General features: G+C 55.6%; 216 protein-coding genes, 7 tRNA genes, 4 pseudogenes and 1 other annotated feature (2 of these 228 only partly in view). Of the genes and pseudogenes, 92 read left to right on the top strand and 135 right to left on the bottom strand.

The genetic code is table 11. From position 1 onward, the window contains the following. A protein-coding gene (locus OWK27_RS09435; protein ID WP_267590286.1) for an acyltransferase family protein crosses the window boundary here: on the top strand, window positions 1–914 show its 3' portion. It extends 226 nt beyond the left edge of the window; only the last 914 of its 1140 coding nucleotides appear in the window; its start codon lies beyond the left edge, outside the window; its stop codon occupies window positions 912–914. 40 nt (window positions 915–954) lie between these two features. On the opposite strand, the pseudogene OWK27_RS09440 reads toward OWK27_RS09435, so the two are convergent. From OWK27_RS09440 to OWK27_RS09450, 3 genes and pseudogenes are all read right to left on the bottom strand, one after another. Continuing rightward, window positions 955–2223 (bottom strand): annotated as a pseudogene (locus OWK27_RS09440) (Y-family DNA polymerase). Window positions 2224–2225: 2 nt separating this feature from the next. Further along, on the bottom strand, window positions 2226–2648 hold the full coding sequence (locus OWK27_RS09445; protein WP_242173231.1) for a translesion error-prone DNA polymerase V autoproteolytic subunit: 423 nt from the start codon (window positions 2646–2648) through the stop codon (window positions 2226–2228). Between the two features lie 176 nt (window positions 2649–2824). After that, entirely contained in the window at window positions 2825–3133 is a 309-nt protein-coding gene (locus tag OWK27_RS09450; RefSeq protein ID WP_242172320.1) for a hypothetical protein, read from the bottom strand. Between the two features lie 249 nt (window positions 3134–3382). On the opposite strand from OWK27_RS09450, the gene OWK27_RS09455 reads away from it, so the two are divergent. Together OWK27_RS09455 and OWK27_RS09460 are read left to right on the top strand one after the other, a co-directional pair. Next, window positions 3383–4468, top strand: coding sequence for an acyltransferase family protein (locus OWK27_RS09455; RefSeq protein ID WP_267590287.1), 1086 nt, complete (start codon window positions 3383–3385; stop codon window positions 4466–4468). Between the two features lie 207 nt (window positions 4469–4675). Then, window positions 4676–5822 (top strand): annotated as a pseudogene (locus OWK27_RS09460) (IS3 family transposase). 161 nt (window positions 5823–5983) lie between these two features. Here the strand turns inward: OWK27_RS09460 and OWK27_RS09465 are convergent. The 3 genes from OWK27_RS09465 to OWK27_RS09475 are packed head-to-tail and all read right to left on the bottom strand — an operon-like array spanning window position 5984 to window position 7909. Further along, a complete protein-coding gene (locus tag OWK27_RS09465) occupies window positions 5984–6715 on the bottom strand; it encodes a hypothetical protein (RefSeq protein WP_267590288.1) in 732 nt (243 codons plus the stop codon). 56 nt (window positions 6716–6771) lie between these two features. Then, window positions 6772–7761 (bottom strand): phage minor head protein, encoded by a 990-nt coding sequence (locus OWK27_RS09470; RefSeq protein ID WP_420712945.1) that lies wholly within the window; start codon window positions 7759–7761, stop codon window positions 6772–6774. Then, window positions 7703–7909, bottom strand: coding sequence for a hypothetical protein (locus OWK27_RS09475; protein ID WP_267590289.1), 207 nt, complete (start codon window positions 7907–7909; stop codon window positions 7703–7705). Before OWK27_RS09475 ends, OWK27_RS09470 begins: the two co-directional genes overlap by 59 nt. A 117-nt stretch (window positions 7910–8026) precedes the next feature. Between OWK27_RS09475 and OWK27_RS09480 the strand changes: the two genes are divergently transcribed. From OWK27_RS09480 to OWK27_RS09505, 6 genes are all read left to right on the top strand, one after another. Next, entirely contained in the window at window positions 8027–8164 is a 138-nt protein-coding gene (locus tag OWK27_RS09480; RefSeq protein WP_094312765.1) for a DNA methyltransferase, read from the top strand. Then, window positions 8161–8379: a hypothetical protein gene (locus OWK27_RS09485; RefSeq protein WP_267590290.1), complete on the top strand. Its 219-nt coding sequence runs from the start codon at window positions 8161–8163 to the stop codon at window positions 8377–8379. The genes OWK27_RS09480 and OWK27_RS09485 overlap by 4 nt, the downstream gene beginning before the upstream one ends. A 316-nt stretch (window positions 8380–8695) precedes the next feature. Continuing rightward, window positions 8696–8998, top strand: coding sequence for a hypothetical protein (locus OWK27_RS09490; protein WP_267590291.1), 303 nt, complete (start codon window positions 8696–8698; stop codon window positions 8996–8998). A gap of 289 nt (window positions 8999–9287) precedes the next feature. Continuing rightward, on the top strand, window positions 9288–9956 hold the full coding sequence (locus tag OWK27_RS09495) for a hypothetical protein (RefSeq protein ID WP_267590292.1): 669 nt from the start codon (window positions 9288–9290) through the stop codon (window positions 9954–9956). Window positions 9957–10113: 157 nt separating this feature from the next. Then, entirely contained in the window at window positions 10114–10386 is a 273-nt protein-coding gene (locus OWK27_RS09500) for an excisionase (protein ID WP_267590293.1), read from the top strand. Then, the gene (locus OWK27_RS09505; protein ID WP_267590294.1) at window positions 10355–11440 is read left to right on the top strand and encodes a tyrosine-type recombinase/integrase; all 1086 of its coding nucleotides are present in this window, start codon (window positions 10355–10357) and stop codon (window positions 11438–11440) included. The genes OWK27_RS09500 and OWK27_RS09505 overlap by 32 nt, the downstream gene beginning before the upstream one ends. A gap of 321 nt (window positions 11441–11761) precedes the next feature. Here the strand turns inward: OWK27_RS09505 and OWK27_RS09510 are convergent, their stop codons facing one another. The 3 genes from OWK27_RS09510 to yobA are packed head-to-tail and all read right to left on the bottom strand — an operon-like array spanning window position 11762 to window position 13359. Then, window positions 11762–12100 carry a YebY family protein gene (locus OWK27_RS09510; RefSeq protein ID WP_176610045.1) on the bottom strand — a complete coding sequence of 113 codons (339 nt, stop codon included), beginning with the start codon at window positions 12098–12100 and terminating at the stop codon, window positions 11762–11764. Window positions 12101–12116: 16 nt separating this feature from the next. Further along, on the bottom strand, window positions 12117–12986 hold the full coding sequence (copD, locus tag OWK27_RS09515) for a copper homeostasis membrane protein CopD (RefSeq protein ID WP_267590295.1): 870 nt from the start codon (window positions 12984–12986) through the stop codon (window positions 12117–12119). Between the two features lies 1 nt (window position 12987). After that, on the bottom strand, window positions 12988–13359 hold the full coding sequence (yobA, locus tag OWK27_RS09520) for a CopC domain-containing protein YobA (protein WP_267590368.1): 372 nt from the start codon (window positions 13357–13359) through the stop codon (window positions 12988–12990). Between the two features lie 137 nt (window positions 13360–13496). On the opposite strand from yobA, the gene OWK27_RS09525 reads away from it, so the two are divergent. The 3 genes from OWK27_RS09525 (at window position 13497) to exoX (ending at window position 15176) form a co-directional block, all read left to right on the top strand. Further along, window positions 13497–13727, top strand: coding sequence for a DNA polymerase III subunit theta (locus OWK27_RS09525; RefSeq protein ID WP_003859784.1), 231 nt, complete (start codon window positions 13497–13499; stop codon window positions 13725–13727). A 111-nt stretch (window positions 13728–13838) separates the two neighbouring features. Beyond that, window positions 13839–14489 (top strand): carbon-nitrogen hydrolase family protein, encoded by a 651-nt coding sequence (locus OWK27_RS09530; RefSeq protein WP_267590296.1) that lies wholly within the window; start codon window positions 13839–13841, stop codon window positions 14487–14489. 24 nt (window positions 14490–14513) lie between these two features. Then, window positions 14514–15176, top strand: coding sequence for an exodeoxyribonuclease X (gene exoX / locus OWK27_RS09535; protein WP_148418063.1), 663 nt, complete (start codon window positions 14514–14516; stop codon window positions 15174–15176). On the opposite strand, the gene ptrB is transcribed toward exoX, so the two are convergent. Together ptrB and OWK27_RS09545 are read right to left on the bottom strand one after the other, a co-directional pair. Further along, window positions 15158–17233 (bottom strand): oligopeptidase B, encoded by a 2076-nt coding sequence (gene ptrB, locus OWK27_RS09540; protein WP_148418064.1) that lies wholly within the window; start codon window positions 17231–17233, stop codon window positions 15158–15160. The two genes, exoX and ptrB, sit on opposite strands and share 19 nt — an antisense overlap. A gap of 75 nt (window positions 17234–17308) precedes the next feature. Then, complete coding sequence (locus OWK27_RS09545; RefSeq protein ID WP_267590297.1) at window positions 17309–17959, bottom strand: tellurite resistance TerB family protein; 651 nt, start codon at window positions 17957–17959, stop codon at window positions 17309–17311. 171 nt (window positions 17960–18130) lie between these two features. Between OWK27_RS09545 and purT the strand changes: the two genes are divergently transcribed. Continuing rightward, window positions 18131–19309: a formate-dependent phosphoribosylglycinamide formyltransferase gene (gene purT / locus OWK27_RS09550; RefSeq protein ID WP_267590298.1), complete on the top strand. Its 1179-nt coding sequence runs from the start codon at window positions 18131–18133 to the stop codon at window positions 19307–19309. Window positions 19310–19360: 51 nt separating this feature from the next. Here purT and kdgA read toward each other — a convergent pair whose 3' ends face one another. The 3 genes from kdgA to zwf form a co-directional block, all read right to left on the bottom strand. Further along, window positions 19361–20002: a bifunctional 4-hydroxy-2-oxoglutarate aldolase/2-dehydro-3-deoxy-phosphogluconate aldolase gene (gene kdgA / locus OWK27_RS09555; protein WP_023300441.1), complete on the bottom strand. Its 642-nt coding sequence runs from the start codon at window positions 20000–20002 to the stop codon at window positions 19361–19363. 39 nt (window positions 20003–20041) lie between these two features. Next, complete coding sequence (gene edd, locus OWK27_RS09560) at window positions 20042–21853, bottom strand: phosphogluconate dehydratase (protein ID WP_267590299.1); 1812 nt, start codon at window positions 21851–21853, stop codon at window positions 20042–20044. A 233-nt stretch (window positions 21854–22086) separates the two neighbouring features. Beyond that, complete coding sequence (gene zwf / locus OWK27_RS09565) at window positions 22087–23562, bottom strand: glucose-6-phosphate dehydrogenase (RefSeq protein WP_148418068.1); 1476 nt, start codon at window positions 23560–23562, stop codon at window positions 22087–22089. 358 nt (window positions 23563–23920) lie between these two features. Between zwf and OWK27_RS09570 the strand changes: the two genes are divergently transcribed. After that, window positions 23921–24790: a MurR/RpiR family transcriptional regulator gene (locus tag OWK27_RS09570; RefSeq protein WP_148418286.1), complete on the top strand. Its 870-nt coding sequence runs from the start codon at window positions 23921–23923 to the stop codon at window positions 24788–24790. A gap of 114 nt (window positions 24791–24904) precedes the next feature. Further along, entirely contained in the window at window positions 24905–26347 is a 1443-nt protein-coding gene (gene pyk / locus OWK27_RS09575; protein ID WP_010432595.1) for a pyruvate kinase, read from the top strand. A 49-nt stretch (window positions 26348–26396) separates the two neighbouring features. On the opposite strand, the gene lpxM is transcribed toward pyk, so the two are convergent. The 3 genes from lpxM to znuA form a co-directional block, all read right to left on the bottom strand. Continuing rightward, window positions 26397–27368, bottom strand: a complete 972-nt coding sequence (lpxM, locus tag OWK27_RS09580) for a lauroyl-Kdo(2)-lipid IV(A) myristoyltransferase (protein WP_148418069.1) — start codon at window positions 27366–27368, stop codon at window positions 26397–26399. A 119-nt stretch (window positions 27369–27487) separates the two neighbouring features. Then, window positions 27488–28807: a murein DD-endopeptidase MepM gene (gene mepM, locus OWK27_RS09585; RefSeq protein ID WP_148418070.1), complete on the bottom strand. Its 1320-nt coding sequence runs from the start codon at window positions 28805–28807 to the stop codon at window positions 27488–27490. Window positions 28808–28822: 15 nt separating this feature from the next. Continuing rightward, on the bottom strand, window positions 28823–29767 hold the full coding sequence (gene znuA, locus OWK27_RS09590) for a zinc ABC transporter substrate-binding protein ZnuA (RefSeq protein WP_148418071.1): 945 nt from the start codon (window positions 29765–29767) through the stop codon (window positions 28823–28825). Between the two features lie 77 nt (window positions 29768–29844). On the opposite strand from znuA, the gene znuC reads away from it, so the two are divergent. After that, window positions 29845–30600, top strand: coding sequence for a zinc ABC transporter ATP-binding protein ZnuC (gene znuC / locus OWK27_RS09595; protein ID WP_148418072.1), 756 nt, complete (start codon window positions 29845–29847; stop codon window positions 30598–30600). Beyond that, window positions 30597–31382 (top strand): zinc ABC transporter permease subunit ZnuB, encoded by a 786-nt coding sequence (gene znuB, locus OWK27_RS09600; protein ID WP_148418073.1) that lies wholly within the window; start codon window positions 30597–30599, stop codon window positions 31380–31382. The genes znuC and znuB overlap by 4 nt, the downstream gene beginning before the upstream one ends. A 58-nt stretch (window positions 31383–31440) precedes the next feature. Here the strand turns inward: znuB and ruvB are convergent, their stop codons facing one another. From ruvB to aspS, 6 genes are all read right to left on the bottom strand, one after another. Then, complete coding sequence (ruvB, locus tag OWK27_RS09605; protein WP_003859753.1) at window positions 31441–32451, bottom strand: Holliday junction branch migration DNA helicase RuvB; 1011 nt, start codon at window positions 32449–32451, stop codon at window positions 31441–31443. An 8-nt stretch (window positions 32452–32459) separates the two neighbouring features. Then, window positions 32460–33074 carry a Holliday junction branch migration protein RuvA gene (gene ruvA / locus OWK27_RS09610; RefSeq protein WP_148418075.1) on the bottom strand — a complete coding sequence of 205 codons (615 nt, stop codon included), beginning with the start codon at window positions 33072–33074 and terminating at the stop codon, window positions 32460–32462. Between the two features lie 81 nt (window positions 33075–33155). Continuing rightward, window positions 33156–33677, bottom strand: a complete 522-nt coding sequence (gene ruvC / locus OWK27_RS09615) for a crossover junction endodeoxyribonuclease RuvC (RefSeq protein ID WP_003859749.1) — start codon at window positions 33675–33677, stop codon at window positions 33156–33158. Between the two features lie 34 nt (window positions 33678–33711). Then, window positions 33712–34452, bottom strand: coding sequence for a YebC/PmpR family DNA-binding transcriptional regulator (locus OWK27_RS09620; protein ID WP_006176049.1), 741 nt, complete (start codon window positions 34450–34452; stop codon window positions 33712–33714). 27 nt (window positions 34453–34479) lie between these two features. Further along, window positions 34480–34923 (bottom strand): dihydroneopterin triphosphate diphosphatase, encoded by a 444-nt coding sequence (gene nudB, locus OWK27_RS09625; RefSeq protein ID WP_267590300.1) that lies wholly within the window; start codon window positions 34921–34923, stop codon window positions 34480–34482. A gap of 1 nt (window position 34924) precedes the next feature. Further along, the gene (gene aspS / locus OWK27_RS09630) at window positions 34925–36697 is read right to left on the bottom strand and encodes an aspartate--tRNA ligase (protein WP_176610037.1); all 1773 of its coding nucleotides are present in this window, start codon (window positions 36695–36697) and stop codon (window positions 34925–34927) included. A gap of 264 nt (window positions 36698–36961) precedes the next feature. Here aspS and OWK27_RS09635 point away from each other — a divergent pair, with 264 nt between their 5' ends. The 5 genes from OWK27_RS09635 to cmoB are packed head-to-tail and all read left to right on the top strand — an operon-like array spanning window position 36962 to window position 40542. Next, window positions 36962–37528, top strand: coding sequence for a hydrolase (locus tag OWK27_RS09635; RefSeq protein ID WP_193354648.1), 567 nt, complete (start codon window positions 36962–36964; stop codon window positions 37526–37528). Further along, a complete protein-coding gene (locus OWK27_RS09640) occupies window positions 37525–38343 on the top strand; it encodes a DUF72 domain-containing protein (protein ID WP_148418079.1) in 819 nt (272 codons plus the stop codon). The genes OWK27_RS09635 and OWK27_RS09640 overlap by 4 nt, the downstream gene beginning before the upstream one ends. A 51-nt stretch (window positions 38344–38394) precedes the next feature. Next, entirely contained in the window at window positions 38395–38790 is a 396-nt protein-coding gene (locus tag OWK27_RS09645; protein WP_148418080.1) for an MAPEG family protein, read from the top strand. Window positions 38791–38830: 40 nt separating this feature from the next. Then, window positions 38831–39574 (top strand): carboxy-S-adenosyl-L-methionine synthase CmoA, encoded by a 744-nt coding sequence (gene cmoA / locus OWK27_RS09650; protein ID WP_252003923.1) that lies wholly within the window; start codon window positions 38831–38833, stop codon window positions 39572–39574. After that, window positions 39571–40542: a tRNA 5-methoxyuridine(34)/uridine 5-oxyacetic acid(34) synthase CmoB gene (gene cmoB / locus OWK27_RS09655; RefSeq protein ID WP_176610035.1), complete on the top strand. Its 972-nt coding sequence runs from the start codon at window positions 39571–39573 to the stop codon at window positions 40540–40542. Before cmoA ends, cmoB begins: the two co-directional genes overlap by 4 nt. A 198-nt stretch (window positions 40543–40740) precedes the next feature. Here cmoB and cutC read toward each other — a convergent pair whose 3' ends face one another. Together cutC and OWK27_RS09665 are read right to left on the bottom strand one after the other, a co-directional pair. Continuing rightward, entirely contained in the window at window positions 40741–41484 is a 744-nt protein-coding gene (gene cutC, locus OWK27_RS09660; RefSeq protein WP_267590301.1) for a copper homeostasis protein CutC, read from the bottom strand. A gap of 78 nt (window positions 41485–41562) precedes the next feature. Continuing rightward, a complete protein-coding gene (locus tag OWK27_RS09665) occupies window positions 41563–42123 on the bottom strand; it encodes a VOC family protein (protein ID WP_267590302.1) in 561 nt (186 codons plus the stop codon). Window positions 42124–42361: 238 nt separating this feature from the next. Here OWK27_RS09665 and argS point away from each other — a divergent pair, with 238 nt between their 5' ends. Next, complete coding sequence (argS, locus tag OWK27_RS09670) at window positions 42362–44095, top strand: arginine--tRNA ligase (protein ID WP_176610032.1); 1734 nt, start codon at window positions 42362–42364, stop codon at window positions 44093–44095. Window positions 44096–44129: 34 nt separating this feature from the next. Here the strand turns inward: argS and OWK27_RS09675 are convergent, their stop codons facing one another. From OWK27_RS09675 to OWK27_RS09750, 16 genes are all read right to left on the bottom strand, one after another. Beyond that, window positions 44130–45269, bottom strand: coding sequence for a glycoside hydrolase family 88/105 protein (locus OWK27_RS09675; RefSeq protein ID WP_252003926.1), 1140 nt, complete (start codon window positions 45267–45269; stop codon window positions 44130–44132). A gap of 4 nt (window positions 45270–45273) precedes the next feature. Then, complete coding sequence (locus OWK27_RS09680) at window positions 45274–46857, bottom strand: MFS transporter (RefSeq protein ID WP_267590303.1); 1584 nt, start codon at window positions 46855–46857, stop codon at window positions 45274–45276. A gap of 261 nt (window positions 46858–47118) precedes the next feature. Next, a complete protein-coding gene (gene flhE / locus OWK27_RS09685) occupies window positions 47119–47514 on the bottom strand; it encodes a flagellar protein FlhE (protein WP_267590369.1) in 396 nt (131 codons plus the stop codon). Beyond that, on the bottom strand, window positions 47511–49589 hold the full coding sequence (gene flhA / locus OWK27_RS09690; RefSeq protein WP_148418089.1) for a flagellar biosynthesis protein FlhA: 2079 nt from the start codon (window positions 49587–49589) through the stop codon (window positions 47511–47513). Before flhA ends, flhE begins: the two co-directional genes overlap by 4 nt. Then, window positions 49582–50730 carry a flagellar biosynthesis protein FlhB gene (gene flhB / locus OWK27_RS09695; RefSeq protein ID WP_267590304.1) on the bottom strand — a complete coding sequence of 383 codons (1149 nt, stop codon included), beginning with the start codon at window positions 50728–50730 and terminating at the stop codon, window positions 49582–49584. Before flhB ends, flhA begins: the two co-directional genes overlap by 8 nt. A gap of 150 nt (window positions 50731–50880) precedes the next feature. Beyond that, window positions 50881–51525 carry a protein phosphatase CheZ gene (gene cheZ, locus OWK27_RS09700; RefSeq protein WP_176610028.1) on the bottom strand — a complete coding sequence of 215 codons (645 nt, stop codon included), beginning with the start codon at window positions 51523–51525 and terminating at the stop codon, window positions 50881–50883. A gap of 10 nt (window positions 51526–51535) precedes the next feature. Next, the gene (gene cheY / locus OWK27_RS09705) at window positions 51536–51925 is read right to left on the bottom strand and encodes a chemotaxis response regulator CheY (RefSeq protein ID WP_008500431.1); all 390 of its coding nucleotides are present in this window, start codon (window positions 51923–51925) and stop codon (window positions 51536–51538) included. 17 nt (window positions 51926–51942) lie between these two features. Continuing rightward, window positions 51943–52992, bottom strand: coding sequence for a protein-glutamate methylesterase/protein-glutamine glutaminase (locus OWK27_RS09710; protein WP_148418092.1), 1050 nt, complete (start codon window positions 52990–52992; stop codon window positions 51943–51945). Next, window positions 52989–53855 (bottom strand): protein-glutamate O-methyltransferase CheR, encoded by an 867-nt coding sequence (gene cheR, locus OWK27_RS09715; protein ID WP_017384409.1) that lies wholly within the window; start codon window positions 53853–53855, stop codon window positions 52989–52991. The genes OWK27_RS09710 and cheR overlap by 4 nt, the downstream gene beginning before the upstream one ends. 19 nt (window positions 53856–53874) lie before the next feature. Then, window positions 53875–55476 (bottom strand): methyl-accepting chemotaxis protein IV, encoded by a 1602-nt coding sequence (gene tap, locus OWK27_RS09720; protein ID WP_148418093.1) that lies wholly within the window; start codon window positions 55474–55476, stop codon window positions 53875–53877. Between the two features lie 44 nt (window positions 55477–55520). Next, window positions 55521–57188 (bottom strand): methyl-accepting chemotaxis protein II, encoded by a 1668-nt coding sequence (gene tar, locus OWK27_RS09725; RefSeq protein WP_267590305.1) that lies wholly within the window; start codon window positions 57186–57188, stop codon window positions 55521–55523. Window positions 57189–57274: 86 nt separating this feature from the next. After that, a complete protein-coding gene (locus OWK27_RS09730) occupies window positions 57275–58237 on the bottom strand; it encodes a spore coat U domain-containing protein (RefSeq protein WP_267590306.1) in 963 nt (320 codons plus the stop codon). After that, window positions 58234–60618, bottom strand: coding sequence for a fimbria/pilus outer membrane usher protein (locus tag OWK27_RS09735; RefSeq protein WP_267590307.1), 2385 nt, complete (start codon window positions 60616–60618; stop codon window positions 58234–58236). Before OWK27_RS09735 ends, OWK27_RS09730 begins: the two co-directional genes overlap by 4 nt. Then, entirely contained in the window at window positions 60594–61355 is a 762-nt protein-coding gene (locus OWK27_RS09740) for a molecular chaperone (RefSeq protein WP_267590308.1), read from the bottom strand. The genes OWK27_RS09735 and OWK27_RS09740 overlap by 25 nt, the downstream gene beginning before the upstream one ends. Window positions 61356–61371: 16 nt before the next feature. Then, window positions 61372–61920: a spore coat U domain-containing protein gene (locus tag OWK27_RS09745; RefSeq protein ID WP_267590309.1), complete on the bottom strand. Its 549-nt coding sequence runs from the start codon at window positions 61918–61920 to the stop codon at window positions 61372–61374. A 7-nt stretch (window positions 61921–61927) separates the two neighbouring features. Next, window positions 61928–62500 (bottom strand): spore coat protein U domain-containing protein, encoded by a 573-nt coding sequence (locus tag OWK27_RS09750; RefSeq protein WP_148418099.1) that lies wholly within the window; start codon window positions 62498–62500, stop codon window positions 61928–61930. 426 nt (window positions 62501–62926) lie between these two features. On the opposite strand from OWK27_RS09750, the gene OWK27_RS09755 reads away from it, so the two are divergent. Continuing rightward, on the top strand, window positions 62927–64186 hold the full coding sequence (locus tag OWK27_RS09755; protein WP_148418100.1) for a dicarboxylate/amino acid:cation symporter: 1260 nt from the start codon (window positions 62927–62929) through the stop codon (window positions 64184–64186). 103 nt (window positions 64187–64289) lie between these two features. Here the strand turns inward: OWK27_RS09755 and cheW are convergent, their stop codons facing one another. The 6 genes from cheW to flhD all read right to left on the bottom strand — a co-directional run bounded on the left by cheW (window position 64290) and on the right by flhD (window position 69695). Next, window positions 64290–64793 (bottom strand): chemotaxis protein CheW, encoded by a 504-nt coding sequence (cheW, locus tag OWK27_RS09760; RefSeq protein WP_003859699.1) that lies wholly within the window; start codon window positions 64791–64793, stop codon window positions 64290–64292. 19 nt (window positions 64794–64812) lie between these two features. After that, window positions 64813–66822 (bottom strand): chemotaxis protein CheA, encoded by a 2010-nt coding sequence (gene cheA, locus OWK27_RS09765; RefSeq protein ID WP_193354659.1) that lies wholly within the window; start codon window positions 66820–66822, stop codon window positions 64813–64815. A 4-nt stretch (window positions 66823–66826) separates the two neighbouring features. Continuing rightward, entirely contained in the window at window positions 66827–67756 is a 930-nt protein-coding gene (gene motB / locus OWK27_RS09770) for a flagellar motor protein MotB (protein WP_148418102.1), read from the bottom strand. After that, a complete protein-coding gene (motA, locus tag OWK27_RS09775; RefSeq protein WP_003859696.1) occupies window positions 67753–68640 on the bottom strand; it encodes a flagellar motor stator protein MotA in 888 nt (295 codons plus the stop codon). Before motA ends, motB begins: the two co-directional genes overlap by 4 nt. A 123-nt stretch (window positions 68641–68763) precedes the next feature. Next, window positions 68764–69342 carry a flagellar transcriptional regulator FlhC gene (flhC, locus tag OWK27_RS09780; protein ID WP_148418103.1) on the bottom strand — a complete coding sequence of 193 codons (579 nt, stop codon included), beginning with the start codon at window positions 69340–69342 and terminating at the stop codon, window positions 68764–68766. 2 nt (window positions 69343–69344) lie between these two features. After that, window positions 69345–69695, bottom strand: a complete 351-nt coding sequence (flhD, locus tag OWK27_RS09785; RefSeq protein ID WP_209007143.1) for a flagellar transcriptional regulator FlhD — start codon at window positions 69693–69695, stop codon at window positions 69345–69347. A gap of 794 nt (window positions 69696–70489) precedes the next feature. Here flhD and uspC point away from each other — a divergent pair. After that, window positions 70490–70918 carry a universal stress protein UspC gene (gene uspC, locus OWK27_RS09790; protein WP_148418105.1) on the top strand — a complete coding sequence of 143 codons (429 nt, stop codon included), beginning with the start codon at window positions 70490–70492 and terminating at the stop codon, window positions 70916–70918. 15 nt (window positions 70919–70933) lie between these two features. Here uspC and otsA read toward each other — a convergent pair whose 3' ends face one another. The 6 genes from otsA to OWK27_RS09820 form a co-directional block, all read right to left on the bottom strand. Continuing rightward, entirely contained in the window at window positions 70934–72358 is a 1425-nt protein-coding gene (otsA, locus tag OWK27_RS09795; protein WP_148418106.1) for an alpha,alpha-trehalose-phosphate synthase, read from the bottom strand. After that, complete coding sequence (gene otsB, locus OWK27_RS09800) at window positions 72333–73136, bottom strand: trehalose-phosphatase (RefSeq protein WP_176610019.1); 804 nt, start codon at window positions 73134–73136, stop codon at window positions 72333–72335. Before otsB ends, otsA begins: the two co-directional genes overlap by 26 nt. A gap of 153 nt (window positions 73137–73289) precedes the next feature. Further along, a complete protein-coding gene (gene araH, locus OWK27_RS09805) occupies window positions 73290–74270 on the bottom strand; it encodes an arabinose ABC transporter permease AraH (protein ID WP_176611195.1) in 981 nt (326 codons plus the stop codon). 14 nt (window positions 74271–74284) lie between these two features. Further along, window positions 74285–75799 (bottom strand): L-arabinose ABC transporter ATP-binding protein AraG, encoded by a 1515-nt coding sequence (gene araG / locus OWK27_RS09810; protein WP_252003935.1) that lies wholly within the window; start codon window positions 75797–75799, stop codon window positions 74285–74287. Window positions 75800–75870: 71 nt separating this feature from the next. After that, window positions 75871–76860 (bottom strand): arabinose ABC transporter substrate-binding protein AraF, encoded by a 990-nt coding sequence (gene araF, locus OWK27_RS09815; RefSeq protein ID WP_017384422.1) that lies wholly within the window; start codon window positions 76858–76860, stop codon window positions 75871–75873. Window positions 76861–77176: 316 nt separating this feature from the next. Next, window positions 77177–77734, bottom strand: coding sequence for a DJ-1/PfpI family protein (locus tag OWK27_RS09820; RefSeq protein WP_267590310.1), 558 nt, complete (start codon window positions 77732–77734; stop codon window positions 77177–77179). 504 nt (window positions 77735–78238) lie between these two features. On the opposite strand from OWK27_RS09820, the gene OWK27_RS09825 reads away from it, so the two are divergent. Together OWK27_RS09825 and OWK27_RS09830 are read left to right on the top strand one after the other, a co-directional pair. After that, a complete protein-coding gene (locus tag OWK27_RS09825) occupies window positions 78239–78742 on the top strand; it encodes a non-heme ferritin-like protein (protein WP_148418110.1) in 504 nt (167 codons plus the stop codon). Window positions 78743–78883: 141 nt separating this feature from the next. Then, window positions 78884–80227: an anaerobic C4-dicarboxylate transporter gene (locus OWK27_RS09830; protein ID WP_267590311.1), complete on the top strand. Its 1344-nt coding sequence runs from the start codon at window positions 78884–78886 to the stop codon at window positions 80225–80227. Window positions 80228–80297: 70 nt separating this feature from the next. Here OWK27_RS09830 and OWK27_RS09835 read toward each other — a convergent pair whose 3' ends face one another. The 3 genes from OWK27_RS09835 to OWK27_RS09845 form a co-directional block, all read right to left on the bottom strand. Next, entirely contained in the window at window positions 80298–80549 is a 252-nt protein-coding gene (locus OWK27_RS09835) for a DUF2766 family protein (protein WP_003859683.1), read from the bottom strand. A gap of 107 nt (window positions 80550–80656) precedes the next feature. Continuing rightward, the gene (azuC, locus tag OWK27_RS09840; protein ID WP_003859682.1) at window positions 80657–80740 is read right to left on the bottom strand and encodes a stress response protein AzuC; all 84 of its coding nucleotides are present in this window, start codon (window positions 80738–80740) and stop codon (window positions 80657–80659) included. A gap of 352 nt (window positions 80741–81092) precedes the next feature. Then, window positions 81093–81731 carry an RpiB/LacA/LacB family sugar-phosphate isomerase gene (locus OWK27_RS09845; RefSeq protein ID WP_148418112.1) on the bottom strand — a complete coding sequence of 213 codons (639 nt, stop codon included), beginning with the start codon at window positions 81729–81731 and terminating at the stop codon, window positions 81093–81095. A gap of 245 nt (window positions 81732–81976) precedes the next feature. Here OWK27_RS09845 and yecR point away from each other — a divergent pair, with 245 nt between their 5' ends. Continuing rightward, complete coding sequence (gene yecR, locus OWK27_RS09850; RefSeq protein ID WP_193354666.1) at window positions 81977–82315, top strand: YecR family lipoprotein; 339 nt, start codon at window positions 81977–81979, stop codon at window positions 82313–82315. A gap of 200 nt (window positions 82316–82515) precedes the next feature. Then, entirely contained in the window at window positions 82516–83013 is a 498-nt protein-coding gene (gene ftnA / locus OWK27_RS09855) for a non-heme ferritin (RefSeq protein ID WP_148418114.1), read from the top strand. A 36-nt stretch (window positions 83014–83049) separates the two neighbouring features. On the opposite strand, the gene OWK27_RS09860 is transcribed toward ftnA, so the two are convergent. Beyond that, complete coding sequence (locus tag OWK27_RS09860; protein ID WP_242172289.1) at window positions 83050–83286, bottom strand: YecH family metal-binding protein; 237 nt, start codon at window positions 83284–83286, stop codon at window positions 83050–83052. Window positions 83287–83478: 192 nt separating this feature from the next. Here OWK27_RS09860 and tyrP point away from each other — a divergent pair, with 192 nt between their 5' ends. Further along, on the top strand, window positions 83479–84690 hold the full coding sequence (tyrP, locus tag OWK27_RS09865; protein WP_148418116.1) for a tyrosine transporter TyrP: 1212 nt from the start codon (window positions 83479–83481) through the stop codon (window positions 84688–84690). A 30-nt stretch (window positions 84691–84720) separates the two neighbouring features. Here the strand turns inward: tyrP and OWK27_RS09870 are convergent, their stop codons facing one another. Continuing rightward, entirely contained in the window at window positions 84721–85389 is a 669-nt protein-coding gene (locus OWK27_RS09870) for a YecA family protein (protein ID WP_267590312.1), read from the bottom strand. Between the two features lie 411 nt (window positions 85390–85800). Here OWK27_RS09870 and OWK27_RS09875 point away from each other — a divergent pair, with 411 nt between their 5' ends. From OWK27_RS09875 to OWK27_RS09900, 6 genes are all read left to right on the top strand, one after another. Next, complete coding sequence (locus tag OWK27_RS09875; protein ID WP_148418118.1) at window positions 85801–86922, top strand: branched-chain amino acid ABC transporter substrate-binding protein; 1122 nt, start codon at window positions 85801–85803, stop codon at window positions 86920–86922. Window positions 86923–86990: 68 nt separating this feature from the next. Next, on the top strand, window positions 86991–87905 hold the full coding sequence (locus OWK27_RS09880) for an ABC transporter permease subunit (RefSeq protein WP_148418119.1): 915 nt from the start codon (window positions 86991–86993) through the stop codon (window positions 87903–87905). Between the two features lie 11 nt (window positions 87906–87916). Then, the gene (gene livM, locus OWK27_RS09885) at window positions 87917–89191 is read left to right on the top strand and encodes a high-affinity branched-chain amino acid ABC transporter permease LivM (protein WP_267590313.1); all 1275 of its coding nucleotides are present in this window, start codon (window positions 87917–87919) and stop codon (window positions 89189–89191) included. Beyond that, window positions 89188–90063: an ABC transporter ATP-binding protein gene (locus tag OWK27_RS09890; RefSeq protein ID WP_148418121.1), complete on the top strand. Its 876-nt coding sequence runs from the start codon at window positions 89188–89190 to the stop codon at window positions 90061–90063. The genes livM and OWK27_RS09890 overlap by 4 nt, the downstream gene beginning before the upstream one ends. Beyond that, window positions 90060–90776 carry an ABC transporter ATP-binding protein gene (locus OWK27_RS09895; RefSeq protein WP_267590314.1) on the top strand — a complete coding sequence of 239 codons (717 nt, stop codon included), beginning with the start codon at window positions 90060–90062 and terminating at the stop codon, window positions 90774–90776. Before OWK27_RS09890 ends, OWK27_RS09895 begins: the two co-directional genes overlap by 4 nt. Before the next feature lie 162 nt (window positions 90777–90938). Then, complete coding sequence (locus OWK27_RS09900; protein ID WP_252003944.1) at window positions 90939–91409, top strand: hypothetical protein; 471 nt, start codon at window positions 90939–90941, stop codon at window positions 91407–91409. An 8-nt stretch (window positions 91410–91417) separates the two neighbouring features. Here the strand turns inward: OWK27_RS09900 and OWK27_RS09905 are convergent, their stop codons facing one another. The 7 genes from OWK27_RS09905 to uvrY form a co-directional block, all read right to left on the bottom strand. After that, window positions 91418–92341, bottom strand: a complete 924-nt coding sequence (locus tag OWK27_RS09905) for a LysR substrate-binding domain-containing protein (RefSeq protein WP_193354671.1) — start codon at window positions 92339–92341, stop codon at window positions 91418–91420. Between the two features lie 237 nt (window positions 92342–92578). Beyond that, window positions 92579–92665: transfer RNA gene (locus tag OWK27_RS09910), tRNA-Leu, on the bottom strand. Between the two features lie 11 nt (window positions 92666–92676). After that, window positions 92677–92750: transfer RNA gene (locus OWK27_RS09915), tRNA-Cys, on the bottom strand. Window positions 92751–92801: 51 nt separating this feature from the next. Beyond that, window positions 92802–92877 (bottom strand) — tRNA-Gly (locus tag OWK27_RS09920). 151 nt (window positions 92878–93028) lie between these two features. Continuing rightward, complete coding sequence (pgsA, locus tag OWK27_RS09925) at window positions 93029–93577, bottom strand: CDP-diacylglycerol--glycerol-3-phosphate 3-phosphatidyltransferase (protein ID WP_252003946.1); 549 nt, start codon at window positions 93575–93577, stop codon at window positions 93029–93031. 56 nt (window positions 93578–93633) lie between these two features. Next, a complete protein-coding gene (gene uvrC / locus OWK27_RS09930) occupies window positions 93634–95466 on the bottom strand; it encodes an excinuclease ABC subunit UvrC (RefSeq protein ID WP_193354672.1) in 1833 nt (610 codons plus the stop codon). Then, window positions 95463–96119 carry a UvrY/SirA/GacA family response regulator transcription factor gene (uvrY, locus tag OWK27_RS09935; RefSeq protein WP_148418129.1) on the bottom strand — a complete coding sequence of 219 codons (657 nt, stop codon included), beginning with the start codon at window positions 96117–96119 and terminating at the stop codon, window positions 95463–95465. Before uvrY ends, uvrC begins: the two co-directional genes overlap by 4 nt. Before the next feature lie 398 nt (window positions 96120–96517). Here uvrY and OWK27_RS24295 point away from each other — a divergent pair, with 398 nt between their 5' ends. Continuing rightward, window positions 96518–96598 carry a hypothetical protein gene (locus OWK27_RS24295; RefSeq protein ID WP_420712946.1) on the top strand — a complete coding sequence of 27 codons (81 nt, stop codon included), beginning with the start codon at window positions 96518–96520 and terminating at the stop codon, window positions 96596–96598. Then, the gene (locus OWK27_RS09940) at window positions 96585–96809 is read left to right on the top strand and encodes a DUF2594 family protein (RefSeq protein ID WP_148418130.1); all 225 of its coding nucleotides are present in this window, start codon (window positions 96585–96587) and stop codon (window positions 96807–96809) included. The genes OWK27_RS24295 and OWK27_RS09940 overlap by 14 nt, the downstream gene beginning before the upstream one ends. 64 nt (window positions 96810–96873) lie before the next feature. Here OWK27_RS09940 and sdiA read toward each other — a convergent pair whose 3' ends face one another. From sdiA to OWK27_RS10010, 14 genes are all read right to left on the bottom strand, one after another. Beyond that, window positions 96874–97596 carry a transcriptional regulator SdiA gene (sdiA, locus tag OWK27_RS09945; RefSeq protein ID WP_148418289.1) on the bottom strand — a complete coding sequence of 241 codons (723 nt, stop codon included), beginning with the start codon at window positions 97594–97596 and terminating at the stop codon, window positions 96874–96876. 224 nt (window positions 97597–97820) lie between these two features. Continuing rightward, on the bottom strand, window positions 97821–98573 hold the full coding sequence (tcyN, locus tag OWK27_RS09950) for an L-cystine ABC transporter ATP-binding protein TcyN (protein ID WP_252003947.1): 753 nt from the start codon (window positions 98571–98573) through the stop codon (window positions 97821–97823). After that, a complete protein-coding gene (gene tcyL / locus OWK27_RS09955) occupies window positions 98570–99238 on the bottom strand; it encodes a cystine ABC transporter permease (protein ID WP_176610004.1) in 669 nt (222 codons plus the stop codon). The genes tcyN and tcyL overlap by 4 nt, the downstream gene beginning before the upstream one ends. A 21-nt stretch (window positions 99239–99259) precedes the next feature. After that, window positions 99260–100246, bottom strand: a complete 987-nt coding sequence (gene dcyD / locus OWK27_RS09960) for a D-cysteine desulfhydrase (RefSeq protein ID WP_148418133.1) — start codon at window positions 100244–100246, stop codon at window positions 99260–99262. 103 nt (window positions 100247–100349) lie between these two features. Then, the gene (gene tcyJ / locus OWK27_RS09965; protein ID WP_176610003.1) at window positions 100350–101150 is read right to left on the bottom strand and encodes a cystine ABC transporter substrate-binding protein; all 801 of its coding nucleotides are present in this window, start codon (window positions 101148–101150) and stop codon (window positions 100350–100352) included. Window positions 101151–101236: 86 nt separating this feature from the next. Continuing rightward, the gene (fliZ, locus tag OWK27_RS09970) at window positions 101237–101788 is read right to left on the bottom strand and encodes a flagella biosynthesis regulatory protein FliZ (protein ID WP_176610002.1); all 552 of its coding nucleotides are present in this window, start codon (window positions 101786–101788) and stop codon (window positions 101237–101239) included. A gap of 54 nt (window positions 101789–101842) precedes the next feature. After that, window positions 101843–102562 (bottom strand): RNA polymerase sigma factor FliA, encoded by a 720-nt coding sequence (locus OWK27_RS09975; protein ID WP_003859623.1) that lies wholly within the window; start codon window positions 102560–102562, stop codon window positions 101843–101845. A 101-nt stretch (window positions 102563–102663) separates the two neighbouring features. Then, window positions 102664–103788, bottom strand: a complete 1125-nt coding sequence (locus OWK27_RS09980; RefSeq protein ID WP_242172279.1) for an FkbM family methyltransferase — start codon at window positions 103786–103788, stop codon at window positions 102664–102666. A 22-nt stretch (window positions 103789–103810) separates the two neighbouring features. Then, the gene (locus OWK27_RS09985; protein ID WP_267590315.1) at window positions 103811–104926 is read right to left on the bottom strand and encodes a Gfo/Idh/MocA family protein; all 1116 of its coding nucleotides are present in this window, start codon (window positions 104924–104926) and stop codon (window positions 103811–103813) included. Window positions 104927–104936: 10 nt separating this feature from the next. After that, the gene (locus OWK27_RS09990; RefSeq protein WP_324291168.1) at window positions 104937–106097 is read right to left on the bottom strand and encodes an ATP-grasp domain-containing protein; all 1161 of its coding nucleotides are present in this window, start codon (window positions 106095–106097) and stop codon (window positions 104937–104939) included. Window positions 106098–106099: 2 nt separating this feature from the next. Beyond that, complete coding sequence (locus OWK27_RS09995) at window positions 106100–107260, bottom strand: DegT/DnrJ/EryC1/StrS family aminotransferase (protein ID WP_148418139.1); 1161 nt, start codon at window positions 107258–107260, stop codon at window positions 106100–106102. A gap of 64 nt (window positions 107261–107324) precedes the next feature. Then, window positions 107325–110675 carry a bifunctional class I SAM-dependent methyltransferase/glycosyltransferase gene (locus OWK27_RS10000; protein ID WP_267590317.1) on the bottom strand — a complete coding sequence of 1117 codons (3351 nt, stop codon included), beginning with the start codon at window positions 110673–110675 and terminating at the stop codon, window positions 107325–107327. A 34-nt stretch (window positions 110676–110709) separates the two neighbouring features. Further along, the gene (locus tag OWK27_RS10005; RefSeq protein WP_267590318.1) at window positions 110710–112104 is read right to left on the bottom strand and encodes a hypothetical protein; all 1395 of its coding nucleotides are present in this window, start codon (window positions 112102–112104) and stop codon (window positions 110710–110712) included. A gap of 203 nt (window positions 112105–112307) precedes the next feature. Beyond that, on the bottom strand, window positions 112308–113144 hold the full coding sequence (locus OWK27_RS10010; RefSeq protein WP_047652381.1) for a flagellin: 837 nt from the start codon (window positions 113142–113144) through the stop codon (window positions 112308–112310). A 309-nt stretch (window positions 113145–113453) separates the two neighbouring features. Here OWK27_RS10010 and fliD point away from each other — a divergent pair, with 309 nt between their 5' ends. The 4 genes from fliD to amyA all read left to right on the top strand — a co-directional run bounded on the left by fliD (window position 113454) and on the right by amyA (window position 117210). Beyond that, on the top strand, window positions 113454–114872 hold the full coding sequence (gene fliD / locus OWK27_RS10015) for a flagellar filament capping protein FliD (protein ID WP_267590319.1): 1419 nt from the start codon (window positions 113454–113456) through the stop codon (window positions 114870–114872). 13 nt (window positions 114873–114885) lie between these two features. After that, complete coding sequence (gene fliS, locus OWK27_RS10020) at window positions 114886–115290, top strand: flagellar export chaperone FliS (protein ID WP_148418143.1); 405 nt, start codon at window positions 114886–114888, stop codon at window positions 115288–115290. Window positions 115291–115295: 5 nt separating this feature from the next. Then, on the top strand, window positions 115296–115658 hold the full coding sequence (fliT, locus tag OWK27_RS10025) for a flagella biosynthesis regulatory protein FliT (protein WP_267590320.1): 363 nt from the start codon (window positions 115296–115298) through the stop codon (window positions 115656–115658). 64 nt (window positions 115659–115722) lie between these two features. Continuing rightward, a complete protein-coding gene (gene amyA, locus OWK27_RS10030) occupies window positions 115723–117210 on the top strand; it encodes an alpha-amylase (RefSeq protein ID WP_267590321.1) in 1488 nt (495 codons plus the stop codon). A 102-nt stretch (window positions 117211–117312) separates the two neighbouring features. On the opposite strand, the gene yedD is transcribed toward amyA, so the two are convergent. Then, complete coding sequence (gene yedD / locus OWK27_RS10035; protein WP_267590322.1) at window positions 117313–117726, bottom strand: lipoprotein YedD; 414 nt, start codon at window positions 117724–117726, stop codon at window positions 117313–117315. Window positions 117727–117801: 75 nt separating this feature from the next. Next, the gene (gene fliE / locus OWK27_RS10040; protein ID WP_148418149.1) at window positions 117802–118116 is read right to left on the bottom strand and encodes a flagellar hook-basal body complex protein FliE; all 315 of its coding nucleotides are present in this window, start codon (window positions 118114–118116) and stop codon (window positions 117802–117804) included. A gap of 228 nt (window positions 118117–118344) precedes the next feature. Between fliE and fliF the strand changes: the two genes are divergently transcribed. The 14 genes and pseudogenes from fliF to rcsA all read left to right on the top strand — a co-directional run bounded on the left by fliF (window position 118345) and on the right by rcsA (window position 129863). After that, a complete protein-coding gene (gene fliF, locus OWK27_RS10045; RefSeq protein ID WP_267590323.1) occupies window positions 118345–120027 on the top strand; it encodes a flagellar basal-body MS-ring/collar protein FliF in 1683 nt (560 codons plus the stop codon). Further along, window positions 120020–121018, top strand: coding sequence for a flagellar motor switch protein FliG (gene fliG / locus OWK27_RS10050; protein ID WP_148418151.1), 999 nt, complete (start codon window positions 120020–120022; stop codon window positions 121016–121018). Before fliF ends, fliG begins: the two co-directional genes overlap by 8 nt. After that, complete coding sequence (gene fliH / locus OWK27_RS10055; RefSeq protein ID WP_148418152.1) at window positions 121011–121721, top strand: flagellar assembly protein FliH; 711 nt, start codon at window positions 121011–121013, stop codon at window positions 121719–121721. Before fliG ends, fliH begins: the two co-directional genes overlap by 8 nt. Further along, window positions 121721–123091 (top strand): flagellar protein export ATPase FliI, encoded by a 1371-nt coding sequence (gene fliI, locus OWK27_RS10060; protein ID WP_148418153.1) that lies wholly within the window; start codon window positions 121721–121723, stop codon window positions 123089–123091. The genes fliH and fliI overlap by 1 nt, the downstream gene beginning before the upstream one ends. A gap of 21 nt (window positions 123092–123112) precedes the next feature. Beyond that, on the top strand, window positions 123113–123556 hold the full coding sequence (gene fliJ, locus OWK27_RS10065) for a flagellar export protein FliJ (RefSeq protein WP_006811155.1): 444 nt from the start codon (window positions 123113–123115) through the stop codon (window positions 123554–123556). Then, entirely contained in the window at window positions 123553–124761 is a 1209-nt protein-coding gene (gene fliK / locus OWK27_RS10070; protein ID WP_267590324.1) for a flagellar hook length control protein FliK, read from the top strand. The genes fliJ and fliK overlap by 4 nt, the downstream gene beginning before the upstream one ends. A 106-nt stretch (window positions 124762–124867) precedes the next feature. Continuing rightward, entirely contained in the window at window positions 124868–125338 is a 471-nt protein-coding gene (gene fliL, locus OWK27_RS10075) for a flagellar basal body-associated protein FliL (RefSeq protein WP_193354682.1), read from the top strand. 4 nt (window positions 125339–125342) lie between these two features. Then, window positions 125343–126347 carry a flagellar motor switch protein FliM gene (gene fliM / locus OWK27_RS10080; RefSeq protein WP_006811158.1) on the top strand — a complete coding sequence of 335 codons (1005 nt, stop codon included), beginning with the start codon at window positions 125343–125345 and terminating at the stop codon, window positions 126345–126347. Then, window positions 126344–126757 carry a flagellar motor switch protein FliN gene (gene fliN / locus OWK27_RS10085; RefSeq protein WP_003859592.1) on the top strand — a complete coding sequence of 138 codons (414 nt, stop codon included), beginning with the start codon at window positions 126344–126346 and terminating at the stop codon, window positions 126755–126757. The genes fliM and fliN overlap by 4 nt, the downstream gene beginning before the upstream one ends. Before the next feature lie 2 nt (window positions 126758–126759). Beyond that, window positions 126760–127134: a flagellar biosynthetic protein FliO gene (gene fliO, locus OWK27_RS10090; protein ID WP_176609993.1), complete on the top strand. Its 375-nt coding sequence runs from the start codon at window positions 126760–126762 to the stop codon at window positions 127132–127134. Then, window positions 127134–127871 carry a flagellar type III secretion system pore protein FliP gene (gene fliP / locus OWK27_RS10095; protein WP_252003957.1) on the top strand — a complete coding sequence of 246 codons (738 nt, stop codon included), beginning with the start codon at window positions 127134–127136 and terminating at the stop codon, window positions 127869–127871. The genes fliO and fliP overlap by 1 nt, the downstream gene beginning before the upstream one ends. A 10-nt stretch (window positions 127872–127881) precedes the next feature. Beyond that, window positions 127882–128151, top strand: a complete 270-nt coding sequence (gene fliQ / locus OWK27_RS10100; RefSeq protein ID WP_003859587.1) for a flagellar biosynthesis protein FliQ — start codon at window positions 127882–127884, stop codon at window positions 128149–128151. A gap of 6 nt (window positions 128152–128157) precedes the next feature. Further along, a pseudogene (fliR, locus tag OWK27_RS10105) lies at window positions 128158–128950 on the top strand (flagellar biosynthetic protein FliR); the annotation flags it as partial. A 289-nt stretch (window positions 128951–129239) separates the two neighbouring features. Next, entirely contained in the window at window positions 129240–129863 is a 624-nt protein-coding gene (gene rcsA / locus OWK27_RS10110) for a transcriptional regulator RcsA (protein ID WP_148418159.1), read from the top strand. 98 nt (window positions 129864–129961) lie between these two features. Here the strand turns inward: rcsA and dsrB are convergent, their stop codons facing one another. Further along, complete coding sequence (dsrB, locus tag OWK27_RS10115) at window positions 129962–130150, bottom strand: protein DsrB (RefSeq protein ID WP_003859583.1); 189 nt, start codon at window positions 130148–130150, stop codon at window positions 129962–129964. 128 nt (window positions 130151–130278) lie between these two features. Between dsrB and yodD the strand changes: the two genes are divergently transcribed. Both yodD and OWK27_RS10125 read left to right on the top strand, forming a co-directional pair. Further along, window positions 130279–130506, top strand: coding sequence for a YodD family peroxide/acid resistance protein (yodD, locus tag OWK27_RS10120; protein ID WP_063151635.1), 228 nt, complete (start codon window positions 130279–130281; stop codon window positions 130504–130506). A 297-nt stretch (window positions 130507–130803) separates the two neighbouring features. Beyond that, on the top strand, window positions 130804–131604 hold the full coding sequence (locus OWK27_RS10125) for a mannosyl-3-phosphoglycerate phosphatase-related protein (RefSeq protein WP_267590325.1): 801 nt from the start codon (window positions 130804–130806) through the stop codon (window positions 131602–131604). Here the strand turns inward: OWK27_RS10125 and dgcQ are convergent. The 3 genes from dgcQ to OWK27_RS10140 all read right to left on the bottom strand — a co-directional run bounded on the left by dgcQ (window position 131589) and on the right by OWK27_RS10140 (window position 134549). Next, a complete protein-coding gene (gene dgcQ / locus OWK27_RS10130) occupies window positions 131589–133289 on the bottom strand; it encodes a cellulose biosynthesis regulator diguanylate cyclase DgcQ (protein ID WP_267590326.1) in 1701 nt (566 codons plus the stop codon). The two genes, OWK27_RS10125 and dgcQ, sit on opposite strands and share 16 nt — an antisense overlap. 84 nt (window positions 133290–133373) lie before the next feature. Beyond that, entirely contained in the window at window positions 133374–133556 is a 183-nt protein-coding gene (locus OWK27_RS10135; protein ID WP_148418162.1) for a YodC family protein, read from the bottom strand. 78 nt (window positions 133557–133634) lie between these two features. Further along, window positions 133635–134549 carry a DUF808 domain-containing protein gene (locus tag OWK27_RS10140; protein ID WP_408939078.1) on the bottom strand — a complete coding sequence of 305 codons (915 nt, stop codon included), beginning with the start codon at window positions 134547–134549 and terminating at the stop codon, window positions 133635–133637. Between the two features lie 175 nt (window positions 134550–134724). Here OWK27_RS10140 and yedA point away from each other — a divergent pair, with 175 nt between their 5' ends. Then, window positions 134725–135639: a drug/metabolite exporter YedA gene (yedA, locus tag OWK27_RS10145; RefSeq protein WP_193354687.1), complete on the top strand. Its 915-nt coding sequence runs from the start codon at window positions 134725–134727 to the stop codon at window positions 135637–135639. Here the strand turns inward: yedA and OWK27_RS10150 are convergent. From OWK27_RS10150 to OWK27_RS10160, 3 genes are read right to left on the bottom strand one after another with little or no spacing between them, the layout of a single operon-like run. Next, window positions 135611–136102, bottom strand: a complete 492-nt coding sequence (locus tag OWK27_RS10150; RefSeq protein ID WP_148418165.1) for a very short patch repair endonuclease — start codon at window positions 136100–136102, stop codon at window positions 135611–135613. The two genes, yedA and OWK27_RS10150, sit on opposite strands and share 29 nt — an antisense overlap. Further along, a complete protein-coding gene (locus tag OWK27_RS10155; protein WP_242172260.1) occupies window positions 136083–137516 on the bottom strand; it encodes a DNA cytosine methyltransferase in 1434 nt (477 codons plus the stop codon). The genes OWK27_RS10150 and OWK27_RS10155 overlap by 20 nt, the downstream gene beginning before the upstream one ends. A 43-nt stretch (window positions 137517–137559) precedes the next feature. Further along, window positions 137560–138261: a phosphohydrolase gene (locus tag OWK27_RS10160; protein WP_242172258.1), complete on the bottom strand. Its 702-nt coding sequence runs from the start codon at window positions 138259–138261 to the stop codon at window positions 137560–137562. 284 nt (window positions 138262–138545) lie between these two features. Between OWK27_RS10160 and ompC the strand changes: the two genes are divergently transcribed. After that, window positions 138546–139703, top strand: coding sequence for a porin OmpC (gene ompC / locus OWK27_RS10165; RefSeq protein WP_242172257.1), 1158 nt, complete (start codon window positions 138546–138548; stop codon window positions 139701–139703). A gap of 39 nt (window positions 139704–139742) precedes the next feature. Here ompC and OWK27_RS10170 read toward each other — a convergent pair whose 3' ends face one another. After that, a complete protein-coding gene (locus OWK27_RS10170; RefSeq protein WP_148418169.1) occupies window positions 139743–140606 on the bottom strand; it encodes an N-acetylmuramic acid 6-phosphate etherase in 864 nt (287 codons plus the stop codon). A gap of 153 nt (window positions 140607–140759) precedes the next feature. Between OWK27_RS10170 and OWK27_RS10175 the strand changes: the two genes are divergently transcribed. Beyond that, window positions 140760–142376, top strand: coding sequence for a sensor histidine kinase (locus OWK27_RS10175; protein ID WP_176609983.1), 1617 nt, complete (start codon window positions 140760–140762; stop codon window positions 142374–142376). Next, window positions 142373–143092 carry a two-component system response regulator DcuR gene (gene dcuR / locus OWK27_RS10180; protein WP_148418171.1) on the top strand — a complete coding sequence of 240 codons (720 nt, stop codon included), beginning with the start codon at window positions 142373–142375 and terminating at the stop codon, window positions 143090–143092. The genes OWK27_RS10175 and dcuR overlap by 4 nt, the downstream gene beginning before the upstream one ends. On the opposite strand, the gene OWK27_RS10185 is transcribed toward dcuR, so the two are convergent. Together OWK27_RS10185 and OWK27_RS10190 are read right to left on the bottom strand one after the other, a co-directional pair. Further along, window positions 143073–144035, bottom strand: coding sequence for an FAD:protein FMN transferase (locus tag OWK27_RS10185; protein WP_242172256.1), 963 nt, complete (start codon window positions 144033–144035; stop codon window positions 143073–143075). The genes dcuR and OWK27_RS10185 overlap by 20 nt on opposite strands. A 94-nt stretch (window positions 144036–144129) precedes the next feature. Next, window positions 144130–146910 (bottom strand): flavocytochrome c, encoded by a 2781-nt coding sequence (locus OWK27_RS10190; protein ID WP_267590327.1) that lies wholly within the window; start codon window positions 146908–146910, stop codon window positions 144130–144132. A 608-nt stretch (window positions 146911–147518) separates the two neighbouring features. Between OWK27_RS10190 and OWK27_RS10195 the strand changes: the two genes are divergently transcribed. Both OWK27_RS10195 and fumA read left to right on the top strand, forming a co-directional pair. Beyond that, window positions 147519–149027, top strand: coding sequence for an anion permease (locus tag OWK27_RS10195; RefSeq protein ID WP_267590328.1), 1509 nt, complete (start codon window positions 147519–147521; stop codon window positions 149025–149027). Window positions 149028–149079: 52 nt separating this feature from the next. Next, a complete protein-coding gene (gene fumA, locus OWK27_RS10200; protein ID WP_267590329.1) occupies window positions 149080–150729 on the top strand; it encodes a class I fumarate hydratase FumA in 1650 nt (549 codons plus the stop codon). On the opposite strand, the gene OWK27_RS10205 is transcribed toward fumA, so the two are convergent. Continuing rightward, window positions 150718–151623, bottom strand: coding sequence for a LysR family transcriptional regulator (locus OWK27_RS10205; protein ID WP_267590330.1), 906 nt, complete (start codon window positions 151621–151623; stop codon window positions 150718–150720). The genes fumA and OWK27_RS10205 overlap by 12 nt on opposite strands. Window positions 151624–151718: 95 nt before the next feature. Here OWK27_RS10205 and OWK27_RS10210 point away from each other — a divergent pair, with 95 nt between their 5' ends. The 3 genes from OWK27_RS10210 (at window position 151719) to OWK27_RS10220 (ending at window position 155371) form a co-directional block, all read left to right on the top strand. Further along, the gene (locus tag OWK27_RS10210) at window positions 151719–153014 is read left to right on the top strand and encodes a serine hydrolase domain-containing protein (protein ID WP_267590331.1); all 1296 of its coding nucleotides are present in this window, start codon (window positions 151719–151721) and stop codon (window positions 153012–153014) included. Between the two features lie 260 nt (window positions 153015–153274). After that, the gene (locus OWK27_RS10215) at window positions 153275–154576 is read left to right on the top strand and encodes an MFS transporter (RefSeq protein ID WP_267590332.1); all 1302 of its coding nucleotides are present in this window, start codon (window positions 153275–153277) and stop codon (window positions 154574–154576) included. Window positions 154577–154582: 6 nt separating this feature from the next. Beyond that, window positions 154583–155371 (top strand): substrate-binding domain-containing protein, encoded by a 789-nt coding sequence (locus OWK27_RS10220; protein ID WP_267590333.1) that lies wholly within the window; start codon window positions 154583–154585, stop codon window positions 155369–155371. Here OWK27_RS10220 and OWK27_RS10225 read toward each other — a convergent pair. Next, entirely contained in the window at window positions 155343–156245 is a 903-nt protein-coding gene (locus OWK27_RS10225; protein WP_267590334.1) for a LysR family transcriptional regulator, read from the bottom strand. The genes OWK27_RS10220 and OWK27_RS10225 overlap by 29 nt on opposite strands. A 266-nt stretch (window positions 156246–156511) precedes the next feature. On the opposite strand from OWK27_RS10225, the gene mtfA reads away from it, so the two are divergent. Continuing rightward, a complete protein-coding gene (mtfA, locus tag OWK27_RS10230; protein ID WP_148418181.1) occupies window positions 156512–157309 on the top strand; it encodes a DgsA anti-repressor MtfA in 798 nt (265 codons plus the stop codon). Here the strand turns inward: mtfA and OWK27_RS10235 are convergent. Beyond that, the gene (locus tag OWK27_RS10235) at window positions 157306–158514 is read right to left on the bottom strand and encodes an MFS transporter (RefSeq protein ID WP_267590335.1); all 1209 of its coding nucleotides are present in this window, start codon (window positions 158512–158514) and stop codon (window positions 157306–157308) included. The two genes, mtfA and OWK27_RS10235, sit on opposite strands and share 4 nt — an antisense overlap. A gap of 138 nt (window positions 158515–158652) precedes the next feature. Here OWK27_RS10235 and OWK27_RS10240 point away from each other — a divergent pair, with 138 nt between their 5' ends. The 6 genes from OWK27_RS10240 (at window position 158653) to OWK27_RS10265 (ending at window position 166858) form a co-directional block, all read left to right on the top strand. After that, window positions 158653–160395 carry an IucA/IucC family protein gene (locus OWK27_RS10240; RefSeq protein ID WP_267590336.1) on the top strand — a complete coding sequence of 581 codons (1743 nt, stop codon included), beginning with the start codon at window positions 158653–158655 and terminating at the stop codon, window positions 160393–160395. Then, on the top strand, window positions 160395–161342 hold the full coding sequence (locus OWK27_RS10245) for a GNAT family N-acetyltransferase (RefSeq protein WP_267590370.1): 948 nt from the start codon (window positions 160395–160397) through the stop codon (window positions 161340–161342). Before OWK27_RS10240 ends, OWK27_RS10245 begins: the two co-directional genes overlap by 1 nt. Then, entirely contained in the window at window positions 161339–163081 is a 1743-nt protein-coding gene (iucC, locus tag OWK27_RS10250) for an aerobactin synthase IucC (RefSeq protein ID WP_267590337.1), read from the top strand. Before OWK27_RS10245 ends, iucC begins: the two co-directional genes overlap by 4 nt. Then, window positions 163078–164403, top strand: a complete 1326-nt coding sequence (locus OWK27_RS10255) for a lysine N(6)-hydroxylase/L-ornithine N(5)-oxygenase family protein (RefSeq protein WP_267590338.1) — start codon at window positions 163078–163080, stop codon at window positions 164401–164403. The genes iucC and OWK27_RS10255 overlap by 4 nt, the downstream gene beginning before the upstream one ends. A gap of 26 nt (window positions 164404–164429) precedes the next feature. Then, the gene (locus tag OWK27_RS10260; RefSeq protein ID WP_267590339.1) at window positions 164430–166619 is read left to right on the top strand and encodes a TonB-dependent siderophore receptor; all 2190 of its coding nucleotides are present in this window, start codon (window positions 164430–164432) and stop codon (window positions 166617–166619) included. A 163-nt stretch (window positions 166620–166782) separates the two neighbouring features. Further along, window positions 166783–166858: transfer RNA gene (locus OWK27_RS10265), tRNA-Asn, on the top strand. A 45-nt stretch (window positions 166859–166903) separates the two neighbouring features. On the opposite strand, the gene OWK27_RS10270 is transcribed toward OWK27_RS10265, so the two are convergent. The 4 genes from OWK27_RS10270 to nac all read right to left on the bottom strand — a co-directional run bounded on the left by OWK27_RS10270 (window position 166904) and on the right by nac (window position 169719). After that, window positions 166904–167206, bottom strand: a complete 303-nt coding sequence (locus OWK27_RS10270) for a helix-turn-helix domain-containing protein (protein ID WP_193355825.1) — start codon at window positions 167204–167206, stop codon at window positions 166904–166906. Between the two features lie 4 nt (window positions 167207–167210). Next, window positions 167211–167564 (bottom strand): type II toxin-antitoxin system RelE/ParE family toxin, encoded by a 354-nt coding sequence (locus OWK27_RS10275; RefSeq protein ID WP_267590340.1) that lies wholly within the window; start codon window positions 167562–167564, stop codon window positions 167211–167213. A 190-nt stretch (window positions 167565–167754) separates the two neighbouring features. Further along, the gene (cbl, locus tag OWK27_RS10280) at window positions 167755–168705 is read right to left on the bottom strand and encodes an HTH-type transcriptional regulator Cbl (RefSeq protein ID WP_148418188.1); all 951 of its coding nucleotides are present in this window, start codon (window positions 168703–168705) and stop codon (window positions 167755–167757) included. 96 nt (window positions 168706–168801) lie between these two features. After that, the gene (nac, locus tag OWK27_RS10285) at window positions 168802–169719 is read right to left on the bottom strand and encodes a nitrogen assimilation transcriptional regulator NAC (RefSeq protein WP_148418189.1); all 918 of its coding nucleotides are present in this window, start codon (window positions 169717–169719) and stop codon (window positions 168802–168804) included. A 320-nt stretch (window positions 169720–170039) separates the two neighbouring features. Between nac and OWK27_RS10290 the strand changes: the two genes are divergently transcribed. Next, a tRNA-Asn gene (locus OWK27_RS10290) sits at window positions 170040–170115 on the top strand. A 78-nt stretch (window positions 170116–170193) separates the two neighbouring features. Here OWK27_RS10290 and ldtA read toward each other — a convergent pair. The 3 genes from ldtA to OWK27_RS10305 all read right to left on the bottom strand — a co-directional run bounded on the left by ldtA (window position 170194) and on the right by OWK27_RS10305 (window position 174325). Further along, on the bottom strand, window positions 170194–171090 hold the full coding sequence (ldtA, locus tag OWK27_RS10295; RefSeq protein WP_267590341.1) for a L,D-transpeptidase: 897 nt from the start codon (window positions 171088–171090) through the stop codon (window positions 170194–170196). 63 nt (window positions 171091–171153) lie between these two features. Beyond that, a complete protein-coding gene (locus OWK27_RS10300) occupies window positions 171154–173847 on the bottom strand; it encodes a cation-transporting P-type ATPase (RefSeq protein ID WP_267590342.1) in 2694 nt (897 codons plus the stop codon). Window positions 173848–173893: 46 nt separating this feature from the next. After that, entirely contained in the window at window positions 173894–174325 is a 432-nt protein-coding gene (locus OWK27_RS10305) for a universal stress protein (RefSeq protein WP_148418192.1), read from the bottom strand. Between the two features lie 469 nt (window positions 174326–174794). Here OWK27_RS10305 and OWK27_RS10310 point away from each other — a divergent pair, with 469 nt between their 5' ends. From OWK27_RS10310 to OWK27_RS10320, 3 genes are read left to right on the top strand one after another with little or no spacing between them, the layout of a single operon-like run. Then, on the top strand, window positions 174795–175880 hold the full coding sequence (locus OWK27_RS10310; RefSeq protein WP_176609966.1) for an efflux RND transporter periplasmic adaptor subunit: 1086 nt from the start codon (window positions 174795–174797) through the stop codon (window positions 175878–175880). Next, window positions 175880–178942 carry an efflux RND transporter permease subunit gene (locus OWK27_RS10315; RefSeq protein ID WP_267590343.1) on the top strand — a complete coding sequence of 1021 codons (3063 nt, stop codon included), beginning with the start codon at window positions 175880–175882 and terminating at the stop codon, window positions 178940–178942. Before OWK27_RS10310 ends, OWK27_RS10315 begins: the two co-directional genes overlap by 1 nt. Next, entirely contained in the window at window positions 178939–179904 is a 966-nt protein-coding gene (locus OWK27_RS10320) for an acyltransferase (protein ID WP_267590344.1), read from the top strand. Before OWK27_RS10315 ends, OWK27_RS10320 begins: the two co-directional genes overlap by 4 nt. On the opposite strand, the gene pagP is transcribed toward OWK27_RS10320, so the two are convergent. Continuing rightward, window positions 179901–180476 carry a lipid IV(A) palmitoyltransferase PagP gene (gene pagP, locus OWK27_RS10325; protein ID WP_148418195.1) on the bottom strand — a complete coding sequence of 192 codons (576 nt, stop codon included), beginning with the start codon at window positions 180474–180476 and terminating at the stop codon, window positions 179901–179903. The two genes, OWK27_RS10320 and pagP, sit on opposite strands and share 4 nt — an antisense overlap. Before the next feature lie 256 nt (window positions 180477–180732). On the opposite strand from pagP, the gene shiA reads away from it, so the two are divergent. Continuing rightward, window positions 180733–182049 carry a shikimate transporter gene (gene shiA, locus OWK27_RS10330; RefSeq protein ID WP_252004025.1) on the top strand — a complete coding sequence of 439 codons (1317 nt, stop codon included), beginning with the start codon at window positions 180733–180735 and terminating at the stop codon, window positions 182047–182049. A gap of 76 nt (window positions 182050–182125) precedes the next feature. Continuing rightward, entirely contained in the window at window positions 182126–183580 is a 1455-nt protein-coding gene (locus OWK27_RS10335) for an AMP nucleosidase (RefSeq protein WP_148418197.1), read from the top strand. A 109-nt stretch (window positions 183581–183689) separates the two neighbouring features. Here the strand turns inward: OWK27_RS10335 and OWK27_RS10340 are convergent. After that, window positions 183690–183765, bottom strand: a tRNA-Asn gene (locus OWK27_RS10340). Between the two features lie 103 nt (window positions 183766–183868). Beyond that, a pseudogene (emmdR, locus tag OWK27_RS10345) lies at window positions 183869–185352 on the bottom strand (multidrug efflux MATE transporter EmmdR). Between the two features lie 161 nt (window positions 185353–185513). On the opposite strand from emmdR, the gene OWK27_RS10350 reads away from it, so the two are divergent. Further along, window positions 185514–185589, top strand: a tRNA-Asn gene (locus OWK27_RS10350). Window positions 185590–185726: 137 nt separating this feature from the next. Here OWK27_RS10350 and OWK27_RS10355 read toward each other — a convergent pair. From OWK27_RS10355 to dacD, 4 genes are all read right to left on the bottom strand, one after another. Beyond that, window positions 185727–186062, bottom strand: a complete 336-nt coding sequence (locus OWK27_RS10355; protein WP_148418199.1) for a DUF496 family protein — start codon at window positions 186060–186062, stop codon at window positions 185727–185729. Between the two features lie 147 nt (window positions 186063–186209). After that, on the bottom strand, window positions 186210–187268 hold the full coding sequence (locus OWK27_RS10360) for an FUSC family protein (RefSeq protein ID WP_242172234.1): 1059 nt from the start codon (window positions 187266–187268) through the stop codon (window positions 186210–186212). Between the two features lie 91 nt (window positions 187269–187359). After that, entirely contained in the window at window positions 187360–187833 is a 474-nt protein-coding gene (sbmC, locus tag OWK27_RS10365) for a DNA gyrase inhibitor SbmC (RefSeq protein WP_148418201.1), read from the bottom strand. Between the two features lie 118 nt (window positions 187834–187951). Then, window positions 187952–189118 (bottom strand): serine-type D-Ala-D-Ala carboxypeptidase DacD, encoded by a 1167-nt coding sequence (gene dacD, locus OWK27_RS10370; RefSeq protein ID WP_252004027.1) that lies wholly within the window; start codon window positions 189116–189118, stop codon window positions 187952–187954. Window positions 189119–189315: 197 nt separating this feature from the next. Between dacD and sbcB the strand changes: the two genes are divergently transcribed. Continuing rightward, complete coding sequence (gene sbcB / locus OWK27_RS10375; RefSeq protein WP_420712943.1) at window positions 189316–190752, top strand: exodeoxyribonuclease I; 1437 nt, start codon at window positions 189316–189318, stop codon at window positions 190750–190752. 58 nt (window positions 190753–190810) lie between these two features. On the opposite strand, the gene OWK27_RS10380 is transcribed toward sbcB, so the two are convergent. The 4 genes from OWK27_RS10380 to OWK27_RS10395 form a co-directional block, all read right to left on the bottom strand. Then, complete coding sequence (locus tag OWK27_RS10380) at window positions 190811–192169, bottom strand: APC family permease (RefSeq protein ID WP_193355836.1); 1359 nt, start codon at window positions 192167–192169, stop codon at window positions 190811–190813. Beyond that, entirely contained in the window at window positions 192159–192221 is a 63-nt protein-coding gene (gene yoeI / locus OWK27_RS10385) for a membrane protein YoeI (protein WP_099458931.1), read from the bottom strand. Before yoeI ends, OWK27_RS10380 begins: the two co-directional genes overlap by 11 nt. A 219-nt stretch (window positions 192222–192440) precedes the next feature. Beyond that, window positions 192441–193370 (bottom strand): LysR substrate-binding domain-containing protein, encoded by a 930-nt coding sequence (locus OWK27_RS10390; RefSeq protein ID WP_267590345.1) that lies wholly within the window; start codon window positions 193368–193370, stop codon window positions 192441–192443. Window positions 193371–193411: 41 nt separating this feature from the next. Then, entirely contained in the window at window positions 193412–194236 is an 825-nt protein-coding gene (locus OWK27_RS10395; protein WP_148418206.1) for an SDR family oxidoreductase, read from the bottom strand. Window positions 194237–194409: 173 nt separating this feature from the next. Here OWK27_RS10395 and hisL point away from each other — a divergent pair, with 173 nt between their 5' ends. From hisL to hisIE, 9 genes are all read left to right on the top strand, one after another. After that, window positions 194410–194460 carry a his operon leader peptide gene (hisL, locus tag OWK27_RS10400; protein ID WP_099516347.1) on the top strand — a complete coding sequence of 17 codons (51 nt, stop codon included), beginning with the start codon at window positions 194410–194412 and terminating at the stop codon, window positions 194458–194460. Continuing rightward, window positions 194436–194559: a sequence feature (His leader region), on the top strand. Its footprint overlaps the gene before it by 25 nt. A gap of 45 nt (window positions 194560–194604) precedes the next feature. Further along, complete coding sequence (gene hisG, locus OWK27_RS10405; protein WP_148418207.1) at window positions 194605–195504, top strand: ATP phosphoribosyltransferase; 900 nt, start codon at window positions 194605–194607, stop codon at window positions 195502–195504. Between the two features lie 5 nt (window positions 195505–195509). Further along, the gene (gene hisD / locus OWK27_RS10410; protein WP_267590346.1) at window positions 195510–196814 is read left to right on the top strand and encodes a histidinol dehydrogenase; all 1305 of its coding nucleotides are present in this window, start codon (window positions 195510–195512) and stop codon (window positions 196812–196814) included. Further along, window positions 196811–197872, top strand: coding sequence for a histidinol-phosphate transaminase (hisC, locus tag OWK27_RS10415; protein ID WP_267590347.1), 1062 nt, complete (start codon window positions 196811–196813; stop codon window positions 197870–197872). The genes hisD and hisC overlap by 4 nt, the downstream gene beginning before the upstream one ends. Further along, window positions 197869–198936, top strand: coding sequence for a bifunctional histidinol-phosphatase/imidazoleglycerol-phosphate dehydratase HisB (gene hisB / locus OWK27_RS10420; RefSeq protein WP_148418210.1), 1068 nt, complete (start codon window positions 197869–197871; stop codon window positions 198934–198936). Before hisC ends, hisB begins: the two co-directional genes overlap by 4 nt. Further along, window positions 198936–199526, top strand: coding sequence for an imidazole glycerol phosphate synthase subunit HisH (gene hisH / locus OWK27_RS10425; protein WP_252004032.1), 591 nt, complete (start codon window positions 198936–198938; stop codon window positions 199524–199526). The genes hisB and hisH overlap by 1 nt, the downstream gene beginning before the upstream one ends. Continuing rightward, window positions 199526–200263, top strand: coding sequence for a 1-(5-phosphoribosyl)-5-[(5-phosphoribosylamino)methylideneamino]imidazole-4-carboxamide isomerase (hisA, locus tag OWK27_RS10430; protein WP_267590348.1), 738 nt, complete (start codon window positions 199526–199528; stop codon window positions 200261–200263). The genes hisH and hisA overlap by 1 nt, the downstream gene beginning before the upstream one ends. Beyond that, the gene (gene hisF, locus OWK27_RS10435; protein ID WP_148418213.1) at window positions 200245–201021 is read left to right on the top strand and encodes an imidazole glycerol phosphate synthase subunit HisF; all 777 of its coding nucleotides are present in this window, start codon (window positions 200245–200247) and stop codon (window positions 201019–201021) included. Before hisA ends, hisF begins: the two co-directional genes overlap by 19 nt. After that, the gene (gene hisIE, locus OWK27_RS10440) at window positions 201015–201626 is read left to right on the top strand and encodes a bifunctional phosphoribosyl-AMP cyclohydrolase/phosphoribosyl-ATP diphosphatase HisIE (RefSeq protein ID WP_267590349.1); all 612 of its coding nucleotides are present in this window, start codon (window positions 201015–201017) and stop codon (window positions 201624–201626) included. Before hisF ends, hisIE begins: the two co-directional genes overlap by 7 nt. Before the next feature lie 39 nt (window positions 201627–201665). On the opposite strand, the gene wzzB is transcribed toward hisIE, so the two are convergent. Beyond that, the gene (gene wzzB / locus OWK27_RS10445) at window positions 201666–202646 is read right to left on the bottom strand and encodes an LPS O-antigen chain length determinant protein WzzB (RefSeq protein ID WP_267590350.1); all 981 of its coding nucleotides are present in this window, start codon (window positions 202644–202646) and stop codon (window positions 201666–201668) included. A gap of 195 nt (window positions 202647–202841) precedes the next feature. On the opposite strand from wzzB, the gene OWK27_RS10450 reads away from it, so the two are divergent. Next, the gene (locus OWK27_RS10450) at window positions 202842–203846 is read left to right on the top strand and encodes an NAD-dependent epimerase (RefSeq protein WP_267590351.1); all 1005 of its coding nucleotides are present in this window, start codon (window positions 202842–202844) and stop codon (window positions 203844–203846) included. 51 nt (window positions 203847–203897) lie between these two features. Here OWK27_RS10450 and ugd read toward each other — a convergent pair whose 3' ends face one another. From ugd to wcaI, 22 genes are all read right to left on the bottom strand, one after another. Then, the gene (ugd, locus tag OWK27_RS10455; RefSeq protein WP_267590352.1) at window positions 203898–205064 is read right to left on the bottom strand and encodes a UDP-glucose 6-dehydrogenase; all 1167 of its coding nucleotides are present in this window, start codon (window positions 205062–205064) and stop codon (window positions 203898–203900) included. 222 nt (window positions 205065–205286) lie between these two features. Next, a complete protein-coding gene (gndA, locus tag OWK27_RS10460) occupies window positions 205287–206693 on the bottom strand; it encodes an NADP-dependent phosphogluconate dehydrogenase (RefSeq protein WP_006811221.1) in 1407 nt (468 codons plus the stop codon). A 63-nt stretch (window positions 206694–206756) separates the two neighbouring features. Continuing rightward, the gene (locus tag OWK27_RS10465; RefSeq protein ID WP_324291169.1) at window positions 206757–208028 is read right to left on the bottom strand and encodes an O-antigen ligase family protein; all 1272 of its coding nucleotides are present in this window, start codon (window positions 208026–208028) and stop codon (window positions 206757–206759) included. A 4-nt stretch (window positions 208029–208032) separates the two neighbouring features. Further along, window positions 208033–209166 (bottom strand): glycosyltransferase family 4 protein, encoded by a 1134-nt coding sequence (locus OWK27_RS10470; protein ID WP_267590353.1) that lies wholly within the window; start codon window positions 209164–209166, stop codon window positions 208033–208035. Between the two features lie 46 nt (window positions 209167–209212). Next, window positions 209213–210238, bottom strand: a complete 1026-nt coding sequence (locus OWK27_RS10475) for an NAD-dependent epimerase/dehydratase family protein (RefSeq protein WP_242172220.1) — start codon at window positions 210236–210238, stop codon at window positions 209213–209215. A 1-nt stretch (window position 210239) separates the two neighbouring features. Beyond that, window positions 210240–211517 carry a nucleotide sugar dehydrogenase gene (locus OWK27_RS10480; RefSeq protein ID WP_242172219.1) on the bottom strand — a complete coding sequence of 426 codons (1278 nt, stop codon included), beginning with the start codon at window positions 211515–211517 and terminating at the stop codon, window positions 210240–210242. Window positions 211518–211585: 68 nt separating this feature from the next. Beyond that, window positions 211586–212656: a glycosyltransferase gene (locus tag OWK27_RS10485; protein WP_242172217.1), complete on the bottom strand. Its 1071-nt coding sequence runs from the start codon at window positions 212654–212656 to the stop codon at window positions 211586–211588. Beyond that, the gene (locus OWK27_RS10490; RefSeq protein ID WP_267590354.1) at window positions 212649–213593 is read right to left on the bottom strand and encodes a glycosyltransferase family 2 protein; all 945 of its coding nucleotides are present in this window, start codon (window positions 213591–213593) and stop codon (window positions 212649–212651) included. The genes OWK27_RS10485 and OWK27_RS10490 overlap by 8 nt, the downstream gene beginning before the upstream one ends. Before the next feature lie 24 nt (window positions 213594–213617). Then, complete coding sequence (locus OWK27_RS10495) at window positions 213618–214871, bottom strand: flippase (protein ID WP_242172215.1); 1254 nt, start codon at window positions 214869–214871, stop codon at window positions 213618–213620. Window positions 214872–214904: 33 nt separating this feature from the next. Next, window positions 214905–215441: a dTDP-4-dehydrorhamnose 3,5-epimerase gene (gene rfbC / locus OWK27_RS10500; protein WP_242172213.1), complete on the bottom strand. Its 537-nt coding sequence runs from the start codon at window positions 215439–215441 to the stop codon at window positions 214905–214907. Between the two features lie 3 nt (window positions 215442–215444). Further along, window positions 215445–216323 (bottom strand): glucose-1-phosphate thymidylyltransferase RfbA, encoded by an 879-nt coding sequence (gene rfbA, locus OWK27_RS10505; protein ID WP_242172212.1) that lies wholly within the window; start codon window positions 216321–216323, stop codon window positions 215445–215447. Window positions 216324–216375: 52 nt separating this feature from the next. Then, a complete protein-coding gene (gene rfbD, locus OWK27_RS10510; protein ID WP_242172211.1) occupies window positions 216376–217275 on the bottom strand; it encodes a dTDP-4-dehydrorhamnose reductase in 900 nt (299 codons plus the stop codon). Further along, on the bottom strand, window positions 217275–218360 hold the full coding sequence (rfbB, locus tag OWK27_RS10515; protein ID WP_267590355.1) for a dTDP-glucose 4,6-dehydratase: 1086 nt from the start codon (window positions 218358–218360) through the stop codon (window positions 217275–217277). The genes rfbD and rfbB overlap by 1 nt, the downstream gene beginning before the upstream one ends. A 359-nt stretch (window positions 218361–218719) precedes the next feature. Beyond that, a complete protein-coding gene (gene galF, locus OWK27_RS10520) occupies window positions 218720–219616 on the bottom strand; it encodes a GalU regulator GalF (protein ID WP_110293152.1) in 897 nt (298 codons plus the stop codon). 173 nt (window positions 219617–219789) lie between these two features. Further along, window positions 219790–221181: a colanic acid biosynthesis protein WcaM gene (gene wcaM, locus OWK27_RS10525; protein WP_267590356.1), complete on the bottom strand. Its 1392-nt coding sequence runs from the start codon at window positions 221179–221181 to the stop codon at window positions 219790–219792. A 12-nt stretch (window positions 221182–221193) separates the two neighbouring features. Further along, complete coding sequence (gene wcaL, locus OWK27_RS10530) at window positions 221194–222414, bottom strand: colanic acid biosynthesis glycosyltransferase WcaL (protein ID WP_267590357.1); 1221 nt, start codon at window positions 222412–222414, stop codon at window positions 221194–221196. After that, the gene (gene wcaK / locus OWK27_RS10535; protein WP_176609937.1) at window positions 222411–223691 is read right to left on the bottom strand and encodes a colanic acid biosynthesis pyruvyl transferase WcaK; all 1281 of its coding nucleotides are present in this window, start codon (window positions 223689–223691) and stop codon (window positions 222411–222413) included. Before wcaK ends, wcaL begins: the two co-directional genes overlap by 4 nt. 17 nt (window positions 223692–223708) lie before the next feature. Further along, window positions 223709–225187, bottom strand: coding sequence for a colanic acid undecaprenyl disphosphate flippase WzxC (gene wzxC / locus OWK27_RS10540; RefSeq protein WP_176609936.1), 1479 nt, complete (start codon window positions 225185–225187; stop codon window positions 223709–223711). A 1-nt stretch (window position 225188) separates the two neighbouring features. After that, window positions 225189–226583 (bottom strand): undecaprenyl-phosphate glucose phosphotransferase, encoded by a 1395-nt coding sequence (gene wcaJ / locus OWK27_RS10545; protein ID WP_148418232.1) that lies wholly within the window; start codon window positions 226581–226583, stop codon window positions 225189–225191. Between the two features lie 139 nt (window positions 226584–226722). Next, window positions 226723–228093, bottom strand: a complete 1371-nt coding sequence (gene cpsG, locus OWK27_RS10550) for a colanic acid biosynthesis phosphomannomutase CpsG (protein WP_267590358.1) — start codon at window positions 228091–228093, stop codon at window positions 226723–226725. Between the two features lie 109 nt (window positions 228094–228202). After that, on the bottom strand, window positions 228203–229639 hold the full coding sequence (gene cpsB / locus OWK27_RS10555; RefSeq protein WP_267590359.1) for a mannose-1-phosphate guanyltransferase: 1437 nt from the start codon (window positions 229637–229639) through the stop codon (window positions 228203–228205). 3 nt (window positions 229640–229642) lie between these two features. Next, on the bottom strand, window positions 229643–230686 hold the 3' portion of the coding sequence (gene wcaI, locus OWK27_RS10560; RefSeq protein ID WP_267590360.1) for a colanic acid biosynthesis fucosyltransferase WcaI. It continues 180 nt past the right edge of the window; the window shows 1044 of its 1224 coding nt (coding positions 181–1224); its start codon lies off the right edge, out of view; it ends in the stop codon at window positions 229643–229645.

Here is a 230686-nt window from a genome sequence, read left to right on the forward strand (position 1 = left end):
GGTTGTTATATATGGGTAAATATGGTGTGGCTTTATTTTTCATGATTACAGCTTTTTTGTTTTGGGGGAAAGTAAGAAAATCCAATAAAATTGATTGGGTTGACTTATATAAAAAAAGATTTTATAGGATTGCACCTTTATCTATTTTTTGCTCAGCTATTGCGCTGGCAAGTCTGTTTTTATTGACAGAAAGAAAGGAATTTTCTCATAGTATACTGGCTGCTTCACTCTCCTGGTTTGATGCTGGGTTGTGGAATTCAAAACCTGCTGTTACTGCGTTTACACCTCCATTTATGGCATTAGCTGGCGTTACCTGGACGCTCCGATGGGAATGGATCTTTTACTTTTCACTCCCCCTGTTTTTCATGTTTAAAAAATGGTCATTTGAGTTAACTGTTTCTGTATTTGCTTTTTCTGTTTATTTCCTTCCAGACTTTACTAGAGATGCATATTTATGGTCGTATTTTTTCGCTGGAATGTTATGCAACGTTCTAAAAGATAAGATACACTTAAACGCTAAATCTGCCAATACCATATTAGTGATTATGATATTAATTACTTTGTTAGTCCAACCAGCTTTATACGGCGCTCCTGAAAAGATATTCCTCTGCGTTATATTTTTCGCTGTAGTATCAGGAGCTAATTTTTTTGGTGTATTAATTAACAAAGCGGCAATTCGTCTTGGGGCAATAAGTTATAGTTTATATTTAACGCAAGGATTGGTTCTTTTCCCAATGGTTATCTACTTTAGTAATGAAAGAAATTTAGACTTAAATATAAACACATTTATTATATTCGCAGTATCTTATGTCTTGATTTGCATTCTATCATCATTAACCTTTCATTTTATTGAAAGGCCATTTATGAACAGAATAAAGGCCAGTAATACTGCCGACCAGGCATACAATAAATAATGGCATCCGGCGACTTGTCGCCGGAGATTTAGATCTTTAGTTACCTAACAACCAGTAGGTCTGAATATCTTGTCGTATACCTTGGCGATAACATCTCACGCTTCATTTTCCATTGCTGCTGAATGCCCTGACCGGCAAAGTAGAGCGTACCTCTGCCACCCTTAGCATTGAGTTGATCCAGAACGTTCATCAAAGATGCGCTATCGTTACGCGGCGCATTTTCATCAAACAGGTTGAGTTGGGCTACACCCTGGCTGAAGAAGTCGCCCAGCATAATGCCAGCCTTTTGATAGCGGTGACCATCCTTCCAAATTTTGTCCAGGCACTTTACCGCAGCATTGACGATGTCGCGGGAATCATGTGTCGGGGTCAGCAGCTTTACCGATGCGCTGTTGCCGTAATATGGCTCGTTCAGCGCAAACGGAGAGGTTTTCACGAACGCAGAGATAAAGCGGCAGTACTGATGCTCACCACGAAGTTTTTCAGCACCACGGGCCGCATAACTGTAGATAGTCTGGCGCATCTGTTCATACTCGGTGACGCGTTCGCCGAACGAACGACTACAGACGATTTCCTGTTTTGCCGGCGCAAACTCTTCCAAGTCTAGGCATGGCTCGCCGCGTAGCTCACGCACCGTTCGCTCCAGCACGACGTTGAAGTATTTAGGGATAATCCACGCACTCTGTTCTGAGAGGTCCATTGCTGTTTTGATGCCCATAGTGTTTAGTTTCTTACTGATGCGACGACCAACGCCCCAGACATCCTCCACAGGAACAAGCGCCAATAGCCTCCGCTGACGTTAAACGTTTGAGAGATCAACCACACCGCCAGTCTGCCGCTGCCATTTTTTCGCAGCATGGTTAGCAAGCTTCGCCAGCGTCTTGGTCTGGGCTATGCCAACGCCGACAGTAAGATGAGTCCGCTGTAAAATTGTCTCGCGGATTTCTTTTCCGAACTCAGTCAGGTCCCGGCAGTTTCTTACGCCTGACAGGTCGCAGAAGGCTTCGTCTATGCTGTAAATTTCGACGCGAGGGCTCATTTCTTCGAGTGTCCTCATCACCCGGTTCGACATGTCTGCGTACAGCTCATAATTGCTGCTGAAGCAGACAACACCAGCGCGCCGGAACAACTCTTTTTGCTTGAAGAACGGCTCTCCTATAGTAATACCAGAGGCTTTGGCCTCGGCGCTGCGTGCTATTACACAGCCGTCATTGTTCGAGAGAACGACCATCGGCCGCCCCCTCAAATCAGGTCGAAACACCGTCTCGCATGATGCTTAGAACGAATTCACATCACAGAGTGCAAACATATTCAGCTCGCCGATTTAACGATGAAAGTCACGACACCGAACACATCAAGCGTATCTTCGCTGCCGACGATGATCGGTGAGTAAGCGCTGTTCATCAGAATAAGCTGGAAGGTCGGGCGCAGCTGCAATCGCTTAACAGTGAACTCCCCTTCCACCGCGGCAATGACAATATCACCGTGCTCAGCTGTGCGTGAGCTGTCCACCACCAGCAGATCGCCGTCGCTGATCCCCACCTCAATCATTGAGTCTCCGGCAGCTTTTACGAAATACGTCGAACTGGGATGGGACACTAGCAACTCATTGAGATCGATACGCTGCTCAACGTAATCAGCGGCCGGGCTCGGGAACCCGCATTGCACTAAATCGCTGAACAGAGGGATAGCAATAATTTCACGTAACTCTGCTGGTCTGAAGAACTCCTTGATTCACACTTCAAATACTGTTTTTATATACAGTTGTTTTAACTGGGATATTGATCAAGATGGTCGCTTGTTTATGTGTGGCCACTTATTAGCCGCTTCGTTTGTAAGCCTGTAACGCTATTCGTTTTTTGGTATTTGTAAATTTCAAAAGGAAGAGTGTCGACTGCTCATTTTGGATACTACATGAAAGGGTTTTCGTCTGAAACAACTGGGCGAATGGTATGCGTAACCACACATACCAAGCGAACGTCATCAAGCGCCTCGCCTTCGATGGCTTCACCATCATCAGTAATCAGCACGTCACCGGCCCAATATGCATGCTGCTGGCGTCCGCAAAACCAGATGAGCAAGGTACCTCCTATCTTAAACAGCATTTCTTTCTCAATGACATCATACCCTTGCTGCGTTTCAACAATACTGGAAGAAGGTGGAAGGAATGACTCTGAGGCCGCAACGAAGGCGGTGTGTATATCTGCTGTGCGTGGCATAATTACCTCACAAAATAACTGTATGCATACACAGCATTGATCAGTAATCTTATGCAGTCAATCATCTCTATTACGGCATTGTTAAGGTGTGTCTAACTTGGTGAACTGAATAAATATCAGACAGTAAATAGGTGGATTTCATCACATTATTAGTAGTTCTTGCGCCTTGTGACAAGACATCTATTAACGGAGCTCTTCCAAATATGGTACAATCATCACAATTCTGAGCACACTCATTGTGAGATTATCATGTTATTTTCCATACATTATTTAAGAGGGTTGGCAGCTTTATTTGTTGTTATGTACCATTATAGAAGAATATTAAATGATGTATATGTTCAAAAGGATCTTGGTGATATTTTATTCAATGGCGCATTCTTTGGGGTAGATTTGTTTTTTATGATTAGTGGCTTTGTTATTGTCCTCTCAACTAAGCATGATAATTCCTTGATTTCATTCTACGCAAAACGATTCTTTAAAATTTACCCAGTATATATAGCTGTTTTCATTGTTTGGGTGATAATGCAGTATCAGTCTACTTTCGATGTTGAGCTAGCCATTAAATCCTTACTTTTCATACACTTTGACTACACCAAACCTGCTCCATGGTTTGGTTACTCTTCTATAAACACAGCATGGACATTAACTTACGAAATATTATTTTATTTTATTTTTTCATTAGGACTACTTTTAAATCACAAACAAAGAACCATAATCGCCTCTTCTATTATCGTTCTTTTGTTCATCTCAGCCAACTATTATTTTAACGGCTTTATTTCATTCAACCCTCACACCACGATAGGGAATGGAGAAACTTCAGGACTAATAAAATTGGTGGGTTCTCCATTAATGCTTGAATTTATTTTTGGGATGATTGCCTGCGAGCTTTATCTAAATATAAAAAGAAATGAGTCTTATGTGTTTTTAAAAAATACCACAAAACCTTTTATTATAATTAGCATGGCATTCTTCCTATTAAGTATATCAAGAGGTGACATTCCCCACGGGCCGCTTGATATTGGCATACCATGTTTCTTGTTGCTTGTATCTTTTTTGAATTATGAACGGTATTATGGGCTTAAACAATCTAAAATACTGTCATTTCTTGGTGATATATCATACCCTTTATACTTAGTTCACCTAGTAGTTTCTGGATATATGTATGATATAAAGAAAATATTCCCTTACTATGCTGAATTGCACGGCTTTTCCAGACTCCTCTTCCTCTTACTTACAAGCTTCGTACTAGCTTATGCAATACATGTATGCATAGAAAAACCAGCATCCAAGATCGCAAGGGTAGCGTTAGACAAGTTTAAAATGAGACAAGCATAGGAAATAGGCGCTCGTTACTTGAGCGCCATATAATCAGAAGTTCCTTGATATTTCAGTCCACACGCCTGTTGAAATTTGTCGCATGGTTATCATTGCCCTAGTGACAGACAATGATGCGTTTACTGCTCCTTTCATATAAAAGTTTGAATCGCCACGGATTTAACAGACATCCCAGAGTCATTTAAGATGATTTCAAGAGAGGTGCCCATGAGCGGTAAACGTTATCCCGAAGAGTTTAAAATTGAAGCAGTCAAACAGGTTGTTGATCGTGGTCATTCTGTTTCCAGGGTTGCAATACGTCTCGATATCACCACTCACAGTCTTTACGCCTGGATAAAGAAGTACGGTCCGGATTCTTACACTCATAATGAACAGTCAGATGCTCAGGCCGAGATCCGCCGTCTACAGAAAGAGTTGAAGCGGGTTACGGACGAACGGGACATATTAAAAAAGCCGCGGCGTACTTCGCAAAGCTGTCCGACTGAGGTACGCCTTTATCCGCGACAACAGCCGTTGCTGGCCTGTTCGTTTGCTCTGTCGGGTTCTGGATGTCCATCCGAGTGGATTTTATTTCTGGCTTCAGCAGCCACATTCACAGCGTCACCAGACAGACCAGATACTGACCGGGCAGATCAAACAGTTCTGGCTTGAGTCTGGCTGCGTCTATGGTTATCGCAAGATCTATCTCGATCTGCGTGATACCGGACAGCAGTGCTGAGTGAACCGGGTCTGGCGGCTGATGAAGCGTGCCGGAATAAAAGCTCAGGTTGGGTATCGTAGCCCACGGGCACGTATAGGCGAAACCAGCATCGTGACACCCAACAGGCTCCAGCTGCAGTTCAATCCGGACTCACCGGATGAGCGTTGGGTGACGGACATAACCTACATCCGAACCCACGAAGGCTGGCTGTATCTGGCCGTGGTGGTTGACCTGTTCTTCAGAAAAGTTATCGGCTGGTCAATGCAACCCCGCATGACAAAAGAGATTGTCCTGAACGCATTACTTATGGCGGTGTGGAGGCGTAATCCTCAAAAGCAGGTACTGGTTCACTCTGATCAGGGCAGTCAGTACACGTGTCATGAGTGGCAGTCGTTCCTGAAATCACATGGTCTGGAAGGCAGCATGAGTCGTCGCGGTAACTGCCACGACAACGTGGTTGCGGAAAGCTTTTTCCAGCTACTGAAACGCGAACGGATTAAGAAAAGGATCTACGGAACGAGAGACGAAGCCAGAAGCGATATTTTTGATTATATCGAAATGTTTTATAACAGTAAGCGTCGTCATGGTTCGAGCGAGCAGATGCCACCGGCTGAATATGAAAACCTATATTATCAACGGTTCAGAAGTGTCTAGATTATCCGTGGCGATTCAATGTGGCTTGCCGTCTATGGTTTCAGTAGTGATGTTGAAGCGGAGTTGACCACGGTCAGCACGTTAACGCGGTTGCGTTTCATGCTGGGTCCTCGTTAGGTGGATTTCAGGCAATAAAAGAGGCCGCCGAAGCGACCTTGTGATTACGGTTTCAAATCAATTTTTATCAATTTATTGAATTCGTTGGTATTCCCTATTTTTACAATGTCACCTATATAGCCAATATCCAGAGTGAACGGCTTTCCATTCCTTGATGCTCGGTATATAGCGATACGGAATTCGTTTTGATGGCTGTATGAATTGCGTTTATTAAAGACAGATGAGAGGGAAAACTGGTCAAATTTAAGTGTTCGTTTTTCATCAAAATAGACGATAGGTTCGCACCGATATGACAACACTTCACCAGATGCAATCAAGCTATCTAGCTTGTTGATAACCCTTGACATAAATTCGGTTTCATCCCACACAAATGCAAAATACTGCCCAAGATTTTCTGCTTCAGGTGGCAGCTTGTAATAACCATTTAATTTATCGACTTCATGTTCGTAAAATGGTCTTGATAGAATTCCATGGGAATGAAGATGGGTCATGCAGAAGACATTAATGTTATCAACCCAATCCATTTTTATGGTTATTGGGCCTGCGAAATCATTTTGAGTAAGTATGATTTCTTCTCCGGGCAAGCCGATCTTCAAAATATGTTCATCCGGCTGTAGCCAGCCGCTAACTCCTTCGTGTTTATCAGCGACATTGTTGGCACTCTCGTCCTCAACTCTTATGAAGTAGCTAAGGGGATTCATGTACAACTGGCCGTTAATGAAACTCTCACGAAAGCTATCTTGAGAAAACAGCTTCACAAAAAATCTGTAATCCATAACCCCTCACATTACTTTTTCATGTAAGAGGGTTTATAAACCGAAAGTGGAACTTTCTAAAGCTTTTCCCATGACTTTCTCTCTTTCGAAAGCCGTACCGTCAACCCTTCGTTGAAGATGCTGCCGTCGTCGTTGAGCAGTATCGGAATCTGGCTGCAATAGCAGTGGTATTTGTTACCATCTACTGCATACCAGTCGCGCACCTCTTGCACGGTTCTGACCTTTCCATGACAGAATGCATGCGTTATCCTGATGGTAGGCTTAAGCGCTGAAAGATGGAGAAGACCGGTATTTAGCCCCAGCCTCTCGGAAGCCCAGTCCGTTTCGTTCCATTGAGCTTCACGCAGCGCGCCGACCTGCTCAGTCTGAGCGATGTTCTTTGCCTTCGACATCGACACATCGAGGCGTTTGCTGATGACGCTGGCCGTCTCTCGAGGATTCACCCCGCGCGCCACAGCGTCAGTGATGATATTTGTCAGGTCACCGCGGGTAGTGTCGCTTATGACCTTCCAGTCGCTGAACGTTGTCAGCCTGGCCGCCGATATCTGGTTCAGATAGCCGGGGCTGCTTAAAAGCTGCTGTAACGTCGTCTGGCTGGCGTACAACTGCGACTGCTGCGAGAGGTTGTTGAACGCCTCTAACGTGCCGCGCTGTGCTTCTGCGACGACGTAATCCATCGCCCACAGGTTTTGCTCGCCACCATCCAGCAGGTAATCGTCGAGAATACCCTGCACTGCTTCCAGCAGGTCTGCCAGTTCCTGCGCCGACATGTCGTATATGTACTTGCCAGCGTTGACCTGGTAGAGCCGCATATCCGCGCCGTTGTCGTGGCACAGGAAATGCCAGTTATGGCTGTTTACCTCACGCTCTCTCCCGGTCAGGCGCTGATCGAATAGTGCTTTCAACGCTACCTTTATCGAGTAATACCTGTCCTCAATGTCGCGCTCCATTCTGCTTACGGATTTACGCGACATTGTGGGGTCAACTTTAGACCGTGGTATCACCGGACTTTTCGGCTTCTGATTCTGGGTCGGCCAGTGGATCAGGCTTTGGCTTGTTGCCATCTGGCGGCACCTCATCATCAAGTTCAGGCAGGGCTTTCAGTTCGCCTGCCGCGCGAATCTCATTTTCTGCGATAGCTGAGCGGCCAAAGGCGTTCGTCGACTTCACGGCTACGTCGGCGAGTTTATCCATGTTGGCAATCTTCTCTGCCTGGCTCGGCGCCAGCAAATCAGACCAACCTAAGGTAATTTCCTCACCTGCTTCTGCAGGCTGATTACTCTGCCTGGCGGTACCGTACTTGATCCGTGGATGGGAAGCGGGAGCACAGGCCGGGCAGCCATCGAGGAAGGGTTTAACTTCATCGGCATCGACCTGAACCCGGATTACGTAACCATCGCTTCTGCGCGAATTGCTCACTCCTTCAAAAAGACGACGGAGGCCGCATGACGCCTGAAACTGACAACGCCATCCGCGCAGCCTGTCGCCGCTACACCGAGGAAATACAGCAGGCCATGCGCAAGAAGCCAAAGCCTAACTGGAACGAAACTGTGCCTCCCATCATTAACAAGCATCACAAGAAAATTGAAGCTCTTGGAGTTAGCCTCCTGGAGTTGGTCGTATACACAGGGCGGCTTAATCGCCGCTTCGGAGTGGAACCGTGACCAAATGCGCGAAACTGGATAGCGAGGTGTTAAGCGCTCTCGGTGCTCAGCCAACCTCGTTTTCCGAGCTATTTAGCCCTTCCGTCAGACAGGAGTGCCTCGTCATTGCTGAGGCAGAAGGAAAGCACCCAATGGACGTCTTCCGTATTCTTGACCGCCGGCTCCAGTCGCTCAGGAAGCTTGGCGTTATTCAGCACGTCAAAGGTAAAGGGTGGATACAGCCATGACATCGCACATCACAAGGTCGCTAAAGCGGCCTTTTTTATTGGTGGCGTTCACCTTCAACAGAATTAACAGACAATTGGAGGAGTGAGAAATGGAAGAATTCAAAGGTACACCGGGCCCGTGGACCGGTAAAGATGGGAGGATCTGCAAGCAAGACAAAGCCGGTCTGCAGCTTGGCTTTATCATGACTTCAGACGAATCTCGTGCAGCAGAGTGCGCAGCCAATGCTTATCTCATCGCCGCAGCTCCCGAGCTATTTGAAGCACTGCAATGCCTGTTCGAAAACTATAAGCAGCTCGCTGATTCAGGCGATGCCGGTAACTGGCGGCTCGAAGATGAACCTGTCGGAAAGAAGGCGCTACATGCCATCAACAAAGCCCTCGGCAAGGAGTGACCATGGACATCATCGACACGGCAGCAGAGATTGAAGAGCTTCAGCGTATTACTACCATTTCTTGTCGTCGATTAGCACACTTTTTGCGCACTTAAAATAGTACCCAATATTTCAAGGCTTGCCTACCCCTCTCCGAAATTCATTTCGCAGTTATTTGACTTACTGCAAAAATCAAAGCTAAACTCGATTAGCATTAAAATAAAGGTAGTACCGACTTGAGCAATCTCACTTAAAGAAAAAAGATTTTCAGCCGATAATTACACCACCATGATTAGAAATAGAGAAAAACATGCTTAATTTTATCCCAACAATCCCCGCAAATGCGTATGACTTTTATCATACTAAAAACATTGAAGATTTAAACATTCACGAACTCGCATATATACATCTTTCAACCATTACTAGCAAAACAAAGCTTTTAAAATGCTTTTTGTCTTCAAGTTTATATGATCTAAGAGAAACACTTACTGCATCGTTTAACAACACTAGAACAAATCAATATGTTCCTTTAATGACATCTTTTGCTATTCTTGATCAATTGGGCGAATTATATACTCCATTTGGAAAATCATCAAATAAAAAGAACGGCATCAAGCGCTGTTTAGAAATGAATACAAGTCTAACAACGGATGACATTGAATCATTAGTGTCATTACGAAATGGATTGCTCCATAACGGTAGCTTGATATGTGAAGCGCAGAATCCAAAACAGACAAATGTCATTTACCGATTGAGCAAAACAGAACCCAATTTGATAAAACACGCATCAATTATATGGGACGGAGTTTACCGCGATCATATGAAGGATTATATTTCCATCGTAAATTTATTAAAATTAAAAGATTTGGTTCTACAAATACATGACAACACATTTACCCACCTTAAAAACAACACGGTAACAATAAACATTAGCGACCCCAAAGAGTTTTATTTCAAATATCTTTTTGCAACCAATTAAGATTCTTCACAAGTCATGGATTTAATTGGTGGGTATAGACCCACCAATTTCATTTTCATGCAATTTAAACGGAACGAAACAATATATATTTTTAATTTCAAATAATCAACACGTCAACGCGGCCTCGCTTATAATGCCTAGCAGCTAAGGAGTTCACATGGCTAAGCTTCTCAACTTGCAGGAATGGGCTGCTGAGGTCTACGCGACTCCACCCTCCCTTTCTACCCTGCGTCGATGGACGCGGGAGGGGCGAATTTATCCCGCGCCAGAGCTGCACGGAAAGGAATATAAGGTTCAGCCTGACGCTATTTACCTGGATCCGCGCAAGAAGAATCTGCGCGCTAAACCGAAACCCACCAAACTGCCTTCCGGCGGCACCTTACTGGAGAGACTGACTCATGGAGAAAAGGCCAGTACGTTACGACGCTAACCTGCCCCGTAAACTGACCTATCGTAAAAGAGACAGACTTTACAGCTGGCGCAATCCGTTGACCGGGCAGGAGATTTCTCTTGGCCGGATTGATCGCAAAGACGCTGTTGCCCAGGCCATTGAGGCCAACAACTACATCGACCAGAATTACCTTCCCTCTTCTCTCCTGCATCGCATAAAAGACGTGCCCACTTTCACAGTGGCTGCATGGCTTGAGCGTTACGAGGTAATTCTCGAGCGGCGCGAGCTGAAACCAAACACGATGAAGGTCAGGCAAAACCAGATCGCCGCGATAAAGGAAGAGTTCGGAAAAATACCCCTCGCATCAATTACAACAAAGGATATCGCCTCATTCCTTGAATCGTACATTCTCTGCGATAAAAAGAGCATGGCCTCCGGGCTGCTTTCAGTCTTAATGGACATCTTCAGGGAGGCGATCGTAGAAGGTCATGTCGACAAGAACCCAGCCGAGCCGACGCGAACGCCGACACCGAAAGTTAAACGAGAGCGCTTATTGCTCGAACATTTCACCGCCATCCGCCAGGCTGCGTTAACTCATTCTGACTGGGCGCCAAATGCATTCGACCTGGCGCTTGTCACAGGCCAGCGGCGGGAAGATATCTCTCTGTTCAGGTTTAGTGACGTCAAAGACGGGAGGCTTTTCGTTACTCAGGAGAAAACAGGTCACAAACTGGCGCTTCCCCTTGATTTGAGGATGGACGTCGCCGGGCTTGTGTTGCAGGATGTCATTGAACGATGCCGGGTGAACAACCCTTCTGACTTCATGCTTTTCTCGCCGGTTCGCCGCGGCGGGAGAAAGCCGGGGCCGCTAACTCCTGACGGACTCACCCAGGCATTTGCAGAGATAAGGGATTCGACCGGGTTAAAATTTGGACCTAACCCACCGCCTTTCCATGAGATCAGAAGTCTGGCGAGCAGGCTCTATGAAAAGGAGCGCGGAGAGGAATTTGCTCAGCGCTTACTCGGCCACAAAAATTTAACAAAGACCCAAAAATACCTGGACGCACGCGGTGCAGAGTATGTTATGGTTTAGGCAGGATATGGAATGTTCGAAAAATTTTCGGGGGCGTTCGTGTTGAGACCGCTAAGCCCTTGAAAAATGAATAGATAAAAAGAGACCGAATACGATTCCTGTATTCGGTCCAGGGAAATGGCTCTTGGGAGAGAGCCGTGCGCTAAAAGTTGGCATTAATGCAGGCTCTGTCGCCTTGCCCTTTAAGAATAGATGACGACGTCAGGTTTTCCAGTCCACAGCAAAAGTGGCCTGAAAAAAAGCGTCAGAACATCACTAAATGTGAAAAACCGCAGCGCTTTTGCAAGCCCTGCGGTTTTTTTTTTACTGGAAACCTGACGGCTAACAGAGCTTTTCTGCGCGCGCAATGAACGGTGCAAGGCTCTTCTTCTGCCCCGGATTAGCCGGATCGTCAACCTGAATCACGCTGACGGGCTGACCATTGCTTTTCCCGCTGGCAACCTGCCGCTCTGCCACGTCATTTAACGGATACTGGACCAGCGTGCTGGGATTAATGACGTACAGCGCGTGACCGGGACGGCAGGTGAGCATCACCTCTTCGCGATTAAACGCCCAGTTATCCTTGCCCATCTCAAAACGGCTGACGGTAATGACCTGCGGTGCGGCCAGCGCGCTGCCCGCACTGGTAAGAAGTAAAAGAGAAAGCAGTGTCTTTTTCATATGTTTATTAACCTTGTCAGAAGGGTTCCCAGGTCGCGAAGAGACTGACTGCCGCCAGCACCAGCGCGCCCAGCACCACTTCTGCCTGTGTCATCCTGATAAAAATCTGTTGTTCCCGCCCGGCCTCAGGGCGAAAGCGTGGCACCAGAAAATACCGATTCGTCAGCGCAATTGCCACCATCATGATGACCAGCGCACATTTAAACAACAGCAGCCGTACGTAAGGCGCCTGCCACGGCACGTCAATGCCAACGATGAACAGCGTATTTACGAGCCCGGTAAGCAGCACGCCTGCAACGGCGTAATGCCCCACGCGGGAGAAGCGCATCATGGTAAAGATAGCCGCTGGCCGCCAGCGCCCTGTTGCCAGACGCATGCAGAAAAGCAGCGGCACCAGACCGCCCAGCCAGGTCGCGGCACAAAGAAGATGAAGCGCATGGTTCAGACGGTGCAGCGCCCCCGGAGCGCCTGCGTCCATCGCGGCATGCCCAACCCCTGCCAGCAGCACGAGCTGTCCCATGGCAAGCAGTAACAGCCGTGAGCCTTTATGTGGTGCTAGCCATGCTGCGCCCACGGTGACCGCTGCCAGAACCATTTGCCACAGCCAGACGCCGCCAAACTGCGTCCCCAGCACGCTGCGCCAGACCTCCGGGCGAACGACATCGCCCCAGCCGTTGCCCATCAATCCGCTTTGCAGGCCAAACATCAGCCCAGCCGTCACCAGGCCAATGAGGGCCGCGACCTTCTGGTGTAGCTGGAAACGCTGCGTCATCAGACGCTGCAGCGACGATGGCGCAAACCAGACGCTGTATAACGCGTTGCCAAAGAGCAGCATCAGCGCGGAAAAATGGATAAAGCGTAACGCTACGTAGCTCAGTGCCAGCATACTATTTCACGCTAAAGCGATAGCTGCCCCTGGTTTTGTGGCCGTCCACTGAAACCACGTGCCAGTCCACCGTGTAGGTACCTGTCGCCAGCGGCTGCTCAAGAGGAACGATCAGCCGCGCGTTGTCCTTCTCGTCACGCTTCACCGGGCCGGTTTTGATCTTCTGCCGCTGCGCGTCGGTCACCGCTACGCCGCTGAAGGCCGGCTCAATGCCTTCCGAGAAGCTCAGGGTGATGACCTCCGGCGCCGCCGCGACGGTATTTTCCTGCGGGGATTGCTGTTTAAGATGGGCGTGGGCCAGAGCCGAGGGCGTGATTGCCGAGGAGACAAGGAAAACCAGCGCGCACGCGACGTGGGAAGGGGTAAGATGCATCACAATCATTCCTTTTCGTTATGCCTGAATGGTAAAGAATAACGCTGTATAATAGACGAGTCGAGGATCATCCTTTGCTCCCTTGTCATCGTTGAATAATCGCGGTAACGTTGCCGCCGCAGAAAAAGGAGAAGGAAATGAACGTTAATCTGGCCGCCCTTCCTCAGGACGAGATGGACAAAGTGAACGTCGATCTCGCCGCCGCTGGCGTTGCATTTAAAGAGCGTTACAACATGCCCGTCGTGGCCGAAGTGGTTGAACGTGAGCAGCCCGCGCATCTTCGCGACTGGTTTCGCGAACGCCTGATCGCGCATCGCCTCGCGTCGGTTAACCTCTCGCGCCTGCCGTACGAACCTAAAGTTAAATAAGCTTAACGTCTCGTTACACTTCCTTACGCGTTATGTGGCAGGATAAGAAAACCCTGATAAATTTAGGTGTAATCTTAGAATCCCAGCGACTCAGTGTATAAGGAAGTCACGATGTCACGATGGAATATTGCCGCGGCCCAGTATGCCCCGCGGCACGGCTGCGTAGACGAGCACGTAAAACACCACCTGCATTTCATTGACGAAGCAGCCCGGCAAGGGTGCGATTTAATCGTCTTTCCGGAGCTGTCGCTTACCGGCCCCGGAGATCCAACGTTACCTCCGCCACCCGACGATTTACAGCTTGCTCCCCTCCTTCACGCCGCGCAGTCGCGCTTTATCACGGTAATTGCCGGCGTAACGCTCCAGCAACACGGCCAGCGCCAGAAGGGACTCGCGCTTTTTACCCCCAGCCTCTCGACCATTCACCGTTACCCCCAGGGCAACGGGGCGGGCGTAATCCCAGGCGACAAACGCTTAGCCATCGTTGATAACCAGGGTGAAGCCCCGGAGCTGGATCCGGAGGCGACGCTGTTTACCAGCAGCCTTGCGGTGGGCGATCACCGCTGGCGGCAGTCCATTAGCGCGCTACAGCGCTTCGCACACAAATACGCTATCGCCGTTTTAATGGCGAACGCGCGCGGCGGGAGCGCGCTATGGGATGAGAAAGGCCAGCTGATCGTTCGCGCCGATAAGGGCGAGCTGCTGCTAACCGGTTCTTTAGGCCGACAGGGTTGGCAAGGCGATATCATTCCTTTAGGCTAGGCATTTTAGGATCAGGAGCGATCGATGCTGCGCGTTATCGATACCGAAACTTGCGATTTGCAGGGTGGAATTGTGGAAGTCGCTTCCGTCGACGTGATTGACGGAAAGATAGTCAACCCGATGAGTCACCTGGTGCGGCCGGATCGCCCCATCAGCGCGCAGGCGATGGCCATTCATCGCATTACGGAGTCGATGGTGGCGGACAAGCCGTGGATTGAAGAGATCATTCCTCACTATCACGGCAGTCAGTGGTACGTGGCGCACAACGCCAGCTTTGACCGCCGCGTGCTGCCGGAAATGCCCGGCGAGTGGATTTGCACCATGAAGCTGGCGCGCCGCCTGTGGCCGGGGATCAAGTACAGCAATATGGCGCTGTATAAGTCACGCAAGCTCAGCGTGCGGACGCCGGAGGGGCTGCACCATCACCGGGCCCTGTATGACTGCTACATCACCGCCGCGTTGCTGATAGACATCATGAATACCTCTGGCTGGACGCCGGATGATATGGCAACCATAACCGGGCGTCCCGCGCTCCTGACCACCTTCACGTTCGGTAAATATCGTGGAAAACCGGTGGCGGAAGTCGCGGATAAGGATCCGGGCTACCTGCGCTGGCTGTATAACAACCTCGACAGAATGAGCCCGGAACTGCGCCTGACGCTGAAGCATTACTTAGGCGAAGCCTGAGTTCCCGCATGGCCTGGCAGCGTGCCCTGCGCCAGGCCAATCAAAAAGGCGTACTCCAGCGCCACCCCTTCGTACGATTTAAATCGCCCTGACTTACCGCCGTGCCCGGAATCCATGTCGGTACACAGCAGCAGCAGGTTATCGTCGGTTTTCAGCTCGCGCAGCTTCGCCACCCATTTCGCGGGCTCCCAGTACTGGACCTGAGAATCGTGCAGGCCGGTGGTCACCAGCATGTGCGGGTAGGCTTTCGCCTCGACGTTATCGTAAGGGCTGTACTCCTTCATGTACCGGTAATACGTTTCATCCTGCGGGTTACCCCACTCCTCGAACTCGCCGGTCGTCAGCGGTATGGACTCGTCCAGCATGGTCGTCACAACGTCCACAAACGGCACCTGAGCGATAACCCCCTTAAAACGTTCGGGACGCTGGTTGATTACGGCCCCCATTAACATTCCGCCCGCGCTGCCCCCCATGCCAAAGCAGAGCTGCGGATCGCCATACCCCTGCGCGATCAGCGCGTCGCAGACGTCAAGGTAATCATTAAAGGTGTTTTTCTTTTTGAGGAATTTACCGTCTTCGTACCAGTGCTGCCCAAGCTCGCCGCCGCCGCGAATATGGGCGATGGCATAGACAAAGCCGCGGTCGAGCAGGCTCAGCCTGCTGCTGCTGAAATCGGCATCCATGCTGGATCCGTAAGAGCCGTAGCCGTAGACCAGGATGGGGTTTTTGCCCTTGCTGAAGTGGTCCTTGTGATAGACGAGGGACACGGGGACTTCAACGCCGTCGCGCGCGGTCACCCACAGGTGCTCGCTGCGGTAGTTTTCCGACTCGAACCCTCTGACCTCCGCCTGCTTAATCACCTGACGCTGCCCGGTATCCATATCCAGCTCAAACAGCGTATCCGGGGTGGTCATGGAGGAATACCCGTACCGTAGACGTGACGATTCCGGTTCCGGGTTAAAGCCAATCCACGTCACGTAGGCCGGATCGTCAAACGCAATGCCCACCACCTCGCGGGTTTTGCGGTTGATCTGGCGGATACTGGTCAGCCCGCGCTGTCGCTCCTCCACCACCAGCCAGTCGGTGAACAGGGTAAAGCCCTCGAGCATCACCTGATCGCGCGCGGGAATTAACACTTCCCACTTGCGTTCATCGCGTACTTTGGTCTTATAGAGACCAAAGTTTTTGCCCTCCCGGTTGGAGCGCAGGTAAAAGCTGTGCTGGAAGTGATCGAGGCTGTACTCATGATCTTTACGGCGCGGCAGGAAGCACAAAGGCTGCGCATCCGGCAGTTCGGCATCCAGCAGCAGCACTTCGGATGTCGTGGCGCTGGAGAGGAAAATAATCACGTAGTGGCGCGATGACGTTTTATGCAGGCTGACGTAGAACGTTTCGTCTTTTTCCTCGTAGACCAGTTCATCGTCGGCGGAATCGGTCCCTACCGTATGACGCCACACCTGGTAAGGCAGCAGCGTTGAGGCATGCTTTTTAACGTAGTAGACCGTTTCCGAATCGTTGCCCCAGACGAAATCCGGGGAGACATTTTCCAGCATCTCGGGATACCAGTTTCCCGTTTCGAGATTGCGAAAACGCAACCCGTACTGGCGGCGGGAGAGGTAATCCTCAGCCAGCGCCATAATGGCGTTATCCGGTGAGATCGACATGCCGCCCAGGGTGTAAAACTCGCTGTGGGCCGCGCGCCTGTTGGCATCCAGCAGTATATCCCATTCGTCCCACTCGGCGCTCAACACCGACTGTCGCTGGTAGATGGGATACTCGTTTCCGGGTTCATAGATATGGCGATAGCGATAGCCGTTTTTGGTCCACGGGGCGGAGATATCGCGCTGGGGGATACGCTGCACCATTTCATTCAGCAGCCTATCCTGAAGCGCCTGCTGGGTGGCCATGACCTTCCGGCCATAGTCGTTTTCTTCGTGCAGATAGTCGAGCACTTCTGGCCGGGAACGAGAGTCGTCCCGCAGCCAGTAGTAGTTATCTATACGCGTATCGCCATGCGTGACGATCGCATAAGGAGTACGTCGGGCTTTTGGAGGCATGGCATTCTTACTTTTTCGTTTTACATCCTATAAGGTTGGCAAAACGCGCGCATGATGCAAGCGAAACATGGCCTCCTAGCCCACAAGCGCCTGTTTCTGCTGCTGGATATCCTTCTCGATGCCCTCGCGAACGTCCTGCGGGATCTTCAGCGCATCGCCCAGCGCGTTCAGGTAGCTGCGCTCCATAAAGTGGTCGATGTCGATGGCGGCACAGCTCAGGAAATAGAGTTCCAGCGCCTCTTCTTCGTTTTTTACGCCCTGCGCCAGGCGCTGCGGATCGAGCGGCTGTTCGATAGCTTTCGCCACCAGCGCCCTGCCCTGCTCCTCAACGCCCGCTTCGCGCATCTGCTGGTCAATCGCGGCGCGTTCGTTATCGTCGATATGGCCGTCGCTTTTGGCCGCAAACACCAGCGCGAGGAGCAGCCGCTCGGTGCGTAAATCTAACGGCGACACCTGGTTTCCGTACTGCGGTTCATCCTGATGCGCGCTGCGCACCTTGTCTTTATATTTGTTCCACAAAACGGAGCCCGCAATGGCCCCTCCGCCCGCCAGCAGCGCGCCGGTGCCGTATTTAGTGAGCAGCTTGCGCGATGATTTATTGGCGACCAGCAAACCGGCCAGCCCGCCGAGCGCGCCCGGCACCAGCAGCTTGCTTAGCCCCTGCTCGCCGGACGACGAGCGTTTTTGTCCCAACAGGGATTGCAGTTGATTCATCCAGCCTGACATATTTTTCCTCACGTAACGGTGCTTAACGTTCACAGCCTAAGCGAGCAGGTGTCAGGAAATGTCTGTCAGTGCTAAAGAAGCGCAAATTTCTCGCCTGCCGCGGCGGTCACGGGCAAGACAGACGCAAACGTTTTCGTTTATACTGCCCGCATCGTTTTCAGGGGGATTTTTATGACTCGTTTAGGAACTGCGCTGCGTCCTGCCGCGACGCGCGTCATGCTGTTAGGATCGGGCGAACTGGGAAAAGAAGTGGCCATTGAGTGCCAGCGTTTGGGCGTCGAGGTGATTGCGGTTGATCGTTATAAGGATGCACCTGCCATGCACGTTGCTCACCGCTCGCACGTTATCGACATGCTTGACGGTAACGCCCTGCGCGCGTTAATTGCCGGGGAAAAGCCGGATTTCGTGGTACCGGAGATTGAAGCCATTGCCACCGATATGCTGATCGCCCTTGAGCAGGAGGGACAGCGCGTGGTGCCCTGTGCTAAGGCGGCAAAACTGACCATGAACCGCGAAGGTATACGTCGTCTGGCGGCCGAGGAGCTGCAGCTTCCGACCTCCAGCTACCGTTTTGCCGGCGATAAAGCCGGGTTTATTCAGGCCGTTGAAGAAATTGGCTACCCGTGCATCGTTAAGCCCGTGATGAGCTCCTCCGGCAAAGGGCAGAGCTTTATCCGCGACAGCAGCACGCTGGACATGGCCTGGGACTATGCCCAGCAGGGCGGTCGTGCCGGGGCCGGTCGCGTCATCGTGGAAGGCGTGGTGAAGTTTGATTTTGAAATTACCCTGTTGACCGTCAGCGCCGTGGACGGCGTCCATTTCTGCGATCCGATTGGCCATCGCCAGGAAGACGGCGATTATCGCGAATCCTGGCAGCCGCAGCAGATGAGCGCCCTGGCGCTGGAGCGCGCGCGGGAGATCGCCCGCAAGACGGTGCTGGCCCTTGGGGGCTATGGCCTGTTCGGCGTCGAGCTGTTTGTATGCGGTGACGAGGTGATTTTCAGCGAAGTCTCCCCTCGCCCGCACGATACCGGAATGGTTACGCTGATTTCGCAGGATCTCTCCGAGTTCGCGCTGCACGTACGCGCCTTCCTCGGCCTGCCGGTTGGCGGCATCCGCCAGTACGGCCCGGCGGCATCAGCGGTTATTCTGCCGCAGCTGACCAGCCAGAACGTTACCTTTGATAACGTCGAAGAGGCGGTTGGCGCCGGAATGCAGGTCCGACTGTTTGGTAAACCGGAGATCGACGGCACCCGTCGTCTGGGCGTGGCCTTAGCGACGGGTAATACCGTAGACGATGCGGTCGCGAGGGCGAAAGCGGCCGCCGCAGGCGTGAAGGTCGAAGGATAAAAAAACGGGCCATCAGGCCCGTTTTTTTTATTTTGCAGGTCGGCAACAGGCTTACTGCTTCGCGCCTTCAACCGCTTCGCGAGCCAGCTTAGTGATGCGATCCCAGTCGCCTGCTTCCAGCGCGTCCGCCGGAACCAGCCAGGAGCCACCGATGCACAGCACGCTTTTCAGCGCCAGGTAGTCGCGGTAGTTGGCCGGTGAGATGCCGCCCGTCGGGCAGAAACGCACCTGTGAGAAGGGACCCGCAATCGCCTGTAGCGCTTTGGTGCCGCCGTTGGCTTCCGCCGGGAAGAACTTGAACTCTTTCAGACCGTAGTCCATACCCAGCATCAGCTCAGAGACGGTGCTGATACCCGGGATCAGCGGAATAGTGCCCTCGGTTGCCGCTTTCAGCAGCGGCTCGGTCAGGCCCGGGCTGATGGCAAACTGCGCGCCCGCTTCGGTCACTTCCGCCAGCTGCTGCGCGTTCAGAACGGTGCCCGCCCCGATAATGGCTTCCGGCACTTCTTTCGCGATAGCGCGGATCGCGTCCATCGCGCAGGCAGTACGCAGGGTCACTTCCAGAACGCGAACGCCGCCCGCAACCAGCGCTTTCGCCATAGGTACGGCGTGCTCCAGCTTATTCACCACGATAACCGGCACGACAGGGCCAGTGGTCAGGATTGCTTCTGCACTTGTTTTCCAGTTTTTCATCAGAGTTTTCTCTCGCCAGATCGTTAAAATCAAGTCGTCTTAAAACGTAATACAGGTTGCGCCCTGCTCCGCGCCGGAGAGTTTCTCACGCAGCGCGCCAAACATTTCGCGTCCGGTACCCACGCGCGACGCGCTCAGGTCAGGAATGTGCGGCTGACGTGCCGCCAGCTCGGCCTCATCCACCAGCAGGGTTAACTCGCCTGTCTGACCGTTAACGCGGATCGTGTCACCATCGCGCACTTTCGCCAGCAAACCACCGTCGTAGGCTTCCGGAGTGACGTGGATAGCAGAAGGCACTTTACCGGACGCACCCGAGAGGCGTCCATCGGTCACCAGCGCAATTTTGAAACGGCGGTCCAATAATACACCAAGCGGCGGCATAAGTTTATGTAATTCTGGCATTCCGTTCGCTTTTGGCCCCTGATGGCGTACTACAACCACGCAGTCTTTATCAAGCAGCCCTGCTTCAAAGGCAGGTAAAACATCATGCTGGCTTTCAAACACCACCGCCGGCGCCTCGATAACCTGGTTCTCTTCCGGCACGGCAGAGGTTTTCATCACCGCGCGGCCAAGGTTGCCGCTCAGCACCTTAGTGCCGCCGTGAGGAGAGAACGGCTGTTCGAAGGTTGCGATGACCTGCGGATCGAGAGAGTGGCTCGCCCCTTCGCGCCAGTCCAGCTCACCGTTGTTCAGCCACGGCTCCAGGGTATAGCGGTGAAGGCCAAAGCCCGCCACCGTGTTCACGTCCTCATGCAGCAGCCCGCCATTCAGCAGCTCGCGCATCAGCACTGGCACCCCGCCTGCCGCCTGGAAGTGGTTGATGTCCGCCGGACCGTTCGGGTACAGGCGCGCCATCAGCGGCACCACGGACGAGATATCGGAGAAGTCATCCCAGTTGATCAGAATGCCCGCCGCGCGCGCCATCGCGACAAGGTGCATGGTGTGGTTGGTTGAGCCGCCGGTCGCCAGCAGGGCAACAATGCCGTTAACGATGACTTTTTCATCCACCATTTTGCCCATCGGCATCCACTCGTTACCGTTGCCGGTAAGACGCGTCACCTGACGGGCCGCAGCTTCGGTCAGCGCTTTACGCAGTGGCGCATCCGGCTGGATGAACGACGAGCCCGGAAGCTGCATCCCCATGAACTCCACCACCATCTGGTTGGTGTTAGCCGTACCGTAGAAGGTACAGGTGCCCGGCGCGTGGTAGGACGCGGCTTCCGCTTCCAGCAGCGCCTGACGATCCGCCTTCCCTTCAGCGTACAGCTGGCGGATACGGACTTTTTCTTTATTCGGCAAACCGCTTGCCATCGGGCCTGACGGCACAAAAATCGCGGGCAGATGGCCAAACGACAGCGCGGCCATCACCAGGCCGGGGACGATTTTATCGCAGACGCCCAGATAGAGCGCGCCATCAAACATATTGTGAGAAAGGCCAACCGCCGCCGACATGGCGATCACCTCGCGGCTCAGCAGCGACAGCTCCATGCCGTCCTGCCCCTGAGTCACGCCGTCGCACATGGCCGGCACGCCGCCCGCGACCTGCCCCACCGCGTTTACGCTGTGCAGCGCGTTGCGGATGATAGTCGGGTAGACCTCATACGGCTGGTGCGCAGAGAGCATGTCGTTGTAGGAGGTAATGATGGCGATATTGTTACGCAGCATGCTCTTCAGCGCGTCTTTATCACCGGGCTGGCAGGCCGCAAAGCCGTGGGCCAGATTGCCGCATGCCAGCTGCGATCGGTGAACCGTTTCGCTCTTCGCCTGTTCGATGCGGGCAAGGTAGGCTGAACGGGTCTCTTTCGAGCGCTCAATAATGCGCTGTGTTACGCGTAACAATGTCGGATTCATAAAAGCTCCTCTAATTTATCTGTCCGGGCTCGGGAGTTTACATAGTCTCTGGCGATGGTTAACAACGCTGAAACGCCTGGTGTCCGGAGCACAGGGGCAAAATGTCTTCCGAAAGTGTAATAAAAAAAGCCCCGCGGGTGAATCCACGCGGAGCTTAAAAGATTAAAAATTGTGCCCGTTGCTGTGTTAGATCATGTTACCGGTAAAATAACACCTTCGGGCTAGAGGACGATTTACTCAAACTCGTTCCAGGAGCGGCCATCGCGGGTGATCATCGCAACGGAGGCGACAGGACCCCACGTTCCCGCCTGATACGGTTTTGGCGCGTCCTGATCGGCAGCCCAGGCTTCGGTAATTGAGTCGACCCACTTCCACGCCTCTTCCACCTCATCGCGACGAACGAACAGCGCCTGAATGCCGCGCATGGTTTCCAGCAGCAGACGCTCGTAAGCATCGGCCAGGTGCGTCTGGTTAAAGGTTTCGGAGTAGCTCAGATCCAGCTTGGTGGTTTGCAGGTTGTGCTTGTGATCGAGGCCCGGCACCTTGTTCAGGATCTGAATATCCACACCCTCGTCCGGCTGCAGACGGATGGTCAGCTTGTTCTGCGGCAGCTCCTGCCAGGACTCCTTAAACAGGTTCAGTTCCGGGTTTTTGAAGTAGACCACCACTTCGGAGCATTTCGCAGGCAGACGTTTACCGGTACGCAGGTAGAACGGAACGCCGGCCCAGCGCCAGTCGTCGATATCCACGCGGATCGCCACAAACGTTTCCGTGTTACTGGACTTATTCGCGCCCTCTTCTTCCAGGTAGCCCGGCACTTTTTTACCCTGAGCAAAGCCAGCGGTGTACTGGCCGCGCACGGTTTTCTCGCGCACGTTGGAGCGGTCAATGCGGCGCAGGGATTTCAGTACTTTTACCTTGGCGTCACGGATGCTGTCTGCCGTCAGATCCGACGGTGGAGACATGGCAATCATGCACAGGATTTGCAGCAGGTGGTTCTGGATCATGTCGCGCATCTGGCCTGCCTGGTCGAAGTAGCCCCAGCGGCCTTCGATGCCCACCTCTTCCGCCACGGTGATTTCCACGTGGTCGATAGTGCGGTTGTCCCAGTTATTCACGAACAGGGAGTTGGCAAAACGCAGCGCCAGCAGGTTCAGTACCGTCTCTTTCCCCAGGTAGTGGTCAATACGGTAGACCTGACACTCTTCGAAGTACTCGCCCACCTGGTCGTTAATTTCACGGGAGGTTGAAAGCGAGGTGCCCAGCGGTTTTTCCATCACGACGCGCGCCGGCTTGGCGTTCAGCTTCGCTTCGCCCAGGCCTTTGCAGATGGCGCCGAAGGTGCTTGGCGGCATCGCGAAATAGTTAATGGTGACGCGATTTTTCTGGTCCAGCATGTCGCCCAGACGGGTAAAGGCGCTGACGTCGTTCACGTCCAGGTTGCAGAAATCGAGGCGCCCGCTCAGCGTATCCCACAGGCTTTCATCAATTTTTTCCTTCATGAACGTTTCGAGCGCCTCGCGCACCACTTTGGTATAAGCTTCCTTATCCCAGTCGGCGCGCCCTACCCCCAGAATACGGGTGTCGGGATGGATCTGGCCCGCTTTTTCCAGCTGATACAGGGAAGGCAGCAATTTCCGGCGTGCAAGATCGCCTTTCGCGCCGAAAATGACCAGGTCACATGCCTGGGCTGTTTGCGTTACCGCCATGTCATTCTCCTCAGTTAGATCCCCTGGTACTCTGCCAGGTATCGTTGTAATTTTATTACAATGCACTGTACTGCTTTTACGAGTTTCCTGAAACCATTAGCGCTTAACGTCGCGTGCGATACGGCGATTTTTCGCCGGTCAGGCGCGTAAGCAGCGACCCAATGACGCAACAAACGTCGATTCTTTGCGCAACGCGGCCACAGTAAAACCCGACATCGATCAAGTAATGAAAAAAAACAACAACATTTCTTGTCGACGATTACCCTTTCGGGAATCCCGGGGGTAATATCGGCTACATCGACTCAGGATTTCATCTATTAATGAAATCGTTTCTGCCCCCACGAGCGTCTTGTTAACAATGAACATGCTGGAAAAAATCCAGTTTCAACTGGAACACCTTAGCAAATCCGAGCGCAAAGTGGCTGAAGTTATTCTTGCCGCTCCCGCTCAGGCGATTCATTCAAGCATCGCCGCTCTGGCTCAGGAATCGGGCGTCAGCGAACCGACGGTAAATCGATTCTGTCGTAGTCTGGACACCCGCGGCTTTCCTGATTTTAAACTGCATCTGGCCCAAAGTCTGGCAAACGGCACCCCGTATGTTAATCGCAATGTGGATGAAGACGACAGCGTTGATGCCTACACGGCGAAAATATTTGAATCGGCAATGGCCACCCTCGACCACGTTCGTCAGTCGCTTGAGATGAGTTCAGTTAACCGTGCGGTCGATCTGCTCACCCAGGCCAAGCGGATTGCCTTCTTTGGCCTCGGCTCGTCCGCTGCCGTGGCCCATGACGCGATGAACAAGTTCTTTCGCTTCAACGTGCCGGTGATTTACTCCGATGACATTGTGCTGCAACGCATGAGCTGTATGAACTGTAGCGAAGACGATGTGGTCGTTCTCATCTCGCACACCGGTCGCACCAAGAGCCAGGTAGAGCTGGCGCAGCTCGCGCGCGACAACGATGCGATGGTGATCGCCCTGACGACAGCAGGCACCCCGCTGGCGCGCGAAGCAACGCTCGCCATTACGCTGGACGTGCCGGAGGACACCGACATGTACATGCCGATGGTCTCCCGCCTGGCGCAGCTGACGGTCATCGACGTGCTGGCGACCGGTTTTACCTTACGCCGGGGCGCAAAATTCCGGGATAACTTGAAGCGGGTCAAGGAAGCCCTGAAAGAATCGCGTTTTGATAAAGAATTGCTTATAAAGAGCGATGTTCCCTAATAACTACGATGTACGATTTACGGCATTCGGTCCGCTCGCTACTGCCTTGCGATAGATGAAGATCGATTCAATGTTCACGCAACACCAAAGTTGTTTCAGTCAACGGAGTATTACATGTCCAGAAGGCTTCGCAGAACCAAGATCGTCACCACCTTAGGCCCGGCCACCGACCGCGATAATAACCTCGAAAAGATTATCGCCGCGGGCGCCAACGTGGTGCGTATGAACTTCTCTCACGGTACGCCAGAAGACCATAAGTTACGTGCCGACAAAGTGCGTGAAATCGCGGCAAAACTGGGCCGCCACGTTGCTATCCTCGGTGACCTCCAGGGTCCAAAAATTCGCGTATCGACCTTCAAAGAAGGTAAAGTCTTCCTCAACATCGGCGATAAATTCCTGCTGGATGCCAACCTGAGCAAAGGCGAAGGCGATAAAGAGAAAGTGGGTATCGACTATAAGGGCCTGCCTGCTGACGTTGTGCCAGGCGACATCCTGCTGCTGGACGATGGCCGCGTGCAGCTTAAAGTGCTGGAAGTTCAGGGCATGAAGGTGTTCACCGAAGTGACCGTCGGCGGCCCGCTCTCCAACAACAAAGGCATTAACAAGCTCGGCGGTGGCCTGTCTGCCGAAGCGCTGACCGATAAAGACAAAGCGGATATCGTCACCGCAGCGCAGATTGGCGTAGATTACCTGGCCGTTTCCTTCCCGCGCTGCGGCGAAGACCTGAACTATGCCCGCCGCCTGGCGCGCGATGCAGGCTGCGATGCGAAAATCGTTGCCAAAGTTGAACGCGCTGAAGCCGTATGCGATCAGGACGCGATGGACGACGTGATCCTGGCGTCTGACGTGGTGATGGTTGCCCGTGGTGACCTTGGCGTGGAAATTGGCGACCCTGAGCTGGTCGGCATCCAGAAAGCGCTGATCCGTCGCGCGCGTCAGCTGAACCGTGCGGTGATCACCGCTACCCAGATGATGGAATCCATGATCACTAACCCGATGCCAACCCGTGCGGAAGTCATGGACGTGGCCAACGCCGTGCTGGACGGTACCGATGCGGTGATGCTGTCAGCAGAAACCGCTGCGGGCCAGTATCCGGCGGAAACCGTAGCCGCAATGGCGCGCGTCTGCCTGGGTGCGGAGAAGATCCCAAGCATTAACGTCTCCAAGCACCGCCTGGATATTCAGTTCGACAATGTGGAAGAAGCGATCGCGATGTCCGCGATGTATGCCGCCAACCACCTGAAAGGGGTTACGGCGATCATCACCATGACCGAATCCGGCCGCACCGCGCTGATGACGTCCCGTATCAGCTCCGGCCTGCCGATCTTCGCGATGTCCCGCCACGAGCGTACGCTGAACCTGACGGCGCTGTACCGCGGCGTTACGCCCGTGCATTTCGACAGCACCAACGACGGCGTGGCCGCGGCGCACGATGCAGTAAACCTGCTTCGCGACAAAGGCTACCTGGTGTCGGGCGATATCGTCATCGTGACGCAGGGCGACGTGATGAGCACCATCGGCTCAACCAATACCACCCGCGTACTGACCGTAGAGTAAGATCCGATCCCCTCTCCCCTAAGGGGGAGAGGGATAAGGTGAGGGTTTTCTATTTCTTCGGGAAAAGCTCTTTACGCTTGTACGGCTCCGTTTCGCCCGGTTTACGTGTTTTAAGCAGCTTCAGGATCCACGTATACTGCTCCTTGTGCGGCCCCACCAGCAGCTCCACCTCTTCATTCATACGACGTGCAATGGTGCGATCGTCTGCGGTCAGCAGGTCGTCCATCGGCGGACGTACCTCAATGCTCAGTCGATGCGTTTTACCGTCATAAACCGGGAACAGCGGGATCACCCGGGCGCGGCAGACCTTCATCAGGCGGCCAATCGCGGGCAGCGTTGCCTTATAGGTCGCGAAGAAATCGACAAATTCGCTGTGCTCCGGGCCGTGGTCCTGATCGGGCAGGTAGTAGCCCCAGTAGCCCTGACGTACAGACTGAATGAAGGGTTTGATCCCATCGTTACGGGCATGCAAGCGTCCGCCAAAGCGACGGCGCACGGTATTCCAGACGAAATCGTAGATTTTGTTACCCTGGTTATGGAACATCGCCGCCATCTTCTGCCCCTGCGAGGCCATTAGCATCGCCGGAATGTCGACGCCCCAGCCGTGCGGCACCAGGAAAATCACCTTCTCGTCGTTGCGACGCATTTCGTCAATGATTTCCAGCCCCTTCCAGTCAACGCGGCCGACGATCTTCTCAGGCCCCTTCAGCGCCAGCTCCGCCATCATCGCCATCGCCTGTGGCGCGGTGGTATACATAGCATCAATGATGGCCTCGCGTTCGGCGTCGCTTTTATCCGGGAAACAGTACAGCAGGTTAATTTGCGCACGGCGGCGCGCGCTTTTTCCCAGGCGGCCCGCAAGGCGTCCCACGGTGCCGAGCACCGGATCGCGGACCGAAGCAGGCAGCAGCGCCATGCCGGCAAACGCGTAAACGCCAAGCCAGGCGCCCCAGTTACGCGGGTGGCGAAAGGATTTTTCAAACTCGGGAATGTACTCAATATTGTTTTTTTTGGTTTCCATGCGGGTTCCAGGGTCTGGTGACGCAAAAAATTATGCAGATAGTGTAGCGAGGCAGCGGTCCTCGTACAAAAGAAAAAGCCGGCGCACACTGACGCCGGCTTTATTCACATACGGAAGGCTTAGTCGAAGCGCAGCTGCGGCATAACCTCTTTCACCTGCGCCAGATAATCTTTACGATCTTTGCCGGTCAGCCCTTCGGTGCGCGGCAGTTTCGCCGTGAGCGGGTTAACCGCCTGCTGGTTGATCCACACTTCATAGTGCAGGTGCGGACCGGTCGAACGACCGGTATTACCGGACAGCGCGATGCGGTCACCGCGTTTCACCTTCTGGCCCGGCTTGACCAGCAGCTTGCGCAGGTGCATATAGCGGGTGGTGTACGTGCGGCCGTGACGAATGGCAACGTAGTACCCGGCAGCGCCGCTGCGCTTAGCCATCACCACTTCACCATCCCCTACCGCCAGTACCGGCGTGCCCTGCGGCATTGCGAAGTCAACGCCACGGTGCGGCGCAACGCGTCCGGTGACCGGGTTCAGACGACGCGGATTGAAGTTGGAGGAGACGCGGAACTGTTTAGCCGTCGGGAAACGCAGGAAGCCTTTTGCCAGACCGGTACCGCTGCGGTCATAGAACTTGCCGTCTTCCGCGCGGATCGCGTAGTAGTCTTTGCCATCGGAACGCAGACGCACGCCCACCAGCTGGCTCTGTTCACGCTTACCGTCCAGCATTTCGCGAGACATCAGCACCGAGAAGCGATCGCCTTTCTTCAGCTTGCGGAAATCCATCTGCCACTGCATGGCTTTGATCACCGAGCTGATTTCAGCGCTGGTCAGGCCGGCGTCGCGGGCGCTGGAAACAAAGCTGCCGCCAACGGTTCCGCTCATCACGCTGTTAACCCAGTCGCCCTGCTGCATTTCGCTGGTCATTTTGAAACCGTTTGCGGTGCGATCGTAGGTGCGGGTTTCGCGACGGGACATTTCCCAGGTCAGGCGCTGCAGGTCGCCGTCAGGGGTTAAGGTCCAGGAAAGCTGCTGACCGATTTTCAGGTTACGCAGCTCTTTGTCAGATGCAGCAAGCTGGCTGATGTTGCCCATGTCGATACCGTACTGGTTCAGAACGCTGCTCAGCGTATCGCCAGTAGAAACAACATATTCATGAATGCCGGCTTCGTTCTGGATTTTGTCGTCCAGCTCGTCCTGAGGAATGGCTTCATCTTCCTGAGCAGCCTGGTCGATAGGCTCGCTGGCCTCAGGCAGCAGAGAGCGAATTTCGCTCTTTTCCAGTTCGATGGTTTTGATGATAGGGGCAGAACTCGGGTGGTAAACATAGGGTCGCCATACGGCGACCGCTAATGTGAGAACGGTAAGTGACCCCAGCATAACGCGGTGGGGTCGAGGCAGATTGTTAAATGCCAGGGCGACAGAGCGGGCTATCTGTTGCACGTATTCACTTCCTCGTTAATCTCCTTTCAGGCAGCTCGCATACTGATTCGCCAGTTGGCTGAGGAACTGCGAATAGCTCGCTTTGCTCAACTGGATGTTCGTACCTAGCGGGTCAAGGGTTCCCATGCGCACGGATGTTCCCCTGGCCACGGCTTCTACGACCGCTGGCCTGAACTGTGGCTCAGCAAAAACGCACGTCGCTTTTTGCTCAACCAGCTGTGTTCTGATTTCATGTAAACGCTGCGCACCAGGCTGAATTTCGGGGTTGACGGTAAAGTGTCCCAGCGGGGTCAGACCGTAATGTTTCTCGTAATAGCCGTAAGCATCATGAAAAACGAAATACCCTTTTCCTTTAAGCGGTGCGAGCTCGTTACCCACCTGTTTGTCGGTTGCGGCTAGCTGAGCCTCAAAATCCTTCAGGTTGGCGTCGAGTTGGACTCGACTTTGCGGCATAAGTTCCACTAATTTGTCGTGGATTGCAACCGCTGAAAGCCGCGCTATCTCTGGGGAAAGCCAGAGATGCATGTTGTACTCACCGTGATGGTGATGGTCGTCACCTTTTTCGTCGTGAGCATGCCCGTGGTCGTGTTCGTCACCGTCGTCATCGGCCCCTTTCATGAGCAGCGGTTTTACCCCGGACAACCCGGCAATGGCGACCTGTTTATTTGCCGGGACCTTACTGGCCGACTTTTGCATGAAGGCTTCCATCTCCGGACCAATCCAGACGACTAAGTCCGCGTTCTGTAAGCGTTTTACATCCGACGGGCGCAGGGAGTAATCATGCTCCGAGGCGCCGTCAGGCAGCAGCACCTGCGTTTCCGTTACCCCATCTGCGATAGCCGCGGCGATAAAGCCAAGCGGTTTAAGCGAAGCGACAACGGCAGCGTTAACATCTTGTGCGGTTGTCCCCCAAAGTGCAGCGGATAAAGCTGCGAAAAGAAGCGTATTTTTCTGTAACATAATGCGACTAATCATCGTAATGAATGCGTGGAATGTGATATTATAACATTCGATAACTTCTGCAAGCTTAAATTGACATGACGACTTTAGTTTCTCTTGAAAATGTTTCGGTCTCGTTCGGCCAGCGCCGCGTCCTTTCTGACGTGTCGCTGAATCTGAAGCCCGGCAAAATACTGACGCTGCTCGGCCCTAACGGGGCGGGTAAATCAACGCTGGTGCGCGTCGTGTTAGGCCTGGTTGCGCCTGATGAAGGGGTGATTGTCCGCGAAGATAAATTGCGTATCGGCTATGTGCCGCAAAAGCTGCATCTCGACGCCACGCTGCCGCTGACGGTAAGCCGCTTCCTGCGCCTGCGTCCCGGCACCCGTAAAGCGGATATCCTTCCGGCACTGAAGCGCGTTCAGGCGGGCCATCTCGTCGATGCCCCTTTGCAAAAACTCTCGGGGGGTGAAACCCAGCGCGTCCTGCTTGCCCGCGCCCTGCTCAGCAGCCCTCAGCTGCTGGTGCTGGACGAACCCACCCAGGGTGTTGACGTTAACGGTCAGGTGGCGCTGTACGATTTGATCGACCAGCTGCGCCGGGAGCTTAACTGTGCGGTGCTGATGGTTTCCCATGACCTGCACCTGGTGATGGCCAAAACCGACGAAGTGCTGTGCCTGAACCATCACATTTGCTGTTCCGGCACCCCGGAAGTGGTTTCTATGCATCCGGAATTTATCTCTATGTTTGGCCATCGCGGCGCCGAACAGCTGGGCATCTATCGTCATAATCACAATCACCGCCATGATTTACAGGGACGAATCGTCCTGCGTCGGGGAAATGGACACTCATGATTGAACTGTTACTGCCCGGCTGGCTGGCCGGGATTATGCTCGCGTGCGCCGCAGGCCCGCTCGGGTCGTTTGTGGTATGGCGCAGAATGTCCTACTTTGGCGATACGCTGGCCCACGCCTCGCTGCTGGGCGTCGCGTTTGGACTGCTGCTGGACGTGAATCCGTTTTATGCCGTTATTGTCGTCACGCTCCTGCTGGCCGGCGGCCTGGTCTGGCTGGAAAAGCGCCCTCATCTCGCCATCGATACCCTGCTCGGCATTATGGCGCACAGCGCCCTGTCGCTGGGGCTGGTGGTGGTGAGCCTGATGGCCAACATTCGCGTTGACCTGATGGCCTACCTGTTCGGCGATCTGCTGGCCGTCACGCCAGAGGATCTGATGTCGATAGCCATCGGCGTGGTGGTGGTGCTGGGTATTCTGCTGTGGCAGTGGCGAAACCTGCTGGCGATGACCGTCAGCCCGGATCTGGCCTTTGTCGACGGCGTGAAGCTTCAGCGCGTGAAGCTCCTGCTGATGCTGGTCACGGCGTTAACCATCGGCGTGGCGATGAAGTTTGTCGGCGCGCTGATCATTACGTCGCTGCTGATTATCCCTGCCGCCACGGCGCGTCGTTTTGCCCGTACGCCGGAGCAGATGGCCGGGATTGCGGTGATTATCGGGATGATTGCGGTGACGGGGGGGTTAACCTTCTCGGCGTTTTACGACACGCCCGCGGGACCGTCGGTGGTGCTCTGCGCGGCGGTGCTGTTCATTTTCAGCATGATGAAGAAGACGGCAAGCTGACCTCGAGGGCGCTGATGCCCTCACCCTGCCCCTCTCCTACGGGAGAGGGAACAGAACGCTACGGCATTGCCGGTGGCGTAATCCCGAAGTGATTCCACGCCCGCACCGTCGCCATACGTCCACGCGGCGTACGCTGCAGGAAGCCCTGCTGGATCAGATAGGGCTCCAGCACATCTTCAATTGTCTCACGCTCTTCGCCAATCGCCGCCGCGAGGTTATCCAGCCCCACCGGCCCGCCAAAGAACTTGTCCAGCACCGCCAGCAGCAGCTTACGGTCCATATAGTCAAAGCCTTCAGCATCCACGTTCAGCATATCCAGCGCCTGGGCGGCAATTTCGGCCGAGATGGTTCCATCGTGCTTCACCTCGGCAAAGTCACGTACGCGGCGCAGCAGACGGTTGGCGATACGCGGGGTACCGCGGGAACGCTTCGCCACTTCAAACGCCCCCTCTTCGCTCATATCCAGCCCCATGTAGCGCGCGCTGCGGCCCACAATGTGCTGAAGATCGGGCACCTGATAGAATTCCAGGCGCTGCACGATACCAAAACGGTCGCGCAGCGGAGAGGTCAGCGATCCGGCGCGTGTCGTGGCGCCAATCAGGGTAAACGGCGGCAGATCGATTTTAATGGAGCGCGCGGCCGGCCCTTCTCCAATCATGATATCCAGCTGGTAATCTTCCATCGCCGGATAGAGCACTTCCTCCACCACCGGCGACAGGCGGTGAATTTCATCGATGAACAGCACGTCGTGCGGCTCGAGGTTGGTCAGCATCGCCGCCAGATCCCCTGCTTTCTCAAGCACCGGGCCGGAAGTGGTGCGCAGATTTACGCCCATTTCGTTGGCGACGATATTCGCGAGTGTAGTTTTACCCAACCCCGGCGGGCCGAAAATCAGCAGGTGATCGAGCGCATCGCCGCGCAGCTTTGCCGCCTGGATGAAAATTTCCATCTGAGAGCGTACCTGCGGCTGGCCGATGTACTCATCCAGCAGCTTCGGGCGGATCGCCCGATCCACCACGTCATCTGGCTGAATGGTGCCTGCCGATACCAGGCGGTCTGCTTCAATCATCCTTTACCTCACAATGCAGCGCGCAGCGCTTCACGAATCAGGGTTTCACTGCTGGCATCCGGTTTAGCAATTTTGCTCACCATCCGGCTGGCCTCCTGAGGTTTATAGCCCAGCGCCACCAGCGCGGCAACCGCTTCCTGCTCGGCATCGTCATCCGACGCCGGGGCGCCTGGAGAAGTCAGCACCAGGTCGGCGGCCGGGGTGAACAGATCGCCATGCAGCCCCTTAAAGCGGTCTTTCATCTCGACGATCAGGCGCTCGGCGGTTTTCTTGCCGATGCCCGGGAGCTTAATCAACGCCGCGGGATCTTCACGCTCAACGGCATTCACAAACTGCGGGGCCGACATGCCGGATAAAATCGCCAGCGCCAGCTTCGGCCCGACGCCGTTGGTTTTAATCAGCTCGCGGAACAGGGTGCGTTCCTGTTTGTTGTTGAAGCCGTACAGCAGCTGAGCGTCTTCGCGCACCACAAACTGGGTAAAGACCGTAGCCTCTTTGCCCGCGTCCGGCAGCTCGTAGAAGCAGGTCATCGGCATATGGACTTCATAGCCCACGCCGCCCACTTCCAGCAGCACTAACGGGGGTTGTTTTTCAATGATGATGCCTCTGAGTCTGCCTATCACGTGACGCTCCTGCGTTCTGGAAAATTTTTGATTTGCGACATAATAAAAAAAGGCTGGATAAACATCCAGCCTGATTTCTGATTATCGTAACCTGCCTCGCGCCAGATTGAGCCGCGACTCGCTCATCTGCATCGCGTTCTGGCTGACGTGGCAGTGGGTAATCGCAATTGCCAGCGCGTCGGCGGCATCGGCCTGCGGGTTCGCGGGGAGTTTCAGCAGGGTACGCACCATGTGCTGAACCTGACTTTTCTCCGCGCTGCCAATCCCTACCACCGTCTGCTTAACCTGACGAGCCGCGTACTCGAACACGGGCAGATCCTGGTTTACGGCGGCAACAATCGCCACGCCGCGAGCCTGGCCGAGCTTTAACGCCGAGTCCGCGTTTTTCGCCATAAAGACCTGCTCGATGGCGAAATAGTCGGGCTGAAACTGCGTGATAATCTCCGACACGCCCGCATATATGAGCTTCAGACGTGACGGCAAATCGTCCACTTTGGTGCGAATACAGCCGCTGCCGAGATAGGTTAGCTGGCGTCCCACCTGACGAATAACGCCATAGCCGGTGACGCGTGAGCCGGGGTCAATCCCGAGGATAATCGACATCACGCGTCTCCTTTAACGGATTTAAACGCTCTCATCAGAGAGTCGCTGCAACCTCATCAGAGATTTCACCGTTGTGATACACTTCCTGCACGTCGTCGCAGTCTTCGAGCATGTCGATCAGACGCAGCAGCTTCGGTGCGGTTTCCGCATCCATATCCGCTTTGGTGGACGGGATCATGGACACTTCAGCGTTATCCGCCTTCAGGCCAGCCGCTTCCAGCGCATCGCGCACGGCACCCATCTCTTCCCACGCGGTATAAACGTCGATAGCGCCGTCGTCGTAGGTCACCACGTCTTCCGCACCCGCTTCCAGCGCCGCTTCCATGATGACGTCTTCGTCGCCTTTCTCGAAGGAGATGACGCCTTTTTTGCTGAACAGGTAGGCTACGGAACCGTCGGTGCCCAGGTTACCGCCGGTTTTGGTGAACGCGTGGCGCACTTCCGCAACGGTACGGTTGCGGTTGTCTGACAGGCATTCAACCATGACCGCCGTACCGCCAGGGCCGTAACCTTCATAAATGATGGTTTCCATGTTCGCGTCTTCATCACCGCCCACACCGCGCGCGATGGCACGGTTAAGGGTGTCGCGCGTCATGTTGTTGGACAGGGCTTTATCAACCGCCGCACGCAGGCGCGGGTTAGAGGCCGGATCGCCGCCGCCCAGACGCGCCGCTGTTACCAGCTCACGAATGATTTTGGTAAAGATTTTACCGCGTTTGGCATCCTGTGCCGCTTTACGGTGTTTGGTGTTGGCCCACTTACTATGACCTGCCATAAAAAGTTCTCCAAAAATCGCGCCTTCTCAGGCAGCGTTAATTACAAATTCTTCAATCGCCTGCCGGTTGCTCCATGACTTGGTCAGTGCGGCAGCATCCGCCGCATCCACCCAGCGGTAGGTCAGATGTTCAGTGAACACGATCTTCCGCTCATGGGGAAGCGCAAGGCAGAACCACGATTCCGTATTGCGCTTAATTCCCGGCGCGTAGCGATGACGTAAATGGCTAAAAATTTCAAACTCCACCGTGCGCTGACAGTCCTTCAGGGTCAGTTGCTCGCGAGCAACGTCAATGGTGACCTCTTCCTTTACTTCGCGCGCGGCGGCCTGCGGCGCGGTCTCCCCGTCCTCCAGGCTGCCGGTAACCGACTGCCAGAAATCAGGATCGTCGCGCCGCTGCAACATCAGCACCCGCTTCGTATCTTCTGCATAAATGACCACCAGAACCGAAACGGGACGCTTATATGCCATATCAGTTTTTCTCTTCCTTCTTCACCACCTCAATGCCCAGCTCGGCCAGCGCGGCCGGGTTGGCAAAGCTTGGCGCTTCGGTCATCAGACACGCCGCTGCGGTGGTTTTCGGGAAGGCGATAACGTCACGGATGTTATCGGTGCCGGTCAGCAGCATGGTCAGACGGTCAAGACCGAAGGCCAGACCCGCGTGCGGAGGCGTACCGTACTTCAGCGCGTCCAGCAGGAAGCCAAACTTCTCGCGCTGCTCCTGCTCGTTAATGCCCAGAATACCGAACACGGTCTGCTGCATTTCACCGCTGTGAATACGCACGGAACCACCGCCCACTTCGTAGCCGTTGATAACCATATCGTAGGCATTAGCCACTGCATCTTCCGGTGCCGCTTTCAGCTCCGCCGCCGTCATGTCTTTTGGCGAGGTGAACGGGTGGTGCATCGCGGTCAGGCCGCCTTCACCGTCGTCTTCAAACATCGGGAAGTCGATAACCCACAGCGGCGCCCATTTGCTTTCGTCGGTCAGGTTCAGGTCTTTGCCAAGCTTCAGACGCAGCGCGCCCATCGCATCGGCAACAATTTTCCTGTTGTCTGCGCCGAAGAAGATCATGTCGCCATCCTGCGCGCCGGTGCGCTCAAGGATCGCTTCCACGATGTCCGCGTTCAGGAACTTCGCCACCGGGCTGGTGATGCCTTCCAGACCTTTTGCACGCTCGGTTACTTTAATATAGGCCAGACCTTTCGCGCCGTAGATCTTGATGAAGCTGCCGTAGTCGTCAATCTGCTTACGGCTAAGCGCTGCGCCACCCGGGACGCGGAGGGCTGCCACGCGGCCTTTCGGATCGTTAGCCGGGCCTGCAAACACCGCGAACTCAACGGCTTTCACCAGATCGGCCACGTCCACCAGCTCCATCGGGTTACGCAGGTCCGGTTTGTCGGAGCCGTAGCGGCGCTCGGCTTCGGCGAAGGTCATGATAGGGAAATCGCCCAGCTCAACGCCCTTCACGTCGTTCCACAGGCTACGCACCAGCGCTTCCATCACTTCACGCACCTGCTCGGCGGTCATGAAGGAGGTTTCCACGTCGATCTGGGTAAATTCTGGCTGACGGTCAGCGCGCAGATCTTCGTCGCGGAAGCATTTAACGATCTGATAGTAGCGGTCGAAGCCGGACATCATCAGCAGCTGTTTGAACAGCTGTGGTGACTGCGGCAGCGCGTAGAATTTGCCTTTATGAACGCGGGATGGCACCAGGTAGTCGCGCGCGCCTTCCGGCGTGGCTTTGGTCAGCATCGGGGTTTCGATATCGAGGAAACCGTGGTCATCCATAAAGCGGCGCACCAGGCTGGTGATTTTCGCACGGGTTTTCAGGCGCTGAGCCATCTCCGGACGACGCAGATCCAGGTAACGGTATTTCAGACGCGCTTCTTCAGTGTTGACGTGGTTGGAGTCCAGCGGCAACGCTTCCGCGCGGTTGATGATCGTCAGATCGGACGCCAGCACTTCAATTGCACCGGTCGCCATCTCGGCGTTGATGTTTTTCTCGTCACGCGCGCGTACCGTGCCCGTAACCTGAATGCAGAACTCATTACGCAGCTCAGAAGCCAGCTTCAGCGCATCAGCGCGATCCGGATCGAAGAACACCTGAACGATACCTTCGCGGTCACGCATATCAATAAAGATAAGGCTACCAAGATCGCGACGACGATTGACCCAACCACACAGGGTGACCTGCTGCCCGACGTGGGACTGACGCAGCTGCCCGCAATATTCTGTACGCATGAGATATCCCTTAATTAGCCGCAGGCTGATTGTCGCCTGTCTCGCAGGCTACGATGTCGCAGCTTTCTGTATGTCACAACTGGATGAAAAAAGGCGGCTATTATACTGGAAATTCTGCCGCACGATAAGAGCGAAGCACGGCCTGACGCGCGTTTGCTGTACTCTTATTGTCTATTCTCACAAAAATTAACAAAATTATCCGACCGATAACAGGCCATCACGTCGTAAGGTGTAGCGGAAGCGATTAATTTGACTGGAGTTAGTATGTTGACACTTGATGCCACCAAAACCGCCCTCGTGGTGATTGATTTACAGGAAGGGATCCTGCCTTTTGCCGGCGGGCCGCACGCCGCTGACGACGTGGTAAGCCGCGCAGCGCGTCTGGCGGAAAAATGCCGCGCCGGCGGTTCGCCTGTGGTCATGGTGCGCGTCGGCTGGTCCGCTGATTTCGCCGAAGCGTTAAAACAGCCGGTGGACGCCCAGGCACCCGCACACGCGCTGCCGGACAACTGGTGGACCTGGCCGGCGTCGCTCGGCAAACGCGACAGCGACATTGAAGTCACGAAACGCCAGTGGGGCGCCTTCTACGGCACCGACCTGGAGCTACAGCTGCGCCGTCGCGGGATCGACACCATCATTCTGTGCGGCATTTCCACCAACATTGGGGTGGAGTCTACCGCCCGCAACGCGTGGGAGCTGGGCTTTAACCTGGTGATCGCCGAAGATGCGTGCAGCGCGGCCTCGGCCGAGCAGCATCAGGGCAGCATGACCCATATTTTCCCGCGTATCGGCCGCGTGCGCAGCACGGATGAGATCCTGAGCGCGCTATGATGTACGTGGGCCTGCCCCAGTGGTCGCACCCGAAATGGGTGCGCCTGGGTATAACCAGCCTGGAACAGTATGCCCGACACTTTAACTGCGTGGAGGGCAATACCACGCTGTATGCCCTGCCCCGCGCAGAGATCGTCGAGCGCTGGCGCGAGCAAACCACCGACGACTTCCGCTTTTGCTTCAAATTTCCGGCCACCATTTCGCACAATGCGGCGCTGCGCAACTGCGATGATTTAACCCACGAGTTCTTCACCCGAATGTCGCCCCTGGCAAACCGTATTGGCCAGTACTGGCTCCAGCTTCCCGCCACGTTCGGCCCGCGCGATCTGCCCGCCCTCTGGCAGTTTCTCGACGCCCTGCCACGCGATTTCACCTACGGCGTGGAGGTGAGGCATCCAGATTTCTTTGCCAAGGGCGACGCGGAGAAAGCGCTGAACCGCGGCCTGCATCAGCGGTCAGTCAACCGCGTTATTCTCGACAGCAGGCCCGTGCACGGCGCGATCCCGCACAGCGAGGCCATTATTGACGCCCAGCGCAAGAAGCCTAAAGTGCCCGTCCACGCGATCGTGACGGCGAAAAATCCGATGGTCCGGTTTATCGGCAGCGATAATATGCAGCAAAATCAGGAGATGTTCGCCGTCTGGCTGCAAACGTTAGCGAAATGGGAACCGACCACCACCCCCTATCTCTTTTTGCACACGCCGGATATCGCCCAGGCGCCTGAACTGGTCGATGCTCTCTGGCAGGCCTTGCAGCAGGCGGTTCCGTCGGTCGGACCCGCGCCGTCCATCCCACAACAATCTTCTCTTTTCTGAAATCACCCCCTATCATAGAGACGTGCCATCTGCCAAAAACAGGGAGTTAGTATGGTCAGCGCGCTGTATGCGGTGTTAGGTGCATTACTGCTGATTAAATTTTCATTTGATGTTGTGCGCCTGAGAATGCAGTACCGCGTCTCCTACGGTGACGGTGGTTTTTCTGAACTGCAAAGCGCAATCCGGATCCACGGCAACGCGGTTGAGTACATTCCCGTCGCGTTAATTTTACTGCTGTTAATGGAGATGGATGGCGCAGAAACCTGGATGGTGCACGTCTGCGGGCTGCTGCTGATTGCCGGTCGCCTGATGCATTATTACGGTTTTCACCATCGCCTGATCCGCTGGCGTCGTTCCGGCATGAGCGCGACCTGGTGTTCGCTTTTGCTGATGGTGCTGGCTAACCTTTGGTATATGCCGTGGGAGTTGGTTTTCTCCTTCCGTTAGCGCACAATATGCCCCTTTATTTTTCCCGGATTTTTACGTTATGTCAGATCGCGACACGCTTTTTTCCGCGCCTATCGCCAGCCTGGGCGACTGGACCTTTGATGAACGGGTAGCCGAAGTCTTCCCGGATATGATCCAGCGCTCTGTTCCCGGTTATTCCAACATCATCTCCATGATCGGCATGCTGGCAGAGCGATTCGTTCAACCCGGCACGCAGGTCTATGATCTGGGCTGTTCGCTCGGTGCGGCAACGCTGTCCATTCGTCGTAACGTTCATCATGAAGGCTGTAAGATCGTGGCTGTCGATAACTCTCCGGCCATGGTTGAACGCTGCCGTCGCCACATCGACGCCTATAAAGCTCCTACCCCTGTAGAGGTGATTGAGGGCGATATTCGCGATATCGACATCCAGAATGCCTCGATGGTCGTGCTGAACTTTACCCTTCAGTTCCTGGTGCCGGAAGACCGCCAGCTGTTGCTGGATAAAATTTATCAGGGGCTGAATCCGGGCGGCGCGCTGGTGCTGTCCGAGAAATTCAGCTTTGAAGACGCCAGCGTGGGCGAACTGCTGTTCAACATGCACCATGATTTCAAGCGTGCGAACGGCTACAGCGAGCTGGAGATCAGCCAGAAGCGCAGCATGCTGGAAAACGTGATGCTGACGGACTCCGTGGAAACGCACAAGGCGCGCCTGCGTAAAGCCGGATTTGAACACAGCGAGCTGTGGTTCCAGTGCTTTAACTTTGGCTCGCTGGTGGCGCTGAAGGCCGGAGACGTAGCATGATCGAGTTCGGTAATTTCTATCAGCTGATTGCTAAAAATCACCTCTCCCACTGGCTGGAAACCCTGCCTGCGCAAATTGCCGCCTGGCAGCGCGATCAGCAGCATGGTCTGTTAAAGCAGTGGTCAAATGCCGTGGAGTTTCTGCCGGAACTGACGCCGCATCGTCTGGACCTGCTGCACAGCGTGACGGCGGAAAGCGAGGAACCGCTGCCGGCCGGGCAGCTCAACCGCATTGAAACGCTGATGCGTAACCTGATGCCGTGGCGCAAAGGGCCGTTTTCCCTGTACGGCGTGAACATCAACACCGAGTGGCGTTCGGACTGGAAATGGGATCGCGTTCTGCCGCATCTGTCCGACCTGACCGGGCGCACTATCCTGGACGTGGGCTGCGGTAGCGGCTATCACATGTGGCGCATGATCGGCGCAGGCGCGCATCTGGCGGTCGGTATCGATCCGATGCAGCTGTTCCTGTGCCAGTTTGAAGCGGTGCGTAAGCTGCTGGGTAACGACCAGCGCGCGCATCTGTTACCGCTGGGCATTGAGCAGCTACCGGCGCTGAAGGCGTTTGATACGGTGTTCTCCATGGGCGTACTGTATCACCGCCGTTCCCCGCTGGAGCATCTGTGGCAGCTGAAAGATCAGCTGGTCAGCGGCGGCGAGCTGGTGCTGGAAACGCTGGTGATCGAAGGCGACGAACACGCGGTTCTGGTGCCGGGCGATCGCTACGCGCAGATGCGTAACGTCTACTTTATCCCTTCCGCGCTGGCGCTGAAAAACTGGCTGGAGAAGTGTGGGTTCGTGGACGTGCGCATTGCCGACGTCAGCGTGACCTCTCTCGAAGAGCAGCGCCGTACCGACTGGATGATTACCGAATCGCTGGAGCAGTTCCTCGATCCAGCCGATCGCAGCAAAACCGTTGAAGGCTACCCGGCCCCGATGCGCGCGGTGCTGATTGCGACGAAGCCGTAGTATTTATCCCCTCACCCCGGCCCTCTCCCCAAAGGGGCGAGGGTGAAAAGACCGCACCGTGCAGTTCCCTCTCCCCTGTGGGGAGAGGGTTAGGGTGAGGGGCAAGAATAAAAAAAGGCCCCTGTGTAATTGGCAGGGGCCTGGTACAAGCAAGCATCATATTGGGCGACATGATGCGCGGTAAAAATCGGTACGTTGCTACACGTGATGACGTTCAATCAGCGATTTCATTACCGCAACCGACTCTCCATCCACACCGTAGCGCGAGTACTCATCCGCTTCAGCATCCGTCGACATTGACAACCCTGTATTGCGATAGCGCATGGGTGAAGGTGTCCATTTCCCCGCCGAGCTGTGCAGCTCTTCCACCCCTGCGTTTAAAAACAGTTCCAGATTGCTGGCGCGTACTCCTGCGCCCGCCATGATTATTGGAACACCGGAATGTGCTTTTAGTTCCGTAATTAATTGCAGTCCTTTTTCAGCAGAGGACTGCTGGCCCGACGTCAGCACGCGCGCCACGCCCAGTTCCGCCAGCGTATCAAAGGCTTGCATCGGATCTTTACACATATCAAACGCACGATGAAAAGTAACCGCCATCCCCTGCGCGGCCTGCATAACCTGACGCATGCGCGGAAGATCGATATTACCCTCTTCATCCAGCAGGCCGGTTACCAGACCCGGGAACCCCGCATCACGGACGAAGGCGATATCCTCCAGCATGGCGCTGAACTCCCCCGCCGTGTAGCAAAAATCTCCGCCGCGCGGGCGAATAATCGGGTGCACCGGAATGGTGACGGCCTGTCGTGCCGCGCTCAGCACGCCATAGGACGGGGTTAATCCCCCCTCTTTCGGTGCCGCGCACAGCTCAATGCGATCGGCCCCGTGCCGCTGCGCGGTGACGGCACACTCCACGCTGTAACAGCAAATTTCCAGCAGCGCCATGTCATTCTCCTTACGTTTCACTCAACGGACCATCGTGGCACGTTGCTCGCATCAGGTCCGGGGCGATGTTCACAACGCTTACGCTTCGCTGGCGACAATCTGCTCGATGGTCCAGGGATGGAATTTGACCGTCACGTTTCCGTCCGTCACGGCAAGCGTTGGGTTCGGCAAGCGTTCGCGGGCGCCCTTCGGCGAGCTGGTTTTCACAAAAATCCCCGGCTGGCTTAAGCCCTCGTCGGAAAGCAGCGCCAGCGCGCGGGCGTTGAGGGTTTCTGGCTCGCCCGGCAGCACAATTTCGATATGCTCCCAGCCTTCGTGCGGATAACGCTTTTCTCCCGGCCAGGGCAGTTCAACAACGGTAAACTGCCAGTGCGCCACCTTTACCGGCTCGTGAAGCTTAAACAGGCAAATTTGGCGACCGTTAATGATATTCTCTGACAGCAGTTCACCGCACTGCTCAAAGCCGCGCCGCCAGCGTTCGGCCGTGGCGTTCTGGTGGCAGCGCAAGGAGATGTGATCGGCATCAAGCGGCGCGATATCCAGCCCGAGACGGGTGGCAAGTTCTGTGAACGCCTGGGTGAAGCGCGGTAAATCTGCGGAAATATCATGCAGTTCGTCAATGGAGTGCCAGTTCGCCATAGGTCAGTCTCGTCTCGTGTCGCAAAGCCGCTAATTTACTCTGTTGCCCCCTTTCGACCAACCGCAGAATCACGCTTTTTTCGACTGCATGTTTATGCACGCTTTCTTAGCCTGGATTCTGAGCGATCTTGGCCCCCCGCAGTGCTGACGCCCGAAGGCATTTGCAGTATACTCCCGCCCTAAATTCTTAAACTGGCGCGGGCGAAGTTTACCCGCATCAAAAACGTAAGGTATCCAGGTGAATATTCAGGCTCTTCTCTCAGAAAAAGTCAGTCAGGCACTGATTGCCGCAGGCGCGCCTGCGGATTGCGAACCGCAGGTTCGTCAGTCAGCAAAAGTACAGTTTGGCGACTATCAGGCTAATGGCGTGATGGCAGTGGCTAAAAAACTGGGCATGCCGCCGCGACAGCTCGCTGAGCAGGTACTGACGCATCTGGATCTCACCGGCATTGCCAGCAAAACGGAAATCGCCGGTCCGGGCTTTATCAACATCTTCCTCGAACCCGCGTTCCTGGCAAGCCACGTTGATGCAGCGCTGAAATCCGATCGCCTCGGCGTGGCCCAGCCCGCGCCGCAGACCGTGGTCGTTGACTACTCGGCGCCAAACGTGGCGAAAGAGATGCACGTAGGCCACCTGCGCTCCACCATCATCGGTGACGCGGCGGTACGCACGCTGGAATTTCTCGGCCACAAAGTGATCCGCGCCAACCACGTCGGCGACTGGGGCACCCAGTTCGGCATGCTGATCGCGTATCTGGAAAAACAGCAGCAGGAAAACGCAGGCGAGATGGCGCTGGCGGACCTGGAAGGGTTCTACCGTGAAGCCAAAAAACACTACGACGAAGATGACGCCTTCGCCGAGCGCGCGCGCAGCTACGTGGTGAAGCTTCAGGGCGGCGACCCGTACTTCCTCGAGATGTGGCGCAAGCTGGTAGACATCACCATGTCCCAGAACCAGCTTACCTACAACCGTCTGAACGTGACCCTGACCCGCGACGACGTGATGGGTGAAAGCCTGTATAACCCAATGCTCCCGGGCATCGTGGCGGACCTGAAGGCTAAAAACCTGGCGGTGGAAAGCGAAGGCGCCACGGTGGTATTCCTGGACGAGTACAAAAACAAGGAAGGCGAACCGATGGGCGTGATCGTCCAGAAAAAGGATGGCGGCTATCTGTACACCACCACTGACATCGCCTGCGCGAAATACCGTTACGAAACCCTGCACGCGGACCGCGTGCTGTACTACATCGACTCCCGCCAGCACCAGCACCTGATGCAGGCGTGGACTATCGTGCGTAAGGCGGGTTACGTGCCGGACTCCGTGCCGCTGGAACACCACATGTTCGGCATGATGCTGGGTAAAGACGGCAAGCCGTTTAAAACCCGCGCGGGCGGTACGGTGAAGCTTTCCGATCTGCTGGACGAGGCGCTGGAGCGCGCGCGCCGTCTGGTTGCGGAGAAAAACCCGGATATGCCTGCTGACGAGCTGGAAAAACTGGCTAACGCGGTCGGCATCGGCGCGGTGAAATACGCGGATCTCTCCAAGAACCGCACCACCGACTATATCTTCGACTGGGACAACATGCTGGCGTTTGAAGGCAACACCGCGCCATACATGCAGTACGCCTATACCCGCGTACTTTCCGTATTCCGCAAAGCCAGCATCGACGAAAGCGTGCTGGCGAACGCCACGGTGACCATTACCGAAGACCGTGAAGCACAGCTGGCCGCGCGCCTGCTCCAGTTTGAAGAGACCCTCTCCGTGGTCGCCCGTGACGGTACGCCGCACGTCATGTGTGCTTACCTGTACGATCTGGCCGGTCTGTTCTCCGGCTTCTACGAACACTGCCCTATCCTGACCGCCGAGAGCGAAGCGGTGCGTAACAGCCGCCTGAAGCTGGCGCAGCTGACGGCGAAGACCCTGAAGCTGGGTCTGGATACCCTGGGTATCGAAACCGTAGAGCGTATGTAAAAAATAAACCCGGCAAACGCCGGGTTTTTTATTATCAGAAGTACTTCCGCAAATACTCCGTCAGGCACAAAATCGCCATCGCCTGCCCGTACGGCATCGACGTGAGCGGTATCTGGCGATAAAACTCAAGATCGCTTCCCATCCCGGTCCCGAACGAGGTTTGCAGCAGCTCCCCTTCCGGCGAGATGTTTTTCACGATACCGCGAATCGCTTTCTCCGCCACGTCAGCATACTCTGCGCTAACGTAACGCTTGCGCACCGCTTTCAGAATACCGTAGGCAAAGCCTGCCGTAGCCGACGCCTCCAGATAGGACTGAGGATCGTCGAGCAGCGTATGCCACAGGCCGCTGTCGTCCTGACATTTCGCCAGCGCGGCAATCTGGGCATTCAGCACCTGCACCAGATAGCGGCGCACGGCGCTGCTTTCCGGCAGATCCACCAGTTCGAGAAAGTCCGGGATCACGATGGTCAGCCAGCTGTTGCCGCGCGCCCAGCGGGCATGGGCAAAGTTATGGTTACCGTCGTAGCTCCAGCCGTGGAACCACAGGCCGGTCTCCCGGTCCATCAGGTTCTGCACGTGCAGCAGGAACTGGTACACCGCTTCCTCAACGTATTCCGGCCTGTTCAGCAGCTTGCCAATTTTTGCCAGCGGCAGCACCGTCATCATCAGCGTGTCGTCCCACATCTGCTGATGGTTCTCTTCCGCCAGGGTGATATGCTGCATGCCGCCGTGTTCGGTGCGCGGCATTTCATTCATCGCCCACTCCGCCCAGCTCTCCAGCCACGGCAGCCAGGCCGGGTTCCGGGTCTCTTCGTAGCGATAAGCCAGCGTCAGGAACGGCGACATGGTATTCACGTTTTTGGTGGTTGCCCCTTCCGCAAAACGGTCAGCAAACCAGCCGTCTATAATGTCGCGCATCCCCTCGTCGCCGGTCTGGCAGTAATACTGCCAGATACCGTATAAACCGACGCCGTGCGTCCATTCCCACCCGGCCCAGCCCTTGGTGTCGATCACGCGTCCGTCGTCCAGCCGCAGCAAAAATTCACCCGTTTTGTCGTGGATAGTGACCAGGTTATGCGTCACTTTCTGAATAAGCGACTTCAGCTCATCCCGGGCAATAAAGCGCTCAGGCTGGCGCAGTAGCGGGCTATGTTTGACAGGCCAAACTTTCATAATCTTAACCTCTGTTGTATGTCGAATTCAGTACCGCACGGTTCTTCAGCGCAGGTGCCGCCGGCTTATTGCGATTCAGATAACCGATGTTGTTATTGCCCCACAGGAAGTCGTACGGCATACCGGCCAGCATTTCCACGGTGGCGCGGGCGTGCGGGGTTGCCGCTTCAGGCATCGCGCGGCCGGACTCGCGCATTTTCGCGGTCTCTTCGCGCAGCGTGCTGTGGGTTTGCAGATTGAGCCTGAAGCGCAGGGAGACCAGGAAGCCGCAGAAGAGCACCAGAATGGTGCCGACGCTCAGTATCATCAGGATGGTGTGGCTCACTTCCGCAGGCTGCACCTTCTGGCCGCTGACAAAGCCGGACATCTGCATCACGATGCCCACCAGCATCACCGCACCGGCCTGAGACGCTTTGCGGGTCAGGGTCATGATGCCGGCGAAGATGCCCTCGCGACGCTGTCCGGTGATCACTTCGTCCACGTCAGCAATGTAGGTATAGGTATTCCACGGGACATAGTTGATACCGCCGCGGCCGAGACCGGCAACCGCAGAGATAAGCAGCAGCAGAGCGTAAACGTCGCTCAGGCCCGCGTAATACAACACGGCGTAAGAGAGCGAGGCCAGGCCAAACAGCACCACCACCATGCGGTAAGACGGCGCGGGCCCAAAGCGAATGCACAGCGGGATCATCCCAATCACGGCGAGGAACTGGAAGATGGCCATCGTGCCCAGCAGGTTAGAGGCCATAGACGCTTCCTGCATCAGCACAAACACCACGTAATAGGTAAAGACGGCGTTGAAGACGTCCTGCGCGATGTAGCCCCCCAGGTACATGCCGAGGTGCTGGCGGAAAATCTTGATGCGCAGCGTCGAGCTTAGCTCCACGAACAGACGGTTCAGGCTCTGGCCCAGGGTGAGCTTTTTCTTCTCTTCTTCCGCGCGCAGGGCCGCTTCGGACCACTCCTCGCGCGGGCGCTCCCAGGTGAAGAACCAGACAAAGATCAGCATCAGCGCGCACAGCACCGAGAAGACCAGGCTTGCGTAGAAGAAGGAGATCGCGTTGTCTTTACCGAAATGCGTGAGCAGGATCCCCGGCAGGAATGAGGCCAGAATGGCGGACATCTGCGCCATTGAGATACGGGCACCGGAGAATTTGGTTTTCTGTTTGAAATCGTCCGTCATCTCCGGGACCAGCGTTTCATAAGGCACCAGGATCATGGTGTAGACGATATCGAAGATCAGATAGGTCAGCAGGTAGTACCAGAAGCTCATGTCCCCTACCCACATCAGCGAGTAGCTGAACACGCAGGGAATACCGAGCAGGATAAAGAACTTACGGCGGCCAAAACGCTTGCCGAGCCAGGTGGTGCCAAAGTTATCCGTTAAAAAGCCCATTAACGGGCTGACAACCGCATCAAGTACCCTTGCGGCGGCGAAGATAAAGGTTGCTTCAATCGGAGTGAGCCCACAGAAGGTGGTATAAAAATACAAAAGCCAGGCCGCCGTCAGCGCGGTGGTACCCGCCCCGAGGAAGTCTCCTGACCCGTAAGCAAGATAATTTGCGAGTCCAATTTTACGTGTTTTCATTGCCGTCAACCCTAATCAGTTTTGGGAGACTCCCTGTAAGCAAACCTCATCCGGGAGCTTTTACACGGCTACAGTAAAAGTATCGACCTGGTGAAACCTTTCTGTTTCTGCCATCACAGGGTGGCGAATGGCAAAAATGCAAAGAGTGTCGATACGCGTGTCACTGATTTATAAAACAGCGTTTCTTTTACATCAAAAAGGGAAGGTCAATTTTGCGAGCCAGCCTTCATAAATGCGGAAGGCTGGCGAAAAGGCAGGCGGCTAGCGGTAGTTAACGAGGACTTCGTTGCGCTGAATCTTCAGCGCCGGAATCAGGCGGCCACCGCCCGGCACTTCCCAGATGAAGCGTAACGGCTCCTGGGCAGACACGCCGTTGAAGGCCTGGGTAGTACCGTTCTGACCGTCGATTTCCGCGCAGCGGGACAGCGAGCACAGGCGCACCCGCAGCCCGGCAGGCGTCGGTCCGATCGGCGTATAGCTCCACACCACCAGCGTCATCTGCCCGGAGACGGGCTCAGGGGGAGACAGCGGACGGGAAGCGATCGACTCTCCCCGATGGTTAAGCGTCAGGCCGATGCTGCTGGCCTGCCATGAACCCTCGCCTGCGGCCTGCGCCGCGAGCGGGAAAAGTAAGATCCACAGCCACTTACGCATTATTTTCCTCCTATGGTCGCCGTCATGCGGATATTGCGGTTGTCGGACAGCTCCATGTTCGACAGCACCACCAGCTGGTTCAGGCTCCGGCGCAGGAAGCGCGACAGCAGCGGACGCAGCGCGTGGTTCACCAGCAGCACCGGCGGCGCGCCCAGCATCTCCTGACGCGCCAGCGCCTCCTGGGTTTGCGCCAGTAATCTGTCCGCCAGGCCGGGCTCCAGCCCGCCACCGCCCTGGAGCGCCTGGAGCAGCAGACGCTCAAGCGGCGTGTCGAGGCCAATCACCTGCACCTCGCCGGTTCCAGGGAACCACTGCTGGGTGATGGCCCTTCCCAGCGCCACGCGCACCACCGCGGTCAGCTCGTGCGGATCGTTTTGCAGCGGAGCATGTTCGGCCAGCGTTTCGAGGATGGTGCGCATATCGCGAATGGGCACCTTCTCGTCGAGCAGGTTTTGCAGCACCTTGTGCAGCGTGGTTAAGGTCAGCACGCCCGGCACCAGGTCTTCGGTCAGCTTCGGCATCTCCTGGGTCACGCGGTCGAGCAGCTGCTGGGCCTCCTGTCGTCCGAACAGTTCGGCAGAGAACTGGCCGATCAGGTGGTTGAGGTGTGTCGCCACCACGGTACTGGCCTCGACCACCGTGTAGCCCTGGATCTGCGCCTGCTCTTTCAGGGCGCTCTCAATCCAGATAGCCGCCAGGCCAAAGGCCGGATCGATCGTCTGCTCGCCCGGCAGCGTGCCTGCGGCGGTGCCCGGGTTAATCGCCAGCCAGCGGCCCGGATAGGCGTCACCGCTGCCGATCTCAACCCCTTTCATCAGAATGCGGTAGCGCGCCGGCGGGAGGTCCATATTGTCGCGAATGTGGACGACCGGCGGCAGGAAGCCCATATCCTGGGCGAATTTTTTACGGATACTGCGGATACGGCCAAGCAGCTCGCCATCCTGCTGGAAATCCACCATCGGGATCAGACGGTACCCCACCTCCATCCCCAGTGAATCTTCGAGCTGAACGTCGTTCCAGGTGGCTTCGACCGCCTGGGTGTTCTCGGGCATTTTAACCGGCGCAGGCTCTGCCGCAGGCTGGGTTTCCCGACCGCGCATCCACCAGGCAAGCCCCAGCAGCGCGGCGGTAAACAGCAGGAACACCAGGTTCGGCATCCCCGGCACCAGGCCGAGCAGGCCGAGAACCGCCGCAGCCAGCAGCATCACCCGCGGGTTGCTGAACAGCTGACCAACCATCTGCTCACCCACGTCCTGATCGGTGCTGACGCGGGTAACAATTACGCCTGCCGCGGTGGAGATCACCAGCGCCGGGATCTGGGCGACCAGGCCGTCACCGATGGTCAGCAGCGTATAGCTTTCCGCCGCGTGGCCCATGTCCATGCCGTGCTGCAGCACGCCCACCAGCAGGCCGCCGACGACGTTAATCACCATGATCAGAATGCCCGCGATGGCATCACCGCGCACAAACTTACTCGCACCGTCCATGGAGCCGTAAAAGTCTGCCTCCTGGGTCACTTCGGCACGGCGTTTTTTCGCTTCATCTTCCGCGATCAGACCGGCGTTCAGGTCGGCGTCGATCGCCATCTGCTTGCCCGGCATCCCGTCGAGCACGAAGCGCGCGCCCACCTCTGCGATACGCCCCGCGCCCTTGGTGATAACCATAAAGTTAATGATCACCAGGATGACGAACACCACGATACCGATAGCGAAGTTACCGCCCACGAGGAAGTGGCCGAAAGCCTCAACCACTTTACCCGCCGCGGCCGCGCCGGTGTGACCTTCCATCAGGATAATACGCGTGGAGGCAACGTTCAGCGCCAGCCGCAGCAGCGTGGTGAACAGCAGGATCGTCGGGAACGCGGCAAACTCCAGCGTGCGCTGGGTGAACATTGCCACCAGCAGCACCATGATCGACAGCGCGATGTTGAAGGTGAAAAGCAGGTCGAGGATAAATGCCGGCAGCGGCAGCACCATCATCGACAGAATTAGCAGGATCAGAATCGGTCCGGCAAGGATCTGCCATTGCGTCGATTTCAGGTTGCCGGGCAGGCGCAACATTGCCACCAGATTAGCCATCAGTGTCCTTCTCGTTCAAAAAATCCAGTGCTTCAGGCACCGGAAGGTTCTCAGGTTTTACAGGTCGTTGACCGCCTGCTAAACGCCAGCGTTTCAGTTGCCACACCCAGGCCAGTACCTCTGCCACAGCGGCGTAGAGCTGTCCCGGGATCTGCTGTCCTATTTCCGCGTGGCGGTACAGCGCACGCGCCAGCGGCGGGGCTTCAAGGATCGGCACGCGGTTTTCGGTCGCGATTTCACGAATGCGCAGCGCAATCAGCCCTGCCCCTTTCGCCACCACTTTCGGCGCGCTCATTTTGTTTTCATCGTACCGGAGCGCCACGGAGTAGTGGGTCGGGTTGGTGACAATCACGTCAGCCGTCGGCACGTCTTCCATCATGCGACGGCGCGCGGCGGCACGCTGCATCTGGCGAATGCGGCCCTTAACGTGCGGGTCGCCCTCCATCTGCTTATATTCGTCGCGAATGTCCTGACGTGACATGCGCAGCTTCTTGATATGAGAATAGATCTGGAAGATGACGTCGAAAGCCACCATCGGAATAATGCTGAGTACCACCAGCAGCGAGCATAAGCCTGCCAGGTTGAGGGCGTTTTTCATTGCCGTCAGAGGGGATTCGGCGATCAGGCGCATCATTCCCGGCCAGTTGTGCCACAGGAAAAACCCGGCCGTCCCGCCCATCAGCAGCGATTTCAGGATCGCTTTAAGCAGTTCCGCCCCCGTTTGCGCGGAGAACATTTTTGCAATGCCGGGAAACGGATTGAGCTTGGAGAATTTTGGCTGCAGTGACTTACCGCTAAACACCAGACCGCCGAGCATGACCGGGGAGACCAGCGCCACGATGACCACGCCGACGATCAGCGGCAGTAAGGCGATCATCGCGCTTTTCACCAGGTTGATGATCTGAATCAGGATAAGATTAGGATCGTTTACCATGCTGTGGTCAAAACGTAAGCCGGCTGAGAGCATGCCCGCCAGCCTGCGCGCAAGCAACTCCCCGCCCCACCAGATAATGCACACGCCGACCACCAGGATCAGCAGCGATGTCAGCTCCCGGGATCGGGGGATTTGCCCATCTTCACGCGCCTTTTCAAGCCGGTGGGGTGTGGGGGCTTCCGTTTTGTCGTCGTTATCTTCTGCCACTGTGCCTGCTCGCAGCCCATTAATTCACGGGTATCATGCCAGCGCAGAGAAATTCCAATGGCGGGAAAAGCCCGTTTAATCGGGCTCTTTTCAGTGATTATGTCATTGACTGCCTCAGGCCGCGTTCGCGACCCGAGGCAGAGCGGGCAATCAGAAACCCAGGCTGTCGAGCAGATCGTCCACCTGGTCCTGGCTTGCCACCACGCCCGCCTTGCTGGCGTCGAGCTGTGGGCCATTGAGCAGGCTTTCGTTCTCGCGCTTCGGACGGGCGGCTGGTTCGGGAATGTTCTCCAGCAGCACCATCAGCAGCTGACGCTCAATTTCCTGAATCACATCCATCATGCGCTTGATCACCTGGCCGGTGAGGTCCTGGAAATCCTGCGCCATCATGATGTCCAGCAGCTGGGCGTTGGTGAAGCTGGTGTGGCCCGGCACGTCGCCAAGGAACTGGCGGGTATCGGTCACCAGCTCGCGCGCGTCCGCCAGCTCGATGGGGTTTTCAAACCACTCGTCCCAGCGCCGGGTCAGGGCTTTTGCGCCCTTTTCCATCGCGTCCTGGTGCGGCTGCGACGCCTCAACGCTGTTCAGCGCGCGCTCGGCCGCCTGAGCGGTCATCTGCACCACATAGTCCAGACGGTCGCGTGCGTCAGGAATGGCTTCCGCCGCTTCGGCGATAGCCTGGTCCAGCCCCAGCTCGCGCAGGCTGTCGCGCAGCATGCGCGTCAGGCTGCCGATGCGGGCAATGATGTCGCTCGGCGAATGTTCTTCAACGGGTTTCATAGCAGGTTGCATCATAACCAACTCCTCACATGCCGAGTTTCTCGAAGATCTTGCCGAGCTTCTCTTCCAGAGTCGCCGCGGTGAATGGCTTCACCACGTAGCCGCTTGCGCCCGCCTGTGCGGCGGCGATGATGTTCTCTTTCTTCGCTTCTGCGGTCACCATCAGTACCGGCATAGAGGCCATGCCCGCATCGGCGCGAATGGTTTTCAGCAGCTCCAGTCCGTCCATGTTCGGCATGTTCCAGTCAGAAATCACAAAACCAAACCCGCCAGCCTGCAGCTTGTTCAGCGCATCCACGCCGTCTTCTGCTTCTTCAACGTTGTTGAAGCCCAGCTCTTTGAGCAGGTTGCGCACAATGCGTCGCATGGTGGAAAAGTCATCCACAACCAAAAACTTAAGCTCTTTATCCGCCATAAAATAATACTCCTGAGTCAAATACGTATTGCCTGTCCGGCACTGATTTTCGCCAGCATCTGCTGGCTTACCTGGCTAAGATCGACCACTTCGCTCACGCCACCCATGTTGATGGCCTCGCGCGGCATGCCGAACACCACACAACTTGCTTCATTCTGCGCAATCGTCCAGGCGCCAGCCTGGTGCATCGCAAGCATTCCGGCGGCGCCGTCGTTGCCCATCCCCGTCAGGATCGCTCCCACGGCGTTGCGCCCCGCATGTTTCGCCACCGAATGAAACAGCACATCCACCGACGGACGGTGCCGGTTAACCGGCGGCCCGTCATGAATTTTGATTTGATAGTTCGCCCCGCTGCGCGCCAGCTCCATATGCTTGTCCCCCGGCGCGATATACGCATGTCCCGGCAGCACGCGCTCGCCGTCCTCCGCCTCCTTCACGCTAATCTGGCACAGCTTGTTAAGGCGCTCCGCGAACGAGCGGGTGAAGCCTGGCGGCATATGTTGCGTAATCAGGATACCCGGGCTTGAGAGCGGCAATGGCTGGAGTACATGGCGAATTGCCTCTGTTCCTCCGGTTGACGCGCCAATCACCAGCAGTTTTTCCGAGCTGAGCAGCGGCCCCGCCTTCAGCGCTGCCGGAGCCGCCATCGGTTTGTGCGCGGCGAGCTTCGCCCGGGACGCGGTGCGGATCTTCTCGGCGATCGTTTCGCTGTACGCCAGCATGCCCTCGCGAATGCCGAGCTGCGGCTTGGTGACGAAGTCCACCGCCCCCAGCTCCAGCGCGCGCAGGGTAATTTCCGAGCCCTTCCCGGTCAGGGAGGAGACCATCACCACCGGCATCGGGCGCAGGCGCATTAATTTTTCCAGAAAATCGATGCCATCCATGCGCGGCATTTCGACATCCAGCGTCAGCACGTCGGGGTTATATTTTTTGATTAAATCCCGCGCGACCAGCGGATCCGGCGCGGTGGCCACCATCTCCATATCGCTGTGGCTATTGATGATTTCGGTCATGATCTGGCGCATCAGCGCCGAATCATCGACTGACAATACCCTGATTTTACTCATGCTTTTTCCTTACTCAGCGCATATACCGTTTGCCCACGCAGGCTAAACTCACGCACGAGGTTGCTGAAGTTTTCCGAGTGCCCGGCAAACAGTAAACCGTCAGGCTTGAGCAACGGAACAAAGCGACGCAAAATGTCCTGCTGCGTCGTTTTATCAAAATAAATCATCACGTTACGGCAAAAAATGGCGTCAAAAGGCCCCGGAACGTTGTACTGCTTATCCAGTAAATTAACGGGGGCAAATTCCACGCAGTTCGCCAGCTCCTGGCGTACGCGCACCAGGCCTTCGTGCGGGCCGGTGCCGCGCATGAAGTAACGCTGCAGCTGCTGAGGAGAGAGCGTTTTCAGCTCATCCTGGCGATAAACGCCGTTGCGCGCTTTTTCCAGCACTTCGGTGTCGATATCGCTGGCGTACACTTTCCAGCGGCCCGGCGCCATGCCCAGGGTGTCTGCCAGGGTGATGGCCAGCGAGTACGGCTCCTCGCCGGTAGAAGCCGCAGCGCTCCAGACGCGATACTCTCCGCTACGGCGACGGGCGTGCTCCGCCAGCACCGGGAAGTGATGCGCTTCGCGGAAAAACGCGGTCAGGTTGGTGGTCAACGAGTTGATAAATGCCTGCCATTCGGCGCTGTTCTGGTTCGCTTCGAGCATGCTCAGATAGCGGCCAAAATCGTCCAGCCCCAGCGTGCGCAGGCGCCGCACCAGCCGGTTATAGACCATGTCTCGCTTATGGTCCGCAAGCACGATCCCCGCACGCTGGTAGATTAACTGACATATCCGACGAAAATGCGCGTCGGACAGCGCGAGGCGCTGTGTCATCTGCAACAGTAATGACGTTTGCCCTGAGGGCATGGGTGATGTCATAGCGCCTTCTTAATCACATTCAGGATACAACGGGCACGGCCTGTGGCCGTCCGACTTCGGTTACTGCTTCAACGTGCTCTTTCAGATTAAATATGGCGACCAGCCCGGTAAGGTGGTCAGCCTGGTTTGCCAGCTGTTCGGTTGCCGCCGCCGCCTCTTCCACCAGCGAGGCGTTCTGCTGCGTTACCTGATCCATCTGGGTCACGGCCTGCGCCACCTGTTCAATGCCGCGGCGTTGCTCATCGGACGCCGAGGCGATTTCCCCCATAATGTCGTTAACCCGCGTCACGGAGGTGACAATCTCGTGCATGGTCTGCGCTGCCGTATCCACCAGGGCCGAGCCCTGCTGGACGCGGGAGACCGACTCTTCAATCAGCCCTTTTATCTCTTTAGCCGCGTTGGCGCTGCGGCTGGCAAGGTTACGGACTTCCCCTGCGACCACCGCGAACCCGCGCCCCTGCTCGCCGGCGCGCGCCGCCTCCACCGCGGCGTTCAGCGCCAGAATGTTGGTCTGGAACGCGATACCGTCGATAACGCTGATAATGTCGCCAATCTTCTGCGAGCTGGCGGCGATGTCCTGCATGGTGCTGGCGACGTGAGAAGCCTGATCGCCTCCGCGCTTCGCCGTCATCGCCGCCTGTTTCGACAGATCGGACGCCTGGCGCGCGTTATCGGCGTTCTGGCTTACCGTCGCGGTTAGCTGCTCCATGCTGGCCGCCGTCTGCGCCAGCGAAGCCGCCTGCTGCTCGGTGCGGGACGACAGATCGTTATTGCCCGCCGCAATCTCTGAGATCCCGGTGTGCATGGCGTGGCTGCCCTGCCGCACGTCGCTTACCGTTTCCCGCAGCGAGCCCTGCATGGCCTTGAGGCTGGCAAAGATCGCGGATATCTCATTTTTCCCGTACACGGCAACCGGACGCGCCAGGTTGCCGCCCGCAATGCTGTCGAAGTGGCTGCTGACGACCGCCAGCGGCTGCACGATCGTCCTGCGCGCCCACCACAGCGAGCCGCCGGTTAACAGCGCCGCCAGGACAACCATGGTCAGGAAAATCACCCCCGACGTACGGTAGCTGGTCCGGCTGTCCGCGCCGGCACGCGCGACAAACTGGTTAATGTCCTGCTGCCACGCGTTGAAGCTGCCGTCGAACGCCGCCTGCGAGTCCTGCACCGGCGCGGTCAGGAAGTCAGAAAGCTGGTTGTTCTCCAGCCACGTTGCCTGATGTTCCAGATCGCCGTACCAGGCATCAAAGTTCTTCTTCATGGCGCCCTTCAGCGCTTTCTCTTTTTCACTTACGGCTTCCTGCGCCGTAAATGCCTTAAACTGCGCGTCGGCCTGCTTTAGGCTGCTTCGCGCAATCGCCATCAGCGCCTTAATATCATCCGGCGGATAGCTCAGCGCGGTTAACGTCCCGGCTTTGTTCAGCGCGGTGCTTGCCTGCAACAGCACGGCACGCGTTTGTGCCAGCGCGGAGCGCTGCTGATTACTCGTCTCAACTTCCTGCAAATTCTGATAGCCATCGCGAAACGCCCAGAAAGACAACCCGTTACTGCCAACCTGCAACACCCCACACAGGATCAGAATCAAAAACAGTGTGGTCGAGATACGAATACGATTTAACATCCACGCTCCCATCAAGCGGCAAGCGGCCGCGGTTTAACTGTCAGTCAAAATGTTTCCCAGTTTTCATCTTGTCCGGTCACCGCTGCGCGCGGGCGTGTCGCCGCGGGCGCCGGGGCTGCGTCGTCGTACCCGGTACGCGCGCTGACCGTATTTGTCATTGTTGAAGTAAGACGGAACGCCGAGACGGCCATTTTCAGGCGGCTCGCCTGGTCCTCCAGCGCGGCAGCCGCGGCGGCGGACTCCTGCACCAGCGCGGCGTTTTGCTGCGTCACACGATCCATTTCCGATACCGCCAGGGCGACCTGGTCAATACCGCGACTCTGCTCGTCCGATGCAGAGGCGATTTCACCCATGATGTCCGTCACGCGAGTCACGGCATTCACGATGTCATTCATGGTTTCACCCGCGCTTTCCACCAGCACCGAGCCGGTATCCACGCGTGAAACAGAGTCTTCAATGAGGGCTTTGATCTCTTTCGCCGCATTGGCGCTGCGGCTGGCGAGGTTACGCACTTCACCGGCGACGACCGCAAACCCGCGCCCCTGCTCGCCCGCACGCGCGGCTTCCACGGCGGCGTTCAGCGCGAGAATGTTGGTCTGGAAGGCGATACCGTCGATAACGCTGATGATGTCGGCAATTTTCTTCGAGCTGTCGGCAATGTCGTGCATGGTTTTCACCACGCCGTCGACGACCCGCCCGCCGCGCTGGGCGGTGTCGGAGGCGCTTTCCGCGAGCTGAGACGCCTGGCGGGCGTTGTCGGCGTTTTGCTTCACGGTTGCCGTGAGCTGCTCCATGCTGGCCGCCGTCTCTTCAAGGGCCGACGCCTGCTGTTCGGTACGGGATGAGAGATCGTTGTTGCCCATCGCAATTTCGCTGGTACCGGTATAAATGGCATCCGCCCCCTCACGCACGTTCGCGACGGTCTCAATCAGCGAACGCTGCATGCAATCGACGCTGGTTGCCAGCTCGGTGATCTCGTTGCGCCCGGAAATAACCAGCGTTTTCGTCAGGTCGCCGCGACCAATCTCGCGGATATGGGCAATGACGCGGCCAAGCGGGTTCAGAAGGATATGGCGAATGCCGTACCATACGGACATCAGCACGATGACCAGCGCGAGGGCGAGAACCGCCATCTGCCATTTCGCAAAGCGGTAATCGTTCTGGCTCTGCGTAAACGCGGAGTGATAAAGCTCGCCGCTGGCCTTAGCGTACTCCCCGAGCGCCGCGCCGAGGGCGTTCTGCATTCCCTGGGTCGGCTGGGCGAAATAGGCCTCCATGTTGCCGTTCTCCAGGAACTGCACCAGCTCCGTCAGGCCAGCGAAGTAGGCCTGATATTTTTCATCTATGTTTGCGCTCGCCTGCGCCATTGCTGGCTGAGGGGCGATTTTTTTGAAGGCGTCGTAGTGTTTTGCCGCGTCGGCCAGCGTCGCGCGCGCGTTCTTCAGCAGTTCCATTTTCGCGCTGCTCTGCTGGTTGCCGGGATCCATCATCATGCGGGCGGACGAGCGGCTCAGGTTGATACGCGTCTGCAGCATCAGATCCCAGGTCGTGGTCAGCTCGCTCTGCTGCATGCGCACATCGTTCGAGGCCGCGAAGCTGTCCTGGTTTTGTTTTAACGACGAGAAAAAGAGGCCGCCGGAAATAAGCTGAAGAAGTGCGAAAATGACCAGCACCAACATAAGCATTGTGACAACGCGGATACGGTTCAACATACAACACCTTCTCATAGATTTATTAACGGTGTTATCGGCACAGGCCACGGGAACTTTACATTTGCGAAAGGGAAAAGCGCGGGGAGTCAGAACGCAACGTCAACGATCAGCGTGTCGGTGTAGGTACCTGCCGGCGGCGTGGCCTGATTGGTCAGGACCTTAGCGGTGTAGTTGTAGGTGCGTAAAAGCCCGTCGGTGCTGACCTGGGAGGAGCTGGCGCTGGCCCAGCGCTCGCTGCCGCTGCCGCCCCAGCGGTTGCCCGACGCCTCTTTAAAGATGTCGTAGCTCATAAAGTTACTGCCGCTGACCATACGGCGAACGTTGTTCAGGGCGTTGGCACCATTGTTTATGCCTATGGTGTAGGTGCTGCCCTTGGTGCAGGTGACGGCAACGGACTGTGAGACGGTGGGAAAGTTTTGCACCAGCGGCGCGCTGTTGAAGTTGACGTCCGGCGTGCTCATGGTGCTGCAATCGTTGGTCACGTTCATGTTGAGGAGAATGGAGGTAGTCGCCGTGCCGGTTTGCGGCGTCAGGCATAGTCCGGCTGCGCCAACGGCACAGACGTTGTAACTGATGCTGAACGTTAACAACACCTGGTACGGCCCGGCCGTGACGTTTTGCCCCGGCACGGTACGGAAATAAAGCGGAATATTGTAGCGCCGTGACCCCAGCAGCCCGAGCAGCGTGTTGCCGCTCCAGCTATAGGTTTTACTGATTTGCACTTCACTGTTTGCGCCGCAGCCTGAGGCACCGCACAGGCGCGCAGGGATAACGTCAGCGATGGCCGCGTTGTCGGTACGTTTCATGGTGGCGCGGCTGTTGGCGGCTATCGACGCCGAGGTGTAGGTTAGCGTCACCGAGTCGTTGGTGAGCAGGTTGAGGACCGTATCGCAGGCCACCACCAGCGTGCCGGTGGTTTGCACCTCCCCCGTACCGCTAAGGGCGAACGAGGTGACGCTGCCAAACGCGGCATTCACCGTACTGACGGTGCAGGCCGCCCAGCTGCCGCCGGAGAACAGCAGCAGGAGCGCGATAAGAAGGCGCTTCACGGCGCCTCCCGGCAGGTCAGCGGACCGAAGGTTTGCAGCTTATGCCCGGGGTTTTCGCCCACGGTCAGCGTGGCGGTACAGCGTTTGCCGTCCGGCGTGGTGACCTCCAGCGGGTTCACGTCGTTCAGGTTTTCCAGCCAGGCGATGCCGTCATAGCCAACCACCGCATTGCTGCGGGAAGCGCGCCTGACCTGGCTTCCCACCGGAACGGCATTCCCCTGCGCATCGTGAAGGATCACGCTGGCGACGCGCTCCTGCTCCATCGGGAAATCCACCAGATAGCCGTTGTGGCGGCGAATCGCCACCCGCCTCTCGGTCTCTTTCAGCCGGGTATCCGCCGGCAGGTTCAGGGTATCGATGCGGTAGCTCGCCGGATAATAGGCTGACACGCCGCTGACCAGCAGATAGCCTTTGCTATTGGTCTTGCCGACCGGCTGGTTTTCGTAGCTGACGGGCACGTCCGGGTGACCGTCGGTGCTAATCACCACAAACGCGTCGTTGATTTTATTCGCCGCAAACAGCTCACCGTCCATCAGCACGATGGAGCCCATCGCCTCGCCCCACCACGTCATCATGCCCTGCTCGCCGTAGCCGCCCCCCTGAAGCTCAACGTTATTGTTGCGCCAGCCGAGCGTGGCCTGCTGGTAGTTGCTTGAGCGCGACTGGTTGGCCCAGGCCATATTCCAGCTAAAGCCGCCGTCCGAAGGCATCGAGTGGTTATAGTTGACGCGCTGGGTGCTGCCCGCGTCCGGGGTATTTTCAAAGGTGACGGCAGCGCTGTCCCGTTCGCCCAGCGGCACCTGAAGCGACAGCGCGACCGTCCAGTCGCCCCGCTGCTGGTCGCGGCTGGCGGCCAGATAAATACTGCTTGAGCCCCACAGGTTTCGGCTCCAGGAGAGGTTGAGCAGCTCGGTTTTCTGGCTGTCAAAATTCTCCACGCCGATCCACGCCGCGCCGATATTGCCGTAATCCCCGAGGTTAAAGGTCAGGGAGTACTGGTCGGTATTGCGGCTCAGGCTCGCGACGGGGTTATCATATTCATCATAAACGGTGGGCCGATCGTAAAGAGCAAGGTTGCCGAAGCCGCGGTCGCGCCGGGTATGCTGGGTTGCCACGCTAAACTCGCTGGTGCTGTACTGATAGCCCCAGTTCATCTGCCCCCCCTCGTCGCCGCGCATCCGGCTTTGGGTGTAAGAGGTATTGACCACCCCAAATCGCCCGAGCTTCACCACCGTGCCCGCACCGACGAGCGCCAGCGACTCCGCCCCCTCCGCATGGCCTTCCAGCGTCAGCCAGTCCGTAACCCCGTAGCGATACGATCCGCTGCCCGCCGCCGGGCCATAATCGAAGTTCTCGATGCCGTAGTTGCGCCGCAGGCTACCCAGCGTCACTGCACCGTCGCTCAGCCCCTGCTTCAGCACATCGCTGCTGACGTAAAACGGCAGCGTGGTGCTCACCTGCCGCCCCAGCGCGTCGGTGGTGACCAGTACCGCATCCCCCGCGCCGTTAATATAGGGCAGATTGGTCAGGGTAAATGGCCCCGGCTGAAGACGGGTGGAGCCGGAACGGTAGCCGTTGATAAACAGATCGACCGAGGTAGGCACCGCCGCCTCACCGGAAAATTCCGGAAGCGGCCAGGTCACCAGATCCGGGCGCAGGGAGAAGTCGCGCCCGTAGCTGATCCCGCCCATGCGCACGCTGCTGCTCCAGCTCAGCGCATCGCTGATGACGTCCCCGACGGTCCAGGTGGTGGCATCGTCCTCGTTGGTGATGAGCAGGGTTGAGTCGTAGCGCACGTACCCCTCCTGCTGCCCGCTGCTTCCGGCGAAATTCTGTCGCGCGTACCCTGTCGAAGAAAACGAATAGTCTTCGTTGAAATAGCGGAACTCATGCCACACCGACGCCTGGCCGCCCGTGTGCTCGGTATGGTTGGTATAAACGTCGTAGTTGAGCAGCGCGCCCCGGCCATAATGCGGCTTGCTTTGCGCGCTCTGACCGTTAAACGAGGTGACCCGCGCCGCTACCCACTCCCGGGGGACCGTCAGCAGCAGCCGCTGGGCGCTGCTGTCATACTCCACGCGCACCGATGAAAGCGTTGAAAGGTTCACCTCTCCGGCAGGCACGTGCTCCGGCGGCAGCCCGGCGCGAAGCAAATCCGCCCCCGAAATAAACCAGGCTCCCCCGCGCTGCGTCACGGGCACGACCTGGCCCGTGTCATAGTGGTTCAGCACCAGTGCGAGCTGGAATACGGCTTCACCGTTCATCGACCACGCGTCCGGCGGCGGCGGTAAACTGTCGTCACCGCCTTCGGCCCACGAGCTGGTACTGACGCAAAGCAGGATCATCATTGCCGGTTTCAGCTGTCGGGGGTCGATTGCCATTGCGTATCCCTGGCATTGATTTGCGCGCTCATCCGGTTCGGCTGGTAAATACCTGCCGGAAGCGGCCAGCTTCGGGTGCTGCCCGGCAGCACATAGCCCAGCAGCCCCTCGGCAACCGTGCGTTTTTGCCCGCCCTGCTCAACCGCAACCTGACTAAGCCTGACGTGAACGTCCCCCTGATTGCGCACCTGCAGCGCGGGTTTACCCTGCTCCTGAATGACCCGCCAGCTCAGGTTGCCGGGGTTTACCAGCGCATGATGCGCTCCTTCGTTGATGGTAGGGATCCCCTGACCGTAGACGAATAAAGGAATGGAGTAGCGCATTTGCAGCTTGAGGCCCATGGACGGTTCGGCTTTGGCATCCGGCTGGGGCAGTTCATCCACGATAATGCGGTAGGCTTGCTCGACGCCCGCCGGGATCGTCCCCTGCCTGATCAGGCGAATCAGCTGTTTATTGCCCCTGCCGATGGTCACGATTGGCGGGCTGGCGACCACGTCCTGCTGCGCCGTATAGCGCTCATACCCGCCCTCCTGCTTCCAGCGCACAATGCGCACCTGCATTGTCGTGGCGCTGTTTCCCTGATTCTGGATCCACAGCTCCGTTGCTTTGGCGTCTGCCGAAAGCCACGGATCGATGGGCCACAGGAGAATGGTTGCCGCTGCCCGCGCCTGACCCGCCGCGAGGGCCGTCGTCCCCAGCAGCCCCGCCAGGCATAACCGCCTGAAAAATGGCTTCATCAATGCTCTCCCTTTCCTACCATGACAAGGTCACGGTGAGTTGATCTGAATAAGTTCCCGGCAGGCTGAACCCCGTCAGGAGCGCGACGCCAAATAAAGGCAGCGCGATGTTATTGCTGTTGGTATAGGTAACGGGTATGGCCTGGTTAACCCCTATTTCACTGTTTGCGGCCAGCGAGCTGCTGCTGTAGAGGCGGTATCCGACCACCTCTGTCCCGCCTGAACGGGTCATCCGCCGCACCGAGCTGTAGTTCTGCCCGCCGTTAATGCTCATGCTCAGCGCCACGCCCGGCGTACAGGCGATGGACAACGCACCGTCGGCGACAAAGCTGGTGCTCACCGGCGTGTTTTTCACGCCGCTGTGGGTCCCGAAGTCAAGCGTCCCGAAGCGCCCGCCCGTGCCGGTGCTCACCGAGCAGCCCGGTACAACCGTCGCGCTCACCCTAAATGACTGGGTGGTCACCGCCCCGGCGCTGGGGATCATCATCAACCCGGCGACCAGGGCTAAAAAAGGGTGCACGACGCCCTCTGCGCGCTCGCGCAGACGTGAACACAACGCCTTCATGGCTGAACTAGTAGGTTACGCTGACGTTAATCGTGTCGGTGTAGGTTCCCGGTACGACCGTCACGCTGTTGCCGCCGCCCGTTATGCGTGCGTAGAGGGTGTAGCTATCCACCCCACCCGCCGTAGAGGCGACCGGCAGCGCGGCGTTATTTGCCACCACGTTGTTGTAACCGCTATCGCTGAACAGGCTGTAGGCTACGCCCTGAGCCGCGTTAGCGGTGTTGATCAAATAGCGGCCCGGCGTACCCGGGGTGCCGACAACGGTACCGGGCGCGGTGGCGTTGGTGTTGCCGGTAATCGCTACCGTATAGCTGGCGGTGGTGCATTGAATGGTAAAGGTGTTACCTCCGCTGGCGCCGGTCAGCTGCGTTGTCAGCGTGGAGAAGGTAGCCGGATGGGTCCCAAAATCGAGTGTCCCGAAGTTAATGCCGTTTTGCGTTGGCGAGCCGTTGATTAAGCAACCGTTAGTCAGCGTGAGCGTCGCACCGATAGTGCCGCTACTGGTGACCGCCAGGGCCTGGCCGACGGTCGTCGCCGCCAGCAGCGTGCCCGCGCAGATAACAAGAAGTTTTCTTTTCATTTACCGCCCTCCGGGAGAAATTTTGGTTCGCTTGCCATATTTTATTCATACTGTTCAGTATGTTAGCCCCGCTTAAACATCCCTCGCCGCGGTTACAGAGAATTTAGTTTATGGATACTGCTTCAACCACTTTCGCCGCTCTGACGGCAATACGCCCCGAATTAACAGACTATTAACAAATATTACAAAGAGTTAGGAAAATAAAACGGGCATTATTCTTGCTTACCCCGAGGATATATCGCTTAAAGTGTGATCTCGATCACGATATATCGGCGATGTGAAAACAACTAATTCGATAAAAATTAAAAACAAGTTGTATGTGACGCAGCTTTACTTCAATTTATGCCCTGAATATTTTCCTGTGCTTAAATAAAAAATTTGCATGTGTTGGCACAGGAGCTCTTTTAGTGCATAGAGGATCTTTTTGTGGCAAGTGCAAATAAACTCACGCTCTTCATCGTGATTTTCATGCTGGCGGGTATTCTTTCAGGCGCGGCGATCCACGAGTATGCTTCGCCCGACGCGATTCAGGCCTGGTCGGAGAACATTACGCTGCTGACCGACATTTTCCTGCGGCTGATTAAAATGGTGATTGCCCCGCTGGTGTTCAGCACCCTGACGGTGGGCATTATGAAGCTGGGTGAAACGTCGACTATTGGACGCGTGGGCGGCAAGGCGATGGTGTGGTTTATCAGCTCATCCGTGCTGTCGATCCTGGTGGGGCTGTTTATTGTTACCCTGGAACAACCCGGCAGCGGCCTGAACCTCAGTATTCCGGCAGAGACGGTTGATACCGGCCTGGCCGTTAGCGGCATGTCGCTGAAGGCCTTCGTGTCGCACACGATCCCCACCAGCATTGCGGGCGCGATGGCGAACAATGAGATCCTGCAAATTGTGGTCTTCTCGATGTTCTTCGGCATCGGCGGCGCGTCATTAGGCCAAAAATTCAACGCTCCGCTGGTTGCGGCGCTGGACGTGGTATCGCACATTATGCTGAAGGTGACGGGCTACGTGATGTACGTTGCGCCGCTGGCCATTTTCGCGGCGATTTCGTCCGTCATTGCTACCCAGGGTCTGGGCATTCTGCTGAACTATGCCTCCTTTATCGGCGGTTACTACGTGGCGATCCTCCTGACCTGTATGGTGCTGCTGGCGGTGGGCTACATGGTGCTGAAGAAAAACATTTTCCGCCTGGTGACCATGCTGAAAGATCCGGTGCTGGTTGCGTTTACCACCAGCAGCTCCGAAGCGGCGTATCCTAAAACGCTGGAACAGCTGGAACGCTTTGGCTGCTCACGAAATATCGCCTCTTTTGTCCTGCCCATCGGCTACTCGTTTAACCTGGTTGGCTCTATGGTGTACTGCTCGTTCGCCTCCATGTTTATTGCCCAGGCGTACAATATTCACCTCAGCTTTACCGAGGTCACGGTGCTGATGTTAACCCTGATGCTGGCGTCAAAGGGAATCGCGGGCGTACCGCGCTCGTCGCTGGTGGTGCTGGCGGCAACGATTCCGAGCTTTAATATTCCGGTGGCCGGGATCCTGCTGCTGATGGGGATCGACCATTTCCTGGATATGGGGCGTTCGGCTATCAACGTGCTGGGGAACGGCATTGCGACGGCGATGCTGTCGCAGAATGAAGGCGCTCGCGAGGCGCAAGCGGAGCTGGTGGAGCAGGAAGCGTAAGGGTGTAAAAAAAGGTGAGGCCTGTTGCCCTCACCCCATCCCTCTCCCACGGGAGAGGATGCAAACGCTAAAAACGGCAACCGGGTTGCCGTTTTGCGTTTACCTATGCCACGTGATTGGCCGCGATATCCAGCAGCGCCATCTCTTCGCTGTTCAGCAGCTTCTCAATATTCACCAGAATCAGCATACGCTCGCCGAGCGCGCCCAGCCCCGTCAGGTATTCCGTTGACAGCGTGACCGCAAACTCCGGCGCGGGACGGATCTGGTCGGCAGTGAGCGACAGCACGTCAGACACGCCATCCACCACGATGCCCACCACGCGCTGCCCGAGATTCAGGACAATCACCACCGTGTTGTCGTTGTACTCCACATCGCCCTGGCTGAACTTCACGCGCAGGTCCACGATTGGCACAATCACGCCGCGCAGGTTGGTCACACCCTTGATGAACGCAGGCGTGTTGGCAATGCGCGTTACCTGATCGTATCCGCGAATTTCCTGCACTTTCAGGATGTCGATACCGTACTCTTCGTCACCTAAAGTGAAAACCAGGAATTCCTGCCCAGATGGCTCGCCCGCCAGTTTCGTTACGTTACTCATACCGGTCATGTTATTACCTTCTACTTAATCAGGCGGCTGTGTACGCCACACGTTGTTCACGATTTAATCCCTGAAGTGCCGATACATCGACGATCAGCGCGACGCTACCATCCCCCAGAATGGTGGCAGCGGAGATCCCCGGCACTTTGCGGTAGTTACTTTCCAGGTTCTTCACCACCACCTGATGCTGGCCAATCAGCTGATCGACCAGCAGCGCATAGCGGCGTCCGGCGCTTTGCAGGATCACAACGATTCCCTGCGTGGCCTCGGTTTTGGCACCGTCCACTTCGAACACTTTCCACAGCTCCACCAGCGGCAGGTACTCGCCGCGGACTTCGAGGACACGCTCGCCGCCCGCCAGCGGATGCAGATCTTCTTCGCGCGGCTGGAGTGATTCCATCACCGCGTTCAGCGGCAGAATAAACACCTCGTCCGCCACCTTGACGGACATTCCGTCCAGGATGGCCAGCGTCAGCGGCAGCAGGATACGGATAGTTGTGCCCGCGCCCTGTTTAGACTGGATCTCAACGTGGCCGCCCATCTCCTGAATGTTACGTTTCACCACGTCCATGCCCACGCCACGGCCGGAGACGTCGGTGACCTGCTCCGCGGTTGAGAAACCCGGCGCAAAAATCAGCATGCCCACTTCTTCATCGGTCATGTTTTCGTTAACGGCCATGCCCTGCGAAACGGCTTTCGCCAGAATGCGCTCGCGGTTCAGCCCCGCGCCGTCGTCAGTCACTTCAATGCAGATGTTGCCGCCCTGGTGTTCCGCTGACAGGATCAGGTTTCCAACCGGCGACTTCCCGGCCGCCACGCGGTTTTCAGGCAGCTCGATGCCGTGGTCGAGGCTGTTACGCACCAGGTGCGTTAACGGGTCAATAATGCGCTCGATCAGGCTCTTGTCCAGCTCGGTGGAGCTGCCCATCAGCGTCAGCTCGATCTGCTTGTTGAGCTTGCCCGCCAGGTCGCGAACCAGACGCGGGAAGCGGCTGAAGACGTATTCCATCGGCATCATGCGGATGGACATCACCGACTCCTGCAAATCGCGGGCGTTACGTTGTAACTGCCCCATGCTGGTGATGAGATCGCCGTGAGTAACCGGGTCCAGCTCGTTGGAGCGCTGGGCCAGCATCGACTGAGTGATCACCAGTTCGCCCACCAGGTTGATCAGCTGATCCACCTTCTCTACCGCCACGCGAATGCTGGTGGACTCGCTGGAGCGCGCCGCCGGTTTTTCACCGCGCGCGGGCGCCGCCGTCTCTTTTGGTACCGCCTTCAGCGCCGGCGCGGCGGGCACCGCGGCAGGAACGTCCTCTACCGGCGCGGGGGCTTCAGCGGCCGCGTCTTCGGTTTCAAACGCGATTTGATCGGCTTCAATAACGAAGCACAGCACCGCCACGATATCGTCCTGACCAATACCGCCGTCGAGCGTCGCGGCCAGGCTGTCTTTGCCCTTCACCACGTTGCTTAACGTCGCCAGATTGCCCAGCTCGTCTTCCAGCAGGTTGACTTCGTTCTCTTTCAGGCGTGACAGCACAACCCGAAGCTTGCCAGCGGGTGCGGCAGGCGCAGCATCCGTCCCGGCAACCGCATCGACAACGCTCAGTTTTGCCGCAGGGACAACCGGCGCGGACGCCTCACCTTTGGCTTCCAGCGCTAGCTGACGAAGCGCATTGCAGATGTATTCAAAGCTGGCGGCATCAGGCTCTGCCGAACTTTTATAGGCGTCGAGCTGTTCCTGCATAATATCTTTCGTTTCCAAAAACAGGTTGATAATGTCGGTATTGAGCTGCATCTCACCGCGTCGGGCGTCATCAAGCAGGTTTTCCATTAAATGGGTTGTTTCCTGCAGGACGGTAAAACCAAAGGTACCGGCCCCGCCTTTGATGGAGTGCGCCGCACGGAAGATGGCATTAAGCTGCTCGGAATCCGGTGCCTCAGGCACCAGGTCCAGCAGGTGTTGCTCCATGTCAGCCAATAGTTCATCGGCTTCATCGAAAAATGTCTGGTAAAAATCGCTAATATCCATGCTCACGCTATCACCTCGGATTGGCTGGTGGCGATGTTGGAACGGCAGCCGAAGGGACGGCCCCAGGCTGTTTTAAATCGTCCAGTGACTCACTCTGACTTTCGGCGTTTTCATGCAGGATGGCCTGCTCCGCCTGCTGGTTCAGCACTAAAAGACTGATACGACGGTTGATGGCGTCATCCGGCCCGCGGTCGGTAACGCGCATGGTTGCCGCCATGCCGACCACGCGCAGTACCTTGCCATCATCAAGCCCACCCGCCACCAGCTCGCGACGCGAGGCGTTGGCGCGATCGGCAGAAAGCTCCCAGTTGCTGTATCCCTTTTCTCCCGAGGCGTACGGGAAATCGTCCGTGTGCCCGGACAGGCTGATGCGGTTAGGAATGCCGTTCAGCACCGGCGCAATGGCGCGCAGGATATCGCGCATGTAGGGCTCAACGTCGGCGCTGCCGGTTTTGAACATCGGCCGGTTCTGGCTGTCGATGATCTGAATACGCAGACCTTCCTGCACGAGGTCGATCTTCAGGTGCGGGCGCAGCGCGCGCAGTTTCGGATCGGCCTCAATCAGCTGATCCAGATCGCCGCGCAGTTTTTTCAGGCGCGCCTGCTCCATCCGTTTTTTCAGCTCGTCGATGTTGGGCTGCTTTTTGACTTCGCCCTGCTGCTGGGTGTAATCGTCACCGCCGCCGGGAATCGGGCTGTCGCTGTTCGAAATGCGCGGCCCGCCGCTCACCGCCGTTGCCAGCGGGGTTCGGAAATATTCCGCAATCTGGATAAGCTCTTTCGGGCTGGAGATGGAGATCAGCCACATCACCAGAAAGAAGGCCATCATAGCGGTCATAAAGTCGGCGTAGGCGATTTTCCAGGAGCCGTGAGAACCATGTCCGTGCCCCTTATGCTTGCGCTTTTTGACGATGACGATCGGATGGGACTGGTTTTTCATGCGTCCTCAGTTGTCGTCTGTTGGTTTGGGTTTTTCACCGCGCGCACGTGCTCTTCCAGCTCGATGAACGACGGACGTTCGCTGGAGTAGAGCGTCTTACGACCAAATTCGACGGCGATCGGTGGCGCATAGCCGTTGAGGTTAGAGAGCAGCGTAATCTTCACGCACTGCATCATTTTGGTGGTTTCGGCGCTCTTCTGGCGCAGAACGCTCGCCAGCGGGGAGATAAAACCGTAGGCCAGCAAAATACCGAGGAACGTCCCCACCATCGCGTGGGCGATCAGCGCGCCCAGCTCTGCCGCCGGGCGATCCGCCGAGGCCAGGGCATGCACCACGCCCATGACCGCCGCCACGATCCCGAAGGCCGGAAGCGAGTCGCCCACCAGCGCCAGGCTGTTTGCCGGCACTTCGGATTCACTCTCGTGGGTTTCGATCTCTTCATCCATCAGGGCTTCAATTTCGAAGGTGTTCATGTTGCCGCTGATGATCAGGCGCAGGTAATCCACGATAAAATCGAGCATCATCGCGTCGGCAAGAATGCGCGGGTAGCTGGCGAAAATTTCGCTCTCTTTCGGGTTTTCAATGTCCCGCTCAAGCGAGAACATCCCCTGCTGGCGCGACTTCGCCATCAGGCGATAGAGCAGCGCCAGCAGATCCATATACATGCTTTTGGTGTATTTTGAGCGACGAAACAGCAGCGGAATCGCCTTCAGCGTGCCCTTGATCGATTTACCGTTGTTACCAACGATAAAAGCCCCTACCCCTGCGCCGCCGATGATGACAAGTTCAGCCGGTTGATAGAGTGCTCCAAGGTGCCCGCCGGTCATCATGTAACCGCCGAAAACTGTACCGAGAACTACCAGGTAACCTAATAAGATAAGCACGACATCATCCTTCCGCTAGTGACTATGGCAGGACGTTCAGTTCGAGCGCGTTACCGGAACGCAGGGTAAAAAAAAGCAGCGGTAATCGCTTACCGCTGCTGGAATCTTGCCCACAGGTTCGGGTTAAACAGCGTGTTCGATCTGTTCATCCAGCAGTTGTGGAATAATATCGGCAGCATCCCGGGAAAGTTTACGTCTTTTTACGGCCCGGGACGGAGGCTGGCACAAACTACAGGCAAAGCTGCCCGCAGGCTGGTGCGCGTGGGTAATAAAATTGCCGTCGCAGCAGTTGCAGCGCGACAGTTGAAGCATTCCGCTTTCAACAAAACGCACCAGCGTCCATGCGCGGGTTAGCGCCAGCAGGGGCCCTTCTTCCTGCTGTGGGCATTGCTCAAGGTAAAGTTTGTAGGCTCTGATAACGGCATCAACGCCGCTGCATAAGCCCGTTTTAAGCAGGTACTGCCAGGCGTTACAGAACATGGAGGCATGAATGTTCTGTTCCCAGGTCATGAACCAGTCTGTCGAAAACGGCAGCATACCTTTCGGCGGCGGGCTTCCGCGTAATTCTTTGTACAGCTTGATCAGACGACCACGGCTCAGCTGCGTCTCGCTTTCCAGCATCTGTAAACGAGCACCCAGCGTAATGAGTTCCATCGCCAGCTGTATATCACGGGCTTCCTGAACAATGCTTTTTTCGCTCATTGTTAAGCCCTTTTCTTCCGGGCTACGTCATCAGGCTGGCTGATTTCGCTGAGCAGGCGGGTGGAGAGAAGAATACCGGTGTGGATCTGTTGCAGATCGTCCACGCGGGATTCCTGAGTCAGACGCGTAATGGTCTGCGGGTTATCAAAGCGGAACTGGCAAACCAGTTGATTAGTTTCAGCCAGCTTGACCATTTGCGGGAGCGTTAATCCACCCAGCATGGTTGCCATCTCTTCGGTAACACCCAGACGAAACATCGCTGATGCCTTATCCTGACTAATCAAACGCTGCGCGAGCAGTAAATACGACAAATTGATGTCATAAATATGTTTTAGCAACTCGGATGTATGCATTTTTCCCATCCCGAATAACCAACTATTATTTTTATGCGGTTAGACCGCACCCCGTGATGTCGCCGGGAAATCACCCGGTATAAAAAGAAAAGGCTAAATGCATAGTTGAATTAAGGTTTGTACGTCGTAAAGCGCGTGACCGGCTGACATGGCCCAAAAGTCGGTTACACATTTTATCTTTTCTTACAAATAACTAAGATTTTTCCTAATTCGACGCAAACTCTACTCGTCAGTTTTGACACATACAATGCAGCCCCCCCTGAAATTTAAAATAAATGTGATCCACGTCACATAATTTACGCGAATGTAACCTATAAATCCATCAGCACGACTTGTAATTTGTCTATTTTTCGAACAATCGAAGCTGATTTATATTCTTATTGATCGAATACCCATGCAGAGGAATGGCGGATCGGGCACGGAAATTGCCTGCCAGCGTAAACCCGCTGCCCTTTCGCCTTTTGGGTATACCCCTATAGAAAACAGGTGTAGTTTATTAAGTAAAAACAGTAGGTTATCGTCGATAAAAGGAAAGGTAGTTTCGGAGGGTAATTATCGCACCCGCGTTGAGTATCGATTAAGGCGATTTAACAGCACGGAAGGTTAAATGTGTGATTTGCGTTAAGTTGTTAATTATTTTCATTTAGGGCGGGGTTTTAGTTATTCTTCTTATAAGAATAATTAATGAATAATTATGATAAGCTTCACATTTCTGTCGTATGCCCCTCTTGCAGCAGCGCCAGATTCGCGGTAAAGCTGGGAAAACGCGTCATTCTGACATAAAGGAGTGTGTGATGAGTTACTCCCATCTTCTTGTTTCCGTTGCTGTTTCGCCTGAAAGCCACCACCTTGTCGCCCGCGCCGTTTCCATCGCCCGCCCGAACAATGCCCGCATCAGCCTGATCACGCTGGCCGCTGAACCTGAAATGTATAATCAGCTGGCTGCGCCGATGCTGGAAGATATTCGTGAGGTTCTTCAGGAGGAAACGCAGCAATTTCTGCGCGAGCTGGCAGAGAGGGCAAACTATCCCGTTCACCAGTCGGTAATCGCCACCGGGGAGTTAAGCGAACATATTCTCGCCATGTGCAGGAAGGAGAATATTGACCTGGTTATCTGCGGTAATCATAACCAGAGCTTTTTTTCCCGGGCGGCGTGTTCGGCAAAATCAATCGTTTCGTCAAGCCAGGTGGATGTGCTGCTGGTGCCTCTCGGGGGCAGTTAACGCCCCCGGAGAAAATCACGCCAGTTTAGGGAATGTCGCGATCTTTTTTTGCAGGTCACCTTCCTGACTTTGCGGCTGGATCGCGCGCAAATCGTCGATAAAACGCGCCTGCCAGCGGTTAATATCATTCTTCACGATGGTTTCCATCATTTCCGAATGACGTGAAATACGTTCCGCAAGCGGCATGGTTAACGCGCGGTTCAGCGCATTTGCCACGTCATCCCGATCGTACGGGTTTACAATCAGCGCCGAGGTTAACTCGTTCGCCGCGCCGGCAAATTGCGACAGCACCAGCACGCCCGGGTCAGCAGGATCTTGTGCTGCTACATACTCTTTTGCCACCAGGTTCATCCCGTCACGCAGCGGCGTAACCAGCCCGACGTCCGCATAACGGAACACCTTCATCAGGATCTTGCGCTCAAAATGCTGATTTAAATAGAAAAGTGGCGTCCAGCCAAGCTGCCCGTAGCGCCCGTTTATGCGCCCTGCTTCGGTCTCCAGCTGGTGACGAATATCCTGATAGGCCTGAACCTCTCCGCGCGACGTTGGGGCGATCTGGGTATAGCGAATTTTGCCGTGATGCTGCGGGTACTTATCCAGCAGGGTTTCGTAGGCGAGAAAACGCTCCGGCAGGCCTTTGGAATAATCCAGTCGTTCAACCGAAAAGATATTCTTAACGTGCTTAAGTTCATCCTTAAGCTGGGCAAGCTTCGGCGGCAGCGGGCCGGAGGCCTGCTCGGCAATTTCGTCAGGCTCAATGCCAATCGGGTAAACTTCGGTATGGAAGTTCCGTCCCCACGCCGTGTGGGATTTGCCCCCGTGCGTCACCAGCCGCGTTTTACCCGACACGCTGTCGAGGAAGGCCAGCCTGTCGTTTTCCGTCTGGAAGCCCAGCAGGTCGTAATCAGACAGCGCTTCCAGAATCTCATCATGCTGCGGCAGCGCGGTAAAGATCTCCGGCGTCGGGAACGGTATATGCAGGAAGAAGCCGATGCGGTTATTCACGCCACGCTTACGCAGCTCCCTTGCAAAAGGCAGCAGATGATAATCGTGGATCCATAAAATATCGTCTTCTTCGATAAGCGGCAGCAGTTTATCCGCCAGCAGCGCGTTGACGCGCATGTAGCCTTCATAGGACTCACGCTGGAACTTCACCAGATCCAGACGATAGTGAAACGCCGGCCACAGCACGGCGTTTGAAAACTCGGAATAGTATTCATCGTAGTCCTTCTCGCTCAGGGCGAAGGAGGCCCACGTAATATTGCCCCGTGACACCTTTTTTAGCGGTTTCTCATCATTGCTGATTTCCCCGCTCCAGCCAAACCAGAGGCCACCGGCGGCTTTCAGGGCACCTAATACCCCGACCGCCAGGCCACCCGCGCTGGCTTTTTTATCATCCGGCGGTGCGATGCGATTAGAGACGACGACTAAGCGACCCATAATGATTTCTCCCGTTGTTTTGCGCTATTTGTTGTTGTTGCTGGTTAGCGACGTCAGATATCCACTGCCAGACGCTGGCGACGTTTTCCAGACGCCATGCGGCAGTGGTTTCGCCAGGTCCAACCTTGACGGACATGCCGTCGGCCTGGTTTACCACCCCAAACCCGGCCTCGTCGGTCAGGTCATCCCCAAAAAATACCGGCGTGCGCCCCCTGAACGGCGGCTCCGCCATGAACGCCGCAATGGCAGCGCCTTTGTTAATCCCTGCTGGTTTAATCTCGACCACGCATTTACCCGGCTGAAGCGCCAGCTCCGGATGGGCGTCCGCCACGCTTCGCGCCACCGCAAAAATAGCCGCCTCATGATGGGGCGCCTGACGGTAGTGCAGCGCAAAGGCCATGCCTTTGGCTTCCAATTCAGTACCGGGAAGCATTTCCAGAGCCGAAGTGAGTTGCGCATGCAGCGCCTGAATCAGCGTATCGGGGAGTGAAACTATATGCAGTTGATCATGGATATCGCGGCGCTCCGCTCCGTGTACACCGGCCAGCGGAAAGTGATAAGGACTGGCGAGCACGTCCAGCTCGGCCATTGAGCGCCCTGAAATCAATGCCAGTGCCCCCTCGTTCAGTCGGGAGAGCTGCTGCAAATTCTCTAACACCGTATCCGGTACTACAACGTCATCGGGATGCGGTTCAATCCCGGCGAGCGTCCCGTCGAGGTCAAAAAAGAAAGCAAATTTTCCGGGCAGTACAGGCGGTGCGGTTAACAGGTCAGCCACCCTAATCCTCCTTACGGTTAGCAAAACAGCCATGTAAGTATAGACAGTGTGACGGCGCTCGCCATTTAGCAACCGGCCCGTCAGCGAAACTGGCGGGCCGGTCTGGGGGTCAACTATGGTTAATAGTTGAGCATTGCGGTGTTGAAAAAAGAATCAAACGGTACGCTTCGCTTTTTGCTTGTAACGGTCGAAGATCACCGCTGCCAGCAGGATCAGGCCGCGTACGACGTACTGAGAGAAAGGTGAAATATTAAGCAGGTTCATCGCGTTCTCCACGGTCCCCAGAATCAGGATACCCGCCACCACATATGAGATTTTTCCGATGCCTCCCTTGAGGGAAACGCCCCCCAAAACGCACGCAGAAATGACAATCAGCTCATATCCGATAGAGGTCATCGGCTGACCGCTGGTCATGCGGGACGCCAGAATAATCCCTGCCGCCGCCGATACCAGCCCGGAAAGCACGAAGATGATGATTTTGGTTCGCACGACCGGGACGCCCGCCAGGCGCGCCGCTTCCTCATTACCGCCAATCGCCAGGGTGTTACGGCCAAAGGTGGTGCGATTAAGCAGGAAACCGAACAGGATCAAACAGGCTACCGTCAGCCAGATTGGCGCCGGCAGGCCCAGCCAGTTGGCATAGCCCAACGTGAAGAAACGCTCGTCTTCAATCCCAACCGCCTTACCGTCGGAGATGATATAGGCCAGACCGCGCACGATCTGCATGGTTGCAAGCGTCGTGATCAGGGCGTTGATCTTCAGGCGCGCAATCACAAACCCGTTCACCAGGCCGCTCAGGACGCCGAGCATCAGCCCGGCAAATACGCCGATCCACAGGCTTTCGGTCATGTTGATGACCACGGCGGTGGTGACGCCGGCACAGGCAATTACCGAGGCGACCGACAGGTCAAAATCGCCGGAAGCCAGGCAGAACAGCATGCCGCAGGCCACCATGCCGGACATGGAGATCGCCAGCCCCAGCCCCTTCATATTAATGAACGTGGCGAAGTTCGGCACAAAAATTGCGCAGGCGACGAACAGGGCGGCAAAGACCACCAGCATGCCGTACTGGTCCCAGATGCGGCCAAAACTGAAAGCCGACTTCGGCGCTCCGGATGTAGTAACAGAGGACATCATTGACTCCTTACTCAGGCGACAGCCTGGCTAACTTTAGGCATGGCGAGACTCAACGCCTGTTGTTCATTCGCCTGTTCATGCAGCAATTCACCGGCAATTTCACCTTCGCGCATCACAACGATGCGGTCGGCGACGCCCAGCACCTCGGGCAGATCGCTTGAAGCGAACAGCACCGCCACGCCGCGTTTTGCCAGTTCATAGATGACGTTATAGATTTCGTGTTTGGCCCCCACGTCGATACCGCGCGTTGGCTCGTCCAGCAAAATGACCTTCATGTCTTCCGACAGCCAGCGGCCCAGAATGGCCTTCTGCTGGTTGCCGCCGGAGAGGTTCATGATCAGCTGTTCAGCGCCGGGGGTTTTGATGTTCAGCGAACGGATATGGTGCTCCGCGTTGCTCGCCTCCCAGCCGTCGTTAATCAGACATCCCGCGCGGATGAACTTGCGCCGGGCAGAGATGTTGATGTTGTCGCGCACCGAGTGCACCGGGATGATGCCCTCGGCCTTTCGATCCTCCGGACAGAGCATGATGCCCGCGTTAATAGCATGCGCGGGCTTCTGAATATCGACCTTTTGCCCGTCCACAAACACCTGCCCCTGGGTAATGCGCGTGCCGCCGAACAGCCCTTTCATCAGCTCGCTACGCCCTGCACCGACGAGACCAAACAGCCCGACGATTTCCCCGCTGCGAACCGTGAGCGAAATGGGCGTGCGCACTCCCGGCGCTTTGACGTTATCCAGACGCAGACGCTCCGGGCCGTACTCGCGCGGTTTCCAGTGGTAAATATCCCCCAGATCGCGTCCAACCATCGCCTGCACCAGCTGGTCATGATCGACCTGCTGCATATCGCTGAAGGTGCGCACGTAGCGGCCATCCTTAAATACGGTGATGGCATCGCTTAAGGCAAAAATCTCTTCCATACGGTGAGAGACATATAAGATGACGCGGCCTTCCCTGCGCAGCTCGCGGATCACGCGAAAGAGGTTTTCAATCTCGCGCGCGGAGAGCGAGCTGGTCGGCTCGTCGAAAGCGATGATCTTGGCGTTGCGCGCCAGCGCCTTGGCAATTTCCACCATCTGCCACTGGCCGATGGAGAGATACTTAAGGGGCGTTTGCGGATCGACATCCAGCCCGAGGTGTTTCAGCTGCAGGCCCGCTTCATAGTTCAGCAGCGAGCGGTTAACCACGCCGCTTTTGTGCGGAAGCTGGCCCAGATAGATGTTCTCCGCCACGGTCATCTCAGGAATAAGGTGCAGCTCCTGATAGATGATAGCGACCCCGGCGTTTAGCGCCGCCGTGGTGTCGGCAAAGGCCACCTCTTCGCCACGCAAGGCCAGCGTGCCGGTGGTGGGCGTGTAGTTGCCGCTGAGTATTTTTAACAGCGTGGATTTTCCCGCGCCGTTCTCCCCCATCAGGGCGTGAACCTGTCCGGCATAGCAGTCGAAGCTGATATCGGTCAGCGCGTTTACGCCGGGGAACGTTTTACCGATGCCGCGGAAAGAGAGGTACGGATCAGACTGTTGCATAACGACTCCGTGATTCCTGTAGTGTGTACGTCTGGCCCCTCACGGCGCGTAAGGGGCACAATCACAGCGTATTACTTACCGCCCAGTCCTTTTTTCGCCAGCTCCTCTTTGAAATTATCGCGGGTGATCAGCACCACGTCGGTCACTTCGGTGAATTTCGGCGGTTCAACCCCTTTGGTCACCCAGTTGTAGAGCATCTCGCTGGATTTATAGCCGTGTACGTCCGGGCTCGGCAGCAGAGAGCCGTAGAAGCCGGTCGCCTGCGCCTTGGAGAGTTCGCTCACCGCGTCAACGCCGTTGATGCCGATACCGATCACGTCCGGCGCCTTAAAGCCCTGACCTTCGGTTGCGCGCACGCCACCCAGCACGGTGTTGTCGTTCATGCCGACCACCAGCCAGTGCTTCACCTCAGGGTGCTGAACGAGCATGGAGTTCGCCGCATCAAAGGCGCCGGGGATATCGTTAGATTTGGTAGGCACTTTGTAGATCTGTTTTTCCGGGAAACCTGCGGCTTTCAGCGCGTCCATGGACCCGGTGGTACGACGACGCGCGGTATCCAGCTCGTCCGCGGTGATGGCCATGACGGCGGTCTCTTTTACATCCCAGCCGCGTTTCTGCATCTCTTTATAGAGCTCCTGGCCCTGACGCTCGCCGATTTTGGTTGCCGCCATCATTACCAGCGGTACGGTATCCATCGGCTTGCCTTTGGCATTCACGAACTGATCGTCCACGGCGATCACTTTCATATCGTAGCCGCGCGCTTTCGCGGCAATGGCGGAACCCAGTTTGGGATCCGGCGTACAGATAACGAAACCTTTCGCGCCGCTGGCCGCCAGGCTGTCGATGGCGTTCAGCGTTTTCTCACCGTCAGGCACGGCGATTTTTATCACCTCAAAACCTAAATCTTTCCCGGCCTTATCAGCAAATTTCCATTCGGTCTGGAACCACGGCTCTTCAGGCTGTTTGACCAGAAAACCGAGCTTTAAATTTTCAGCGATAGCGGATTGTGACATAACGGCAGCCAGGCCGATGGCCGCCAGCGCTTTAGTAAATTTGTGCATGGTAAACTCCAGCTTTAGCATTCTTTTCTGTAGGGAATAATGACGAACGTCTTATTTAATCGGACTTAAAACAAGGCATTAGCGCCTACCTCGTCATAAGCGTTAGTGCTGGTGATAGTTTTAGCGGGAAATTAATCATCCATAAGAGAGCGCCATCACACCGCAGAATTACAGTAATTGCGTACATAAATTCAGCGGAAAATGACATAAAAATGGGCAGAATTGTCCTACAAATAGCAGGGGATTAAGCAGAATAATCCATAAGGTCAGCTAAGGAGTCCCTGTTAACCGGACGCGCGGGCGCCCGGTGGGACGTTTACCAGGGGTAATAGATGTGTTTGGCATGCTCGCGGACGGGAGCGTCGTCTCCCAACAAACGCGCGGAAAGGGCCAGCGCAAAGTCAAAAGCGTGGCCAAGGCCTTTGCCGCTGATCAGGTTGCCGTCCTCCACGACCGGGGCATCCACGTATTCTCCGTCCCGTACGGTTTGCCATAAGTCACCGGAACAGACGTAGCGCCGCCCCTTCAGTAACCCGTTGCCGCCCAGGACTCGCGCCGCCGCGGAGCAGATTGGGCAGATCAGCCTGCCGCTCTCGTCATGCGCGGCAACAAAGCGGATAACGTCGCGGTCGGCCGCAAGATTCATGCTCCCCTGCGGACCGCCGGGTAACACCACCGCGTCATACAGCGTGTCGATGCGCTCCGCTAGCGTACCGTCTGCGACCATGGGAATGTTGTGATAGCTCACCACCGCCCGCGACGCCGCGCAGGCCAGCGTTTCTACCTCAATCTGCAGGCGACGCAGAATATCAATGGTGATAATTGCCTCTGCCTCTTCAAAACCAGGTGCCAGCAGCACCGCAACCTTAGCCATCGTAAACCTCAGCGAATGAAAGAAGATAAAACATCGTTTCATTTTCATCATTTACCGGATGGCAATCTTACGACGCGATCACAGAACGGTATATTTAATAAAAATTGATTTAGCTCAAATTAGCAGCGGCAGGATATATTCATGAATATTAAATCCATTTTAACTCTTTCACAGAATTTCTCGCCAAAGAACGTTTCCCGAAACGACAGAAATTAGCGGAATGTTATTATAAATTACTAATATCAACAGGTTAACTGATGGTACATTTGTTTACCTGTTTATAATTCTCAACTATATTTAATTTTGTAATGTATGGTAAACACAGCCTAATTAAGAGTTTTCTTAAGCGAAAGAGAAGCGTATGCTTATTCGTATCGAACACAGGAAGTGAATATTCGAACGCTTACACCTTGCAGAAAATTTATTCTGCCATTCAGTCGTCAATACCTGCCGGGTCAGGTTAAGTAGCGGACATCATGTCCAACAGTCAATAAGGATATTAGTATGACTACCCCAACGATGATGCAAAAACTCAACGCCCAGATGAACCTGGAGTTTTACGCTTCCAATCTGCATCTGCACCTTAGCGCGTGGTGTTCCAGAAAAAGCCTGAACGGCACTGCTACCTTCTTTCGTTCACAGGCGCAAAGTAACGTCACGCATATGATGCGCGTGTTTAACTTTTTGAAGGCGCTTGGTGCCAATCCCACCGTCAAAGAGCTTGAAACGATTGAAGATAACTACTCTTCACTGGAAGAACTGTTCCAGAAAACGCTGGAAGAGTATGAGCAGCGCTGTGCAAGGCTGAGCAAGCTGGCCGATGAAGCCATGGCGCAGCAGGACATCGCAACCCTCAAATTCTTACGTGATATGGATAAAGAGCAGCAGCAGGATGGCATGCTGCTGAAAACGCTCGCAGATGAGATCCGCAATGCAAAACGCGCGGGTCTTGGTCTGGAGCAGACGGACCGCCATCTTCTCGACCTCGCCACCGTTCAACACCACTAAGCCCGTCTCGCCCGCTTCCGCCCGGAAGCGGGTATCAACTGCCTGCTTTTGCTGACATTTAACAAATCCGATCTCGCTCCCAATGAATAACCACACAACGTGTAATGATTTGTTAATTACAATCGTTGACGAGGGAGCAGCATGATCACCATTGAGTTTATTGTCATTATCCTCTGCCTGCTGACGGGCACACGCTTCGGCGGCATGGGGCTTGGGCTGATAAGCGGCATCGGCCTGTTTATTTTGAGTTTCGTTTTCGGGCTACAGCCCGGTAACCCCCCGGTGGACGTAATGCTCACCATCCTTGCCGTCATCGGCTGTGCCGCCACGCTCCAGACCGCCGGTGGCCTGAATGTGATGATGCAGTTTGCGGAGCGCCTGCTGCGTAAACATCCGCAGCACATCACCCTTCTCGCGCCGTTTACCACCTGGATGCTGACCTTTCTCTGCGGAACCGGTCACGTCGTCTACACCATGTTTCCCATCATTGCGGATATCGCGCTAAAAAAGGGCATTCGCCCGGAGCGGCCAATGGCGGTCGCCTCGGTGGCGTCTCAGATGGCCATCACCGCCTCCCCCGTCTCCGTCGCCGTCGTGTCGCTGGTTTCCATTCTGGGTGCGCAGCACGGTATTGGCCACGGGTGGGGGATCCTCGAAATCCTGGCCGTCTCCGTGCCGGCCTCGCTGTCCGGCGTTGCCATTGCCGCGCTGTGGAGCTTACGCCGCGGAAAAGATCTGGCAGACGATCCGGAGTTTCAGGAAAAGCTGAACGATCCGAAACAGCGGGAGTTTATTTATGGTGGAACGGAGACGCTGATGAATCAGCGCTTCCCGAAACAGGCTTACTGGTCAACGTGGATCTTCTTCGCCGGTATTGCCGTAGTGGTGCTGCTGGGGGCGCTGCCAGCGCTGCGTCCGGCGTTTGAAATCAAAGGCAAAATGACCGCCCTGTCGATGAACCTTGTCATACAGATGATGATGCTGATTGCCGGTGCCGTAATGCTGATGACCTGCAGGGTAAATGCGTCGGCGATTTCAAACGGGGCGGTGTTTAAGGCGGGGATGGTCGCGATCTTCTCGGTGTTTGGCGTGGCGTGGATGAGCGATACCTTTTTCCAGGCGCATCTCGACGAGCTGAAAATGGCGCTGGAGGGGATAGTGAAAAGTCATCCGTGGACGTACGCCATCGTGCTGTTTCTGGTTTCAAAACTGGTCAACAGCCAGGCAGCGGCCTTAACCGCCGTCGCCCCGATGGGATTGATGCTGGGTATCGACCCGAAAATGCTGGTTGCCTTCTTCCCGGCGTCGTACGGCTACTTCGTGCTGCCAACCTATCCGAGCGATCTGGCGTGTATCGGATTCGATCGTTCCGGCACGACCCGCATCGGTAAATTCATCATCAACCACAGCTTTATCGTGCCGGGGCTGATTGGCGTGAGCTGCGCCTGCGTGGTGAGCTATCTGCTGGTGCAGACGTTCTTCTGATCTTTCTGCGGGCGACAGGCTCTGTCGCCCTTCGGCGTAAAATCAGCAAGGGTGTCTGATTTCGGTTTACCTAGTGCGATTCACCCTGCGGCGTGAAGCGCAGCTCAATCAGGGCGATAGCTTTCTGGATTGCGCGGAGCGTAACCGGGTCAGCCGCGGCGGGGTGGTTGGTGAAATCGATGTTTTTCAGCTGGGTCGACATCTTTTCGCGTACTTCTACCGGTGCGATAACGTCAATTACGTCAAGGATCTGTTTGATGACCAGCTGGCAGGCGACGACGTCAGATACCAGTTCCTGATCGGCGCTCAGGTTTTGTGACATGGGGATTCTCCTTATTCAAAGGCCGCCATAGTAGCAAAACAGAGGCCCTTCCATCTCCCTCTCGTCGTACGCAGACGTAAAAAAACCTGCCGAAGCAGGTTTTTTTATCAGAACATCGCGCCCGGTGGGACGTCTTTGAAAGTTGTGCAGTAATTAGCCCACATGCTTTTCAGGATTTTGCGCAGTTTCATCGTGTTGCTCCAGTAACGTGTAATGCAGGTGTTATTGTCGATACGCTTATAATATGACCACCATCACAAAAATCAACCATTTTGTGATGCATATCACACTTTAAAAAGCTGCATTGCGGCGGGCATGTTAAAAAAAGTAGCGATAAATCCGCAGGTTACGGGCTTATAAATTCCAGTAAATTCTTATAAAATTTTTTGAACAGGAATGAGTGTAAAGGATGAAGCGGCGATCGCTGATACGTCAGCAGGGAGGGTTAACACGCTGCGCCTGGCACGGAATGCGGGCAGCGCGGTATCTTCAAAACGTAATGCGGCATGCCGGGCAGGTATAGCCCTGCCCGGCAAAGCGGAATCAGCCAACAATGGCGCGGACAAAAGCTTCAATCTCTTTGTCCTGGCAGTTCTCGAAGAAGCACTGCTGGAAGCGCTGGCCCGAAACGGCGGTTTTAACCAGCTCGGGATCGATGGCGCGCAGGGTATCGAGATAGTTTTCTTTCACCACCGCCGCTTTCACCTGGTTGAGAATACCGGCGTTGCGCACCTGCGGCTCTTTACGCTCGGGTGGATAGCCTTCGCCATTGCGCCCGGTAAACGCTTTCTCGAAGATAAAGCGCACGTTCAGTTCAGCGCCCCAGCCAAAGCCTTTCGCGAACGGCAGGGAAAGCGCGTTGCCGTTGTTGATTTGCGCGAACAGGAACGCGTCAGCAGGATCGATGCAGTAGCCGCAAATTACGCCCGGATGAATGTTCAGGGACATCAGCGCGCCCTGCCCGGTTCCGCAGCCGGTCACAACAAAATCGACGGCTTTTGAATTGAGCAGAATGCTCGCCATGATGCCAAGGTGAATATAGGTTAGGTGGTGATCGTTTTCATCACTCATACCGACGTTATAGACCGGGAAACCTTTCTCATCGGCAACGGCCTTCAGCTCATTAAGGATGATGGCATTTTTAGCGGCCTGGCTGTTTTCCATCATCAGTGCAATTTTCATCTTGTCTCTCCTGAATGCATGGCGGGCGTTCCCGCTGTGGATAGCTTTTCACCTTAACCTTACTATCAAACAAACACACTTTCAAATTAAGTGAAAACTTGTTTTAAAAAACAAAGATGCGCTCACAGTTTGGCGGGCTGGCCCGGTTCGTTGCGAAGTGTAAGGGGAGATCTTCCGGCTATTCCGCCCATTGCGGCCTGCGGATCGGCTTACAATAGCGTATTTCCCGTCATGCAGAGTTAACTATGAAAAGAGTAATCCTGGCCGCAACGATCCTGATGCTCGCGGGGTGCAGCATTAACCGTCAGGCGGAGATAAGCAGTGTAGACGCCCCGAACGGGATTGTGCGCCTCGACTACGGTCAGGCGCTGCTTCAGAACGCCTGGTCTGACGACTATGTGAATAACGGTACGGCAGCCAAAGCCTGTCAAAACATGGGGTATGCCACCGCGTCCGCCTACGGACAGCCGATAAAAACCTGCACCCTCATCAGCGGCTCGCTCTGTCTGAACGAAAGCGTGACCATTCAGTACAAATGCATGGGATATGCCGTTACCTCCGCTAACCAGAACCCATGGTATTAACGGGTGCTGCCAGCCGCGCTGGCAGCCTATTTAATAAGAACAAAAATAATTCTCATTAATTAATATAAAGAGTGGCAATGCGTGTTATTCCCATTCGTATTTTTAATAAAGAGATATTTATTTTACTTTTTGCAAATAATTAAATAACAAATTATAGTGTCGCTCATCGTGAACCAGAAATAATAAACCGGAGCTGCACCATGCTAAAAACCGAAATGATTGAAAAGCTTAATGCGCAAATGAACCTTGAGCTTTTTTCATCCCTCCTTTACCAGCAGATGAGCGCCTGGTGCAGCTATCACAGCTTTGAAGGTGCGGCCGCGTTCCTGCGTCGCCATGCCCAGGAAGAGATGACGCACATGCAGCGTCTGTTTGATTATCTTACGGATACCGGCAGCCTGCCGCGCATTGACAACGTGGCATCGCCTTTCGCCGAATACGGCTCTCTGGATGAACTGTTCCGCGCCACCTACGAGCACGAACAGCTGATCACCCAAAAAATTAATGAACTGGCTCATGCGGCGATGACCAGCCAGGATTATCCAACCTTTAATTTCCTTCAGTGGTATGTTGCTGAACAGCACGAAGAAGAGAAACTGTTTAAATCCGTCCTGGATAAATTATCTCTGGCGGGTAAATCCGGTGAAGGTCTGTACTTTATTGATAAAGAGCTGTCGACCCTCGACGCGCAGAATTAATGTTAAAACGGTGCTGACCCGTCAGCACCGTTTTATTTAATGGCGGCATATTTTACTTTCGTGAGTAGAAAAGCCCTCTTCTGCCGGAATAAATTTTCCCCGCGCCGCCAGAAACGCCACCAGCTCCGCCGCTGACATATCCGAAGCCGAACAGGTATGGAACCGCGCATCTTCACCAAAGCGGGCACCTATCGCCGCCACCAGGCTTTGCTCCGTATAGCGTTCACCCGACTCAATCATCATATTAAGCACATCGTGTCCGTGAATTGACATGGTTACCTCTCGCAAATAAAAGGTAGGCTAAACGCTTCCTCAGCCACGCGCCTTGCGCTGGCGCAGGTTCCCCCTTTTCTTTTTGTAAATTAATCATTACACCCTATGTAACGGTGATTTGACGAGATGGGGCTTTTCCCTTACTCTGCGCCGCAGAATAGGTTGCGGTATCGAAGGGTTGTAGAGGAAAGCGTGAAGAACAGAACTCTGGGAAGTATTTTTATCGTCGCCGGAACGACAATTGGCGCAGGAATGTTGGCTATGCCGCTGGCTGCCGCGGGCGTCGGGTTTGGCGTAACCGTACTGCTGCTGGGCGGCCTGTGGGCGCTGATGTGTTACACCGCGCTACTGCTGCTGGAGGTCTATCAGCACGTCCCCGCCGATACTGGCCTGGGCTCGCTGGCGGCACGCTACCTTGGACGCTACGGGCAGTGGATCGCCGGTTTTAGCATGATGTTCCTGATGTACGCGCTGACTGCCGCCTATATTAGCGGCGCCGGAGAGCTGATTGCGTCAAGCATCAATGACGGCTTCGGGACATCGATTTCGCCGGAGACGGGCGCCATTGCCTTTACGCTGACTGGCGGCGGCGTGGTTTGCGCCGGAACGTCGCTGGTCGATCTCTTTAACCGCTTTTTGTTCAGCGCCAAAATCCTCTTCCTGGCTGCGATGCTGGTGCTGCTGGCGCCGCACGTCCACAAGATCAACCTGCTCGCCATGCCGCTGGAAAAAGGCCTGGCGCTTTCGGCGATCCCGGTCATTTTCACCTCGTTCGGTTTTCACGGCAGCGTACCGAGCATCGTCAGCTATATGAACGGCGATATCCGCAAGCTGCGCCGCGTGTTTATCATCGGCAGCGCCATACCGCTGATTGCGTACCTTTTCTGGCAGCTGGTGACGCTGGGCAGCATTGACTCCACAACCTTTGTTGGCCTGATGGCGGAGCACTCCGGGCTGAACGGTTTCCTGGTTGCCCTGCGCAACGTGGTGGCTTCTACGCACGTAGAGCTGGCGGTGCATCTGTTTGCGGATCTGGCGCTGGCTACCTCCTTCCTCGGGGTGGCGCTCGGCCTGTTTGACTACATGGCGGACCTGCTCCAGCGCCGCAATACCGCTGCCGGCCGTTTACAGACGGGAGCAATGACCTTCCTGCCGCCGCTGGCCTTCGCGCTTTTTTACCCACGCGGCTTTGTGATGGCGCTGGGATATGCCGGCGTGGCGTTATCGGTTCTGGCCCTGCTCCTGCCTTCCCTGCTGGCCTGGAAAAGCCGCCAGCAGCATCCGCAGCAAGGGTATCGCGTGGCGGGAGGTAAGCCGCTGCTGTGCCTGGTGTTTAGCTGCGGAGTAGCGATTATTCTGGTGCAGATATTGATTGCAGCGGGGATGCTGCCGGAAGTGGGATAAGAATAAGGGGCTATTATTAGCCCCTTTTTATCAGTGCAGACAGCAGCTTTTGAACTTCTTCCCGCTGCCGCACGGGCACGGATCGTTACGACCCACCTTTGCCCCGTTCACGATCGGTTGCTTCGCTTCCGGCTGCTGCGGGTTAGCCACCCAGTAGTTATACAAACGCAGCGCCGCAGGCTGGATGCTCTCAATGCTGGCCATGAACTCCTCTTCGGTCAGCGCATCCAGCTTCTCGCTGTTCTCTTCCGTACCGTGCAGCGCAATCACGGCCAGATCGGCCTGTAGCGATTCCGGCAGGGATGACCAGTCCGTCAGCGCCACGCCGCGCATATAGCCATAGCACCACTCTTCCACCACGGTATAACTCTGGCCGTCAACGTCGTTATAGCCAAACAGCGGCTCAAACTGGTCCGGGTATTCGCTCAGACGCTCGGCAATATCGTTCATATGCTTAAAGCAAAGATCGATAAAGCGGTTCATCTCGCGGTCGTTTTTCCAGCGCGGAATAAACTTCTCACCGCCCCAGACCGCCACCAGCCAGGTGTCGGGCTCCACCACAACGGGACCGGAAAGTACTGCGGTAAGCATGCCGTCCAGTTCGGAAACGTCAATCACGGATGCATCGTCGTGACCGTAAGACATTAATGTCTCTTCCAGCCACGCCATCTCGCTTTCATTTAATGGGCCTTCAGCCATTGCTGATACTCCTGATAAAAAAAACGATCCTGACATATATCGCCGCGCGTGCCTATCTGAAGTTTAGGTCTTTATTGCTGCATAAACGTGCAATTCGTGACCCTTGCACAACTTATGGGCTTTGTTGTTAAGGAGATGTGATCTCCGCTGTAATTTCACCTCATCCCGCAAAGGCGCATAAAACGGCACTCTATACTCAACATGCTGTGACCCGGTCAAGGGATTAACCATTCTGGCAACCTTTTTGCTTAATGTTCTGCGCGCTTCGCGGTGCGTAGGATCCTCGCCGTATTAAGCAGGAGATTGCTTCTAACGTGCATTTTGTTCTCGCTCTTGTTTTTGGATTAACGATGCCATCAGGCGTTCGGGTTTATACCTGGTGCAAAAACCTCTTTGCTAAGGAACATAATAATGTCGCTTAAATTTACCAAAACGTCCCTTTCCCTTGTGCTGGCTGGCTGCCTGGTGACGGCCTTTTCCGCGCGGGCAGATATTGTGATTGGCGTGGCCGGGCCGTTCACCGGCCCGAACGCAACCTATGGCGATCAGTACTGGCACGGCGCCACGCAGGCGGCGGAAGACATTAACGCCGCAGGCGGGATCAACGGTGAGAAAATCAGGCTGGTTCAGGGCGATGACGCCTGCGAGCCTAAACAGGCGGTCGCCGTTGCCAACCGCCTGGTCGATCAGGACAAGGTCAACGCGGTGGTCGGCCACTTCTGCTCCTCGTCGACCATGCCCGCCTCCGAGGTGTATAGCGATGCAGGAATATTATCCATCACTCCCGGCTCGACTAACCCGCTGATTACCGAGCGCGGCATGAGCGATATGTTCCGCATGTGCGGCCGTGACGACCAGCAGGGCCAGGTCGCCAGCGATTTTATTATTGATAAGCTGAACGCTAAACGGGTGGTCATTATCCACGATAAAGACACCTATGGTCAGGGGCTGGCGGACGCCACCAAAGCGGCGCTGGCGAAACGCGGCGTCAAGGATGTGATGTACGAAGGGCTATCGCGCGGGGAAAAAGACTTTAACGCGCTGGTGACCAAAATTGGCGCGCAGAAACCGGACGTGGTGTTCTTCGGCGGCTGCCACCCGGAAGCGGGCCCGCTGGTTCGCCAGATGCGTGAACAGGGCGTACAGGCGAAGTTCTTCTCCGGTGACTGCATCGTCAACGAGGAGATGGTGACCGCCGCCGGCGGTGCGCAATATACCAACGGCATCTATATGACCTTCGGCAAAGATCCCCGCCAGATCCCGGACGGGAAGGCCGTTATCGAGAAATTCCGCGCCGGTAAATTTGAACCTGAAGGCTATACGCTCTACGCCTACGCTTCGGTGCAGGCTATCGCGGCGGCGTTTAAGGCCACCAAAGGTACGGATTCTGCGAAAGCCAGCGAGTGGCTGAAGGCCAATTCCGTCGACACGGTTATGGGTAAAAAAGCCTGGGACAGCAAAGGCGATCTCAGGGTGTCTGACTATGTGGTGTACCAGTGGGACGACAAAGGCAAATATAAAGAAGTGCCGTAACGGGACGGAATCTGCTCGACGCCGGCGGGGTTGCCCGTCGGCGTAACCCCTCATTCAGGTGCGCAACGATGAGTACTTTCTTCCTTCAGCAGTTAATTAACGGCCTGACGCTGGGTTCGGTCTATGGCCTTATCGCTATCGGCTACACCATGGTGTACGGCATTATCGGCATGATCAATTTCGCCCACGGCGAAGTGTATATGATTTCCGCCTATCTCTCGGCCATTGGCCTTGCCCTGCTGGCGTTTTTTGGACTCCAGTCATTTCCGCTGCTGATCCTCGGGACGCTGGTATTCACCATCGTGGTCACCGGGGTTTACGGCTGGACTATTGAGCGCATCGCCTATAGGCCCCTGCGCAACTCGACCCGCCTGGCTCCGCTGATCTCGGCCATCGGGATGTCGCTGATCCTGCAAAACTACGTCCAGCTCAGCCAGGGCCCGAGGCAGCAGGGCGTACCTACCATGCTGGACGGCGTTCTGCGCTTCCACCTGGGCGAAGGGTTTGTCCAGATAACCTATACCAAGGTCTTTATCCTCATTGCCTCGTTCGCGGGCATGCTGGTCCTGACCTGGATTATCAGCCGTACCCGCCTGGGGCGGATGTGCCGCGCGGTGCAGCAGGATCGCAAAATGGCCTCTATCCTGGGCATCAACACCGACAGGATTATTTCGCTGGTGTTTGTTATTGGCGCCGCCATGGCCGGGCTGGCGGGCGTGCTGATCACCATGAATTACGGCACCTTCGATTTTTACGTCGGGTTCGTCATCGGCATTAAGGCATTCACGGCGGCGGTGCTTGGCGGCATCGGCTCGTTACCTGGCGCGATGCTCGGCGGGCTGATCCTGGGGATCGCCGAAGCGCAATTTTCCGGGCTGGTGAACTCGGACTACAAGGACGTGTTCTCGTTTGGCCTGCTGGTCCTGATTCTGATCTTCCGTCCTCAGGGGCTGCTGGGCCGCCCCGTCGTGGCTAAAGTATAAGGAACAACGCGATGACATCTGACGGATTTTCCCTGAAGCGCTGCATTCTGGACGCGATTTTTTCCGGAACGATCGCGCTGATTATTTTCGGCCCGATTGCGGGCGTGATACTGGATGGCTATAGCTTTACCTTTGACGGCCAACGTCTGGCGTGGATGACGGGCACCGTGATGCTGGGACGCTTTTTGCTCAGCGCTTTTTCCGGTACGGCTGCCGGAAGACGACTACAGGCACGGTTTGAATCTGACAGCGCGGGGGTGTACGTCCGGCCGCCGGAGTACAAGAGCCGCATGCGCTGGATCCTGCCGCTGATCGTCACGCTGGCGATTTGCTTCCCGTTTGTTGCCACCAAGTACGTCCTGACGGTCGCCATTCTCGGGCTGATCTACGTCCTGCTCGGCCTTGGGCTGAACATTGTTGTCGGGCTGGCGGGGCTGCTGGATCTGGGCTACGTTGCCTTTTACGCCATTGGGGCCTACGGCCTGGCGCTTGGGTATCAGTATCTTGGCTTAGGGTTCTGGAGCATGCTGCCGCTGGCGGCGCTGATGGCCGCGGGCGCGGGCGCCCTGCTCGGCTTTCCGGTGCTGCGCATGCACGGGGATTACCTGGCCATCGTCACGCTCGGGTTTGGCGAGATTATCCGCCTGGTGCTGAACAACTGGCTGACCTTCACCGGCGGGCCTAACGGCGTTTCAGCCCCGGCCCCGACCTTTTTGGGCCTGGAGTTTGGTCGACGCGCTAAGGAAGGCGGCGTGCCCTTCCACGAGTTCTTCGGCCTGACCTATAACCCCAACATGAAGTTTATCTTCATCTATGCGGTGCTGTTTCTGGTGGTCGTGCTGGTGCTGTACATTAAGCACCGGCTGACGCGAATGCCGGTTGGCCGGGCGTGGGAGGCGCTCCGTGAAGATGAAATTGCCTGCCGCTCAATGGGGCTTAATCACGTCCTGGTGAAGCTTTCGGCGTTTACCCTCGGCGCATCGACGGCGGGTATCGCCGGCGTATTTTTTGCCACCTACCAGGGTTTTGTGAACCCCACCTCCTTCACCTTTTTCGAATCGGCTCTGATTCTCGCAATCGTGGTTCTGGGCGGTATGGGCTCTACCGTGGGCGTCGTTCTGGCAGCCTTCGTGCTTACCGTCACGCCGGAGCTGCTGCGCAGCTTTGCGGAATACCGCGTGCTGCTGTTCGGCATGCTGATGGTGGTCATGATGATCTGGCGTCCTCGCGGCCTGATCCGCATCAACCGCAGCGGATTTGCCGTGCGTAAGGGAGTCGCACCATGAACGCAACAATTTTGCGCGTAGAGCATCTGATGATGCATTTCGGTGGCATCAGGGCCCTAAACGACGTCAACCTTGAGGTGCAGCGCGGGTCGATTACCGCCCTGATTGGACCTAACGGCGCGGGAAAAACGACCGTCTTTAACTGCCTGACCGGTTTCTACCGCGCTTCCGGTGGCAACATAATATTCAATGCGCGTGATAAAACCACCAACGTCATCCAGGTGCTTGGCCAGAAGTTCCAGCCCGGCGACTGGCTCAACCCGACGCAGCTCGGCCAGCGACTGTTCTATAAAATGTTCGGCGGCACGCATCTGGTGAACCGCGCGGGCCTTGCCCGCACCTTTCAGAACATCCGCCTGTTTCGCGAGATGTCGGTAGTGGAAAACCTGCTGGTGGCGCAGCATATGCGCGTCAACCGCAGCCTGCTTGCGGGGGTGCTGAATACTCCGGCATATCGTCGGGCGGAAAGCGATGCGCTGGACCGGGCGTTTTACTGGCTGGAGGCGGTGGATCTGGTGGACTGCGCGAACCGGCTTGCCGGTGAAATGTCCTACGGCCAGCAGCGGCGCCTCGAAATCGCCCGCGCCATGTGTACCGGCCCGGAGATGATTTGTCTCGATGAACCCGCCGCCGGGCTGAACCCGGTTGAGACGCACAAGCTGAGCGAGATCGTTCGCTTCCTGCGCGACCACCACGGCATTACGGTGCTGCTGATTGAGCATGACATGGGGATGGTGATGGAGATTTCGGATGACATCATCGTGCTCGATCACGGCGACGTTATTGCCAGAGGTACGCCAGACGCGATCCAGCACAATGACAGCGTCATTGCCGCCTATTTGGGTACCGACGAAAGCGAGGTCAGCCCGTGAGCGAACCGATGCTTCAGTTTCACAATGTGGACGTTTTCTATGGCGCGATCCAGGCGCTCAGGCAGGTCTCGCTTGAGGTTAACGAAGGAGAGACCGTGGCCTTGATTGGCGCTAACGGTGCGGGGAAATCGACCCTGCTGATGTCTGTCTTTGGCCAGCCCCGCATTCGCAGCGGGCAGATCGTCTTCTGCGGCGAGGATATCAGCCACAAATCCACCCACTACGTCGCTACCGGCGGCATTGCTCAGGCGCCTGAGGGGCGACGCGTTTTCCCCGATATGTCTGTGGAAGAGAATTTGCTGATGGGGACGATTCCCATCGGCAGCCAGCATGCAGCGGCAGATATGCAGAGCATGTTTGACCTGTTTCCCCGCCTCAAAGAGCGGCGCAACCAGCGGGCGATGACGCTCTCCGGGGGAGAACAGCAGATGCTGGCTATCGCCCGCGCGCTGATGAGCCGCCCCAAACTTCTGCTGCTGGATGAACCCAGCCTCGGCCTCGCGCCTATCGTGGTTAAACAGATTTTCCAGACGCTGCGCGAGCTGGCCCGTAACGGGATGACGATTTTTCTCGTGGAGCAGAACGCGCACCATGCCCTGAAGTTGTCCGACCGCGGCTATGTGATGGTTAACGGGCAGATCCGCTTAAGCGGCAGCGGCGAGGCGCTGCTGAACGACCCGGAGGTAAGGAAAGCCTATCTTGGAGGGGCGTGAGGCGCAGAGGCCAGCGTGAGTAAAACTCACAGTGATTTCCATTATTAATCGTTTTTCTGAAGCGACCGCATTCAAATATCATCATCACGACCCGCCGTTGCGCGGGTCGATAAACATTCAGCCGCGCGCTGAATAATAATGATAAGAGGATCCGGGGCAAACATGACACTTGATGCGTTATTTCAGTTAATGAAGTTCGACTTACCGCCTGACGCCCGTTCAGCCGTTGATTTACAGGATTTTATGGCCATGCTTATGGCGACGAAACCTCACTCTGAGGCCCTGTCACCGTTTTCGCAGCGCGTGTATATGCTTTGTGCCGCCCATCGCGATCCTAAACAGGCGGCTGCGCTGCTTTCGGCCTCTCTGCCTGAAGCGGGAAAGCCCCTTCCCCTGCTCGACTTCTCTGGCTGGCCACAGGTGCGTTACGCCGCTTCCGGCGAACTACAGACGCCCGAGTCCGAAGACTATTTTCACAGGGTTTCGTCTGCCGCCACGATTTTACGCGCGGCAATCCTCGACGCCGGGCAGCAGGAAAACACCCCTGCTTTTGATATTCTGGATAAGGTGCTCAGCCTGAACGGCGCTTTGCCGGAACGTTATAAAAAGATGGCGAACATTACTTACTCATAACGGCACTATTAAACCCGGCCTTCATCGTATTCCAGACAAACGATATCCAGAGCCGGGACGACCGGGGCGTGGTTTTGCAGCCAGGCCAGAAGATGCTGGATGCTGTCTCTTTTGAGCGAATTTTTTGGCCAGACGAGGTAGTAGCCATCTCCCGTCGCGATAGCTTCCCTGAAGGGCAGGCCGAGCAGGCCGCTTTTCAGGGCGTCGAGCGTAAGGCGCAGGTCGGCAATCGCGATACCGTGACCGTTCATGGCGGCAATACTTCCCTGTTCCAGGGTATCAAACACCATGCCGCTGCTCATATCGAGCCCCGGGTACAGCCCCGTTCTTCGCAGCCAGCGCCTCCAGTCCCTTCTGTCCGGTGAGGGATGGATCAAATCGCATTGCGCAAGCCGCTGCCGGGCCGGTTCGATAAGCGAGGGGGTGCAAACCGGGATAAGCCATTCACTAAAAAGCAGCTGGCTTTCCGCCGTCTCACCGAAATGGCCGTTACCGAGCAGGATGGCGCAGTCGTATGGCTCAAGGTTGAAATCAACGGTATCAATGTCCATCCAGACGCTGGCAATCTCAACCTGTGGTTTTGCATGACTGTTCCGAAAGGATCGCAGCACGTCGAGAAGCCATCTCATGGTCAGGGTGCTGGGCGCCTTTAGCCGCAGCAGATGATTTTCACTGCGAAATGCCCGGCAGGCCCACTCAATGCTCGTGAAGCTCTCGTTCAGCTGCCCGGCCAGCACACGCCCGGCCTCGGTGACCTCCACCCGGGGGCCCTGTCTTTTAAAAAGCTCGCAGTCGAACCACAGTTCAAGGGTGCGGACGTGTCTGCTGACCGCGCCCGGCGTAATATTGAGCGTTTCAGCGGCTTTGCTGAAGGAGTTCAGTCGCGCAGCAACTTCAAACGCACGCAGCGCATACAGTGGCGGTAAAGACATAGCGGCCCTTAAAATGAGGTGATGGCATCGGGAATCGGGTCGCAGGCCTGAACATCTACAGACCGTAAAAGGCGCCCGTCTTAAGATAGCATAATGCGTATCTGTTTAATTACGCTGCAAAAGGATCGCTAAAGCCAGAGAGGGAGGATGCTGAGTAGCGGAATGACAGGCACAAAAAAACCACCTTTCGGTGGTTTCACGACACTGCTTATTGCTTTGATTATTCTTTGTTTCCCATGGTAGCCGGAGTGGGACTTGAACCCACACAGCGCGAACGCCGAGGGATTTTAAATCCCTTGTGTCTACCGATTCCACCATCCGGCCAGGGAAGAAAGTGGAGGCGCGTTCCGGAGTCGAACCGGACTAGACGGATTTGCAATCCGCTACATAACCGCTTTGCTAACGCGCCTTAAATCTGATGTCTTTCGACCTACACCCGCAAATGCCGATGTATTTAAACTGGAGCGGGAAACGAGACTCGAACTCGCGACCCCGACCTTGGCAAGGTCGTGCTCTACCAACTGAGCTATTCCCGCATGTCATCAAGAGTTATCTAACCGCTTGATTTCATTATCGTCCGGCTGACTGTGCCGCCGTTCGATGCGTTGCATTCTACTGATATGTCGTTTTGAGTCAACGATATTTTTTGCATCTCAGGATCGTTTGCTGAAAATTAAGGCGAAACGATCACTGTTCAAGCAAATCTCCGCGCGCGGCGTTCAAATATTGCAGCATTGACCACAGCGTCAGCACCGCCGCGACCCACAGCAGGCCGATACCTGCCCACTCAACCCAGGCATTCGGACGCCACAGCATCCACACCAGCGCCGCCATCTGTGCGGTGGTTTTGACTTTACCGATCCAGGACACCGCCACGCTGCTGCGTTTACCCAGCTCCGCCATCCACTCGCGCAGGGCTGAGATAATAATCTCACGGCCAATCATGGTCGCCGCAGGCAGCGTAACCCACCAGGTATGATAATGTTCCGCCACCAGCACCATCGCGATTGCCACCATCACCTTATCCGCGACCGGATCGAGGAACGCGCCGAATCGGGTACTCTGATTCCAGCGACGCGCCAGATAGCCGTCGAACCAGTCCGTTACGGCGGCGATCAGGAAAATCAGCGCACAGGCAAACGGTGCCCACATCACCGGCAGATAAAATGCCAGTACAAAGAACGGAATGAGCACAACGCGAAAAAGAGTGAGCAACGTAGGGATATTAAATCGCATGATGACGGTAACTGTCTGTTGTCAGTAAAATTTAGCTCTATGTTGCTACAGAGCCCTCAATGTTTCAACGAGTAGTAGATCTTTTCTGCCAGCCCTTGCGAAATACCCGGCACTTTTGCAATTTCCTCCATGCTGGCATTGAGTAATCCTTGCAATCCGCCCATGTACTTCAACAGCATCTGGCGACGTTTTGGCCCGACGCCTTCGATAGTCTCAAGGGTACTGGTATTTTTCACTTTCGCCCGTTTTTTCCGGTGTCCGCTGATGGCGTGATCGTGCGACTCATCGCGGATATGCTGGATCACGTGCAGCGCAGGAGAATCAGGCGGCAGGCTGAAGCCCTCCCCTTCCGGCTCGAAGAACAACGTCTCCAGACCTGCTTTACGATCCGCCCCTTTCGCCACCCCTAACAGCAGCGGATGGTTTTTATCCCACTCCACGTCGAGCGATTCAAATACCGCCTTCGCCTGTCCAAGCTGCCCTTTCCCGCCGTCGATAAGAATAACGTCAGGAATTTTGCTCGCTTCGATCGCTTTACCATAGCGGCGGCGCAGCACCTGGTTCATGGCGGCGTAATCGTCGCCCGGGGTAATGCCGGTAATGTTATACCGACGATACTCTGCCCGCAGCGGACCGTTGGCATCAAAGACCACGCACGACGCCACGGTCTGCTCGCCCATGGTATGGCTGATGTCGAAGCATTCCATACGCTTCACTTCAGGCAGCTTGAGCAGCGTAGCGAGCGCGGTTAAGCGCTGGCTGACGGTGGACTGCTGAGAAAGTTTGGTGGTCAGCGCCGTGGCGGCATTGGTTCGCGCCAGCTTCAGATAGCGGGCGCGATCGCCGCGCGGTTTCGTCTGCACGTTCACCCGGCGGCCGGCCAGCTCAGAAAGCGAATCCGCCAGCAGCGTTTTGTCGTCGAGGGTGAAGTCGAGCAGGATCTCAGACGGCAGCGTACGCATCTGGCTGCCCTGCAAATAGAACTGGCCGACGAAGGTTTCCACCACTTCCCCCAGTTCGGTGCCGCCCGGCACCTTCGGGAAGTAGCTGCGGCTGCCGAGCACCTTGCCCTGACGAATAAACAGCACGTGAACACAGGCCAGACCGGCGTCAAAGGCAACGCCGATAACGTCGAGGTCGTCGCCCGTGTTGGAAACAAACTGCTTCTCGGTGACTCTGCGCACCGCCTGGATCTGATCGCGGATGCGCGCGGCTTCCTCAAACTCCAGCCCCGCGCTGGCTTTCTCCATGCGGGCAATCAGCTGCGTCAGCACCTGATCGTCTTTACCGGCTAAAAACAGGCGCACGTACTCAACCTGCTGCGCATACTCTTCTTCACTTACCAGCCCTTCGACGCACGGCCCCAGGCAGCGGCCAATCTGATATTGCAGGCACGGCCGGGAACGGTTGCGGTAGACGCTGTTTTCACACTGGCGAACGGGGAAGATTTTTTGCAACAGCGCCAGCGTTTCGCGCACGGCATAACCGTTCGGGAAAGGGCCAAAGTATTCACCCTTCGCATGCTTAGCGCCACGATGCATCGCCAGGCGAGGATGGGTATCACCGCTCAGGAAGATAAACGGGTAGGACTTATCATCGCGCAGCAGAACGTTGTAGCGCGGCTGATACAGCTTGATATAGTTGTGCTCAAGCAGCAGCGCTTCCGTTTCCGTATGCGTCACGGTGACATCAATGTTGTTGATGAGTGCGACCAGTGCTTCGGTTTTACGAGAGGCAAGATTGCTGCGGAAATAGCTGGAAAGGCGTTTTTTCAGATCTTTTGCCTTACCGACATAGATAACCGTACCGCCAGCGTCGTACATTCGGTAGACGCCCGGCTGGCTGGTGACGGTTTTCAGAAATGCTTTTGAATCGAACGCTTCACTCACTGACTTATTAATGACTCCGCATTGCACAAACCATGGCGAATGGCCAGATGAGTCAGTTCGACATCACCGTGTATGTTCAGTTTACTGAACATCCGATAGCGATAGCTGTTGACCGTTTTCGGGCTAAGATTCAGCTGCTCTGAAATCTCATTCACCTTCTGACCTTTAGTGATCATCAGCATAATCTGCAATTCACGCTCAGACAAACTGGCGAACGGAGATTCCGTTTTTTCCGGTTCAATCTGACTCAGCGCCATCTGTTGAGCAATATCTGAGGCAATGTACCGCTGACCTGCATAGACGGAACGGATAGCATTAACGACTTCCTGCGGCGCGGCACCTTTGCTGAGATATCCGGCAGCCCCTGCCTGCATAACCCTGGCCGGGAGCGGATTTTCGGTATGGACGGTCAGCATGATGACTTTTGTGTCAACGAACATGCGGGCGATTTTACGCGTGGCTTCAAGCCCGCCGATTCCGGGCATGTTCATATCCATCAGCACCACGTCTGCTGAGTTAGCGCGACACCATTTTACGGCATCTTCGCCACAGCATGCCTCGCCGGCAACTTTAATACCCTTTATATCTTCAAGAATGCGACGTATCCCTGCGCGCACCAGTTCGTGGTCATCAACAAGAAGGACGTTGATCAAAGGAAATGTCTCCAGAATAGGGATAACGCTACTGACTGCTAATTCCGCTTATATTAGCGGTTTTCCATCCAAGTTTAAAACGCTAAAAAAGCGGCTATACGATTGTGGTCTCGTTTTTGGAAATTAGGCTGTACAGCAACTGGAAAGAAAACCCGCGCACGCTGGGCTTTTGCCGCTATTTTTAAGCACCAGCATTCAAAAAGTTACCAAAACATTTGTTAACGCAAACTAAAAAATGCTCTCATTTTTTTGTAACAACAATTAACGAATGGCGAACCGGTGATAAACATTTAATTGTCGCTAACATATTGGACAGATTACCTTCATAATCCGCGCGGACCAATAATCAATACCTGGAAAAGTATAAAAAACAACCACTGCATTTTTTGCCGCGGCTTGTGGTATACTCCGCCGCCTTAACTTTCATCGTCGCGCTCAAGCGCTGTTTTATAATGAGGAAAATAAATGAGCACACCTGAATTTGCCACTGCCGAGAATAACCAGGAACTGGCACAGGAAGTAAACTGCCTTAAGTCGCTGCTGACGCTTATGTTACAGGCGATGGGCCAGGCTGATGCTGGACGTGTGATCATTAAAATGGAAAAACAGATCGCGCAGATGGAAGATCGGGCGGAATCCGCTGTTTTTGCCAATACGGTTAAGCAAATTAAACAAGCCTACCGCCAGTAACAAAAACGGCTGGATGCAGAGCATTCAGCCGTTTTCTCGTCTGACACGCAGAACGTGATATCAGTCAGATAAGCCCCGTCGCTGCGGCATAACACGCTATCTGGGTTTTATTCGGCGCGTTGAATTTCTTCTGCATATTCTTCTGATGGAAATTCACCGTATTTTCCGAGATGGAGAGAATAATAGCGATCTCTGCCGACGTTTTCCCTTCCGCTGTCCACTTCAGAATTTCCCGCTCACGCTTGCTGAATTTCATTTCCGGCGGCATCACCATCTCATCCTCAAAACGAAGCAGTGAGGTTAACGCCATCTGAACCAGCATTTGCAGACGCAGCTCCACTTCTTCGCTGGATATTGCGCTTGCCTGCAGGCTGGTACGCGACACCGAGAGGAACCCAAGCGCATGATTTGGTAACATCATGCACTGCGTTATTCCTTTACGTAAACCGTGATCCCGCGCCCCGTCCCATAATTGCTGGGCATCCGTGAATAATTCATCCGTCCAGGGCAAATGGCCCTGTATGAAATTCTCGGGCTTAAGTACCGGATCGATGGAGAAATAATTCTCGGACTGATATTGCGCCATCCACTGCTGCGGATAAGTGGAGTGGACGGACGTACGCGGGCGGGTAAATGGCACAGGGTGTCTGACGCAAAGCGCATAATAATCGAAGTCTAGCGCCTGCGTTTGTCGCTGAAGTTCCTGATATACCTCGTCGGCACAGGTCATTTCCTGAAACCGGAGAAAGCATTCCCGTCGCCAGGTGAAAAAGTCTATATCCCTCATACCTTCTGAATGAAGCCTCTGATAAAAGATAATCATAATTATGGTGAATATAACCTAACACATAAATCACGATTATTTATATAAAATGTCGGCGCCGAGCAGATTATCTTTAATTTGGCGAGGGCTTATCCAAATTCGGTGGAATAAAAAAGCACCAGAACAGGCTTTAAGGGAAGATAATTTGCTCCAGAAGGAACATCTGGAGCAAATTGCGTGTGAAAATGCTACTGCATTAAGAATTTTTCAAGGAACTGGCGCGTGCGCGGCTGCTGCGGATTGGCGAACAGATCCTTAGCGGGCCCCTGCTCTACAATTCGCCCCTGATCCATGAAGATAGCCCGATCGGCAACGTCGCGGGCAAAGCTCATTTCATGAGTCACAATCACCATCGTGCGTTTTTCCTGCGCCAGCTGTCGGATGGTGTTCAGCACTTCCCCCACCAGCTCGGGATCGAGCGCCGATGTAGGTTCATCGAAGAGGATTACGTCCGGGCGCATCGCCAGCGCGCGGGCAATGGCGACACGCTGCTGCTGACCACCGGAAAGACGACGCGGATAGCTCGTCTCTTTACCGGCCAGCCCAACTTTCGCCAGCAGTTCACGGGCGCGGGCGGTCGCTTCTTCCCGGGGTTCACCCTTAACGATGACCGGGCCTTCAATGATGTTTTCCAGCACCGTGCGGTGAGGGAAAAGATTAAAGCTCTGGAATACGAAGCCAACGTGCTGACGCAGGCGACGAATCAACCCTTTTTGCTGACTGATGGATTTGCCGGTATCAATGGTGATATCGCCCACGCGGATCGTCCCGCCCTCCGGCTGCTCCAGAAGATTGATGCTGCGCAGCAGCGTGGTTTTCCCTGACCCGCTCGGGCCGATAATCGCCACCACTTCGCCCTGCGCGACCTCAAGGTCGATTCCATACAGCACCGTTTGCCCGTGGAACTTTTTCACCAGGTTTTTAACGTCAATTGCACTCATTTTGGATCACGCTCCTGGCGGTTAAGCTGGTTTTCAAAATAGTTTTGCAGGGCGGAGAGCACCGTCGCCATCACCCAGTAAATCAGCGAGGCCGCCAGATACATGGTAAACACTTCAAGGGTACGCGAGGTGATCAGCTGCGCCTGACGGAACAGTTCCGGCACCTGGATGGTGGCCGCAAGCGAGGTGTCTTTTACCAGGCTAATAAAGCTGTTGCTCAGCGGAGGAAGCGCCACACGCGCCGCCTGCGGCAGGATCGCCCGGCGGAGCGTCTGCCACGGGGTCATCCCGATGCTGGCCGCCGCTTCCCACTGCCCCTTATCGATAGAGGAGATTGCCGCACGCAGCGTTTCAGACGTATACGCCGCCGTATTCAGCGACAAACCTATCATCGCCGCCGGAACAGGATCCAGCTCGATGCCGAACTGCGGCAGCCCGTAGTAAATCATGAACAGCTGGGCGATAAGCGGCGTTCCGCGGAATACGGAGATGTAAAACCGCGCCAGCCACCGCACCGGCAAGATGTTCGACATGCGCATCAGCGCCAGAATAAACCCGAGTACCAGCCCGAAGAACATTCCGCCGATACTCAGCTGCAGGGTAAACACGGCCCCTTTAAGCAGAAATGGCAGGGAATCAATAACCAGTTGAATACTTTCTTGCATTATTATTTTTCTACCTGATTTTTAGACGTGAGGATGATAGGCAAACAGCGCAGGCGCCCCGCCAGTATGAACAAACAAAATCGGTCCTTCATCCTTAAAGCGCTTGCGGGCAATGCCGTCGATCAGGCCAGCCATTGCCTTACCGGTATAGACCGGATCCAGCAGAATACCCTCAAGGCGGGCCAGCAGCTTAACGGCCTCCATCCCTTCATCGTTTGGGGTGCCATAGCCAGGGGCAAAATAGTCATCCCACAGCGTAACTTCCGCCTTCGCCTCCAGCTCAAGCTGTTCTGCCACCGCCTGCTGCAGGGTGACGACTTTTGGCTTTTGATCCGCCACGCTTCTGGAAACCGTGACGCCAATCAGCTCAACGTCCGGCATCAGCTGCTCAAGCCCGACCGCTAATCCCGCATGGGTCCCTGCACTGCCGGAGGCCACCACCACCGAGGATAGGCTCACCGCGCCTTCACACTGCTGAGCGATCTCCAGCGCGCTCTCGACATAGCCGAGGGCGCCCAGCGCGTTCGAGCCGCCCACGGGAATAACGTAGGGGCGGAACCCCTGCGCTTCCAGCCGCGTTGCGAGCTCGTCAAGCTGCGCGGTCGGGTCGGTCAACGCATCGACCATTTCGACCTGCACATTAAACAGATCCAGAAGCAGCCGGTTACCGTTAGTCAGGTAATTCTCTGCCCGCGTGCCGATCGGGTTCTCCAGCAGGGCGACGCAGTGCAGGCCCAGCTTTGCCGCCACGGCGGCGGTCTGGCGAACGTGGTTGGACTGGATGGCCCCTGCGGTGACCAGCGTGTCCGCGCCCTCGCGCAGGGCATCGGCGGCGAGAAACTCCAGCTTGCGCAGCTTATTTCCGCCCATCGCCACTGGCGTCACATCGTCACGCTTAATGAAAATATCGCGCCCAAGATAGTCAGAAAATCGCGGCAGGTACTCCAGCGGCGTGGGTGCGCCAATAAATTCCAGACGGGGAAAGCGCGTTAAATTCTGTAGTGACATGGTTCCTCCGGTCACGCAAACAATTGTTATTTCATTATGCACGCAGACGCGCGAGAAATAAAAAAGGCGCTTTTAAAAGCGCCTTTTTTTATCGGTCAGAGACTTATTTGGTCACGTCTGCGCCGAACCACTTCTCGGAAAGCGCCTTCAGGCTGCCGTCTTTCTGCATTTCAGCAAGCGCGCCGTCGATGGCCTTCAGCAGGTCGTCGTTGCCTTTACGCACCGCCACGCCGGACTCCTGACGGGAGAACGGCTCGCCCGCAACGGCCAGGGTGTTATTGGTTTTCTTCACCAGGTCCAGCGCGGCCAGGCGATCGACCAGAATGGCGTCAATACGGCCTACGCGCAGATCCTGGTATTTAGTCGGGTCATCATCATACGTGCGGATGTCCACGCCCTGCACGTTCTGGCGCAGCCACTCTTCATAGTTAGTGCCCAGACCCACGCCGACTTTCTTACCTTTCAGATCCGCCGCGGTTTTAATGCTGCCTTCGTTACCTTTCTTCACCAGCGCCTGGATACCGGACACGGTGTACGGCGTGGAGAAGTCGTACTTCTTCTTGCGCTCGTCAGAAATGGTCACCTGGTTAATCACTACGTCAATGCGTTTGGAGTCCAGCGACGCCAGCATACCGTCCCATTTGGTCGGTTTCAGGGAGGCTTTCACGCCGAGATGTTTTGCCAGCTCCTGCGCAAACTCCACTTCAAAACCGGTCAGCTTGCCGTCGTCACCCTGGAAGCTAAACGGAGGATAGGTTCCTTCCAGCCCCACCAGCAGCGTGCCGCGCTCTTTGACTTTGTTGAGCAGATTTTCTGCTGCGAACGTTTTCACGCTCATACCCGCGACCAGCGCAACGGCCATCATCCCCATCAGCGCCTGACGACCCAGAAGTGCTAATTTCATAAGTACCCCGATACAGTGGAATTTTTGAGTAGTGTAGAGAAATCGCCTGCAACGTCAAAGGCGGCTGCGCTACATCTTATTCTTTTTTAATATATATCAGAAGTTGTTCCGGCGCGGACTTTCTGCTTCATGACGCCCGGCATCTGGACTTTATACTGGGCGTACTTGCGCAGCGCGATGCGGTAGTTGTTGGTGCTGGTGGCAGGCAGCCACGGCTCGAGATTTTCATCCAGATAGCCGGTTGTCAGCAGATCCCTGGAGATATTTTGCAGGGTCAGGTGCTGACCAAGGCGACGCAGGCGAACGACGTATTCCCGCACGGTGCCGTGGCTCATCTCGGTTTGTTCAAACAGGAATTGCTTGAAGCCAATAATATCAAAGAAGTCGCTTTGCTCTTTGCAGTGGAGATCGCCACAGAAACGGCAAAGCGCCACCCACTCTTTTTGCTCTTCAAGCCAGGCGGCTTCATCCATCAGCGTGTCGAGGCGGGAAATCGCTATCTTATTCACAATTTCGCCGCGACGAACCAGCGTGATGCGGTCGAGTAGTTTTTTACAGTGGGCGCAATGCGTCTGGCTGTGTTTAAAGTCTTTCAGGTAGCGGCTTAAAGGCCGTCTTTTTGATTGCTGCACCGTCATGATAACTCCTGGTTGTCAATACGTTGTGCGGCATTTTTCAGGTGAATCAATCACCTATAACTTACCCAGTTTTGTGCGCAGACGTTTAATGGCCTGGCTGTGCAGCTGGCTTACCCGTGACTCCCCCACCTCCAGCACGGCGCCAATCTCTTTGAGATTGAGCTCCTCCTGGTAATAGAGCGTCAACACCAGTTGTTCACGTTCCGGTAACGCTTCAATCGCTTCCATCACGCGCTGGCGTAAATTACCTTCCAGTAAATGGTGTAACGGGTTTTCTTGCTGATGCTCATCCGTCACCAGCTCGATGCTATCGCCATGCTCTTCGCGCCACTCGTCGTAAGAAAAGAGTTGGCTGTTGTTGGTATCGAGCAACATCTGGCGATACTCTTCAACAGGTATGCCCAGGCGTTCCGCCACTTCCGTTTCCGTCGCGTTGCGCCCAAGCTCCTGTTCCAGCTGCCCCATTGCATGCGCTACTTCACGGGCGTTGCGGCGAACGCTGCGCGGCACCCAGTCGCGGCTGCGCAGCTCGTCCAGCATCGCACCACGAATACGCTGCACTGCGTAAGTCGTAAATGCCGTTCCTTGCAGAGCGTCGTACCGGTCAACTGCATTCAATAACCCGATACCGCCCGCCTGCAGCAGATCGTCCAGTTCCACGCTCGCCGGCAAACGCACCTGGAGGCGCAATGCTTCGTGACGCACCAGCGGAACATAACGCTGCCACAGCGAGTGTTTATCCATTACACCTTCAGCGGTATAGAGTGAATTCACGATAAACAGCCCTGCGTTAGTTGAGTTATCGGCATGATTATCCGATTCTGGAGGGTAATCAATTGGATGAATAATGGGTGAAATGGGGGGTTATTTGCCTATTACTTTATAATCCTCGACGCTGGCACAGCATATAAAACCAGTTCAAAAGCCAGTTCCGGATGATGGCCGCGAAGATAAAAGGCGTAATCTGCGCTGAGTGACTGAATATATTGCGGAATAGTCAGCAAATCTTCCGGTTTATGATAAAGGCTGATTGCCAGCAGCGGCTGCCAGGTCCGAATAGTCTCAGCGGCGCCCTCCAGTGCTTTAAGCTCCGCCCCTTCGACATCCATTTTTATAAATGTGGCTTTACCGCCCTGGAGGATATTATCGATGCTGTCCAGCTCAATGGTGACGGTATTGCTGCTTTGCTCCACAAGGCGTGAAGAGAGGGCATTTCCCGACTGAAAAGAGAGAACGGTTTTATTATCCCATACCCCTTTTTGCACCGGCTGGCAGAATGGCCACCGACGCGTATTGTCACAAAGCTGAGCATAATTACCGGCATCCGGTTCGAAACCGACAATTTTTTCCGGCATCGCGACCTGCTGGCGCTCCACTTCCTGCATAAACGCGCCGATGCTGTCGCCATTGTAGGCACCGCAATCGATGAAGACTTCGTTATCCTGTAGACGGAGAACATCGGCAGGGAAATAGTGCGCTGGCTCGTAGACCGTCTGGTAATAGCCACGCGTTGCGCTCAGACGCTGCTTCAGGAATGCGACCAGCGTTTCTCTTGAGCGTTCGTCTGCCAGGCCTGCATAGACCTCTTCGAGGACGTCGCTATGCCCGGCGCAAAACGACGGGGTATACCATAGACGGGTGCTGACGCCGATAAACGCGGGATCGTATACCAGCACGTTGGCGCCACCGCGACGTAATTCGTCCTGCAACGCTTCGCTTACGTACTGTAGCGCCACGATACAGTTAAATTCGCCGGGCTGTTCAATGAGATCTTCAATCGCCACCACCGGCAGGCCGTGGAAGGTCATGCCCTCGGTCAGGTACTGTCGGTTTAATGCCACCTTATCGAGAGGCATATTTTCCCGGAACATAAATTCCGCGGTCATCTGCCCGAGGCAGCCTGCGCCGTACAGCACCAGCGGAAGACCGCTGGCATGCATAGCGCGGATGCTTTCAACGAAGTGATTATCGTAGCCCTGTATTTGTTCCAGTAATGTCATGTGGTCCTCAGCTAAACCTTTGTTAACGATGCAAATCGACTTTCGCAGACGTCACCGCGCTCTGCTGCGCTTTTTCGAGAAACTCCAGGCCGCGAACGGCGGTATCGCAGCTGAGGCTGTATCCTGTAGGCTCACCGCGTAAGCTGGCGGCGATGTCGGCGTAATAGTTAGCAAACGCCTCAATAAAGCCGGCGGGATGCCCTGCCTTAAAACGACAATAGCGCGGCTGATTAGCCACCCTGTTATCTCCCGCCGTGCGGTCGATAAGCCGCACGTTGCCGTGTTCATCGGCAAGACGGAGATATTCGGGTTCCATCTGCAGCCACTCCGCGCTGCCCAGCGATCCATAGATGCGGATGCGCAGGCCGTTGCGGTAACCGAGCGCCGCTTTGCCATACCAGTAGTTGCAAACCATATCGTCGCCATAGCGGGACACCAGGTTCACCGTATCGACAACGTCCGATACGCGCGCAAAGGTGCTGTTGATCGCATAGACATCTTCGGCTTGCCTGTCCGTCAGAAACTCCACCAGCTGGTGGACATGGACACCAAGGTCGAGCGAAACGGTGGGAATGTCTCCGTCAACTCGTCGCCATTCCTGAGGCTGCGGCACGCTGCCATCCTCACGGCTGCGAATAAACCCTTCCTGCGGCATTTCGACCATGACGTGCTGAATTTTGCCCAGCTCGCCGTTGAGCAGGCGCTCGCGCAGTTCGCGAACCATGGGATAACCGGTGTAGTTATAGGTGACGTACAGTTGCCCTTTCATGTCCGCCACGCGCCGGGCGATATCCCGCGCGTCTCCCGCGCTGGCAACCAACGCTTTTTCACTGATAACCGGCAGCCCGTACTCCAGAGCGGCCATGATAATTTCACGGTGGGCCGGCGTAGGCGTCAGGATAACCACGGCATCCAGCCGCGCGTGCTGTTCTTCCAGCAGGGTAACCGCGCTGGTGTAGATGGACTCGTCGTTAAGCCCCCAGGCCCGCCCCGTCTGCTGGTTCAGGGACGCATCGCGGCTAAAGCAGCCCGCCGTGAGCTGGAAATGTCCATCCATTTGGCTGGCGATTTTGTGGGTCAAGCCGATGGCGGAATTGATCCCACCGCCGATAAATCCGAGTGACAGCGGCCTGTTCATAATCCGGTCCTTACAACGTAGTAAAAGAGAAATAGTTTTTTAGCTGCGGCGTGTGGCGCGCCATGGCAGTAAGTTCGGTAAACTCCGCAAATACCAGCCCGGCGCGATCCCCGGGGGCAGGCCCGAGTTCATCGCCCGGCTGTTTAAGCGGGAAAGCCTGCATGACCGTGGCCGGCAGCGAGGCGTAGCTAAAGCCGAAGAAACGGCTTTGCCGTTCGCTGGAGACCGTATGGCGCGCAATGTAGCGCTGGCGCGCCGGTCGCCGGTGCGCGAACGCGCTCTTCTCACCGATAAAGGGGGCGACAAATTCGCGGCAATAATCTATGCCCGTTGAGAACTCAATCAGCTTCGAGTAGAGATCGCCGGGGCAGCGGCGGGTAACCTCAATCAGCCAAAATGCCTCTTCGTCAGCGATAAGCTGGGTATGCAACAAACCGTCTACCAGATTCAAATCACTGACGATGGCCTGCATGCACTCGCTGATGCGGTCGCGCATCGGCTCGCTGAGGTTGACGCTCAGGCAGCTGCTATTCACCTGCCACGGGTAGACCGTGCAGTACTCATCGACAAAAAATTCGCAGACGATTTGCCCACCGCGGATAAAGGCGGAGTGGCTGTACAGGGCGCCCTGGCAGAACGTCTCAATGACGCACTCCCCTCCTGCCGATGCCGCACGGGCGATATTTACCGCCTCATCCAGCTCTGACGGCTGATGAATCAGTGAAATCCCCTTTCCGCTGTAGGCATCAACGGGTTTAACCAGCAGGGGAAACGCCATAGCGCGCGCCTCCTGAAGGCTGCCGGCGGCCTGCGGGATAGGGTATCCCCGGGCGCTGGCCCATTTCCTGAAACGGTCCTTAAGAAAGAGAAGATCGCTGACGTCGGGCTCGTCGAAGCCTGGAAGGCCCAGCGCCTGCGCGACCCGACAGCCAGACAGGTAAGAGACGTCGGTTACGCCCGGGGAGAGCGCGGTAATGTTTTCAGCACGGGCAATCGCCAGCACGGCGTCGCTGTCGGCATAATTTTGCACGCAGGTCGCGTCGGCATATTTCATCCCCGCGTCCTGCGCTTTTCCGCTACAGGCGAGCGTGCGAAAACCCGCCGCCTTAATGGCCTGCTGCAAGGGCAGTGAGGCAAAGCCCGCGTCAAGGATCATGGCAGTACGCGTCATCGTCATACCGCCAGCGCCGTAAGTATTGTTGACTCGTCAGACGGTAACCGCCCGGGCAGCGCGGCGCGCTTCAGGGCATTCACCACCCGATCCTGATCCTGTGACGTTAATCCCGGATAAACAGGCAGGCACAGCACCTTGTCTGCGATAGCGTTCGCCACAGGCAGATGCTCTTCCGCGGACGTTGGGAAACCTCTGTACATGGCAAAGGAGCTGATCAGCGGATAGAAATAGCGGCGCGTCAAAATGTTGTCTGCCTTGAATAACGCATAGACTTCATCGCGGCTTCTGCCAAATTCCGGCTCAATGAGCACCGGAAAATAGGCGTGATTCCAGCTCACATCGTCTGGCACGTCGACGAACGTTAATCCTTCCAGCCCCTCCAGGAGGTCGCAATAGCGTTGATGGAGCGCCTTGCGCTCCTCCAGGGCTTTATCTATATGCTTAAGCTGAAGCAGGCCAAACGCGGCTTCCACTTCATTCATTTTGGCGTTTATCCCCGGGGCCACGATGCGGGTTTCACCAGCAAAGCCAAAATTCTTGAGATAGTCGATGCGCTGCTTGGTTTTCAGATCCTGGGATATAATCGCCCCGCCCTCAAAGGTATTAAAGACTTTGGTGGCATGGAAGCTGAGTATCGATAAATCGCCGTGGTTTAAAATACTGACATCATTTTTACGCACGTTAAAGGCGTGTGCGGCATCATAAATAACCCGCAAACCGTAAACGTCCGCAATTTTCTGGATCTTATCGATGTCGCAAGGAATACCGTAACAGTGGACAGGTAAAATTGCCGTGGTATGCGGCGTAATTAATTCTTCGATACGATCCGGATTAATATTATAGGTTCGCGGATCGATATCAGCGAAGACGGGCGTTAAGCCATTCCACAGCAGGCTATGCGAGGTGGCAACAAAGGAATAAGGCGTGGTGATCACCTCGCCGCTCAGACGCAGTGCCTGAAACGCCGTCAGCAAGGCCAGCGTACCGTTAGCAAACAGCGACAGGTGCTTTACGCCAAGATATTCCGCCAGCGCTTCTTCAAGCTGCTGGTGAAAAGGCCCGCCGTTCGTCAGGGTCTTGTTTTGCCATATTTGCTCCAGATAGGGGATAAACTCTTCCAGAGGAGGCAAAAAAGGACTGGTTACGTAAATTTCACTCATAGCGTACCTCGGTATTGATACCGGCAATTTTTTCCAGACGGCCTGCGTTATTAACGATGTTCATTTATGCGCGCTCTTCAGCAATGAGGAAGGCATGCGGTTTTTCTCCACGGCAATAGATCCCCCACGCTTCGCGCAGCGCCCGTTCAAAGTTTTCAGCAACGTTAAAATCGGGTACATGGTCGACCGGGATCCGCTCCCGCATCCCCTGACGTATTTCAGCCAGCTCGGGAATACGTTTACTCCAGCCGGTGGCCCTGGAAATATAATCGGCTTCATCTGCCGCAATAAACTGCTCCAGCCCGTAAGAACGCATAATATCGACGCCCTGCTGGCAAGGTATGGTTGGGCCATTCATCGTCAATGTCGGCACGCCCATCCACGCCCCGTGATGCGTGGTCGTTCCGCCGCTGTAGGGGAATGCATCGAGCAAAATATCAATTTCATGATGCAGGGCCAGGTACTCGTCCAGTTCGACCAGCCCTCTGAAAAGCAGCCGGTCCTGAGAAATACCACGCTGCCTGAGACGTTTTGTCATGGCCGCGATCATTTCGGCGTCGGTCATGTTACCGATTAACAAGCGACCCTCAGGATAGCCCTGTAAAATAGCGGCCCACGCGTCCAGAACCTGGTCGTTTATTTTTTTAGAACGGTTAAAGCTGGCAAACGTAATATAGCCGTTGCGAAGCGCGGGCAACGGGTTAATGTCCGGGCTTCGCGGATGGGGCTGGAAGCTCTTACGCGTTGCGACGAACATCGCGTTTTCCACCAGCTGTTCTTCAAGCGCCGGCGACTGCGCCAGGCTCGATGAAAGCAGAATATAATCCATCTCCTTCATACCGGTCGTGCCGGGATAACCTATCCAGGTTATCTGGATCGGGGCCGGACGCAGGGCGAAGACCGGTAGCCGGTTGTAGGCGGTATGGCCCGATAAATCGAACAGAATATCGATTTTGTCTTCCGCTATCAGCTTCGCCAGCTCGATATCGCTGATGGCATCCACCTGGCGCCACAGGGTAGCGCTCTCGCGAAGGTGGCAGTAAACGTCATCCTCCTCGAGGAAAAGGGTGTTATAGGCAACCAAATCATATTGTTCACGATTGATGGCGTCCCAGTAAGGCAGCAGGAAATTGGCCACGGGGTGCTTGCGCAAATCACCGGAAACAAAGCCGAGCCGGAGCCTGCGCTGAGGCTCTCGGGAATTGCCGAGCGCAAGCTTAACCCCGCTCTCCTTAGCCCAGGCTGAAGCGCGACGACCAAATTCCAGATGCCTTTCCAGCAGTTCATCCGCCTTCACGCTGGCGTCGTGACTCATCACGAAGAGTAAATTGCTGAAGTAACCAAAATTGTAGTTACTGAGCTCGACGGCCTTTTCCATGAAATAGCGCGCCTCGGCCATTTTATGATTGTCACTCAGGACGATGCCGGTAAGACCAAGCGAGCTGGGGCCAGGGTGCTGGAAGCGCATAATTTCCCTGCAGCATTTTTCTGCCAGCGACATATCGCCATACGCATGATGCAGCGACGCCAGGCTGAGCCAGTAGTCAATATTCTTATTGTTGAGGCGAAGTAAGGTACGGACGATCTGCCGGGATCCGTAAAATTCACGCTTACGCTGGAGCACCGTGGCAAGATCGTAATAGATATCAAGGCTGGAGAAATAATATCCCATCAGCCTGCAGAGCGAGGCCAGAGCCTCGTCCCAGGCCGAGGTCAATACGCACGTTTTTGAGTAGCAGCGAAGCACGTGAATATTGTCGGGGTTTTTCTCCATTAATTCGCGGGCGTATTCCCGCGCCTCTTTAGAGCGTCCTTTTTGAATAAGGCCGTTCGCCCGCTCGTAAATCGCATCGACGGCCGGATCGGCTAATTCGGGTTCGGCATTGCCTTTCAGCAGCATTCCGCCCTGCGCCCTCTCGACGCTCAATAACAACAGCAGAGAAAGTTGCGATTTCAGCACGTCGAGCATGCCCGCTCGCAGGAAACGCTGGAGCTGTTTTTTCCAGGCCTCCGGCGAGCCCGTAAGCAACCCTTTAATCTTCAGCGCCGAGTAGTGTTCCCAGTTCGCCTGCCCTGCCCTGTTCATATCAAACCGCAGGTAATGCCACTCGTCGGGAGTCAATGAGACCCACTCTCCCCACAGGTTCATGAGGGGGATATTCTCTGCAGGACGCCCGGAGGGGAGTCGCCCTACCGGCACCAGCTCATCATGCGGCGCGGCGTTATATGCGCCAGGAGCGGTGCTCCAGAAGAAGCCATCAGCGCAGGTCATGAACAGCGTTTTCAGGGCTTCCCATACCGTCTGCTGGTAATCCTCCTGAGTTTCAGGGGCACGGCAGTTGAGCACCAGCTGTTCGAAGCTTAAGGACATTGGCCAGGCGTTACCCAGCAGTTCCATGATGCGGATAATAATGGCGTTGTCGGTACGAATGATTCGGCCGTTATTATTTCTGAATTCGTGCGGCGCTTTTGCGGGATCCACGTCCACCGGCACAAAGCTGCCGGCCCAGTGCAGGTTTTTGAGCTGGTCAAGATCCGGTTCGGCAGGAGGCGAGAGCGCGTTCAGATGACACAGCAGGGTGAAGCGTTCTTCTCGCTGCACGGCGTAGTCAAGATACTGCTGTGCCATCGTTCTGCTGGCACCGTCGCTGACGGCCTCCAGCAGCCGTGCCGTTGTCGGGTTATAGTAGCCTCCCAGCTCCGACTGCGGCAGTACGTCACCCAGATACTGCAAGCCCATCTGTTCGGCCTGCGCGCTGAAGTCAGCAAGCGTACAGGCTCCGTCGGTCGGGCTTAAGTAGGCCAGAACCAGCGCGTTGTCGTCCATTTCTTCAGCAAGCCGGACTTCATTCCTGAGCGGGCCCTCCTCCAGCGTTAACAGCATAAAGCTGAGCATGGCGCGGGCGGATGCCAGCAGGTCGCTTCCCTCTTCCGCTCGTTCAAGATGAAACCGTAACGCTTCTCCCAGCGTCAGGCGCGCAGAACTGCCGGGCAGTACGGACCATTTTATGGCGATAACGCCGCTGGGCGATAAATGCGCGTGACACCACTTCAGCAAGGCTTCCCGCTCGCTTTTCCCCAGAAAGGCAAAGGTCTGGTGAATAATGATGTAATCAAATTCGCCGGGATCGGCAGCCAGTAAATCCCCTAACCCCGCGGCAAAGAGCTCAACGTTCTGACATCCTAATTCTGCGGCATGCTGCTGCCCTTTCTGGATAGCCTCTTCATCAATATCCACGCCAATGGCGATACTCTCGGGGTACGCCCAGGCATGCATAATCAGGCGCGTTGCCGATCCGCAGCCCATTTCCAGGACGCGGGCAAACGCGGGCAGCGGCGCAGCCAGGTGATTAAGCCGCGCAGAGGCATGGAGGGACTCAGGGCTAACCCGATAGTAGGGATACAGTGTCGTCACGTTTATTCCAGATTCTCGTTATTACAGGCCAGGTTCAGCGCTGGTACTGGCGGATGAGCGCCGATTTATAGGCCTGACATGGCCCTTCTTCCTTTATCGTCACCCAGCTGAACGCCTCTTCACCCGCCTCGCTGTCCAGCATTACGCGACGCTCGGCTCGCATGATGGCGCGATGGTCTTCTGGCGACATGCAGTCCAGACAGGAAAAGAGTGCCACCTGCTCCAGGCCCGGCGCGTAGTTGCCGCTGGCCAGGTTATCGTCGATAAAGTGCGCCACCCGATCGAGATAGCGCTGCGCGACGCCGCCGGGTCTGGCGTAGATGAAACCGGCAAAGACCTCCTCCCAGAAAGGAGCCACTTCGGTCTGCAACAGCAGCAGCGGCGCGTCGGGCTCCGTCCAGGGCTTGCGCACCAGCACATTCGTGTTTATGGCAATAACGGGCGTATTGAAGGTCGCCAGGGCATGGCGCAGGAAAACGATACGACGGGCAGCGCTGACTACCGACGCGTCGGCGTTACTGGCTATTTTTTCATGGCTGGCAGAGAGGTTAAGTTCAGGAAGCTGTTCCCGAAGCGCCGTCAGGCTTGCTTTAACCGCGTCGCTACCGTTAAAAAGATGCAGGTGAACATCCAGCACGTCGCGGTTGGTGTCATACAGGGAGTACAGCATCGGTACGGCGTGTTCGAAATACTCCTCGCTATCGCAGGTTAACAACACCGTCGTTTTACCGGCTGAGGTTTTTTCAATCCAGTTTTCAAAGGCTCCCGCCTTCACCACGCCTTCACTTGCGTTCAGCGATCGGAAATCGATGTAAGAATCAGGAATGCCCCCGAGCCTGTAGATCCCACAGGCGATCATCAGCAGGGCCATGGGATCTTCGCCAATCAACGACGCATCCGCGGTCAGCGCCTGGATCACCACCATCGCCTGGTTGAAGTCGTTTTCCATTAAGCAGATCAGCAGCAGGATTTTCAGTACCGGGGCCGAGCTGCTCACCAGCGAAAGATTATTGTTTATTAAAAATAGCGCTGAACTGATTTCATTCACCCGGAATAACAGCTGAATGGCGGCGACAAGATAATTAATATTGCTGTCGGCTTTTAGGGCCGAGACGATATATTCGGTAAGCCGGGCGCGCTGGTCTGCGGATAATGCCTCTCCTTCGCCAGTGCGGGCGTCATTCAGCGCGCCGTTGGCCAGCACGATCGCGCACAGCATATTTTTTAAGGCCGCATCTTTTTCCGCCTTCAGCCCCGTTTCTGCCGCACGGATCGTCGGCTCGAGGGCGGTAATATTGGCGCTCTTAAAACTGAAGATTTCCGCCGCGATGTTTGCGGGCATAACGTCGGCTTCCGGGAGATCGATAAACCGGGTAAAGACATCCCGATAAAACTGACGCATAGCCCGGCTACGTGCGAATTCACTCATCTTATAACTCATCGGTAAACTGTCGTCAGACGACCGGAAAAAGAGATTTTAGGCAGAGTACCACTGCGCTACGGGGGGTGATGGCGGGAAAACGCTGCTAAATGCAGCCTTATTTTGCAGATTACGCGCGGGTATTTTTAAGGATAAATAGTGAAAAAAAAGGCTGCTGTTTCCAGCAACCTTTTTTACATATTTTGCGGCTATTAACGCAGCAGGGACAGCATCGCCTGTGGAACCTGGTTTGCCTGAGACAGCACGGAAGTACCAGCCTGCTGCAGGATCTGCGCGCGAGACATGTTAGAAACTTCAGTTGCGTAGTCAGCGTCCTGGATACGGGACTGAGCAGCAGACAGGTTAGTGATAGAGTTGTTCAGGTTGTTGATGGTAGATTCGAAACGGTTCTGAATCGCACCCATGTTAGAACGAGCGGTATCAATTTTAGAGATAGCGTTGTCTGCGGCAGTGATGAACGCTTTAGCAGTGCTGTTGTCGGTGATAGTACCGGTCAGGCCAGTGTCGAGGCTGGTTGCTTTAGCATTGATCAGTGCGCCAGTGGTGATAGCGATGCTATCAGTAGCGCCAGTACCCGCGCCAACCTGGATGTTCAGGGAAGCAGTCTGGCTACCGTCCAGCAGTTTTTTGCCGTTGAAGTTAGCAGCGCCAGCGATACGGTCGATTTCACCCAGACGCTGAGTGATTTCAGTGCTGATTGAGGTGTAGTCAGTGGTGCCGTTAGTATCGTTCGCAGCCTGAACAGCCAGCTCACGGATACGCTGTAAGTTGGAGTTGATCTCGTTCAGGTTACCTTCAGCGGTCTGAACCAGAGAGATACCGTCGTTAGCGTTACGTGCAGCCTGAGTCATCCCTTTGATCTGAGAATTCATACGGTTTGCAATCGCCTGACCAGCAGCGTCATCTTTAGAGCTGTTGATACGCAGACCGGAAGACAGACGCTCAATAGCGGTGCCCAGAGAAGACTGAGATTTGTTCAGGTTGTTCTGAGTGGTCAGGGACAACAGGTTAGTATTGATAACTGCCATAATTTTAATTCCTTCAAAAATGGTTTCTAGGGTCGGTGCCTAACACTCACGGCGTCTCTCACCGTCAACAAGGTTATCGACGCCCTGGCAGCAGACTTTAGAAAATATCGAAGAAAATATTTAATTTATTGTTTTATAAAGTTTTATTTACATTAAACCGGCGCCAGCACTAATTTAAGCATGCAAAATGACGACGCCTGACGCTGCCTGTATGCACGCTTATTACGCGATAAATTTTTTGGCTCGCCGTAAACTTTTTGCCAGCCTGGCCGATAAACGACTGAAACATCCATTGAGAAGGAATATTACATGGCGACAATCAGTAATCTCGGGGTGGGCATGCCCGGCCTGCAGGATCTGTACGATAAGCTCCAGGCTGCAGAAGAGACAAAATTAACGGCCATTGCCAAACAGAAAACGACTTACGACGCGCAAATTACCGGTTACGGCAAACTGCAAAGCGCCCTGACGACCCTGCAAACCGCAGCTGCCAAGCTGGCAAAAACGGATACCTGGAACTCCACGTCAATTAGCAGCACGAACACCGCGTTCTCGGCGGTCAGTACCTCCAGCGCCAACGTTGGCGATGTCACCGTCAACGTCAGCAAGATTGCGAAAGGCCAGGTTCTGACGACCGCGCCCGGCACCATTGACAGCAATACAAAGCAGTTAGGCGGCACAACCGGTTCCAACAGCCGAACCATTACCATCACCCAGGCAGGAGCCGACAGCAAGCCGCTGACGGTTACGCTTGCCGATGGCGACACGTCGCTGAACGGGATTGCGAAAGCCATTAACGCGGCCAACGGCGGCGTATCGGCAAGCGTGGTGAAGGCCGACGACGGCGACTACCGCCTGATGCTGACCTCTAAAACCACGGGTACCGATTCCGATATGACCGTAACGGTAACCGGGGACGATACGCTGAATGCCGTCATCGGCAGCGGAGCGCTTAACGAGCAGGTGAAGTCGCAGAATGCCGTCGTTAACGTGAACGGTATCCAAATTGTTCGCCAGAGCAATACCATCACTGACGCCCTGCCCGGGGTTACGTTAACCCTGAAAACGCCGAGCACGGCAGATGAAACCCTGACGGTAGCGCGCTCGACAGACGACAACAAAAAAGCCATTACGGAATGGGTGAATGCCTACAACGCGCTGCAGTCCACCATTGCCTCGCTGACCAAGTATGAGCCGCCTGCTGTGGGTGCAACCGCCCAGTCGTCGAACAACGGCGTACTCATGGGTGACAGTACTATCCGCGGAGTACAATCCGATCTGCGTGCTTTATTGACCAATGTGCAGAGCGGTTCGTATGCCATCATGGCGCAGCTTGGCATTACGCAGGACCCGGTTAAAGGTGCAGATGGCGCAATTGGCAACCTGAAGATCGATGATAAAAAATTAACCAAAATCCTCACGGAAGATCCTGCTGGCGTGCAGGCCTATTTTGTGGGTGACGGCAAAACGACCGGTTTCGCCACGCAGATGAATAACAAGCTGACCGATATGCTGAGCACCTCTGTCGGTAAAGAGGGCGTTATTCAGAATGCGAAGGACGGTATCAACGCCACGCTTAAGTCCATCGGTAAACGTTACGACGCGATGGAGCTGTCCATCGAAGCCACGATGGCGCGCTATAAAAAGCAGTTTAACGATTTGGATAAGCTGGTCACCAAATTCAACAGTACGGCCACTTATTTGAACCAACAGTTCAGCAGTAAGTAAGAAAGGAACCGATATGTATAGCAAATCTGGTGTACAAGCCTATCAGCAGGTAGGTCTTGAATCTGCTGTCTTGAGTGCCAGCCCGCACCAGTTGGTTGTCATGTTATTCGACGGTATCCATAGCGCGCTTATACGGGCGCGCCTTTTCCTTGAGCAAGGGGATATTCCCGCTAAGGGCGAGGCCCTGTCTAAGGCCATTAATATTATCGAAAATGGCCTGAAGGCAGGGTTAAATATGGATGTGGGGGGTGAACTTCCCCACAACCTTTCTGCGCTTTATGACTATATGGTACGCCGTCTGTTACATGCAAACCTGCGCAATGACATTGAGGCTATTACCGAGGTCGAGGCTCTTCTGCTCAATATTTCCGACGCCTGGAAGCAAATCGGCCCGGGTTATTCTCCCAAGCAGGATTAACTGTAATGAACGACTCCAGCTTATCCCTAAAAAAGTGGCATGCTCTTTATGCGCTTAGCAATACCATGCTAAGCCTTGCTCAATCCGGGAAATGGGATGAGCTAATCGATCGGGAGGTTACGTACGTTTCGCTGGTTGAAGAGATCAGCACGACCCCTTTTCCGCCTGACAGCAAGTACATTCAGGACCAGGCGATGGTTATCCTGAATCAGGTGCTTCAGAATGAACTCATTCTTAAAGAGTTGCTGCAGGAAAGAATGAGCGAGCTGAGCGGTCTTATTGCCCAAACCAATAAGCAAAAAAACGTCAACGTCACCTACGGCAGGCTTTCGGGCAACATATTATTTCCCGGAGAGATGAATCACTAATACACGTTAGCGATTCTTGATCCATACTCCAGAAGTCAGCCAAACGGCTTCTGGAGCACGGACGATGAAAAACCCCACCCTGTTACAATGTTTTCACTGGTATTACCCTGCTGGCGGTGAATTGTGGCGAGAGGTCACGGCATTAGCCCCCAATCTTAACGAAATCGGCATCAATATGGTCTGGTTGCCGCCTGCATATAAAGGCGCATCCGGAGGCTATTCCGTCGGGTATGACTCCTACGACCTCTTTGACCTCGGTGAGTTTGACCAGAAGGGCAGCATCGCAACGAAATACGGCGATAAAGCGCAGCTGCTGGAGGCCATAGACGCCTTAAAAAGCAACCAGATTGCGGTCCTGCTGGACGTCGTGGTTAACCACAAAATGGGCGCCGATGAAAAAGAGCCCGTGCGCGTTCAGCGCGTGGATGCCCAGGATCGCACGCAGATTGGCGATGAGATAATCGAATGTGAAGCCTGGACGCGCTACACCTTTCCGGTGCGGGCGGGCCAGTATTCGCAGTTTATCTGGGATTACAAATGCTTCAGCGGTATCGACCACATCGAGAACCCCAACGAAGACGGCATCTTCAAAATCGTAAACGACTACACCGGCGAGGGCTGGAACGACCAGGTCGACGACGAGATGGGCAATTTCGATTACCTGATGGGCGAGAACATCGATTTTCGTAACCATGCGGTGACGGAGGAGATCAAGTACTGGGCGCGCTGGGTAATGGAACAGACCCGCTGCGACGGCTTCCGCCTGGATGCGGTAAAGCACATTCCGGCGTGGTTCTACAAAGAGTGGATTGAGCATGTCCAGGAGGTAGCCGCGCAGCCGCTGTTTATCGTGGCGGAATACTGGTCTCATGAGGTGGATAAGTTGCAGCACTACATCAACCAGGTGGACGGTAAAACCATGCTGTTTGATGCGCCGCTGCAGATGAAGTTTCACGAAGCGTCACGCCAGGGCCGCGACTATGACATGAGCCAGATTTTTACCGGCACGCTGGTGGAAGCCGATCCGTTCCATGCCGTCACGCTGGTGGCCAACCATGACACCCAGCCGTTACAGGCGCTGGAGGCACCGGTTGAAGCGTGGTTTAAACCGCTGGCCTATGCCCTTATCCTGCTGCGTGAAAACGGCGTGCCGAGCGTGTTCTATCCGGATCTCTTTGGTGCCAGCTATGACGACACGGGGGGTGATGGCGAAACGTACCACATTGATATGCCAGTGATCGAGCAGCTCCACGAGCTGATCCTCGCCCGACAGCGCTTCGCCCACGGCGTGCAGACGCTCTTTTTCGACCATCCAAACTGCATTGCCTTCAGCCGCAGCGGAACGGAGGATAACCCTGGCTGCGTGGTGGTGCTGTCGAACGGTGAAGACGGCGAGAAAACGATCTGTCTCGGTGAGAATTACGGCAATAAAAACTGGCGTGATTTTTTGGGCAATCGCGAGGAAACCGTGACCACGGCGGCGGATGGTGAAGGAACGTTCTACTGTAACGGCGGAAGCGTCAGCGTCTGGGTCATTGAGGACGCGCTCTAGTACTGGAAAAGTGCGGCCTGATGCCCTCACCCCGACCCTCTCCCACGGGGAGAGGGAGCAAACCCTAAAAACGGCAATATAATTGCCGTTTTGCTTTTACCGTCAGGGAAGCTTGCTCTCCAGCGGATTTTTGCTCAGATAATCTGCGCACTCCACCGTTGGGCGATCGACCTTTTGCAGCTCCATACCGTCATATTCAAGCGTTGAACCGTCACGTTCGAGCGGATAGACGTCAAGCTTACGGGTCACGTTATAGTAGCTGTCCGAACGGAGCATGATCTTGCCCGGCACGGCTATTACCCGCTGCCACTGGCGGCAGTCAAGCGTATCCCCCTCTTGCGTCACCACCAGCGTGGCAATCGCTTCCGGGCTCACCATCGCACTCTGCGGCCCTTTCGACTGCCAGTAACCAGCCAGTTGAGAAGGTACCGGATGCTTAATCACTTCCTGGTAGTTATCGACCTGAACACATCCCGTTAGCGCCAGCATCGCAGCCACAATTGCTACTTTTTTCATCATCTTTCCTGCATGCGAAGAAAAAAATATTGTGGCATTAAAGCCATCAGGCTGCCAGCGCAAGATTGGCAATGATTACACCTGCATGCCCATCACTTCCTGATACGCCGACACCAGCTTGTTACGCACCTGCAGTCCCATCTGCAGTGACACCGACGCTTTTTGCAGATCGGCCATCACATCGTTGAGCGCCACGCCGGGTTCACCGAGGGTAAATTTTTCAGCCTGGGTACGGGCCGCGTTCTGCTTATCGCTGATCCGGTCCAGCGCCGCATGCAGCTGGCCGGCAAAGCTGATGCCAGGCTGCTGGTCAGCCACGTTCTGATTACGGGCCGTCATCGCCGCGGCCTGCAGCTGACTGATTACCCCTTCAATACCCTGTATAGCCATGACTCTCCCCTGGATGGTTTTTTACGGGGTCAAGACTAACAGCTTGTCAATAAGATAAAGGCGGTAAATAGCGTTAAAAAACCAGGTTATTTGACGCATAGAAAATCCCGAATCATCAAATAATGGCAGGGCCATCAGTATGGAACTTTTGTCGTGTTTGCCGACCCGGGAGTCAGTTTTGTTTCTCTACACGAATAACGTAAACCACCAGGATTTAAGAGGTGCGCAATGAGTGCGACAGCAGCATCGACAGCGCCACAGAATAAATCACTCGAGTGGATGAACCGCCTTCGCGCGAACCCTAAAATCCCGTTGATTGTGGCAGGCGCTGCCGCCATCGCGATCGTTGTTGCGATGGTCTTATGGGCAAAAAGCCCGGATTACCGCACGCTCTACAGCAATCTTTCCGACCAGGATGGCGGTGCCATCGTTACCCAACTGACCCAGATGAACATCCCGTATCGCTTTGCCGATAACGGCGGTGCGCTCGAAGTACCGGCGGATAAAGTGCACGAGCTTCGCCTGCGTCTTGCCCAGCAGGGGCTGCCGAAAGGCGGCGCGGTTGGGTTCGAGCTGCTGGATCAGGAAAAATTCGGCATCAGTCAGTTCAGCGAGCAGGTTAACTACCAGCGCGCGCTGGAAGGCGAGCTGGCCCGCACCATTGAGACCTTAGGCCCGGTGAAGAGTGCCCGCGTGCACCTGGCAATGCCTAAGCCGTCCCTGTTTGTCCGCGAACAAAAATCCCCTTCCGCCTCTGTGACCGTCAACCTCGAACCGGGCCGCGCGCTGGATGAAGGGCAGATCAGCGCCGTCACGCATCTGGTCTCCAGTGCGGTAGCCGGTTTGCCGCCGGGTAACGTCACGCTGGTGGATCAAAGCGGTCACCTGCTGACGCAGTCCAACAGCGCGGGGCGCGATCTCAACGACGCGCAGCTGAAGTATGCCGCCGATGTGGAAGGCCGCCTCCAGCGCCGCATCGAAGCGATCCTCGGTCCGGTTGTGGGTAATAGCAACGTGCACGCGCAGGTCACCGCGCAGATTGATTTCTCAAATAAAGAACAGACCGAAGAACAGTACAGCCCAAACGGGGATGCCTCCCGCGCCGTGCTGCGCTCGCGTCAAATCAACGAAACCGAACAGGTGGGCGGCCAGTATCCTGGCGGCGTGCCGGGCGCGCTCTCTAACCAGCCCGCGCCTGCTAACGCCGCGCCAATCTCCACGCCGCCGGCAAACCAGCAGAACGGTCAGCAAAACGCCCAGCAGACCACCTCTACGGCAAACAGCACAGGCCCGCGCAACAGCAGCCGTAACGAAACGACCAACTACGAAGTCGACCGTACGATCCGCCATACCAAAATGAACACCGGCGATATTCAGCGCCTCTCCGTTGCCGTGGTGGTGAACTACAAAACGCTGCCGGATGGAAAACCGCTGCCGCTCACCGCGGAGCAGATGAAGCAGATCGAAAACCTGACCCGCGAAGCGATGGGCTTCTCAGAAAAACGCGGCGATACCCTGAACGTCGTCAATTCCCCGTTCAGCGCGGTAGATGAAAGCGGCGGAGAGCTGCCGTTCTGGCAACAGCAGGCGTTTATCGACCAGCTGATGTCCGCGGGCCGCTGGCTGCTGGTGCTGATTGTCGCGTGGCTGCTGTGGCGTAAAGGCGTTCGTCCTCAGCTGCAGCGTCGTGCTGAAGCCGAGAAAGCCGCTAAGGAACAGATGAACACGCGTCAGGACGTGGAGGAAGCGGTTGAAGTTCGCCTCAGCAAAGATGAACAGCTTCAGCAGCGCCGGGCGAATCAGCGCATGGGCGCTGAGGTGATGAGCCAGCGTATTCGCGAAATGTCAGATAACGATCCGCGCGTTGTGGCGCTGGTCATCCGCCAGTGGATGGGTAACGAACATGAGTAACACGCTTACAGGCACCGATAAGAGCGTCATCCTGCTGATGACCATTGGCGAGGATCGTGCGGCAGAGGTGTTTAAACACCTCTCCCAGCGCGAAGTGCAAATTCTCAGCGCGGCGATGGCGAACGTGCGCCAGATCTCCAACAAGCAGCTGACCGAGGTGTTGTCCGAGTTCGAGCAGGAAGCAGAACAGTTCGCGGCGCTCAACATCAACGCCAACGACTACCTGCGCTCCGTGCTGGTCAAGGCGCTGGGCGAAGAGCGCGCCGCCAGCCTGCTGGAAGATATCCTCGAAACGCGCGATACCGCCAGCGGGATCGAAACGCTCAACTTTATGGAGCCGCAGAGCGCCGCGGATCTTATTCGCGACGAGCACCCGCAGATTATCGCCACCATTCTGGTCCACCTCAAACGGGGCCAGGCGGCCGATATTCTGGCGCTGTTCGACGAGCGCCTGCGCCACGACGTGATGCTGCGTATCGCCACCTTCGGCGGCGTCCAGCCAGCCGCGCTGGCGGAGCTGACCGAAGTGCTGAACAACCTGCTCGACGGCCAGAACCTCAAGCGCAGCAAAATGGGCGGCGTGAGAACGGCGGCAGAAATTATCAACCTGATGAAAACCCAGCAGGAAGAAGCCGTTATTACGGCGGTACGCGAGTTCGACGGCGAACTGGCGCAGAAAATTATCGACGAGATGTTCCTGTTCGAAAACCTGGTCGAAGTGGACGATCGCAGCATCCAGCGCCTGCTCCAGGAAGTGGATTCGGAATCCCTGCTTATCGCCCTCAAGGGTGCCGAGCAGCCGCTGCGCGAGAAGTTCCTGCGCAACATGTCCCAGCGTGCGGCAGATATTCTGCGCGACGACCTGGCCAACCGTGGTCCGGTGCGTCTGTCTCAGGTAGAGAACGAGCAGAAAGCGATCCTGCTTATCGTTCGTCGTCTGGCGGAAACCGGCGAGATGGTGATTGGCAGCGGAGACGACACCTATGTCTGATGAACTGTCGTGGAAGCGCTGGACGCCTGACGACCTCTCCCCCCCTGCCGCGGCGTTTACGCCCGCCGTCCTGTCATCCGACGAGGACGACACCGGTGCAGAGGAGGTGCCGGAGCTGAGCGAGGAGGAACAGCGCGCACAGATGCTGGCCCAGCTGCAAATGCAGGCTCACGAGCAGGGCTTTAACGCCGGGATGAGCGAAGGTCGTCAGACTGGCCACGCGCAGGGCTATCAGGAAGGGATGGCAAAAGGCTTAGAGCAGGGTATCGAGCAGGCGCGCCAGCAGCAGGCGCCGCTTCATGCCCGCATGCAGCAGCTGGTGAGCGAGTTTCAGCACACGCTGGACGCGCTGGACAGCGTCATCGCCTCGCGCCTGATGCAGATGGCGCTCGAGGCGGCTCGCCAGGTAATTGGCCAGACGCCGGTAGTGGATAACGCGGCGCTGATTAAGCAGATCCAGGCCCTGCTCCAGCAGGAGCCGCTGTTCAGCGGTAAGCCGCAGCTGCGCGTTCACCCGGATGACCTACAGCGCGTGGAGGAGAGCCTCGGCGCAACCCTGAGCCTGCACGGCTGGCGGCTGCGGGGCGACCCGTCGCTCCATCACGGGGGCTGTAAAGTCTCCGCCGATGAGGGTGACCTGGATGCCAGCGTCGCGACCCGCTGGCAGGAACTGTGTCGCCTGGCGGCACCGGGAGTCGTCTGATGACCGCACGCCTGACGCGCTGGCTCAACACGCTCGATAATTTTGAAACGAAGATGGCGCAGCTGCCGTCCGTTCGTCGTTATGGACGCCTGACGCGCGCCACCGGCCTGGTGCTGGAAGCGACGGGCCTGCAGCTCCCGCTCGGCGCCACCTGCGTGATTGAGCGTCAGGACGGCCTGGAGATGCGCGAAGTGGAGAGCGAAGTGGTCGGATTTAACGGCCAGCGGCTTTTCCTGATGCCCCTTGAGGAAGTGGAGGGCATTTTGCCCGGCGCGCGCGTCTACGCGAAAAACATCACCGGCGATGGGCTGCAAAGCGGCAAACAGCTGCCGCTCGGCCCGGCGCTGCTGGGGCGCGTGCTGGACGGAAGCGGTAAGCCGCTTGACGGCCTCCCCTCCCCCGACACCACCGAAACCGGGGCGCTGATCACGCAGCCGTTTAACCCGCTGCAGCGCACGGCCATCGAGCATGTGCTGGATACCGGCGTGCGCCCCATCAACGCCCTGCTCACCGTGGGCCGCGGGCAGCGTATGGGCCTGTTCGCCGGATCCGGCGTCGGTAAATCCGTTCTGCTCGGCATGATGGCGCGCTATACCCAGGCGGACGTCATCGTCGTTGGCCTGATCGGCGAACGCGGTCGCGAAGTAAAAGACTTCATCGAAAATATTCTGGGTGCGGAAGGCCGCGCCCGTTCGGTAGTGATCGCCGCACCGGCTGACGTGTCGCCGCTGCTGCGTATGCAGGGAGCCGCCTATGCCACCCGCATTGCGGAAGATTTCCGCGATCGGGGCCAGCACGTGCTGCTGATCATGGACTCCCTGACCCGTTACGCGATGGCGCAGCGTGAAATCGCGCTGGCCATTGGTGAGCCACCGGCCACCAAAGGCTATCCGCCGTCAGTCTTTGCCAAACTCCCGGCGCTGGTTGAACGCGCGGGGAACGGCATCAGCGGCGGAGGGTCGATTACCGCGTTCTACACGGTGCTGACCGAAGGCGATGACCAGCAGGATCCGATTGCCGACTCCGCGCGCGCGATCCTCGACGGCCATATTGTGCTGTCGCGCCGTCTGGCCGAAGCCGGGCACTACCCGGCTATCGATATTGAAGCTTCGATCAGCCGCGCGATGACGGCGCTGATTACCGAGAAGCATTACGCCCGCGTGCGTAACTTCAAACAACTGCTCTCCAGCTTCCAGCGCAACCGCGATCTGGTCAGCGTTGGGGCGTACGCCAAAGGCAGCGACCCGATGCTCGATAAGGCGATTGCCCTGTGGCCGCAGCTGGAGGCATTTCTGCAACAGGGTATTTTTGAACGCGCCGACTGGGATGATTCCATCCAGGCTCTGGAGCTGATTTTCCCGCAGGCGTAACACAGGTGGAGGGCGAAGGTCATGGCGCAAAACAGCGCGTTATCAACGCTAAAAGATCTGGCTGAAAAAGAAGTTGACGATGCCGCACTGCAGCTTGGCGCAATGCGGCGCGGGTGCCAGCAGGCTGAAGAGCAGTTGAAGATGTTAATCGACTATCAGCATGAATATCGCACCAACCTTAACACCGACATGACGCAGGGCATTGGCAGCCAGCGCTGGATTAACTACCAGCAGTTTATCCAGACGCTGGAAAAGGCGATTGAGCAGCATCGCCAGCAGCTTAACCAGTGGACCCAAAAAGTGGATACCGCGCTCAATTTCTGGCGCGAGAAAAAACAGCGGCTGCAGGCCTGGCAAACGTTACAGGACCGGCAGATTGCCGCCTCGACCCTGGCGGAAAACCGTCTGGATCAGAAAAAAATGGATGAGTTTGCCCAGCGCGCATCAATGAGGAAACCAGAATGATCACACTGCAACAACTGCTGATGACCGACAGCGACCTGACCGGCGGCACGCTGGCCGGAAAAGGCGCTGAGGGTGCGCAGGATTTTCTCTCTCTGCTGGCGGGCGCGCTGACGGAGACCGCCGGTAAAGGCAAAGATGCGCCGCTGACGCTGGCCGACCTGAAGGCGGCGGGCAGCAAGCTGTCGAAAGCGGCGCAGGAAAAGAGCGGTGATACCGCGCTACAGGCCAAAATCGCCGAGCTGATTTCCCGCCAGGAGACGCTATCCGGGGATGACACTACCCTGCAAAGCCTCGTCTCCGGGCTTAAGCCTGCGACGGGCACCGATGCGCTGAAGGTGCTGGCCCATGCGGATGCGAAAGCAGACCCCGACGCCGCCACCGACGAAGACGAGCTGGCCGGGCTAAGCGCGCTGATGGCGATGCTACCGCACCAGCAGATCGCCGCGCCGGTAGCGCCGCAGCCTGCGGGTACCGGGGGAGCCGCGCCGCGTGCCGCCCTCACCCCTGCCCTGGCCCAGACGGGTAACGGCCCGCAATCGACGCTTAGCCGCACGTTAACCGGTCAGGAAAACGTATCGGTTCAGGATAGCGATAAGACGCTGCCCGCCGCAGCAACCCTTACGCCTGTTGTCGCCGCCGCCGCTGAGAAACAGGACGTGCTGAGCACCCCGTCATCCACGGCGGGCCCAACCGCAACGCTGGCACCGATACTCAGCGGCCTGACGCCGTCTCAGCCAGCCGCGACCGTTGCCACTGCGCCGGTGCTAAGCCAGCCGCTGGGCACGCCAGAATGGCAGCAGAACCTGAGCCAGCACATCACGCTGTTCACAAAGCAGGGACAGCAGACCGCGGAGCTGCGTCTGCACCCGGAGGATCTGGGTCAGGTGCACATTTCGCTTAAGCTCGATGACAACCAGGCACAGCTGCAGATGGTTTCCCCGCACGGCCACGTCCGCGCGGCGCTGGAAGCGGCCCTGCCTGTCCTGCGCACGCAGCTTGCGGAAAACGGCATTCAGCTTTCACAAAGCAGCGTCAGCGGTGAGAGCTTTGCCGGACAGCAGCAGTCCTCATCCGGACAACAGCAGCACGCGTCGCGTTCCGGCCAGCACGGCGGCTTTAACGATGAGGGCGAGGAGCTATTGCCGGCCCCTGCCGCCCTGCAATCCGCCGCTCGCGGCACCAGTGCCGTAGACATCTTTGCCTAAACGCCAGAGGTAACGTGATTATCCCCGTCTTTTCCACGCTTTGACCGAAGCCGGACACGGGATAATCACCGTATTAAGCTGTACCGAAACAGGAAGCTCGTATCAGATGACAGACTCCGCTATCACCAAAAAAAGCAAGCGTTCCATCTGGATCCCGCTGCTGGTGTTGATTACCCTCGCGGCCTGCGCCACCGCAGGCTACAGTTACTGGCGTATGCAGCAGGAACCGTCCAGCGCTGCCGCCAAGGCTGAAGTGCCGCCACCTCCGGCGCCGGTCTTCTTCCCGCTGGATACGTTCACCGTTAACCTGGGCGATGCGGATCGCGTGCTTTACGTGGGCATTACGCTGCGTCTGAAGGATGAAGCGACCCGTGCGCGTCTGAACGATTACCTGCCGGAAGTGCGTAGCCGTCTGCTGCTGCTGTTCTCCCGTCAGGATGCCTCCGCGCTCGCCACCGATGTGGGTAAGCAAAAGCTGGTCGACGCGATTAAACAGACGCTGTCGACCCCGCTGGTCAACGGCCAACCTAAGCAGGAAGTCACTGACGTTCTGTATACAGCCTTCATTCTGCGGTAACGACATGGGCGACAGTATTCTTTCTCAGGCAGAAATCGACGCGCTGCTCAACGGCGACAGCGATAAGAGTGACGATCCGAAACCGGGTCTCACCGGCGACGACAATATTCGTCCCTACGATCCCAACACCCAGCGCCGCGTGGTGCGCGAGCGTCTCCAGGCGCTGGAGATCATCAACGAACGTTTTGCACGTCAGTTCCGTATGGGGCTGTTTAACCTGCTGCGTCGTAGCCCGGACATCACCGTGGGTGCGATCCGCATTCAGCCGTATCATGAGTTTGCCCGCAACCTGCCGGTGCCAACCAACCTTAACCTGATCCATCTGAAGCCGCTGCGCGGTACCGGCCTTGTGGTGTTCTCGCCAAGCCTGGTCTTTATTGCGGTGGATAACCTGTTCGGTGGCGACGGTCGTTTCCCGACCAAAGTGGAAGGGCGCGAATTTACCCATACCGAACAGCGCGTGATTAACCGCATGCTGAAGCTGGCGCTGGAGTCTTACAGCGACGCGTGGAAGGCGATTAACCCGCTGGAAGTGGAGTACGTCCGTTCCGAGATGCAGGTGAAGTTTACCAACATCACGACTTCGCCGAACGACATCGTGGTTAACACCCCGTTCCACGTTGAGATCGGCAACCTGACGGGCGAGTTCAACATCTGCCTGCCGTTCAGCATGATTGAACCGCTGCGCGAGCTGCTGGTGAACCCGCCGCTGGAAAACTCACGTCATGAAGATCAGAACTGGCGTGAAAACCTGGTGCGTCAGGTACAGCATTCGCAGCTGGAGCTGGTGGCTAACTTCGCCGATATCTCCATGCGCCTGTCCCAGATCCTGAAATTACAACCCGGCGACGTTTTGCCGATAGACAAACCCGACCGCATTATTGCCCACGTGGATGGCGTACCCGTGCTGACAAGCCAGTACGGCACGATTAACGGTCAGTATGCGTTACGCGTTGAGCACCTGATCAACCCGATTTTGAATTCGCTGAATGAGGAACAGCCCAAATGAGTGACATGAACAATCCGTCCGATGAAAACAGCGGAGCACTGGACGATCTGTGGGCTGACGCGTTAAACGAGCAAAAAACCACGCCAACGAAAAGCGCGGCGGACGCGGTATTCCAGCAGCTGGGCGGCGGCGACGTCAGCGGCACGCTGCAGGATATCGACCTGATTATGGATATTCCGGTCAAGCTGACCGTTGAGCTGGGCCGCACCCGCATGACCATCAAAGAGCTGCTGCGCCTGACCCAGGGCTCCGTGGTGGCGCTTGACGGTCTGGCCGGCGAGCCGCTGGATATTCTGATCAACGGCTACCTGATTGCCCAGGGCGAAGTGGTGGTGGTGGCCGATAAATACGGCGTTCGCATCACCGACATCATTACGCCATCCGAACGTATGCGTCGCCTGAGCCGTTAAGCATGAAAACCCAGGCAACAATTTCCGCGCCCTCCGCCGTGCCAGGCTCCCCGCTGCTTCAGGTGAGCGGTGCGCTGTTCGGTATTATTGCCTTTATCCTTATCGCCGCCTGGCTGGCAAAGCGTTTTGGCCTGGCGGGGAAAACGGCCGGCACGCGCGGGCTGAAGGTCAGCGCCAGCACGACGCTCGGGCCGCGCGAGCGCGTGGTCATTGTTGAAGTTGACGATGCGCGACTGGTGCTGGGCGTTACCGCCTCCAGCATCAACGTCCTTCACACGCTGCCGCCTGCGCCCGCCGCGGTGGAGGCTAACGCACAAGCCCCTGCGGATTTTCAGTCCGTCATGAAGAGTTTGCTCAAGCGTTCCGGGAGATCCTGATGCGCCGTTTGTTACCCCTTACGCTGGCAGGCCTGGGCCTGTTCGCCCCCGCTGTGTATGCACAACTGCCGGGGCTGGTTTCAACGCCGCTGGCGAACGGCGGACAAAGCTGGTCCCTGTCCGTGCAGACGCTGGTGTTCATCACCTCGCTGACCTTTATTCCGGCGATCCTGCTGATGATGACCAGCTTCACCCGCATCATCATCGTATTCGGCCTGCTGCGCAACGCGCTCGGTACGCCCTCCGCGCCGCCGAATCAGGTGCTGCTGGGGCTAGCCCTGTTCCTGACCTTTTTCATTATGTCGCCGGTTATCGATAAGATTTACACCGAGGCGTACCAGCCGTTCAGCGAAGATAAGATTTCGATGCAGGTCGCGCTGGAGAAAGGGGCGCAGCCGTTACGGGAATTCATGCTTCGCCAGACGCGCGAAGCGGATTTGGCCCTGTTCGCCCGCCTCGCCAACACGGGCGAGCTTCAGGGACCGGAAGCGGTGCCGATGCGTATCCTGCTGCCGGCGTACGTCACCAGCGAGCTGAAAACCGCGTTCCAGATTGGCTTCACCATTTTCATTCCGTTCCTGATCATTGACCTGGTGATCGCCAGCGTCCTGATGGCGCTCGGGATGATGATGGTTCCGCCTGCCACCATTGCCCTGCCCTTTAAGATCATGCTGTTCGTGCTGGTCGACGGCTGGCAGCTGCTGGTCAGCTCGCTGGCGCAGAGTTTCTACAGTTGAGGAGCGCGCAATGACGCCTGAGTCGGTCATGATGATGGGCACGGAGGCGATGAAGGTCGCGATTGCCGTTGCCGCGCCCCTGCTGCTGGTCGCGCTGGTGACCGGTCTGATTATCAGTATTCTTCAGGCCGCCACGCAGATTAACGAGATGACCCTGTCGTTTATCCCGAAGATCATCGCCGTCTTCGTGGCGATTATCGTTGCCGGGCCGTGGATGCTCAACTTGCTGCTGGACTATATGCGCAACCTGTTCACCAACCTGCCGTACATCATCGGCTGACGGACGATGCTTCATTTCACCAGCGATCAGTTTGTTCAGTGGCTCGGCATCTATTTCTGGCCGATGCTGCGCATCATGGCGCTGATCTCAACCGCCCCTATTCTCAGTGAGAAATCGATACCCAAGCGCGTCAAGGTTGGGCTGGGCATCGTTATCACCATTATCGTTGCCCCTGCCCTGCCGCCGGTGGATATTCCGATTTTTTCCCCGAACGCCGTCTGGATTGCCCTCCAGCAGGTGATGATCGGCGTGGCGGTTGGGTTTACGATGCAGCTTGCCTTCGCCGCGGTGCGTACCGCGGGGGAACTGATCGGCTTGCAGATGGGCTTATCCTTCGCGACCTTCGTTGACCCGGGCAGCCATCTGAATATGCCGGTGCTGGCGCGGATTATTGACCTGCTGGCGATGCTGCTGTTTCTCACGTTCAACGGCCATCTGTGGCTGATCTCCATGCTGGTGGATACCTTCCACACGTTGCCGATTGGTGATGACCCGGTGAACAGCAACGCCTTTCTGGCGCTGGTGCGCGCTGCCGGGCTTATCTTCCTTAACGGGCTGATGCTGGCGCTGCCGATCATCACCCTGCTGCTGACCGTCAACCTCGCGTTAGGGTTACTCAACCGCATGGCGCCGCAGCTGTCGGTATTTGTCATCGGCTTTCCGGTGACGCTGACGGTAGGGCTTTTATTAATGTCATTGCTGATGCCACTTATCGCCCCCTTCTGCGAGCATTTATTCAGTGAGATATTCAATCTGTTAGCGGATATTGTCAGCGAACTTCCACGCAAATAATAACCCGCACCGTTTGCAATGTCTTTCTGAGGATATTCCTAAAATAAAACTCAAAAAACATCTACCAGGATATATCTGACGCGGTTTAAATGTTTCTAACCACCTCACAATACTTAATATTTACTTTACTTTAAGATGATTCCTGGCAAATTATACGTAACTTTACGGGATAGTGAGTCCGCCTGAAAGTCTTTGTCATGCTCACAGGTTTATTAGGTTTTATCCATCCCGTATGGCTGTTTATGAGCTCTCAGGCAGATGGTGAATTATCGTTACGCATTGAGTGAGGGTATGCCATGTCAACGATCATTATGGATTTATGCAGCTACACCCGGCTAGGGTTAACCGGGTACTTAGCAAGCAGAGGGGTAAAAAAGAGAGATATCAACGATGCGCACACCGTTGAAGAACTCGCAGCCGCTTGTGACGTTCACAAGCCAGGCGTGGTGTTTATTAATGAGGACTGTTTCATTCACGATCCCGCTAACAGTCAGCACATTAAGCAAATCATTAATCAGCATCCTAAGACCTTGTTTATTGTCTTTATGGCGATCGCCAATATTCATTTCGATGAATATTTGTTGGTCCGTAAAAACTTATTAATCAGTTCTAAATCGATTAAACCAGAGTCACTTGATGATATTCTGGGCGATTACCTGAATAAAGAAGTTAAGAATGTAGGTGCGGTTAACTTACCCACCCTATCATTAAGCAGAACTGAATCAAGTATGCTAAGAATGTGGATGGCTGGACAAGGGACAATTCAGATCTCAGACCAGATGAATATTAAGGCAAAAACAGTATCGTCACACAAAGGAAATATTAAAAGGAAAATTAAAACGCATAATAAGCAAGTGATATACCACGTCGTACGCCTGACAGATAATGTGACGAACGGGATTTTCGTTAATATGCGCTAAGCTGCACGGCCATGTTGTACCCTACCTCTATCTCTGGCCTGGCCAGAGATTTTGCTTTTTAGCCGCAGAAGCCGGGGTGACAAGCCCCCGACGCCGCGCTATTCCGCCGTTTCCACAAAGATCCCATCCGGATGCCCCAGTTCGTTAAAGAACCAGATGCCGAGCGGGTAGTCTTCCAGCGACACGAGGTACATCGTGCCTTCATTGAACTCTTCTATTGCCAGCACCACGCCCGGGCGGCGCGGCCCACCGTCCGTTTTCACGGTTACCCGATCGTTGACCTTCATACTTTCCTCCTGTGGTTTTGAGCCAGTGTAGAACAAAATGGATTGCCTGGCATCGGCGCCGGGCGCGAATGGCGTTTTTGTGTGCGGTCTATACTTAGCTGTGGAGACGGTTAAATGAGGAGCCCGCAATGAAGACCGACAAAGAGTACAGCGACACCATCAAGCGTGAGGTAGAAGTGGATGTCGACGCCCTGCTTGCCGCCATTAACGAAATTAGCGAGTCCGAAGTGCATCGCGCCGAGGATAATTCAGACCATGTCGTGGTTAACGGGCGTGACTACCACACCTACCGTGAACTCGCCGAGGCGTTCGAGCTCGACATTCATGATTTTAGCGTCTCGGAGACGAACCGCTAGGATGAAAAAAATCCCGGTCATGGGGATGACCGGGATCAAACTTGCTTATGCAAGAAGCACTTGTAAATTCGTTACACCAGGAAATCTGATGCAGGTAAGACATTAGCCCCATCGGTTTTGTCTTACAAGCATATATTCTCTGAGCGAATATAATATTTTATACATGTGAATTTTTGTTATGAGTATAAACCTGCGTGGGGTGTGGGTTTGTCGGGATCGTTACCGGTTCAACGGGGTGACAACGCTTCTCTTTTTTAAGAATTTTCTCATAAAAACCGCCATCATCCGGGAGAGTTTATGCCTTCGCTTCAGGAGACGCTGCTCGTCTTTACCGACCTCGACGGCACGCTGTTGGATTTTCATACCTTCGACTGGCAGCCCGCCGCCGCGTGGCTGGAGAGGCTGCAGGATGAGCAGGTTCCGGTCATACTGTGCAGCAGCAAAACGGCGTCGGAGATGAACGATATCCAGCAGGAGCTGGGGCTTGTCGGTCTGCCGTACGTCGCGGAAAACGGTGCGGTGATCCAGCCTGACGTCCGGTGGGAAAACGCTGCGCGTTTCATTTCAGAAAAGCAGCACGGCGGTATTCGGGAATTCATCGAGCGGGTTCGCCTGGAGCTGCACCTCAAGTTCACCACCTTCGATGATGTGGATGAGCGGGTCGTGGCCGAATGGACGGGGCTAAGCCGCCCGCGCTCCGTGCTGGCACGCCAGCACGACGCTTCCGTGACGCTTATCTGGCGCGACAGCGATGGGCAAATGCAGCGCTTTGCACGGCTGCTGGCCGGACAGGGGCTGAAGATCGTGCAGGGCGCGCGCTTCTGGCACATTCTGGACGCGCGCTGCGGAAAAGACGTGGCGGTTAACTGGCTGGTTGAGCGCTATCGCCAGCGCGACGGCTCAGAATTCACGACGCTGGGTCTGGGAGACGGCCCTAACGATGCGCCGCTGCTGGACAGCGTAGACTATGCGGTGGTCGTCAAAGGCTTCAACCGGGCAGGCATCAGCCTGAAGAACGACAGCCCCGCACGGGTTTATCATACCCGGCTCAGCGGGCCGGCTGGCTGGCGCGAAGGGCTTGATTACTTTTTATCCTGATCCTGCCAGATAACCCGGTTACGTCCCCTCTGCTTCGCCTCGTACAGCCGTGCATCGGCGGCGGATTGCAGTTGTTCAAAGTGATAGTTGCCCTTCTCCTGCGCCCCGGAGACGCCAAACGACGCGCTCACGCGCAGGGTCGTGCTCTTTTTGATCAGAATTTCTTTGCTGTCGATTCGCTCGCGGATACGCTCGGCCACCTCAGCCGCCTCCTCCAGCGTCAGCCCGGGCAGCACCACGCAGAACTCCTCGCCGCCGACGCGCCCGGCAATATCGCCGGCGCGGACGGTGCTGGCAATCAGCCCCGCCGCATGGGACAACACCTTATCACCCGCCTGGTGACCGAAACGATCGTTGATGCTCTTGAAGCAGTCCAGATCGATCTGAATGATGGAGAACGGCAGCGACTGCTGTTCACACTGCTTCGCAAGAACTTTCGCCCGCTCGAACAGCGCCCCGCGATTATTCAGCCGGGTAAGCGGATCGTGCCAGGCCTGCCACTGCAGCGAGTTCTGCAACGAATACATATTGCTGACCATGCGCCGGATCACCAGCCATGAAATGAGCAGCATTGCGGTAAACAGCGCCCAGAGCAGGGCCAGCACGATGCTGATACTGCCGAAATCACCGCGAACCCCCTCATCCAGGGTGTGTACACGCAGGACGAGGCCGTCGAAATGATCGAGGCGCGCCCAGCTGATAAAGCGGCTTCCCAGGCGAATGCCGCCCTCGGTGTCCAGCTCTATAGCATGCGCGATTTGCGCCAATTCCCGCTCGTCGAAGTGATTAACCTCCTCTGCCGGGGTCTCAGTCGTCGCGAGCATGTTGAGGCGGCTGTCATACAGCTGGTACTCCCCTTCCGTATGGTCGTCCATCGCCTCCACCAGCAGCTGGCGCATGGTGGCAAAGGTGAAATCCATCGCCACTACGCCATACCAGACGTGATGGTAATAGACCGGCACGCTGGCGGTAATGAGCGGCTGTTTACCGGCAAAAGCCGAGGGAGGCGAGATAAACCACCGAACCGCCCGCGCCCGGTTTTCACGATCTGTCTGCTGCGTAAACCAGGGCTGCGTGACCAGATGGTAATAGCGCTGGGCAATATCGCCGTGATGCGCAGGCGTATCCGTTTCCAGAAAAAACCCAGCGCGAGAAACGTATAATACTCGCTCCTCGTGGCGTGAATTTGTAGAGGCCAGGCGCAGTAAATAGCCCACTTCGAGCGCGGCGGAAAGCTCGTTATCCAGGTAATCGTCATCGCGAGTGAGCAGCGTTGTTTTTTCAACAAACGCATCCGAAACGCCGTTGATCGGCAGCGTGCGCTTTTTATCGACCGCGATTTGCCAGACGGGGGAACGCCGCACGCGTTCAAAACGCTTTACCGCATCCTGCAGGACCCCAAACGCCAGCGGCGTCTCCAGCGCGTCCAGCATGCTGTGGCGAAAGTAGAGCATTTTATTGACGCTAAACTGGAGCTGTCTGTCCAGCGAGCTGGCAACGGTTTCCAGGTGGTTACGCTGGCTGGAGATGTAGGCCTCCTCCAGCACCACGACTTCGCGCCAGGTCAGGAGGGTGGAGAAGATCAGCACAACAATAAAACAGAGGTTAACAACCAAAAGGGGATTGCTACGCTTGTGCAGCCATTGCAAAAAAGATTGTTTAACAACGTACGTATCGTGCTGCACACACACTCCCTGATTGCCGTTCACCCTGCGGCATGGTAAGCCATCAGTCAGTAAAAACGCCCGGCAGAGCCGGGCGTTACGTGATTAAGCCTTATCGCGACTTTGCCTTTCATCACCGGGCTGAAGCTCGTCTTCACGAAAAGCCTCGCGCTTAATGCCGTATCCATCATGCCACCGGCATTCCACCATTCCGCTGGAATAACCGGTGACAATCATGCTCGGACCGCCACCCTTAGGCTTAACTTCATCACTGACCAAAAAGACCATACCTGCCTCCTGTATCAGGGTGAAACGTTATCAATTTAGACGAGGAACGCGCTTTTTGCACCCGCAGCCAGTCAATAATTAATGCGATGTGCCGCGTACTTTTCCAACCAGCTTAACCACTGCCACCACAATGAGGCCGACGATAAAGCCCAGCACGAGGTTAAGCAGCGTCGGCAGAATGGCGGCGACCACCGTACCATGTCCTGACGCCAGATGTTCAATCGCATGATGCAGCGCGGCAACGCCGTGTACAATAATTCCGCCGCCGACCAGGAACATCGCCAGGGTACCCACGATCGACAAACTTTTCATCAGCCACGGAGCCAGCACCAGCAGGCTTTTGCCGATCCCGCGCGCAATGGCGCTGGATTTTTTTTCCAGCCAGAAGCCGATATCGTCCAGCTTGACGATAAGACCGACCAGGCCATACACCCCAACCGTCACAAGAATGGCGATCAGCGACAGCACCATGACCTGGTTCATCAGCGGTGCTTCGGAGACGATCCCAAGCGTAATCGCCACAATCTCAGCCGAGAGAATGAAGTCGGTACGAACCGCGCCTTTGATTTTATCGCGCTCAAACGTTTTAGGATCCTGCGCGGCCAGCGCTTCCAGACGCTGCTGGCGCATCTCAGGGGTATCTTTCTCCTTGCGCGCCGCAAGCATGTGCAGCACTTTTTCGGCACCTTCAAAGCACAGGAACGCGCCGCCAATCATCAGCAATGGCGTAATGGCCCAGGGAATAAAGGCGCTGATCAGCAGCGCCAGCGGAACGAGGATCACCTTGTTAATAAAAGATCCTTTCGCCACGCCCCACACCACCGGCAGCTCACGGTTCGCCCGCACGCCGCTAACCTGCTGCGCGTTCAGCGAGAGATCGTCTCCCAGCACCCCGGCGGTTTTCTTAGCCGCCAGTTTTCCCATCACCGAAATGTCATCAAGCAGCGTGGCGATATCGTCCAGTAATGTTAATAAGCTACTTCCTGCCAAAATCTCTATCCTTCTTTTTTTGCTAATTAAGTGAATAGTATGGAACAAAACTCGCGGCCCGGAAACAGGCTCCTCGCGTCAACAAAAATTTCACATAACCAGCACAATTAAAGCGCTCGCCAGCGAGATAGTTTTGGCGTTAACTATGAGCGAACTTTTTATTTCGTCGTGAGGGACTATGCGTTTCCGGCATCTATTACCGCTCATTGGAGCACTTTTTTCCCTGTATATCATCTGGGGATCCACCTATTTTGTTATCCGTATTGGCGTGGAAAGCTGGCCCCCGCTGATGATGGCCGGCATTCGCTTTCTTGCAGCCGGCGTGCTGCTGCTGGCGTTTTTACTTCTGCGCGGCCATAGGCTTCCGCCGCTGCGCCCGATGCTTAACGCCGCCCTGATCGGCCTGCTGCTGCTGGCTATGGGCAACGGTGCGGTTACCGTCGCCGAACATCAGAACGTGCCGTCGGGGATCGCCGCGGTGGTCGTCGCGACCGTGCCGCTGTTCACGCTCTGCTTTAGTCGTCTGTTCGGGATCCGCACCCGCAAGCTCGAATGGCTGGGCATCGCGATTGGGCTTGCGGGTATCATCATGCTCAACAGCGGCGGTAACCTGAGCGGCAATCCGTGGGCGGCGGTGATGATCATGATTGGCTCCATGAGCTGGGCCTTCGGCTCGGTCTACGGCTCTCGCATTGAACTGCCTGCCGGGATGATGGCGGGTGCCATTGAGATGCTCGCGGCGGGCATCGTGCTGCTGATTGCCTCCACGATAGCGGGCGAAAAGCTGACGGCGATGCCGGGTCTGTCCGGTTTCCTGGCCGTCGGGTATCTGGCGCTGTTTGGCTCCATCATCGCCATCAACGCCTATATGTACCTTATCCGCAACGTATCGCCGGCGATCGCCACCAGCTACGCCTACGTTAACCCGGTGGTTGCCGTACTGCTGGGCACCGGTTTTGCCGGCGAAGTCCTGTCGACGATTGAATGGCTGGCGCTGGGGGTCATTGTCTTTGCGGTGGTGCTGGTCACGCTGGGTAAATATTTGCTGCCCGCGAAGCCGATCGTCACGGCGTGTGGGGCGGAGAAACCGTGATCGGGTGAATGCCCTGCGTATCGATCTGCGCGGCCTGACCGCCGCCGCAGATCCACTCTTCCAGCCGCTCGGTCAGGGCGTCGTCACCGAGCTTCAGTTTGCCGCGCAGCGCGCACTCCCAGACGATCAGCACGCGCCAGCCCTGAGCGAAAAGCGCCGAAACGTCGCGCTTGTCGCGCTCGACGTTCTTGCCAATCTTCTCCAGCCAGAAATCGGTGCGCGTCGCCGGGACTTTAAACAGATAGCAGTCGTGGTGATGCCAGAAACAGCCGTGGGTAAAGATGATGCACCGGTAAGCGTCGATCACGAAATCAGGACGCCCGGCAAGCGCGGCATCCTGAACCCGGAACGTAAACCCGACGGCGCTCAGGAGGCCCGCAATCCGCTTTTCGATCGCGGTATCACGCGTGCCGATCGCGCGCATGTTCTTGCTGCGCGTGGCCTTATTGTGAACGTCCGCCATTGACGGCCTCACTCTTGCGAATTTCAACCGCCTTACCGATGCGCGACACCAGCAGTTTTGCTACGGCGGCAAAGGCAGGCACCACAACCGAGTTGCCGAACTGGCGATAGGCCTGGGTATCCGACACCGGAATACGGAAGCGGTAGCCCTGCGGCGTCTCAAAACCCATCAGACGCGCGCATTCGCGCGGCGTTAAGCGACGCGGTCGGTGCTGCTGGTTGTGCGGATCGTCAAAATCCTTTTCGCCCAGCGCCCTATCCCATCCCCGGTCAATCAGGATCTCCGCGCCGTCCTTGTAGTAGCGCGCCGACAGCGTGCGCGTCACGCTGTCGGGATTAAGCGGGTTGACCATGCCAAAACCAAAGCCGTTGCCCTTAGCCTGATGCTTTTTGGCATAGCGATAGAGGTATTTCCACAACACCGGCGTCAGGATGAATTTGGCGTCAACGGCGGGCTCCAGCAGATCCGCAACCGTCGGGCGGCGCGCCGGATACAGCGAGGGCAAATCACGCAGCGTAAAGTCGCCTTTCAGATCCAGATCGCGACGGAAGCCTACCAGCACGATACGTTCCCGATGCTGCGGCAGGAAGTGTTTGCCGTCGATAATTTTCGGATCGTCCGGCCCCATATCGTCCGCGTCCGCCACGTCGTAACCCAGCTCATCCAGGGTTTGCATGATAATGCGGAAGGTTTTTCCGCCGTCATGGCTCTTTAAATTCTTGACGTTTTCCAGCACAAAAATCGCCGGGCGGCGGGCGTCGATGATGCGGGCAACGTCAAAGAACAGCGTTCCCTGCGTATCGCAGGCAAAGCCGTGCGCGCGGCCCAGCGCGTTCTTCTTCGAGACGCCTGCCAGCGAGAACGGCTGGCACGGAAAGCCGGCCAGCAGCACATCGTGCGCCGGGATGGTGTTGCGAATGTGCTCAGCGGCTTCTTCGTCGCTGACGCCGCTTTTGTGGCTCAGGGTGACGTCGCGGATGTCGGCATTGAACTGGTGCTCGTCGGGGTCGCAGTACCAGTTCGCCTTATAGGTGCGCACGGCATGCTTATTCCATTCGCTGGTGAACACGCACTGCCCACCAATGGCTTCAAAGCCGTGGCGAATGCCGCCGATGCCGGCAAAGAGATCGATAAAACGAAAGGCATAATTCGGATGCGCAGCGGGTGGGCGCGGCAGCAAATTTTGCAGGTAGCGGAACTCGCCGTCGCTGAGGCGGTGCCCTGCCCTGTCGCTTATCAACAGCCGCTTGAGTATTGCCGGGCTCCAGTGGCTTTCGCCATGGGCCTCCAGCTGGTTTGCCAGCGTTTTAGCATCGTACATTTCCAGCAGCTGACGCAGCAGTCCCTGCACAGATGCCGTTGATTTCTCAACCCGCTCGGGCGCGGGTACAGTCACTGATAGATTTTCCAGCATTCTCTTAACCGGGCAATAAAGACAGAAAACAGATTACCACAGTTCAGGATCGCAAACTGCGACGGAAATGGTTCAGCACCCGGCTATCCGTTCCGAGATAATCGCCCTGTAGTTCAGCGCTGAGCTTCGCCATAAACTGGATCAGGAAGTCGGCATTGTGGAGCGCAAGCTCGCGTCCTCGCGGGGTTTGCATGGTGTCCGGCAGGCGCAAGAGTTTGGTCTGGAAGTGGTCGAGCGCGAAGGTTTTATCATCCAGCGGTCGGGCACCGGCAAACGGGTCGTCGGCATCGAACAGCGCGACGCCCAGCGCACCGGACACGGCAAAAACGCGCGCCAGGCCGATAGCGCCTAAGGCCTCCAGCCGGTCGGCATCCTGCACGATTTTCGCCTCAAGGCTTTGCGGCGCAACCCCGGCGCTGAAGCTATGCGCCTCAATGGCATGCTCAACGGCCGCATAGCGCTCTGGCGGGAAGTCAGGAAAATCGCGGCGCAGGATCTCACGCGTTTTGCGCGCCGCCAGCAGCGAGGACTGGCTCCGATCGGGATGATTTTTCGGCAGGCTGACAACGTCATGGAAGTAGCATGCGGTCAGCACAACCAGCGGCTCGATGTCGTGCTCAGCCATAATGTTCTGTGCCGTCACCCAGACGCGGCGAAAATGGGCGATATCGTGGGCCGCATCATCGGTGAAATGGTTTTCATCCAGCCAGCGTTCAAAACGGTGCTGCCACTGCGCAAGTTCCATACTCTCATCCTGTTGCTCAAAAGAGGGTTAATTATAATACACCCGAATCAAACCCACTTAAAAATAGAAGCGCGAAATACTTAATAATAATTACAGCTCATATTTTCAATGAATTAATTCACCTGAAAAATAAAGAGATAAAAAGAAATATTTTGTAATCTTTTTACCCATTTAATTACATTTCTTTTTGAAACTAAATAACTCTTCATAGAATAGTATCGGCCATGTAGTTACGGAGGGTAATTACATATATTCAGACAAATTATATTTAAAGGGAATATATAATGAAAAGAAAAGTTCTGGCAATTCTTGTACCCGCATTATTAATGGCTGGCGCAGCAAATGCGGCTGAGATGTACAACAAAAACGGCAACAAGGTCGACCTGTACGGTAAAGTCGATGCGCGTCACACCTTCTCTGACCATGCAGGCGACGACGGTGACGAAACTTATGTACAGGTTGGTTTCAAAGGCGAAACGCAGATCGCTAACGATCTGGTGGGCTATGGTCAGTGGGAATATAAAACCTACGCTAACGATACCGAAGGTGCGGGCGACAAATCTTTTAACCGTCTGGCCTACGCTGGCCTGAAATACGGTGAATATGGCTCATTTGATTACGGTCGTAATTACGGCGTCGTGTACGACGTTGAAGCCTGGACCGATATGCTGCCGGTATTTGGTGGTGATTCCTACACCTGGACTGACAACTATATGGTTGGCCGTACTAATGGCGTGGCGACCTACCGTAATAATGATTTCTTTGGTCTGGTCGACGGCCTTAATTTTGCGCTGCAATACCAGGGTGCTAACGAAGGCGCGAACGCAAACGAAGATCAGGAAGGCACCAAAAACGGACATGACGATGTGCGTTTCCAGAACGGCGACGGCTTCGGTATGTCGAGCACCTATAACTTCGATTTCGGTCTGACGCTGGGTGCGGCGTATTCTTCCTCTGACCGCTCTAATAAGCAGGAAGCCTATGGCAAGCATTACAGCGCACATTTCGCTGGTGGCGAAACAGCCGAAGCATGGACCATTGGTGCAAAATACGATGCCAATAACGTCTATCTGGCGATGATGTATGCAGAAACCCGCAACATGACCCCATACGGTGATTATGGTATCGCGGATCAGACTCAGAACTTCGAAGCCGTTGCACAGTACCAGTTCGACTTCGGCCTGCGTCCATCTCTGGCATGGGTTTACTCGAAAGGCAAAGATATGACCTATCCAGGCACCGCCGGTAACCCGCAGGGTCAAAAAGGCGACATGGATCTGGTTAACTACATCGACGTGGGCATGACCTACACCTTTAATAAGAACTTCTCAACCTATGTTGATTACAAGATCAACATGCTGGACAACGATGAGCGCTTCTATGAAGCCAACGGTATTTCTACCGACGACATCGTTGGCGTAGGCATGACCTACCAGTTCTAATCCCCAAAACAGTAAAGCCCGCTACGCGGGCTTTTTATTTTATGGCGCTTCCTGCAAGGCCAGACGGATAAACCCGTTATTCTGCGCCAGCAGCTCATGCGCTTTCCACGCATCTAGCCCCGTCAGCACCATCAGCACCGCCGTTTTGCAGTGGTGGTTACAGCTCTCCAGCGCGGCCTTCGCCTGCGCCCGGGTGCATCCTCCCGCCTCCATTACAATGGCGATTTGCCGTTCGGCCCACCGGGTGCTGGTGGCCTCAATATCAACGCGCAGGTTGCTGTATACTCGTCCGGTTCTTACCGCCAGACCGGTGGTGACCATATTCAGGATCATTTTTTGCGCGATGCCCGCTTTGGTATTCGCGTACCCGGCCACCACATCGGCACCCGGATCGGGCGCAATCACCATGCTCGCCAGCTGCGCCGCCTCGCTTTGCGTATCCCCCGTGACCAGAGCAACCGTTGAGCCCAAAGACCAGGCATGGCGCATCGCGCCCCACACCCACGGCGTTTTGCCGCTAACGGACAGCGCCAGCATCATGTCGTGCTCGCCAAAATTGATCGTCTGGAGATCGGCAACGCCGCGCTCGTAGCTTCCGGCGTTATCGCCTGCCGTAATCGCAATGACGGGATGTTTACCTGGCGCAAACTCCGCCGCCGCCTGCTCCGCCACGCGTCCGGACGCGCCCGCGCCGGTCAGGACCAGACGTCCGCCGTGGCTAAGGGTTGCCGCCGCGTTATCTACCACGCGGGCGAGCATCGTCAGGTGTGGGGTAAGTGCAGAAGCGATCTGTGCGTCATCCTGGTGAATGACTTTCAGCATATCCAGCGTGGATAATCTGTCGATATTCATCGTGCTGGCGTGCCGTTTTTCCCTGGCCGTACCGGTAAGCATAATGCTCATAAACTGCCTCCTTATTATGAGTACCCCCACACTATAAAGTGTTTTATATAGGTCACCTGAGAGGAGGGTCACGAAACGCCCTTCTTTACATGGCTTTATGAAACGCCCGTCATCAGCGATAATTAGCCCATTCTTTATCATCGCGGAGTGTTAATGAGCGATTTGCAGCCCTTTTCCCCGACGCGCAAGCGCCCTATGAAGCTGAACACGCTGGTTACGCTGATGGTATGCGCCATTATCGGATCTGTGCTGCTGGTGGTCTTCGCGCTCTATTCTGTACAGATTACCCGGGCAACGCGCGATGACGTAAAAGACACCGCGCTGGGTATCGCCCGTACGCTGGCAGACAGCCCGGACATCAGGCGCGGCCTGATGGAGTCGCCCCAGGCCGGCATCATCCAGCCGATAGCGCAGGCCGTGACGAAGCGTAACGATCTGCTGTTTACCGTGGTCACCGATCTGCGCGGCGTGCGTTATTCCCATCCCAATGAGGCGCTGTTAGGTTTGCATTTTATCGGCGACGATCTGACCCCCGCCCTGGAAGGGAAAGAGAATGTCTCCGTAAACCGCGGCGCGCTCGCGGAAGCGCTGCGCGTCTTTACGCCGGTGTATGACGACCAGCACGAGCAGATAGGCGTGGTGGTGGTCGGCATTTCGCTGAATAAGGTAGAAGATCAGATTGCCCGCGGGCGGCTTAACGCCGTGTGGACCATCCTGTTCAGCGTCCTGATGAGCTCGCTGGGGATATGGGGCTTAGTCCGGGTTCTCAAACGCATCCTGTTCGGGCTGGAGCCTTATGAGATCTCCGCCCTCTTTGAACAGCGTCAGGCCATGCTGCAGTCCCTGCGCGAGGGCGTCATGGCCGTGGACATTCACGGCCGCGTGACGATGATTAACCATACCGCCAGAGAAATTTTACTCCTGACCTCCGGCCAGCACTCCGAAAGCAGCAGCGAACCGCTGCTGGCCAGCCTGAGGGAGGTGTCGAGAACCGGCATTGCGCGTCAGGATCAGGAGATTGGCTGTAACGGACGGCTGCTGCTGTGCAACATGGTGCCGGTAAAAAGCCAGAATCAGGTGATCGGGGCAATCAGCACGTTCCGCGATAAAACCGAAATCAGCCAGCTGATGCAGCGTATTGATGGCATGGTCAGCTACGTTGACGCCCTGCGCTCCCACACGCATGAGTTTATGAACAAGCTGCACGTGATCCTCGGCCTGCTGCACATGAAACGCTACGACAAGCTGGAGGAGTACATCATCCAGACCGCGCAGAATTATCAGACCGACATTGGTGCGATACAGCGTAAGGTTAAATCGCCGGTCATTGCCGGCTTCCTGCTGGGTAAAATCAACCGCGCGAAAGAGGCCGGTGTAACCCTGACGCTGGCGGAGGAGAGCCAGCTTCCGGACACGGCCAATGAAGAGCAGGTTGCGGTGCTGATTACCGTGCTGGGCAACTTAATTGAAAACGCCCTGGATGCGATGGAAGGCCAGCCGGAGGGTGAGATCGGACTGCTGCTGCATTACCAGAACGGCTGGCTGAGCGGTGAAGTCAGCGATGACGGTCCCGGCATCGACCCCGAGCGGCTGGAGGCTATTTTTACCAAGGGCTACTCAACCAAAGGTGAAAACCGCGGCGTTGGGCTGTTCCTTGCACGTCAGCAGATCCAGAACCTCGGCGGGGATATTACCGTCGAGTCGGAGCCTGGCGTGTTTACCCAATTTTTTGTTCAGATCCCCTGGGATAGCGAGAGGAATATCGCGTGATAAATGTGTTAATTGTCGATGATGACGCCATGGTAGCCGACCTCAACCGCCTGTACGTTAACCGCGTTGAGGGTTTTAGCTGCTGCGGCGTCGCTTCCACGCTCAACCAGGCCGAGGCGCTGATTGCAAATCCGGCCCAGCCGATCGACCTGGTGCTGCTGGATGTCTATATGCAGCAGGATAACGGGCTGGATCTGCTGCCCGTCATCCGCGCGTCGGGCCGCCCGATTGACGTGATCATGATCTCATCGGCCTCCGACGCGGCGACGATCCAGACGTCCATGCACTACGGCGTGGTGGATTACCTGATTAAACCGTTCCAGTTCCCGCGTTTTGAAGAGGCGCTAAACGGCTGGAAGGCAAAGCGCAGCCTGATGGGATCGCATCAGTATTATGAACAGGCCGACGTGGACAGGCTGATCCACGGCGGCGCGCCGGAGCTGGCCGACAGCAAGAAATTACCGAAAGGGTTAACGCCGCAGACGCTGCGCACGATTTGCCAGTGGATCGACAGCCATCCGGAGACTGAATTCTCCACCGACGATCTGGCCAACGCGGTAAACATTTCACGCGTTTCCTGCCGCAAATACCTGATCTGGCTGGCGCAAATCAACATCCTGTTTACCAGTATTCACTACGGGGCCACGGGCCGCCCGGTGTATCGCTATCGTTTACAGCCGGAACAGACCGGCCTGCTCAAGCAGTACTGCCAGTAATACGGTAGCCCTCGTCCAGCAGGGTAAAGCGGAAGTGGTGCATCGAGGAGAACACCACTTCTTTCGTTTTGGTGACAAAAATCGCTTCAATATCAGGGCGCGAGCGCAGCGCGGCGCAGCCCTTCTCCACTCCCATGCCGTAGATCAGCGTGGTCCAGAGATCGCCGTCGATGGAGTCTCCGGAAATAATCGTCACGCTGTCCAGCTCGTTATCCAGCGGGTAGCCGGTGCGCGGATCCAGGATGTGGTGATAGCGTTTACCGTTCTGTTCAAAGTAGCGCTCATAGGTACCTGACGTCACGACAGACCGGTTCTCTACCGTCATTGCCCCAATCAGCGCGTCACCGGCGAACGGTTTTTTCAGGCCTACGCTCCAGCCCCCTTCCGGGGAGCCCAACGTCTGGATGTTGCCGCCGAGGTTAATGAGCCCCAGCTCGACCCCCTCCTTGCGCAGATAGTCCCGGACCCGATCGGCAATATAGCCTTTAGCAATGGCGCCCAAATCAATCTCCATGCCGGCCCGCGTCAGAAACACGCTGCTGCTGGATTCATCCAGCACCACGTCAGCGGGACGGGTCAGATCCAGCAATGCCGTGATTTCATCCGCAGGCGGTACGGTGTCGCCCCGAAAGCCGATTTTCCACCGCTTCACCAGCGGACCGATCGCCAGGTTAAACGCGCTGTCCTTGAGCAGGCTTGCCGCTTTCGCGCAGCGGATGAGATCGAATACCGGACGGCTAACGGCAACCGGATGACTGCCGGCGGCATGGTTGATGTCCATCACCTGAGAATGGGCACGATTGACGGTAAGGAGATCTTCGTACTGTTTGATGAGTCGAAACACGCGGGAGGCAAGCGCTTCGTCATGGGAAAAGAGTTTCAGGAGAATGGGCGAGCCCATCAGAACGGCGGAGTAGCTGTAAACGCGGTTGTCGTCAGGCATGGCAAAGTCCTCAGATGTAGCCCCGGCAGGCACCGCGCCGCCGGGGTTTAATGCCGGATAGCGCGATGCGTATCCGGCCTACAGTACAGGAGCCTTATGCTTTTTTCGCTCGCATCGCCGCCTGATGTCCGGCAAGCGTACCAAAAATAATGATATCTGCCACCGCGTTACCGCCGATGCGGTTACCGCCGTGGATGCCCCCGACAACCTCACCCGCGGCAAACGCCCCTGGCAGCACGTTGTGGTTGCCGTCCAGCACGCAGGTATCGGTGTTGATGGTCACGCCGCCCATGGTGTGGTGTACGCCCGGTGCAATCTGAATGGCATAGAATGGCCCTTCGTTGATGGGCGCACGCAGCGCGGTGGTACGACCAAAATCGTCGTCGTGCTGTTTTTCCACAAAGCCGTTGTAGCGTTCAAGCGTTGCCAGGAACTGGTGGCGATCCATCCCCAGCGCTTCCGCCAGGGCTTCCGGCGAGCTGGCGCTGGTGACGAAACCTTTTGCGATGTACTCATCCGCGGCTTTGTTTTTAGCCCGAACATGCTCGTCAAAGACGATGTAAGCGTATTTCTCCGGCAGCGCGATGATTTGCGCCGAGACCTTGTCGCGGGTCTCCATTTCGTTAAAGAAGCGGTTGCCCTGCTGGTTCACCAGAATCGCCCCGCCGCCGCGGATGGATTCGGAAATCAGATACGAGGTTTTCTGCTCAACGGTTGGGTGAATCTGGATCTCGCCCATATCGACGGTGCCTGCGCCAATACGTTCCAGCAGCGCGATACCGCCCCCCGTCGCCCCTTTGTGGTTAGTGGTGACGAACCCTTCCAGGTCCGGACGGTATTTCACCACCATCTGGCTGTTGGCGCTGAAGCCGCCCGTCGCGACAATCACGCTTTTGGTTGCCACGGTGAGTGTTTCATTCTCTTCCGTCGTCAGGCGCACGCCGGTGACTTCGCCGTTTTCAAAGAGGATGTCGCTGACGGAGGTATCCAGCATCACCTCAATGTTGCGCCGGTTGACGTTACGCACCAGGCCGCTGATCAGGTAACCGCCCACCGCGGAACCGTCTTTTGGACGGTGAGTACGGTCGATGCTCATCCCGCCGGTTGTGGTGATGTCGTTCAGCATAATGCCGCGCGTAGCCAGCCACTCGATGGCTTCCGGTGCGTTCTCGACAAAGCGACGCAGCAGTTCCGGGTTGTTCTTGTTGCCGCCGCCTTTCAGGCTCTCCTGATAGAACAATTCTTTGCTGTCCTGGATGCCCTTCACGCGCTGGAAGCGGGTTTCGGCGGCGTTCATACCGGCCGAAGCTTTGATGGTGTTACCGCCGATGGTTGGCATTTTCTCGACGATCAGCACGCTCGCGCCTTCGTCATGAGCCTGAATCGCCGCCGCCAGACCTGCGCCGCCGCTGCCGACCACCACAACGTCCACGCTTCTGGTTTCATTCGGGTCCGCGCCCTCTTCTGCCGCCAGCGCCTTGCTGGATTTCAGCATCGCTTTCGAAACCGCTTTTTTCACCGCCTCGCTCTGGCTGGTTGCGCCCGTGATCGCGTCCACGTGCGGGGTGTTGGCGTCCAGAATGCGGGTGCGGATCTCTTCGAAGCTGGTCGCAAACTCCACGTCATCGCCGGGGCCGGAGGCCAGTTCGATATCCGCGATACGATCGGTTTCAAGGCTGACGTTAATCACCAGCTCGTTAGCATCGTCCTGCACTTTCTCGGTGAAGGTGCCGGGCTTGAATTTAGATTCGCCCATGCTCATGTCGCGGATCATCGCTTCCACCAGCGAGAAGCGCCACAGCGGTTCAGGAATGTTCAGCGCTTCACGGCGGGTGCTGTCCATAAACAGCTCGAGGCTTTCACCGGCAGCGATGCGGTCGGTCCAGTCCGGGTAGGCGATAGTGGCCCGCCCGACGGCAATCAGATCGTAGCCGCGATCCAGCGCCTCATTCACATCGGCGGCATTTACCACGCCGCCAACGCCCATCACCGGCACCTGTGCCAGGGTTTCAGAACGCATCGCGCGGTATTTTTCAATCAGCGGCGTTGGATCCTGAGTGTCGACGATAGAAGGTCGCAGGGTGGCGCCAACGGAGAAGTGCAGGTAATCCACGCCGCGCGCGGCCAGTTTTTCCAGCAGATACATGGTGTCGTCGAAGCGAATGCCCGGGACCTCCAGCTCTTCTGGCGAGAAACGATAGCCGATAATGAACGCGTCGTCCGCGTACTGGCGCACCATTTTATGGGTAATGTCCAGCACCGCCAGCGGGAATTTCGCGCGGTTATCGCGGCTGCCGCCCCACTCGTCATCGCGCTGGTTAGAATTTGGGGAGTAAAACTGCTGGATGAGATAGGTGTTCGCCCCGTGGATTTCGACACCGTCGAAGCCGGCCTGAATCGCGCGGCGCACGGCTTCACCGAACTTGCCCACCATGCCTTCCACTTCTTCGGTGGTCAGCGCAACCGGCGTCGCGGCACCGTCACGCGGCGCGGCAACGGCGCTGGGACCAACCGGCGTGCGGCCGCCGATAAGCTTAGGATCGACCATACGGCCGCCGTGGTAGATTTGCAGAAGGGCTTTGGATCCTTTGGACTTAATGGCGTCAGCGATTTTCGCCAGCCCGGCGATTTTCTCGTCGTTATCAATACCAATTGCGCCCGGGAACGCCAGGCCGAGATCGTCGACAAAACAACACTCAACGATGATGGTGCCGATGCTGCCAGAGCGGGCGCGGTAGTATTCCACCAGCTCGCTGGTCACGGTGCCATCGTAATAGCCGGTACAGGTTGTCATCGGGGCCATTAACAAACGGTTTTTCAGTTCAGTACCATTCGGTAATGTGAAAGGGCTTAACATACGTTCGTTAGTGCTCATAATAGAAACTCCAAACTTTAAAAAATTAAGAATTCGTTATCGGGCTGAATTTTTATTTCGTCGTTTTTGCCGATGTCATGATATTAATATAATGCTTTTTTTAGTTTCTAAAGTCATTACGTTAGTTAATAAACTATTTAATCCCTGCGATAACAACAATAATACATTGGTGTTAGCCATATAATTTCATCCATTTACAACAATGCAAACTTCGTTAACATACTTAAGGTAAGACCATTTTATCAACTATAAATAAACTCTTATTTATCAATTAATTGCATAAATACCGAGCTTTATATGTTATCAAAATGAAAAAACTAACAAGAAAAACCCCTAATACCCACATACGCCGTAGTGGTTATTTAAAAGAGCATAAAAATACGCATCCATTTCTGTTTATTTGATCGCGATCAAAAGTTTCGACACCTAAACGCGCAATATATAAATATCATCATTTTTTAATTAAGCGCCCAGCAAAAAGCGTTTAATCCCTATTACTGAAATAACTGAAGCGCCGCTTTAATAACTAAAAAAAGCAAAGAAATTAAATAAAGCGAACCGGCTATTTCATCGTATGACGAATCTTTGACAACTTAAGACGTGAAACTATGAAAACAAAAACTGCTGTAACGCCTCCTGCGGCGAATCAAGCATCAAATGGAACAGCTAAACGACTGCTGATGATGGCCCTGCCCGTCATAGTTGCCGTACTGCTGCTGTTTGTTCCCGTTCCTGAAGGCCTGCCGCCTTACGCGTGGCACTACTTCGCAATTTTTGTTGGCGTCATCGTCGGGTTAATCTTCGAACCGCTGCCGGGTGCCGTGATCGGCCTCACCGGCGTAGTGGCGATTGCGCTGTGCAGCCAGTGGGTGCTCTTTAGCCCGGAACAGCTGGCCGATCCCAAGTTCAAGCTGGCGGGTGCCTCCTTTAAATGGGCGGTCAGCGGGTTTGGTAACTCTACCGTGTGGCTGATCTTCGGTGCCTTTATGTTTGCCGCGGGCTACGACAAAACCCGCTTTGGCCGTCGCCTGGCGCTGATTCTGGTGAAATACCTGGGCCGCCGCAGCCTGACGCTCGGCTACGCGATTACCTTCGCGGACCTGCTGCTGGCACCGTTTACCCCGTCCAACACCGCGCGCAGCGGCGGGACAATCTACCCCATCATTGCTAACCTGCCGCCGCTGTACGGTTCAAAACCGAACGACCCAAGCGCGCGTAAAATTGGCTCGTACCTGATGTGGGTGGCGATCACCGCCGCCTGTATCACCAGCTCTATGTTCCTTTCCGCCCTCGCGCCTAACCTGCTGGCGCTGGCGCTGGTAAAAAGTACGGTAGGCATTGATATCTCCTGGGGGACCTGGTTCCTCGCCTTCCTGCCGCTCGGCGTGCTGCTGATCCTCACCATGCCGCTGCTGGCCTACTGGTTCTACCCACCAGAAGTCAAAGTGAATAATGAAGTACCGCTGTGGGCAACCCGTGAACTGGAAAAACTCGGCAAACTGTCGCGCAATGAAATCCTGCTGCTGATGTTTGTGTGCTGTGCGCTGCTGATGTGGATCTTCGCCGCCGCGTGGATTGAACCGGCCATGGCCGCCCTGCTCATCGTTGGCCTGATGCTGTGGACCGGCGTGCTGGAGTGGAACGATATCACCGGTAACAAAGCCGCGTGGAACACCTTCGTCTGGTTCGCCACCCTGGTTGCGCTGGCGGATGGCCTCTCCTCAACCGGCTTTATCAGCTGGCTGGGTAAAGAAGGCGGCCTGCTGATGAGCGGCATCTCGCCGGGCGTGGCCACTATCGTATTGCTGCTGGCGTTCTACCTGCTGCACTACCTGTTTGCCAGCACCACCGCGCACACCACGGCGCTGCTGCCGGCGATGCTGACCATCGCCTCCACCATTCCGGGCATGAATATGGAAGTGTTTGTCCTGCTGATGGTGACCTCGCTGGGCGTAATGGGGATCATCACCCCGTACGGTACTGGCCCAAGCCCGATTTACTACGGTAGCGGCTACCTGCCAACCAAAGACTACTGGCGCCTCGGCACCATCTTCGGTGCCATCTTCCTGGCGGCCCTGCTGCTGATTGGTTATCCGTGGATGTCCATGATGTTCTGATTCCTGACCGCCGGGCTAACCCTCCGGCGGTTTTATTTTTATGGAGCAAGCTATGTCGAACAAACCGTTTTTCTACCAGAACCCGTTCCCGCTCGCGCACGACGACACCGAATACTATCTGCTGACCAAAGAGCACGTCTCGGTTGTCGAATTTGACGGTCAGGAAGTGCTGAAAGTTGAGCCGGAAGCCCTGACCCTGCTGGCACAGCAGGCCTTCCACGATGCGGCGTTTATGCTGCGTCCTTCGCACCAGAAGCAGGTTGCGGCTATTCTGAGCGATCCGCAGGCCAGCGAGAACGACAAATACGTTGCCCTGCAGTTCCTGCGCAACTCCGAGATTGCGGCGAAAGGCGTGCTGCCGACCTGCCAGGATACCGGCACGGCAATCATCATGGGTAAAAAAGGCCAGCGCGTCTGGACCGGCGGCGGTGACGAAGCGGCGCTAAGCCAGGGCGTTTATAACACCTATATTGAAGATAACCTGCGCTACTCGCAGAACGCGGCGCTGGATATGTATATAGAAGTGAATACCGGCACCAACCTGCCCGCGCAGATCGACCTCTACAGCGTGGACGGCGACGAGTACAAATTCCTCTGCATGGCGAAAGGCGGCGGTTCAGCGAATAAAACCTATCTCTATCAGGAAACCAAAGCGCTGATCACCCCGGCGAAGCTGAAAAACTACCTGGTTGAGAAAATGCGTACCCTGGGCACCGCAGCGTGCCCGCCGTACCATATTGCCTTCGTTATCGGCGGAACCTCGGCGGAAGCCACGCTGAAAACCGTCAAGCTTGCCTCCGCGCGTTACTACGACGACCTGCCAACCGAGGGTAACGAGCACGGCCAGGCGTTCCGCGACGTGCAGCTTGAGCAGGAACTGCTGACCGAAGCGCAGAATCTGGGGCTTGGCGCGCAGTTTGGCGGCAAATACTTCGCCCACGATATTCGCGTGATCCGCCTGCCGCGCCACGGCGCGTCCTGCCCAATCGGCATGGGCGTCTCCTGCTCCGCCGACCGCAATATCAAAGCGAAGATCAACCGCGACGGGATCTGGATTGAGAAGCTTGAGCACAACCCGGGCCAGTATATTCCGGAATCCCTGCGCCAGCAGGGTGAAGGCGACGTGGTCAGCATCGATCTGAACAGGCCGATGAACGAGATCCTGGCGCAGCTTTCCGCGCATCCGGTCTCTACCCGCCTGTCCCTGAACGGCACCATCATCGTGGCGCGCGACATCGCCCACGCGAAGCTGAAGGAGCTGCTCGATAACGGCGAAACGCTGCCGCAGTACGTAAAAGATCACCCGATCTACTACGCGGGCCCGGCGAAAACGCCGGAGGGCTACGCTTCCGGCTCGTTAGGCCCAACCACCGCGGGGCGTATGGACTCCTACGTGGACCTGCTGCAGTCCCACGGTGCGAGCATGATCATGCTGGCCAAAGGTAACCGCAGCCAGCAGGTGACGGATGCCTGCCACAAACACGGCGGCTTCTACCTCGGCAGCATCGGCGGCCCGGCGGCGGTGCTGGCGCAAAACAGCATCAGGAGCCTGGAGTGCGTGGCGTACCCGGAACTGGGAATGGAAGCTATCTGGAAAATTGAAGTGGAGAACTTCCCGGCGTTTATCCTGGTGGACGACAAAGGCAACGACTTCTTCCAGCAGATCCAGAATAAACAGTGCCAGGGTTGTTCACAGCGCTGAGCGTTTCCATAACGCCGGCAGCAGCGACAGCGTATCGTTAATCAGCCCGCGCTTGTCGCTGCCCGGCTTCCAGATGGTCACCATCGTCTGGCTTATTCCCTGGCTGCCCACTTCGGTGGGCAGCCTTTTTACGTTTTTCCACCGCGCCGCGCGAAGATGGGTCGGCAAAAAGCCCCAGCCGCAGCCCTGCTCCAGCAGGCCGCGCAGCATCTCCAGTTCATTGGTGTAGAGCGTGTGTCCGGCGATTTGCAGGCGGCGGGCAACCGGCTCGTCAGACGCGTCATGCATAATCACCTGCGGGACCAGAGAGAGATCGAGCAGCGACACCGGCGACGCCACCTCCGCAAAAAGCGCCTCTGCGGCGTAAAAATCCATGTCGATCGCCCCCAGCGCGCGCCACTCCATTTCATTGCCCACGCTGCGGTTGCGCGCCTGGCAGATCGCCAGATCGGCCTCACCGCCTGCCAGCATGGCTTCCGCGTCATCGCGCGACGCGCTGGTCAGGCTCGGGCGAATTTTTTGCGTCGCCAGTGTGGCAATCAGCGCCTGCAAAAAAGCCCGGGGGGTGAACGGATCGTAGACGAGGGCAATGTCCTGCGTCGCGCTGGCCGGTACCGCTCTGGCAAAGGCCTCAAACGCTTTTACCTGACGCATCAGCAGATGAGCCTGCCGCTGAAGCTGCTCCCCCTCCGGCGTCAGGCGAAGGCTGCGCCCCTCTCGCAGAAACAGCGCGTAGCCCAGCCCGTCCTCAAGAAAATCAATCAGATCGCGCAGGGTTGTACGATCTTTGCCAAGCTTCATCGCCGCCTTCATCAGGCTGCCGTGCTCGGCGACGGCGGTGAATGCCTCAAGCTGGGCAAACGAATAGTTTAGTGACGACACGTCATCCTCCACGGGGATTTTGTGGGGGATTTTCCCCCATTACGCGCTTTTTATTATAGGCCGGGGGTTTTTAAACTGAAGCCCTTCCTGAGCCACACGAGATAAACATGAAAACTAAAACGAACCTCACGCTGCTCGCGGCGCTTGTTGTCAGCAGCCTGCTGTCGCCCGCCGCCATGGCGGCCTGCAACGGTACCGACCTCGCTACCTGCCCGGCGCCTTTTGACGCACGGCTTCCGGATGCGCATACGATGCTCACCTGGAGCCAGGCCGATCGCGTGGTGGGCTTTCGCAATGACTACCGCAACTACGCCGGCGACGTGTTCCGCCACGGCAACGCCTCGCCGCTGCTCGCCGCGGAAAAGCCGCTCGCTGACGTCCGCTATCAGGTGAACGGCAAGACCTGGGATCTTCAGGATTACCTCGCACGCCAGAACGTCAGCGGCATGCTGGTGCTCAAGGACGGCAAGATCGCCTTTAAATATCTGGGAGAAGGCAATACCGATTCAACGCTCTGGACGTCGCGCTCCGTGGGAAAATCGGTGGTCTCGGCGCTGGTGGGCGTTGCAATTAAAGAGGGGAAAATCCACTCCCTGGACGATCTTGTCACTCAATACGAACCAGACTTAAAAGGCACCGCCTGGGAGGGCGTGACGCTGAAACAGCTCATCACCCACACCTCGGGCGTGGCGTGGAATGAAGATTACACGAACCCAAAATCTGACTTCGCCCGGCTTACCGAATGTGAAGCGAAACCCGGCGCGTACGACTGCGTGCGCACGCTGGTGAAGGGGTTACGCCGCGAGCATCCGGCGGGAGAAAACTGGTCGTATTCGTCGGGCGGCGCGTGGCTGCTGGGCGACGTGCTTGAGCGCGCCACGGGAATGACGCTTGCCGCATACCTGGAGAAAAGCATCTGGCAGCCTTACGGCATGGCGAGCGACGGCGTGTGGCACGCCTACAGCAAAGGCCAGCACGACGTGGGGGCGCACGGGTTCAACGCCACGCTGGAGGACTGGGGGCGCTTCGGGGAATTTATCCTGCATAACGGTACGCTGCCGGACGGCAGGCAGATCCTGCCGGAAGGCTGGGTGAAGCAGTCCTCAGACTGGACGCAGGCTAAAGGGTCGGTGTCAGAGGCGCACCCGAAAGGGCTGTACGGCTATCAGTGGTGGAACAACGAAGTGCCGGCTAATGCCGTCGGCGTGACGCCGAAAGTGGAGGATTCGCTGAAGGATTCTCTCTGGGCGCTGGGAATTTTTGGCCAGATGATTATGGTCAACCAGAAGGAAAATCTGGTTATCGTCCAGTGGTCCACCTGGCCGCAGGCGGAGCCGTCGTTCAGCGCCCAGCCGCTGGAGGCGTCATTGATGTTCAGCGCGATAGCGAACGCGCTGCGTTAAACAACCTGAGCCAGGCGCTGCCTGGCTTCACTTCTGCGCCATGTCACAAAACAGGCATTTCAGCAACTTAGGCTAAAACGGTGAATAAAAAATTGCCGAATTGTTAAGTTATTGTTGGCAATGTAAATCCTGGTCAACGTAGCGTCATTGATGCGCATCGCGCATCGGCCTATGCGCTAATTGCGCTTATTAATTTCCGCTTCCTGATCCAGTTTTCAGAAACAGACGGGCATAACGTCACTATAAAACTGGAGATAATCATGGTTACCTCAACCTCACCTGCAACGGTCCGTGCGAAAGCCGGCGCGATTTTTCGCGTCACCTCGGGCAACTTTCTTGAGCAATTCGACTTCTTTCTTTTCGGCTTTTATGCCACCTACATCGCCCACACGTTTTTCCCGGCGAGCAGTGAATTTGCCTCGCTGATGATGACCTTCGCCGTCTTTGGCGCAGGCTTTCTGATGCGTCCCGTCGGGGCGATTGTCCTCGGGGCCTACATTGACAAGGTGGGCCGCCGTAAAGGGCTTATCGTCACCCTGTCGATTATGGCCGCCGGAACGTTTCTGATTGTGCTGATTCCCTCTTATCAGAGCATTGGCCTGTGGGCGCCGCTGCTGGTGCTGACGGGCCGCCTGCTGCAGGGCTTTTCTGCGGGGGCGGAGCTCGGCGGGGTTTCGGTTTATCTGGCGGAGATCGCCACGCCGGGCCGCAAAGGTTTTTACACCAGCTGGCAGTCGGGCAGCCAGCAGGTGGCGATTATGGTCGCGGCGGCAATGGGCTTTGCGCTGAATATGATGCTGGAAGAGAGCGCCATCCGCGAATGGGGCTGGCGTATTCCGTTCCTGTTTGGCTGCCTGATCGTACCGTTCATCTTTTTCCTGCGCCGCAGGCTGGAGGAGACCGAGGAGTTTAGCGCCCGTCGCCATCATCTGGCGATGCGTCAGGTGTTCACCACGCTGCTCGCTAACTGGCAGGTTGTTGCGGCGGGCATGCTGATGGTGGCGATGACCACGACGGCCTTTTACCTGATTACCGTTTACGCCCCAACCTTCGGCAAAAAAGTGTTGATGCTGAGCGCGTCAGACAGTCTGCTGGTCACGCTGCTGGTCGCCGTGTCTAACTTCATCTGGCTGCCGATTGGCGGCGCGCTGTCGGACCGCTTCGGGCGCAAGCCGGTGCTGATTGCCATGACGCTGCTGGCGCTGGCGACCAGCTATCCGGCGCTGACGATGCTGGCGGCGGCCCCGAGCTTCTCAATGATGCTGGCGGTGCTGCTGTGGCTCTCCTTCCTTTACGGCCTTTATAACGGCGCGATGATCCCGGCGCTGACGGAGATCATGCCAGCGGAAGTTCGCGTGGCGGGCTTCTCGCTGGCGTACAGCCTGGCAACGGCGGTCTTTGGCGGCTTCACGCCGGTCATTTCTACCGCCCTTATCGAGTACACCGGAGATAAAGCCTCTCCGGGATACTGGATGAGCTTTGCCGCCGTGTGTGCCCTGCTGGCGACGCTCTATCTCTATCGTCGTCGCACGTTAACCCTGCACGCCGCCGTTAAGGAGTGATTCAGCATGCATACATTCAGAACGGTGGTTGCCGCCCTGACGATCGTCGGCTTCAGCGCGGGCGCGCTTGCGCAGGACGTGACGGTGATGATCTCTGGCGGCTTCAGGGCGGCGCTGGAGAAGCTGACGCCGCAGTACGAAGCGAAAAGCGGCGACAGGCTGATTTTAATTTCCGGCCCGTCGATGGGCAAAACGCCGCAGGCCATTCCGGCCCGGCTCGCCCGGGGAGAAAAGGCGGACGTGGTGATTATGGTGGGCGATGCGCTGGAGAAGCTTGAAGAGGAGCGCCGCACGGTGCCGGGCTCCCGCGTGGAGCTGGCGGATTCGCCCGTCGGGATGGTGGTGAAGGCGGGCGCGCCAGTGCCGGATATCAGCACGGTGCCCGCCCTGCGGCAAACGCTGCTGAAGGCCCACTCCGTTGCCTGGTCCGACAGCGCCAGCGGCCGGTACGTTGAGAGCGCCCTGTTGCATAAGCTGGGCATTGCGGATCGGATAAAAACGAAGGGACACCGGGTTGAGCGCATTCCGGTGGCGTCTGAAGTGGCGAAAGGGAAATACGCGCTCGGCTTCCAGCAGGTCAGCGAGCTTCTGCCCGTTCCGGGGGTGACGTTTGTCGGTAAGCTGCCGGAAGATGTGCAATACATTACCCGTTTTGCCGGAGCCGTCACCCGGGGCGCCGACCATCCGCAGCAGGGCAGCGCGCTGCTGACGTTCCTCTCTTCCCCAGAGGCCGCCAGCGTCATTACCGCCACCGGCTTACAGCCCGTTAGCGCAGCTCGCGATACTGCTCGGTGATAAGCGTTTCCAGCTCAGCCGCAATATAGGACTGGATCCGCCCGCGGCGGCGAATCAGCCCCACGGTTCGCCTGACCTCGGGCTCAGTCAGAGGAACAGACGTCAGCAGGGAATGCTCCGGGCGGGGCATCGACATGGCGGGGACGGCCGCAATGCCGATCCCCGCTTCGACCATCCCCAGCATGGTCGTGACGTGGCGCGTTTCGCAGATGCTGGGGCGCTCGGGACGAATATGGCCGATCCGCTGGTCGAGGAGGTTGCGGTTCCCGGAGGTCTTGTCCAGGCCGATATAATCCTGCTGATAAAAAGCCTGCCACGTCAGGCTTTTTCGTTTTGCAAACTTACTGTCGCGTCGGCAGGCGGCAACGTAGATATCCTCCACCAGCGGAACAAACTCAACGTCGGACGGCAAACGCTGGGAAAAGCAGATGCCAAAATCCGCCTGCCCGCCGGTCACGGCGTCGATTACGTTTCCGGCGCTGCTGTCGATGAGCTTAATACGCACCCGGGGGTAGCGCGTCTGAAAACGGCGGATCACGTGCGGCATAAAGTAACAGGCGGCGGACGGCACGGCCGCCACGGTGATCAGCCCCGTTCGATCCTCGCTGGCTTTATCGATATCCGAGAGCATGGACTCCACGTCGGCAAGCAGTTGCCCGCACCGGTCGGCAAAGGTCTGGCCATAAAGCGTAAGCGTGACGCGCCGGGTGGTACGGTCGAACAGCTTTGCCCCCAGCGCCGCCTCCAGCTTTTCTATTCTGCGACTCAGCGCCGACTGGGAAAGGCAGATAGACTCTGCCGCAAGTCGGAAATTGCCATATTCCAGCAGCGCGCGAAAAGCGTAGAGATCGTTGAGGTCAAAATTGACGGGCATACGGACGTGATCCTTGAGCACAGTAGGGTTAGAAAAGATTTATCACAGTTGCGCACGACATACTTCACAAAATGAAGGGGATACACCTAAAGCGCTATCAACCTGACGGCACATAGTGATAGTTTATGCGGGCTGGATTCCTCTTAAACAGGCTGGCAGTCAGCACGCCGCAGCAGAGGAATGTCATACTACAAAACAGAGTATGTTGGCACGCTAACAGCCCCTGACCTTTCCATTTTTTTCACGTGCGAGTAACGAGCAAAGCGATGATTAAGTGGCCCTGGAAAACGAACGACGCCGATCGAAATATGACGCTCCCCTGGGACGAGGCTATGGCGATCCCCGTCCTGGCTAATCTTTTGCCCGAAGAGCAATCCAGGCTGACTCAGATGGCCGAGCGTTTTTTACAGCAAAAACGCCTGGTACCGCTACAGGGCTTCGAGCTGGATCCGCTGAAAAACGCGCGCATCGCCCTGCTCTTCTGCCTGCCGGTGCTGGAGCTGGGCATCGAGTGGCTGGATGGCTTCCACGAGGTGCTGATCTACCCGGCGCCGTTTATCGTGGACGACGAGTGGGAAGATGACATCGGCCTGGTGCACAACCAGCGGATGGTGCAGTCCGGACAAAGCTGGCAGCAGGGGCCAATTATTCTCAACTGGCTGGATATTCAGGACTCGTTCGATGCCTCAGGCTTCAACCTGATTATTCACGAGGTGGCGCACAAGCTGGATACCCGCAACGGCGATCGCGCCAGCGGCGTGCCGATGATCCCGCTGCGCGACGTCGCGGGCTGGGAGCACGACCTGCACGCGGCGATGGAAAACATTCAGGATGAAATAGACCTGGTTGGCGAGAGTGCGGCCAGCATTGATGCCTACGCCGCAACCGATCCCGCCGAGTGCTTTGCGGTGCTTTCTGAGTACTTCTTTAGCGCGCCTGAGCTTTTCGCTCCTCGCTTCCCGGCGCTGTGGCAGCGCTTTTGCCAGTTCTATCAGCAGGATCCGCTGCAGCGCCTGCGTCAGAGTGAAGACTCTGCGAACAATTCCCCTCACGCCTTCCATTAACGTTCGACAGGGGTACGGTCGGCAGATCGTACCCACGCGCATACCGCGAGGAACAGCAGCGCCATTCCCCATGCGGCAGTAATCAAATACTGCTCGCCGTAAAAGCGCGTTACTACCGGTACCAGCAGCGCGCTGACGCCGTAGCCCAGGGTATGACTGGTGGCGATCGCCCCCGCGCCTTTGCCCGTCGTCAGCCGATCGTTGAGCAACAGCTGGTAGCCCGGCGTCGCCATTGCGGCCCCCAGCGAGGTGATGACAATTCCCACGTAGAACAGCACCACGTCCGCGATACACATCAGTCCAAGCCCCGCCACCATCAGCACCGCTGCGATGGAAAGCAGCACCTTCGGGCTAAAATGCTGCGGGCGCACCACCAGAAACTGCGCCGCTAGGGTCGCCAGCGCAGCAAGGCTAAGCAGCAGCGCCACGTGATGGCTGATTTGCACCGCGTCGCCGCTGAACAGCGGGGCAAGGTGCGGGGACAGGCCAAGCTGCATCAGGCTGATCAGCGCCGCCAGCAGCAGCGCCAGCAGCAGAAAAGGCAGCATTGAAGCCTGCAGGCGCGTTGACTGATGCGCCACCGGCGGCAGCGGCGGATCGGCAGCCTCGCGCAGCACCAGCAGCAACGCGATAAACGGCGCCAGCGCCATCAGCCAGAGCGGCGCGATCGGGTTAAGGCTGAGCATCAGCGCGGCCAGGGGCGGCCCTGACAGACGTCCGCAGCTGAGGCCGGAGCTTATCGTCGCCAGCGCGGCCATTCTTTTATCCAGACCCGCGCGCTGTATGGCCCACGTCTGCGCTGCAGGCACCAGCCCTGAAACCGTCAGGCCGTACAGCGTACGCGACAGCACCAGCCCCGCCATTCCCCAAAGGGTATTCAGCACGCCGTTGGCCATCGCCCAGACCACCAGCGCCATCACGCCGAAGCTCGCCAGATACCCGCCCAGCGAGGCCATCATCACCACCTTACAGCCGTGCCGCTCGCTCTGACGCCCCCACCAGGGCGATGCCGGCAGAAAAAGCATCGAGCCGAACATCAGCAGTCCCGCCCAGGCGGAGAGCGACAGGCCGGTGAGGGAAACCAGCTGCGGCAGCATAACCAGCAAACCGTTTTGCCCGATGCCCAGTAACCCTGCGCACAGCGCCAGGGGCCAGTTCGCTTTGGGAGCGATGATTTCAGTGAGATTTTCGGTACGGGTGCGCATAGAATTGTGAAGGTAATGTCAATAAATGTGTGGAAATTATGAAGTTTATGAAAACAAATATTGCAAAAATAGTTGCGGCTGTAAACAGAATGAATATCATAACGAGAATTATTATCAGTCATGGAATGAGGTACACCTATGCGTACTCTGCCCCGCTCCGCCGGTACAGACGTTGCGGCCCAGTGTTTCCTGAACGCGCTGCTGCGCGAAACGAAGGACTGGCGTTATCTTCCCGCAGCCCGCGCGGATGAGCTATCGCAGATTCATATTCCGCTCTCCCCATCCCGGGCCATCCGGGTTCCGGTACACTATTTCTCCCCCACTCAGCATCATCAGTATCGCTTTCCGGCAACGCTGATTCAGGCAGACAGCGACGAAGGTGACGTGGTCACTTTCCCTCAACTGATTGATTTAATTCTTGAAAAAGACGCGGTCAAAGGCTCGCTTGATGCCGGTACGCTGGCGCGATTCAGGCAGCGCGTGCTTGAAAGCCATACGCATACCTGGCAGGCCATTGACTTACGCCACGGCTGGGCCATCCTGCGCGACGGGCCGCTGACGTTTGCCGAAGCGGAACAGGCGCTGCTGGTCGGCCACGCGTTTCACCCGGCGCCCAAGTCGCACGAGCCGTTTAACGAAGCCGAGGCGCGTCGCTATCTGCCGGATTTTGCTTCCCGTTTCCCGCTGCGCTGGTTCGCGGTGGAGAGTACGCAGATTACCGGCGACAGCCTGAACGTCTCCCTGCGCGAACGCCTGCTGCGCTTTGCGGCACAGAGCGCGCCCGGGCTTCTTGGCCACTTCACCGACACCCGCTGGCTGCTGCCGATGCATCCGTGGCAGGCTGACTATCTGCTTGAGCAGCCGTGGTGCCAGCGTCTGGTTGAAAAAGGCGCCCTTCAGGATCTCGGCGAAGCCGGAGCGCAGTGGCTGCCCACCAGCTCCTCCCGCTCGCTGTACAGCGAAACCAACAGCGACATGATTAAGTTTTCCCTGAGCGTGCGCCTGACCAACTCCGTGCGCACGCTGTCGGTAAAAGAGGTTAAGCGCGGAATGCGCCTGGCACGCCTGGCGAAAACAGAACGCTGGCAGGAGCTTCAGGCCCGCTACCCGACCATGCGCGTGATGCAGGAAGACGGCTGGGCGGGCCTGTGCGACGAGCACGGCGTCGTTCAGGAAGAGAGCCTGATGGCCCTGCGCGTCAACCTGCTGTTTGATACCCCTGAAACGCAAACCAACGTGCTGGTAAGCCTGACGCAGGCCGCGCCGGACGGCGGCGACAGCCTGCTCGCGGCGGCGGTGCGCCGTCTGAGCCAGCGCCTGGCGCTACCGCTCGACAAGGCCGCGCGCTGCTGGCTTGATGCCTACTGCGATCGCGTGCTGCTCCCGCTGTTCAGCGCCGAGGCGGATTACGGTCTGGTCCTGCTGGCGCACCAGCAAAACATCCTCGTTGAGATGCAGCAGGATTTCCCGGTCGGGCTTATCTACCGCGACTGCCAGGGCAGCGCGTGGACCGAAGGGGCCGACGCCTGGCTGAAAGCGGCGGGCGAAACCGAGGTGGAAAACCGCTTTGGCGAAAGCCAGCTGCTGCGCTACTTCCCGTACTACCTGCTGCTTAACTCCACGCTTGCCGTCACCGCCGCCCTCGCCGCTGCCGGTTTCGACAGCGAGGAGAGCCTGATGTCCCGCGTGCGCGACGCGCTGGCCGGCCTGCGCAGGACGGCGAAGCAGACCCGCTGCCTCGACTACGTGCTCGACAGCCCGACCTGGAACTGTAAAGGCAATTTCTTCTGCTACCTGCACGACCGCAACGAAAACACCATTGCCGACCCTGCGGTGATCTATTTCGACTTTAGCAACCCGTTTTACAAGGAGAAGGCGTGATGGCCCTTGCGAATATCGTACATTCCGGCTTCGGCTTCCGCTGCGCCACAACGGAACTGGCCCTGCCGCTGACGCTGGGCCTCGACGGTAGCGCGGTGCTGGAACGCCTGACCGGGATCCCGGACGGCTGGCTGGTGGAAGCCCTCGATCAGCTGTTCGTAGCCGCCCCCGCCCTGACCGGCATTACCCTGCCGTGGGCAGCCTGGCAGGATGAACTGCAGGCGCAGGCGCTGTTCAGCCTGGCCCACGGAGATTACCTGGCGCGCGAAACGTTCTGGCAGCTGCCGCTGTGGCTGAAGGGCGAACGGCCGCAGGCTAGCGGCGGGATGCAGTTTGATGAGAGCCGCCAGCTCTACTTCCCGCTGCGTCCCCATCGCCCGCAGGGCGAGGTGTATCGTCGTTACGATCCGCAAATCAAACGCACCCTGAGCTTCCGGGTGGCGGACGTGGCGCTGGACGGCGAACGATTCACTCAATGGATGAATAACCCGCGCGTGAACGCCTTCTGGGAGATGGCCGGCCCGCAGGCCGAACAGGAGAACTACCTGCGCCGTCAGCTCGACTCGGCGTACTGCTATCCGGCGATCGGCTGCTTTGACGACCAGCCGTTCGGCTATTTTGAACTCTACTGGGCGGCGGAAGACCGCATTGGCCGCCACTATCGCTGGCAGCCGTTTGACCGCGGGCTGCACATGCTGGTGGGGGAAGAAAACTGGCGCGGCGCGCAGTATATCCGCAGCTGGCTTCGCGGCCTGAGCCACTATCTGTATCTCGATGAGCCGCGCACGGCGCGCATTGTCGCCGAGCCGCGCTTCGACAACCAGCGCCTGTTCCGCCATCTGGCGTCCGCCGGTTTCGACACGGTGAAAGAGTTCGACTTCCCGCACAAGCGTTCTCGCCTCATCATGAGCGAGCGTCACCGCTTCTTCAGCGAGGTGGAACTGTGAACGCGCGCTGGCAGAAAGTAAACCGCGAGATGGTGGCGAAGATCCTCGCCGAGCTGGAATACGAACGCACCCTGCGCGCGGAGCCGGTTTCGTCGGACGGCTGGCGCATCACCATGGGCAGCGAGGCCTGGCAGTTTCGCGCCTCGCGCGGCATCTGGGGCTGGCTGCATATCGACCCTGATACCCTGACCACCGCCAGCGGCGCTGCGGTAGAAGCGGAGCACGCGCTGCTGCATCTGGCGAGCGTGCTTGAGATGAGCGACGCGCAAACGGCGGAGCACATGGAAGATCTCTACGCCACGCTGCGCGGCGACATGCAGCTGCTGCAGGCGCGCGAGGCGCTGGATGCCGACGCGCTCATTCATCTTGACCCGGACGAACTGCAGTGCCTGATGAGCGGTCACCCCAAGTTTATCTTCAATAAGGGACGCCGCGGCTGGGGGCTGGATGCCCTGCGCCAGTACGCCCCGGAATATCGCGGGCGTTTCCGCCTGCACTGGGTTGCCGTGCAGCGCGACCAGCTGGTCTGGAGCAGCGACGCCGATTGCGATATCAATGCCCTGCTGTCCAGCGCCATGAACGAGGCCGAGCGCGCGCGGTTCGATGCCCGCTGGCAGGCGCTGGATCTGGATGACAGCTGGCTGCCGGTGCCGCTGCACCCGTGGCAGTGGCAGCAAAAAATTGCCATTCATTTCGTAGCGCAGCTCGCGCGCGGCGAAATGGTTGAGCTGGGCGAGTTTGGCGATGAGTATCTGGCGCAGCAGTCCCTGCGCACGCTGACCAATGCCAGCCGTCGCGCGCCGTATGACATCAAGCTGCCGCTGACCATCTACAACACCTCCTGCTACCGCGGCATTCCGGGCAAGTACATTGCCGCCGGTCCGCTGGCCTCGCGCTGGTTACAGCAGCAGTTCGCCAGCGATGCCACGCTGGTTCGCTCCGGGGCACGGGTGCTTAGCGAACCCGCCGCCGGGTATCTGGCGCATCCGGGTTACGCCGCCCTGCCGAAAGCGCCCTATCGCTACCAGGAGATGCTGGGCACGATCTGGCGCGAGAACCCGTCCCGTTATCTGCAGGACGGCGAACAGGCGGTGCTGATGGCGGCGCTGATGGAAACCGACAATGCCGGACGTCCGCTGATCGACGCGTGGATCGCACGTTCGGGACTAGCCGCCGAGGCATGGCTGGAAAAGCTGTTTGAAGCGACGGTTATTCCCTTCTATCACCTGCTCTGCCGCTACGGCGTGGCGCTGATCGCCCACGGCCAGAACGTGACGCTGGTGATGAAGGACTACGTCGTGCAGCGCATTCTGCTGAAGGATTTCCAGGGTGATATGCGTCTGGTGGACGAGGATTTCCCGCAGGCGCAGAGCCTGCCCGACCCGGTAAAAGCGGTCACCGCGCGCCTCAGCGCGGATTACATCATCCACGACCTGCAAACCGGCAACTTTGTGACGGTGCTGCGCTTTATCTCGCGACTTACCCTGCAATGCGGCGTCAGCGAAACGCGCTTCTACCAGATCCTGGCGCAGGTTTTGCGCAGCTATATGACCGCGCACCCGGATCTGGCGGAACGCTTCGTCAAATTCGATCTCTTCAAGCCGCAGATTATTCGCGTGATCCTCAACCCGGTCAAACTGACCTTCTCCGAACACGACGGCGGCAGCCGCATGCTGCCGAACTACGTCAGCGATCTTGATAACCCTCTTTTTCTGGTCTCCCAGGAGTCAGCGCAATGAAAACGTATGATTTCATCGGCATCGGTATTGGTCCGTTCAACCTCAGCATCGCCGCACTGGCGGAGGGGCTGGACGGTTTTAGCTCGCTGTTTCTTGAACGTAAGCCGCATTTTTCCTGGCACCCTGGGATGATGGTGCCGGACTGCCACATGCAGACCAGCTTCCTGAAGGATCTGGTCAGCGCCGTGGAGCCGACCAACCGCCACAGCTTTCTGAACTACCTGGTGCAGCGTAAAAAGTTCTACCGTTTTCTCACCACCGAGCAGCGCACCGTCTCCCGCGAGGAGTTTGCCGACTACCTGTGCTGGGCGGCGGATAACCTCACTAACCTGGCCTTCAGCCAGCAGGTGCAGCAGGTCAGCTTTGATGAGCAAAGCGGCCTGTTTGAGGTTATGACCCAGCGGGATCGCTTCCTGGCGCGCCACGTCTGCGTGGGGATTGGCAAACAGGTCAATCTGCCCGACTGCGTCACGGCGCAGGACGATAGCTGCTTCCACGCCAGCGAGATGATGCTTCGCGCGCCGGATCTCGCCGGCAAGCGCGTCACCGTCGTCGGCGGCGGCCAGAGCGGTGCAGATCTGTTTTTGAATATCTTCCGCGGAGAATGGGGCCAGCCGCTGAGCCTGAACTGGGTGTCGCGCCGCAACAACTACAACGCGCTGGATGAAGCCGCCTTTGCCAACGAATATTTCACGCCGGAGTATGTGGACAGCTTCTCCACCCTCGGCGATGACGCCCGTCGCCAGATGCTGCACGAGCAGAAAATGACCTCCGACGGGATCACCACCGAGTCGTTACTGGCGATTTACCGCGCCATGTACCACCGCTTCGAAGTGCTGCGCGAAAAACCCTGGGCGCACCTTCTGCCGTCACGCTCGGTGACGGCGCTGGCGCGCCAGGAAAACGGGCAGCGCCTGAGCATACAGCATCACCTCGACGGCGGCCGCGAGCAGCTGGACAGCGACGTGGTGATTTTCGCCACCGGCTACCGCGCCGTGCAGCCTGCGTTTCTGGCTCCGCTCTCTCACCGCCTGCGCCTGGACGAGGATGAAGCCTTCTGCATTAACAATGATTTCACCCTTGAATGGGACGGCCCGCAGAGCAACCGTCTGTTTGCCGTGAATGCCGGGATGCACCGTCTCGGCATTGCCGAACCCCAGCTCAGCCTGATGGCCTGGCGTGCGGCGCGAATAATCAATCGCGCCCACGGCGACGAGCCGTTTGAGCTGGCAACCACCCCCGGCGTTATCCACTGGCGGAGCACCGCCGGCCCGGAGAGCAGCCCGGTTTTTAAATCATTAGCAAAAACCACCGAGTACTGACACACACATTCAGGATCAACATAACAATGAAACGTTCTCATCTTTGGGTATTAAATCCGTGCCTGCTTGCCATGCTTTCTACCTCTGCGTGGGCGGAAGAACAAAAGGAAGAAGATATTGTGGTTTCCGCCAGCCGCGCGCACCGCAGCGTGGCGGAGATGGCGCAGACGACCTGGGTCATTGAGCGTGCGGAAATTGAGCAGCAGGTTCAGGGCGGGAAAGAGATTAAAGACGTGCTGGCGCAGCTGATCCCCGGCATGGACGTCAGCAGCCAGGGGCGTACCAACTACGGCATGAACCTGCGCGGTCGCTCCATGATGGTGATGGTAGACGGCGTACGCCTGAACTCCTCCCGCAGCGACAGCCGCCAGCTTGACTCTATCGATCCGTTCAACATTGACCGCATCGAGGTTATCTCCGGCGCCACCTCGCTCTACGGCGGCGGCAGCACCGGCGGCCTGGTGAATATCGTCACCAAAAAAGGCCAGCCTGAGACCGAAGTGGAGTTCCAGACCGGGGCAAAAAGCGGATTTAACAGCCATAACGATCACGATGAGAACGTCTCCGCCGCGGTGAGCGGCGGTAACGACAACGCCTCTGGCCGTCTGTCGGTCTCCTATCAGCGCTACGGCGGCTGGTACGACGGCAACGGCGACGAGGTGATTATTGATAACACCCAGACCGGCTTGCAGTATTCCGACCGTATTGACGTGATGGGTACCGGCACCATCAACATTGACGACCATCAGCAGCTCCAGCTAACCACGCAGTACTACAAAAGCGAATCCGACGGGAAGCACGGCCTTTTCCTCGGGGAGAATTTCGCTGCGGTAACGGGCGATGCCAAAGCCTACAACAAAAACAACCTGGACTCTGACCGGATCCCGGGCACAGAGCGTCACCTGATTAACCTGCAATACTCGAACACCGACTTCTGGGGCCAGGATCTGGTCGCGCAGATTTACTATCGCGATGAGAGCCTGACCTACTACCCGTTCCCGACGCTGAGCAAAGGCACGGTGACGAGCATTGGCGCGTCCCAGCAAAAAACCGATTTTTACGGCGGCAAGCTGACGCTGAACAGCAAGCCGGTGGACGACCTGACCCTCACCTGGGGCGTGGATGCCGATCACGAAACCTTCGACGCCAACCAGCAGTTCTTTGACCTGAGCAAAGCGTCCGCAAGCGGCGGCATGAAGCTGGACAACGCCTATAACGTGGGCCGTTATCCGGGTTACAGCATTACCAACCTGGCCCCGTTCCTCCAGGCCAGCTATGACATTGACGCCATCACCCTGAGCGGCGGCGTGCGTTACCAGTACACCGAAAATAAGGTGGACGATTTTGTCGGTTACGCCCAGCAGCAGGCTATCGCCACGGGCAAAGCGACCTCGGCAGACGCGGTGCCGGGCGGGAAAACCGATTACAACAACTTCCTGTTCAACGCGGGGATCCTGGGACGCCTGACCGAACGTCAGCAGCTGTGGTTTAACTTCTCCCAGGGCTTTGAAATCCCGGACCTGGCGAAGTACTACGGATCCGGTACCTATCAGCTGGTCGACGGTCACTATCGTCTGCAAAACAGCGTGAACGTGAACGACTCCACGCTGGACGGTATTAAGGTCAACGCTTATGAACTGGGCTGGCGCTTCACCGGCGATAACCTGCGTACGCAGGTGGCGGCCTACTACTCGCTCTCGGATAAGACCATTACCATCAACAAGAGCGACATGACCATTAACCTGGAAGACGACAAACGCCGTATTTACGGGGTTGAAGGCCAGGTGGATTATTTCTTCACCGACAGCGACTGGAGCACCGGGGCGAACTTTAACGCCATTAAGTCCGAGACGCGCGAAAACGGGAAATGGGAGAAGCTGACGGTAGACAGCGCCAGCCCGTCGAAGGCCAGCGCATGGGTTAACTGGGCGCCGGGCGACTGGGCGCTGCGCGTGCAGAGCACGCAAACCTTTGACGTGTCCGATGCCGACGGCAAGAAGATCGATGGCTATAACACCATTGATTTCCTGGGCAGCTACGCCCTGCCGGTGGGTAAAGTCAGCTTCAGCGTGGAAAACCTGCTGGACAAAGACTACACCACCGCCTGGGGCCAGCGCGCACCGGGGCTGTATAGCCCAACCTACGGCGCACCGGGCCTTTATACCTATAAAGGCCGTGGACGTACCTTTGGTCTGAACTACTCCGTCCTGTTCTGATCCTTCGCGCCGCCTGCGGGCGGCGCAGCCTGCTGTGCAATTTGAAAGCAAATTTGCTATAAAATCATCGGTTTGCTGAAATTCTCGGCAAACGAACAAAAACGCCGTTTTCCCCTTTGACAAGGCGCACGCAGGTCGATAATATTCGCCTCGTTCAAACGATTCCTCTGTAGTTCAGTCGGTAGAACGGCGGACTGTTAATCCGTATGTCACTGGTTCGAGTCCAGTCAGAGGAGCCAAATTTGAAAAGCCTGCTTTTAAAGCAGGCTTTTTGCTTTTCTGAACTACAGCAAAAAATCGTAATGCGAGCCATCCGGCAGTTCAACATCCAGCCGTAACTTTCCTCCGGCAGCCTCAACGTAGCGTTTCAGAGAAGAGAGCTTAATATCGCGTCCTGGCTTTTCCATGACGGCGACGGTAGGCTGTTTAATTCCCAACGCCTTAGCCATATCTACCTGCGTTTTTTGCACTTTTTCACGTAGCTCAGCCAGATGGATATTGAGCAAAATATCCGTTGCCATTGCCTGTGCGCTGGCAACAACCTCGGGTTTCTCATCTGCAATTAGCTGCTCCAGGGTTCTGCCCATCGCGTTACTTCCTCTCTTCTAGTGTGTTTAGCCAGCGAGCGTATTCCCGATCCGCAACGAGGAGCATCTCATCGTAAAATCGCCTTTCATTACCGACCTTATTGCCTGCACAAAGCACAATACCCGTACGGTTCGGGTCGAAAGCGAAAAACGCCCGCAGCGGATCGCCCTTATTCTGGATACGCAGCTCTTTCATATTGCTGTGCCGCGAGCCTTTAAGCGTATCGGCATACGGCCTGCACAGACCGGGCCCCTTCTCCCGTAAAACGAGTAGCGCGGCGAGTACGCTGGCCCTCTCGCTGTCGTTTAATGAGGTGAACCAGTCGTCAAACCTGTCCGTCGTTTTAATAGCCCACACGGGACCTCCTTGTGCAATATAGATCAAACACTATATAGATGCAAAACTATAGTGCCGATTATGCAGACAGATTGGCTGGCATGCAGGTTAAGGATGCAAAATATGGAAGCCGTCTTCAGAAATAAAGGAGAACAGGGTAAAGGAGGAATAACATGCCCGGAAAGCTCGGCGCCACCGGGCAAACGCGTAGTTAAATCTGATAATCAATCGCCACTTCTTCCGGCTCCATCACCTGACGTTTGATCTCGTCTACCGAGAGACCGGCGTTGCACAACTCAATAAATCGCCACACGTAGTTGCGCTGGAGCTGCCCGCGCTTCAGTCCCAGCCAGACGGTATTCGCGTCGAACAGATGGCGCGTGTCCAGACGCACCAGGTTCCCGGCTTCACGCTCGCCGCCGGACTGTTCCGCCACCAGGCCAATCCCCAGCCCTAACTCGACGTAGGTTTTGATCACGTCGGAATCCTGCGCGCTCAGCACCACGTCAGGCGTGAGCCCTTTACGCTTGAACGCCTCATCAATGCGCGAGCGGCCGGTTATGCCCTGCCGGTAGGTGATGAGCGGCCATTTGCCGATCTCTTCCAGCGTCAGCGGCGAAACCTGGTTCAGCGGGTGATCGTCAGGCAACAGCAGGCTGTGATGCCAGCGGAACCACGGGAAAGCCACCAGCAGCGGGTCGTTGCTCAGCCGTTCACTGGCAATGCCGATATCGGCCCCACCGTTATGCAGCAGCACTTCGATTTCCTGCGGCGTGCCCTGGATCAGCTCGAGACGGACGTCCGGGAAGATCTCACGAAAGGCTTTGATCACCGTCGGGAGGCTGTAGCGCGCCTGCGTATGGGTGGTGGCGATGGTCAGCACGCCGGAGGCATCGCTGGTAAAGAGATCCGCCAGCCGGCGCACGTTGCTGGCCTCGTTGAGTATGCGCTCGGCGATGGTCAGCAGCGCCTTGCCGGGCTCCGTCATGCCGAGCAGGCGCTTGCCGCGGCGGATGAAGATCTCAATGCCTAACTCCTCTTCCAGCTCGCGGATGTGTCGGCTGACGCCCGACTGGGAGGTGTAAAGCATGTTGGCGACTTCAGTCAGGTTGTAATCCCGCCTGGCCGCCTCACGAATAATTTTAAGCTGCTGGAAATTCACGATTCACTCCGGCGCATCTGACATAACGCTATTGTTAGAGTCAGCCGGGCTGTAAAACAAATAATAAAAACCAGCATCTTATGCTTATCTGGAATATCAGCTGACGAGCTGCAGCTCGCGATTTTCCAGCGATGGCTTGCTGACCAGAGACATCAGGATCTCTTTCACCGCCTGCGCCTGCGGAGAAAGCGAACCGCGCGCGGACATGTTCAGGGACAGCGGCAGGCTCATGGACGGCGTGGTGATGCGGGCCATCCAGCCGTTCGCCGCGCTGCACAGCGAACGTGCGGCGGACTCGGGCAGTACCGTCACGCCCATCCCGCTGGCAATGGCGGCAGTCAGCGTGGAGATGGAATCAATCTCACCGATAATTTTCGCCGTGAGGCGGCGCAGCGAGAACGCTTCATCGACGCGCACGCGCACCGCGCTGTAGTCACGCGGCAGGAACAGGTTCATCTCCGCCACGGCCGTTAAATCAATGCTCTGCCCCGGGCAGTCACGGGTACCGACCAGATAGAGGTCTTCCTTCAGCAGCGGCTGGCTGGTGATCCCGGCAACCGGTGAGCGATCGTAGAGTACCGCCATGTCCAGCTGGCCGCTGAGCAGCTTGTCATTCAGGACGGCACCGCTGTTCTCATGCAGGTAAACCAGCACTTCCGGCAGCTCTGCGCGCACCGCCTGAAGCAGCGGCATGGTGACGGACGATGCGGCCGTACCCGGTGCCAGCCCGATGGAGACATGCCCGCTCAGGGTCTGACCAACGTTGTGAACGGCCAGCTGCGCCTGTTCACACTGGCGCAGGATGGTGCGGGCGTGGGTATATAAAATTTTACCTGCTTCGGTAGGCGTTACGCCGCGCTTGGTGCGGATCAACAGCTGCTGGTTCATTTCGCCTTCCAGAGTCGCGACCTGCTGGCTCAGCGCAGGCTGCGCGATGTGCAGCACTTCAGCTGCCTGCGTCAGGCTGCCGATATCGACGATTTTTACGAAGTATTTCAGTCGTCTTAAGTTCATGTTGCCCCCTGTTCGAAAATACCGTGCCGCTAACGGCTGTGTTGTTGAACAGGTTTTGCAATATGAATGCCAGTTTTTGCAGATGGTCCGATATCGTCGCTAAGCGGCTGAAAATAAGGAAAGCCAATCGCTGAAGCCCTTTTTCAGGCGCAGGCAACGGTTTCCGATCTGCCCCATTCGGGGTATATCTGCACAAAAATGGTGCATTACGTTGGCAAAATCGTCACTTTGCTGTTTTTGTCAGCAAACGATCGAAAGACGGCGATCCATCCTTTGACAAGGCGTACGAGGGTCGATAATATGCGCCCCGTTCACACGATTCCTCTGTAGTTCAGTCGGTAGAACGGCGGACTGTTAATCCGTATGTCACTGGTTCGAGTCCAGTCAGAGGAGCCAAATTTGAAAAGCCTGCTTTTAAAGCAGGCTTTTTGCTTTTCTGCATTTGCGCTGTCGCAGCCGCCCGTCGAACTATCCTCACATGCCGATCTTCACCGGCATCCCCGACCGCCGCTCCAGTTCGGCCTGCGCGCCATCGCTAACGAGCTGCGCCCGCAGCGCGGCGGTTATGGGCAGCGGAACCTTATTCGTGGACTCAAATTCGGCGCGATTGCGCGAAAGCGGCTCGTGCACTTCTACCCAGCGGCTGCCGTCCGGCTCCGTGGTGACCTTTACGGGCATATCGATAAGCTGCACCCGCGTGCCCACCGGGACGTTATCAAACAGGTACTTGATGTCGTCATTGCGCAGGCGAATGCATCCCTGGCTGACGCGCAGCCCGATGCCGAAATTCGAGTTGGTGCCGTGAATGGCATACAGCCTGCCAATATAGATGGCATACAGCCCCATCGGGTTATCCGGCCCAGCGGGTACGAACGCGGGCAGGGTCTTGCCCTCTTTCGCGTAAGCGCGACGCGTGTTGGGCGTAGGTGACCAGGTTGGGCCTTCCTGCTTACGCTCCACGGCGGTTACCCAGTTACGCGGCGTTTCGCGTCCGGCCTGGCCGATGCCGACAGGCAGCACCTCCACCGTATTGCCGTCGGGTGGATAATAGTAAAGGCGCATTTCCGCCACGTTCACCACGATCCCCTCACGCACCGTTGGCGGCAGAATCAGCTGCTGCGGCACCACCAGCCGCGTTCCGGCTCGGGGCAGAAACGGATCGACCCCGGGGTTAGCTTCCAGCATATTGCTCAGCCCCTGCCCGTGCTGCGCCGCGAAGGCTTCGAGAGGCAGGGTATTGCCCTCGGGCACGGTAACGGTGACGGGTGCCCCCACCAGCCGGCTTCCTTCTGGGGGGAGCGGATAGGTTACGGCAAACGCCGCGGGCGCCAGGGAACAAAGCGTAAAAACGAACGTGGCAAATCGAATCATAATGTTCTGTGCTCGGTTAAAAGAGAAAGCCTGCCGGTGGGCAGGCTTATCATACTTGCATAGCTATGCTTTTGGCGTGCGCCACTTCCGGGTGAGGACTTTTTCCGCTTCGACAATCATGAACATCGCAAACCCAATCAGGAAGGTAATGATCCAGTAGCGGAACGGCAGCGCTTCGGTACCGAACAGCATCTGCATAAACGGTGCATAGACGATCAGAAGCTGAAGCATCAGCAGCACGCCGCTGACAATCCATATTCCCTTATTGGCCAGCAGACCTTTGCTCAGAGAGAAACCGTCGGTGACGCGGCAGTTGAGCATGTAGAACCACTGGGCCGTCACCAGCATTTGCAGCAGCACGGTGCGGATGAATTCCGGCGAGTAACCCCGCGGCTGCAGCCAGGCCTCCAGCACAAAGGCGCTAATGGCAATCATCAGGCCGACAAACGCCACCCGCCAGATGGCGAAACCGTCCATGACGTGCAGATTCGACTTCCGCGGCGGCCGGTGCATGATGTCCTTCTCGCCTGCTTCAAACGCCAGGCCAAACGACAGCGTTGCCGACGTCGCCATGTTCATCCAGAGGATCAGCACGGGCGTTAACGGGATCAGGTTCCCCGCCAGCAGGGCAATAATGATCAGCAACGCCTGGGCGATGTTGCTTGGGATCACAAACAGAATGGTCTTCTTCAGGTTGTCGTAGACCCGCCGCCCCTCGTGCACCGCACTGGCGATGGTGGCGAAGTTATCATCCGTTAGCACCATGTCGGCGGCTTCTTTGGTGACCTCGGTACCTTTGATGCCCATTGCGATGCCGACATCCGCCCGCTTCAGCGCCGGAGCATCGTTCACGCCGTCCCCGGTCATCCCCACCACTTCCTGCTTACTTTGCAGCGCCTGCACCAGGCGGAATTTATCTTCCGGGCTGGTGCGCGCAAAAATATCGTATTTCTGCGCCGCCTCGCTCAGCTGCTGGTCGTCCATTGCCTCCAGCTCGCGTCCCGTGATGGCGCTCGCGGCGTTACCGATGCCCAGCATCTGGCCAATACTCATTGCCGTTTGCGGATGATCGCCGGTAATCATCTTCACGCGAATCCCCGCCTGCAGGCAGTCGGCAATGGCCGTAATGGCCTCCGGACGCGGCGGATCCATCATGCCGGCGATACCGAGCAGAATAACGCCCTCCTGCAAATCCGCATGCTCCAGCTCGCGCTGGCCGCTGGCGGCAGGTTTCCAGGCCGCCGCCACCATGCGCAGCCCTTCACGGGCATACGCTTCAATTTTCTCTTCCCAGTAGGGCTGATTGAAGGGCTCCAGTCCACCGTTCGTCTGCTGCTGCTGGCAAAGGCGGAAAAGCACGTCCGGCGCGCCGGTAATCAGTATTACCTCTTCGTCGCCAAGACGGTACAGGGTGGACATGTACTTGTACTGCGAATCAAAGGGGATTTTACCGCGCAGCTCAGAATCGACGGCAGGCAGCGGGATTTTCGCCGCCAGCACCTTCAGCGCACCCTCGGTCGGGCCGCCCGTGATTTTCCACAGCCCCTGCTCATCTTTGATCAGCTGGCTATCATTACAGAGATCGACGGTGCGCAGATAGCGCTCCAGCACCGAGCCCCGGGCCACGCTCGCTGGCGTCGGGTCGTCAACAGGGTGAATATTCCCCACCGGCTCGTAGCTGTCCCCCTCCACGCGATAGGTGGTGTCCGCGGTGATGACCGCTTTTACCGTCATTTCGTTCATCGTCAGGGTGCCGGTTTTGTCCGAGCAGATGACCGTCATCGCCCCCAGCGTTTCCACGGTGGGCAGCTTGCGAATAATCGCCTTGCGCCGCGCCATCGCCTGAACGCCCAGCGAGAGGATAATCGAGATAATGGCCGGTAATCCTTCCGGCACCGCCGCCACCGCCAGGCTTATCAACGACAGCACCAGCTCTGAAACGGGCATATCCCTGAAGATGAGGCTGAAAACAAACAGCGCCACCATCATCACCAGAATGGTGATGAAAATGGTCTTGCCGAGCCTGTCCATTTGCACCATCAGCGGGGTACGGTGCTTTTCGATGTCCGACATCATCTGGTTGATGTGGCCGAGCTCGGTCTCGCCGCCGGTCGCTACCACCAGCCCTTTCCCCCCGCCGGAGCTGACCGTGGTGCCGGAATAAAGCAGGTTGTAACGGTCGCCTAACGGCAGTTCGCCGCTGAGCGCATCGCTGTTTTTCTCCACGACGGTGGATTCGCCGGTGAGGATAGCCTCTTCCACCCGCAGGTTGTGGGCCTCTATCACGCGAAGGTCGGCGGGAATGCGGTCCCCGGCGCGTATCACCACAACGTCTCCCGGCACCAGCGCCGTAGTGGGGATGGTTTCATGGCTGCCCTGCCTGATGACCACCGCCTCGCTGGAGAGCATATTGCGAATGCTTTGCAGCGATTTCTCCGCGTTGCTCTCCTGAATATGGCCGATCAGGGCGTTAATGACGGCGACCCCGAGAATGACAAACATATCCACCCAGTGTCCCATTATCAGCTTCAGCAGCGCCGCCGCCAGCAGAACATAAATAAGGACATCGTTAAAATGGGCTAAAAAGCGCAGCCAGCCGGGTTTACCCGCTTTTTGCGGCAACGCGTTTTCACCGTATTGTTCCAGCCTGGCGGTGGCTTCCGTACGGCTAAGTCCGTCGGGGCTGGATTGTATATTTGTCAGTGTTTCTTCAACGGTCTGTTGATAATACGGACGGTGAGGTTTTTCTGCTTTCATCGTTCCTTCCTCGGGTTCTTTTCAGAAATCACCTTGCTTCACGCCATTAACGAATAACGAAAACAGGAACATGCGCGTAACGAACGATACTCGCCGCCTCAGATCCTAATAAGTGGGTTTGAATATTAGGATTGCGCGACCCCACAATTATCGCTCCGGCGTTAAGTTCATCCGCCAGCTTTATTACCTCATCACGAATATTTCCGCTGCGAACGTGGAGATGGACGTGGGCCTCCGGCAGGTTGACTTTTTTTACCAGCGCGGCAAGCTTTTCTTTAGCGTTATTAATCATATATTCATCCATCTTTCTTGCGTCTGCAATAAAGCCGCGCGTCAGTTCAGCGGAAAACTTTGGCATAACGTGCAGCAGGTGGATTTCACCCGACGCGCTTTGCGCCAGGAACTGAGCGTGCTGAAGCGCTTTGTCAGAGAGGGTTGTCTCATAGACGTCCACCGGAACCAGAATATTTTTATACATACCGAGCATCCTTTTTATGACCAACACGACGGTGTGTGAACCAGGAGAGATCGCATAACGCGCAGGGGTATACGCGTGAATGACGTTTAGAGAAAAAAGGGATGAATGCTATTAAACGTAGCACAGGAATATCAGGATGTTATTCAAAGCGAACCAGCTTTTGTTACTAACGTTCAGCCCGAAGGCGACACGCCGCTAATAATGGTTATTTAACATTTATTTATTCAACGACTATGCTCATAGTCAGGCACGCAACGCGCTCACTGATATTTATCCCGCGCCACCTTCCACCTCATGGAGGAATGCATGTACGGTTTAAGCCTGATTCGACTTGGTTTGTTTATCGCGCTTGCCATTATCGCCAGCACGGCAATCGGCTTATTTACCTATGCGGTCGTCTCGGCCCTGGCAGAATAGCGCCGCCTCAGCATTGATGACGAAATAAAATAATTATTTTCAGGGGAATACCGTGAAACGTTACGTCTCTTTTCTGCCCGTCGCGTTACTGCTGCTGACGGCGTGCGACTCCAGACCCGATCCCGCCGCTCCCCTGCCCAAAATGGTAAAAGTCGCGGAGGTGGCTGAAGCCGGCAGCGCGCAGCAGCGGGTTTTCCCCGCCCGCATCGAATCCGGCGACGCCACGGATCTGGCCTTCAAGCGTCCCGGGCAGATTGAGGCGCTCGATATTCGCCAGGGCGCCGTCATCAGGCAAGGGCAACCGCTCGCCAGGCTCAACGCCCGCGAGGCGCAGCAGCGTCTGAACGACAGGCAAACGGCGGCGACGCTGGCCCAGCGGCAGTTCGACCGCTTCCAGACGCTGGCGGGACGCCAGGCCATTTCGAAGGCCGAGATGGACGTTCAGCGCGCGCAGCGCGACTCCGCAAACGCCGCGCTACAGATTGCCCGCGAAGAATTAAGCCAGATGACGCTCGTCGCCCCCTTTAGCGGGACGGCGGCCAGCGTGCACGTGCGAAACCATCAGGTCGTTTCAGCAGGCCAGCCCGTCGTCACGCTGACCCGCACGGACACGCTGGACGTGGTGTTCAGCATTCCTGAGAATCTGTTCAGAACCTTCGATATCCGCAATATGCAGTATCGCCCGGTCGTGAGGATTAACGCCCTGCCCGACCGCGAATTTACCGCTGTCTACAAAGAGCACTCGGGCAGCAGCGACAGCAATACCCTGACCTGGCAGGTAATTTTAACCATGCCCCGGCCGGACGATTTTCCCGCCGTGGGGGGCGTCAGCGGGACGGTCACCGTCAATCTAACCAACCTTCCCGCGGGGGTGGGCACTCAGGCGCTGGTGGTGCCGGTTGAGGCGGTCTTTAACCCCGATAACAGCCCGCGCAATGAGCCGCACGTCTGGGTGGTCAAGGGTGAGGGCGATGCGTTGCACCTGGAAGATCGCAAGGTCAGCGTGGGCCAGGTCAGCACCGAGGGAGTGGTGATCACGCGCGGACTTCATGCCGGCGAGCGCGTGGTGGCCGCGGGCGTGGGGGAATTGCATGCCAACCAGCCGGTTCGCATCTGGACGCGTGAACGGGGACTGTAATGGATATCACTCGTCAGTTTATCAACAACCCGGTTCGCGTCTGGCTGACCATTCTGCTGCTGGGCGTTGGCGGCGTGTTTGCCCTGCTGAATATCGGCAGGCTGGAAGATCCCGCATTTACCATCAAAACGGCGGTTGTGGTCACCCATTATCCGGGCGCGTCGGCGCAGCAGGTTGAGGAAGAGGTCACCCTGCCGCTGGAAAACGCGCTTCAGCAGCTACCGTACCTGGATAACGTCAGCTCCATCTCCTCCAGCGGCCTGTCGCAAATCACCGTGAATATCGCGTCGCGCTACCATTCAAACGATCTGCCGCAGATCTGGGATGAACTGCGCCGCCGCGTGGGGGATGCCGCGCGCCAGTTTCCGCCGGGCGTGGTGACCCCGTTTGTGAATGACGATTTTGGCGACGTGTTCGGCTTTTTCTTTGCCATTTCCGGAGATGAATTTAGCAATCCTGAACTGGTGCGCTATGCCGAGCAGCTGCGCCGGGAGCTGGTCCTGGTGCCGGGCGTCGGTAAGGTCGCCATCGGCGGGGCCATCAGCCAGCAGATCAACGTGGATATTTCTCTGAGCAAAATGGCCGCGCGCGGAATCACGCTAAACCAGCTCTCCGCGCTGCTGGGCAGGCTGAACGTGGTCTCCAGCGCGGGGGACATTCCCGCCGGAACCGAGTCGATCCGCCTGCATCCTACCGGTGAGTTCGAGAATATTGACGAGCTTGCCGATCTCATCATCTCCCCGTCCGGCACCGGGGCGACTACCCGCCTGCGAGATATCGCCACCCTGTCGCGCGGGCTGAATGCCTCACCGCCCGGCATCTACCATGCCAACGGCAGAAAGGCCGTCACCATGGGCGTCTCCTTTATCCCCGGCGTGAATGTGATCGACGTGGGGCATGCGCTGGAGGTGAAGCTTCAGCAGATGTCCGCTGAAAAACCGGCGGGGATCCATATCGACCTGTTTTACGATCAGGCCGCGGAAGTGGGCCATTCCGTGAACGGGTTTATCGTTAATTTCCTGATGGCGCTGGCAATCGTCGTCGGCGTGCTGCTGATTTTTATGGGCCTGCGCAGCGGGATTATCATCGCCTTCTCCCTCGCGCTCAACGTGCTGGGTACGCTGCTTTTCATGTATCTCTGGGGAATTGAACTGCAGCGCATTTCCCTGGGGGCGCTGATCATCGCCCTCAGTATGCTGGTGGACAACGCCATCGTGATTGTCGAAGGGGTACTTATTGCCCGGCAGCAGGGTTCGCCCCTGTCCGGGGCCATTAATCACATCACCCGCCGCTCTGCCCTGCCGCTGCTGGGCGCGACGGTGATCGCTATTCTGGCCTTTGCGCCCGTCGGGCTGTCGCAGGACTCCACCGGCGAGTACTGTAAATCGCTGTTTCAGGTGCTGCTGATTTCGCTCATGCTGAGCTGGTTCTCAGCGCTCACCATTACCCCGGTGCTGATTAAGTGGTGGCTGTTTAAGCATGACGCTGCGCCGCCGAAGGCCGACGAAACGGATCCTTACGACAAACGCATCTATCGGCTCTATCAGGGCTTGCTGAGCGCGCTACTGCGGCGTAAGGCACCGACGCTGATCGTCATGGCCGCCCTGCTGGCCGCTGCGGTCTGGGGCTTTGGTTCGGTCCGCCAGAACTTCTTTCCCTCCTCCAGTACGCCGATTTTCTTTGTCGACCTCTGGCTTCCTTACGGAACCGACATCAAATGGACCGAGAAGATGACCGGTGATATCGAGAAAACCATTAACGGCCAGCCCGGGGTGGAGACCACGGTCTCGACGATTGGTCAGGGAAGTATGCGTTTTATTCTGACCTACAGCGGGCAGCGCCAGTACAGCAACTACGCGCAAATCATGGTGCGGATGGACGAGCGGCGTACTATTCCGGCGCTGGCACGCTACGTGGATGAGTACATTGCCCGCCACTACCCGCAGGTTAACGCCAGCACGAAGCGGGTAATGTTTGGCCCCTCCGGCGACAGCGCCATTGAGGTACGCATTAAAGGGCCCGATCCCGACAGGCTGCGCCTGATAGCCAGCCAGGTGGATGATATCCTCGCGCACGATCCGGCCACCGACAGCGTCAGGAACGACTGGCAAAACCGCAGCAAGGTGATCCGTCCCCAGTACGTTGCCGCGCTCGGCCGCGAGCTTGGCGTGGATAAGCAGGACGTCGATAACGCCCTGGAGATGAATTTCTCCGGCAGCCGGGCGGGACTGTACCGGGAAGGGAGCGACCTGTTACCCGTGGTGGTGCGCCCCCCGGAAAGCGAGCGGCTGGACGCCAATCACCTGAACAACGTGCTGGTCTGGAGCCAGACCCGGCAGCAGTATATTCCGCTGAGTAACGTCGTCAGCAGCTTCTCGCTGGAGTGGGAAGATCCGCTGATCCTGCGTCGCGACCGCTCGCGGGTGCTGACCGTGCAGACCGACCCCGACCCGCTGAGCCAGCAGACCTCCGGCGATATTCTCGCCCGCGTGAAGCCGCACGTAGATGCGCTTCCCCTGCCCCACGGCTACAGCATCGAGTGGGGCGGGGATGCAGAAAACTCCAGCGAAGCGCAGCAGGGCCTGTTCACCACGCTGCCGCTGGGGTATCTGGTGATGTTTGCCATCACGGTTCTGATGTTCAGTTCGCTGAAAAACGCCGTTGCCATCTGGCTGACCGTACCGCTGGCGCTGATCGGCGTCACGCCGGGATTTTTACTGACCGGGATCCCCTTTGGCTTTATGGCGCTGATAGGCCTGCTGAGCCTGAGCGGGATGCTGATCCGCAACGGCATTGTGCTGGTGGAAGAGATCGAGCAGCAAAAAGCGCATAAGGATCAGCACGACGCGATCGTCTACGCCGCCACCTCGCGCCTGCGCCCTATCCTGCTGACCGCCTTTACCACCGTGCTTGGCCTCGCTCCCCTGCTGCTGGATGTGTTCTTCCAGAGCATGGCCGTTGTGATTATGTTTGGACTTGGTTTTGCTACAATCCTTACGCTTTTGGTACTCCCGGTAATTTATGCGTGTTTTCATCGTAAGGACAAAGCTGAACAACAATGAATGCGACAGGGCTGAACATCATCAAGACGCTGGGCTGTATGACGGCGGTAACCTTTTTCACCATCTACAACACCTGGGATCGTTATGATTATGACTACCACTGGATCCTGGGCTTTTTAACGTTTATTTCGACCATCGCCACGCCGCTGTTTTTTGTGGTTGCAGGTTATCTGGACGGGCAATCCCGTCACGGCACAAGCTGGCAGCTTAATAAGATCAAAAGCCTGGTTATCGTCTTTCTGTTCTGGATAACCATCTACTACCTGTGGGAGCCCTATCAGCGCGGCTATCTGATCCAGCCCTGGTTCGTGTTCGCGTTTGTCATGATTTACACGTTTCATCCGGCGGTGGAGTGGCTCAGCCAGCGGCGCAGGCTGTTTTGCGGGGTGATTGCCGGCCTGCTGCTTTTCTCGTACGGGTACGATTTGCTGTCAGCGCTCTATCCTGAGGCCCATGTTCTTTCGCTGTCGCCCCAGTACCGGCTGTGGACGTGGCTGCTGTTTTATCTGACGGGGCAGCTTTTTTGCGATCCGCAAATCGCAGCGTGGATCGGCCGCAAAAGCGTGGTCAGGGCAGCGGTAATTGCCATTCCGTTTATCTATCTCTTCACGTGGTTTTACGAGCGGCACTTCTTTTTCGCGCTGTTTAAAGCCGACAGAAACGCCTTTATTCTCACCGGATCGCAAATCTACATTCTGATCATCGCGCTGGTGATTGCGGCAAATGGCGTACGCTTTCGCCGCAATGCGGAGTTTAAGGAGTCCGTGCTGGCCGCCATCAGCAAAACGATGACCGGGGTATATATTATGCACTACTCGGTGTTTCACCTGCTGACGGCCCTTATTCCGGTGACCTCGCTGAGCATCAAGCTTGCCCTGATCGTGCTCACCTTTATAACGTCGGTCCTGTTTTCTCTGCTGATCCTCTCCAACGCGGTGGCTAAAAAAGTGATCACCCTTTAAAAGCCCAGCCGCAGCCAGGCAAACAGCACGTTGCCGTTGTTGTAGGTTCCGGGAATATAGGTGAACTGAACGGTAGCGCGCTTGTACCCGGCGGAGAACAGGGGAAAGATAAACGGAAGCGGTACATAGTTAGCAAAGTCGTCGCGGGCCGTGATGCCCGCCGCGGCGCCCAGCCCCAGGCGAAAATCTTTCGCGTTATCGAGATACCACCCTTTTTCCCAGCCGTAGCCCATCGCGGGCTGCCACTCGTTGTGGGAATCTTTAAACATCATGGCAAAGAGCGCGCTCCAGTTGCCCTCATCGCTGTAGCGAGATATGCCCAGCCCCCCGCCCCACGGCATTTCGTTGTAATTGTCCGTTTTTTCTTTATCGTACATAAAGCGAGCGTGCCAGCTCAGAAACGGCAGATAGAGATCGTAACGATCCGGCTGCTCCCAGGTCTGAGAAATATCCTCCGTCAGCGCGTCCCACCAGCGGTGAATGCGCTGCTCGCCATAGACTTTAGGCTCCGCATGCAGCGGCGAAACCACTAAAAACAGAACGACCCAGAGTGCAGGAAAGAGGCGTTGCATGGTTATTCCCTCAGCTTACGTCACGTTGCGATCGTTATTACTGTAAACCATCCAGACCTAACCGGAGCCAAACAGGTTGATTTATGTTGGGGCGGGGTAAGATGAAATATATTTATTTAGCGCTTTCAGGAAAGATAAAAACGTTTTCTCAGGCCGCCCGTCGCGGTAGTCTCATACGTTCCGTCACTACGACGGCCGCAGTGTGAGTGACCTTTTCTTATACCAATAATTAAAAATCAGTACGGACAGGACAACTATGGACTCAACCCTCATCTCCGCTCGCCCTGACGAGGAGACACCTTCGCTTAACCGCGCCCGCCGCGCCGCTTTAGGGAGCTTCGCAGGCGCCGTCGTCGACTGGTATGACTTTCTGCTCTACGGCATCACCGCCGCGCTGGTGTTCAACCGTGAATTCTTTCCCCAGATCGGCCCCGCCATGGGCACGCTGGCCGCCTTTGCCACCTTCGGCGTCGGCTTCCTGTTTCGCCCTCTCGGCGGGGTGATCTTCGGCCACTTCGGCGACCGCCTGGGCCGCAAGCGCATGCTGATGCTCACCGTGTGGATGATGGGCATTGCCACCGCGCTAATTGGCATTTTGCCGTCCTTTGACTCCATCGGCTGGTGGGCACCGGTGCTGCTGGTGACGCTGCGCGCCATTCAGGGCTTTGCCGTAGGCGGCGAATGGGGCGGCGCGGCGTTGCTCTCCGTGGAAAGTGCGCCAAAAAACAGGAAAGCCTTTTACAGCAGCGGCGTACAGGTGGGGTATGGCGTGGGCCTGCTGCTCTCCACCGGGCTGGTGTCGCTGATAAGCCAGCTCACCACCGACGAGCAGTTCCTGAGCTGGGGCTGGCGCATACCGTTTATCTTCAGCATTGTGCTGGTCGTGGTGGCCCTCTGGATCCGCAACGGCATGGAGGAGTCGGCCGAATTTGAACAGCAGCAGCGGGAAAAGCCGGTGGCGAAAAAACGGCTGCCGGTGATGGAAGCGCTGGTGCAGCATCCTGGCGCTTTTCTGAAAATTATCGCCCTGCGCCTGTGTGAACTGTTGACCATGTATATCGTCACCGCTTTTGCCCTGAACTATTCGACGCAAAACCTCGGCCTGCCGCGGGAGCTGTTCCTGAACATTGGCCTGGTGGTCGGCGGAATAAGCTGCCTGACCATCCCCTGCTTCGCCTGGCTCGCCGACCGGTTTGGCCGTCGGCGCGTTTACATCACCGGGGCATTAATCGGCACCCTGAGCGCGTGGCCGTTCTTTATGGCGCTGGAGGCGCAGTCGGTCTTCTGGATCGTCTTCTTCGCCATCATGCTGGCCAATGTCGCCCACGACATGGTGGTATGCGTGCAGCAACCGATGTTTACCGAGCTGTTCGGCGCAAGCTACCGATACAGCGGCGCGGGCGTGGGATACCAGGTCGCAAGCGTGGTCGGCGGCGGGTTTACGCCGTTTATCGCCGCCGCGCTGGTGACCTTCTCCGGCGGCGACTGGCACAGCGTGGCAATTTACCTGCTGGCGGGCTGCCTGCTATCCGCCGCGACCGCCCTGTTTATGAAGGAAACCGCGCGCGGCTGATCTCCTCACTTTTGTTTCACAGGCGTGTGACATACTATCGGGTAACGCCGCACACCTGTGGAACAAGGAGACAGACATGAATAATAAGGGCTCCAGCCTGACCCCGGCTCAGGCGCTGGAAAAACTCGACGCGCTGTATGAACAGTCCGTCAACGCGCTGCGTAACGCCATCGGCGACTATATCGAAACCGGGAAACTTCCCGATGAAAAGGCCAGAACCCAGGGCCTTTTTGTTTATCCATCGCTCTCTGTCACCTGGGACGGCAGCGCCAGCAGTAATCCGAAAACCCGCGCCTATGCCCGCTTCACCCACTCGGGCTGTTACAGCACGACCATCACCCGTCCAGGGCTGTTTCGGCCCTATCTGGAAGAGCAGCTCACGCTACTGTACCAGGACTACGGCGCGCATATCAGCGTCGAACCGTCCCTGCACGAGATCCCCTACCCCTACGTGATAGACGGCTCGGCGCTGACGCTGGACCGCTCCATGAGCGCGGGGCTGACGCGCCACTTCCCGACGACCGAGCTGTCGCAGATTGGCGATGAAACGGCTGACGGCATCTACCACCCGGCTGAGTTTTCACCGCTGTCGCACTTTGATGCCCGCCGGGTGGACTTCTCGCTGGCGCGCCTGCGCCATTACACCGGCACGCCGGCCGAACACTTCCAGCCGTTCGTGCTGTTTACCAACTACACGCGCTATGTGGACGAATTTGTCCGCTGGGGCTGCAGCCAGATCCTCGACCCGGACAGCCCTTACATCGCCCTCTCCTGCGCGGGCGGGATCTGGATCACCGCCGAAACCGAAGCGCCGGAGGAGGCCATCTCCGACCTGGCGTGGAAAAAGCACCAGATGCCTGCCTGGCACCTGATCACCGCCGACGGCCAGGGCATTACGCTGATTAACATCGGCGTTGGCCCGTCTAACGCGAAAACCATCTGCGACCACCTGGCGGTGCTGCGCCCGGACGTCTGGCTGATGATCGGCCACTGCGGCGGCCTGCGCGAAAGCCAGCTGATTGGCGATTACGTCCTGGCCCACGCCTACCTGCGCGACGACCACGTTCTCGACGCGGTTCTGCCGCCGGACATTCCAATCCCAAGCATCGCCGAAGTGCAGCGCGCCCTGTACGACGCCACGAAAGAGGTGAGCGGTATGCCGGGTGAAGAGGTGAAGCAGCGCCTGCGTACCGGTACGGTCGTCACCACGGATGACCGCAACTGGGAGCTGCGTTATTCCGCCTCCGCGCTGCGCTTCAACCTCAGCCGCGCGGTGGCCATCGACATGGAAAGCGCCACGATTGCAGCGCAGGGCTACCGCTTCCGCGTGCCTTACGGCACGCTGCTGTGCGTGTCCGATAAGCCGCTTCACGGGGAGATCAAGCTGCCGGGTCAGGCGAACCGTTTTTACGAGGGGGCTATTTCTGAACATTTGCAAATCGGTATTCGCGCCATCGATTTGCTGCGCGCGGAAGGCGACAGGCTGCATTCCCGCAAGCTGCGCACCTTCAACGAGCCGCCGTTCCGCTGATAGCAGGGCTTCGCCTTCCCGCCGCTGGGGTAAGGCGAAGCTGCTTCCCGACAGGTTTACAGAACGCAGAAAAGCAAAAAGCCTGCTTTAAAAGCAGGCTTCTTAAATTTGGCTCCTCTGACTGGACTCGAACCAGTGACATACGGATTAACAGTCCGCCGTTCTACCGACTGAACTACAGAGGAATCGTGTGAACGGGGCGCATATTATCGATGCGCCCTGAGGATGTCAAAGGGTGAATGCAGATTTTCAATCGTTTGCCGATTTATTCTCCACTTCGCGCATTTGTCAGGCATTTGCGGTTTCCGAAACCGCCTGTTCCGTTTTTTTGCGCGGGTATTTCCACAGCCAGCGTCCGCTCACCATACGCCAGTAGAACAGCGCGCCGCGCACGGCCCAGTCAAGGAACATCCCCAGCCAGACGCCGACCACGCCCATGCCCAGCATCACCCCCAGCGTGTAGCCCGCCACGACGCGACAGCCCCACATGCCGAGCATGGACACCCACATGGCGAAGCGGGCGTCGCGCGCCCCTTTCAGCCCGGCAGGCAGCACCCAGGAGGCCGCCCAAATCGGCATAAACGCCGCGTTGAGCCAAATCAGCACCTTCACCACCTCTTTTACGTCATTTTCATGCGTGTAGAACGAGGCCATCAGCCCTGCAAACGGCGCGGTTCCCCACGCGATTGCCGTCAGCCCAATGGTTGAAAGCCAGAAGACGTGGCGAAGCTGCCGTTCCGCCTGCCCTATCTGCCCTTTTCCGAGGCGCCTGCCGGTGATAATCGTCGACGCTGACCCCAGCGCGTTACCGGGCAGGTTAATGAGCGAGGCGATGGAGAAGGCAATAAAGTTACCGGCGATTACGTCCGTCCCCATCCCGGCAACAAACATTTGCGTTAACAGCTTCCCGCCGTTGAACAGCACGGATTCAATACTGGCCGGAATACCAATCCCCATCACTTCCCAGATAATGGCGAAGTTAAGCGGACGGAAATAGCTTTTCAGCGTCAGGCGCAGCGATGGCGCGATCCCCGCCATCAGAACGCCGATAATGGCCGCCGCACCGATATAGCGGGAAATGGTCAGCCCTAGCCCCGCGCCGACAAAACCCAGCCCATCCCAGGAGAAGACGCCGTAGATCAAGATAGTGCTGATGATGATGTTCAGGATGTTCATCCCGCCGTTTATCAGCAGCGGAATTTTTGTATTGCCGGCCCCGCGCAGCGCGCCGCTGCCAATCAGCGCGATGGCGGCCGCCGGATAGCTCAGCACCGTCATTTCCAGATAGGTGAGCGCCAGCGCCTTCACTTCACCGGTCGCTTCACCCGCCACCACGTCAATGATCTCTTTGCCGTAGTAATGGATAACCGCCGCGAGAACGATCGAAAAGAGCGTCATGATCATCAGCGACTGTCTGGCTGCTTCCCGGGCGCGTTTCGGATCGAGCTTGCCGAGGCTGAACGCCACCACCACCGTCGTCCCGAGATCGATAGCGGCGAAGAACGACATCACAACCATGTTGAAGCTGTCCGCCAGCCCTACCCCGGCCATCGCTTCTTTGCCAAGCCAGCTCACCAGGAAGGTGCTCAGCACCCCCATTAACAGGACGCAGGTATTCTCCAGAAAGATGGGCACAGCAAGGGGGGTGATTTCACGCCAGAACAGAACTCGATAGCTTTTACGTTTGGCATACCAGGGCGTGCGCATTATCGCCTGGCGTATGGGGGCGGTGACGTTCAAAATGGACCTTAGCGAGAAAGTTGAAACTCCATTTCAAATGATGGGGCAGAAATGCGTATCCTGCAAAGTATTTTCCATAAAATTATGTCTGGATTAGCAACAAAACGACGACAGAATCATCAATCAGTCACTTTTACCTAAGATCAGGTTTGACAAAAGTTTTTTCGCCGCTAAGATAAGCCTCCACAACGATTCCTCTGTAGTTCAGTCGGTAGAACGGCGGACTGTTAATCCGTATGTCACTGGTTCGAGTCCAGTCAGAGGAGCCAAATTTAAAAAGCCTGCTTTCGAGCAGGCTTTTTGCTTTTCTGCGTTCGCTAAAACTGTCGGAAGCAACCAGGCCTTACCCGACCACGGAACCGCAGGCCCGGCAGGCGAAGCCGCCACCGGGCAGTAAATTGCGCGATTACTCGGCCTTAGCGTCGACGTTTTTAATTTCGCCCATCACCTTCAGCTTCTTGGAGATGTCGCGACGCTCTTTGGACAGCTCGGCGTTTTTAATGATGTAGTCATCAACGCGATCTTCATAGTCGCTCTTCATGCTGGCAATGATGCCCTGAATAGCTTCAACGCTCATGCCCGGCTTGATGTAGTCGCTCAGGTTGTCCAGCAGCAGGACACGTTTCTGGTTGTCACGGATCTTCTTCTCAACGTCCTGGATTTCGCGCTGCAGTTTGTTTTTGCGGCGGAACAGGCGGACGAACTCCAGAACATCCTGGAACGAAGGCTTAGTAGTTTCCATTTTTACACCCCTGATAATGTGAGATTCGGATTCGTTAAGGCAACCGTTTTAACAGACAGCGGCTGCGAATGACAATGAGTATATCGTTTAAAACCATCATAACCCTAATTGTTGCTGAATCGAAGCAGCAGGCGTCACATACGCTTTTTATTTGCGCAGTGCCCGGCAGATCAGCTGCGATAACAGCTCCAGCTGCCGCGCCAGCTCCATGCTCAGCCAGACGTAGCCATGGATGGGCGTTTCCGCCACGCTGTCGACATGCCGTTCATTCATCAGCTGTTTCAGCTCGGCGACGATTTCATTCAGGCGCTCGCTGTTGGCCCGAATCGGCTGGGGGTTTCCTTCGTAGAGCGCGTGGGCAATGGTCAGCAGGGTTTGCTGCGTCATCTGCTGCGTCTCTTTCAGCGTATGCGCGTTGAGCATCAGGAAGTGGCTGGGACGGGAAGCCCAGTGGGCATTGATTTGCAGCTCAAGCATGCAGACCAGATTGCGGCTGACCGTCTGAATGGCCTCAAAAATGGCTTTTTGAATGTGCGTTTCTTTGCTTGCCGGGGTAATCAGCCCGCGCATTTTGACCACATCATTGAGGATTTTTTGCAGGTGCTTTTCCAGCCGCGGGCGTTCGATCAGGTTTGGAGAAAAACCGGCCTGGTAGACGCGGTTAAACGCGGTAACGTAGCTGGCCATCTGAATGCGCCAGTGCAGGAAAGCGCGCTGCGGCCAGATGCCGGTAAACAGCATGGCGAGCAGCGAGCCGAGAATAACGTCCCCGCTTCGCCATAGTGCGGTAGTCATGTCCCCAGCCGGGGCGCCGACCACGACCGCGAGCGTAATGCCAATCAGCAGGGCCTGGTACGGCCTCTTGCCCAGCGCCAGCCAACCGCAAAGAAACATCGCCACCGCGCACCACAGCAGCATGACCGGGAAGGAAATCAGCTCCAGCTTGAGGGCGATAAGCCCAAGCGCAGAGCCTAAAACGGTGCCGCCAATACGCTCGAATGCACGCGGGACAACGTTACCCCAAAAGGAGATGGGCCCCATCACCACCACCAGCGTGATCAGCGGCCACGTTCCTTCCGGAATATCCAGCAAACGAACCAGAACGAAGGTCAGAACAAACGCAAGCGCAATGCGGCAACCGTGCACCACGCGATAATGTTTGTATAACCGAATTTCAAAAGGCGTTAATGATTTGTCGGGGCGCACACCCGTCTCCAGCTTCACGGCAAACCACAATTGTACTGTGTTTTCAGCCGGATTGTTTACACCCGGCTGAAAAACCCTGCATTTTGCAGGCTTAACCCACCTTATGCTCTACCGGAACAAACATCTCAATGTCCCAGTAGCCGTCGGCATTGCCATCGTTCAGATAGCGTTCGAAACAGGGCTTTGGCGCAATCTGGAATTTGCTGTCCTCCAGCAGGGAGTTGAAGAACTGATACCACGGGGTGGCGAAGTCATCGTTTTCCACGCGCGCGGTGGCGATGGCATAATCACCGGCAGCAATCTCGGTCATCATTACCCCTTCGCTGTTCTCAGGAATGGTGAAATCGTCCGCTACCGTTACGGCGGTATCGCAGCGGAGTTTTTCTGCCGGCACTTGATCCGGATTATCGTAATAAACGGCCACCCACTCCTGCGGCTGGATATGACGGCCGTCTACCCACATGACCAGCTGTTCAAATCCCTGCTTGACCGTTTTCTCCCACGGCCCTACGAGATGAAAGCCTGCGATCGTACGTTTCTGCTGCTGCCTGATGCTGTAGTCCATGCTGCCTCCGTTTATTACTGTGTATTTATACACTATAAAGCAGAGTAAATATTATCGGCAAACGAGAAGTGTTAATTATGCGAGCAGACTCGCAACGCTGCCAGTCTGCTCAAAAAGGTCAGAATGTATGGTGGAGATAATCACCAAGGCGGGAGAAAACGCCCCCCTTCTCAATGCCTTCCAGCGTAACCAGCGGCCAGTGCGCCACCACCTTGTCCCGATCGTACAGCTGGATTTCCCCCACCCGCTGATGCGCGGCAATCGGCGCTTCCAGCTCTTTTTTATCCAGCACGTATTTGGCCTTAATGTTCGGTATTTCCGCTTTCGGTAACGACAGCCAGAAGTCCCGATCCGTGCCCAGCGCGATCTGCTCTTTATTACCGTACCAGACGCGCTCGGTGCCTACCTTCTTCCCGTTATGCAGAATCTGCACCGTATCGAAATTCTGCTGTCCCCAGTGCAGCAGCTTGCGCGCCTGATCCTCGCGCCCTTTCGGGCTGTCTGCCCCCATCACAACGGCAATCAGCCGGCGCTGGCCGTCCACCGCAGAAGCAATCAGGTTGAAGCCCGCGCCCGACGTATGCCCGGTCTTCAGGCCGTCGACGTTCATCGTTTTATCCCACAGCAGGCCGTTGCGGTTCTGCTGGGTGATGCCGTTCCAGGTCAGGCTCTTTTCGCTGTACATATGGTAGAACTCGGGTTCACCGTGAATGATGGCCCGGGACAGCACCGCAAGATCGTACGCTGAACTGTGCTGGCCCGGCGCATCCAGGCCATGCACGGTTTCGAAGTGGGTATCGCGCAGGTGCAGCTTTTCCACATAGTCGTTCATCATTTTAACGAACTGCGGCTGACCGCCCGCCACGTGATCGGCCAGCGCCACGCAGGCGTCGTTGCCGGAGTCAACAATCAGGCCGCGGCTGAGATCGCGTACGGAAACCCTGTCGCCCTCCTTGAGAAACATCAGCGATGAGCCGTCAAAGACCGGGTTGCCTTTTGCCCAGGCGTCACGCCCGACCGTCACAATGTCGTCCGGGCTGATGCGGTGGCTGTCAATGGCGCGATCGACAACGTATCCCGTCATCAGCTTGGTCAGACTCGCCGGATTGCGCTGCTGATGTTCGTTGCCCGCCGTTAAGATTTGACCCGTGGTGTAATCCATCAGTACCCAAGATCCTGCCTGGATGGCAGGAGGCTGCGGTGAAAAATCCAGCGGATCGGCAGCCAGCGCGGATGAAATACTCGAAGCGAGTAAAGAAACAGCAATAAACAGACGGCGTTTCAACGGTATATCCTCAGGTCATTAAAAATCGATGACCTTTTTACGGGAGTTCTGATGTCGTTACCTGCCTTAATTGCAAAAAAATGTGACAACGCGCAGATTTTACCGGAACAGATCTCGCAAATTTCTTGCCTGAGCGTGCTTTTTATTCGGACTGCTCACCCCAATCGTTTACCATAGAGACGTCAATTTTTAACAGGATGAGATTACTGGTGTCTGACTCTGCCGCGCGCCCGACTTTTTTGTTCCACGATTACGAAACCTTTGGCACCCATCCGGCGCTGGACCGACCGGCGCAGTTTGCGGCTATCCGTACCGATGACGAATTTAATATCATCGGCGAGCCCGAGGTGTTTTACTGCAGGCCCGCCGATGACTACCTGCCGCAGCCTGGCGCGGTGATGGTGACAGGCATTACGCCCCAGGAAGCGCGGGAGAAAGGCGTCAGCGAAGCGGAATTTGCCCGCCGTATTCACGATCTGTTTACCGTGCCCCATACCTGCGTGGTGGGCTACAACAACATCCGTTTCGACGATGAAGTGACGCGCAATATCTTCTACCGCAACTTCTACGATCCCTATGCCTGGAGCTGGCAGAACCGCAATTCGCGCTGGGATTTACTGGATATCATGCGCGCCTGCTATGCGCTGCGCCCGGAGGGGATTACCTGGCCGGAAAATGACGACGGCCTGCCGAGCTTCAGGCTGGAGCACCTGACGAAGGCCAACGGCATCGAGCACAGCAACGCCCACGACGCGATGGCGGACGTCTACGCGACCATCGCCATGGCGAAGCTGGTTAAAACCGCGCAGCCGCGCCTGTTTGAATATCTGCTGAGCCATCGCAGCAAGCAGAAGCTGATGACGCTGATTGACGTACCGCAGATGAAGCCGTTGGTGCATATTTCGGGGATGTTCGGCGCGTGGCGCGGAAATACGAGCTGGGTGGCGCCGCTCGCCTGGCATCCGGACAACCGTAACGCCGTTATCATGGTGGATCTCGCCGGGGATATTTCGCCGCTGCTTGATCTCGACAGCGACACCTTACGCGAGCGGCTGTATATGCCGAAAGAGGCGCTGGGTGACCTGCCCGCTGTGCCGGTTAAGCTGGTGCATATCAATAAATGCCCTGTACTGGCGCAGGCCAATACGCTGCGCCCGGAAGACGCCGACCGGCTGGGGATTAACCGCCAGCACTGCCTCGATAACCTGAAGGTGCTGCGCGACAACCCGCAGGTGCGCGAGAAAGTCGTCGCCATTTTTGCTGAAGCGGAGCCGTTTGTGCCGTCAGAAAACGTGGATGCACAGCTGTACAACGGCTTCTTTAGCGACGCCGATCGGGCGGCGATGAATATCGTGCTGCAAACCGACCCGCGTAACCTGCCCGCGCTGGATATCACCTTTGCGGATAAGCGTATCGAGAAGCTGATGTTTAACTATCGGGCACGTAACTACCCCGGCACGCTGGATGAAGCAGAGCAGGAGCGCTGGTTACAGCATCGTCGTAACGTCTTTACGCCCGAGTACCTGCACAGCTATGCCCAGGAGCTGGAGATGCTGTACGGCCAGTATGAAGGTAATGCCGAGAAGCAGGCGTTGCTGAAAGCGCTGTACCAGTATGCTCAGGAGATTGTCTGAACCGCAGATATAAAAAAGCCGGAGGCGATGTCTCCGGCTTTTTTTAACGCGTTAAAACTTACGCTACGTCTTCGTACTGAGGAACCGGGTTGCGGAAGCTCTTCGTTACGCAGGCCAGGTAAACCAGACCGATACCGCCCCAGATCAGACCCAGAACCATTGAGCTCTCTTCCAGGTTAATCCACAGCGCGCCCACCGTCAGCGCACCGCACACCGGCAGCACCAGGTAGTTGATGTGATCCTTCAGCGTCTTGTTGCGCTTCTCACGGATCCAGAACTGCGAAATCACGGAGAGGTTAACGAAGGTGAACGCGACCAGCGCACCGAAGTTGATAAGCGCAGTTGCTGTAACCAGGTCGAACTTAATCGCCAGCAGCGCAATTGCGCCAACCAGCAGCACGTTCCACGCCGGGGTACGCCATTTTGGATGCACGTAACCGAAGAAGCGGGTTGGGAACACACCGTCACGGCCCATCACGTACATCAGACGCGATACGCCCGCATGAGCCGCCATACCGGAAGCCAGTACGGTTACGCTGGAGAAGATCAGCACGCCCCACTGGAAGGTTTTACCCGCCACGTACAGCATGATTTCAGGCTGTGATGCATCCGGATCTTTAAAGCGAGAGATGTCCGGGAAGTACAGCTGCAGGAAGTATGACGCGCCGATGAAGATCAGGCCGCCAATCAGCGCTGTCAGGAAAATCGCTTTCGGGATCACGCGCTCGGCGTCTTTGGTCTCTTCAGACAGAGAAGAGATACCGTCGAAGCCCAGGAACGAGAAGCACAGGATAGTCGCACCGGTGATCATCGGCACCACGTGCGCGCCTTCAGACCAGAACGGACGGGTGCTGGTCAGCGTACCTGCGCCTTCACCGTGGGAAACGCCGTAGATAATCAGCCCAACGATAACCGCCACAATACCCATCTGAAGAATAACGATCAGGGTATTGAAGTTAGCCACGGTCTTGATGCTGCGCAGGTTAGAGATGGTCATGAAGGCCACCAGCGCCACAACAAAGATCCACGACGGCACGGAAGGCACCAGCGCTTCAAAGTAAATTTTTGCCAGCAGAATGTTGATCATCGGCATGAACAGGTAGTCCAGCAGGGATGACCAGCCCACCATAAAGCCAACCGCCGGGCTAATGGATTTCTGAGCATAGGTGTACGCAGAGCCTGCGGACGGGAAACGGCGAACCAGTTTACCGTAGCTCAGCGCTGTAAAGAGAATGGCGACCAGCGCAAAGGCGTACGCCGTTGCAACGTGACCGTCAGTAAGGCCTGATACGATACCGAATGTATCGAACAGCGTCATCGGTTGCATATAGGCCAGGCCCATCATGACAACCGGAATCAACGTAAGCGTTTTACGTAATTCCACGCGAGAGGTGTTTGGAGTTGCGTTATGCGACATAGTTATTCTCCTTTACGGTGATAACCGCCACGTAAGCGAAAAATTGCCCCATTTCTTTCTTCCTCAGCGACAACAACTGTCGGATTTTAGTAAATATCTATCCGGTACGAAGCCCGGCCTCTTGGTTTTTAGTTTCGTTTCGTACATGCAAAAAAAAATAACCGACGCCTTTTATATCGTCGATTATTCATTTGTTTGCAGCGGCGGCATTTTGCCCTATTCCAGATACAAAACGCAATACATTGAGAAACAAGCCCATAAATTAATTTTTCTAACTGGTTGATTTCCCATCAGCTGCCTGAGTGTAAACGGCGGCGATAGCACTATTTGCTAAAATTTCGTCTCGCCACCAGGCGCTGGCAAGCCCTGCGGTTTGTTCATTCCAGCCTACCCAAACCGAGTCGTTACTGCGCTGCGCTAAAACCTGTTTTTCCACCAGCGCCCCGCTTTCAATAAACCGCTGCGCTAAATAGCGGGGAAGATAACCGCACCCCAGGCCGCTAATTTGCAGTTCGAGCTTGGTTTTAAAATCAAAAACGGTGATGGCCTCCTGCTCGTCTAGTAATTGCGATGATATGCCGCACTCCGGACGCGCGCTGTCGCCTACCACAATGGCGCGATGGTTTTTAATCACGCGTCGGGTGACGGGCTCTGGTTCATTTGCCAGCGGGTGATGAGGTGCTACGGCGAAAATCTGCTCCAGAACGCCCAGGCGGGCATAGCCAAATTCACTCAGCTGGGGTGGTTCATGCAGCGCCCCAACGATGATATCCGCCCTGCCCTGCGTTAAGGCGTCCCACGAGCCGCCCAGCACGCCGTTGATAAAAATCAGCCGCGTGACGCTGTGGCGCTGATAAAACGCCTCGATGAGCGGCGTAAGCAGCGAAAAAGGGAACGTGTCATCTACCCCAATGACCAGCTCATTTTCCCAGCCCTGGTGGAGCTTAACGGCCTGTTTTTCCAGCTCGCGCACCGAATGCAGCACGTCGCGCCCCTTTTCCAGCAGCATCTGCCCTGTGCGGGTAAAGCGCGCGCGATGACCGGTGCGGTCAAGAATTTGAATGTTAAGATCGCTCTCAAGCTTTTGCACGGCATAGCTCAGGGCCGAAGGCGTTTTGTAGAGCTTTGCCGAAGCGGCGGCAAAGCTCCCCTCTTTTTCCAGCGCATCCAGAATAACGAGAACATCCAGCAGCGGTTTCATCTTCGCCCCCTTGCGGTGTGCGATTGTCTCCGCCGGTGCAGTTATTCCATCGGCATAACCAGCGGATCGGGATACTGATACTCAAACCCCAGCTCATGGCAAATGCGATTGCCATCAATAATTTTGCCTTTGCGATCGCCCTGCGCATCGCTGAATACCGGCGGAGCCAGGCCAAGCTGGCGCGCCATCAGCGGATAAAAGGTACTGCGCGGCGGATGCGAAGGCGCACATATATTATAGATGTGCCCCCCTTTTGGAGCCTGTAAAAGCAGCTCTATCGCGCTGACAACGTCCGCCAGATGCACCAGATTGACGCCGTGCTGGCCGTCCGGCGCCGATTTCCCGGCAAAGAAACGTCCCGGATGACGCCCTGGCCCCACCAGCCCGGCGAGGCGTAAAATATCCACCTGCGTGCCGGGCAGGTTATGCAGCCAGTCCTCCAGCTCTTTCAGTACCCGGCCGCTGGCGGTCACCGGACGGCGCTCGGTGCTCTCCTTCGCCGTGCCGTCGATGTCGCCATAAACCGACGTGGAGCTGGTAAAGATGATGCGCGGAATATGGTGCGCCAGCGCGCTGTCCACAATCTCCTGTACGGCCTGCAGGTAAAACGTCTCTCCCGGCCCGCTGCGCCGCGCCGGCAAGGTAATCACCAGCGCGTCCACATTCATCAGCTCATCCAGCTCGTCCGTATCGCAAATTAACTCAGGTTCGAGACGCAGCTCGACGCCCTCAATGCCGCACATGCGCGCCGCTTCAACCCCGTCCCGCGTGGTCTTACTCCCCGTCACCTGCCAGCCTTTCGCGGCTAATGACATCGCCAGCGGCATTCCTAACCACCCTAAACCGACAATCGCGACCTTTTTCATGTACATTCTCCGCTTAACTCCGCCTTTTATAAGGCTACGCCAGCCTGATGGAACGCACAATTCATAGCATCAATATGAAATGAATTAATGATCAAAAAAAGCCCTTGCTTTCTGGCGTACAACTGGTTTAGGTTAAAAGACATCAAATGCATAAGCATTCAACGAGAATTTATATGACACGCGTTCCATTTAAAAACCACCACCATCACCATCATCCTGACTAGTCTTTCAGGCGATGTGTGCTGGAAGACGTTTGGATCTTCCAGTGGTGCATGAACGCATGAAAAAGCCCCCGGAAGATCACCTTCCGGGGGCTTTTTTTTGGACCGCATTCAGACAGGTTATTACAGGTTAACGAGGAACACAGAATGTTAGATAACGCACGTTTACGCATAGCTATTCAAAAATCAGGCCGTTTAAGCGACGATTCACGCGAACTGCTGGCCCGCTGCGGGATTAAAATTAACCTGCACACCCAGCGCCTGATCGCCCTTGCTGAAAATATGCCGATCGATATTCTGCGCGTGCGTGATGACGATATTCCTGGCCTGGTGATGGACGGCGTCGTTGACCTCGGCATCATCGGCGAAAACGTGCTGGAAGAAGAGCTGCTCACCCGCCGCGCTCAGGGTGAAGATCCGCGCTACTTTACCCTGCGCCGTCTGGACTTCGGCGGGTGCCGCCTGTCGCTGGCGACGCCGGTTGATGAAGCGTGGGACGGCCCGGCCGCGCTTAACGGTAAACGTATCGCCACCTCTTACCCTCACCTGCTGAAGCGTTACCTCGACCAAAAAGGCGTGCAGTTCAAATCCTGCCTGCTGAATGGCTCCGTGGAAGTGGCCCCGCGTGCGGGCCTGGCCGATGCCATCTGTGACCTCGTCTCCACCGGCGCCACGCTGGAAGCGAACGGCCTGCGCGAAGTGGAGGTTATCTACCGCTCCAAAGCGTGCCTTATCCAGCGCGACGGCGACATGGCCGACGCCAAACAGCAGCTCATCGACAAACTGCTGACCCGCATTCAGGGCGTGATTCAGGCGCGTGAATCCAAATACATCATGATGCACGCTCCAACCGAACGTCTGGATGAGGTAATTGCCCTGCTGCCGGGCGCCGAGCGCCCAACCATCCTGCCGCTGGCGGGCGACCAGCAGCGCGTGGCGATGCACATGGTCAGCAGCGAAACCCTGTTCTGGGAAACCATGGAAAAACTGAAGGCGCTGGGGGCAAGCTCTATTCTGGTGCTGCCAATTGAGAAGATGATGGAGTAACGGCCATGCGTTTTAACACAATCATCGACTGGAATACGTGCAGCGACGCGCAGCAGCGCGAGCTGCTGATGCGTCCGGCCATTTCCGCCTCTGAGAGCATCACCCGCACCGTGGGGGAGATCCTCGACAACGTCAAAGCCCGCGGGGACGATGCCCTGCGCGAGTACAGCGCAACGTTTGATAAAACCGAGGTTAACGAGTTACGGGTTACCGCCCAGGAGATCGCCGAGGCGGAAAGCCGCCTTGGGGACGAGATCAAACAGGCGATGGCCGTCGCGGTAAAAAATATTGATACCTTCCACACCGCGCAGGTACTGCAGGCCGTGGACGTGGAAACCCTGCCCGGCGTGCGCTGCCAGCAGGTGACGCGCCCGGTGGCCTCCGTCGGCCTCTATATTCCCGGCGGCTCTGCTCCGCTGTTTTCGACCGTACTGATGCTGGCAACCCCGGCACGCATTGCCGGCTGCCAGAAAGTGGTGCTGTGCTCTCCGCCACCGATTGCCGATGAGATCCTCTATGCGGCAAAACTCTGCGGCGTGCAGGCGGTATATAAGGTGGGCGGAGCGCAGGCGATTTCCGCCATGGCGTTCGGAACGGAGTCTGTTCCCAAGGTCGACAAAATTTTTGGCCCGGGCAACGCGTACGTTACCGAAGCGAAGCGCCAGGTCAGCCAGCGTCTGGATGGCGCCGCGATTGATATGCCTGCCGGGCCGTCTGAAGTGCTGGTGATCGCCGACAGCGGCGCCACGCCAGACTTCGTGGCCTCTGACCTGCTCTCGCAGGCCGAGCACGGCCCAGATTCACAGGTGATTTTACTGACGCCAGATGCCGATATGGCAAAACGCGTGGGCGAGGCCGTTGAGCGCCAGCTTGCCGACCTGCCGCGCGCGGAAACGGCGCGTCAGGCGCTATCGGCCAGCCGACTGATTGTGGCTCGCGATCTCGACCAGTGTATTGCCATCTCCAACCAGTACGGCCCGGAACACCTGATTATTCAGACCCGCAACGCGCGCGAGCTGGTTGACGGCATTTCCAGCGCGGGCTCGGTGTTCCTCGGCGACTGGTCTCCGGAGTCCGCCGGGGATTACGCCTCCGGCACCAATCACGTGCTGCCGACGTACGGCTATACCTCAACCTGCTCAAGCCTGGGGCTGGCAGATTTCCAGAAGCGCATGACCGTGCAGGAACTCTCCCGCGAGGGGTTTGCCTCGCTCGCGTCGACCATTGAAACCCTGGCCGCCGCCGAGCGCCTGACCGCCCACAAAAATGCCGTGACGCTGCGCGTTGCCGCCCTGAAGGAGCAAGCATGAGCATTGAAGAATTAGCCCGCGAAAATGTCCGCCGCCTGACGCCCTATCAGTCCGCGCGCCGTCTGGGCGGAAACGGCGACGTCTGGCTGAACGCTAACGAGTATCCAACGGCGGTGGCCTTCGAGCTGTCGCAGCAGACGCTGAACCGCTACCCGGAGTGCCAGCCGAAAGCGGTGATCGAAAACTACGCGCAGTACGCGGGCGTGAAGCCTGAGCAGGTGCTGGTCAGCCGCGGGGCGGACGAAGGCATTGAGCTGCTGATCCGCGCCTTCTGCGAGCCGGGTAAAGACGCGGTGATGTACTGCCAGCCCACCTACGGGATGTACAGCGTCAGCGCCGAAACCTTCGGCGTGGCCTGCCGCAACGTGCAGGCGCTGGAAAACTGGCAGCTCGACCTGCAGGGAATCGCCGATAACCTCGACGGCGTGAAGGTGGTGTTTGTCTGTAGCCCAAACAACCCGACCGGACAGATTATTGATCCGCAGGACGTTCGCGCCCTGCTGGAGATGACCCGCGGCAAAGCGCTGGTGGTGGCTGACGAAGCCTACATTGAGTTTTGTCCGCAGGCGACGCTGGCGGGCTGGCTTGAAGAATATCCGCATCTCGTCGTGCTGCGCACCCTGTCAAAAGCCTTTGCCCTCGCCGGCCTCCGCTGCGGGTTTACGCTGGCAAATAAGGCGGTTATCGACCTGCTGCTGAAAGTGATCGCCCCTTACCCGCTTTCAACGCCGGTTGCCGACATCGCGGCACATGCGCTGGCCCCGCAGGGGATTAAAGCGATGCGCGAGCGCGTGGCGCAGATCCTTGAGGAGCGCCAGTATCTGGTCGACGCCCTGAAGGCTATTCCGTGCGTGGAGCAGGTGTTCGATTCTGAAACCAACTACATCCTGGCGCGCTTCACCGCCTCCAGCGCGATATTTAAATCGCTGTGGGATCAGGGCATTATCTTACGAGACCAGAATACACAACCTTCCCTGAGCGGGTGCCTGCGTATTACCGTCGGCACCCGTGCAGAGAGCCAGCGCGTGATTGACGCCCTGAAAGCGGAGAAAGTATGAGCCAGAAAACCCTCTTTATCGATCGTGACGGCACCCTCATATCGGAGCCACCCAGCGATTTTCAGGTCGACCGTTTCGACAAGCTGGCGTTTGAACCCGACGTGATCCCGGTGCTGCTGAAGCTTCAGAAAGCGGGCTATAGGCTGGTGATGATCACCAACCAGGACGGCCTTGGTACCGCCAGCTTCCCGCAGGCGGACTTCGACGGCCCGCACAACCTGATGATGCAGGTGCTGACCTCGCAGGGCGTGGTGTTTGAAGAGGTGCTGATCTGCCCGCACATGCCTGCCGACGAGTGCGACTGCCGTAAGCCAAAAGTGAAGCTCGTCGAGCGCTATCTGGCGGAAGAAGCGCTTGATAAAGCGAACAGCTACGTCATCGGCGATCGCGTCACGGATATCACCCTGGCGGAAAACATGGGCATCGCGGGCCTGCGCTACAGCCGTGACGCGCTTAACTGGACGATGATTGGCGAACAGCTGACCAGACGCGACCGCTATTCGCACGTTGAGCGTAACACCAAAGAGACGCAGATCGACGTTAAGGTCTGGCTCGATCGCGAAGGCGGCAGCAAGATCCACACCGGCGTCGGCTTCTTCGACCATATGCTGGACCAGATCGCGACCCACGGCGGCTTCCGGATGGAAATCACCGTTAAGGGCGATCTCTACATTGACGATCACCACACCGTGGAAGACACGGGACTGGCGCTGGGCGAAGCCCTGAAGCTGGCGCTGGGCGACAAGCGCGGCATCAACCGTTTTGGCTTTGTCCTGCCGATGGACGAATGCCTGGCGCGCTGCGCGATGGATATTTCCGGTCGTCCACACCTGGAATACAAAGCCGACTTCACCTACCAGCGCGTGGGCGATCTCAGCACCGAGATGGTGGAGCACTTCTTCCGCTCGCTGACTTACACGATGGGCCTGACGCTGCACCTGAAAACCAAAGGTAAAAACGATCACCACCGCGTGGAGAGCCTGTTCAAAGCCTTTGGCCGTACCCTGCGCCAGGCGATCCGCGTTGACGGTGACGCCCTTCCCTCGTCGAAAGGAGTGCTGTAATGAACGTGGTGATTCTGGATACCGGCTGCGCCAACCTGAACTCCGTGCGCTCGGCAATTATGCGCCACGGCTATGAGCCGGCGGTGAGCCGCGACCCGGACGTGGTGCTGCGCGCGGATAAGCTCTTTCTACCGGGCGTAGGCACCGCCCAGGCGGCGATGGATCAGATCCACGAGCGCGAGCTGGTTGAACTCATCAAAGCCTGTACCCAGCCGGTGCTGGGCATTTGCCTGGGCATGCAGCTGCTCGGCCGCCGCAGCGACGAGAGTAACGGCGTTGACCTGCTGGGAATTATTGAAGAAGACGTGCCAAAAATGGCCGACCACGGCCTGCCGCTGCCGCACATGGGCTGGAATCGCGTCTATCCGAAGGCGGGCAACAGGCTGTTCCAGGGTATCGAAGACGGCGCGTACTTCTACTTCGTCCACAGCTACGCGATGCCCGTCAATACGTACACCATTGCCCAGTGCAGTTACGGCGAGGCGTTCACCGCCGCGGTGCAGAAAGATAATTTTTACGGCGTGCAGTTCCACCCGGAACGCTCCGGCGCCGCCGGCGCACAGCTGCTGAAAAACTTCCTGGAGATGTGATGATTATTCCCGCTTTAGATTTAATTGACGGCACAGTGGTTCGCCTCCATCAGGGCGACTACGGCCAGCAGCGCGACTACGGCAACGACCCGCTGCCGCGTCTCCAGGCGTATGCGGCACAGGGGGCTGAGGTGCTGCACCTGGTCGATTTAACCGGCGCGAAAGATCCGGCGAAACGCCAGATCCCTCTGCTCAAAAAGCTGGTAGCTGGCGTGGACGTTCCCGTGCAGGTTGGCGGCGGCGTGCGTACGGAAGACGACGTTGCGGCACTGCTGGACGCTGGCGTGGCGCGGGTGGTGGTCGGTTCGACCGCCGTAAAAGATCCTGAGACGGTCAAGGGCTGGTTCCGCCGCTTCGGCGCGGATGCGCTGGTGCTGGCGCTGGACGTGCGCATCGACGAGCAGGGTAACAAGCAGGTCGCGGTCAGCGGCTGGCAGGAGAACTCTGGCGTTACCCTGGAAGCGCTGGTCGATATTTATCTTCCCGTTGGCCTGAAGCACGTGCTGTGCACGGATATCTCCCGCGACGGCACGCTGGCAGGCTCTAACGTTTCGCTGTACGAAGAGGTCTGCGCGCGTTATCCGCAGGTGGCATTCCAGTCTTCTGGGGGTATCGGTGATATTGGCGACGTGGCCGCGCTTCGCGGGACCGGCGTGAAGGGTGTGATTGTGGGTCGGGCCCTGCTGGAAGGAAAATTTACTGTAACGGAGGCGATTCAATGCTGGCAAAACGGATAATTCCCTGCCTGGACGTGCGCGACGGTCAGGTGGTTAAGGGCGTGCAGTTCCGCAACCACGAAATCATTGGCGACATCGTTCCGCTGGCTAAACGCTATGCCGACGAAGGCGCAGACGAGCTGGTATTTTATGATATCACCGCCTCCAGCGACGGCCGCGTGGTGGATAAAAGCTGGGTAGCGCGCGTGGCGGAGGTGATCGATATCCCCTTCTGCGTGGCGGGCGGGATCAAATCCGCTGACGACGCGGCCAAAATTCTCTCTTTCGGTGCGGACAAAATTTCCATCAACTCCCCTGCGCTGGCAGACCCCGAGCTGATCACCCGTCTGGCCGATCGCTTTGGCGTGCAGTGTATTGTAGTAGGTATCGACACCTGGCATGACGCCGCAACGGGCAAGTATCACGTCAACCAGTACACCGGCGATGAAAGCCGCACGCGCGTGACGCAGTGGGAGACGCTGGACTGGGTGCAGGAAGTGCAGAAACGCGGCGCGGGTGAGATCGTGCTGAACATGATGAACCAGGACGGGGTGCGTAACGGTTACGACCTCGAGCAGCTGAAAAAAGTGCGCGCCGTGTGCCGGGTTCCGCTGATTGCCTCCGGCGGCGCGGGCACCATGGAACACTTCCTGGAAGCCTTCCGCGATGCAAACGTGGACGGCGCGCTGGCCGCGTCCGTGTTCCACAAGCAGATTATCAATATTGGTGAGTTAAAAACGTACCTGGCCGACCAGGGCGTGGAGATCAGGGTATGTTAACAGAGCAACAACGGGCGCAGCTGGACTGGGAAAAAACTGACGGATTACTGCCGGTGGTTGTACAACATGCCGTATCAGGCGAAGTGCTGATGCTGGGATATATGAACCAGGAGGCGCTGGAGAAAACGATCGACAGCGGTAAGGTGACGTTTTTCTCGCGTACCAAACAGCGCCTGTGGACCAAAGGTGAAACCTCCGGTCATTTCCTGAACGCGGTAAGCATTACGCCGGATTGCGATAACGACACTCTGCTGGTGCTGGCAAACCCGATTGGGCCAACGTGCCACAAAGGGACCAGCAGCTGCTTTGGCGAGGCGAGCCACCAGTGGCTGTTCCTGTATCAGCTGGAGCAGCTGCTGGCTGAGCGTAAAACGGCAGATCCCGAGAGCTCGTACACCGCGAAGCTGTACGCCAGCGGCACCAAGCGCATTGCGCAGAAGGTGGGTGAGGAAGGCGTTGAGACCGCGCTGGCTGCCACCGTGCATGACCGGGAGGAGCTGACGAACGAAGCGTCGGATTTAATGTATCACCTGCTGGTGCTGCTTCAGGATCAGGAGCTGGATTTAACGGCGGTGATTGAGAATTTACGTAAGAGACACAAATAAAAAAAGACCGGGGAAACCCGGTCTTTTTTTGTCTGCAAATCAGGCTTTCGGCCTGTAGTTTCTCAGCGCGTTGCGGCCAAGAACAACACCAGAACCGATAATTCCACCGAGGAGTACGGCGAGGATCAGGGTGATAGCTTTTTTCGGGCTGTCGCGACGGATCGGGAGATTCGGTTTCATAACGTAACGGTAGACGTGTACGGTGTCCGGGTTAACGTCAAGGTTCTGAATATCCAGCAAGTTTTGCTTGGTCTGGTAGTAGGCACCTGAGAAAACGAGCGGACGGGATGCCTCGTTATCAATCATTGACTTCAGCGCTACCGTGCCCAGCAGGAACATGGTTTCCTGAGTAACGTCCTGAGTTTGCTGGAGCTGCGGAGTGCTAATTTTCGCGGCTTCCGCGTTTTTATACGCCTCAGTAATCTGCTTAATACGTAGATCTTTTTGCTCCTGAGCCACTTTCTCCTGGTTCTGAAGGGAGTCGTTCAGGGTAGTGATCTGCTGCTTAAGGTTATCCTTCAGGTCAAGAGTCAGTTCTTTGGCCGTCTGCTCGTCGACTTGTTGAATATACTGCGCCAGTTGCTTTTGTGCCGCTTCTGCCGATTCGGCCTGGTAGCTGACGGTTAATGGCAGCGCCTGCCCTTTGACGGTAGGCTCGATGGACAGTTTTTCAGGTGCATCCTGATTTTCAAGTGCCTGCGCTAAGGCAGAAAAAGAAGAATTGAAGCGGCCAATAGCGCGAACTTGAATATCCTGCATTGAGGGTGCGGCACTACCATAGAGAATATTCAATGCATTCGCGTAGGTTGCAATTTGCGCTGCGTCAGGCTGAGCGATAATCGCCGACGAGGTCCATTTTTCTTTTGCAATGGTGATATAAATGCCAGCAAGAACGATAAAAACAGCAATAAACGCACCAATTACCCACTTGCCGCGCCACAGCTGTAGTACTAAATCCAGTAAATCAATTTGCTCCGGGTCATTGCTGCGAGTGACCAGGCTATTGTTGTTTTGCGTCATACAATCCCTAACAGATCAAAAAAGGGCAAAAAGAAACATGTCTACCTAGTGTATCTGTTGCTACGGATTTTTCTATAAGAATCCGATGAGTTATATCGGAAAGATGGGTTATGTATGTGAACAACAACGCGCTATCATAGCCGGAATTTGATGTCTTGTGGCATCAACAAGAACACTTTTTTAATGAGGGAAGCTATGAAATTTCTGGTTACGGGCGCGGCGGGGTTTATCGGTTCTCACGTAGGCAAGCGCTTGCTTGATGCGGGTCATGAGGTCGTTGGCATTGATAACCTCAATGATTATTACGACGTCAATCTTAAGCTGGCACGCCTGGAATTACTTAAATCCGAGCGTTTCACTTTCCTCAAGCTGGATTTAGCGGACCGCGATGGCATGGCTGCGCTGTTTGCTGATGAGAAATTTGACCGCGTCATTCATCTTGCCGCACAGGCGGGCGTCCGTTATTCTCTGGAAAACCCCCACGCCTATGCCGATGCCAACCTTATAGGGCATCTTAACGTGCTTGAAGGCTGTCGCCACAATAAGGTTCAGCATCTTCTGTATGCATCATCCAGCTCCGTTTACGGCCTTAACCGTAAGATGCCGTTTTCCACTGACGATTCCGTGGACCATCCGGTATCCCTGTATGCGGCAACCAAAAAAGCTAACGAGCTGATGTCGCATACCTATTCGCATCTGTACAACCTGCCGACCACTGGCCTGCGCTTCTTTACCGTGTATGGCCCGTGGGGACGTCCGGATATGGCGCTGTTCAAATTCACCAAAGCAATGATTGAAGGTAACAGCATCGACGTATACAACTACGGCAAGATGAAACGTGACTTCACCTATATTGATGATATTGCCGAGGCGATTATTCGCCTGCAGGACGTCATTCCCGAAGCCAATGCCGACTGGACGGTCGAAGCCGGTTCGCCGGCAACCAGTTCTGCCCCGTACCGCGTATACAACATCGGCAACAGTTCTCCGGTAGAGCTGATGGACTACATCACAGCGCTGGAAGAGGCTCTGGGCAAAGAAGCGGTAAAAAACATGATGCCAATCCAGCCGGGTGACGTACTGGAGACCAGTGCAGACACCAGGGCGCTGTATGACGTCATTGGGTTTAAACCGCAGACTTCCGTCAAGGAGGGCGTGAAAAACTTCGTCGACTGGTACCGCAATTTCTACAACGTTTAAAAACAGAAAACCCGGCAAGATGCCGGGTTTTTTATGCGCGACAGTTAGCGATCAGTCACTGCCGAACAGGTCACGGGTATAGACTTTATCTTTGACGTCAGCCAGCTCTTCTGCCATGCGGTTAGAGATAATCACGTCCGCTTCTTCCTTAAACGCATCCAGATCGCGAATTACGCGCGAGTGGAAGAACTCGTCTTCCTGCATGGCCGGTTCATAAATAATGACCTGCACGCCTTTTGCCTTAATACGCTTCATGATCCCCTGAATGGAAGAGGCGCGGAAGTTATCCGAACCGCTCTTCATGATCAGTCGATACACGCCCACCACTTTCGGCTGGCGCGCCAGGATGGAATCAGAGATGAAGTCTTTACGCGTACGGTTAGCATCCACAATTGCGGAAATCAGGTTGTTTGGCACCGCCTGATAGTTTGCCAGCAGCTGCTTGGTGTCTTTTGGCAGACAGTAGCCGCCGTAACCGAATGACGGGTTGTTGTAGTGATTACCAATACGCGGGTCGAGGCACACGCCTTCAATGATCTGACGTGTGTTCAGGCCTAAGCTCTCGGCATAGCTGTCCAGCTCGTTGAAGTAAGCCACGCGCATTGCCAGATAGGTGTTAGCGAAGAGCTTAATCGCCTCCGCTTCAGTGGAGTCGGTGAACAGCACCGGAATATCTTGCTTGATGGCGCCTTCCTGCAGCAGCGCCGCAAAACGCTCCGCACGCTCGGAACGCTCACCGATCACAATGCGTGATGGATGCAGGTTATCGTATAACGCCCTGCCCTCGCGCAGAAACTCCGGCGAGAAGAAGACATTATCAATACCCAACTCTTCTTTAATCGATTTGGTGAAGCCCACTGGAATGGTCGATTTGATAACCATCACTGCGTTAGGATTGATCGCTACAACGTCTTTGATAACTGCCTCAACGGTAGAGGTGTTGAAGTAGTTGGTTTTCGGATCGTAGTCGGTTGGTGTGGCGATGATGACGTAATCCGCATCACGATACGCATCTTCTTTGTCGGTAGTAGCACGGAAATTAAGCGATTTATTCGAAAGATAATCCTGAATCTCTTTGTCAAAAATAGGAGACTGCTTCTGGTTCAGCATGTCCACTTTGGCCTGAACGATATCCAGCGCAACCACTTCATGATTCTGGGCAATCAATATACCGTTTGAGAGGCCAACGTAACCAGTTCCGGAGATAGTTATTTTCATTCGCTTATGACTTCTGTGAGTTAATTGTAGAGATGATCGTCAGACCATCGCGAAATAGACTGTTGGGCTTTGTACCTCCAGCCTGACAGAACTGTCAAGGCAAACCAGGACTAATCCCCGCAAGGGGGCCGACATTCAGACAACTTCGAAAAAAAACGTCATTTTTTAACGTAAAAAAACCCGGAGATATCTCCGGGTTATGTTCACCGCAGCTGTATTAACTCAATCCAGCCATTCGGTGTGGAACACACCTTCTTTATCGGTACGCTTATAGGTATGCGCACCGAAGTAGTCACGCTGTGCCTGAATCAGGTTCGCTGGCAGAACGGCAGCACGATAGCTGTCGTAGTACGCCACCGCAGCGGAGAAAGTTGGAACCGGGATACCGTTCTGCACGGCGTACGCAACGACATCACGCAGCGCCTGCTGATATTCGTCTGCAATCTGCTTGAAGTAAGGCGCCAGCAGAAGGTTGGCGATACCCGCATTTTCAGCATAGGCATCGGTGATTTTTTGCAGGAACTGAGCACGAATGATGCAGCCGGCACGGAAGATCTTCGCAATCTCGCCGTAGTTCAGATCCCAGTTGTTTTCGTCTGAAGCTGCACGCAGCTGAGAGAAGCCCTGCGCATAAGAGACGATTTTACCCAGATACAGTGCACGACGTACTTTTTCAACGAACTCAGCTTTGTCACCGGCTGGTTTAGCCTGCGGGCCGGACAGCACTTTGGATGCCGCAACGCGCTGCTCTTTAAGAGAAGAGATATATCGCGCGAATACAGATTCGGTGATCAGGGACAGCGGCTCGCCCAGATCCAGAGAGCTCTGGCTGGTCCATTTACCGGTACCTTTGTTCGCCGCTTCATCCAGAATCACATCGACCAGGTATTTACCCTCTTCATCTTTCTTAGTGAAGATATCTTTGGTGATGTCAATCAGATAGCTGTTCAGCTCGCCTTTGTTCCACTCGGTAAAGGTCTCAGCCAGTTCTTCGTTAGAGAGGTTCAGGCCGCCTTTCAGCAGGGAGTAAGCTTCGGCAATCAGCTGCATATCGCCGTATTCGATGCCGTTGTGAACCATCTTCACATAGTGGCCAGCACCGTCAGGACCGATATAGGTCACGCATGGCTCACCGTCTTCCGCAACGGCTGCGATTTTGGTCAGGATTGGCGCGACCAGTTCGTACGCTTCTTTCTGGCCGCCAGGCATGATAGATGGACCTTTCAAAGCGCCCTCTTCCCCGCCGGACACGCCCGTGCCAATGAAGTTAAAGCCTTCAGCAGACAGTTCACGATTACGACGAATAGTGTCGTGGAAGAAGGTGTTACCACCATCGATGATGATGTCGCCTTTATCCAGATATGGCTTCAGGGAGTCGATGGCAGCATCGGTACCTGCGCCCGCTTTAACCATTAACAGGATACGACGAGGTGTTTCCAGAGACTCAACAAACTCTTTAACCGTATAGAAAGGAACCAGTTTCTTTCCCGGATTCTCAGCGATGACTTCTTCGGTCTTATCACGGGAGCGGTTGAAAACGGAGACGGTATAACCACGGCTTTCGATGTTGAGCGCCAGGTTGCGCCCCATCACTGCCATACCGACAACGCCGATCTGTTGCTTGGACATTACATACTCCTGTCAGGTGACTGATATGAACTCAAATTAATAATCTTTTATTGACTAATACGATTACTTTACATCAGTTTTTGTTAAAACACTATTTCTATTATCGCAATTGTTTACAACATAAGCATTTTTGGTAAAAAATAAATTTGAAAGCCCTAGAGGAATAAAAATCACCCACATATAGTCAAACTTTAGTAAATAAGGATTTGTGGCATTAGCTATCATGAAACTTATAAAACCTGAAAGATAGCAGAACTCAAAACTGTTACGACCAACAAGTTTAACTCGTTTTATTAAAGTGAAAAATAAATACAAAACACCAGATGAATAAATAAAAAAGCCTAGAATTCCAAATTGGAATAGAAAAGCAACATAGGATAATTCATATGCCCATGGCTGGGTATCTGAACGTAAATAGGAAGCTGCTGCACCAGCCCCATTCCCAATCAATGGATGTTCAAAAAAACCAGCCATGAGTGCATCAAATTGGTATTTTCTTTCTAAATTGCTTTCATTGCTGTCGAAGTTAAATATATTAGCCACACGATCTATAAAATAGTCTGGATAGACCATGTAAAAAACATAAATAGCGACACAAGCTAGTAAAGCAGCAATTAGAAGCCTTGAAAAATATTTGTTATTTGACCGTTTATCAGAGGTAAGAAGGACTGATATCATAGGTGCCATGAACATAGTTAATAATAGCGCTCTACGCCCCGACAAGATAGCAATAACGCATAAAATGACAAATAAGACATAATATCTCGCTGGAGTTTTCCTAAAAAAAATTGCGGATATTAAAAAAGGTATCAAAAAAATGAGAGAAGATATATTTGGCACAGTAAACTTAAAATACCCACCTGAATTGTCGATCACGACAGAATCTTTATCATAAATGAGTGTTGCAATGTTATAAATGCCAACATGAATCCAAAGATAATCGATTAAAATAAGTAAAATAATTAAAGATAAAACCCAAGCAGCATAAACAAATAATTTATAGAGCTTTTCATTTAGTTGCTCTCTGTACAAACCAGAGAGGATTCCGAATAAAACCGGGTAAATTATGAGAACTGTTGACATACTAACTGCACCAGGATTACCACGCAGAGCACCGTATAAAACCCATACAGCCCCGACTATAGTAAATAGTACCGTTAATAAAACATTTTGCTTTGCTATGGTTAAAAACCCACCAGTTTTTATAAAATAAAGTAGTAGAATTGAAAGCAATAATGCAAACTTAATGAGCGAGAGTGAAGTTGGCAATATTAAGGAAAGGAATAATAACGCACCACTTAGCTTATAAAGAAAATCATTAAGTGTCAGATTCATAAGTTTATTTATCGGCAGGATTAGCGGTGAATGAATTATAGATTTTCATATGAATTTGAACCACACTCTTAATATCAAATGATTGCTCAGCTAGTTCCCTTCCATTAAAAGCCATCTGATGTCTTAACTCAGGATTATTGAGCAGCAATTTTATTGAATCAGCAAGTGTCAAATGGTCTTTTACATCTACTAAAAGACCTGTCACATCTGGCGTTATAGCATCACGACAGCCGGGGACATCAGTGGTCACAACTGCTCTGCCACATGCTGCGGCTTCAATCAAACTTTTAGGAAGCCCCTCACGATATGAAGGAAGCACAACAATATTTGAATACGACATTACCTGTGGGATGTCTTCTCGGTAGCCCCAGTATTCAATAATACCTTCGTTTTGCCATTGTTCTATTTCAAAGTCTTTAGCTGAATTGGGATTCTCATCTATATTACCAACCAGAACTGCTCTAAATTTGATATTTTCCTTTTTAATCAAACGCACTGCAGCGATGAACTCTCTTATACCTTTATCATAGAGTAACCGTGAAACGAACATCACAACAGGTACATCAGTCGGTTCCGGTTGTACAACATATCTTGTAAGGTCGACACCAGAACCTCTAATTATGACGGCTTGCGATTCACGTATCATCCCATAATGGATAAACAACTGCTTATCATTTTCATTCTGAAAAATAACCTTAGTACGTTCGTTTTTAAGCGAGAAACTATAAAACAATAAAATAATATTTTTAATCAATTTAGCTTTTAAGCTGCTATCTATAAATGCATATCCTAAGCCAGAAATAGAGGCAACGCGTCTATTTACACCTAAAAGTTTACATGCAACCCCACCATAAGCTACAGGTTTGGCTGTAATCATATGCACAACGTCAGGTCTTAATGCTTTGATGATTTTATAAATTTTAAGAAAGGCTTTTATTTCTTTTATAACGGATATTCCAGCGCGTGTTAATGGAATAGGATGAGTAATAATACCTAAATTTTTAAGATATTCCTCAGAACCTGTTAATGCACATGCTAAATGCACCTCATACCCTTTACTAATACATTCCAAAGCAATAGGTAAACGATGTGAAATAAAAAACGAGTCAACGTTTACAACAAAGAGAATTTTTTTCATACATTTAAAAAACCGAGAGGAAATGCTTTAACATTTCCTCTTATTATTAATTAATTGAATAATACCATTTGACTGATTCTACTAATCCATCTTTCAAAGTGAATAGTGGCTCATATCCAAGTCTTGTTTGAATCTTACTGATATCGGCTAAAGAATGTTTGACATCACCTTCACGAAAGTCTCGATACACTAGTTTATTATCCTTGACGTCTACTCCATATTTCTTTAGTTCGTTTGCTATTGCATTATACAATTCATTTAATGACGTTTGTTGCCCAACAGCCACATTATAAACGGTATTTATGGATTCTGGATCCATAGTTTTAGCTGCGAGCAAGTTTGCTTGCACAGCATTAGCTACAAAGCAAAAATCACGACTCGTACTGCCATCCCCATTCACATAAACAGTCTCATCATTAAGGATAGACGCTGTCCACTTAGGAATAACGGCTGCGTAAGCACCATTAGGATCCTGGCGGGGACCAAATACGTTAAAATATCTTAAACCAATGCTTTCAACACCATAAACTTTAGCGAAAACTCCTGCATAAAGTTCGTTAACATATTTCGTCACTGCATATGGAGATAATGGTTCACCAATTAAATCTTCTACCTTAGGTAAACCAGGATGAGTTCCATAGGTTGAACTACTCGCAGCATAGACAAATCGTTTGACATTCTGGTCTCTTGTTGCAACAAGCATATTCAAAAAACCAGAAATATTATTTTCGTTTGTTGTTATCGGGTCTTTTATAGATCTAGGAACTGAACCTAATGCTGCTTGATGTAAAACATAATCAACCCCCTCACAAGCATTTAGACAATCATCTAAATTACGAATGTCACCTTCGATGAATTTGAATTGATTCCATTGTTCTTCTCTAACCGCTTCTTTGACAAGATTCAGATTTCTTTCATGTCCAGTAGAAAAGTTATCAAGACCTACAACTTTTTGATTTAATTTGAGTAATTGTTCTAGAAGATTACTCCCAATGAACCCTGCTACACCAGTTATAAGCCATTTATGGTTGGATGCTAAAAGAGTTGATTTTAAGGTTTCAAAAGTATTCATTTTACAGTCTCCAACTGGTTATACCGTGTTTTGCGACTTCTTCAGTTGCCCAGACACTCTTAATATCAGAGAAGACACCACCTGGGATTATCTTTGACTTAATATTATCGAAACCACCGTTAATATATTCCTTATGACATACGCTTAGGATAACAGCATGGCAAGGAGGAATTTCATCCCAGCTCTGAAGCTTTATATTATATTCATGTTTTGCTTCTGAATGCGAGGCAAGTGGATCGTGTACAATAATATTTACGCCATACGATTCCAACTCTCTAATAACATCAATGACTTTACTGTTTCTCAAGTCGGGGCAATTCTCTTTGAATGTTAACCCCATAATTAATACATTTGCACCTTTAACAGAAATGTTTGCTGCAATCATTTTTTTTACTGTCTGCTCAGCAATGTACTTACCCATAGAGTCGTTAATTCTACGTCCGGCAAGTATCACTTGAGGGTGGTATCCGATCATATCTGCTTTATGTGTCAAATAATATGGATCAACACCTATACAATGTCCTCCAACTAAGCCTGGGCGGAACGGTAGGAAATTCCATTTAGTACCTGCAGCCTCAAGAACTTCAAGTGTATCAATTGATAACTTGTCGAATATAATAGCCAGTTCATTCATCAATGCAATATTTAGATCACGTTGAGTATTTTCTATTACTTTCGCGGCTTCTGCGACTTTGATGGAACTTGCTTGGTAGACTCCAGCTTTAATTACCATCTCATATGTTTCACTTACTTTCTTTAAAGTTTCAGGTGTGTCACCAGAAACTACTTTTACAATTTTTGTAACAGTCCTTTCTTTATCTCCGGGGTTGATTCTTTCTGGACTATAACCTACATTAAAATCTGTTAACCATTTTAAGTTAGAAAATTTCTCCAGAATGGGTATACATACATCTTCTGTGGCGCCAGGATATACAGTTGACTCGTAAACAACGGTTGCGCCTTTTTTTAAATTTCTGCCTACAGTTTCTGAAGACTTAATTAAAGGCGTAAAATCTGGCTGATGCGATTCATCTACCGGGGTTGGTACCGCAATGATGATGAAATCCGCTTCGTTGAGTTTTGTAGCATCGGTTGTACAAATAAGTTTATCTGCTTTAATTAATTCCTCAGTAGCAACCTCTCCTGTCGGATCAATATGTTCCAAATAAGAATTAACCTTCGATTCAGATAAATCAAACCCAATCGTTTTTGTTTTTTTACCAAATTCTACTGCTAATGGTAAACCGACATATCCTAGACCTACGACAGCTATGATCATTTTAATATCCTGAGTTTATCTATTCTTAAATAAATGCATTGTTAATTTAATGCCAAATTTTATATAAGCTAATCTTTTTTTGCAATCTTCTTTATTAGTTGAGATAAAATTACACTATTAATTTGTAGAGTATAATTTTCCTCAACGCGACGTCTCGCATTAGTACCCATTGATTGTAATATCTCGGGTTTCTCTAAGATATAATTAAATGCCTGGAACCAATCTTCTTCCGTATTAGCAAGAAATCCTACATCAGGAGTCACTACTTCTGAATTGAAACCAACGTTAGACGCGATAACAGGTTTTGAGCTAGCCATATATTGGATTAACTTATAGCCACACTTACCTTTTTCCCAAGGGCCATCTTCTAAAGGCATAATGCCAATTGAAATAGTCTTCAAAATTTCACATTCCGAGTCTAATGACCATGGTAATTGCTCTACCGGAATAGGGCAATCGTCGATCACATCAGCACCAATGGTAATTAGGCGTATATTCGTATGGTGTTTTAATTTTTCAAAAACAGGCCAAATCAATTTAAGATATTTTGTTGTACTTGGGGAACCGATCCAACCAATTTTAATTACATCAAGTTTAGAATCTGAGTCTTTATGATATCGATTAATATTAATCACAGTAGGAATCTTCAGGACATTTTTTGCACCATTTTTTATGGCTAAATTTTCTAAATACGAATTACCTACTGTCACATAACTTGCATTTGAAAGCAGTGGTTTGAGTTTATTCTGTAAAAGCAGTTTCTTAAATTTTGAAGTTGTCAGATCATAATTATGGAAGATTGCATCATCATAATCGACTATATAAGGAATCTTTGCATTACATATTAGCCTTTCAAATATCCCAGGGAGATATGGGAAAGCCTCTTTTTCGAGAAAAATAACATCATACTTCTTCAAATCAAAAAGAATAACTTTTATTCTGTGAAGATAATATTTTACTAGTGAAATTTTAGATCGTTTTTTCTTGGAATATAGTTTACGAAGATATTCATTATCAAAAAGTGCAGAAACTGTAGTTTTAATGCCTTCTTTTTCAAAATATTCGATGTAATCAAGCGAACGTAGACGACTACTTGCACCTAAACTTTCGTATTTCGATAAAATTAAGAGCTTAACCATTTATTTTTCTCCCTCTTCTTATCAATCCTGGAAGCTCTTTGTAAAGCATTCTGTATGCTTTTAATGTGTTAGCAACTTCTATTCTTGAAAAATGTAATAAACCTCTTAACGTGCGAGTGAACAACTCCAAGACTATGGTAAGAAAGAGAAGAACATATGCCTGCCAAAGGGGAAAATGTTTAAAACCAAATAAAATCCTGCTACGCAAAGAATAAAATAATCTGAACGCTTTTACTTGTTCTGATGTGCCCCCCCCTTTATGAAAAGCAGCGGCAGTCGATAAATAATGGATCCTAAATCCTTTATCTAAAACTCGGCGAGAAAGATCCAAGTCTTCTAAATAGACAAAAAAAAGCTCATCGAATCCCTTCAAACTTTTGAATAGTTCATTTCTGATACAATAAAAGGCACCAATTGTATGTGGAACATCAGCATCTTTATCATAATCTAAATCTTTCAAAAATATATATGGGAATAACTTCGAAGATACTGCTGACAGGCCAGTTGCATGATTAAAATAATGTTTAAGCCTAGGTTGAACAGTACAATGTTTTTGTATTTTATTTGATGAATCAATTAGTTTAATACCACATACACCAACGTCATTATTTTCCTCCATATAGTTTATGACTTTTGTTAATGTATCAAAATATATCTGAGCGTCCGGATTCAGGAACAAAATGTACTTAGACTTTATATTCTTACTGGCAACATTACAAGCTTTCCCAAAACCTAAGTTTGATTGCGAACATATTAATCTAATCGCGAAATCGTCAGTTTTAAGATTGCTAATATTTGTTATAGAGTCATCTGTTGAATTATTATCCAGAATGACAACTTCGTCTATTAAATTTGAATGATAACAAATGATAGAATTTAGACATTCCTTTAACTGCTCACCAGCATTCCAATTAACGATTACAATACTTAAAGTCATTTTTTAGCCATAAAATAAGAAAAGTTATAAATTTTTCTCGATTGCAATTTCGGCAACCAAAAGTAATAAGAAATCTACAAATGTTCGAGCAAGCCATGCATATGCAACGCCTATCAAACCAAGTTTGCTAATCATATAGAATAATAAATAGATGTAAGGTACCAATTCAATTAAATGAATCGCTGCTGTATAATGTGCTTTCCCTTTAGCCTGTATACTTGCATAGGGAATTTGGGCAATAGCATTAAATACAAAACCAATAACAAGTATTCTTAAAATCAGTGTCGGTTCTGATGCAGAAAAGGCTACGCCCATCCATAACCTTAAAATATCGCTCGCGAAGATAAATACAACAATTGCTACCGGTAAACAAGCCATTAATAGAATCAAATATCCAAGGCGTTGATGTTTTAGTCTTTCACTTTGATTTTTTGCATAACTTAACTTTGGAAATATAGCTCGAGATAATGCTGCTGGAATAATTGTTAAACGCGCCACACCTTCAGAAGGTGCTGTATAAAATGCAATATTATTAGCACCCATTAAATGGGATAGTATAAAACGGTCTGCAATTGTCATTATTGGGCTGATAATATTACTTACTGTAATCCACCCACCAAATTTTAATAATCTAAAAAAAACGATTTTATGAAAATGAAATTCTTTAACAATAAAGGTTAGGCGACTTAAATAAATAGCTATCAACATTCCTATAATTCGACCACACAGTAAACCATAAACAGCATAGTTAAGATTTTTGTCAAAATATACAAAAAGGGCCGGCATACCTGCAATAAATATATTAGCTATTATTTTTTGTGTGTTAACATGTCCAAATTTTTCTTCTCCTTCCATAAACCCCATGAATAGTTGATTGATGAGAAAAATCGGGATGCACAGACCTACAATAATAACACTGCTCTTAACGACACTTTCATTTATAGAGGTTACGTTTAAAATTTCCATCGTAAATGGGGATAAGAGCAATAATGTACTAAACCCCAAAAAACCCATAAACAACATACAAAATATTGAAGTAGTTACTATTTTTTTTCTTTCATTTTGATCATCCCGAAAAAATGATATTTCTCGTATAACTGAACGAGTGATACCTGCGTCAAATATGCTTGCATAGCCTACTATCGCAAGTGCTAACGTAAAAAGTCCAAACTGTTGGGTACCCAGTGCCCTTGCAAGGTAGCCTAATGCTGGAATAGCTACAAATGAAGGAATAGCATACCCCAAAATATTCCATAAACTGTTACGAATTAAACTCATTTTACGTCCAAGTTTACACTGAAAGAGGTGTAATTATAATTCTGAAAATTTTTCTGCTTTGGAATCTTTAAGAGAGAGTTGTGGCTCATCTTTGATAGGCCAAGATATATTTAGTGAAGAATCATTCCAGAGAAGGCCCTTTTCACATTCAGGATGGTAATAATTTGTAGTTTTATAGACAAACTCAGCCACATCACTCAACACCAAAAATCCATGAGCAAACCCTTCAGGGATCCACAATTGACGTTTATTTTCAGCTGAAAGATTCACACCAACCCATTTTCCAAAAGTCGGAGAGGATTTACGGATATCAACCGCAACATCAAATACTTCACCGGCGACACAGCGCACCAGTTTTCCCTGCGCATACGGTTCCAGTTGATAATGTAAACCGCGAAGCACACCCTTGCAGGATTTAGAGTGATTATCCTGCACAAACTCAACTTTACGTCCTACTGCCTCTTCGAATACTTTCTGGCTGAAACTCTCAAAGAAAAAACCACGATCGTCACCAAAAACTTTTGGCTCAAAAATGAGTACATCTGGAATATCAGTTTTAATAACGTTCATGTCTTAGTAACCTTTAATCATCTTAAGCAGGTATTGCCCATAGGCATTTTTCTTCAACGGTTCAGCCAGCTTCTTCACCTGCTCCGCATCAATAAACCCTTTGCGATACGCAATCTCTTCCGGACAGGAGACTTTTAGCCCCTGACGCTCTTCAATCGTCGCAATAAAGTTGCTTGCCTCGATCAGGCTTTGGTGTGTACCAGTATCCAGCCACGCATAGCCGCGCCCCATCATAGCAACGGAAAGACGGCCCTGCTCCAGGTAAATACGGTTGATGTCGGTAATTTCCAGCTCACCGCGTGCAGAAGGCTTCAGGTTCTTCGCCATTTCCACTACGTCATTATCGTAGAAATAGAGCCCAGTAACGGCATAGTTGCTTTTAGGTTCCAGCGGCTTCTCTTCCAGGCTAATGGCCGTACCATCTTTATCGAACTCCACCACGCCATAACGTTCAGGATCGTTAACGTGATAGGCAAATACTGTCGCACCATCGCCCTTGCCAACTGCACCTTCCAGCTGTTTTGGCAGGTCATGTCCGTAGAAAATATTATCGCCAAGCACCAGCGCGCAGCTGTCGTCACCAATAAACTCTTCGCCAATGATAAAGGCCTGCGCAAGTCCATCAGGGCTTGGCTGGACTTTATACTGAAGGTTTAGCCCCCACTGGCTACCATCACCCAAAAGCTGTTCAAAGCGCGGCGTATCCTGTGGCGTACTGATGATCAGTATATCCTTAATCCCTGCCAGCATTAGCGTTGACAGCGGATAGTAAATCATTGGTTTATCATAAATTGGCAGCAGCTGCTTGCTTACCGCCATGGTCACTGGATAGAGACGAGTGCCGGATCCGCCGGCAAGGATAATACCTTTACGTGTAGTCATTATAATTTCTCTATAAACACGAAATGCCCGTAAACGGGCATTTTTTAAATGATTAAATAGATTGCGCCGTGAAAAGCTCAGCAAGCATACGTTTCACACCATCGTGCCATGCAGGCAATACCAGGTTGAAGTTCTGCTGGAACTTAACGGTATTTAAGCGTGAATTATGTGGACGACGCGCGGGCGTCGGATATGCTGAGGTGGGAACGGCATTCAGTTTTTCAATAGCCAACTCAACGCCGTTCTTTTTGGCCTCGTCAAACACTAGCGCCGCATAGTCGTACCAGGTTGTCGTTTCAGAAGCAACGAGATGGTAAAGCCCTGCAACTTCAGGTTTAACCATTGCCACACGAATAGCGTGAGCGGTGCAATCGGCTAACAGCTCAGCGCCCGTTGGTGCGCCAACCTGGTCATTAATTACGGAAAGTTCTTTGCGCTCTTTCGCAAGGCGGAGCATGGTCTTGGCAAAATTGTTGCCCTTACCAGCATATACCCAACTTGTACGGAAAATGAGGTGATTAGGGCAGTTATCCTGCAAGGCTTTTTCGCCATCCAGTTTCGTCTGACCATAAACATTCAGCGGCGCCGTCGCGTCCGTTTCACTCCATGGCGTTTCGCCATCACCCGGGAAGACGTAATCCGTGGAATAGTGCACAACCCAGGCACCGATCTTTGCAGCTTCTTTCGCGATAGCCTCAACGCTTGTCGCATTCAGTAACTGCGCAAACTCTGGCTCAGATTCTGCTTTATCCACTGCGGTGTGAGCAGCTGCGTTGACGATCACATCAGGTTTAATATTACGAACCGTCTCAGCAATCCCTTCAGGGTTGCTAAAATCGCCGCAGTAATCTTTTGAATGCACATCAAGCGCAATCAGGTTGCCCAGTGGGGCCAGCGCGCGCTGTAGCTCCCAACCCACCTGCCCTGTTTTGCCGAACAGAAGGATGTTCATTATTGACGTTCCCCGTAATTCTGTTCGATCCAGGCTTTGTAAGCACCGCTTTTTACGTTGCTAACCCACTCCTGGTTGCTCAGGTACCATTCAACAGTCTTACGAATTCCGCTTTCGAATGTCTCCTCAGGCTTCCAGCCAAGCTCAACGCCAATTTTGTGCGCATCAATCGCGTAGCGACGGTCATGCCCCGGGCGGTCAGCAACGTAAGTGATCTGATCGCGATAAGAGCCTTCTTTCGGCACGATCTCATCCAGCAAATCGCAAATAGTGTGCACAACGTCCAGATTTTGCTTTTCGTTATGCCCACCGATGTTGTAAGTCTCACCCGGTTTACCCTGGGTAACAACGATATAGAGCGCACGTGCATGGTCTTCGACATATAGCCAGTCGCGGATCTGGTCGCCTTTGCCGTAAATCGGCAACGCTTTTCCGTCCAGCGCGTTCAAGATTACCAGTGGGATAAGCTTTTCCGGGAAATGATACGGACCGTAGTTGTTTGAACAATTGGTGACAATCGTCGGGAAACCGTAGGTACGCAGCCAGGCGCGGACCAGATGGTCGCTGGACGCTTTAGAGGCAGAGTATGGGCTGCTTGGCGCATAGGCTGTGGTTTCAGTGAAGAGCGGCAGGTCGGTAGAAGCCGGATGCTCGTCCGGGTGCGGCAGGTCGCCGTACACTTCATCGGTAGAAATGTGATGGAAGCGAAACGCTTTTTTTGCTGCATCATCCAGCGTAGACCAGTAAGCGCGGGCCGCTTCCAGGAGCACATAGGTGCCAACGATGTTGGTCTCAATAAACGCAGCCGGACCGGTAATGGAACGGTCAACGTGACTTTCTGCCGCCAGGTGCATTACCGCATCCGGTTTATGCTCGGCAAAAATACGATCCATAGCCGACTTATCACAAATATCCGCATGCTCAAAGGCATAACGGTCGCTGCCGCTGACATCGTTGAGGGACTCCAGGTTACCGGCATACGTCAGTTTATCCACGTTAACGACTTCGTCCTGGGTATTTTTAATAATATGTCGTACAACCGCTGAGCCGATGAAACCGGCCCCGCCCGTCACAAGAATTTTCACGTTAACTAATCCGTCTATTGGAGATATAGAGATATTGGCAATCGAGAAACCACTGTCTTAATTACGGTTTCACAAATTGTGCACGCTACCGCCCCTGGCTTGACAGCTACCAGTGCACTGAGCGACGTTTGAATAAAAGATTTACAGTCTGATTACAGACAAAACTGGCGTTAATTGTCGTCCTAAATCGCATCAGAAACAAGCACAAATCGTTACAAATCAGTCCAGATTTAAAGCAGATAACTCTCTGTTATCATAGGAATTAATAACAAAAAAGCGACAGCCATCATTTTAGTTATGTAACCACATAACAAAATGATGGCTGTCGCTCGTAAACCGATTACGCCTGTGATGAGCTATCAGTCGTTAGCCAGCAGCTTCTCAATGCGGCTTCTGAACTTCGCCCCTTCCTTCAGGTTACGCAGGCCGTAGTTCACAAACGCCTGCATATACCCCATTTTCTTGCCGCAGTCGTAGCTGTCGCCGGTCATCAGCATCGCATCAACGGACTGCTTTTTCGCCAGTTCGGCGATCGCATCGGTCAGCTGGATTCGGTCCCAGGCGCCCGGCGCGGTTTTCTCCAGCTCGGCCCAGATATCCGCATTCAGAACGTAGCGGCCAACCGCCATCAGGTCTGAGTCCAGCGTCTGCGGCTGATCCGGTTTTTCGATAAATTCAACGATACGACTCACCTGCCCTTCCGTCTCCAGCGCTTCTTTGGTCTGGATAACAGAGTATTCGGACAGATCGCCTTTCATGCGCTTAGCCAGCACCTGGCTGCGGCCCGTTTCGTTGAAACGCGCCACCATCGCCGCCAGGTTATAACGCAGCGGGTCAGCAGAAGCGGTATCAATGATGATATCTGGCAGTACCACGATAAACGGGTTATCGCCTACAACGGGGCGAGCACACAGGATGGAGTGGCCCAGGCCCAGCGGCTGTGCCTGGCGCACGTTCATGATGGTTACGCCAGGAGGACAGATAGACTGCACTTCTGCCAGCAGCTGGCGCTTAACGCGCTGCTCAAGCAGCGCTTCGAGTTCGTAAGAGGTGTCGAAGTGGTTCTCTACCGCATTCTTGGATGAGTGCGTCACCAGAACGATTTCTTTGATCCCTGCAGCAACAATCTCGTCGACGATGTACTGAATCATCGGCTTGTCAACGATCGGAAGCATCTCCTTAGGAATGGCCTTTGTGGCTGGCAACATGTGCATGCCCAGACCTGCTACCGGAATGACTGCTTTCAAATTAATCATTATATCTTCCACCTTAAAATGGTTGACGAATTATAGCTTTTAAACCTGTTTTCGCCAGCATGATTTGCCGTAAATATGAAGTAATCCTAAGCTACCCCACCACAAATTACAGTAGTTGTAATCTGAATAGATCGCGATTCTGTGCCAGGAAAAGTCGCAAAATTGCGTCCCGGTTAGCGGTGCGGTAGCGCAAAATTCAGCCGTTCCGTATTCACAACGTGTTGATCCACCCGGTCAATATCCACCGAGCTCTGCCCCTTCTCATTCACTGCTATGATGTTTGCCAGCGACAGCAGCGTCTCGTTTTTAGCCATAAACTTTCCGCGCACGTCTTTGCGCAGGTCGAAGTTCATCTTCAGGGCTGGCCCGGTCGTTGACTCCTGCATCACGTTGATATTGCGCAAGAAAAGGTGCTGAGGTTTGTTATGCAGCTCAAGCGTCGCGCGCTGCATCTCAACGTTGGTAATGGCAACAAACGACGTGGCATTGCCGGATGAAATCTGTATTCCGCGCAGCTTATACGCCAGCTGTCGGTTATCCAGCCGGATATCGTTGAGCTTGAAGTTCTGCGGGATCGACAGATAATCGCCCTTGATTACGCCATAGCCAATTAGCATGCCAGCGCTGTTGACCATATCGACATTATCAATAACGAAATTATCACAGCCATAAATAGCTACCGTCGCGTTATCAATTCCCGCTTTTTTGCTGAAGTCAGGCGTAATATTTTTGGCCTTAATATTACGAATAACAAAGTGCTTACCGTTTTCGACATGCACCAGCTGTCGGCAGTTGCTGCCCGTGATATTTGCCACCACGAAGTTTTTTACGGTCTGCTTTTCCGGGTAATCATTGTCGTAGGTACTGCCGGCAAGCCCGATGCCAATGCCCCAGTTGATCTTGCCGTTCGTGCAGTTGATATTATCGATCACGTGGTCTGAGATCAGGATATTGCGATCGTTGATCGCCACGTTCCACTCTATCGCATCGCCCTGTAAATGGCTGAATTTACTGTTGGTGATGCGCGCGCCGTCCACCTGATTGTGGAACCCCTGACGCAGGATAGCGTAGTTTGCCTGCGTCACGGTAATGTTATCGATGAGCAGGTTGCGCATCACTCTTGGCTTTTTACCGCCGATGTAAATCTGGGTGACGGGGCCGAAGCCGCTCATCGCCAGCCCTTTGATGGCACAGTCGGAGCCACGGACGTCCAGCGTGATGTTGTGAGTGCGCCCTTCCCCCTCGCCGATCACCTTACAGCCTTCCTGGAGCACAAAGCGCCCGCGCCCGTTGCCCTTAAGCGCGCCGCGGACGAGCAGCGTTTTGCCATCAGGGATAAAAATGCCGGTGTTGATGTTTTCGCAGGTTAACCCGGCAGGAACCACCACGGTATCCCCTTCGCTAAAGGCCTGCTTAAAGGCGGCGATCCAGTCGTTATGGTTATAGCGATCTACAGAAACCGTCTTTCCGGTGGCCGCCCGCGCGGCGCGGGGCGACAGCAGCGGCATGGCAGCCAGGACGGATAAAGAAGAGACAAATCGGCGTCGGGTAATCTTTTTCAGCATACAACCTCAGCGTTACAGCGTTTGCAGCAGGCTCGCTAACTGGCGATTAATTACCTGCTGGTTAAATTCTGCTTCGACTTTTTGTCGGGCGTTTTGCAGCACGGGTACCAGCGTCTGGCTATCAATATCACTGAACGCCGCCAGGCGATCCGCCAGCGCCAGCGCATTGTTTTCAGGCACCAGCCAGCCGGAATGCTCAGAGGTGATCAGCTCCGGGATGCCGCTGTGTAACGTCGAGACAACCGGAATACCGACCGCCATCGCCTCCATCAGCGCCACGGGAATGCCTTCCATATCGCCATCGGCACCCGTCACGGAGGGGAGCAGGAACACATCCGCCTCGTCGAGCATGGCCTTCACCTCGTGGCTCGGCTTGAAGCCGGGCATCTCGACCACGTCTTCCAGCTGATACTGCTCTATCAGCGTGCGCAGGCGACGCTCCCACGGCCCGATCCCCAGGATGCGGTAGTGGAAATCGACGCCGCGAGCCTTCAGCTGGCGACAGGCCTCGATGGCCACGTGCAGCCCTTTCTTTTCGGTCAGGCGGGCCACGGAGATAATCTGCAGCGGCTTGCCCGGCACCTTGACCGGGCGCTGGGTGAAGCGCTCCATGTCCACGCCCATGCGCGAGACGGTAATTTTCTCGCTCGGGCACCCCATGGTTTTCAGGCGTCCGGCCCACAGGTCGCTTATCGGCAGCATCATGTCGCCGCGGCGAAACAGCTGCTGATACTCCGGGGTATAGTGGTTCAGCACCTCGCGGCTGGAGATGTCGATACCGTGGAAAATGGTCGCAATTTTGCCCTCAATCACCCCAAGCTCGCGCAGCTTCGCGGCGGTGACGCCCGCCGGGCCGAAGTGGGCGATAAAAACATCGGCACGGTACGGCCGCGCCGTTTGCCCGCAGATGGCGGAGAGGATCAGGTTGCGCGCCTCCGCCCCATAGCGCGACATGTTCAGCGCCCGCCACGTCGACGCGCGATACAGCCCGCGCAGCGTCTGGCCGGCGCGATAGCGCAGTTTGTTCATCCGCCCGCCCGGCTCATCCTGCAGCCAGCGGGTTTTCGCCTCCAGCCCATACTGGGTATACGCCGCATGGGTGTTCTGCGTATCGCCCTTTTGCAGGGCGATAATCTCCACGTCATATCCCATATCGATAAACGCGGTGATTTGGTTCAGCACAAAGGTCTCAGACGACAGCGGGAATTTCAGCAAGAAAAAACCAACCTTCATTTCCCCTCCCGGACGCGATCGAGTACGGATTTCACCATCCCAATGCCTTTTTCGCGTTCGGCTTTTACCGCCACCGCCAGACGTTCGTTGATTGCAGGCAGCTGGCCGAGCGTGTCGCCCACCATCGCACCAAGCGAACCGTCCAGCAGATGACGAATATCAACGGCCATTTCCGGCATGCCGAGCTGCTGCATAATGCCCGCTGACTTGTGTTCGTAGTTAATGGCAATCGCCGGCGTGCCGAAGTTCATCGAGATAATCGCCGAGTGCAGACGCGTGCCCACGGTCAGGTCGCAGGCGGAGAGCAGCTTGCCCATCTCCAGATCGTTCAGTTCGTCCATCACCACGTGGTAGCGGGACGGATCGTTCACCAGGTTGCGCAGGTTCAGCGCCACCATACGGTCATCCTTGTTATAGCTGTCGATACCGGTGCAGGTGGAGAGCGCCAGCACCTGGTAGCCGCTATCGAGCACGCGGTTTACCACGTCGGCAAACGCTTTCTCGTACGCCGCCTGGGTGGTGCCGAGACGTTTATCGAACGGGGCGAGTTCGCGCAGGGTAATCGCGACGGTTTTCTGTTTCGCCGCCACGTCCAGCCAGTGCCGGACCGCGTAGCTCGGCTGGAAGCTGTCGACCTGATGATCCACCAGCCAGGCGGTATCCACGCCGTGCTCCACTTTTGACGTGTCGATCTCGCTGCGCTTCATCATGTCGAGGCTGACCGATTCGCGCAGGATCAGCGCGTCGCAGTGGCCGAAGACATAGTTTGCCAGCTGGTTAAACTGCGGATCCTGGAACGGCCCGACGCTGTGGCCGATCATAAACAGCGGCTTTTTCGCCATAAAGGTGCAGAGCGCATGCTCAAACTGCGGCACGCCGTAGAGATCGACAAAGAACGAGCCGCCGACCTGAATAATGGCATCATAGCCGGACAGCAGGCGCACGAAATCGGTAAAGCCCTGCGCGATGGCGATGTTGCGCAACCTGCCGGTATCGGTCACGCGGGAGAGCAGCACCTGATGCTGGTAGCGGCGACGCAGCACCTTCTTCACACGCCCCATCACGCCCGCGGCGTTGTTATGCTGTTTCATCTGGCCGTAGAGCGGGTCGCCCATTACCGGACGGTTCAGTAACCAGGACGAGCTGACCGGATAACGGCTCATTACGTCCACTTCGGTCTCAGGCTTAAGGGTGTTAATTGCATCCAGTAAACCGCGCAGGATGGCGCTGTCGCCACGGTTGCCGCAGGTATGGTTGCCAAGAATAAGTAATTTCATAATGGCCTCTTAAATATCTAGCCTGCGCGAAGCAGCGTTTTCATTTTTTCGTTACGGCAAAACTGGCGCTTCATCTCAACCACCAGCGCGTTGCGTGACAGCACAATCATCACGCCGAAGGCCAGCGCGCCTGCCGCGACCTGCACCGCAAGCAGCGCCGCCAGCGGCAGATGGCCGCTGAGCACCACGCCCAGGCCGTAACTGACGGCAAGGGTTGGCAGCGAGAGGTAGAGCGGCAGCCACAGGCTGAGGATGTACTGACGGTAGCTGGAGCCCAGCACCGGTTTGATCATCACGAAGTAGCTCAGCACGGTATTGACGATCTGCACCAGCAGGAACCCGAGCGTCACGCCAATGGCGCCCGCCACGTGTCCGCCCACGATAATCGCCGGAATAAACAGGAAGGTTTTAAACACGTTGAACTTGAAGCTGATATCCACGCGCGCCTTCGCCATCAGCAGGGAGCCAATCGGGTTTCCCACGGAGCGCAGCAGCCCCACCACGCACAGCAGCTGGAGGATCGGGATGATGCTGTTCCACTTCTCGCCAAACACCAGCGGCACGAAGTTGCTGGACACCACCATCAGCCCCAGCAGCACCGGGAAGTTGATAATGCCCACCACGGACAGCAGCTTGTAGAAGTTGACGCGCAGCTTCTCGGTATCGTCCTGAATCTTGGCAAACGCCGGGAACAGCACGCGGGTAATGATCGGGTTGAGCTTCATCGGCGGCACGACCGCGACGTTATACGCCAGGTTATAGCCGCCCGCGACGCTCGCGCCCAGAATGCGCGCCAGCACCAGCGTGGAGAGGTTGGTATTCACATAGTTAATAATGCTGTCTGCCGTCAGCCACGCGCCGAAACGCAGGTTGGAGGAGACGGACGCCAGCGAGAAGTGCAGCCCCGGGCGGTAAATCTTGCGGCCAAAGAAGCCAAACAGCAGCGTGCGCACGGCAGAGTTAACGAGGTAGCCGAGAATGGCGGTCATCGCCAGCGGCCAGAAATGGGCGCTCACCACGGTGAAGGTAAAGCCCGCCAGCACGGCGCTGGTCTCAATCATGCCGATTTTGTTGAACTCCAGCTCTTTTTGCATCAGCGCGCGAAACTGCTGCCCGTGCGGGATCACCACAAAAGCAAACGACAGCGTGCGCATCAGCGGGGCCAGATCCGGGTTGTGCAGCACGCCGGCAATCACGTCGCTCAGCAGGAACACCAGCACAAAGACGAAAATACCCAGCCCGACGTTCAGCCAGTAGAGCGTGGTCAGCTCCAGGTGGCTAATCTCTTTGCGCTGGATAATCGAGTTGGCGATACCGAAGTCAGACAGCGTATCGGCCAGCGCGATAATCACCAGCGAGACCGTCAGCAGGCCGAACTGGTGGTTATCGATAATGCGCGCCAGCACCGTCATCTGCACCAGCCCGAGGCCGATGATGACGATGGTGGCCATGGCTGACCATTTCGCGCCGCTGATGGTTTTTTCACGTAAGCTCATCTTAGTACGCCGCTTTGTTCACGAAGCCTTTGAAAATGGTCAGAAAAACAATCTTGATATCGAACCAGAGGCTCCACTCGCGGATGTACTCCAGGTCGAACTCGATGCGTTTTTCCATTTTTTCCAGCGTGTCGGTCTCGCCGCGCCAGCCGTTAATCTGCGCCCAGCCGGTGATGCCAGGCTTCACCTTATGGCGCAGCATGTAGCCTTCAATCAGGGTGCGGTACTGCTCGTTGTGGGCAACAGCGTGAGGACGCGGCCCGACGATGGACATCCCCCCGGTGAACACGTTAATGAACTGCGGCAGCTCGTCCAGCGAGGTGCGGCGCAGGAAGTTGCCCACGCGGGTGACGCGCGGATCGTTCTGCGTCGCCTGGGTCACCACCTTGTCGTTCTCCATCACCTTCATGGAGCGGAATTTCCACACCATGATCGGCTTACCGTCCATGCCATAGCGGGTCTGACGGAAGATGATCGGCCCCGGCGAGCTGAGCTTCACCGCCAGCGCAATGCAGCACAGCACCGGGGAGATCAGCAGCAGGATCAGCGACGAAAGCACGATGTCCTCCACGCGCTTCAGCACGCGATTAATGCCCGACAGCGGCGTGTCGTACAGCGGAACAACCGGCACCCCGTTGACCTCTTCAATACGGGAGTGAAGAATGTTGAAGGTGAAGACGTCCGGGATGAGGATCACCGAGCAGGTGGTATCGGCAAGCTCGCGCATCAGCTTCTTGATGCGGGATTCATCCTTCATCTGCATGGCGATATAGACGTTATGAATTTTGCCGGCCTTCGCGTCGTCGATAAGCTGTTCGTAGTTGCCCGCCCAGTCGGACGGCACGCCGCCGGGCTTCGCGTCGTGATAAATACCGACCACTTCAAAGCCTAACCATGGCTCTTTGCGGAAGCCGTCGAGCAACACCCGGCCGACCGGCAGATCGCCCGCCACGGCAACGAAGCGGCGGTTATAGCCGCGGTTGCGCAGCCAGCCCGCGCCAAAGCGGATCAGCGAGCGGCAAACCACCATGCCAACGCTGGTCAGCAGATACCAGCAGAGATAGGTCACAAAGCGGTTATCAAAATCGTGGCTGAACGCCACCAGGCCCGCGCTGAAAATCAGGCTTAAGGTCCAGTTCTGTAGCAGCAGCATCAGTTCGGTGGTCATTTTTACGCCGCGCCATGAGCGATAGAAATCGGTCATGCCGCCAATCATCTGAAACACCACCAGCGCAATCAACGCCATCAGCAAATGCATGTAGAAGAACGACTGCCCGCTGACCCAACACACCGCCCACAGTCCGCCGACCATGATGGTGATATCAGAAAAACGCTGCACCATAGAGATTAACGATGCATTCGTTCTCGCTCGTTCGCGCTTTTTTAGATTCGTCATCGTTGTTCCTTTATTCAACCAAAACCTGGGCCCCTCACCCTAACCCTCTCCCCAGGGGGGAGAGGGAACTTGAACACCCTCTCCCCCTCTGGGGAGAGGGCCGGGGTGAGGGGTAAGGGGCCAGGCTCAGGTTTTCGTATTACTGATTCAACAGCGCCAGAATGTCCTTCGTTCGCGCTTCCATCAGCGCGGTATCGCCACGGGATTCGACGTTCAGGCGCACCACCGGCTCGGTGTTTGAGGAGCGCAGGTTGAAGCGCCACTGCGGGAACGACATGCTGATACCGTCGGTACGGTCAATCTCGAGCGCGTGAAGGGCAAAGTGGTGTTCAACGCGGGCGATGGCCTCGGCGGGCTGCGCCAGCTTGCTGTTGATCTCGCCGCTGGCCGGGAACGCCGCCATGCGGTCGCGCACCAGCTCGCCCAGGCTCTGCCCTTTCAGGCACAGCAGCTCGGTCACCAGCAGCCACGGGATCATCCCGCTGTCGCAGTAGGCAAAATCGCGGAAGTAGTGGTGCGCGCTCATCTCGCCGCCGTAAATGGCGTCTTCTTCACGCATGCGCTCCTTGATAAACGCGTGGCCGGTTTTGGACATCACCGGCGTACCGCCCGCGGCGCCCACCACGTCGACGGTGTTCCAGGAGAGGCGCGGATCGTGAATGATCTTCGCGCCCGGGTTTTTCTCGAGGAACGCTTCCGCCAGCAGGCCGACAATGTAGTAGCCCTCGATAAACTGGCCTTTCTCGTCGAACAGGAAGCAGCGGTCGAAGTCGCCGTCAAAGGCGATGCCCATATCGGCGCCGTGCTCGATTACCGCGTTGCGGGTGTCGTCGCGGCACTCCGGCAGCAGCGGGTTAGGAATACCGTTCGGGAAGTTGCCGTCAGGCGTGTTGTGCACCTTGACGAAGGTTACCGGCACGTTCAGCGCCTTGAAGCGGGCCTCAAGTGCATCGACAACCGGGCCTGCCGCGCCGTTGCCGGAGTTAATGACCAGCTTCAGCGGCTTAAGGTTCGCCACGTTGATGTAGCCCAGCAGGTGGTCGATGTACTCTTTTTGCAGGTTAATCTGCTTATAGCTGCCGCGTTTTGCGTCGTTAACCGGCGGGAAGTCGTTGGCCTCTGCCAGACGCTGCACGTCGCGCAGCCCGGTGTCGCCGCTGATAGGACGTGCGCCCTTGCGCACCAGCTTCATGCCGTTGTAGTCCATCGGGTTATGGCTGGCGGTGACTTCGATACCGCCGTCCACGCCGAGGTGGAAGGTGGCAAAGTAGATCTCTTCGGTACCGGAAAGGCCGATATCCAGCACGTCCACGCCCGCGTCCTGCAGCCCTTTCGCCAGCGCCAGCTTCAGGGATTCGCTGGTCAGACGCACGTCGCCGCCCAGCACGATGGTTTTTGGCTTGAGATATTCGCCGTACGCGCGGCCGATGCGCCACGCAATGTCTTCGTTCAGCTCTTCGCCCAGCTTGCCGCGAATATCGTAGGCTTTAAAACAGGTTAATTTTTCCATGATGACCTCTTTTTCAGGCAACGGTTGGCCCTGACCACATAATGGCCAAATTTATTTTTGTCATTCGTAGGCCCGGCAGGCGCAGTGCCGCCGGGCATGATGCGGGGTGCTACACGCGCCCGTAACGATCCTGGAAGCGGATAATGTCGTCCTCTTCCAGATAGGAGCCGGAGCGCACCTCAATTAAGTCGAGCGGAATTTTTCCGGGGTTTTCCAGGCAGTGCGTCGCCCCCAGCGGAATATAAATGGACTCGTTTTCACCCAGCAGCTTCACTTCCCCGTCGATGGTTACTTTGGCGGTACCCGCCACCACCACCCAGTGCTCGGCGCGGTGGTGGTGCATCTGCACCGACAGCCCTTCGCCCGGCTTCACGGTGATGCGCTTCACCTGGTAACGTTCGCCCGCGTCGATGGAGTCGTATTTACCCCACGGACGGTACACTTCCCGGTGAATATGGTGCTCGTGGCGGCCGTCGGCCTTGATCTTCTCCACCACTTTTTTGACGTCCTGCACGGCATTACGGTCGGCAATCAGCACCGCGTCTTTGGTCTGCACCACCACCAGATCCTTCACCCCGACCGTGGTGACCAGGCCAGACTCGGCGTAGACGTAGCTGTTTTCCGTTTTGTGGCTAATCACGTCGCCGTGATGGACGTTACCCTCCGGGGTATGCGCGCTGATCTCCCACAGGGATGACCAGGAGCCGACGTCGCTCCAGCCCGCATCCATCGGCACCACCACGGCGTCCGCCGTGCGCTCCATCACCGCATAGTCAATGGACTCTTCCGGGCAGGCGAGGAAAGAGGCTTCATCCACGCGGATAAAGTCGAGATCCGGATCCACCACCGCCATCGCTTTCTCGCAGGCGCTTAAGATATCCGGGCGATATTTTTCCAGCTCTTCCAGGTAGCGCCCGGCGCGGAACAGGAACATACCGCTGTTCCAGTAATATTCACCGCTGGCAACGTAGGCCTGCGCGGTTTCCAGATTCGGTTTTTCGACGAACTGGGCCACGTCAAAGGCCACGCTGTCGCCCTCGCCTGGCATCACGCTGCCGCGGCGAATGTAGCCATAGCCGGTTTCCGGCAGATCCGGCACGATGCCGAAGGTCACCAGCTTGCCGCGCTCGGCGTAAGGAATGGCCGCACGCACCGCGTCGCGGAACGCCTCTTCCTGCTGGATAACGTGGTCTGCCGCCAGCACCAGCATCAGCGGATCGCAGTCCGGGCTGCTGCGTTTCGCCGCCAGCGCCGCCAGGGCGATAGCGGGCGCGGTGTTACGGCCGGCAGGCTCCAGAATGATATTTTCGGTGAGTTTGTTCAGCTGGCGCAGCTGCTCGGCAACGATAAAGCGGTGCTGTTCGTTACAGATCACCACCGGGCTTTCGCACTCCACGCCGTGCAGACGGTTAACCGTCGTTTGCAGCATGGTGAGGTCGCCCTTCAGGCAAAGAAACTGTTTTGGATAAAGCACGCGGGACAGTGGCCACAACCGGCTCCCGGATCCACCCGCCATTACGACCGGATACAAAGTGGTTTGACTCATGATTTATCCCCGTATATCTGCAATAAATTGGCTCAGCACGTTCTCTTTCTCGAGCGTGCGTTCGGCATATTCACGTGCCACCGTGTTCTCTTTTGGCATGGCAAGCGCCTGCTCAATTCCGGTCACCAGCGCGGGAACCGATTCCGGCTCCACGCAAACGGCAATGCCCGGGTAGCTGTTGCACAGCTGGCCTAATTCGGTATCGGCTTCTGCCGTTATTACCGCGTTGCCGCCCACCGCCAGAATGTTGGTCAGCTTGGACGGCAGCACCGCATCCGCCGCGCCGCGTTTTTGCACCACCAGATGGCAGTCCGCCATTTTCAGCAGCGCGGGCAGCGCGTCATAAGACTGAAGCGGGAAGAAGCGGACGTTGGTCAGGCCGCGCTCGCTGGCCATTTTTTCCAGGCGCGCCTTGCCGCCGCCCTGCCCGACAATCACGAACGTCCACGGGTGTTCGCTCAGCTGAAGCGCGGCGTCAATCACGCTCTCCAGCCCCTGCTTTTCGCCGATGTTGCCCGAGTAAAGGATGATTTTATGACCATCAGGCAAACCGAGCTGCGCGCGTAGCGCCTGCGCGTCGCTTTCCGTTACGTCACGAAAGCGCGCCACTTCGGACCAGTTCGGGAAGAAGATCACCTTCCGGGCCGGGACGCCCTTCTCCTGCGCCTTGTTCATCATCGAGCGCGAGATGGTGGAGACGTAATCCACGTTGAGCAGCCCGCTGCGCTCGAAGGCGCTGGCGAGCTTCGCCACCTTGCCGCCCTTGCCCTTGCCCGCCATCCCGAGGCCGAGCATCGCGTCCACTTCATAATCCTGGATGTGCAGCAGGGTGCGCGCGCCGGAGAGTTTCCCCAGCAGGCGCATGCCCGGCGTGCAGAACAGCGTTGGCACCACGCCGATGATGCGATCCGGCTTCCAGCGACGCTGCGCCATCAGCGGGAAGAAGCTGCTCAGGGCAAAGCTGCCCAGATGAATTAAACGTTTCAGCGTCGAGGGCTGCTTCGGCACGTAGAGCGGGCAGCGCCAGACGATCGCCGCGCCCTCTTC

The sequence above is a fragment of the Enterobacter cloacae complex sp. 2022EL-00788 genome (assembly GCF_026627565.1).
Lineage (GTDB): Bacteria > Pseudomonadota > Gammaproteobacteria > Enterobacterales > Enterobacteriaceae > Enterobacter > Enterobacter pasteurii.

What these genes read in the sequence shown, in the direction of transcription:
- OWK27_RS09740 (WP_267590308.1), bottom strand. Translation starts at nt 61,355, where the DNA reads ATGAAGCCATTTTTCAGGCGGTTATGCCTGGCGGGGCTGCTGGGGACG.
- OWK27_RS10225 (WP_267590334.1), bottom strand. Translation starts at nt 156,245, where the DNA reads ATGCCCGTCAATTTTGACCTCAACGATCTCTACGCTTTTCGCGCGCTG.
- fliI (WP_148418153.1), top strand. Translation starts at nt 121,721, where the DNA reads ATGACCGCACGCCTGACGCGCTGGCTCAACACGCTCGATAATTTTGAA.
- tap (WP_148418093.1), bottom strand. Translation starts at nt 55,476, where the DNA reads ATGTTAAATCGTATTCGTATCTCGACCACACTGTTTTTGATTCTGATC.
- OWK27_RS09860 (WP_242172289.1), bottom strand. Translation starts at nt 83,286, where the DNA reads ATGTCAATTCACGGACACGATGTGCTTAATATGATGATTGAGTCGGGT.
- yobA (WP_267590368.1), bottom strand. Translation starts at nt 13,359, where the DNA reads ATGCATCTTACCCCTTCCCACGTCGCGTGCGCGCTGGTTTTCCTTGTC.
- OWK27_RS10490 (WP_267590354.1), bottom strand. Translation starts at nt 213,593, where the DNA reads ATGACTTTAAGTATTGTAATCGTTAATTGGAATGCTGGTGAGCAGTTA.
- OWK27_RS10315 (WP_267590343.1), top strand. Translation starts at nt 175,880, where the DNA reads ATGGATATCACTCGTCAGTTTATCAACAACCCGGTTCGCGTCTGGCTG.
- OWK27_RS10475 (WP_242172220.1), bottom strand. Translation starts at nt 210,238, where the DNA reads ATGAATACTTTTGAAACCTTAAAATCAACTCTTTTAGCATCCAACCAT.
- OWK27_RS09845 (WP_148418112.1), bottom strand. Translation starts at nt 81,731, where the DNA reads ATGAAAATTGCACTGATGATGGAAAACAGCCAGGCCGCTAAAAATGCC.
- znuA (WP_148418071.1), bottom strand. Translation starts at nt 29,767, where the DNA reads ATGTTACAGAAAAATACGCTTCTTTTCGCAGCTTTATCCGCTGCACTT.
- sbmC (WP_148418201.1), bottom strand. Translation starts at nt 187,833, where the DNA reads ATGGACTACAGCATCAGGCAGCAGCAGAAACGTACGATCGCAGGCTTT.
- dsrB (WP_003859583.1), bottom strand. Translation starts at nt 130,150, where the DNA reads ATGAAGGTCAACGATCGGGTAACCGTGAAAACGGACGGTGGGCCGCGC.
- OWK27_RS10395 (WP_148418206.1), bottom strand. Translation starts at nt 194,236, where the DNA reads ATGAAAAAGGTCGCGATTGTCGGTTTAGGGTGGTTAGGAATGCCGCTG.
- OWK27_RS09645 (WP_148418080.1), top strand. Translation starts at nt 38,395, where the DNA reads ATGGTCAGCGCGCTGTATGCGGTGTTAGGTGCATTACTGCTGATTAAA.
- OWK27_RS09640 (WP_148418079.1), top strand. Translation starts at nt 37,525, where the DNA reads ATGATGTACGTGGGCCTGCCCCAGTGGTCGCACCCGAAATGGGTGCGC.
- cheY (WP_008500431.1), bottom strand. Translation starts at nt 51,925, where the DNA reads ATGGCGGATAAAGAGCTTAAGTTTTTGGTTGTGGATGACTTTTCCACC.
- OWK27_RS09880 (WP_148418119.1), top strand. Translation starts at nt 86,991, where the DNA reads ATGAGTACTTTCTTCCTTCAGCAGTTAATTAACGGCCTGACGCTGGGT.
- OWK27_RS10450 (WP_267590351.1), top strand. Translation starts at nt 202,842, where the DNA reads ATGAAATTTCTGGTTACGGGCGCGGCGGGGTTTATCGGTTCTCACGTA.
- fliP (WP_252003957.1), top strand. Translation starts at nt 127,134, where the DNA reads ATGCGCCGTTTGTTACCCCTTACGCTGGCAGGCCTGGGCCTGTTCGCC.
- cmoB (WP_176610035.1), top strand. Translation starts at nt 39,571, where the DNA reads ATGATCGAGTTCGGTAATTTCTATCAGCTGATTGCTAAAAATCACCTC.
- hisG (WP_148418207.1), top strand. Translation starts at nt 194,605, where the DNA reads ATGTTAGATAACGCACGTTTACGCATAGCTATTCAAAAATCAGGCCGT.
- OWK27_RS10005 (WP_267590318.1), bottom strand. Translation starts at nt 112,104, where the DNA reads ATGAGTGAATTCGCACGTAGCCGGGCTATGCGTCAGTTTTATCGGGAT.
- OWK27_RS09525 (WP_003859784.1), top strand. Translation starts at nt 13,497, where the DNA reads ATGAACGTTAATCTGGCCGCCCTTCCTCAGGACGAGATGGACAAAGTG.
- sbcB (WP_420712943.1), top strand. Translation starts at nt 189,316, where the DNA reads ATGAGATTACTGGTGTCTGACTCTGCCGCGCGCCCGACTTTTTTGTTC.
- OWK27_RS10010 (WP_047652381.1), bottom strand. Translation starts at nt 113,144, where the DNA reads ATGGCAGTTATCAATACTAACCTGTTGTCCCTGACCACTCAGAACAAC.
- yecR (WP_193354666.1), top strand. Translation starts at nt 81,977, where the DNA reads ATGAAAAGAGTAATCCTGGCCGCAACGATCCTGATGCTCGCGGGGTGC.
- amyA (WP_267590321.1), top strand. Translation starts at nt 115,723, where the DNA reads ATGAAAAACCCCACCCTGTTACAATGTTTTCACTGGTATTACCCTGCT.
- OWK27_RS09675 (WP_252003926.1), bottom strand. Translation starts at nt 45,269, where the DNA reads ATGAAAGTTTGGCCTGTCAAACATAGCCCGCTACTGCGCCAGCCTGAG.
- edd (WP_267590299.1), bottom strand. Translation starts at nt 21,853, where the DNA reads ATGAATCCGACATTGTTACGCGTAACACAGCGCATTATTGAGCGCTCG.
- nac (WP_148418189.1), bottom strand. Translation starts at nt 169,719, where the DNA reads ATGAACTTAAGACGACTGAAATACTTCGTAAAAATCGTCGATATCGGC.
- OWK27_RS09485 (WP_267590290.1), top strand. Translation starts at nt 8,161, where the DNA reads ATGACGCCTGAAACTGACAACGCCATCCGCGCAGCCTGTCGCCGCTAC.
- OWK27_RS10495 (WP_242172215.1), bottom strand. Translation starts at nt 214,871, where the DNA reads ATGAGTTTAATTCGTAACAGTTTATGGAATATTTTGGGGTATGCTATT.
- OWK27_RS10175 (WP_176609983.1), top strand. Translation starts at nt 140,760, where the DNA reads ATGAGCGATTTGCAGCCCTTTTCCCCGACGCGCAAGCGCCCTATGAAG.
- otsA (WP_148418106.1), bottom strand. Translation starts at nt 72,358, where the DNA reads ATGGGTCGCTTAGTCGTCGTCTCTAATCGCATCGCACCGCCGGATGAT.
- purT (WP_267590298.1), top strand. Translation starts at nt 18,131, where the DNA reads ATGACTCGTTTAGGAACTGCGCTGCGTCCTGCCGCGACGCGCGTCATG.
- OWK27_RS09570 (WP_148418286.1), top strand. Translation starts at nt 23,921, where the DNA reads ATGAACATGCTGGAAAAAATCCAGTTTCAACTGGAACACCTTAGCAAA.
- wzzB (WP_267590350.1), bottom strand. Translation starts at nt 202,646, where the DNA reads ATGACGCAAAACAACAATAGCCTGGTCACTCGCAGCAATGACCCGGAG.
- OWK27_RS10125 (WP_267590325.1), top strand. Translation starts at nt 130,804, where the DNA reads ATGCCTTCGCTTCAGGAGACGCTGCTCGTCTTTACCGACCTCGACGGC.
- OWK27_RS10485 (WP_242172217.1), bottom strand. Translation starts at nt 212,656, where the DNA reads ATGGTTAAGCTCTTAATTTTATCGAAATACGAAAGTTTAGGTGCAAGT.
- fumA (WP_267590329.1), top strand. Translation starts at nt 149,080, where the DNA reads ATGTCGAACAAACCGTTTTTCTACCAGAACCCGTTCCCGCTCGCGCAC.
- livM (WP_267590313.1), top strand. Translation starts at nt 87,917, where the DNA reads ATGACATCTGACGGATTTTCCCTGAAGCGCTGCATTCTGGACGCGATT.
- OWK27_RS10305 (WP_148418192.1), bottom strand. Translation starts at nt 174,325, where the DNA reads ATGTATAAAAATATTCTGGTTCCGGTGGACGTCTATGAGACAACCCTC.
- OWK27_RS09875 (WP_148418118.1), top strand. Translation starts at nt 85,801, where the DNA reads ATGTCGCTTAAATTTACCAAAACGTCCCTTTCCCTTGTGCTGGCTGGC.
- OWK27_RS10255 (WP_267590338.1), top strand. Translation starts at nt 163,078, where the DNA reads ATGAAAACGTATGATTTCATCGGCATCGGTATTGGTCCGTTCAACCTC.
- znuC (WP_148418072.1), top strand. Translation starts at nt 29,845, where the DNA reads ATGACGACTTTAGTTTCTCTTGAAAATGTTTCGGTCTCGTTCGGCCAG.
- fliF (WP_267590323.1), top strand. Translation starts at nt 118,345, where the DNA reads ATGAGTGCGACAGCAGCATCGACAGCGCCACAGAATAAATCACTCGAG.
- mtfA (WP_148418181.1), top strand. Translation starts at nt 156,512, where the DNA reads ATGATTAAGTGGCCCTGGAAAACGAACGACGCCGATCGAAATATGACG.
- hisB (WP_148418210.1), top strand. Translation starts at nt 197,869, where the DNA reads ATGAGCCAGAAAACCCTCTTTATCGATCGTGACGGCACCCTCATATCG.
- OWK27_RS10190 (WP_267590327.1), bottom strand. Translation starts at nt 146,910, where the DNA reads ATGAGCACTAACGAACGTATGTTAAGCCCTTTCACATTACCGAATGGT.
- yodD (WP_063151635.1), top strand. Translation starts at nt 130,279, where the DNA reads ATGAAGACCGACAAAGAGTACAGCGACACCATCAAGCGTGAGGTAGAA.
- fliO (WP_176609993.1), top strand. Translation starts at nt 126,760, where the DNA reads ATGAAAACCCAGGCAACAATTTCCGCGCCCTCCGCCGTGCCAGGCTCC.
- cmoA (WP_252003923.1), top strand. Translation starts at nt 38,831, where the DNA reads ATGTCAGATCGCGACACGCTTTTTTCCGCGCCTATCGCCAGCCTGGGC.
- tcyL (WP_176610004.1), bottom strand. Translation starts at nt 99,238, where the DNA reads ATGCAAGAAAGTATTCAACTGGTTATTGATTCCCTGCCATTTCTGCTT.
- fliS (WP_148418143.1), top strand. Translation starts at nt 114,886, where the DNA reads ATGTATAGCAAATCTGGTGTACAAGCCTATCAGCAGGTAGGTCTTGAA.
- OWK27_RS10235 (WP_267590335.1), bottom strand. Translation starts at nt 158,514, where the DNA reads ATGCGCACCCGTACCGAAAATCTCACTGAAATCATCGCTCCCAAAGCG.
- flhC (WP_148418103.1), bottom strand. Translation starts at nt 69,342, where the DNA reads ATGAGCGAAAAAAGCATTGTTCAGGAAGCCCGTGATATACAGCTGGCG.
- ptrB (WP_148418064.1), bottom strand. Translation starts at nt 17,233, where the DNA reads ATGCCTCCAAAAGCCCGACGTACTCCTTATGCGATCGTCACGCATGGC.
- ruvC (WP_003859749.1), bottom strand. Translation starts at nt 33,677, where the DNA reads ATGTCGATTATCCTCGGGATTGACCCCGGCTCACGCGTCACCGGCTAT.
- kdgA (WP_023300441.1), bottom strand. Translation starts at nt 20,002, where the DNA reads ATGAAAAACTGGAAAACAAGTGCAGAAGCAATCCTGACCACTGGCCCT.
- hisD (WP_267590346.1), top strand. Translation starts at nt 195,510, where the DNA reads ATGCGTTTTAACACAATCATCGACTGGAATACGTGCAGCGACGCGCAG.
- OWK27_RS09545 (WP_267590297.1), bottom strand. Translation starts at nt 17,959, where the DNA reads ATGTCAGGCTGGATGAATCAACTGCAATCCCTGTTGGGACAAAAACGC.
- fliK (WP_267590324.1), top strand. Translation starts at nt 123,553, where the DNA reads ATGATCACACTGCAACAACTGCTGATGACCGACAGCGACCTGACCGGC.
- flhA (WP_148418089.1), bottom strand. Translation starts at nt 49,589, where the DNA reads ATGGCTAATCTGGTGGCAATGTTGCGCCTGCCCGGCAACCTGAAATCG.
- OWK27_RS10465 (WP_324291169.1), bottom strand. Translation starts at nt 208,028, where the DNA reads ATGAATCTGACACTTAATGATTTTCTTTATAAGCTAAGTGGTGCGTTA.
- pgsA (WP_252003946.1), bottom strand. Translation starts at nt 93,577, where the DNA reads ATGCGATTTAATATCCCTACGTTGCTCACTCTTTTTCGCGTTGTGCTC.
- hisF (WP_148418213.1), top strand. Translation starts at nt 200,245, where the DNA reads ATGCTGGCAAAACGGATAATTCCCTGCCTGGACGTGCGCGACGGTCAG.
- OWK27_RS10135 (WP_148418162.1), bottom strand. Translation starts at nt 133,556, where the DNA reads ATGGTCTTTTTGGTCAGTGATGAAGTTAAGCCTAAGGGTGGCGGTCCG.
- wcaM (WP_267590356.1), bottom strand. Translation starts at nt 221,181, where the DNA reads ATGCTGAAAAAGATTACCCGACGCCGATTTGTCTCTTCTTTATCCGTC.
- OWK27_RS09490 (WP_267590291.1), top strand. Translation starts at nt 8,696, where the DNA reads ATGGAAGAATTCAAAGGTACACCGGGCCCGTGGACCGGTAAAGATGGG.
- ruvB (WP_003859753.1), bottom strand. Translation starts at nt 32,451, where the DNA reads ATGATTGAAGCAGACCGCCTGGTATCGGCAGGCACCATTCAGCCAGAT.
- znuB (WP_148418073.1), top strand. Translation starts at nt 30,597, where the DNA reads ATGATTGAACTGTTACTGCCCGGCTGGCTGGCCGGGATTATGCTCGCG.
- exoX (WP_148418063.1), top strand. Translation starts at nt 14,514, where the DNA reads ATGCTGCGCGTTATCGATACCGAAACTTGCGATTTGCAGGGTGGAATT.
- OWK27_RS09465 (WP_267590288.1), bottom strand. Translation starts at nt 6,715, where the DNA reads ATGGATTACAGATTTTTTGTGAAGCTGTTTTCTCAAGATAGCTTTCGT.
- OWK27_RS10300 (WP_267590342.1), bottom strand. Translation starts at nt 173,847, where the DNA reads ATGAAAGCAGAAAAACCTCACCGTCCGTATTATCAACAGACCGTTGAA.
- nudB (WP_267590300.1), bottom strand. Translation starts at nt 34,923, where the DNA reads ATGGCATATAAGCGTCCCGTTTCGGTTCTGGTGGTCATTTATGCAGAA.
- hisH (WP_252004032.1), top strand. Translation starts at nt 198,936, where the DNA reads ATGAACGTGGTGATTCTGGATACCGGCTGCGCCAACCTGAACTCCGTG.
- OWK27_RS09710 (WP_148418092.1), bottom strand. Translation starts at nt 52,992, where the DNA reads ATGAGTAAAATCAGGGTATTGTCAGTCGATGATTCGGCGCTGATGCGC.
- OWK27_RS09900 (WP_252003944.1), top strand. Translation starts at nt 90,939, where the DNA reads ATGACACTTGATGCGTTATTTCAGTTAATGAAGTTCGACTTACCGCCT.
- cutC (WP_267590301.1), bottom strand. Translation starts at nt 41,484, where the DNA reads ATGGCGCTGCTGGAAATTTGCTGTTACAGCGTGGAGTGTGCCGTCACC.
- wcaL (WP_267590357.1), bottom strand. Translation starts at nt 222,414, where the DNA reads ATGAAGGTTGGTTTTTTCTTGCTGAAATTCCCGCTGTCGTCTGAGACC.
- dcyD (WP_148418133.1), bottom strand. Translation starts at nt 100,246, where the DNA reads ATGTCACTACAGAATTTAACGCGCTTTCCCCGTCTGGAATTTATTGGC.
- OWK27_RS09665 (WP_267590302.1), bottom strand. Translation starts at nt 42,123, where the DNA reads ATGGCGAACTGGCACTCCATTGACGAACTGCATGATATTTCCGCAGAT.
- OWK27_RS09995 (WP_148418139.1), bottom strand. Translation starts at nt 107,260, where the DNA reads ATGAGTGAAATTTACGTAACCAGTCCTTTTTTGCCTCCTCTGGAAGAG.
- OWK27_RS10320 (WP_267590344.1), top strand. Translation starts at nt 178,939, where the DNA reads ATGAATGCGACAGGGCTGAACATCATCAAGACGCTGGGCTGTATGACG.
- fliE (WP_148418149.1), bottom strand. Translation starts at nt 118,116, where the DNA reads ATGGCTATACAGGGTATTGAAGGGGTAATCAGTCAGCTGCAGGCCGCG.
- OWK27_RS09620 (WP_006176049.1), bottom strand. Translation starts at nt 34,452, where the DNA reads ATGGCAGGTCATAGTAAGTGGGCCAACACCAAACACCGTAAAGCGGCA.
- OWK27_RS10390 (WP_267590345.1), bottom strand. Translation starts at nt 193,370, where the DNA reads ATGAAACCGCTGCTGGATGTTCTCGTTATTCTGGATGCGCTGGAAAAA.
- cpsG (WP_267590358.1), bottom strand. Translation starts at nt 228,093, where the DNA reads ATGGAAAAATTAACCTGTTTTAAAGCCTACGATATTCGCGGCAAGCTG.
- OWK27_RS09505 (WP_267590294.1), top strand. Translation starts at nt 10,355, where the DNA reads ATGGAGAAAAGGCCAGTACGTTACGACGCTAACCTGCCCCGTAAACTG.
- OWK27_RS09750 (WP_148418099.1), bottom strand. Translation starts at nt 62,500, where the DNA reads ATGAAAAGAAAACTTCTTGTTATCTGCGCGGGCACGCTGCTGGCGGCG.
- azuC (WP_003859682.1), bottom strand. Translation starts at nt 80,740, where the DNA reads ATGAAACTGCGCAAAATCCTGAAAAGCATGTGGGCTAATTACTGCACA.
- cheW (WP_003859699.1), bottom strand. Translation starts at nt 64,793, where the DNA reads ATGACCGGTATGAGTAACGTAACGAAACTGGCGGGCGAGCCATCTGGG.
- OWK27_RS09905 (WP_193354671.1), bottom strand. Translation starts at nt 92,341, where the DNA reads ATGTCTTTACCGCCACTGTATGCGCTGCGTGCGTTTGAAGTTGCTGCG.
- OWK27_RS09990 (WP_324291168.1), bottom strand. Translation starts at nt 106,097, where the DNA reads ATGACGCGTACTGCCATGATCCTTGACGCGGGCTTTGCCTCACTGCCC.
- OWK27_RS09680 (WP_267590303.1), bottom strand. Translation starts at nt 46,857, where the DNA reads ATGAAAACACGTAAAATTGGACTCGCAAATTATCTTGCTTACGGGTCA.
- araH (WP_176611195.1), bottom strand. Translation starts at nt 74,270, where the DNA reads ATGTCCTCTGTTACTACATCCGGAGCGCCGAAGTCGGCTTTCAGTTTT.
- OWK27_RS09510 (WP_176610045.1), bottom strand. Translation starts at nt 12,100, where the DNA reads ATGAAAAAGACACTGCTTTCTCTTTTACTTCTTACCAGTGCGGGCAGC.
- fliM (WP_006811158.1), top strand. Translation starts at nt 125,343, where the DNA reads ATGGGCGACAGTATTCTTTCTCAGGCAGAAATCGACGCGCTGCTCAAC.
- OWK27_RS09985 (WP_267590315.1), bottom strand. Translation starts at nt 104,926, where the DNA reads ATGAACAGGCCGCTGTCACTCGGATTTATCGGCGGTGGGATCAATTCC.
- OWK27_RS10160 (WP_242172258.1), bottom strand. Translation starts at nt 138,261, where the DNA reads ATGGAACTTGCGCAGTGGCAGCACCGTTTTGAACGCTGGCTGGATGAA.
- OWK27_RS10185 (WP_242172256.1), bottom strand. Translation starts at nt 144,035, where the DNA reads ATGCCTGACGACAACCGCGTTTACAGCTACTCCGCCGTTCTGATGGGC.
- hisC (WP_267590347.1), top strand. Translation starts at nt 196,811, where the DNA reads ATGAGCATTGAAGAATTAGCCCGCGAAAATGTCCGCCGCCTGACGCCC.
- OWK27_RS09500 (WP_267590293.1), top strand. Translation starts at nt 10,114, where the DNA reads ATGGCTAAGCTTCTCAACTTGCAGGAATGGGCTGCTGAGGTCTACGCG.
- wcaJ (WP_148418232.1), bottom strand. Translation starts at nt 226,583, where the DNA reads ATGACGAATCTAAAAAAGCGCGAACGAGCGAGAACGAATGCATCGTTA.
- fliN (WP_003859592.1), top strand. Translation starts at nt 126,344, where the DNA reads ATGAGTGACATGAACAATCCGTCCGATGAAAACAGCGGAGCACTGGAC.
- ompC (WP_242172257.1), top strand. Translation starts at nt 138,546, where the DNA reads ATGAAAAGAAAAGTTCTGGCAATTCTTGTACCCGCATTATTAATGGCT.
- hisA (WP_267590348.1), top strand. Translation starts at nt 199,526, where the DNA reads ATGATTATTCCCGCTTTAGATTTAATTGACGGCACAGTGGTTCGCCTC.
- pagP (WP_148418195.1), bottom strand. Translation starts at nt 180,476, where the DNA reads ATGCAACGCCTCTTTCCTGCACTCTGGGTCGTTCTGTTTTTAGTGGTT.
- OWK27_RS09940 (WP_148418130.1), top strand. Translation starts at nt 96,585, where the DNA reads ATGAGCACACCTGAATTTGCCACTGCCGAGAATAACCAGGAACTGGCA.
- OWK27_RS09835 (WP_003859683.1), bottom strand. Translation starts at nt 80,549, where the DNA reads ATGTCACAAAACCTGAGCGCCGATCAGGAACTGGTATCTGACGTCGTC.
- OWK27_RS09745 (WP_267590309.1), bottom strand. Translation starts at nt 61,920, where the DNA reads ATGAAGGCGTTGTGTTCACGTCTGCGCGAGCGCGCAGAGGGCGTCGTG.
- flhD (WP_209007143.1), bottom strand. Translation starts at nt 69,695, where the DNA reads ATGCATACATCCGAGTTGCTAAAACATATTTATGACATCAATTTGTCG.
- rfbA (WP_242172212.1), bottom strand. Translation starts at nt 216,323, where the DNA reads ATGACTACACGTAAAGGTATTATCCTTGCCGGCGGATCCGGCACTCGT.
- OWK27_RS10380 (WP_193355836.1), bottom strand. Translation starts at nt 192,169, where the DNA reads ATGTCGCATAACGCAACTCCAAACACCTCTCGCGTGGAATTACGTAAA.
- OWK27_RS09635 (WP_193354648.1), top strand. Translation starts at nt 36,962, where the DNA reads ATGTTGACACTTGATGCCACCAAAACCGCCCTCGTGGTGATTGATTTA.
- OWK27_RS09820 (WP_267590310.1), bottom strand. Translation starts at nt 77,734, where the DNA reads ATGGCTAAGGTTGCGGTGCTGCTGGCACCTGGTTTTGAAGAGGCAGAG.
- OWK27_RS09980 (WP_242172279.1), bottom strand. Translation starts at nt 103,788, where the DNA reads ATGACATTACTGGAACAAATACAGGGCTACGATAATCACTTCGTTGAA.
- yedD (WP_267590322.1), bottom strand. Translation starts at nt 117,726, where the DNA reads ATGAAAAAAGTAGCAATTGTGGCTGCGATGCTGGCGCTAACGGGATGT.
- OWK27_RS10355 (WP_148418199.1), bottom strand. Translation starts at nt 186,062, where the DNA reads ATGGAAACTACTAAGCCTTCGTTCCAGGATGTTCTGGAGTTCGTCCGC.
- ugd (WP_267590352.1), bottom strand. Translation starts at nt 205,064, where the DNA reads ATGAAAATAACTATCTCCGGAACTGGTTACGTTGGCCTCTCAAACGGT.
- fliL (WP_193354682.1), top strand. Translation starts at nt 124,868, where the DNA reads ATGACAGACTCCGCTATCACCAAAAAAAGCAAGCGTTCCATCTGGATC.
- aspS (WP_176610037.1), bottom strand. Translation starts at nt 36,697, where the DNA reads ATGCGTACAGAATATTGCGGGCAGCTGCGTCAGTCCCACGTCGGGCAG.
- rcsA (WP_148418159.1), top strand. Translation starts at nt 129,240, where the DNA reads ATGTCAACGATCATTATGGATTTATGCAGCTACACCCGGCTAGGGTTA.
- OWK27_RS10210 (WP_267590331.1), top strand. Translation starts at nt 151,719, where the DNA reads ATGAAAACTAAAACGAACCTCACGCTGCTCGCGGCGCTTGTTGTCAGC.
- OWK27_RS10240 (WP_267590336.1), top strand. Translation starts at nt 158,653, where the DNA reads ATGCGTACTCTGCCCCGCTCCGCCGGTACAGACGTTGCGGCCCAGTGT.
- fliQ (WP_003859587.1), top strand. Translation starts at nt 127,882, where the DNA reads ATGACGCCTGAGTCGGTCATGATGATGGGCACGGAGGCGATGAAGGTC.
- wcaK (WP_176609937.1), bottom strand. Translation starts at nt 223,691, where the DNA reads ATGAAATTACTTATTCTTGGCAACCATACCTGCGGCAACCGTGGCGAC.
- OWK27_RS09475 (WP_267590289.1), bottom strand. Translation starts at nt 7,909, where the DNA reads ATGGATAAACTCGCCGACGTAGCCGTGAAGTCGACGAACGCCTTTGGC.
- OWK27_RS10480 (WP_242172219.1), bottom strand. Translation starts at nt 211,517, where the DNA reads ATGATCATAGCTGTCGTAGGTCTAGGATATGTCGGTTTACCATTAGCA.
- OWK27_RS09825 (WP_148418110.1), top strand. Translation starts at nt 78,239, where the DNA reads ATGACTACCCCAACGATGATGCAAAAACTCAACGCCCAGATGAACCTG.
- OWK27_RS10215 (WP_267590332.1), top strand. Translation starts at nt 153,275, where the DNA reads ATGGTTACCTCAACCTCACCTGCAACGGTCCGTGCGAAAGCCGGCGCG.
- sdiA (WP_148418289.1), bottom strand. Translation starts at nt 97,596, where the DNA reads ATGAGGGATATAGACTTTTTCACCTGGCGACGGGAATGCTTTCTCCGG.
- wzxC (WP_176609936.1), bottom strand. Translation starts at nt 225,187, where the DNA reads ATGAGCTTACGTGAAAAAACCATCAGCGGCGCGAAATGGTCAGCCATG.
- OWK27_RS10220 (WP_267590333.1), top strand. Translation starts at nt 154,583, where the DNA reads ATGCATACATTCAGAACGGTGGTTGCCGCCCTGACGATCGTCGGCTTC.
- OWK27_RS10270 (WP_193355825.1), bottom strand. Translation starts at nt 167,206, where the DNA reads ATGGGCAGAACCCTGGAGCAGCTAATTGCAGATGAGAAACCCGAGGTT.
- OWK27_RS09830 (WP_267590311.1), top strand. Translation starts at nt 78,884, where the DNA reads ATGATCACCATTGAGTTTATTGTCATTATCCTCTGCCTGCTGACGGGC.
- fliG (WP_148418151.1), top strand. Translation starts at nt 120,020, where the DNA reads ATGAGTAACACGCTTACAGGCACCGATAAGAGCGTCATCCTGCTGATG.
- fliZ (WP_176610002.1), bottom strand. Translation starts at nt 101,788, where the DNA reads ATGACGGTGCAGCAATCAAAAAGACGGCCTTTAAGCCGCTACCTGAAA.
- tcyN (WP_252003947.1), bottom strand. Translation starts at nt 98,573, where the DNA reads ATGAGTGCAATTGACGTTAAAAACCTGGTGAAAAAGTTCCACGGGCAA.
- OWK27_RS09735 (WP_267590307.1), bottom strand. Translation starts at nt 60,618, where the DNA reads ATGGCAATCGACCCCCGACAGCTGAAACCGGCAATGATGATCCTGCTT.
- OWK27_RS09495 (WP_267590292.1), top strand. Translation starts at nt 9,288, where the DNA reads ATGCTTAATTTTATCCCAACAATCCCCGCAAATGCGTATGACTTTTAT.
- ftnA (WP_148418114.1), top strand. Translation starts at nt 82,516, where the DNA reads ATGCTAAAAACCGAAATGATTGAAAAGCTTAATGCGCAAATGAACCTT.
- copD (WP_267590295.1), bottom strand. Translation starts at nt 12,986, where the DNA reads ATGCTGGCACTGAGCTACGTAGCGTTACGCTTTATCCATTTTTCCGCG.
- galF (WP_110293152.1), bottom strand. Translation starts at nt 219,616, where the DNA reads ATGATTAATTTGAAAGCAGTCATTCCGGTAGCAGGTCTGGGCATGCAC.
- cheR (WP_017384409.1), bottom strand. Translation starts at nt 53,855, where the DNA reads ATGACATCACCCATGCCCTCAGGGCAAACGTCATTACTGTTGCAGATG.
- OWK27_RS10260 (WP_267590339.1), top strand. Translation starts at nt 164,430, where the DNA reads ATGAAACGTTCTCATCTTTGGGTATTAAATCCGTGCCTGCTTGCCATG.
- gndA (WP_006811221.1), bottom strand. Translation starts at nt 206,693, where the DNA reads ATGTCCAAGCAACAGATCGGCGTTGTCGGTATGGCAGTGATGGGGCGC.
- rfbD (WP_242172211.1), bottom strand. Translation starts at nt 217,275, where the DNA reads ATGAACATCCTTCTGTTCGGCAAAACAGGGCAGGTGGGTTGGGAGCTA.
- shiA (WP_252004025.1), top strand. Translation starts at nt 180,733, where the DNA reads ATGGACTCAACCCTCATCTCCGCTCGCCCTGACGAGGAGACACCTTCG.
- OWK27_RS09455 (WP_267590287.1), top strand. Translation starts at nt 3,383, where the DNA reads ATGTTATTTTCCATACATTATTTAAGAGGGTTGGCAGCTTTATTTGTT.
- cpsB (WP_267590359.1), bottom strand. Translation starts at nt 229,639, where the DNA reads ATGAGTCAAACCACTTTGTATCCGGTCGTAATGGCGGGTGGATCCGGG.
- fliJ (WP_006811155.1), top strand. Translation starts at nt 123,113, where the DNA reads ATGGCGCAAAACAGCGCGTTATCAACGCTAAAAGATCTGGCTGAAAAA.
- fliH (WP_148418152.1), top strand. Translation starts at nt 121,011, where the DNA reads ATGTCTGATGAACTGTCGTGGAAGCGCTGGACGCCTGACGACCTCTCC.
- yedA (WP_193354687.1), top strand. Translation starts at nt 134,725, where the DNA reads ATGCGTTTCCGGCATCTATTACCGCTCATTGGAGCACTTTTTTCCCTG.
- OWK27_RS10150 (WP_148418165.1), bottom strand. Translation starts at nt 136,102, where the DNA reads ATGGCGGACGTTCACAATAAGGCCACGCGCAGCAAGAACATGCGCGCG.
- cheZ (WP_176610028.1), bottom strand. Translation starts at nt 51,525, where the DNA reads ATGATGCAACCTGCTATGAAACCCGTTGAAGAACATTCGCCGAGCGAC.
- lpxM (WP_148418069.1), bottom strand. Translation starts at nt 27,368, where the DNA reads ATGGAAACCAAAAAAAACAATATTGAGTACATTCCCGAGTTTGAAAAA.
- OWK27_RS10470 (WP_267590353.1), bottom strand. Translation starts at nt 209,166, where the DNA reads ATGAAAAAAATTCTCTTTGTTGTAAACGTTGACTCGTTTTTTATTTCA.
- uspC (WP_148418105.1), top strand. Translation starts at nt 70,490, where the DNA reads ATGAGTTACTCCCATCTTCTTGTTTCCGTTGCTGTTTCGCCTGAAAGC.
- tar (WP_267590305.1), bottom strand. Translation starts at nt 57,188, where the DNA reads ATGTTGAACCGTATCCGCGTTGTCACAATGCTTATGTTGGTGCTGGTC.
- OWK27_RS10335 (WP_148418197.1), top strand. Translation starts at nt 182,126, where the DNA reads ATGAATAATAAGGGCTCCAGCCTGACCCCGGCTCAGGCGCTGGAAAAA.
- OWK27_RS09450 (WP_242172320.1), bottom strand. Translation starts at nt 3,133, where the DNA reads ATGCCACGCACAGCAGATATACACACCGCCTTCGTTGCGGCCTCAGAG.
- ldtA (WP_267590341.1), bottom strand. Translation starts at nt 171,090, where the DNA reads ATGATTCGATTTGCCACGTTCGTTTTTACGCTTTGTTCCCTGGCGCCC.
- pyk (WP_010432595.1), top strand. Translation starts at nt 24,905, where the DNA reads ATGTCCAGAAGGCTTCGCAGAACCAAGATCGTCACCACCTTAGGCCCG.
- OWK27_RS10195 (WP_267590328.1), top strand. Translation starts at nt 147,519, where the DNA reads ATGAAAACAAAAACTGCTGTAACGCCTCCTGCGGCGAATCAAGCATCA.
- OWK27_RS09530 (WP_267590296.1), top strand. Translation starts at nt 13,839, where the DNA reads ATGTCACGATGGAATATTGCCGCGGCCCAGTATGCCCCGCGGCACGGC.
- OWK27_RS10245 (WP_267590370.1), top strand. Translation starts at nt 160,395, where the DNA reads ATGGCCCTTGCGAATATCGTACATTCCGGCTTCGGCTTCCGCTGCGCC.
- rfbC (WP_242172213.1), bottom strand. Translation starts at nt 215,441, where the DNA reads ATGAACGTTATTAAAACTGATATTCCAGATGTACTCATTTTTGAGCCA.
- tcyJ (WP_176610003.1), bottom strand. Translation starts at nt 101,150, where the DNA reads ATGAAATTAGCACTTCTGGGTCGTCAGGCGCTGATGGGGATGATGGCC.
- fliT (WP_267590320.1), top strand. Translation starts at nt 115,296, where the DNA reads ATGAACGACTCCAGCTTATCCCTAAAAAAGTGGCATGCTCTTTATGCG.
- OWK27_RS10170 (WP_148418169.1), bottom strand. Translation starts at nt 140,606, where the DNA reads ATGAGCATTATGCTTACCGGTACGGCCAGGGAAAAACGGCACGCCAGC.
- OWK27_RS10155 (WP_242172260.1), bottom strand. Translation starts at nt 137,516, where the DNA reads ATGCTGGAAAATCTATCAGTGACTGTACCCGCGCCCGAGCGGGTTGAG.
- hisIE (WP_267590349.1), top strand. Translation starts at nt 201,015, where the DNA reads ATGTTAACAGAGCAACAACGGGCGCAGCTGGACTGGGAAAAAACTGAC.
- OWK27_RS09480 (WP_094312765.1), top strand. Translation starts at nt 8,027, where the DNA reads ATGGGAAGCGGGAGCACAGGCCGGGCAGCCATCGAGGAAGGGTTTAAC.
- fliD (WP_267590319.1), top strand. Translation starts at nt 113,454, where the DNA reads ATGGCGACAATCAGTAATCTCGGGGTGGGCATGCCCGGCCTGCAGGAT.
- araG (WP_252003935.1), bottom strand. Translation starts at nt 75,799, where the DNA reads ATGCAACAGTCTGATCCGTACCTCTCTTTCCGCGGCATCGGTAAAACG.
- OWK27_RS09890 (WP_148418121.1), top strand. Translation starts at nt 89,188, where the DNA reads ATGAACGCAACAATTTTGCGCGTAGAGCATCTGATGATGCATTTCGGT.
- motB (WP_148418102.1), bottom strand. Translation starts at nt 67,756, where the DNA reads ATGAAAAACCAGTCCCATCCGATCGTCATCGTCAAAAAGCGCAAGCAT.
- OWK27_RS09870 (WP_267590312.1), bottom strand. Translation starts at nt 85,389, where the DNA reads ATGGCTGAAGGCCCATTAAATGAAAGCGAGATGGCGTGGCTGGAAGAG.
- araF (WP_017384422.1), bottom strand. Translation starts at nt 76,860, where the DNA reads ATGCACAAATTTACTAAAGCGCTGGCGGCCATCGGCCTGGCTGCCGTT.
- zwf (WP_148418068.1), bottom strand. Translation starts at nt 23,562, where the DNA reads ATGGCGGTAACGCAAACAGCCCAGGCATGTGACCTGGTCATTTTCGGC.